Origin of the sequence: Stutzerimonas stutzeri (genome assembly GCF_009789555.1) — a bacterium.
Classification (GTDB): Bacteria; Pseudomonadota; Gammaproteobacteria; order Pseudomonadales; family Pseudomonadaceae; genus Stutzerimonas; species Stutzerimonas stutzeri_R.
In genome coordinates, this window is record NZ_CP046902.1 from 2,001,202 (window position 1) to 2,228,777 (window position 227,576).

A 227,576-nucleotide genomic window follows, 5' to 3' on the forward strand; every position below is an offset into this window, starting at 1 on the left:
CGGCGCCAACCGAGAACTGAAGAAAGCGCTCGAAGCGTACTGGAACGGCAATCTGGATGAGCAGGCGTTGCGTCGTGTCGGCCGGGAACTGCGCGCCGCCCATTGGAAGCTGCAGGCAGACGCCGGCATCGAGCTGCTGCCGGTGGGTGATTTTGCCTGGTACGACCAGGTATTGACCCATTCGCTCATGTTCGGCGTGGTGCCGGAGCGGTTTCGTCCGGCCGACGGCGTACCGACACTGGATACGTTGTTCGCCATGGCGCGCGGCGTCAGCAAGGGTTGTTGCGGCACCGGCCAGGCACAGGAAATGACCAAGTGGTTCGATACCAATTACCACTATCTGGTGCCCGAGTTCACCGAGGACCAGTCCTTCAGCCTGTGCTGGACCCAATTGTTCGAAGAGGTCGAGGAGGCCCAGGCGCTCGGTTACGCGACCAAGCCCGTATTGATCGGCCCGCTGACCTATCTCTGGCAGGGCAAGGCCAAGGGCGCGGCGTTCGACAGGCTGGAGCTGCTCGAACGGCTGTTGCCCGTTTACGGCGAGGTACTCGAGCGGCTGGCCGCGCTGGGCGTCGAGTGGGTACAGATCGATGAGCCGATTCTCGTGCTCGATCTGCCACAGGACTGGAAGAACGCATTCGAACGGGCCTATAACCTGCTGCAGCGCGCGCCCCTGAAGAAGCTCGTGGCGACCTATTTTGGCGGTCTGGAAGACAACCTCGGCCTAGCCGCCGCGCTGCCGGTGGAGGGGCTGCATATCGATCTGGTGCGTGCCCCGGAGCAGTATCCGGTCATTCTCGATCGGCTGCCGACTTACAAGATTCTCTCCCTTGGACTGGTCAACGGTCGCAATGTCTGGCGCTGCGATCTGGACAAGGCGCTGGACCTGCTGCGCCATGCCGAGGAGCGGCTTGGCGAGCGGTTATGGGTCGCGCCGTCGTGCTCGCTGTTGCACACGCCGATGGATGTGGCACGGGAAGACCGGTTGGATGCCGAACTCAAAAGCTGGCTCGCCTTCGCCGTGCAGAAATGCGCCGAGGTTTCGGTGCTGGCGCGTGCGCTGGATACACCTGACGATGCCCGGGTGCGGAACGCGTTGCAGGCAAGCCGATCCATCCAGGCCAGCCGAGCGCAATCCTCGCGTATCCACAGGCCTGAGGTGCAAGCACGTCTGGCCGCCATCGAGCCACGCCATGGTCGACGTCAGTCGCCGTTCGCCGAGCGGATCGAAAAGCAACGCGCCCGGCTGGATCTGCCTGCGTTTCCGACCACCACGATCGGCTCGTTTCCACAGACCTCGGCCATTCGCCTGGCGCGCCAAGCCTTCAAGCAGGGCACCTTGGCGCCGGCGGCGTACACCGAGGCGATGCAGGCGGAAATTCGGCATGCGGTAGCGGTGCAGGAGCAGTTGGGCCTGGATGTGCTGGTGCACGGCGAGGCCGAGCGCAACGACATGGTCGAATATTTCGCTGAGCAGTTGGACGGCTACGTCTTCACCCGCTTCGGCTGGGTGCAGAGCTACGGCTCGCGTTGTGTCAAACCCGCGATCATCTATGGGGACCTGAGCCGCCCGGCGCCCATGACCGTAGAATGGATTCGCTACGCGCAACAGCAGACCGACAAGGTCATGAAAGGGATGCTCACCGGCCCGGTAACCATGCTGATGTGGTCGTTCACGCGCGAGGACCTCAGCAGCGAGCAACAGGCGCGGCAGTTGGCCCTGGCGATCCGGGACGAGGTGTGCGACCTGGAGGCGGCCGGCATCAGGATCGTGCAGATCGACGAGGCGGCGTTCCGCGAAGGGCTACCGTTGCGTCGCGCGCGGTGGCAGGGTTATCTCGACTGGGCGGTCGAAGCGTTTCGCCTGTGCGCCAGCGGCGTACGCGATGAAACGCAGATCCATACGCACATGTGCTACAGCGAGTTCAACGCGGTGATCGAGTCCATCGCGGCGATGGATGCCGACGTCATTACCATCGAGACCTCGCGCTCGCAGATGGAGCTGCTCGAAGCCTTCCGCGCCTTCGACTACCCCAACGATATCGGTCCGGGGGTGTATGACATTCATTCGCCACGGATTCCCGATACCCAGGAAATGGTGCATCTGCTGGAAAGAGCCTGCGAGCGCATTCCCGCGCAGCGGCTTTGGGTCAACCCCGACTGCGGCCTGAAGACCCGCGGCTGGCCAGAAACCGAGGCGGCGCTGGTCAATATGGTGGCGGCCGCGCGGCAGTTGCGCGCGGCGCATCGGGCCAAGGTCGCCTGAGCGAGTCGGTACGGCCATGCGCGTGTTGGCGAAGCGCCTGGCCTGTCGCCAACGAGTGGATCGAGCGGCGGCGTGCCGAACACCGCGTTTTTGGCTAAGGTATCCGACTTCGCCCAACGACCCGTGCCGCTATGACCCCTGCCATCGATCTGCTGAAAAAGGCCAAGGCCGACCACCGCATCCACAGCTACGAGCACGACCCGAAATCCGCATCCTATGGGCTCGAGGCGGCTGAAAAGCTCGGCCTGGAACCGGCGCGTGTGTTCAAGACCCTTTTGGCCTGTAGCGAGAAGAACGAGCTGCTGGTCGCCGTGGTGCCAGTGGCCGGTACCCTCGATCTCAAGGCACTGGCACAGGCGGCGGGGGCCAAGAAGGCCGAGATGGCCGACCCCACGGTGGCGCAGCGCGCCACGGGCTATCTGGTGGGTGGGATCAGTCCGCTGGGCCAGAAGAAGCGCTTGCGCACCTTCATCGACCATTCGGCCCAGGCGCAACCGAGCATCTATGTCAGTGCCGGACGGCGAGGGCTGGAAGTCGAACTGACGGCGCAGGTACTGGCCGATCACACGGCCGGCTGTTTCGCGCCGATCGGCCGTTCCTGATCCGATCAGAGCGGCGGCAGGATTTCGCCAAGATCGGTGGCGTTGATGCCCGGGATGTGAAACTCGTTATGCACCAGTTGCTGGCCTTCCATCTGCGGCTGGGTCACCCAGGTCAGGATGTCGTAATAGCGGCGGATGTTCGCCACGAAATGCACCGGTTCGCCACCACGGGCGTAACCGTAACGGGTTTTGGTGTACCACTGCTTCTGCGACAGACGTGGCAGGATCTGCTTCACATCGAGCCACTTGTTCGGATCCAGCCCTTCGCTCTCGGCCAGCTTGCGTGCATCCTCGAGGTGCCCGCCGCCGATATTGTAGGCGGCCAGGGCGAACCAGGTGCGATCCGGTTCCTCGATGCTGTCCGGCAGATTGGCATGCACTTGGGCAATGTATTTCCCGCCGCCTTGAATGCTCTGTACCGGGTCGAGGCGGTTGGTCACGCCCATGGCCTTGGCGGTATTGAGCGTGAGCATCATCAGGCCACGCACGCCGGTTTTCGACGTGGCTTCCGGTTGCCAATGCGACTCCTGGTAGCCGATCGCGGCGAGCAGGCGCCAGTCCACGCCATGAACCTTCGCCGTTTCACGAAAGACCTTTTCGTAGCGCGGTAGCCGTTGCTGCAGGTGCTTGGCAAACGCGTAGGCGCCAACGTAACCGAGCACATCGACGTGGCCGTAATACCGCTCTCGCAAGCGTTGCAGCGTGCCGTTTTCGCGCGCCTGATCGAGAAACGCATTGGCGGCCTCGAGTACGCTGTCGTCTTCACCCTTGCCGATGATCCATGAAAGGCTGTTCTGTTCACCCAGGTCGAAAGCGGCCCGCGCGTTGGTGAAGTAAACCTGGTTGAGGGCCAGTTCGTTGGATTCGACCAGGGTCAGGTCGACCTGGCCCTCATCGACCATGCGCAACAGGTCGACCACTTCTACCGCGTCGGATTCTTCATAGCGCAGCTCCGGCAGCTCGGTCTGCAGTGCCTTGAGCTTTTCCGCCTGACTGCTGCCCTTGAGCACCAGAATGCGCTTGCCGACCAGATCCTCGGGTTGGGTCGGGCGGCGTTGCCCGCGGCGGTAGACCACCTGCGTCGTGACGTCCAGATAGGGCCGGGTGAAGCGTGCCAGCTCCTTGCGGCCCTCGCTCGCCACCAGGCCGGCGGCTGCCAGGGTCGGGCCGCCGGGGCGATTCAGGCGGGTGAAGATGTCGTCGATGTTGTCCGCGGTTTCGATCTGCAACTCCACGCCCAGATGGCCGGCGAAGCGCTTGACCAGTTCGTACTCGAAGCCGGCTTCGCCGTTGCGATCCTGGAAGTAGGTGGAGGGGCTGTTGCGGGTGATCACGCGCAGTACGCCTTCCTCCTTAATACGCTCGAGTGCGCTGGGCGGTTCGGCGCAGCTGCTGAGCATCAGGAAGAGTCCGGTCGCCAGCAACCAGGAGGTGCAGCGCTTGCGGAACGCAGTTTGAGCAAACATCGGCGCAGTATACGCAAAGGCGAACCGCCACCATATCTCGACAGGATCGACGGACTTTGCTATGCGAAGCGGCAATCGCCTGGCTGATTCGCCGGTGCTGGCCTTCTGCGGGCGCAGGCGCGGGTGGCGCTTGGTTCGGCAAACGTGCGCCGACCCTTGTGGCCGGGATCGATGCTCGCGTCCGGCCTCGCGGCCAGCTCGACTCGCGAGCGATGCGCTTGATCCAGTCGACACGGATAAGGACAATCCGATGCCGATGGCCGCGCGGCTCGCTGGTCGTCCGGTCGTATCGATTCCGAGAGTGTTTTTCGCATGAGCGTCGCTTCGCCAAAGCCCTGGTTCGTCTACCTGGTACGGGCCGCCAATGGTTCGCTGTACTGTGGGATCAGCGACGATGCAGAGCGCCGCTTCGCTGCGCATCAGTGCGGGCGCGGGGCACGCTTCTTCCATTCGAGTCCGGCAGTTGCATTGGTCTATGTCGAAGCCTGTGGCAGCAAGGGCGACGCGTTACGCCGCGAACGTGCGATCAAGCAGCTGAAAAAACCGGCCAAGGAAGCCCTGGTGGCCACGCACGCTGCGTCCCGGTGAATAGTCTGGCAATCAGCTGAACGGGTAGGCTGCCACGCCAGCCGCGCGTAAGCTGAGGTCTACATGACAAGACTGGCGGAGCCTGCAATGCACGAAATCATTCTGCACCACTATCCCACTTCTCCCTTCGCCGAAAAGGCGCGCCTGATGCTGGGTTTCAAGCAGCTCTCCTGGCGCTCGGTGGCGATCCCTCCGGTCATGCCCAAGCCGGATCTCACGGCGCTGACCGGCGGCTACCGGCGCACGCCCGTGCTGCAGGTCGGTGCGGATGTCTATTGCGATACCGCGCTGATGGCCCGTCGCCTGGAAGCCGAGAAAAGTACGCCTGCGCTTTTTCCGGAGGGCCAGGAGTTTGTCGCCGCGACCTTGGCGCAGTGGGCCGATTCGGTGCTGTTCCTGCATGCGGTGAGTCTGGTGTTCCAGCCGGAGTCCATGGCGCTGCGCTTTGCCCAGGCACCCAAGGAATTCGTGCAAGTGTTCAGCAAGGATCGCGCGCAATTGTTCAGTGGCGGTTCGGTGTCGCGCGTGCCGCTGGAACAGGCCAGGAGCCACTGGCCGGTGCTGATGGCGCGCCTGCAACAGCAGCTCGCGCGCGAGGCTGGCGAATTCCTGTTGGGACGCGCGCCCTGTATCGCTGATTTTGCCGTTGCGCATTGCCTGTGGTTTCTCAAGGCCACGCCGGTCACCGCGCCGCTGGTCGAGGATTATCCCGAAGTCGCGGCGTGGCTGAGCAAGGTTCTCGGCGTCGGCCACGGCTCGCCTGGCGAACTGTCTGCCGAAGAGGCGGTGACGCGCGCGCGCGAGGCCACGCCGGCGCCGCTGCCCGAGGAGGCCTTCTTCGAACCCAACGGTTTCAAGGCGGGCCAGCAGGTGACGATCGCCGCCGTGGACTACGGCACCGAGCCAGTGGCGGGTGAACTGGTGTTCGCGGGCGTCGAGGAATTGATCCTGCGCCGTGAAGACGCGCGTGCCGGTATCGTCCACGTGCACTTTCCACGTATCGGCTATCGCCTCGAAGCCTGTTGACGCACGGTGCCCGTCGGTTGGCTATTGCCGGTCGCGGGCACTCGAAGGCTGTTACAGGGCGATGAACAGCAGCGTGACACCCAGCAGCAGCCGATAGATCACGAACGGCAACATGCCCAGCGCATCCAGGGCCTTGAGGAACAGTTTGATGCAGAGGAAGGCGGCGACGAAGGACAGCGCGGCACCGATGAAGATGTCGTTCCACTGCGCATTTTCCCCTGACTGGACCAGCTCGACAGTTTTCAGTCCGCCCGCCGCCAGAATCAGCGGTATCGACAGCAGGAACGAGAAGCGCGCAGCGCTCTGTCGGGTGAATCCGAGCAGCAGCGCGGCGGTCATGGTGATGCCCGAGCGTGACGTGCCAGGGATCAGAGCCAGCGCTTGGGCGAAGCCGATGATCAGTGCGCTTTTCCAGGTCAACTGATCCATCTCGGCGACCCTCCGTCCCTTGACGTCCGCATACCACAGCAGCAGGCCGAAGATCAGCGTGGTGGCGGCGATGAACAGCATCGAACGGGTGTATTGCTCGATGTAATCCTCCAGCAGCAGTCCGATGATCGCCGCCGGCAACGTGCCGATGATGATCGCCCAGCCGAGCCGGCTCTCGGCGCTGACCTGTTGTCTGAAAACATGCGCCAGCCAGCCACGCGTGGTGGCGATCACCTCGTGACGGAAGCAGATCAGCACGGCCAGCAGGGTGCCGACATGCACCGCGACGTCGAACGCCTGGCCCTGGTCCGGCCAGCCAAGGACCTGGGACGGGAGGATCAGGTGAGCCGAAGAGGAGATCGGAAGAAACTCGGTGATGCCCTGCACCAGGGACAGAATAATCAGGTGAAGCCAATCCATTGTGAATCCTTACCAGAACGGGTCGTGCGTTGTTGTGGCTGCAATCGAGCAGCCATGTGACTGACAAACCGGCAATTCATTCAGCGACGGCCGGATTCCGTTCCGTTCGGGCGGCCGTCAGAGGGTTGATCGCGGCGTCCAGGGCGCTGCTCAGTCCTTGCGACGCTTGAGCTGATCGGTCAGCTGCGTCGGCAGTTGGCGGATGATCAGCATGTTGCGGGCCTCGTCATATTCGATCTTCGAGCCCAGCAGATGCGATTCGAAGCTGATCGACAGCCCTTCGGCCCGCCCGGTGAAGCGCTGGAACTGGTTGAGGGTGCGCTTGTCGGCTGGAATCTCCGGCGACAGGCCGTAGTCCTTGTTGCGGATGTGGTCGTAGAAGGCGCGCGGACGCTCCTCGTCGATCACGCCCGACAGTTCTTCGAGCGACATCGGCTCGCCGATCTTGGCCTGGCTGCTGGCGTAACCGACCAGGGCGGTGGTTTTCTTGCGGGCCTTTTCATCCGGCAGGTCTTCGCTTTCGACGTAATCGCTGAAGGCCTTGAGCAGCGTTCGTGTCTCGCCAGGACCGTCCACGCCTTCCTGACAGCCGATGAAGTCGCGGAAGTACTCCGAGACCTTCTTGCCGTTCTTGCCCTTGATGAAGGAGATGTACTGCCTGGACTGCTGGTTGTTCTTCCACTCGGACAGGTTGATGCGCGTGGCGAGATGCAGTTGGCCAAGATCCAGATGCTTGGCCGGCGCGACGTCCAGCGAATCGGTCACGGTCACGCCGTTGCTGTGATGCAGCAGAGCGATCGCCAGGTAATCGGTCATGCCCTGTTGATAGTGGGCGAACAGCACGTGACCGCCGGTGGAGAGGTTGGACTCTTCCATCAGTTTTTGCAGGTGCTCCACGGCTTGACGGCTGAACGCGGTGAAATCCTGATTGCCCTCCATGTACTGGCCCAGCCAGCCACTGAAGGGGTAGGCGCCGGACTCCTCGTGAAAGTAGCCCCAGGCCTTGCCCTGCTTGGCGTTGTAACTTTCGTTGAGATCGGCGAGCAGGTTCTCGATGGCCTGGGACTCACCCAGTTCCGAGTCGCGGGCATGAAGCACGGCCGGCGTCCCGTCGGGCTTTTTCTCAATCAGATGAACGATGCAGTGGCGAATCGGCATGGGTTACTCGCGTCGGGTAAGGCAGACAGGCGGCAGTTTACCCGAGCAGTCGCGCCCGCCGCAGGGCAAAAGTGGATGTGGTTAAAGCGCGGTATGCGGGTAAGATGGCTTCCCCTTGTTTTTTACTAAGTGTGTCGGCGATGAAGGCGATATGGCGCAACAGTACCTGGATCCTGCTGGGCGGCTCCCTGATCCTGGCCGTGTCCCTGGGCACACGGCACGGGTTTGGCCTTTTTCTGCCGCCGATGAGCGCGGAGTTCGGCTGGGGTCGTGAGGTCTTTGCCTTTGCCATTGCGTTGCAGAACCTGATATGGGGGCTGGTGCAGCCGATAACCGGCGCCCTCGCGGACCGTTTCGGCGTAGCCAAGGCGGTATTGCTTGGCGGCGTGCTCTACGCGGTCGGCCTGCTGCTCATGGCTGGCGCGGACTCGCCGTTGTCGCTGTCGCTAAGCGCGGGCCTGCTGATCGGATTGGGACTCTCCGGTACGTCCTTTTCGGTGATCCTCGGCGCGGTCGGCCGCGCCGTCCCGGCCGAGAAACGCAGCATGGCCATGGGAATTGCCAGCGCCGCGGGCTCATTCGGCCAGTTCGCGATGCTGCCCGGCACGCTGGGACTGATTGGCTGGCTGGGCTGGTCGTCGGCCTTGCTGGCGCTGGGCCTGCTCGTCGCGTTGCTCATGCCCCTGGCGCTGATGCTGCGTAGCGGCCCGGCTACACCGGTGACCGGCCCGCAGCAAACGCTGGGCGAGGCGCTGCGCGAGGCGGTCAGCCATTCCGGGTTCCGCCTGCTGGCGCTGGGGTTCTTCGTGTGCGGCTTCCAGGTGGTGTTCATCGGTGTTCACTTGCCAGCGTATCTGGTGGATCAACAATTGCCAGCAACGGCCGGCACCACGGTGCTGGCACTGGTCGGGCTGTTCAACGTGGTGGGGACGTACACCGCCGGGTGGCTGGGCGGCTGCTATTCGAAGCCCAAGCTGCTGACGGCGCTCTATCTGCTGCGAGGGGTCGTCATCAGCGCGTTCTTCTTCGCTCCGCTGACATTGTGGACGGCCTATGCCTTCGGTATCGCGATGGGCCTGTTGTGGTTGTCGACGGTCCCGCTGACCAACGGTACGGTGGCGACGCTGTTCGGTGTGCGCAACCTGTCGATGCTTGGCGGTATCGTTTTCCTGTTCCATCAGATCGGTTCGTTTTTCGGCGGCTGGCTGGGTGGCTGGGTATACGATCGGACGGGCAGCTATGACCTGATCTGGCAAATTTCCATCGCGCTCAGCCTGATAGCGGCGGCGCTGAACTGGCCGATCCGCGAGCAGTCTGTCGAGCGGGTCCGCCTGGCTGCGGGTACGGCCTGATGCGTAGCGCATGGCTCTGGGGCGGCGGCGCCATGTTGTTGGCGTTGCTGATGGTGGCCGCCTGGTGGGGCTGGCAGCAGGGCGGGCTGGCGCTGCTGCAATTGGGCGTTGGGATCTGCTGATCGACCGTTTGGGCAGTTTTTACGCAGGCGAAGGAATCAATTCGGTACAAATGGCTCCAACAGGCGAGACGAATGAGAACTGTCGCGTAAACGTCATCGAAGACCTGTAAAAAGCTGCGGCATGCTGTTATCTGGAGCCACCGAACCATGTCCACTCTTACCGAACTCGCCCAACACATCGCTCAACTCTATCCACTGCAGGACAAGCGCGTCGGCAAGCGCTATCGCGTTGTCGGCGAACTCGCCGGCATGACCGAACTGGAAGAGATCAATGGCGAGCCCCGTTACATCCAGACCATGGCACTGAAAAACAAGCAGCTCTGGGACGTGGCGGTCTGAGCCATGCCCCGCGTACGCGAGGCGTGTGCGGAGGATACCGGCGCGATAGTCCGCCCGCTCGGTGAATTGGGCTATCCAGGTTGCGATGCCTTCATCGACCGCCGTCTTCGGCAGCAGCTCGATCATCCAGACGCCAGCCTGCTGGTGGCTGAAGGCGAGCACGGCTCACTGCTCGGCTTGATCTCGCTGCACTTCATCGTTCAGCTGGCGCTCGACGGCGACTTTTGCCGGATCAGCTATCTGTGTGTCGACTCGACGGCGCGGGGAAAGGGCGTCGGGGCGCTGCTGATACAGGCCGCCGAACAGTGTGCCCGCGCTCGCGGCTGTGACCGCATGGAGCTTCACTGCGATGCCCGTCGCGAGGCGGCTCATCGATTCTACGACCGGCTGGGTTATGAAGACGCGCCCCTGTATTTTCGCCGAGCGCTGAATCAGCCCGGCTGACGCTTCCAGCGCGTCGCGCGCCACTCGCTCTGCTGATCGTCAGTCAGAAAGGTCCAGGCGACGAAGCGGCTGCGCTTCTGCCCTTGAGCCATGTCCGAGAGGTGTATACGCCGTGCGCCGAGCTTCTTCAGGCGAGCTTGCAGGGGCGGTATGTTGCCCGCCTTCGACACCAGCGTACTGAACCAGCAGATTTGCTGCGCTACACCGCGACTCTCGTCCGCCAGACGGGCGATGAAAGCCGCTTCGCCTCCTTCGCACCAGAGTTCTGCCGCCTGACCCCCGAAATTGAGCACGGGCAGCTTGCGTTTAGGGTCGAGCTTTCCGAGGTTTCGCCATTTGCGCTGGCTACCACTGCTGGCTTCGGCCTGCGAGGCATGGAACGGCGGATTGCAAAGCGTGATGTCGAAGCGGTCCTCGTGTTGCACCAGATGTTCGAAAATGTGCCGGGAATCGTTTTGTTGCCGCAGCGCGATACGCTCCCCCAGCTTGTTCGCCGCGACGATGGTGCGCGCCGACGCCAGGGCGATCGTGTCGATGTCCGAGCCGGTAAAGCGCCAGCCGTATTCACGCAGGCCGATCAGCGGGTAGATGCAGTTGGCACCGGTGCCGATGTCCAGCGCATGAACACTGGCCCCGCGCGGAATCTCGCCGCCATTCACCTCGGCCAGCAGATCGGCGAGGCCATGCAGGTAGTCGGCTCGACCGGGAATCGGTGGGCACAGATAGCCGGGCGGGATATCCCAGTGGGCGATCCCGTAGAACTGCTTGAGCAGGGCACGGTTGAATACGCGTACCGCGTCGGGATTGGCGAAGTCGATGCTCTGCTTGCCGTACGGGTTGATGATCATGAACGCCGCCAGCTCGGGGCTCGCCTCGATCAACGCGGGAAAGTCATAGCGCCCGGTATGGCGGTTACGCGGGTGCAGGGTGGCCTTGCCTTCGGCGGGCTTGGCGGCGCGCGATGGCGCGCGGGTGGATTTGCGGACGGTCATGTTCGGCAACAGGTCGCGATGAAAGCCTGCATTGTCCCACAGCTTTCACGCATGACGTGGAACCCGCAGCATCCAGATCAGCCCCCAGAGCAGCGCACCGGCCCCCAGCCAGAATGCACTGTGCAGAGAGCCGCCCATGCCCAGCCAGACGCCTGTGAGCCAGGGACCGGCCAACTGGGTCAGGCTGTAGAGCGCAATCAGCGCCGCGGACAGGCGGGGCCCCTGATGCGGGTGCAGTGCGCGCGCCAGCCGCTGGGTTAGCAACACCGTGCCGAGAAAGGTCCCGCCGACCAGTACGGCGCACAACAGGATACCCGGCCCGCCCGGCAGCAATAGCGCGGCCAGTACACCGGCCAGCTGGGTCATATAGCTCAGACGCAGCGCCTGTACGTCGCCGAGCCACGCGCCGAGGCGGTTCCACAACCACGGTGAGGGCAGGGTGGCGAGCGCTACCACCAGCCAACTGCTTTCGATGAGCAGATCGCCGGGTTCGACCTGAAGGCGCGCCACCATCGGTAGAAATGTCATCGGCAGGATGTAGCCCATTCCGGCACCGGCATATGAGAGAAACAGCGGCGTGCTGGCGCGATCCAGCAGACGGCCGCTGGGCGCGGCGTGTCCGGGCGCTGTAGCAGGCGGCTCCGGCGGCATGTCCAGGCGCGCCAGTTGACGCCAGCCCCACCACGCCAACGGGATGGACAGCAATGCCGCCGGCCACCAACGTTGCGCACCCACCAGCACGCCGGTGCTGAGGCTTACCAGCAGGCTCGACAGAATCAGCCCTACGCAGGCACCCAGATACACCAGTCCACTGGATGACACGCGGCGATGGCGGGCCAGCCACTCGAGAATCAGCGAAGGGGCCTGGACGAAGACCAGCCCGTTGCTGATGCCGTTGAGCAGGCGCAACGCGCTGAGTGCATCAGCCGATTCGGCCTGGGTCTGCGCCAGCGTACTGAGCACATGCAGTACCAGCGCCCACGGCAGGCTGCGGCGAATCTGCGCCACCCGGTGCCAGCGCAAGGCCAGCAGCGCGCCAATGAGATAACCCAGATAGTTCCAGGTGGCGATGCCGGCGCCCTCGCGTACCGTCAGCAATCCGTCTTCCACCAGCCACGGCAACAGCGGTGTATAGATGAAACGGCCTAGGCCGTGAACCACCAGCAGCAACGTGGCGCCGGCCAGCAGGACCGGGAACAGGGCGGGGCGTTGGGACATCGAGAGACGGCCATCGATAAAAGGGCCCACAGCTTAGCGTCAGCCGCGGCAAACGACCACGTGCCCGAAAGAAGGGAACCTGCGGCGATTCCCACGCAGCGGCCACGCTTCGCAGTCGCCGCGCAGAGCGCCGATGATGGGACGTTCATGCGCTCACCGAACCGAAGGTCATACGGTCCCGCCTGATGTCAGGGATAGCCGAGCACGGATCTGAGGGTGGGCAGGTTGCGCTCGATCCATTGACGGTCGATCGCGCCCCAGTCGTGAATGCGATAGAAACCGGCATTATGGCGCTCGCCATTCTCCTGGATGAAGCGACAGTCGATATCCAGGTCGGCCAGTGCCGCCAGGGTGTCCTGGGCGGTACGCCTGGGCATACCGGTTGCGGCGGTCAACGCCGGTACGCTGGTGGCTGCGCCGGTATCGATCAACCAGGCCACGTAGAGGCGACGGTAAAAGCTGCTTTTTGTTTTGCTGACGGTCATCTCGAGTCCATCGCTGTGAACGCCTGGGCCGTTGCGAAATCATGCGCTGCAACGGTCCAGGCAGTGATCGATCAACGCAGCGCGAGCATACCGATATAGGTGACGGCGCCGGCTGTGTAGCCTAGAAAAGCCAAGAGGCTGACACGCTTGAGGTACCAGGTGAAGCTGATCTTCTCCATCCCCATGGCGGCAACGCCGGCTGCCGAGCCGATGATCAGCGTGCTGCCGCCAGTACCGGCGCAGTAGGCGAGCATTTCCCAGAAATTACCATCGACGACGAAGTGCGAGAGCCAGGCGGTTTCGCCAGGCGCCGCGGTGGCGAGCGTTGCCGGATCGACCAGCGGGTACATTTTCATCGAGCCGGCCACCAGCGGCACGTTATCGACTACAGCGGAAAGCAGGCCGATGCTGTAGTTGATCGGATAGATATGGCCCAGCGACTCACGCAGCGCGGTCGCAACCTGGGTCAGATGACCTGCGGTGGCCAGCGCCGCCACGGCCAGCAGTATGCCGAGGAAGAACAGCACGCTCGGCGTGTCGACCTTGCGCAGCACGCCCACCACCGAAAGGGGGTGTTTGTGGTGGTCTTCCTTGTGACGGTGGAGCCATTCGGTAGCGACCCAGAGAACGCCGAGACCGAACAGGATGCCCATGTACGGCGGCAGGTGCGTGACCGTCTTGAATATGGGCACGAACACCAGTGCGCTCAGCCCCAGGGCCAACACCATATTACGCTCGAAGGCGGTGGTTGCCGGCGGGTTGCGCTCGGCCAGGTGAGCACGTGCACGCGGGCGAGGTACTTCGCCGCGCAGGCGGAAACTGAGGATCAGCAGCGGCACCAGCAGGCAGACCAGGCTTGGCAGGAACAAGCCGGCAATCACGCCCGAGGCGGTGATCTGGTTGCCGATCCAGAGCATGGTAGTGGTGACGTCGCCGATAGGCGACCAGGCCCCGCCGGCGTTCGCGGCGATCACCACGACACCCACGAACAGCCAGCGCTCGGGGCGACCGCGAATCAGCTTGCGCAGCAGCGAGACCATGACGATGGTGGTGGTCAGATTGTCCAGCGCGGCCGAGAGGAAGAACGTCAGGAAGCCGATGATCCATAGCAGATGGACCCGCTTGCGCGTCTGGATTCGGTCGGTGATGACCTTGAAGCCTTCATGGGAGTCGATCAGCTCGACGATGGTCATTGCGCCGAGCAGAAAAAAGAGGATCTCTGAGATTTCTCCCAGATGGTGTCGCAACGCCTCTACCACCACGGCTGAGGCATCACCGGAGCCATGGCTATCGGGCAGCAATGGCGGGACGAGCGAGTCGGCACCGAGGACCAGTAGCGTCCAACACAGGACCGCGGTCAGGATCGCGGCCGCGGCCTTGTCGATCTTCAGCGGGTGCTCGAAGGCTATGCATAGATAGCCAAGGACAAACACAACAGCCATGAGTACATACATCGCGGGGGCTCCATTTTTAGAAACCGTACCGAACCCGTACGGGCGGACCGTCGGGCTCGGTTGCTGGCAGGCTCGAAAGATGGGCGATTGGCTGTGCGAGTGAACTAAGTGACCGTGATACGGGAGGGGGCTACCTGCGTCGTGAACGGCTGCGCGAGCAGCGGCCCGGATCGGGATGCCGCATCGCGACTGGCTTACTTCGGTCGTCGAGCTTTCTGCGTGGGATCGGCCTGGCAATTGTTATCGGATATTTCCGTATTCGGCATAGTGTAACAGCGCCGGCCGTTATGACTTGTCATCAATCAAGTGCAGTCGCATAAGCAAAAAGGCCAGCACCGGAGTGCTGGCCTTCTGCGTCGTCACAGGCTGGCGATGCGTTCGCGCTGTGCCATCAATCGGGCTCTGGCCTGTTCGGCCTCGGCCAGCTTGGCGCGCTCCTTGTCGATCACTTCTGCTGGCGCCTTGTCGACGAAGCCGGCGTTGCCGAGCTTGCCGCCGACACGTTTCACTTCGCCATCCAGCTTGCCGATTTCCTTGTCGAGGCGCGCGAGCTCGGCATCCTTGTCGATCAGCCCGGCCATCGGTACCAGCACCTGCATGTCATCGACCAGTGTGGTGGCGCTGAGCGGCGGCTCTTCGCCCGCGTCGAGGATGCGAATGCTTTCGAGCTTGGCCAGCTTCTTCAGCAGCGGTTCGTTATCGGCCAGTCGGCGGCGATCCGTTGCTGACGCGTTGCCGAGGACCACGTCGATACGCTTGGCCATGGAGATGTTCATTTCGCCGCGAATCTGGCGAATGCCGAGCATGAACGCCTTGACCCACTCGATATCGCCTTCGGCGGCCTCGTCGAGGCGTTCAGGGTTGAATTCCGGCCAGGGCTGCAGCATCAGGGTCGGACCGGACTTGCCCGCCAGCGGCGCGACGCGCTGCCAGATTTCTTCGGTGATGAAGGGCATGAACGGGTGCGCCAGGCGCAACGCGGTTTCCAGAACACGTACCAGGGTACGACGGGTGCCGCGCTGGCGCTCGGCGCTGGCGGTTTCGTCCCAGAGTACCGGTTTCACCAGCTCCAGGTACCAGGCGCAGTATTCGTCCCAGATGAATTCGTAGAGCGCCTGGGCGGCCAGGTCGAAGCGGAAGGCCTCGAGCTGGCGGGTCACTTCGGCCTCGGTACGCTGCAGGGCCGAAATGATCCAGCGGTCGACCGGAGACAGCTCGACCGGCGCCTCATCCACACCGGTGTCCTTGCCTTCGGTGTTCTCGAAGACGAAGTTCGCGGCATTCCAGATCTTGTTGCAGAAGTTGCGATAACCCTCGACGCGCCCCATGTCGAACTTGACGTCGCGGCCGGTCGAGGCCAACGAACAGAAGGTGAAGCGCAGGGCATCGGTGCCGTAGCTGGCGATGCCTTCAGGGAACTCGGCACGGGTCTGCTTGGCGATCTTTTCGGCGAGCTTGGGCTGCATCATGCCGCTGGTGCGCTTGGTCAGCAGTTCGTCGAGCGTAATGCCGTCGACAATGTCCAGCGGATCGAGCACGTTGCCCTTGGATTTGGACATCTTCTGGCCCTGCCCGTCACGGACCAGGCCGTGCACATAGACAGTCTTGAACGGAATCTGCCCGGTCAGGTGAGTCGACAACATGATCATGCGGGCGACCCAGAAGAAAATGATGTCAAAGCCGGTGACCAGCACATCGGTCGGGTGGAACGTCTTGAGGAAGTCAGTCTGCTCGGGCCAGCCGAGGGTGGAGAAGGTCCACAGGCCGGAACTGAACCAAGTGTCCAGCACGTCTTCGTCCTGGCGCAGTTCGATCTGGTTACCGAGGTTATAGCGGGTGCGCGCCTCCATCTCGTCGCGGCCGACATACACGTTGCCGGCCTCGTCGTACCAGGCCGGGATGCGATGGCCCCACCAGAGCTGACGGCTGATGCACCAGTCCTGGATATCGCGCATCCAGCTGAAATACATGTTTTCGTACTGTTTGGGCACGAACTGGATATCGCCGTTTTCGACCGCCTTGATCGCCTTTTCCGCCAGCGGCTTGGTGGAGACATACCACTGATCGGTCAGCCAGGGTTCGATGATGGTGCCGGAGCGATCGCCGCGCGGCACCTTCAGCGCATGATCGTCGATTTTTTCGAGCAGGCTCATGGCCTCGAACTCGGCGACGATGGCCTTGCGTGCATCGAAGCGATCCATGTGCGCGTAGCCGTCGGGCAAGCTGGCGTCGACCTTGTCGTTCGGCGTGCCGTCGATGTTGAACACTTGCGCGCGGGCCAGGATCGCGGCGTTGCGGTCGAAGATGTTGATCAGGGGCAGGCGATGACGCTTGCCCACTTCATAGTCGTTGAAATCGTGGGCCGGGGTGATCTTCACGCAGCCGGTGCCGAACTCGAGATCGACATAGTCATCGGCGATGATCGGGATCAGGCGATTGACCAGCGGCAGCATGATGTGCCGGCCGATCAGGTTCTTGTAGCGCTCATCCTGCGGGTGCACGGCCACGGCGGCGTCGCCGAGCATGGTTTCCGGGCGGGTGGTGGCCACGACCAGGTAATCCTGGCCATCGGCCGTCCTGCAGCCGTCAGCCAGCGGATAGCGCAGATGCCAGAGGTGGCCCTTCTCGTCGTGGTTTTCGACTTCCAGATCGGAGATGGCGGTATGCAGTTTGGTGTCCCAGTTGACCAGGCGCTTGCCGCGGTAGATCAGGCCGTCTTCGTGCAGCCGGACGAAGGCCTCCTTCACGGCGTTGGACAGGCCCGCGTCCATGGTGAAGCGCTCGCGCGACCAGTCCACGGAGGAACCCAGGCGACGGATCTGACGGGTGATGTTGCCGCCCGATTCATCCTTCCATTGCCACACTTTCTCGAGAAACTTCTCACGACCCAGATCGTGGCGGCTGATGCCTTGCGCGCCCAGTTGGCGCTCAACCACCATCTGTGTCGCGATGCCGGCGTGGTCGGTCCCCGGCTGCCACAGCGTATTGCGACCTTGCATCCGGCGGAAACGGATCAGCGCATCCATGATCGCATTGTTGAAACCGTGGCCCATGTGCAGGCTGCCGGTGACATTCGGCGGCGGGATCATGATGGTGTAGGGCTCGCCTGAACCCTGGGGGGCGAAATAGTTGTTCGACTCCCAGGTCTGATACCAGGAAGTTTCGATGGCGTGCGGCTGGTAGGTCTTGTCCATGCGGCGGGACCCTTAGAACGGCTGATCGGAAAAGCGGGCCAGTATAAAGGCAAAGTGCGCGTGGGGCAGGTTCAGGATGACGCTTTTATCCGCGGGCAGGCCATGCGTCCGCCGCGTCGGGCGCAGGAGGGTCGCGGGGCCGCCCGGCAGGGCGTCGCTCAGGTGCGTTGAGTCTTGATCAACTGCTCGGCCTTCGCTTCCAGGCGGCTGCGCAGTTCGGCTTCGATCTGCGGGACGAAATCGTCGATGACATCTTGCAGGATCAGTTGCGCGGCGGTGCGCAGTTCATGGTCGAGGTGGCGTTCGGCAAGGGTGCGAAAGGCCGTCCGTACGGCCGGCTCGCGCGGCTCGATCTCGGGGCGCGCGGCCATGTCCGGCGCACGCTCGACAACATCCGAAAGCAGCGGAATGCTGTCCGGGTCCACTGTTTCATTCAACACAGGAGGGTCCTGATCGCCGAGCAGGGCGCGGATCGATTCCAGGTCGTCGAGAAGGTGGGCGGCTTTGCTGGGCGGTGTTTGTGTCATGTACGGTTGCTTCCGGAGATAAGGCGTCCAAGCGGGTCCTGGCGCGCCTGAAACGGGCGCGGGCCCGATCGCTATCGTTGTTGACCGGCTGCAGAGGCGGTGAGTTCGCGACGCTCTGCCAGCGTTCGCTACAACTCGACCCTCTTGGGATCATAGCCGCGCTGCCGATAGAGTCGAAAATTGTCCCGGCAGACGGTCAGTAGCTCGGGCTGCTGGTTGACGATCTCGATCACCCGGCTGAACTGGTCGGTATGCGGCGACAGGGTCGGCGACAGGTTGATCAGCAGGCCCTGCGGGGTGGCCGGCGGCTGATCGGTGCCGATGACCACAGGCGCGAGGGGATCGTCGTCATGCTGTTCATGGGGAACGAAGCGCTCGGCGCGAAAGCTCCACAACAGCGCGTCCAATTCGCTGCACTGGACGTTGTCCTGGCAGCGAATGAAGACCGGCATGCCGTGCTGCCAGCCCTTGCTCGCCAGCTGGCAGGCCGCTCGGGCACGGCCTGCCGGTTCGCTGTCGGGCAATACGTAGAACTCGATGCGCGTCATGCCCTGTTTCCGCTCGTCTGTCTCATGCCGGCTCGGCTCGATCCAGCAGATATTGCGTCAGCAAGGGTACCGGGCGCCCAGTGGCGCCTTTTTCCTTGCCGCCACTGATCCAGGCCGTCCCGGCGACGTCCAGATGGGCCCAGGGATAGGCTTTGGTGAAACGCGACAGGAAGCACGCAGCGGTGATGGTGCCGGCCTTGGGTCCTCCGATGTTGGCGATGTCGGCGAAGGGGCTGTCGAGCTGCTCCTGGTATTCATCGAACAGTGGCAGTTGCCACGCCCGGTCGTCCGCTTTCTGGCCGGCACCAAGGACCTGTTGCAGCAACTCGTCATTGTTACCGAGCAGGCCGGAGGTGTGGCTGCCCAGGGCGACGATGCAGGCGCCGGTAAGCGTGGCGACATCGATCACGGCGCGTGGCTTGAAGCGCTCTGCGTAGGTCAGGGTGTCGCACAGCACCAGACGGCCTTCGGCATCGGTATTGAGGATCTCGACTGTCTGGCCGCTGAGGGTGGTCACGATGTCGCCGGGGCGCGTCGCGTTGCCGCTGGGCATGTTCTCCGCGCAGGCGAGCAGGCCGACCAGGTTGATCGGCAGTTGCAGTTCGAGCGCGGCACGGAAGGTGCCGAGTACGCTGGCGGCACCGCACATGTCGTACTTCATTTCGTCCATGCCCTGGCCGGGCTTGAGGCTGATGCCACCTGTATCGAAGGTGATGCCTTTGCCAACCAGCGCATAGGGTTGCTCGCCTTTCTTGCCACCGTTGTACTGCATGACGACCATGCAGCCCGGCTGCTCGCTGCCCTGGGAGACGGCAAGAAACGAGCCGGCGCCAAGCTCGCGCAGTTTTTTCTCGTCCAGCACCTCGACTTTCAGGCCCTTGAAGGTCTTGCCGAGCTGCCTGGCCTGCTCAGCCATGTAGTTGGGATGGCAGATATTGGGTGGCAGGTTGCCCAGGTCGCGGGCGAAGCTCATGCCTGCGGCAATCGCAGCGGCATGACGTGCGGCTTGCTCGACCCGCGGCTGCTCCGCCTTGTCTGCCAGCAGAATGATCTTGCTCAGCGCCGGCGCGTCGTTCTTCTTGCTCTTGAATTGGTCGAATACATACTGACCGTCCGCCAGTACCTCGACCAGCATCCGCGCGCTCGCATAGGTGTCGCGGTCCTTGACCTGGATGTCCTGCAAGGCAAAGGTCGCATCGCTGCCGCCAAGACCCTTGAGCACGCCCAGTGCAGCGCCGGCGACCTTGCGCCACTGGCGGGCGTCCAGTTCTCCATCCTTGCCGATACCGACCAGCAGGACGCGTTCGGCCTTGAGTGCCGGCAGGCTGTGCAGCAGCAAGGTCTGGCCCGGCTTGCCTTGCAGGTCTCCGCGCTTGAGCACTGCGCTGATAGCGCCGCCACTGGCCTGATCCACGCTCTGCGCAGCGGCGCCGAGCAGTTGATTCTCACCGACCGGCAGAACCAGAGTGGCTGTTTTTGCTGCAGCTGCTTTGGTGTTTTTTACAACGAATTCCATGGCGTCGAGTCCCCAAGACAAAGAGTCGGGTTTGCAGAATGATTCTGAGGATATACCGAAGGGCCTGCGCGCTCGCGGCCTTTAGAGCGGTGACGTTTCCGTCTGTACCCCGTTTGTTACCCGCTGGCTCCCTTGGCAGCCTGGCCAATTCAGACCAGTCGGACAGTACGTGGATCCACTCGCGTGCCTGCTCAACAGCATTTCCACGAGCTGCCCAGGCCAATGGGCAATGGACGCCACGTGCATTCCAGGCATCACCCGGAGCGTTGCGTCAGTGTGCCTTGTATCGTACAGACGGCGCGGACGAATGCCCAGTGCGGCCAAGGCCTCTTCCCGGGATCCGGTGCGGCCGGCCTGACGCGCAGCGAGGCCGTGAAGCGTCGTGCCATCGGCCAGACCGGCCGGCGATGAATGTCGAGGGGTTGTCGAATTCACAGGGTCGCGTACGACTAGATCAGCAATGACCGAAAGAGCAGTATCCGCGAACCCGCAGTTGGCCGTGATCAAACGGTACGCCCCCCGGCCCGCACATGCAGGACCGTGCGCCTATCATGGAGACCCGAAATGACCCACAAAAACACCATCTGCCTCTGGTATGACGGCACCGCACTCGAGGCAGCGACGTTCTATGCCGAAACCTTCCCGGACAGCGCAGTGGGTGCTGTTCATCACGCCCCAGACGACTATCCGTCGGGCAAGCAGGGCGATGTCCTGACCGTCGAGTTCACGGTGATGGGCATCCCTTGCCTCGGACTTAACGGGGGGCCGGCGTTCAAACATAACGAGGCGTTCTCGTTCCAGGTTGCGACCGACGACCAAGCCGAGACGGACCGCCTGTGGAATGCGATTGTTGGTAACGGCGGCCAGGAAAGCGAATGTGGCTGGTGCAAAGACAAATGGGGCCTGTCGTGGCAAATCACGCCGCGCGTTTTGACGGCGGCGTATACCAGCCCTGATCGAGAGGCGGCCAAGCGCGCGTTCGCAGCGATGATGGGCATGCAAAAGATCGACATCGCGGTGATCGAGGCGGCGTTGAAGGGTTGACCCGTGCTTCGAACCGAGTGCCGTCGACGTGGCACCGTGTTGGCTGCCGGTGTTGCAGCAGCGGGGCGGCCGTTCGGGCGCTATCGAATCCATGCGGGTGCTTTGGCCGCTAGGTCGCAGACGGAGCCGGATGACCGCGCTTGGTGTCAGACAAAGCCGATCCAGCGGCCCGCCAGGAGGATCGAAAGCCAAAGGATGGCGGATGCCGCGGCCAGGGCGCGAACATGGACGGTTGGCTGGCCGCCGCACAAGGCGGTATCAAAGCGCTTGCCGTGATGCTGGAGTGCGATGTTGCCGATCGCGAGCACCAGCAATGCGGCCTTGCAGAGGAACGCTGGATTCTCGGCGTACTCCGCAGGCTTCACTGAGAACAACCATAGCCCCGTTATCACCGCAAGCGTGGCGCCCGCTGCCGCTACGCGTACAAGAAAGGGCCCGAGGATCGGCAGCTCTCGTCCGTGTGTCGAACGCAAAAGGAGCAAATCGAGCGGCAGGATTGCGCCTATGAGGAGCCCGATGCCAAGGATGTGAGCGGCGTTGACGAACAGATAGGCGATCCAGGATTCCTGCAGGAAGAGCGCACCGGGCCAGCCGGCAATTGATTGCAGAACGCCTGCCATCGCCGTGTCGTCATTCCTTGATGCGTTCCGGATACATATCGTATTGCTTGCCGCCGACGGTAATGCGCACGGCTTTCATATGCGCTTCGTTCGGCTCTTTGGTGCGGTTGCCGAGTACGGTGATGTCATCTCCCTCTTTGGCGGTATCCGCGGTGAAGCCGGAACGTTGCGTCTGGTTCGGATTTCCCAGATCCACTTGCCACAAACGGCCATCTTGAGCCTTAACGCGCAGGACCGGATGAGGTGGCGCCATGGAAATCTCTGCAATCGTGCCCTTCAACTCCGACTGCTCTTCTTCCGCCCAGGCCCATCCGTGGTGAGCGAAGGCCTGCGTCGCAAACAGCACTGTCGCAATGACGCAAAGCATCAGGACGCTACGATGCGCAGCCTCGCGCGTCGTGAGGATGATGGCTCGGATGGCGGTTCGGCTTTCGCTTGATACCGGCATAAATCATGCTCCGGTGAGCGGATAATAGATGTGAGTCGACGCACTGGACCCAGTTCCCAGTCTTTACAGTAGAACAACTGCCGGGCTGGCGCCGCCCGTCACTGACATCGGATGCGTTGACGTTGGATCCCAGCGTCTCGCCGTATCGAACAGCCCGGTCCTTTCGCGCCTTCGGCTTTCCGTGACACGCGAAAGTAATCGCTGGATAATGCCGGGCTTATTTTCCGGTGGTTCGCTCGCCGGGGGCGTTGGAAGCGGCTACGTGACTTTCCAACGCTCCGTTGCGGCGGACCGGCTGCCTGGCGGCTGGTTCGAGCGTGGCCGCCGGAGCCTGACAACCCTGGAGTGTCCGGTTTGATCGTCTTTCGTTACCTGTCCCGTGAGGTTCTGGTCACCCTGAGCGCCGTCAGCGCGGTGCTGCTGGTGATCATCATGAGTGGCCGTTTCATCAAATACCTGGCCCAGGCCGCCCAAGGGCTGCTCGATCCCGGGGTGCTGCTGATGATCATGGGGTTCCGCCTGCCGGGATTCCTCCAACTGATTCTGCCGCTGGGCCTGTTTCTCGGCATCCTGCTGGCCTACGGTCGGCTCTACCTCGATAGCGAGATGACGGTGCTTTCCGCCACGGGGATGAGCCAGCGCCGTCTGCTGGCCTATAGCCTGGCACCGGCCGCGCTGGTCGCGGGGCTGGTGGGTTGGCTCAGTCTCGGCCTGGCGCCGCTCGGTGTGGCGGAAGTCGATCGCATCCTCAATGAGCAGGACTCGCTGACCGAATTCGATACCTTGGTTCCGGGGCGCTTCCAGACCCTGCGCGACGGCACCCGCGTGACCTACACGCGTGAGCTGACCGACGACCGCACCGAGTTGGCGGGCGTCTTCATTTCCGAAACCAATCTGTCCAGCGCGACCGGGGAGAAGCGCGGCCTGTCGGTGCTGGTGGCTGAAAGCGGTCGTCAGGAAATCCAGCCGGACGGAAGCCGCTATCTGATCCTGGAAAATGGCTATCGCTACGATGGAAACCCGGGCCAGGCCAACTATCGAGCGATCCAGTACGACACCTATGGTGTGCTCCTGCCCAAGCCCGAGGTCAGTGTCGAGCTGAGCGAGCGCGAGGCGATGCCGACCCGCGAACTGCTTGGCAGCGACAATATCCGGATGCAGTCCGAACTGCAGTGGCGCTTGTCACTGCCGCTGCTGGTCTTCATCGTCACCCTGCTGGCGGTGCCGCTGTCGAAGGTGAATCCCCGTCAGGGGCGTTTCCTCAAGCTTCTGCCGGCCATCCTGCTGTACATGACGTACCTGACCTTGCTGATCGCGGCGCGTGGTTCGCTGGACAAAGGGCGAATACCGCCAGCGCTGGGGCTATGGTGGGTGCATGGACTTTTCTTTGCGATAGGGATGCTGATGCTTTACTGGGAACCGCTGAGGCTCGCCATCGACAAGCGCCGCGCCATGTCGGGGGCCGCCCATGCGTAAGCTCGACCGCTATATCGGCAGCCATGTGTTGCTGGCGATTCTGACCGTGCTCGGCGTCATCGTCGGACTGGCGTTGCTGTTCGCTTTCATCGATGAACTGGGCGATGTCAAAGGCAGCTACGGCACGCTGGATGCCGCCGCGTACGTGCTGCTCACGACACCCAAACGGATTTACGAAATGCTGCCGATGGCGGCGCTGATTGGCTGCCTCATCGGTCTTGGCACCCTTGCCAGCAGCAGTGAGCTGACCATCATGCGCGCAGCCGGCGTGTCGCTCGGACGGATCGTGCTGGCCGTCATGAAGCCCATGCTCCTGCTGATGCTGGTCGGCGTGTTGATTGGCGAGTACGTGGCGCCCTGGAGCGAGAACATCGCACAGGCCAATCGCGCTTCGGCGCAGGGGGCTGGAGAAGCACAGAGCAGCAAGCGTGGCCTCTGGCATCGCCAGGGCGATGAGTTCGTGCATATCAATGCGGTCCAGCCGAGTGGTCTGCTGCTCGGGGTCACCCGCTATCGCTTCGGCGAGCAGCGCCAGCTGTTATCGGCGAGCTTCGCCCGCCGGGCCCAATACGAGGGTGGTGCGTGGCTGCTGAGCGATGTCTCCACCACGCATTTCCGAGGCGACCACACCGAGGTGATCAAGAGCCCCGAGGAGCAATGGGACGTACAGCTGACGCCGCAACTGGTCGGCACGGTGGTGATGGAGCCGGATGCCTTGTCCGTCACCGGGCTGTGGCGGTATATCCACTACCTGGGTGAGCAGGGCTTGAACAATGGCCGCTACTGGTTGGCGTTCTGGACCAAGGTATTGCAGCCGGTCGTGACGGTGGCACTGGTGCTGCTGGCCATCTCGTTCATCTTCGGACCGCTGCGCTCGGTTACGCTCGGCCAGCGAGTCTTCACGGGGGTGATCGTCGGCTTCGTGTTCCGCATCCTGCAGGATCTGCTCGGCCCGGCCAGTCAGGTGTTCGGCTTCTCACCGTTGCTGGCGGTCGTGGTGCCGGCCGGTCTCTGTGCGCTGGCCGGTCTCTGGTTGCTAAGACGGGCCGGCTAGGGCGCCCCGTTGTAGCGCAGCAGGCGCATCGCCATGGGTGCACGTCGGCGTCGCGCAAGGCTGGTCAGGCGCGACTCGCGATCGGCCCGGCGCGGGCTCTCCGGCTTATTTCTTGTGGATGTTCTTGGGTAACTGAACGACCTGGCTCTCCGAGTAGATGTCATGCCAGGTCCGATTCTGCTTGTCCCAGAGCATCCACCAGTAACCCAGGCCGACGGCGAGCCAGGATATGATCGCGATCAGAAAACGCAGCAGTGCCTGCCACAGATCGATGGCGCTGCCATCGGCATTCTGGATACGGACGCCCCAGACCTGCATGCCAAGCGTCTGACCGTTATGTGTCCAGAACTTGGCGAAAAAGCCGAACAGGCTGAACAGCAGCAGCGTCGACAGAATAGGGTCGATATCCAGGCCGCCGCTTTCCGCCAGCGCCTTGAGCCCTTCGCTGCCGTAAAAAAAGCGCAGGATCACCTGTTGATAGAACAGGGTGACTACCATCATCAGTGCAATCGAAAGGAACGAATCGTACAGCAAGGCTGCGAGGCGACGGATCAGGGTGGCCGGCGGAAACTGGCCCTGCGGGCTAAGCGAATGGTTGCGCATGAGCGTCTCGATGGATAAGGCAGTTGCGCATTCTACGGAATTGCGCGCATAAAAAAGCCCCTGATATAGCCATCAGGGGCTTTTCGAAGCGGCGGCTTATTCCTGGATTTGAACCTGGTCAGCCTGCATGCCCTTTTGACCTTGTACGGCGACAAAGCTGACTTTCTGGCCTTCTTTCAGGCTCTTGAAGCCGTTGCCTTCGATCGCGCGGAAATGCACGAACAGATCCGGACCGCTTTCGGGCGTGATGAAACCAAAACCTTTCTCGTCGTTAAACCACTTGACGGTACCGTTCTGACGATTCGACATAGCTTTGTATCCTTGAAACTCAATAGTAGAAGCGCCCCTGCGAAGGGCAGGAGGCGGAGACTGGTTGCAAGGAGTAAAGAGTCGAACGGGATGTAGCGGATCTGAAGATCTACTGCACCAGGTCACGATTCAACGGCGACCCATGCAAACACAGTGGGCACACTCTACGATAACTCGCCGGCCGATGCCAAGCCCTCGGAGTCATGGAGTGGTCCACTGCAAGCGGCGCCCTTTCAGCGCGTCTTTTCAGGTGTTGCGGGTCGCTCTGTCGATTCGCCGGATCACATGCGCGCAGTGCGAACAGTGACCGTCGTGCTGAGCGGGGCTCGATGGTGATGAGCCTGTTGCGTTCGCCCGATGCATGAAGCGTGGGCGGATGGGGTGATGCCGCTACTGTTGGGCGGTCCCCGGTTCCAAAGGCTGGCGGCAGCCTTTGGTCTGATTCATGGTGCCTCGAGAGAGACTCGAACTCTCACGTTGTTACCAACGGCGGATTTTGAATCCGCTGCGTCTACCGATTCCGCCATCGAGGCACAGTGGCGGCGCAGTATAGGGATGCAGTGCGGGTCGGTCAATCGTCTGGCGTGGTCAGATTGAGGTGTTTCCGCTAAGCTTTGCGCCCCCGATGCCCCGTGCCGATTCTTTTACATGCAAGTCTCCGACTTTTCCTTCCAGCTTCCCGATTCGCTGATCGCTCGCCATCCACTGGCCGAGCGTCGTGCCAGTCGGTTGCTGGCGCTCGATGGCCCGACTGGCCGCCTGGAGCACCGCGGGTTCGCCGAGTTGCTCGATTATCTTCGCCCCGGCGATCTGATGGTTTTCAACAACACGCGGGTCATTCCGGCGCGTCTGTTCGCTCAGAAGGAGACGGGTGGGAGGCTCGAGATCCTCGTCGAGCGCGTGCTCGATGGTCGGCGCGTGCTGGCGCACATCCGCTCCAGCAAATCGCCGAAGCCAGGGGCGAAGATTCGTATCGATGGGGGTGGCGAGGCGCTGATGCTGGCGCGGCATGAGGCCTTGTTCGAGCTGGATTTCGGCGAGGACGTGTTGCCGCTGCTCGAGCGCGTCGGCCATATGCCGCTGCCCCCTTATATCGATCGCCCGGACGACGTGACCGATCGCGAGCGTTACCAGACGGTTTACGCGCAGCGGGCAGGTGCCGTCGCGGCACCGACCGCCGGTCTGCATTTCGATGCACAGCTCCTGGATGCGCTGCAGGAAAAAGGCGTCGAACGTGCGTTCGTCACGCTGCACGTGGGCGCCGGCACGTTCCAGCCGGTGCGTGTCGACCGAATCGAAGAGCATCACATGCACCGCGAGTGGCTGGAGGTCAGCCAGGACGTGGTCGACGCGGTTGCGGCGTGCCGGGCTCGCGGCGGCAGGGTGGTTGCGGTCGGGACCACCAGCGTGCGGTCCCTCGAAAGCGCGGCGCGTGACGGCGTGCTCAAGGCATTCAGTGGCGATACGGATATTTTCCTGTATCCGGGCAAGCCTTTTCATGTCGTCGATGCACTGGTCACCAATTTCCATCTGCCCGAATCGACCCTGTTGATGCTGGTTTCCGCTTTTGCCGGTTATCCGGAAACCATGGCTGCCTACACGGAGGCCATCGCCAGGGGTTACCGCTTTTTCAGTTACGGTGATGCCATGTTCATCACGCGCAATCCGGCCCCGCGCGGCCCTGAGGATTCCCAATGAGTCGTACCTGCCACATGTCGTTCGAACTGCTTGCGACCGAGGGGAGGGCGCGCCGGGGGCGCCTGACCTTTCCCCGCGGCACGGTCGAGACGCCGGCATTCATGCCGGTGGGCACCTATGGAACGGTGAAGGGCATGCTCCCGCGCGACATCGAGGGTATCGGCGCGCAGATCATTCTCGGCAATACCTTTCATCTCTGGCTGCGTCCGGGCACGGAGGTGATCAAGGCGCACGGCGACCTGCATGATTTCATGCAGTGGCAGGGACCGATCCTGACCGACTCCGGCGGATTCCAGGTGTTCAGCCTGGGCGCGATGCGCAAGATCAAGGAGGAGGGTGTCTATTTCGCCTCGCCGGTTGACGGCGCCAAGGTCTTCATGGGGCCGGAAGAGTCGATGCAGGTGCAGCGCGACCTGGGGTCCGACATCGTGATGATCTTCGATGAATGCACGCCTTACCCGGCCGACGAAGAGGTTGCGCGGCGCTCGATGGAGCTGTCGTTGCGCTGGGCGCGCCGTTCCAAGGACGCGCACGGCGACAGTCCGGCGGCCTTGTTCGGCATCGTCCAGGGCGGTATGCACGAATCGCTGCGGATGCGCTCGCTCGAGGGGTTGTGCGAGATCGGCTTCGACGGCCTGGCGATCGGCGGGCTCTCGGTCGGAGAGCCCAAGGAGGAGATGATCCGCGTGCTCGATTTCCTCCCCCCGCAGATGCCTGCGGACAAGCCGCGCTACCTGATGGGAGTGGGCAAGCCGGAGGACCTCGTGGAGGGTGTGCGTCGTGGCGTGGACATGTTCGATTGCGTAATGCCGACGCGCAATGCGCGCAACGGCCACCTGTTCACAGACAGCGGGGTGATCAAGATTCGTAATGCGATGCACCGTTACGACGATTCGCCGCTGGATGCCGGATGCGATTGTTACACCTGCAAACACTTCTCCCGCGCGTATCTGCACCATCTGGACAAATGTGGCGAAATGCTGGGGAGCATGTTGAATACAATACATAACTTGCGGCATTACCAGCGCCTGATGGCTGGTTTACGCGAAGCTATCCAACAGGGTACATTGGCGGCCTTTGTCGACGCCTTCTACGCCAAGCGCGGCCTGCCAACCCCGCCACTTGCGTGACGAATTCCATAACTAACTGATCTCTGCAACAGGAGTGCTACATGAGCTTTCTGATTCCCGCCGCCTACGCTCAAGAGGCTGCCGCTGGTCCCGCTGGCAGTGGCTTCGAGTGGCTGTTCCTGGTCGGCTTCCTGGTCATCTTCTATCTGATGATCTGGCGCCCACAGGCCAAGCGCGCAAAAGAGCACAAGAACCTGATCGGTGGCCTCCAGAAGGGCGACGAAGTCGTCACCTCGGGTGGTATCGCTGGCAAGGTCACCAAGGTCTCCGATGACTTCGTGGTGATCGAGGTTTCCGACTCGGTGGAGCTGAAGTTCCAGAAGGTGGCGATTGCCGCCACGCTGCCCAAGGGCACGTTGAAAGCCATCTGAGCTGACTTCTACTCAACACCAACGACGGGGCGCGCAAGGCGCCCCGCGTCATTAGACGGGCTGCGTCATGCTCAATAGATTCCCTCTCTGGAAATACCTGCTGATCCTGGTGGTGCTTGGCATTGCCTTCATTTATTCGGCGCCCAACCTCTATCCGGACGATCCGGCCGTTCAGATCACCGGTGCCGCGACCTCGCTCGACGTTACCGAGGCCGATCTGGACCGCGCCAGCAAGGCGCTGGCCGAGGCCGGTATCGCCGTCAAGGCAGCGAACCTGGATGAACAGGGTCGTGGTGGGCTGTTGCGCCTGACCGACCAGGATGACCAGTTGCCGGCCAAGGACGTGGTACGTCGTGCGCTGGGCGATGCGTATGTGGTGGCGCTCAACCTTGCCCCTACGACGCCCGACTGGCTGCGAAATCTGGGCGCGAGCCCGATGAAACTGGGTCTGGATCTCTCGGGCGGGGTGCACTTCCTGCTCGAAGTCGACATGGACAAGGCCATCGAGACACGCCTCAACGTCTATGAAGGCGAGGTCAAGAGCCTGTTGCGCAAGGAGCGGGTGCGTTATCGCAGTCTGCCCCAGGCTGCCGGTGCCGTGCAGCTCGGTTTCACCGACGAGGCAACGCTTTCGGCGGCTCAGTCGCTGATCCGCAAGAATTTCAACGATTTTGAAATGACCGCCAGCGAGCGTAATGGCCAGCAGGTCCTGCGCCTGGCGATCACCGAGGCCAAGCTTGCGGAAATCCGCGAGTATTCGATCAAGCAGAACCTGACGACCGTGCGCAACCGGGTCAATGAGCTTGGGGTTTCCGAGCCGCTGGTTCAGCGCCAGGGCGCCAACCGCATCGTCGTCGAGCTTCCCGGCGTGCAAGACACCGCAGAAGCCAAGCGCATCCTGGGCAAGACCGCCAACCTCGAGTTTCGCCTGGCGGCCGAGGCTGATGCCGCGCGTGCCACGACCGAGACCTTCGAGTTCCGCGAGGAGGGTCGTCCGCCTGCACAGCTCGAGCGCAGCCTGATCATTACCGGTGACCAGGTGACCGACGCTCAAGCCAGTTATGACGAGAATGGTCGCCCGCAGGTGAATATCCGCCTGGATGGTCATGGCGGCGACCTGATGAACCGCGCCACCCGTAACAATGTCGGTCGCAGCATGGCCGTGATCTTCATCGAGCAACGCCCGACCACCCGCTACGTCAGGCAAATGGTGGACGGTGTCGAGCAGGAGGTTCGCGTCGAGACCTTCCAGGAAGAGAAGAAGATCATCAGTCTGGCGACCATACAATCGCCGCTGGGCAGCCAGTTCCGTATCACCGGCCTGGATGGCCAGGGCGAATCCTCGGAGCTCGCGCTGTTGCTGCGTGCCGGCGGCCTCGCTGCGCCGATGTACTTTGCAGAAGAGCGCACCATTGGCCCGAGCCTGGGTGCTGAAAACATCAAGCTGGGTGTCGAGGCGGCGATGTGGGGCTTCCTCTTCGTCGCGGTGTTCATGGTGTTGATCTACAAGTTCTTCGGCGTGCTTGCCACCCTTGCGCTGCTATTCAACATGGTGGTGCTGACCGCGCTGATGTCCCTGTTGGGTGCCACGCTGACGCTGCCTGGCATTGCCGGCATCGTGCTGACGATGGGTATGGCGGTCGATGCCAACGTGCTGATCTTCTCGCGTATTCGCGAGGAAATCGGCAACGGTATGTCCATCCAGCGAGCCATCCATGAAGGCTTCGATCGGGCCTTTTCGGCGATCGTCGACGGCAACCTGACTACGCTGCTGGTCGGGGGCATCCTGTTCGCGATGGGAACCGGCCCGATCAAGGGCTTCGCCGTTACCCTGTCGCTCGGGATCATTACCTCGATGTTCACCGCCATCATCGTGACCCGCGCCATGGTCAACCTGATCTACGGTGGCCGCGATCTCAAGAAGTTGTGGATTTAAGGGGCTAGCACGATGAAACGCGTAATCAATTTCATGGGCGTGCGTCATGTGGCCTTTGCCCTGACGGTGCTGCTCACGCTTGCTTCGCTCGGTAGCCTGGCGGTGAAAGGGCTGAATTTCGGCCTGGATTTCACCGGCGGCACATTGATCGAGCTGTCCTACGAACAACCGGTGGCCCTTGACCAGGTGCGGGCGCAGCTCTCGAGTTCCGGTTTCGGCGATGCCGTGGTGCAGAGCTTTGGCGCCACCACCGACGTGTTGGTGAGGATGCCAGGCGACGATCCGATGCTCGGCGAGCGTATCGCCGAAGCGCTTCGTGGCGATGAGGGCGCCGGCGGACTCACGGTCAAGCGTGTCGAGTTCGTTGGGCCCGCGGTTGGCGAGGAGCTCCGTGACCAGGGCGGGCTTGGCATGCTGCTCGCGCTGGGTGGCATCCTCGTCTACGTCGCCTTTCGGTTTCAGTGGAAGTTCGGCTTGGGCGCGGTGCTTTCGCTGTTCCACGATGTGGTGCTGGTGCTTGGCGTCTTCTCGCTGTTCCAGATTTCGTTCGATCTGACGGTGCTCGCGGCGGTGCTTGCGGTGATCGGTTATTCGCTCAACGACACCATCGTGATCTTCGACCGGATCCGCGAGAACTTCCGCATCCTGCGTAAAGCGGAGTTGTTGGAGAACATCAATATCTCCACGACCCAGACCTTGCTGCGTACCTTGGCGACGTCGGTATCGACCCTGCTGGCGGTCGGTGCGCTGATGTTCTTCGGTGGCGAGAATCTGTGGGGCTTCTCGTTGGCGCTGTTGATCGGCGTTGGCGCCGGCACCTACTCGTCGGTCTATGTCGCCGGGATGCTGCTGGTATGGCTGAAGCTCACACGTGACGACTTGATCCCTCCGGTGGTCGAAGAGGTCGACGAGCGCCCCTGATCGGTTTTTCTGAACTTCTGGCGTGGCCTGTTGCCTAACGGGCGCAGCGGGCCTGGCCCGCCAGAAAAAGGGAAAAGCAATGAACAAGTCGATGCTGGTAGGTAGCGTTCTGGGTGCTGTAGTCGTCACTGCTGGCGGTGCATTTGCCACCTATTCACTGGTCGATCGCGGGCCGCAATACGCTGAAGTCCGGGCCGTTGAGCCGATCAAGGAAACCATCGAGACCCCTCGAGAAGTTTGTCGGGATGTCACCGTCACACGGCAAAAGCCCGTGCAGGACAGCAATCGAATTGCCGGTACGGCAGTCGGCGCGGTGGTGGGTGGCTTGCTGGGCAATCAGGTCGGCGGCGGCAACGGCAAGAAGATCGCCACCGTGGTCGGTGCGGTGGGCGGCGGCTACGCCGGTAATCAGGTGCAAGGCCGGATGCAGGCGAATGACACCTACACCACCACCGAAACCCGCTGCGATACCGTGACGGACCGGCACGACGAGGTCGTCGGCTACGACGTCGAATATGATCTGGATGGCGAGATCGGTCGAGTCCGGATGGATCGCGATCCCGGCAGCAGGATTCCTTACCGCGATGGCCAGTTGGTACTGACCCAGCAGTGAGTCGTATCGCCAATAAAAAAACGCCCGTTCGGGCGTTTTTTTATAGCTGTTTACCTATCGCTTCAATGAGGGCGTCAGGTGCGGCTGGATCGTGGTCAGGACGGCCTTGAAGCATTTGGTGTTACCGGCCACGATCTGGCCTTTCTCAAGGAAGTCGTGGCTGCCGCTGAAGTCGCTGACCAGGCCGCCCGCTTCCTGGATCAGCAGTGCGCCTGCGGCCATGTCCCATTCGGACAGGCCGAACTCCCAGAACGCGTCATAGCGACCGGCGGCTACATAGGCGAGGTCCAGGCTGGCCGCGCCCGCGCGACGCAGGCCGGCTGTCTGCCCGACCAGGCTGCGGAACATGTTCAAGTAGCTGTCCATGTTGTCCATCTGGCCGTCGCGGAACGGGAAGCCGGTGCCGAGCAGGGCGCCCTCCAGGCTTTTGCGTGCGCTGACGCGCAGGCGGCGACCGTTGAGCGCGGCGCCACGGCCACGGCTCGCGGTGAATTCCTCCTGGCGCACCGGGTCGAGCACCACGGCATGCTCAAGGCGACCACGGTATTTGCAGGCAATGCTGACGGCGTAATGCGGGACGCCGCGCAGGAAGTTGGTGGTGCCATCCAGCGGATCGATCACCCACAGGTAGTCCGCGCCCTCGCCGCTGCCTTCCAGCAGCCCGCCTTCCTCGCCGAGAATGCCGTGGTTCGGATAGGCCTTGCGCAGCGCGGTAACGATGAGCTGCTCAGCGGTGCGGTCGATTTCCGAGACGTAATCGCGCGCGTCCTTTTCGCTGACCGAGATCACGTCCAGGCGCTCGGTGGAACGAACAATCATTTCGCCGGCGCTACGGGCGGCGCGCAGCGCGATATTCAGCATGGGCTGCATCGGTCAGTTACCTGGTCGTTTAAAGAAAGCCGGCAATTCTATCAGAAAGCTTGATCGGATGTTATGTGTTCAAGCGCATCGGGAGGGCAATGGCGCAGCCGGCGGCCCTTCCTGTAAGCTTTCGGTTTGCTTTGCTGTCGAGAACAACCGTGTCGCTTCAGAACATTCGTGTGGTGCTGGTCAACACCAGTCACGCCGGCAATATCGGTGGCGCGGCCAGGGCTATGAAAAACATGGGCTTGTCCCGATTGGTCCTGGTTGACCCCGAGGATTTCCCCAGTCCGGACGCCAATGCCCGTGCCTCGGGTGCAACGGATATCCTCGAGTCGGCGCAGGTCGTGGCGACCCTCGAAGAGGCCCTGGTCGGGTGCAGCCTCGTGCTGGGCACCAGTGCGCGTGATCGCCGCATCCCCTGGCCGCTGCTGGACCCGCGCGAAACCGGGACGGTATGCCTGGAGCAGGTCCAGCGCGGTGGCGAGGTCGCGCTGGTGTTTGGGCGGGAATACGCCGGGCTCACCAATGAAGAGCTTCAGCGCTGCCAGTTCCATGTGCACATCCCTTCGGACCCAGCGTTCAGTTCGCTGAATCTGGCCGCGGCGGTACAGGTGCTTGCCTATGAGGTGCGCATGGCCTGGCTTGCAGCGAATGACCAGCCAAGCAAACAGGAAAAGCTGGAGTCCACCTCGATGCTCAATGCCCAGCCGGTGACGGCCGATGAGCTCGAGCATTATTACGGACATCTCGAGCAGACCCTGATCGAGATCGGGTTTCTCGACCCCGCGAAGCCTCGTCACCTGATGCCGCGCCTGCGCAGGCTTTATGGTCGCAGCGCAATCAGCAAGCTGGAAATGAACATTCTGCGCGGCATTCTTACCGAGACCCAGAAAGCCGTCCGCGGCGAACCCCACAAGCGGAGATCCGATTGATGTTCGAACGCATGCGCGAAGATATCCAGAGTGTTTTTCACCGCGATCCGGCGGCGCGTAACGCATTCGAGGTCATCACCTGCTATCCGGGCCTGCATGCTGTCTGGTTCCATCGGCTGTCTCATTGGCTTTGGGTAAACGACTGCAAGTGGCTGGCGCGGATGAATTCGAACCTGGCGCGCTGGTTGACCGGGATCGAGATACATCCGGGCGCGCAGATCGGTCGGCGATTCTTCATCGATCATGGCATGGGTATCGTCATTGGCGAGACCGCCCAGATTGGCGACGATGTAACCCTCTATCATGGTGTCACGCTGGGCGGTACCAGTTGGAACAAGGGTAAGCGTCATCCAACGCTCGAGGATGGAGTGATTGTCGGCGCCGGGGCGAAGATCCTTGGTCCGTTCACGGTAGGGGCCGGTGCCAAGGTTGGCTCCAATGCGGTGGTCACGCGGGCGGTGCCGGCCGGTGCCACGGCGGTGGGCATTCCCGGGCGCGTGATCGTCAAGTCCGATGACGAGCAGGAGGCCAAGCGCAAGGCAATCGCCGAGAAGATCGGCTTCGATGCCTATGGCGTGACCGAAGACATGCCCGATCCGCTGGCACGCGCTATCGGCCAGTTGCTCGATCACGTGCAGGCAGTGGAGGAGCGCATGGAGGGGATGTGCCAGGCGCTGACCGCGCTGGGCAGCGATTACTGCGCAAAGCAGATGCCTGAATTGCGGGAAGAGGATTTCGCCGAGGTGAAGAACCTGGGCGACGATCCCCGTAGCTGACTATCCACCCGCTGAAGTGCGATGGGCGAGGCGTGCTGCTATGATAGGCGCCTTTCGCGGCCCCAGAGCCGGTCTCGTCCCGTCAATTTCCCTGTTGCGGCTAAAGTCCGAGTGATTTAATAGGTCTTATAGTTGATCTAAATAGTCGGGTATTGCATACTTGGCCCAAACCATGATGCTTGGTGCGAACCGATGCGATTGACTACCAAAGGCCGTTACGCCGTCACTGCGATGCTCGATCTTGCGCTGCATGCGCAACACGGGCCGGTGTCCCTCGCGGACATTTCCGAGCGGCAGGGCATCTCGCTTTCCTACCTCGAACAGCTATTTGCCAAGTTACGCCGTGGGAACCTGGTTACCAGCGTGCGAGGGCCCGGTGGCGGTTACCAGCTGTCACGCGAGATGACCGGGATCCAGGTGGCGCAGGTCATCGATGCGGTCAATGAGTCCGTCGACGCCACCCGTTGCCAGGGGTTGGGCGATTGTCATTCGGGCGATACCTGTCTGACCCACCATTTGTGGTGCGATTTGAGCCAGCAGATCCACGCGTTTCTGAGCGGTATCAGTCTGGCGGATCTGGTGATGCGTCGCGAGGTTCAGGAAGTGGCGCTGCGACAGGATATGCGCCGCGCCAAGGGTCTGACATCGCAACTGGATAAGATTGAAGCGTCCGCCGTCGAGTGAGCAGGACGACTGCCTGATAGGAGATACCTGATGAAGTTGCCGATTTACCTCGATTACTCCGCTACCACACCGGTCGATCCTCGCGTTGCCGAGAAGATGGTCGAATGCCTGACTGCCGAAGGCAACTTCGGTAACCCGGCGTCGCGCTCCCACGCGTTTGGCTGGAAAGCCGAAGAAGCCGTTGAAAATGCCCGTCGGCAAGTTGCTGAACTGGTCAATGCCGATCCGCGAGAAATCGTCTGGACGTCCGGCGCGACCGAGTCGGACAACCTGGCGATCAAGGGCGTCGCGCATTTCTATGCCTCCAAAGGCAAGCACATCGTGACCAGCAAGATCGAGCACAAGGCTGTGCTGGACACAACCCGCCAGCTCGAGCGTGAAGGCTTCGAAGTGACCTACATCGAACCGGGCGAAGACGGCGTGATCACGCCGGCCATGGTCGAGGCGGCGCTGCGTGACGACACCGTGCTGGTGTCCATCATGCATGTGAACAATGAAATCGGAACGATCAACGACATCGCCGCCATCGGTGAACTTACCCGTTCGCGTGGCGTGTTGTTCCATGTCGACGCCGCTCAGTCCACGGGCAAGGTCGAGATCGATCTGGAGAACATGAAGGTCGACCTGATGTCCTTCTCCGCCCACAAGACCTACGGCCCCAAGGGTGTCGGCGCGCTGTATGTACGCCGTAAGCCGCGGGTACGTCTGGAGGCGCAGATGCACGGCGGCGGCCATGAGCGCGGTATGCGCTCAGGAACCCTGGCCGCGCACCAGTCGGTCGGCATGGGGGAGGCGTTTCGCATAGCCAAGCAAGAGATGGCCGCCGAGAACGAGCGCATTACCCGACTGCGCGACCGCTTCTTCAAGCAGGTCGAGCATCTCGAAGAGCTGTATGTGAACGGCAGCATGACGTCCCGGGTTCCGCACAACCTGAACCTGAGCTTCAATTATGTGGAAGGCGAGTCGCTGATCATGGCGCTCAAGGACCTGGCGGTTTCGTCCGGTTCGGCCTGCACCTCGGCTTCGCTGGAACCGTCCTATGTGCTCCGCGCGCTGGGTCGCAACGACGAACTCGCTCACAGCTCGATCCGTTTCACCTTCGGCCGCTTCACCACCGAAGAAGAAGTCGACTACGCCGCGCAGAAAGTCAGCGAGGCGGTAACCAAGTTGCGTGAGCTTTCACCCCTGTGGGACATGTTCAAGGATGGCGTCGACATTTCCCAGGTCGAGTGGGCTGCCCACTGATCCGACCCGTCGAGCTCCGCATAGCCTGATTCAAAGAGGATTGCACCATGGCATACAGTGATAAGGTCATTGACCATTACGAAAATCCCCGCAACGTCGGCAAATTCGACGCTGAGGATCCCTCCATTGGCACCGGCATGGTCGGCGCCCCGGCGTGCGGCGATGTAATGCGCCTGCAGATCAAGGTCAACGAGCAGGGCATCATCGAAGACGCCAAGTTCAAGACCTACGGATGCGGTTCCGCCATTGCCTCCAGTTCTCTGGCCACCGAGTGGATGAAGGGCAAGACGCTGGAAGAGGCGGAAACCATCAAGAACACTCAGCTGGCGGAAGAGCTGGCGTTGCCGCCAGTGAAAATCCACTGCTCGGTCCTGGCAGAAGATGCCATCAAGGCGGCCGTTCGCGATTATCGCGAGAAGAAAGGGTTGCCCCAGGCGTAAGGAGGTATCGATGGCTATCAGCATGACAACCGCCGCTGCCGATCATGTGCGCCGCTCCCTCGAGGGGCGCGGCAAGGGCGTGGGCGTCCGGTTGGGCGTACGTACCACCGGCTGCTCCGGTCTGGCTTATGTGCTGGAGTTCGTTGACGAAGCAGCGGCAGAGGACTCGGTGTTCGACAGTCACGGGGTGAAGGTCGTCATCGATCCCAAGAGCCTGGTGTACCTGGATGGCACGGAGCTCGACTTCGTCCGTGAAGGGCTGAACGAGGGCTTCAAGTTCAATAACCCCAACGTGCGTGGCGAATGCGGCTGCGGCGAGAGCTTCAATATCTGAGGACGCTGTGGGAACTCCCTGTCACTACGCGCTGTTCGAGTTGCAGCCTGCCTTCGATATCGACCTGGACATGCTCTCGTCTCGTTATCGCGAGCTGGCGCGCAAAGTTCATCCCGATCGCTTCGCTGATGCCGGTGAGACTGAGCAGCGCCATGCCATCGAGCAATCGGCGAATCTGAACGAGGCCTATCAGACCCTCAAGAGCCCTTCGCGGCGGGCCCGATACCTGCTGACCCTGCAGGGCCGCGAAATGCCGCTGGAGGCGACCGTTCAGGACCCCGCGTTCCTCATGCAGCAGATGCAATGGAGAGAGGAGCTCGAGGAGCTGCAAGAGGACGCCGATATCGACGGTGTCGTTGCGTTCAAGGCCCGCCTCAAGGCTTCTCAGCAGGCACTCAATGATTCGTTCGCTCGAGTCTGGCGGGATGAATCGCAGCGCGAAGAAGCGGAGCGGCTGGTACGTCGGATGCAGTTCCTCGACAAGCTGTCCCAGGAAGTGCGCCAGTTGGAAGAGCGCCTCGACGATTAACCCCGCGTAGCGCCAGGCGCTGCGCCCGATATCAGACAGACATGGCCTTACTTCAGATAGCTGAACCCGGACAAAGCCCGCAACCTCACCAGCGTCGCCTGGCAGTTGGAATCGATCTGGGCACCACCAATTCACTTGTGGCCGCGCTGCGCAGTGGCGTCACGGCGCCGCTGGCTGATGCCGATGGCGAAGTCATTCTGCCGTCCGCGGTGCGTTATCGCGCCGATCGTGTCGAAGTGGGCCAGGCCGCCAAGCGCGCCGCTGCCACCGATCCGTTGAACACCATTCTGTCGGTCAAGCGCCTGATGGGGCGCGGCATCGCCGATGTGAAGCAACTGGGCGGTCAACTGCCTTATCGCTTCAGCGAAGGGCAATCGCAGATGCCCTTCATCGAGACGGTGCAGGGCGCCAAGAGCCCGGTCGAGGTCTCTGCCGATATCCTCCGCGCGCTGCGCGAGCGGGCAGAGGCGGTACTCGGTGGCGAGCTGGTCGGGGCCGTGATCACGGTGCCGGCGTATTTCGATGAGGCCCAGCGGCAGGCGACCAAGGACGCCGCGCGATTGGCCAACCTGAACGTGCTGCGACTGCTCAACGAGCCCACCGCCGCGGCCGTCGCCTATGGTCTGGATCGTGAGGCGGAGGGCGTCGTCGCTATTTATGATCTGGGTGGCGGAACCTTCGACATTTCGATCCTGCGCCTGACCAAGGGTGTGTTCGAAGTGCTCGCGACCGGGGGCGATACCGCGCTCGGCGGTGACGATTTCGATCATGCGATCGCGGGGTGGATTCTCGCCCAGGCGGGTGCCTCCGAGGATCTCGACCCCGGGGCGCAGCGCGAAGTGCTGAAAATGGCCTGTGACGCGAAAGAGCGGCTCAGCGATGCCGAATCCGTCGACGTGCGCTATGCCGGCTGGCAGGGTGCGCTGACGCGCGAGACCTTCAACGCGCTCATCGATCCGATGATCGCCCGCAGCCTCAAGTCGTGTCGGCGGGCTTTGCGCGATTCCTCTGTCGAGCTTGAGGACGTGCATGCCGTTGTCATGGTTGGGGGTTCGACCCGGGTTCCACGGGTGCGCGAGCGGGTCGGCGAAATGTTCGGTCGTGAGCCGCTGACCGATATCGATCCCGATCAGGTCGTAGCCATCGGCGCGGCAATCCAGGCTGAGACGCTTGCCGGCAACAACCGTGATGGCGAAGAGCTTCTGCTGCTCGACGTGATCCCGCTGTCGCTAGGGCTGGAAACCATGGGCGGTCTGATGGAGAAGATCATTCCGCGCAACACCACCATTCCGGTCGCGCGCGCCCAGGAATTCACCACCTATAAAGATGGCCAGTCGGCCATGATGATCCACGTGCTGCAGGGCGAGCGAGAGCTCATTGCCGACTGCCGTTCGCTGGCTCGTTTCGAGTTGCGCGGCATTCCGCCGATGGTGGCCGGAGCGGCGAAAATCCGCGTGACCTTTCAGGTCGATGCCGACGGGCTGCTCAGCGTATCGGCGCGAGAGCTTGCCTCAGGCGTCGAGTCCAGTATTCAGGTCAAGCCGTCCTATGGGCTGACCGATGGCGAGATCGCCCGCATGCTGGAAGATTCCTTCCACAAGGCCGGCGAAGACAAGGCCGCCCGTGCGCTGCGCGAACAGCTGGTCGATGCACAACGGCTGCTCGAGGCGGTCGACAGTGCGCTGGCCGTGGATGGCGAGCGGCTGCTCAGCGAGGAAGAGCGCGAGGCCATCGAATCGCAGATGCAGGCGCTGCGTGAGCTGCTCGATAGCCAGGACGGCACTGCCATCGAGCGCCAGATCAAACGCCTGAGCCAGATTACCGATGCCTTTGCCGCGCGCAGGCTAGATTCCACCGTCAAGGCCGCACTGGCTGGGCGGCGGCTTAACGATATCGAGGAATGACCCAGATGCCGCAGATTGTTTTCCTGCCTCACGCCGACCATTGCCCGGAAGGCGCGGTGGTGCAAGCGCAGCCCGGTGAGACGGTGCTCGACGCCGCATTGCGAAACGGCATCGATATCGAGCACGCGTGTGAGAAATCCTGTGCCTGCACGACGTGCCATGTGGTGATCCGCGAGGGTTTTGCCTCGCTCGAGCCCTCTGACGAGCTCGAAGATGACATGCTGGACAAGGCGTGGGGTCTGGAACCCAGCTCCCGGCTGTCCTGCCAGGCGGCCGTCGCGGATGTCGATCTGGTGGTCGAGATACCGAAGTACACCATCAATCAAGTATCCGAAGGCCATTGAGGGCGAGGTGAAGCATGGCGCTGAAATGGGCTGATGTGCTGGATATCGCAATCGAGCTGGCCGAACGCAAGCCGGACGTGGATCCGCGTTATGTGAACTTCGTCGAGCTGCATCGTTGGGTCGTCGAGTTGCCCGATTTTTCGGATGACCCGAAACGCGGCGGCGAAAAAGTGCTCGAAGCCATCCAGGCTGCCTGGATCGAAGAAGCCTAGACGCGGCTACACGCCCGGCCTCTGGTCGCTTTGCAGGTTGCCGGGCGGCGTTCGGGTCTGGCTGCCGCACCTGGCCGCGCAGCCGCTCTTATATTTTCATCCGTGACCCGCGTATAATTCGCGGGTTTACTTGTTCGCTTTAACCTATCGATTTCTGGAGTTTCAAATGGCCCTGCAACGCACTTTCTCCATCATCAAGCCTGACGCTGTCGCCAAGAACGTTATCGGTGAAATCACTTCCCGTTTCGAAAAGGCTGGTCTGCGCGTCGTCGCTTCGAAGATGGTCCAACTGTCCGAGCGTGAAGCGGGCGGTTTCTACGCTGAGCACAGCGAGCGCGGCTTCTTCAAGGATCTGGTCGCCTTCATGGTTTCCGGTCCGGTCATCGTTCAGGTTCTGGAAGGCGAAGACGCCATCGCCAAGAACCGTGAGCTGATGGGCGCTACCAACCCGAAGGAAGCGGCTCCGGGCACCATTCGCGCCGATTTCGCCGTGTCCATCGACGAGAACGCCGTTCACGGTTCCGACTCCGAAGCGTCCGCTGCTCGTGAAATCGCCTATTTCTTCTCCGCCACCGAAGTGTGTGCCCGCATTCGCTGATCAGGCGAAGGTGAATCCAGATGACTGTCATGACCAGTAAAGTGAATCTGTTGGGGCTGACCCAGCCCCAACTGGAAAGCTTCTTCGATTCAATAGGGGAGAAGCGCTTCCGTGCCGGTCAGGTCATGAAGTGGATTCACCATTTTGGCGTCGATGATTTCGACGCCATGAGCAACATTGGCAAGGCCTTGCGCGAGAAGCTCAAGGCCTGCGCCGAGATTCGTGGTCCCGAGATCGTCAGCGAAGACATCTCGACCGACGGCACCCGCAAATGGGTGGTGCGCGTGGCTTCGGGTAGCTGCGTGGAAACCGTCTACATTCCCCAGGGGGGACGCGGCACGCTCTGCGTTTCATCCCAGGCCGGTTGCGCACTGGATTGCAGTTTCTGCTCCACCGGCAAGCAAGGATTCAACAGCAACCTCACCGCCGCCGAAGTGATTGGCCAGGTGTGGATTGCCAACAAGTCGTTCGGCACCATCCCGGCAAAGGTCGATCGCGCCATCACCAACGTGGTGATGATGGGCATGGGCGAGCCGCTGCTCAACTTCGACAATGTCGTTGCCGCCATGCATATCATGATGGATGACCTGGGCTACGGGATTTCCAAGCGCAAGGTCACGCTTTCGACCTCCGGTGTCGTGCCGATGATCGACGAATTGTCCAAGGTCATCGATGTGTCGCTGGCGTTGTCGCTGCACGCGCCGAACGATGCATTGCGCGACCAGCTGGTACCGATCAACAAGAAATATCCGTTGGATATGCTGCTGGCCGCCTGTCAGCGTTACATCTCCAATCTGGGCGAAAAGCGCGTACTGACCATTGAATACACGCTGTTGCAGGGCATCAACGACCAGCCGGAGCATGCCGAGCAAATGGTCACGCTGCTGGCCAAAATTCCCTGCAAGATCAATCTGATCCCTTTCAACCCCTTCCCGCATTCCGGATATGAGCGGCCGAGCAACAATGCGATCCGTCGTTTTCAGGACATCCTGCATAAAGCCGGGCACAATGTGACGGTCCGTACGACTCGCGGCGAAGATATCGATGCCGCCTGCGGCCAGTTGGTCGGGCAGGTCCTGGATCGGACGCGCCGAAGCGAGCGCTACATCGCGGTGCGAGAACTGCAATCCGAGCCAGTGACGGCACCCGTTGCTACGAACCGTTCCTGAGGGGGATTCCGATGACCTTGCGCGTTGCGCTGCTGTTTCTGCTTGCCGGCCTGATGGCTGGGTGTGTTTCTTCCGGGACAGGCAATCCCATGCGGACCTCGGAAGGGCGCGACGAAGCGAGAGACGCCTATATCCAGCTGGGTATCGGCTATTTGCAGCAGGGCGAGGCCTCGCGCGCCAAGACGCCGCTACGCAAGGCGCTTGAGCTGGATCCGAACAGCGCGGACGCGCATGCCGCGCTGGCGCTGGTGTTTCAGAACGAAATGGAAACCCAGCTGGCAGACGAGCATTACCGCAAGGCGCTGTCTGGCCGCAACGATGCGCGTATCCTGAACAACTACGGCAGCTTCCTGTTCGAGCAGAAGCGCTACCAGGAGGCCATGGATCGCTTTGCCAAGGCAGCCGAAGACAACCTCTATTCCGGTCGCTCGCATGTTTTTCAGAACATGGGCATGACCGCACTGAAGCTCGGTCAGCGTGAGCAGGCCGAAACCTATTTCACGCGTGCATTGCGCCTCGACAGCCGCCAGCCGCGTGCGCTGCTCGAACTGGCGATCATGGCATACGAGGACAAGCAATATGTCCCGGCCAAGCGCTACTACGACGGATTCAGCAACCTGTCCGAGCAGAATGCCCGCAGCCTGCTGTTAGGCGTGCGTCTGGCCCAGATTCATCAGGACCGGGACCAGGCGGCGAGCCTGGGCCTGCAGCTCAAGCGCCTGTATCCGGGTACGCCTGAATACCAACAGTTTCTTTCGGAGCAACGATGATAGCGCCACACTCTGAAGCCGCTGCCCCGACCCTCGCCAATCCGGGCGAAACGCTTCGCACCGCGCGCGAAAGCAAGAGCTGGTCGATTTCTTCGGTGGCCAAACAGCTCAATCTGTCGGAGCGCTCGCTCATCCAGATCGAAGCGGGCGACTTCAGCCAACTGCCTGGCCATACCTTTGCCCGCGGCTACGTTCGCGCTTACGCCAAGCTGTTGGGGCTCGACCAGAATCGCCTGGTGCAGCAGTTCGACCAGCACACCGGTACGGACGCGACCGGTAGCAGCGTGAACAGCCTCGGCCATATCGATGAGCCGGTGCGCCTGTCGCGCAGCATGGTGCGCTTCTTCACCTTCATTCTGACGTTGGTCATCGCCGTCGGGGCCTTTCTCTGGTGGCAGGACCGTTCGACCCGTAACGAGACAAACCGCTCGGTCACGGCGCTTGAGCGAATCGAGGTCGAGGCGGCGGACGGTACCACCGAGATTCACCTGCTCGACCGTGCCGACGAACCCGCTGAGCTTCCCGCCGACGAACCGCTCGACTCGACGCCTGCCACGGTGGACGATCAGACGCAGGCCCCGGCCGCCGAAGCCTTGCCGCTGGATGAACAGCCCGCCGCCCAGGCGCCCGTCGATGAGGCTGCCGGGCAGGGCGATTCGGCGCCGTCGAGCGAGGCATCGATTACAGAGGTTGAGACCGACCCCGTTGCTCCGCTAGCCAGTGCCGCGACCGGGCCCGACGCCGCTGCGCCAGTAGCCGAAACCGACGCTGTCGCGCCGGGCGAGGGTCGCGTGGCGCTGGACTACACCGCGGACTGCTGGACCCGCGTGACCGACGCGGACGGCAAAGTGCTCTATAGCGGATTGGCGAAAGCCGGTACCCATCGCACCGTGGTCGGCAAAACCCCATTGGACGTGCACCTGGGCTTCGCCTCCGGCGTGCAGGTCAGCTTCAACGGCGAAGCCGTCAATCTTTCTGGCAAAACGCGTGGTGAAACCGCGCGCCTCAAGCTCGGACAGTAATCATGCACAGTGAGTCCCCCATCAAGCGCCGTCCTACCCGAAAGATCTGGGTGGGCAGCGTACCGGTCGGTGGCGATGCGCCTATCGCCGTTCAAAGCATGACCAATACCGAAACCTGTGACGTCGACGCGACCGTTGCACAGATCCAGCGGTTGCAGGACGCTGGCGCCGACATCGCCCGCGTATCGGTGCCTTCGATGGAAGCGGCCGAGGCGTTTGGCAGGATCAAGCAACGCGTCGGCCTGCCGCTGGTGGCCGACATCCACTTCGACTACCAGATCGCGTTGCGCGTGGCTGAGCTTGGTGTCGATTGCCTGCGCATCAACCCGGGCAACATCGGTCGTGAAGATCGCGTGCGCGCGGTGGTGGAAGCGGCCCGCGACCGTGGTATCCCGATCCGCATCGGCGTCAATGCCGGCTCGCTGGAAAAGGACCTGCAGAAGAAATACGGCGAACCGACGCCCGAGGCACTGGTGGAATCGGCATTGCGCCACGTCGAACACCTCGACCGGCTGAACTTTCCGGATTTCAAGGTCAGCGTCAAGGCGTCCGATGTGTTCATGGCAGTGGCCGCGTACCGGCTGTTGGCAGACAAGATCGAGCAACCGTTGCACCTGGGCATCACCGAGGCCGGCGGCTTGCGCTCGGGCACGGTGAAGTCGGCGGTGGGCTTGGGCATGCTGCTGGCCGAGGGCATCGGCGATACCATTCGCATATCGCTGGCGGCCGACCCGGTGGAAGAAATCAAGGTCGGGTTCGATATTCTCAAGTCGTTGCGCCTGCGCTCGCGTGGCATCAACTTCATCGCCTGCCCGAGCTGCTCGCGGCAGAACTTCGATGTGGTCAAGACCATGAACGAGCTCGAAGGACGGCTGGATGATTTGCTGGTGCCGCTGGACGTGGCGGTGATCGGTTGTGTCGTCAATGGACCAGGAGAGGCCAAGGAGGCGCACATTGGGCTGACCGGCGGGACGCCCAACAACCTCATCTATATCGATGGCAAGCCGGCGCAGAAACTAAGCAACGACAATCTGGTCGACGAGCTGGAACAGCTGATTCGCCGCAAGGCCAGCGAGAAGGCCGAGGCCGATGCTGCGCTGATCGTGCGCAGCTGATTTAAGGAACTGAATTGAGCAAGTCCCTGCAAGCCATACGTGGCATGAACGATATCCTGCCGGCACAGACGCCGGTCTGGCGCTACCTGGAAACGACTTTCGCCGAGCTGCTCGACAGCTACGGTTACAGCGAGATTCGCCTGCCAATCCTCGAGTTCACCGACCTGTTCGCCCGCGGCATCGGCGAGGGCACCGACGTGGTCGACAAGGAGATGTATACCTTTCTCGACCGTAACGAGGAGTCGCTGACGCTGCGTCCCGAGGGGACGGCAGGTTGCGTCCGCGCCGTGCTCGAGCATGGCATGACCGGAGGCGGGCAGGTTCAGAAGCTCTGGTATGCCGGCCCGATGTTCCGCTACGAGAAGCCGCAGAAGGGTCGCTATCGTCAGTTCCATCAGATTGGCGTGGAAGTGTTCAATCAGCCGGGGCCGGATGTCGATGCTGAGCTGATCGTGCTGACCGCCCGGTTGTGGAAGAAGCTTGGCTTGTCCGAGGCGGTCACGCTGCAGCTCAACAGCCTGGGTTCCAGCCAGGCACGCGCGACTTACCGCGATGCCTTGGTCGCTTATCTGCGCCAGCACGTCGATCAACTCGACGAAGACAGTCAGCGCCGTCTGACCAGCAACCCTCTGCGCATCCTGGACAGCAAGAACGCCCAGACCCAGGCGCTGCTGGTCGATGCGCCAACCCTGCAGGATTATCTGGACGACGAGTCCCGCGTGCATTTCGACGGCCTCAGGGCTCGCCTCGATGCGGCGGGGATCGCCTACCAGATCAACCCGAAGCTGGTTCGCGGCCTGGACTATTACGGCCGCACCGTATTCGAGTGGGTCACCGACAAGCTGGGCTCGCAGGGTACTGTGTGCGCCGGCGGTCGCTATGACGGGCTGGTCAGTCAGTTTGGCGGCAAGCCGACGCCAGGCGTTGGTTTCGCCATGGGAATAGAACGCCTGGTGTTGCTGCTCGAAACCCTTGAGTGTGTTCCGGAAACGCTCAATCAGCCGGCACATGCCTTCATCTGTGCCTTTGGCGAGGCGGCCGAGCTGGCCGCGCTGGCGCTGGCGGAACGGCTTCGCGATGCATTGCCGGGGCTTCGCCTGTTGGTCAACGCCGGTGGCGGCAGTTTCAAGAGCCAGTTCAAGAAGGCCGACAAGAGCGGTGCGCGTTTTGCGCTGATTCTGGGTGACGACGAACTGGCCGGGCGCGTGGTAGGTTGCAAGCCGCTGCGCGACGACAGCGAACAACAAAGTATTGCCTGGGATGCTCTACCCGAGCGTCTGGCTGCCTGTCTGGCTTGATCGGACGGGTTTGAATTCAGCGATTGTAAGGAGTGGCAGTGTGACCTCGGGTACCGAAGAAGAACAGCTGGCGCAGATCAAGGACTGGTGGCAGCGCAACGGAAAGCCATTGCTGCTCGGGGGCGCACTCGCTCTGGTGCTGGTGTTTGGCTGGCAATTCTGGCAGAAGCATCAGCTCAATCAGGAACAGAACGCCTCGGCCGTTTATCAGCAGCTGCTCAATGCCGCGCTCGATGAGGGTCAGGTGGACACCGCCGAAGTCTCGCGTCTGGGCAGTCTTCTGAAGAAGGAATTCGCCGGTTCGCATTATGCGCAGTACGGCGCTCTGTTCGTGGCCAAGGTGGCTGTGGAGTCGGGCCGTCTCGACGAGGCCGCGGCTGAGTTGCAACCTGTCTTGGACAAGCCTGCCGACAAGACGCTCGAAGAGCTGGCTCGCCAACGCCTGGCGCGTATCCTGGCGGCGCAGGACAAGGCCGAGCAAGCGCTTGAGCTGCTCCAGGGCGAGGCTGCCGAGGCATTCGGCGCCAGCCGCGAGGAGTTGCGGGGCGATCTGCTGGTCAAGCTTGGGCGCCCTGACGAGGCCCACGCCGCCTATACCAAGGCAAAAGAATTGCTGTCGCAGGATGCCGCGATCGGTGGCCTACAGCTGAAACTGGACGACCTGGCTCGTGGAGAGGCGTGAATTGATGCGTTGGAAAACTGCCGCACTGCTGACCCTGGCCGTCCTGGCTGCCGGTTGCAGCAGCAATGACAAGAAAGAGCCCCAGCCCGCCGAACTGGTCAAGTTCGATGCCGAAATACAATTGAAGCAGGAGTGGAGTCGCTCGATCGGCAACGGTCAGGGCGAGACCTACAACCTGCTGACTCCCGTCGTCTATGGCAACGAAATCTTTGCCGCCGACGTCGAGGGGCTGGTGGTCGCGATGGATCGCACGACTGGCAAGGTCAATTGGAAGAACGACCTGGACGTGCCGATCTCCGGCGCCGTTGGCGCGGGCTATGGGTTGGTGCTGGTCGGCACGCTGCGCGGCGAAGTGCTGGCGCTGGATGTCTCGTCCGGTGAAGAGCGCTGGCGCAGCCAGGTCAGCAGCGAGGTGCTTTCCGCACCTGCGGTCAACGGCGACGTGGTCGTCGTTCAGACTCAGGATGATCGGGTCGTCGCGCTGGAAATCGATACCGGCAAGCAGCGCTGGAGCTACGAAAGTTCGCCTGCGGTTCTGACCCTGCGCGGTACCGGTGCACCTCTGCTGACCAACGAACTGGCGGTCGCCGGCCTCTCCAGCGGAAAGGTCGTGGCGCTGGATACCCGCCGTGGCCTGCCTGTCTGGGAGCAGCGCGTCGCTGTCCCGCAGGGTCGTTCCGAGCTCGAGCGCGTCGTCGACATCGACGGTGGGCTGCTGCTGTCGGGCGGCACTCTGTATGTCGCGACCTTCCAGGGTCGTGCAGCGGCGCTGGATTTGGAAACCGGACGTATTCTCTGGCAGCGCGATGCATCGACCTCGTCCGGCGTTGCGATGGGCTATGGCAGCGTCTATCTGAGCCAGGCCGACGGCTCGGTCGTCGGCATCGACGAGCGTTCGACCACGGTGCTCTGGACCAATGACGCACTGGCTCGTCGCGAACTGTCGACGCCGGCGGTGTTCTCCAGCTACGTGGTGGTTGGCGACAAGGAAGGTTATGTGCATCTGTTGAGCCAGGTCGATGGTCGTTTCGTGGCGCGTACCCGTATCGACAGCGACGGCGTCCGGGCGCGTCCGGTGGTCGAGGGCGATTGGTTGTACGTCTACGGTAACGGCGGGAAACTGGTTGCATTGACCATTCGCCAGGCGGACTGAGCCGCTAGGGTCATCTGTCTGCCGTTTCGCTTTTGCGGAACGCTATATTCGGCCGCTGCCTTGCAGCGGCCTTCGTGTTTTCTGAAATATCGCAGTGGAGAGCCGTATGGTTCCCGTAATCGCCCTGGTGGGCCGACCGAACGTTGGCAAATCCACCCTCTTTAACCGTCTGACCAAAAGCCGCGACGCCATTGTCGCGGAGTACGCCGGTCTGACCCGTGATCGCCAGTACGGCGAGGCCAAATGGCAGGGCCGTACCTACATCGTCATCGACACCGGCGGTCTGACTGGCGATGAACAGGGCATCGACGCCAAGATGGCCGAGCAGTCGCTGCAAGCGATGCAGGAAGCCGATGCCGTGATGTTCATGGTCGACGCGCGTGCCGGCATGACCCCAGGCGATCAGATGATCGCCGATCACCTGCGCAAGATGAACAAGCGTCACTTCCTGGTGGCGAACAAGGTCGACAGTATCGACCCGGATATCGCCCGAGCCGAGTTCAGCCCGTTGGGCCTGGGCGATGCATTGCCGATCGCTGCCGCCCATGGTCGCGGCATCAGCCATATGCTGGAACAGGCGCTCGGTGTGTTTCCCAAGGACAACGCCGAGGCAACCGAAACAGAAGGTGAAGCGCAAGAGGATGAGGTCGTTGCCGAAGGCCAGGAACTCAAACGCATTCCCGGGCCAAGTGAAAAGGATGGCATCAAGATCGCCATCATCGGTCGCCCCAACGTTGGCAAGTCGACGCTGGTCAACCGCATGCTGGGCGAAGAGCGGGTCATCGTCTATGACCAGGCCGGTACGACGCGCGACAGCATTTACATCCCGTTCGAACGCGATGACGAAAAGTACACCCTGATCGATACGGCGGGCGTGCGCCGGCGCGGCAAGATCTTCGAGGCGGTGGAAAAGTTTTCGGTGGTCAAGACGTTGCAGGCGATCCAGGACTCCAACGTCGTCATCTTCGTGATGGATGCGCGCGAAGGTGTCGTCGAACACGACCTGAACCTGCTCGGCTTCGTTCTCGAAAGCGGCCGGGCGCTGGTGATCGCACTGAACAAATGGGACGGCATGGAGCCGAGCGAGCGTGACTACGTGAAGACCGAGCTCGAGCGCCGACTGTTCTTCGTAGAATTCGCCGACATCCATTTCATCTCCGCCAAGCACGGCACCGGCGTCGGCAATCTGTACAAGTCCGTACAGGCGTCTTTCAAGTCCGCGGTGACCCGCTGGCCTACCAGTCGCCTGACGCAGATTCTCGAAGACGCGGTGCGTGAGCACGCGCCGCCGATGGTCGCCAGTCGTCGTATCAAGCTGCGCTATGCCCACCTGGGCGGCGCCAACCCGCCGCTGATCGTGATTCACGGCAACCAGGTCGACTCGATTCCGAAGTCCTACACGCGCTATCTGGAAAATACCTACCGGCGCGTACTGAAGTTGGTGGGTACGCCCATTCGAATCGAATACAAGGGCGGCGAAAACCCGTACGAGGGCAAGAAAAACACGCTCACCGATCGCCAGGTGAACAAGAAGCGTCGTCTCATGTCGCACCACAAGAAGGCCGAGAAGAAGCGCCGCGACAAGCGATAGTCTCACGTTGAACGTCGTAAGCCGGAGGTGCCCTTACGTCCGGCTTGTCACCTCCAGCTCCGAGTGAATCGATGATCACCAGCAAACTGCCCCATGTCGGCACCACCATCTTCACCACCATGTCGCAGCTGGCGGTTCAGACCGGCGCGCTGAACCTGTCGCAGGGCTTTCCCGACTTCGATGGGCCCGATGCGCTGCGCGAGGCGGTCGCCCGCCATGTGATGGCTGGCCACAACCAATATGCGCCGATGACCGGTCTGCCTGCGTTGCGCGAGCAGGTGGCGGCAAAGGTCGCATCACTTTACGGTCGACAAGCGAACGCGGACACCGAGATTACCGTCACGCCTGGCGCTACGCAGGCGATCTTCTGTGCGATTCACGCCGTCGTTCGGCCGGGAGACGAGGTCATCGTCTTCGATCCCTGCTATGACAGCTACGAGCCGGCGGTTCAGCTGGCAGGTGGCGTCTGTATCCATCAATCGCTGAGTCTTCCCGGTTTTTCCATCGACTGGCAGAAATTGGCCGATGCGCTCACGCCGCGCACCCGTATGATCGTGCTGAATACGCCGCACAATCCCAGCGGGGCGCTGATCGATTCGGCCGACCTGGACCGTCTGGCCGCGCTGATCCGTGACAAGGACATCTATCTGCTCAGCGACGAGGTGTATGAACATCTGGTGTTCGATGGCCGCGAGCACGCCAGCGTGCTGCGCCATGACGAGTTGTACCAGCGTGCGTTCGTCATCAGCTCGTTCGGCAAGACTTACCATGTCACCGGTTGGAAAACCGGCTATGTGGTGGCGCCAGCCGCGCTCAGCAGCGAACTGCGCAAGGTGCACCAGTACGTGAGTTTTACCGGTGTCACGCCTCTGCAGTGGGCGCTGGCCGACTTCATGTCGGCACACCCTGAGCACCTCAGCCAGTTGCCCGGTTTTTATCAGGCCAAGCGCGATCTGTTCTGCGATTTGCTGGCGGGCTCGCGGTTCAGCTTTACCCGCACGACGGGTACCTATTTCCAGCTGGCCGATTATTCGGCGATTCGACCGGACCTCGACGATGTCGCGATGGCCGAGTGGCTGACCCGAGAGCATGGCGTGGCGAGCATTCCGATATCGGTGTTCTATCAGACGCCTCCCGCCGCGTCGCGTCTGGTTCGCTTCTGCTTCGCCAAACGAGAGGAGACGCTGCGCCAGGCAGCTGAGCGACTATGCGCGATTTGAATGATTTGCCGGACCTCGAACTCGCCCTGATCCAGACCCGCCTCGTCTGGCAGGACGCCGCTGCCAACCGCGAGCGCTTCGTCGGCTTGCTCGACCAGGCCCGCGGGGCCGACCTCATCGTGCTGCCGGAAATGTTCACCACGGCGTTTTCGATGAATTCTGCCGAGCTGGCCGAACCTGAGCAGGGACCCACCTACGCCTGGCTGCGTGAGCAGGCGGCGCGCATGCAGGCGGTGATCACCGGCAGCGTGATCATTCAGGCAGCGGACGGCAGCCACCGCAACCGCCTGCTCTGGGCACGGCCGAACGGTGAAATTTCGCATTACGACAAGCGGCACCTGTTTCGCATGGCCGGAGAGCACAAGCACTACACGGCTGGGGCCAGTCGCGCACTGTTCGAGCTCAACGGCTGGCATGTACGGCCCTTGATTTGCTACGACCTGCGCTTCCCGGTCTGGAGTCGTGATCCGCACGACACCGATCTGCTGCTGTATACCGCCAACTGGCCCGCTGCACGCCGCAACGCCTGGAACCGCCTGCTGCCGGCACGCGCCATCGAAAACCTCTGCTATGTCGCGGCGGTGAATCGCGTTGGCGAGGATGGCAAGGGTTATCCCTACAGCGGTGACAGCCAGGTGCTCGATTATCTCGGCGATCCGTTGCTGGAGGCGGGCGGGGCCGATGGCGTCTTCCGGGCCACGCTACGCGGACGCGATCTGGCCGCATTCCGCGACAAGTTCCCGGCTTATCACGACGGCGACGCGTTCGAGCTGAAAGACTAGCCGAGGGTTGCGTGTCATCGCGGCGGCACGGCATCGTGCCGCCAGCGGACGATCAACCAGCCGTAGATCATGAGATTGGCGAGCACGACCACAGCCGCCAGCAGGTACTGCAGCGGCACGCTCAGCCAGCTCGGATAGATCAGTGGCAGCAGGTATTGCTCGACGAAGCTGGTTTCATAACCGGCGCCGCCCGCCAGGCGCCGCAGCGCATTCTCCCAATGAGTGAGCGGGCACAGGCGTCCGCTCAGTTCAACGAATATGCCCCACGCCACCGCAGGCAGGTGCAGCCATACGACGGCTCGCTTCCAGGCCACCAGCAGCCCGCCCAGCAACACGAAAACGATGAAGCCGAGATGCAGCACCAGCACCGCGTCGGCAGCGAGTCGATAGAGCATGATGGCTATCCTGCTGGGCCATGTCGCGAACGTCGGGTCATCTGTCGGTCCTGAATGCCAGCCAGCCAGGTGACCGAAAGCAGGGCGCCGAGCAGTGCCATGAACATGTCCGACTGCGTGTCCCATGGGTCGCCCTGGGTGCCGAGAAAGTCTTGCGCGCCCTGGCCGGCGATCAGCGCCACCCACCATTCAATCATTTCGTAAAAGGCACTGAAGGCCAGCGCGACGCAGAGCGCGAGGAATCCGAGCAGTTTTCCGGGCGCGACGAAGCCGCGCCCCAGCAGAATCTCACGGGCCAGCAATGCCGGAACGAGCCCCTGCATGAGGTGGCCGAGCTTGTCATAGGGATTGCGGCTGAGGTCGAGCCAGTCTTGTACCCAGAAACCCAGGGGTACACGGGCATAGGTGTAGGCGCCACCCAGAATGAGCACCAGCGCATGGACGGCAATCAGTACGTAGAGCAGCCGCGTGAGCGGAAAACGACGATAACCGAGCAGCAGGACAGGCGCTGCGATCAGCACCGGCGCGACCTCCAGCAGCCAGGTCGCGCGGTCGTAGGGGGCGATTCCCGAGGCGATCAGCGCCAGCAGGACCGCCAGGCCCAGGGTTGCGTAGAGCTTCTTGTCCTGCATCGGCAGTGCCTGTGATCGACTGGTATGGCGCCAGCATGCAGTGCCCGCATGGCGGCACGCAACATCGCCGAGGTGCTTTGTCTGCCATACCCCCGGCGCCTCGTCCAGGTGCTGCCGAACGGCGCGTTCAACCTTCGCCGGCGCGGGTCGCGGACGCCCGGGAAATGGATTTGGCACAGCGAGTCAGGTCCACCGCGCCCACGTAGCGATTGGCGTTGCCTTGTACGCAGGCGACACTCTGGTTGCGCCACCGCTCCCATTCGTTGACCGGATACTGACGATCCCAGATGCCGTACAGACGCCGGTCCTGTTTCGACAAGCGTAGTCCGTAGCGGTCGCTCATATACAGGTAGGTGCGTGCGATCGCGCCACGGCTGTACTCCGGTGGCATGGCGGTGCGTTGCTTGAAGTTCACCACGAAGGGACAGGCGCCGTACTGGCTGGGCTTCTCGCTGAGCATCCCGAAGCCATAGTTGCTGCGGTCGCCATTCACCTCTCCTACGACCGGGACGAGGTTGTGCAGGTCCGCTTCGGCCTTGCTGAACACCGGGTCGGTGGACGTGCAGTGCTTGCGCCCGCCCTGCTGCCAGCATTGGCGTTGATGGCCGATCACCCAGGCGGGGACGATGTGTTCCCATTCAACGCGGGCGGCACGCTTGGGCTGCTTGCGCGGAACGTAACCGCAACTGGCCAGATCGATCCGATTGCCCTCGAAGGCGCAGCCACAGTAGAAGTCCACCGGCCGCTCTGCGTAGATACGCCAGGCCACCTTCTTCGCTTCGCGAAACGTGCGTGGCGCTTCGGCCTGGACACTGGATGAAAAGAACAGGACGAGCAGGAACAGGCTGAAACGGCGCATGGATATCTCGACGACTGACTGAGAAATGCATCCATGCGGGGCGCGCTATGTTACTGATATTTCATGTATAAATGATATAAAAAACAAAGAGTTGAGTGGAATTTCACCCCGTGCCACGGCCCAGTCGATTGATCTTGAGCGAGGCGAGGATGATCACACCGCCTATGGCCAGCAGGAGCAGGTTGGTTTCGCTGCCCCAGAACAGCAGGTTGAGCACCAGGCCGACGGGTACCGCCATGTTGTTCATGACCGCCAGGGTGCCGGCATCCACCAGTGTGGCGCCTTTGTTCCAGCAGAACTGGCCCAACGCAGTCGCCAGCACACCCATCCAGACCAGCACTGCCCACTGGCTTGCACTGGTCGGCAGCTTGTCGCCATGCCCGAATAACAGCCAGGCGGGTAGGACGATAACCAGTGCGCCCAGGAAGAAATAACCGAAGCGCCTGTACAGTGGGATATCCGACGGGTAACGCCGCGCGAGGTGCTTGTAGCCCACTTGTCCGGCGGCGAAGGTGAAGTTGGCCAGTTGCATCAGCAGAAAGCCGCCGAGGAAGTCGCTGGAAATCCCGTCATAGCGGATCAGCCCGGCACCAAGTACGGCGACCGCTGCCGCTAACAATGCCCAAGGGTTGAAGCGACGGTTGAGCGCATCGTCGATCAGCGTCACGTGCAGCGGTGTGAGCACTGTGAACAGCAACACTTCGGCGACGGTCAGGACGTTGAAGCTCAGGTACAGGCAAAGGTAGGTCACGCCGAACTGCAACGCGCCGACCAGCGTCACGCCGGCAATGAAGCCCGGCGCGACGCCGCGCCAGCGAGTCAACGGGAGAAAGACCAGGCCGGCGAGGATCACCCGCGTGAGTACCGCGAAATAACTGTCGACCTGACCGGCCAGGTAAGCGCCGATCAGATTGAAGGAAAACGCCCAGAGCAGGGTGACGAAAATTAGGTAGCGCATACCGGCTCCTCAACAGAAGCCGGCGACCTTAACGGCTCGGCGGCAAAGAGGGAAGCGTCGAGTGCACCCCCGTCGGCTTGTGGCAGCGCAGCTGAAGTTTTATCGGTTATGCGGATTCATGCTTTTTGACCCGGTGCTCGTATTGTCGTCTCTCGTATTGTTATGGTTTGGCAAAAGGCATGTGGGTAAATATAGGGAGATTTTGGTGGATTATCATGATAGGGAGTATGTGTCTGCGGCTATTAACTATTTTTGGGGAAGCGGTACAGCTTCACCTGATTCGGTAAATGAGCGAGCTGCCGAAGTCGTTTATGGCGCAATTGTAGAGGCACAAGCATGCTCAGCATCCATGGATATTGTTCCGAGGCCGATTGGTGGCAAGCCAGGGCTGTCGTACATAGTCAAACAGATTGCACGGATTGGTAAAGGCGTGGTTTCAGGGGATACTGCTTTCTATCATGTCTGTAAGGTCAGTATAGGTGCTCGCTATAAGTTTGAAGTTGTCATGGCGCTCAATGGAATTTAACGATGCTTAAAATATTTTTTGCAATGCTGTTGGTGGTGTTTTCTTCATCGGCTTTCTCAAATGCTACTGTTGAGCTTGTCTACTCTGATCTCAGGTTTGATATTCCTGGTGACTTTTCATTGGTGGCTAATATTGGCGACAGTCAGAATGTATTGATATTTCGGTATGGAGATGAGCTGGGTAAAAGGTATCTGGCTTTTTCAGATATGTCGAATGACAAGACCATTGACTATGGTTGCCCTGTTGCAGTGTTCTTCGAAGGTGTTTTTTCAGGCCCTGTAAACCCTGGCTGTAACCAGCAGGATTTAAAGGTGATGCAGGACGTGTTTGTAAGAGACCGGCGGGTTGAAAGGTGGGATGTGGGCAGGTATTCGGTGATCTATTCAGATCTGAATAGAAAGTCTTATCTGTTCGTGATTGGTGGTGAGGAGAAGCTTTTGAGAATCGGGTCTGATTTCTTAAGCTATGATGCCCTGAAACGGATTGTTGAAGGCATATAGAGATATTTATTGTGAGCCAAGCTTGTGCGATAAGTTCGGATTGCTGTGCGTACGTGTGATCTGTTCAGTGCGTGCTCTTCTTCATTAATTGGAAGCTCATATGCGCAAGCTTGAAGCGCTTTCCCCCGTGAGGCATATGTCACGGGGGAAAGCTGCATCAGCAGTCTCAGCTGGCCTTGAGCGAGGCCATGTCGATGACGAAACGGTATTTCACATCGCTCCTGAGCATGCGCTCGTAGGCTTCGTTGATCGTCTGGATATCGATCATTTCGATGTCCGACACGATGCTGTGCTCGGCGCAGAAGTCCAGCATTTCCTGCGTCTCGGCGATGCCGCCGATCAGCGAGCCCGCCAGGCGGCGACGCTTGAAGATCAGCCCGAAGACGTTGGGCGATGGGTGGGGCGAAGCCGGCGCGCCGACCAGCGTCATGGTCGCGTCGCGCTTGAGCAACGACAGGAAGGCGTCGAGGTTGTGCGGGGCTGCGACGGTGTTGAGGATGAAGTCGAAGCTGTTCTGGTGGGCAGCCATTTCATCCGGGTTCTTCGAGACCACGACCTCGCTGGCGCCGAGGCGCAGCGCGTCTTCCTTCTTGTCCGGCGAGGTGGTGAAGAGCACTACCTGGGCGCCCATGGCGTTGGCGATCTTTACCGCCATGTGGCCGAGACCACCGAGGCCGACCACCCCGACTTTCTGTCCGGGACCGACCTTCCACTGGCGCAGCGGCGAGTAGGTTGTGATGCCGGCGCACAGCAGGGGTGCAACAGCGGCGAGATTTTCCTCTGCATGGGAGATGCGCAGCACGAACTTCCGATCGACCACGATGTTGTCCGAGTATCCGCCGAAGGTATTCTCGCCGCCGCCGAACGCCGGGCCGTTGTAGGTGCCGACAAAGCCGTTCTCGCAATATTGCTCAAGACCCTCATCGCAGGAAGGGCAGTGCTGGCAGCTGTCGACCAGGCAGCCAACGCCAGCGAGGTCGCCGACGTTGAAGTCGGTGACCGAATCGCCCACCGCCGTAACGCGCCCGACGATCTCGTGACCCGGAACCGAGGGGTACAGGGTATTGTTCCACTCATTGCGGGCGGTATGCAGATCCGAGTGACAGACGCCACAGTAGAGAATGTCGATCTGAACGTCGTTCGGTCCCACGGCACGGCGCGAGAATGAATAGGGCGCGAGCGGCGTGCTCGGGTCGAAAGCGGCATAACCGATGGTGTTGCTCATGGCGGCTCCTTGGACTGAATGTCTGATCAAGAGACATCAAGCCTAGTACCGATATCGGCAGAAGCGGTTGCACGATCCTGCCGATGAGTGATGCATTCGTGCTCGAATGCGCGCGGTTTGCCATGCCGCGACGCAACAGTACAGGGCACGGCGAGCCTGCGAAAAGAGGCTCGCCGGTCCCGCTCAGGCGGCTTTCGTCTCGGCTTCGCACAGCGCCCGGTTCAATGCGCTGAACAGCGCACGGATACTGGCGGTGGTGATGTTTTCATCGATGCCGATACCGTGCAGCGAGCGCCCGCCGTCCAGGCGCACCTCGATATAGGCCGCGGCCCTGGCATTGCTGCCGGCGCCGATCGAATGCTCGTAGTAGTCCATGATTTCCAGCTTGACCGGCAACCCGGCGACCAAGGCTTCCAGCGGGCCTTTGCCGATGCCGCGCCAGTGCATGATCTCACCGTCGCTGGCGACTTCCACGTCCACCGCACTGGTGCCGTTCTCTTCCTGCAAGCGATGGCTTTTCAGCGCATAGGGTGCGTTGGCATGAAGGTACTCGGCCTCGAGCAACGCGTAGATCTGCTTGGCGCTCATCTCCAGACCGAGGCGATCGGTCTCCTTCTGTACCACCTGGCTGAACTCGATCTGCATGCGCCGTGGCAGGCTGATGCCGTACTCCTGCTCCAGCAGATAGGTGATACCGCCTTTGCCGGACTGGCTGTTGACGCGAATCACCGCCTCGTAGCTACGTCCGATGTCGGCCGGGTCGATGGGCAGGTAGGGCACCTCCCAGATGCCCTCCGGATCTTGCTGAGCGAAGCCCTTGCGAATCGCATCCTGGTGCGAGCCGGAGAATGCGGTATGGACCAGATCGCCCACATAGGGATGCCGTGGATGCACCGGCAACTGGTTGCATTCCTCGACGACCTTGCGCACGGCGTCGATATCGGAGAAGTCCAGCTGCGGATCGACGCCCTGGCTGTACATGTTCAGGGCCACCGTAACCAGATCGACGTTTCCGGTGCGCTCGCCGTTGCCGAACAGGCAGCCTTCGACGCGATCGGCGCCGGCCATCAGGCCCAGCTCGGTGGCGGCGACGCCGGTGCCACGATCGTTGTGGGTGTGCAGGCTGATCAACACGCTGTCGCGCTTGTCGATGTGACGCCCGAAGTACTCGATCTGGTCGGCATAGATATTCGGCGTCGCGGCTTCGATGGTGGCCGGCAGGTTGAGGATCAGCTTCTGGGCCGGCGTCGGTTGGAACACCTCGATCACCGCATTGCATACCTGGACCGCGAAATCGGTCTCGGTGGAGCTGAAAACCTCGGGCGAATACTCGAAGCGCCAACGGGTTTCAGGCGCTGCGTCGGCCAGGCGTTTGACGGTCCGTGCGGCGTTGACGGCAATCTGCACCACCCCAGCCTTGTCCTGGTTGAAGACGATGCGGCGAAAGCTCGGTGCGGTGGCGTTGTAGTAGTGCACGATGGCTTGCCTGGCGCCCTTGAGCGACTCGAAGGTGCGCTCGATCAGGTCGTCGCGGGCCTGGGTCAGAACCTGGATGGTCACGTCATCCGGAATGTGGCCGCCCTCGATCAATTCGCGGACGAAGTCGAAGTCGGTCTGCGAGGCCGAGGGGAATCCGACCTCGATCTCCTTTACGCCGACCTGCACCAGCGTCTTGAAGAAACGCATCTTCTTTCCCGCATCCATTGGCTCGATCAGCGACTGGTTGCCGTCGCGCAGGTCGGAGCTCAGCCAGATGGGCGCGCGGGTGATCGTCTGTGACGGCCAGGTGCGGTCGGGCAGGTTGATGACCGGAAAAGCCCGATATTTTTTCGAAGGATCTTTGAGCATGGTCATGGCGTTTTCCTTGAGCGACTCTCCGAACGCTGTGCGCAGGGAGAAGAAACAGGGCGGATCAATAGAGTTGATGGTTCGAATTTAGTGGCTGGCGATGGTTCATTGCAATGGTTTGGTAAAAATTGGTGTTTAAATCCAAAAATACGGAATGTGGAAGCATGTTTCATCGCTCAAGCTGCGCTGGCGTGGGCTGGATTGCTGAACGGTTGCGGCCCCAGGTCGCACTCACCGCCAATAGCCGACCGTGCCATCATCCGCACCCATCGAGCGGACAGGGCTGACGTCCGCGTTGAGGGCGTTGCGTGATTCGTAAAACACACTTCACAGCAGGTCTCTGGCTTGGCCTTTTCGCCATGCTGATGATCCATGCCGGTCCGTTATATTCTGCCGTTCAAGCGGCCCGGGCGGCGAATGCACATCATCACCAGCATGCCGGACATGAGTCTGCCACCGCGCATGCCCACCATGGTCAGGGCATGGCCGGCGAGCCCGAATGGCTGGCGGCGCTGGAACTTTGCGGCTACTGCGAGCTGCTCACACTCAACCCACCGCTCACGCTTTCCGTCGCGCTGATCCTGCCTCGCCATGAACCGGCATATGTTCAACCGCTTCCCGAACAACCGCTGCCGCAGGCCTTGCGCCGCAGCAGTGGCCATCCTCGTGCGCCTCCGCATAACCACTGCTGACAATCCTTGGCCACCTCATCGTGGCCCTACATCATTTTGCAGAAGTGGATCTCTCTATGCCCATCAATTCTCGTGGCCGTGAGGCGCGCGCGCGCCTGTCCGAGCGCTTTTCGATTCAACCGTTGCGTTTACGCTGGCAATTCGCCCATGCGGCGCTGCTGGGAATGCTGGCCAGTGGCGCGCTGGCGGCTGAGGTTGACCATGCGGATCATGCGAGTACCGTCGAACTGGCGCCGATGGTCATCACCGGCGTTGGCCAGCAATCGCCGTTGACGGTGGTGACCGATCCGAAGATTCCGAGACAGCCGGTACCGGCCAGCGATGGCGCGGACTATCTGAAAACCATCCCGGGCTTCTCCGCCGTGCGCAACGGCGGCGTCAATGGCGATCCGGTGTTTCGGGGCATGTTCGGCTCGCGGCTGAAATTGCTCAGCAATGGCGGCGAAATGCTCGGCGCCTGCCCGAATCGTATGGATTCGCCAAGCTCGTACATCAGCCCTGATACGTTCGACAAGCTGACGGTCATCAAGGGGCCTCAAAGTGTGCTGTGGGGGCCGGGCGCTTCGGCTGCCACCGTACTGTTCGAGCGCGAGCCGGAGCAGTTCAGCGAACCTGACTACCGTATCAACGGGAGTCTGCTGGTCGGCTCCAATGGCCGCTTCGATCGCAATCTGGATGCCGCTGCCGGCAACGAACAGGCGTATGCACGGTTGATGGCCAATAGCTCGCGGGCCGACGACTACGATGACGGAAACGGAGATACCGTGCCGTCGCGCTACGCCAAATGGAACACGGACATCGCGCTGGGCTGGACGCCGGATGCCGACACGCTGGTCGAATTGACTGCCGGGCGCGGTGACGGCGAGGCGCGCTACGCCGGGCGTGGCATGGATGGCAGTCAGTTCCAGCGTGAAAGCCTGGGGCTGCGTTTGAACAAAACCAATATCGGCGAGACGTTCTACGGGCTGGAGGCGCAGCTGTACTACAACTACGCCGACCACATCATGGACAACTACAGCCTGCGCGACTTTGTCCCGACGCCGATGATGCCGATGCCCACTCTTTCGCACGTGGACCGTCGCACGCTTGGCGGGCGGCTGGTCGGGACCTGGCAATGGAGCGAGGTCGAATTGAAGGCGGGGGTCGATGCGCAGCGCAGCGAACATCGCAAGGTGATGAACCCGGCGGGAGCGGTCAATCAAATGGTCTCGGCGGCGGGAAGCAATGCGCTGCCGTGGGTGCCGGACGCCATGCTGCACAGCTATGGTCTGTTCGGCGAGCTGAGCTGGGATGTGACCGATACCCGGAAGGTCATCGGCGGTCTGCGCATCGACTGGCATGAGGCTGAGGATCGCCGCGAATTCTTCCGAAGCCATGACCTGTCGAGCATGCCCATGGTCTCGCGTGACTGGGACAACCCCAGCGCTGGCGAGACGCGGCGCGACACCTTGTACAGCGGCTTCCTGCGCTATGAAGAAGCACTCGTCAGCCTGCCGCTGACCTGGTACGCCGGTCTCGGTCATGCCGAGCGTTTCCCCGATTACTGGGAACTGTTCGTCTCCAACCCGGGGCCGCTGGGTTCCGTCCAGCCGTTCGAATCGGTCCGCCCTGAGAAGACCACGCAGCTCGATGTCGGGCTGCAGTACGCCGAGGGGCCATGGGAGGCCTGGGTGTCGGCTTACGCCGGAGTGGTCGAGGACTACATCCTGTTCAGCTACGTGCCTGGCGCGATGGCCAGCATGACGCGCGCCCAGGTCAGCAACATCGACGCGACGATCGCGGGCGCCGAGATGGGCGCGGGTTATCGCTTCACCGACCACTGGAAGGGTGATGCGAGCCTGGCCTACGCCTGGGGCGAAAACCGCAGTGACGGTGGTGCCATGCCGCAGATTCCTCCGCTCGAGGGGCGCCTCGGACTGACCTACGAACGTGACGACTGGAGCGCGAGCGGGCTCTGGCGCGTGGTTGCGGCGCAGCACCGGGTGGCGCAGCACCAGGGCACCGTGGTCGGCAAGGATTTCGACGACAGCGACGGGTTCGGTGTGCTGGCGCTCAACGGCGCGTATCGGCTCGACCAACACCTCAAGCTCAGTGCCGGTATCGACAACCTGCTGGACAAGCGCTACAGCGAACACCTCAATCTGGCTGGCAGTGCCGGGTTCGCCGATTACGGGCTCGATGCAACCCGGCGCGTCAACGAGCCCGGTCGAACCTACTGGGCACGGTTGGACATGAGCTTCTGAGTCTTCCGGACGATGGGGGAGCACGCGATGGCGCGGCTTCCCCGCATCACCCTCAGCTTTGCGGCGCGTGAGCTTCTTCGTGCCTGTCGGGGCGAGGCTGCTCGAGCATCGGTCGGCTGACCAACCGGTTGACCGAGCCGTAACCCTCGCGCATGTCCGCGCCACTTGGATGCTGGAAGACCCGCAGCCCGAATTCGGGCAGGATCGCGAGCAAGTGATCGAAAATGTCCGACTGGATGCTTTCGTACTTCACCCACTCCACTGTATTGGTGAAGCAGTAGATTTCCAGCGGCAATCCATCGGCCGTCGGGCTGAGTTGGCGCACCATCAGCGTCATGTCCTGATGGATATAGCGGTGGCTGCGCAGGTAGCGCTCGACATAGGCCCTGAAGCTGCCGATGTTGGTGATGCGCCGGGTATTGACCGGCTCCTTGCCGCGCTCTTCGAGCTTGGCGTTCCAGTCGTCGATCTCCCGACGTTTTTCCGTCAGGTAATCGTCCAGCAGGTTGAAACGGTGCAGATGCTCGCATTCTTCCGGGTTGAGGAAATGCACGCTCTGCTGGTCCAGATAGACGCTGCGCTTGATCCGCCGCCCGCCGCTTTCCTGCATGCCCCGCCAGTTCTTGAACGAGTCGCTGATGAAGCGTTTGGTCGGAATACTGGTGATGGTCTTGTCCCAGTTCTGCACCTTCACCGTATGCAGGGCGATGTCGATGACGTCGCCGTCGGCGTTGAGTTGCGGCACCTCGATCCAGTCGCCGACACGGATGATGTCGTTCGAGGAAATCTGCACGCTGGCCACCAGCGAGAGGATGGTGTCCTGGAAGATCAGCATCAGCACCGCCGCCATCGCACCGAGTCCTGAAAGCAGGATCAGCGGCGAGCGGTCGATCAGCGTGGCGATGATGAGGATGGTCGCAATGGCATAGACGACGATCTTGACCACCTGCAGGTAGCCCTTGATCGGATGGACACGTGCATCGGCTCGGCGCTGATAGAGCAGGTTGATGATGTCCAGCAAGGCGCCGATCGCCAGCGCAATGGTCAGCACGATGAAGCCGCCACAGACGTTGCGCACCACCGTGACGGCCGCCTCCGGGAGCCCCGGCACGGTAGTCACACCGATCGACAGCACCAGGGCGGGCACGATGTTCGACAGTCGGCGAATGATGCCGAAGTTCTGCAGTTCGGCCGCGCGCGAATTGCGCAGCACCTTGTACAGGCCCCGCACCAGGATGCGCTTGACCACCCAATTGGCGAGCCAGGCCGCGACAATCAGCGTCGCGCTGGCCACCAGCGTCTGTAGCTCTGGGTGAGCCCTGAGCCAGTCCAGCCAGACGCTCAGTTCTTCTTGCATGAATCGGCTCCTTCAGATGAGCGGTTGCGGCGGTGGGGCGTGTTCAGCGGATGAACTCACGGCTGATGGAGCGAAAGCGCTCTGTGCCGGCCTGTTCCATCCATTCGAATGCGACCATTTCTCGGGAAACGATGCTGGCACCGGCCTGCTGCATACGCGCCAGGCCCAGCGCCTTGTCGCTGGCGCGGCGTGAGCCGACGGCCTCGTCCACCACGAAGACTTGGAGCCCGCGCGCGCGCAGATCGAGCACCGTCTGCAAGACGCAGACATGGGTTTCCGCGCCGCACACGACGAACTGCCGACGTTCGCCGCCGGGGCGCTTGAACAGCTCACCGTCACGCGCGGCGGAAAAGTGCAGTTTTTCGATGATCGACCCTTCGTCAATGCCGTCCCGCAGCGCTGCGATGGTCGGGCCCAGTCCTTTGCTGTATTGCTCGGTAAGCAGTACCGGAACGTCGAGGCGCTGGGCGACCTGCATCAGCCAGGCAGTGTGCTCGGCCATCGCCGTGTTGCCCTCGATGATGGGAAACAGCCGCTCCTGGATATCGATGACGATCAGCGTGGAGTCCTGTGCCTTGATGAGCATGTCGTATTCCTCGATAAACAGAATCAGGGTTTGAACGCACCGATGAAGATCGATGGATCCACGCGTGTATCGTTGAGGCTGATGTTCCAATGCAGGTGCGGGCCGGTCGATCGGCCGGTCGAGCCGACCTTGCCCAGCACGGCGCCGCGAGGCAGCTCATCGCCCACCTTCACGCCGATCTGTGAAAGGTGACAGAACATGCTTATCAGGCCCTGGCCATGGTCGACGAACACGGTGTTGCCATTGAAAAAGTAATTTCCGGTGAGGATCACCTTGCCGGCGGCGGGCGACTTGACCGGCGTACCGGCCGGGACGGCGAAGTCCAGGCCAGAGTGCGGATTGCGCTCCTCGCCGTTGAAAAAACGGCGCAATCCGAAAGGCGACGAGAGCGCGCCATCGACCGGCTTGTCGAACAACAGATTGCTCGGCTGTCGTGCGCTGAACTGCCGGTAGGCGCGGGTCTGCTCGTCCAACTCTCGCTGAACACGTTCGAGATCGGCAGGGTTGGGATTGACCTGCCGGGTATTCTTGAGCGTGATGTGCTGCGCGCGGTAATCCCTGCCGCCGACCTGAAAGGCGTGGGCCTCGCCGTCCACGTCCAACTGCTGCCGGCCGGGTTTAACGCTCAGCGGCACCCCCACGATGGCGATCCAGCGTTGACCGTCTTCGCGTACCACCAGCACCGGTTTACCGTCATAGCGCACGCGGGGCGCATCGGCATCGTTGCCGAGATCGACCACTGCCACGCCGCCGGGCACGGGCTTGTTCAATAGACGGGTCAGGAAGCCTTCGGCCTGGACGGGGAGGGCGAAACACAGCAGTAGAACCAAGGCAAAACGCATGTTGACTCCAGTCATGAAGGGGCCTGCCGGCGCGCTAATCCAGCAGCGATAACGTCACCGGCGTCTGATGATTGTCCTCGACGCGCACGTCCAGTTCGCCTTCTCCCAGGCGAGCCTTCAGTCGCTGGCCCGGTTGGGTCTGGCCCGCGCTGCGAATCGCCTGCCCTCGCTCGTCCAGCAGGATGCTGTAGCCACGTGACAGGGTCGCCAGCGGACTTACCACGTTAAGGGTCTGGACCAGCCCGTGCAGTTGCTGGCGGCGGCTTTTCAAGGCGTCCTGCATGGCGCGGGGCATGCGCCCGGTCAGGTGTTCCAGGCGGTGACGCAACAACTGCAGGGTTCGGCCCGGGTGCTGGGCGGCAAGACGGGTATCGAGCCGAGCGAGGCGCTCCTGGCCGGCACACAGCCGGCGATCGATACCCCGCAAGAGCCGCTGTTCCAGGTCATCGATACGCTGGGCCTGCTGTTGCAGCCGCTCGCCGGGATGGCGCAGGCGTCGCGCCAGGCCTTCAAGCTGAGCGCCGTTGCGATGCAGGCGATCACGCATCCGCAGCAACAGGCGTTGTCGTAGACCCTCGAGCCTTCGGCGCAGGTCCTCGCTGCTGGGTGCCAACAGTTCGGCGGCGGCCGAAGGAGTCGGCGCGCGGACATCCGCTGCGAAGTCGGCGATGGAGACGTCCGTCTCGTGCCCGACCGCGCAGACGATCGGCGTCACGCACGCTGCTACGGCCCGCGCGACGGGCTCCTCGTTGAAACACCAAAGGTCTTCCAGCGAGCCGCCGCCGCGCGCCAGGATCAGCGCGTCGAACCCGCCGCGATCCGCCCGTTCGAGCGCGCGGACGATTTGCGCAGTCGCTTCGCGGCCCTGCACCGGCGTCGGCACCAGGGTCAGGGCGACGTGCGGGGCACGGCGGCGGAACACCGAAATGATGTCGCGGATCACCGCGCCGGTGGGCGAGCTGACAATGCCGATGCGCCGTGGATGAGCGGGCAGGGCGCGCTTGCCGGCGGCATCGAACAGCCCCTCGGCGTCGAGTTTGTCCTTCAATGCCTCGAACGCCAGGCGCAGCGAGCCATCGCCGGCCGGCTCGACATTGTCGAGGATCAATTGATAGTCGCCGCGCCCCTCGAACAACGACACCCGCCCGCGTACCTTCACCGCCAGGCCGTCACGCAATGCCTGGCGCACGCGCAGCGCATTCTGCCGGAACAGCGCACAGCGGACCTGGGCGTTCTTGTCCTTCAAGGTGAAATAGACGTGGCCGGAGGCGGGCTTGGCCAGGTTGGAAATCTCGCCCTCCACCCATACCTGGGCGAACACGTCCTCGAGCAACAGGCGTGCCCGACCGTTGAGCTGGCTGACGGTCAGCACTTCGCGGTCGAGGTTCAGGCGTTGGAAGGGATCTGTGTGCATGCCGCGATGATACGGCAAGACGCGTGACGCTTCACCCGCACCCGTCGAGGATGGGTAAACGGCTCGGCGGGTTCGGCTTGACCTCGGCCGGCTGCCGATTAAGCTGCGCGCTTTCCTTCAGACGTAGCGTTCATGAGCGACCAGCAATTCATCATCGTGCCGAAGATTTCCAGCTATCCGGGAGCGCAGGCCAGGGCGCGGGTCATCCAGCGCTGGCTCGTCGAGCGTGGCGTCATCGAGCCACAGCTATCGGCCTGCGGATCGGCGCCCGGCCGCCTGGCCTATGGCATCGGCTCACGGGCCGCCGAGGTGCTGGAGCCTGCCGGTGCGGCCCTGTTGCCGTACACGTCGGCGCGCAGCGGAATGGAGATCATCACCGACCGGTGCATCTATACGCCCATGCGGGGCTTTGAAGGGCGAGCGCACTGCCCCGAGTGCCGCCAGCAGATCGGCGAAGTGCTGCTGGAGCATCTGGAGGCGTGGATGCCGGCCGAAACGGAAAACTTCATCTGCCCGGAGTGCGGACACGAGGATGACATCAACGGCTTTCCCTTCAGCCAGCCCTGCGCGTTCTCAGACCTGGGGTTCATCTTCAACAATTGGCCGGGCCGGTATTTCCGTCGGTCCTTCCTCGAGGAGTTCAGCGAACGCCTGGGTTATCCGCTGGCGTTGGTGGACGTGGCGTACTAGCGCACGACGCTGTTCATTGGCGCCGTGGCAACGCATTGTTTGATTGAGCCGTGCGTCCGCGCTCGGTATAATGCCGCGCTTCCTTTTTCCCGCCTGGGAGCCCCCGCCATGCTGCGTATCAGCCAAGAAGCCCTGACGTTCGATGATGTTCTCCTGATCCCGGGTTATTCCGAGGTCTTGCCGAAGGATGTCAGCCTCAAGACCCGCCTGACCCGCGAAATCGAGCTGAACATTCCCCTTGTTTCGGCAGCGATGGACACCGTCACCGAAGCCCGCCTGGCCATCGCCATGGCGCAGGAAGGCGGCATCGGCATCATTCACAAGAACATGAACGTCGAGCAGCAGGCTGCCGAGGTGCGCAAGGTCAAGCGCCACGAAACGGCGATCGTTCACGATCCGGCCACCGTGACGCCCGAAACCAAGATCAGCGAACTGCTGCGCAAGGCGCGCGAGCTGGGTTTCTCTGGCTTCCCCGTGGTATCGGGAAAAGAACTGGTGGGTATCGTCACCGGGCGCGACCTGCGCTTCACGCCGAACGTCGGTGATTCCGTCGCCGCGATCATGACCCCCAAGGAAAAACTGATCACCGTTCAGGAAGGCACCGGCCTCGAAGAAATCAAAACCAAACTCTACGAGCACCGCATCGAGAAGATGCTGGTAGTCGACAGCAATTTCCACCTGCGCGGCCTGGTCACTTTCCGTGACATCGAAAAAGCCAAGACCTATCCGCTGGCATCCAAGGATGACCAGGGCCGCCTGCGTGTGGGTGCCGCCGTCGGCACCGGCGCCGACACCGCCGAGCGCGTCGAGGCGCTGGCCGCGGCCGGTGTCGACGTGATCGTGGTCGATACCGCGCATGGTCACTCGCGCGGTGTGCTCGATCGCGTGCGCTGGGTGAAAGAAAACTTCCCCCAAGTGCAGGTCATCGGCGGCAACATCGCCACCGCTGAAGCCGCGCTGGATCTGGTCAAGGCGGGTGCTGACGCCGTCAAGGTCGGCATCGGTCCGGGCTCGATCTGCACCACGCGAATCGTCGCCGGTGTCGGCGTTCCGCAGATTTCCGCCATTGCCAATGTCTCAGCCGCGCTGGAAGGCACGGGCGTGCCGATGATCGCCGACGGTGGCATCCGTTTCTCCGGCGACCTGTCCAAAGCCATCGTCGCCGGCGCCAATGCCGTGATGATGGGCTCGATGTTCGCGGGCACCGAAGAAGCGCCAGGCGAGATTGAGCTGTTCCAGGGCCGTTCCTACAAGGCCTATCGCGGCATGGGATCGCTGGGCGCGATGTCCCAGGCGCAGGGCTCCTCGGATCGTTACTTCCAGGATTCGTCGGCGGGTGCCGAGAAGCTGGTGCCCGAGGGCATCGAAGGGCGTGTGCCGTACAAGGGTTCGCTGGCGGCGATCATCCACCAGCTGATGGGCGGCTTGCGTGCCTCCATGGGCTACACCGGCAGCGCCACGATCGATCATATGCGCACCCACCCGCAGTTCGTGCGCATTACCGGCGCGGGCATGGCCGAGTCCCATGTGCATGATGTGCAGATCACCAAAGAGGCGCCGAACTACCGGGTCGGTTGACCTCGCCTCGACCAACAGGCGCTGGGAGCTGGAAGCTGGACGCTGGAAGTCACGACTTCTGGCCTCTGCTTCCAGCTTCTGGCTTTGCGCTTCACGCTTTTTCCGAAGGAAAGCCTCATGTCCCCCCATCAAGACATTCACGCTCACCGCATCCTGATCCTGGATTTCGGTTCGCAGTACACCCAGCTGATCGCCCGGCGAGTCCGCGAGATTGGCGTCTATTGTGAACTGCACCCGTTCGACATGAGCGACGAGGACATCCGCGCCTTCAATCCGCGCGGCATCATTCTCGCCGGCGGACCGGAGTCGGTGCATGCCGAAGGCAGCCCGCGGGCCCCGCAGGCAGTGTTCGACCTGGGTGTGCCGCTGTTCGGCATCTGCTATGGCATGCAGACCATATCGGAGCAGCTCGGTGGCAAGGTGCAGGGTTCCGATGAGCGCGAGTTCGGCTATGCGCGTGTCGATCTGGTCGGCAAGTCGAAGCTGTTCGACGGGATCGAAGACCATATGGACGACGACGGCGTGTTTGGCCTGGACGTCTGGATGAGCCACGGCGACAAGGTGACCACGCTCCCGCAGGGCTTCCATATCCTCGCCAGCACCCCGAGCTGCCCGATCGCCGCGATGGGCGATGATGATCGCCGCTACTACGGCGTGCAGTTCCACCCGGAAGTGACCCACACCCGTCAGGGCGGTCGCATCCTGTCGCGCTTCCTGCTGGAAATCTGCGGCTGCGAAGCGCTGTGGACACCCTCGAACATCGTCGACGATCTGGTGGAGCAGGTGCGCGCGCAGGTCGGTTCGGCCAACGTGCTGCTGGGCTTGTCCGGTGGTGTCGATTCCTCGGTGGTTGCGGCGCTGCTGCACAAGGCCATCGGCGACCAACTGACCTGTGTGTTCGTCGACAACGGCCTGCTGCGCCTGCACGAAGGCGATCAGGTGATGGCAATGTTCGCCGAAAACATGGGCGTCAAGGTCATCCGCGCCGACGCCGAAGCGCAATTCCTGGATAATCTCGCGGGCGAAGCCGATCCGGAGAAGAAGCGCAAGATCATCGGACGTACCTTCATCGACGTGTTCGACGCGCAGGCCAGCAAGCTCGATAACATCCAGTTTCTCGCCCAGGGCACCATCTACCCGGATGTCATCGAGTCGGCCGGCGCCAAGAGCGGCAAGGCGCATGTGATCAAGTCGCACCACAACGTCGGTGGTCTGCCGGAGGAAATGAACCTCAAGCTGGTCGAGCCGCTGCGCGAGCTGTTCAAGGACGAGGTCCGCAAGATCGGTCTGGAACTGGGCCTGCCCTACGACATGGTCTATCGCCATCCATTCCCGGGCCCGGGACTGGGCGTGCGCATCCTCGGCGAAGTGAAAAAGGAATACGCGGACCTGTTGCGCCGCGCTGACCACATCTTCATCCAGGAACTGCGCAACTTCGACTGGTACCACAAGACCAGCCAGGCGTTCGTGGTCTTCCAGCCGGTCAAGTCGGTCGGTGTGGTCGGGGACGGCCGTCGCTACGCCTGGGTCGTCGCGCTGCGCGCGGTGGAAACCATCGACTTCATGACCGCACGCTGGGCGCATCTGCCCTACGAGCTGCTGGAAAAGGTCTCGAATCGCATCATCAACGAAATCGAAGGCATTTCGCGCGTGACCTACGACGTGTCGAGCAAGCCCCCAGCGACCATCGAGTGGGAGTGAAATCAGGTCCTTCGAGGACTATCGGTACCTATCGATATGATGCCGTAACGTGTTGATTTATAAGTAAATCCGTCACGGCATCTATCGGTGGCTATCGCCAGGCAGCGAAATCGTTTGGCGGTATTGGTAACGGTAAGAACTGAAGGCCGGATTCGGACCCTTACTATCGAGACCAAACCGGTCTTTGACGGTAAATCCCTCCTCCGGAATGCTGCAGTCATGCGGCTTTCCCGGCATCAGCAGGTCTCCTGACCTTTGACGGTAAAAGCCGTCCTGAACACGAGGGAAAACCTCGATGCTGACCGACACCGACCTAGAGGCGATCTCGCAATCCCGTTAGCAACCTGATGCTAGCCGGACGATTGCGTCGCGGCTGCCAGCTTTCTCCCGAAGCAGAAACTTCTGGATCTTACCGGTAGCCGTCTTGGGCAGCTCAGTAAAGATGACTCGGCGCGGGCATTTGAAGCGTGCCAAGCGCGACTGGCAGAAGGCAATCAATTCCGCTTCGCTGGGTGTTTCGACGCCAACCTTGAGTTCGATGAAAGCGCACGGCACCTCACCCCACTTATCGTCGGGTTGAGCAACGACGGCCGCATGCAACACGGCTGGGTGACAGTGGATCGTTTCCTCCACCTCGATGGAAGAAATATTCTCACCGCCCGAGATGATGACATCTTTGCACCGGTCGGTAATTTGCACATAGCCATTCTCGTGAACCACAGCGACATCGCCAGTGTGGAACCAGCCACCCGCGAATGCTTTGGAGGTGGCGCTTTCGTTTTTCAAATAACCCATCATGGTGGTATTTCCTCGAAGCAGAAGCTCCCCCGTCGTGTGTCCGTCATGGGGCACCGGTTCCAGAGATTCCGGGTCCGCGACCATCAGACTTTCAAAGGCGGCGGCGCGAGCCCCTTGGCGTACCCGAAGGGGTCCCTGTTCATTGATCGGCAGGTCGCTCCAACCGTCTTGCCAGACGCAGCTGACGGGCGTTCCGGAAACCTCGGTTATTCCATAGACATGGTCGACGTCGAAGCCTAGCGATAGGACGGCGCTGAGCACAGTCGCGGGCGGAGGCGAGCCTGCAGTCAGTACGCGAACCGGCTTTGCCAACGGTTGGCGGCCCGCTACGTTAGCGATCATTGCCATCACAATGGGGGCCGCACAAAAATGATCGACGCCATGGCACTCAATGGCCTCGAACACGGAGTCTGCCGATACTTTACGCAGGCAGACATGGGTGCCCGCCGCTGCCGTGATTGCCCAGGTGAAGCACCAGCCGTTTGCATGGAACATGGGGAGCGTCCACAGATATCGAGGAGCACGAACCAGTGGCCAGTTGGTCATCTGCAACATGCTCATCAAGTATGTGCCCCGATGGCTCGCTACTACGCCCTTGGGGTCCCCTGTGGTGCCTGAGGTGTAGTTCAGCGCAATCGGCTGCCACTCATCGCTCGGCCATATGCCTTCAAATTGCGGATCGCCATCGGCGAGCAGCGTTTCATAATCAATGTCGCCGATCGGGAGGCCCATCGGTGCCAGGTGGTCGTTGATATCGATCACCATGGGGCGGTTTTCCAGAAGCTCCAGCGCTGCTGCGGCGACGCCAGCAAATTCGCGATCCACCAGCAGCAGTTTGCATTCCCCATGCTGCAGGATGAATGCAACACCCTCGGCGTCGAGTCGGTGATTAATCGTATTCAGGATTGCGCCGGACAGAGGCACGCCATAATGCGCTTCCAGCATCGCCGGCGTATTGGGTGACAAGATGGAGACGGTATCTCCAGGACCCATGCCCTTCTTGCTGAGCGCTGAAGCCAGGCGATAGCAGCGCTCGCGAGTTTCGGCCCATGTCCGGCTTAGGTCGCCGTGGATTACCGCAGCCCGGTTCGGATGCACAACCGCGGCGCGGTCGAGAAATCCGAGAGGAGTTAGCGGTAGATGATTAGCAGCGCAGCGGCCGAGCCCGCTTTCATAAGCACCAGGTTTCATGGGACTGTCTCCTTATTATTGTGATGAAAAGTGGCGAACGCGTTGACCGGCTCACGGTCTGTAACGAGCGTGTTTTCGATGCTGGTTTCATCGGCATATCCAAGACTCATACCGCACACCAGCATTTGTTCGGGCGGGATGGAGAGGATCTCTGCAATAACGTTGTGGTACTTCAGAAACGCAGCCTGTGGGCATGTGTGCAGACCTCTTCCACGCGCCGCGACCATCACGCTTTGCAAGAACATTCCATAGTCGAGCAGGCTCCCTTCCTGGAGCACCCGGTCAATGGTGAAGAGCAGCCCCACCGGGGCATCGAAGAACCGATAGTTACGGCCGTGTTGCTCATGCATGCGTTGTTTGTCGCCCTTTGCAATACCCAGCAAGCCATAGAGCTCCCAACCCACCTTTCTCCTTCGATCGACGTACGGAGCCACCCACTCGCGCGGGTAGTATTCGTAGGGATCGTCCAGGCTCATGCTCAATGACGGATTGCTGTCGATATCAGCGATGGCGAGAGAAAGGCGATCCTTCATATCGCCAGTAACGACATGAACACGCCACGGCTGCATGTTCACGCCAGTGGCACTGAAGCGCGCAACATCAAGGATCGATTCAATCTCTTCGCGGGGCACGGCGGTGGGCAGGAACGCTCTGATGCTGCGTCGAGTTGTAATCGCCCAATCAACCGCCTGGCTCATGAGATCCGGCGAGAGTGGCGGTTGCGATAAGCGGTTCATGTTCATTCCTACAGGCTGTTTCGATGAGCAGCGGGGCTGCCGGTCGGTTGTTGTCGGCGCGACAGTTCAAGTGCATTTTTTACTTGGGTGGAATCAGCTCGCGACTGATTGATCATGGTCACCGCCGCCGCTCCGATCAGGCCTGCCAGACTGATGGCTAAGAAGTTCTGCTCGAGAGGCAGATTCAGCGAGACCAACCAGCCAATAAGTACGGGCGCAACGATAGCCCCGATACGGCCTACCCCAGAAGCGAAGCCAACGCCCGTCGAACGGATGGTGGAAGGATAGAAATCGCCGGCGTAGGCGTAAGCCAACAGTTGAGTTCCGAGCGTGGATGCCCCGACGATGAAGACGACCGGGAAGAGGAGGGTCGGCGATCGGGTATAGGCTAAACAGGTGAGAGCAATGGCCCCGACGATGTAGAAGCTGACCAGCACGTGCTTGATGTTCAGCTTGTCGCTGAGCCAGCCACCGCCAACGGCCCCGACGATAGCTCCTACGTTGAAGACGATTACGAAGTTCAGTGCCGAGCCGAGACTGAAGCCGGCCATAGCCATTAACTTGGTTAGCCAGGAATTCAGCGCATACACCATGAACAGGCCAGTCATGAATGCAGCCCAGATCATCACTGTGCTGAAGCCACGGCCATCCTTGAAAAGATTACGGATCGGAGTCTCTTCCTTACCCTGAATCGCAGGATTCCCTCTCATCTCCGTGTCGTCGCTTATGGCAAGTGTTGGCTCGATCTTTCTGGCAATCTGACGGAGCTCATCTTCACGCCGATTTTTGAGAAGGAAGCCGATGGACTCCGGCATGGTTTTGAGGATGAAAGGGATCAAGAGTACGGGTAGCCCTGCTACGTAGAACACCCACTGCCAACCATGGCTCTCGATGAGCTGCTTGGCAGTCAGTGCTACGAGAATGCCACCGACCGAATATCCGGCGAAGACAAGGGTCACTAGCCGGGTGCGGAGTTTCAACGGTGAAAACTCACCCATCTGAGCGGTGCAGACAGGTAACACTCCACCGATACCGAGGCCGGCAATGAAGCGTGTAACGCTGAAGCTGATGGGATCGTTTGTCAGGCCAGCCGCGGCTGTGAAGATGCTGAACAGCGCTACGCACACCGCGATCATCTTCGGACGCCCTATACGGTCAGCCAGTGTTCCAAGAAACATGGCGCCTAGCATCGTACCGAACAGTGCGGATCCAGCCATGATTCCTGCGCTGGTCGGATCGACGTTCATGTCCTGCATGATGGCCGGTAGAGCCGCGCCTACGACGGCAAGGTCATAGCCATCAATGATCAGGATGAGCACGCACCAAAACAGGACGCGGCCATGGAAGCGGTTGAATTTTGATTCTGCCGCGAGCGCATATACGTTCACCGATTGCATATCGTGTCTCCTTCAATCTTGTTCTTGTTTGTGAAGTGCACATCTATCTGCGTCACTAGGTGTGCCGGCCTCTGGGGCTTCGCGCGCGCTCGATCGCACCTCATCGTAGATTCGGTTTGCTGGGCATGCGGAGTGCTAGGGCAACCTGCGACAGATCGTAGGAGGTCCCGCCGGTGCGGCCTATGCCCTGGGGCATCGTTGTGATTGACCGGTCTGGACACTTCGGCGGCGAAACCAAATGCACCGCGACGGATGCAGCGGGATTCGCTGGGTGATTGCTCACCTGCTGAAAAGGGTTGGGCCGATCAGTTGAGCTGGATTGCGTTCAGCTAATCGGCGGCGTCGTCAGCATGAGAGCGCCGGTAGGCACCGGGGCTTACACCGGTCCATTTCTTGAACGCTCTATGGAAGGCACTGGTTTCCTGGAAACCGGTCTGTGCAGCTATGTCCGAGACGGTGAGATCGGCTTGGCATAAGAGATTTATCGCCATGTCGCGCCTAAGATTGTCCTTCAGGCGTTGGTAACTAATACCCTCGGCCTGGAGCCTCCGTTGAAGAGTGGAATTGGACATGGTCAACATCTTGGCGAGCTGGTCCAGCTCAGGCCACTGATCAGGACTCTTCTCTCGCAGGCGCTGCCTGATTTGGGCACTTATGCTCTCGTCATTGCGGTACTTCACAAGAAGGGTCGCCGGAGACTCCTTGAGGAAAGTGGCCAGGCTGGCAGGTGTCTGAGCTACCTTGAGGTTCAGATAACTGCAGTCGAAACGAACCATCGAAACAGGTGCGTCGAAGTGAATTTCTTCACAGAAGCGCATTCGGTAGTCGCTGTCGTCGTCGGGTCTTGAGGGGCGTAAACAAAGTTCCTGGAGCGGAATGCGCCTGTTCCCGAGCCAGCACAGGAGCCCATGAACGAGTATCAGCCATGTGCCGCAGCAGTACAGCCTTCGCTTGATGCCATGGTCGCGGATGATGATATGGGCCGACCCTCCCTCCAGCTGAAGCTCCCCGTGAACGTCGTCCAATACCAGCCTCAAAAAGGACAATATCCGGCGCAAGGCCTGCTCCAGCGAGTCGCATCCGATGGCCAGGTGACACATGGCCCGGAAGCTTCCTCGACGCATGGGATGCGTGTCGATGCCGAAGAACTCGTCATCGAGCAGATCCGACAGCGCCACCCACAGGCGCGAAAAGGCCGTAGCGGAGACTCGGGCTTGCGGGGCGGCAAGCAATGCCGGTTCGATGCCGGCTTGCTGCAGAGCAGACGAAACATCCACGCCACGCTGGAGTGCGCCATGGAGTGCTTCATGCACCAGGCCAATTGATGTAGTTCCCTTGTCCGGGACGAGCACCATATTTTCTCCGTCCTGCACCGTAACCCGATTGGGTTGATCCATATCCACGTGGTCGGTCAGCCCGCGGCCGGGTCTCTGCCTTTACGGGTGCGCAATACGTTCCCGGTTGGCGGTATTGCCTGTCAACCCAAAGGACGTCGGAATACCACCCTCCAGCCCTGAGTGGGTTTGGCATAACCGAGAGTTTGTCCAAACCGTTCAGGCCTGCTGAGGCTTTTGAACATTGTGGCCTCGGCCGCTGAACGCCAACATAACTACGCTTTCGGCCAACGTGCCGCCCGGTCTGCAGGGAAAACCAACGCGCCATAGGCTAAGGAGCGCGTCGCTTGATTCGCTCAGAAGAGTCAATGCCAATGCTTGTGTGCGCAGTTGCGAATGGCAGCGAAGTAAAACGACTCTAGTCGGCGATTGCAGCAACCAGCGACCACACGTGGCTTTTATCAGTAGCTTATGCCCCAATCATTTTTCTCCCTGGAGTTGCCTTTCATGAATTACCAGACTCTTCTAACTGATGAGCTCGATGGCATTGGCCTGATAACACTGAATCGCCCCGAAGCCCTCAATGCAATAAATACGGCTTTAATCGATGAACTAAGCACGGCGCTGGATTACTGTGAGCGGTCGCCAACGATTGGATGCATTCTTATCACAGGCGGCGACAAAGTATTTGCAGCCGGTGCGGACGTAAAAGAGATGTCCGAACTCTGCTATCCGGAAACCTATCTGGATGACTACCTCAGCCGTCTGGATCGGGTGGCGCAGCGGCGCAAACCGATCATAGCTGCTGTTGCTGGGCATGCCTTGGGTGGGGGGTTCGAACTGGCTCTGATGTGCGACTTCATCATTGCCGCCGAGAATGCTCGCTTTGGGTTGCCTGAGGTCAAGCTCGGCGTCATCCCGGGCGCTGGTGGGACACAGCGGCTCGCACGGTTAGCGGGGCGCGCCAAGGCAATGGAGATGACCCTCACGGGGCGAATCATTGATGCAGCAGAGGCCGAGCGTTGTGGCGTAGTCGCCAGGGTCGTTCCTTTAGGAGAGCTTCAGGCCGTAAGCCTGGCAGCCGCAAGCCGCCTAGCGTCACAGTCTCGTACCGCAGTGATGATGATCAAGGAATGCATCAATCGAGTGGACGAGGGTGCTCTGGCTGAGGGGCTCCGATTCGAGCGCAGAATGTTCCATTCGGTTTTCGCCACCTCAGACCAGAAGGAAGGAATGAGGGCATTTGTCGACAAAAGAACGGCCAGATTCCGCCCATAGCTCTTGCGAGCCTAGCGCAGCAATAAGCCCTTTCACCATGATTCGAGCGAGCAGGCATGATAGAAAAAATACTGTACTGGGAGCATTTCACGCTTGGGAGATCCTGGAGCGCTCAGCGTGATCATCCTGTAGAACGAGACGAAATAGTCGAGTTTGCCCTCAAATATGATCCTCTCGATATTCATATCTATCCCGATCAGGCGCCAAACACGCCTCTCGGCGTTCATTGTGCAAGCGGGGTGCAGACGTGGGGTATGGCGCAGCGCATGCTATGCGATGCATTTCTGCTGCGAACGCATGTCGTTGCGGGCGGCCGCATGGATAACTTTCGCCTGCTGAGCCCAGTTATGCATGGTGACATGCTCCGGCTAAAAGCGGAGGTCATAAACGCGGCTCCGCATTTCTCGAAGGATGACCGCGGCTGGGCGGAGTTTAAAATTGAGGTATCTGCGGAAGACACAAGGGTAGTTCTCGTCTACGAGACAGCGATACTGATCATGCGAGGACTCTTCGATGGAGTTGCTTGAGCTTTTCAAAGCAGAACGAAGCTCGGAAATAGGCAATCCCCACCTCAAGGCAGGCTTAAGGTATCCAGGCCTTTAACGCCGCCCGGATTAGTTTGGTGATTTCAAACTGTTCCGTTCTATGAGCTTTCTGCTGCAAAACGATGGCGCATACTCGACCACTTCCTCCGGGTCGACTTCAACCCAGGCAACCGCCTCCCGCGCGTCCACAACGCCAGACGGCTATCTTTGCCAGTATTTTTGCCATATGGTCACGGCGGGTCGGCTGATCCGGTTGTTTCCGTGGCTAAATCAACGAGGCGCTGACGGTGCTTACTGAGGAGAACTAACCCGAATGAAGGACAACAGACTCCTCGAAATGCGGGTATTCAAGGCGGTGGTCGACGCCGGGGGGTTTACCGCGGCGGCGCACGTTCTGGGCCTTAGCCAACCCTTCGTCAGCCAAACCATTACACGTCTGGAAGACCGTCTGGGGGTACGCTTGTTGCACCGCTCGACACGTGGCCGGCGGCTGACAGGGGAAGGAGAGAGTTTCCTGGCATCGTGCAGGCGGATACTTGATGACATCGAGCAGGCCGAAGCAGAGATTTCCGCCGCTCGGTCACAAGCCAGCGGCGATCTGCGAATCAGCGCGCCGTTGGCTTTCGGGTTGGATCAGGTCGTGCCACGGCTGCCTGATTTTCTGGCTCAGCATCCTTCGGTCGTGATTCATCTGGCGCTGTCAGACTCGATCGCCAACCTGATCGAAGAAAATGTGGATGTTGCGATCCGGATGGGCCGGCTAGTCGATTCATCTTTGCGGAGCCGCAAGCTATGCGATCTTCAACGGATCGTAGTTGCCGCGCCACGCTATTTAGAGGCTCACGGGCAACCTGGAAGGCCACAAGACCTTAACGGTCATAACTGCCTCTTGTGGGAAGGCCCCCTTGATCATCTGAACAGATGGCCATTCATGGAAGACGGCAACCTTCACACGTTGCAGGTCAAAGGCAACTTCCAGAGCACCAGTGGACAAACCCTATTCGAGCTCTGCACCGCCGGGGTGGGCATCATGCGCCTGGCAGAGCACCTCGCCTTGCCGGCCATCAGGCGCGGCTCGCTTGTTTCGCTACTCGACCGCTATCGCGTGCATGACGATACCGCCATTCATGCGGTGTTTCTGCCTGAACGTGAGGTTCTGCCGCGGACTCGGAGCTTCGTCGACTATCTAGTTGACGTGTTCGCCACCCCTCCGTGGACGAGTTAACGGGCCATATATAGCTGTCAGCAATAATTATTATTAGATAGGCTATGTTGACGCTCGCCGAGTAATACCTATAAATTGAAACCAAAATAATAAGAGGCTGTTCGGCGCTCTGCCAGCGCTGACAGGAAGTATACTCTGCTAGTCCCTGCATGGCTTATAAAAGGTCGCGCATGGCGCGGCCGTTAAAAATAATAATTACCATTCACAGACGAAACTTCGTATAACAAAGAGGAAAGCATTCGAACGCGTGCCAAGGTATCCAGCCTGGCTCTGATGATTCCCGACAATAATAAGGACTAAAAATAATGTACAAAAATAAAGCCTCCCGCGTCGTAGCCTTGATTGGCATTTCCCTATCAATCGCTTTTGGTCACACAGTCGCCCATGCGCAAAGTGACAAAGTGTTCAATATTCGCCTTGGACACACAGGGTCGCCCGAGCATCACTTCCAGAAAATCTCCGAGCGTTACGCTCAGTTGGTGGATGAGCGAACCGGCGGTCATGTGAAAATCAAGGTGTATCCCTCCGACTCGCTTGGCAAGCAGGTGGAACTGGTCGAAGGTACTTTCATCGGCACCAACGACATGGTGCTCACCTCTGACGCTGTGCTTTCCAATACTGTCCGCGAAGCGGGAATGATTAACCTTCCTTTCCTGTTCCGGGATTCGGATCACGTACGCAAGGTACTTGATGGTGAGATAGGTGCCGCCCTTTCCAAGAAGGTCGAGGCGCAAGGCGCCGTGGTGGTGGGGTGGTGGGAGAATGGTTTCCGCCACATCACCAACTCCAAGCAACCCATTACCAAGCCAGAAGACCTGAAAGGAATGAAGATTCGCGTGCCTGAAGGGCCAATCTTCGTTGAAACGTTCCGCTCTCTCGGTGCCAACGCCACGCCAATCGCTTTCACCGAACTCTATTCGGCGCTGCAACTGGGTGTCATTGACGGGCAAGAAAACCCGCCGGCGCACATCCTCACCCAGAAGTTCTATGAAGTGCAGAAATTCGCTTCAAGGACCGGGCACATCTACCTGTCTTCCCCCGTCCTGATCAACAAGGGCCTGCTAGAGCAGTTGCCGGCGGAATACCAGGAAGTCTTGCTTAAAACGGGCAACGAACTAGCGGCAGTGCATACCAAGATGGTGCTCGATGAAGAGGCCAGCCAGTGGCAGCAAATCGAAGAGATGGGTATGCAGGTCAACGATGTGGATAAGGCTCCCTTCGTAGAAGCAACCGCGCCGGTCATCGCTAAATACCGCGAGGTGTTCGGTCCCGACCTGATCGATGCGGTCGTCAAAACCAACTAATCAGGTGCTAGGCGAGGAACGGGGGAAGCGCCGTTTCTTGCCTTGAGGGGCTGCGCATGTTGACCAAAGCCATGACCAAATTTACCAGCATCCTGACGGGGCTTGCCGCGGCACTGTTCCTCGTCATGACGGCACTGGTTTGCCTACAGGTATTTTACCGATATGTATTAAACAGTCCGCTTACGGGGTCCGAAGAGGCGGCCCGGGCGATATTGATCTACATCGTGATGCTGGGCAGCGCCGTGGCGGTCGGTAACCGCTCGCACATGGCCATCGATTACTTCTACCACAGACTTCCAGCGTTACTCAGGAAAGCCGCCGCGCTTCTCCACCTATTGTCCATCGGCGCCATTTCACTTTTGTTGATAGTCAAAGGATCCGAACTGGCCCAACGCACCATGATGCAGACGACGCCTGCCCTGCAAATTCCAAAGGGCCTTATCGTCTACGCGTTTCCTATTGGCGGAGCTTTGATGCTCTTTTACGCACTTGCATCACTGATTCGGCAAGTATCGAGTTCCAAAGGCGCAGTCAGGCCCCCGGAACAAGAAAGCACGTCTTGAGGGGCATTAAATGGTCGTTACACTTTTTCTAGCTTTCTTTGTACTGATCTTCGTCGGCGTGCCAATCGCGTTCGCCCTGGCTGCAGCCTCCATCCTCTCGCTATTGCTGTTCACCGATATGCCGATGCTGCTGATAGTGCAGCGGATGTACTCCGGACTGGATGTGTTTGCGCTGATGGCGATTCCGCTGTTCCTTTTTGCCGGCTACCTCATGTCTGAGGCCAGGATATCGGACCGGCTGGTGGCCTTGGCATCAGTATTCCTTGGCCGTTACAAAGGCGGGCTGTCGCTCGTAGCTACAGGCTCATCCGCGATTTTCGGCGCCATCTCTGGATCGGCGAACGCCACTACGGCGGCGATCGGCTCAGTGATGATCCCGGCGATGGCCAAGCGCGGATATGACCAGGCAGACTCCGCCGCAGTGGTCGCAGCCTCGGGCATTCTCGGGTTGGTGGTACCGCCCAGCATCACCATGGTGCTTTATGGCGTTGTCGCAGGCGTTTCGATCGGAGACCTGTTTCTCAGCGGCATTATTCCCGCGCTGATCATTTCGGCCGGGCTGATGGGAGTGAACTACTACATAGCCAAGCGCAAGGGTTATTTGGGCAGCGAGCCGGTACCCATGGCCGAGGCCGTGAAAATATTCCGCGACAGCCTGATCGCACTCGCGATGCCGTTGATTATCCTCGGCGGCATCTATTCCGGAGCCTTCACCCCAACGGAATCGGCCGCAGTGGCCAGTGCGTACGGCCTGCTGGTGGGTTTCTATTGGTACCGCAACCTGACGTTGAAAAGCGTGTTTAACGTCAGCAAGAAAACCGTCGAAGTCACCGCAACCATTTTGTTCCTGATTGGCACATCCAATGTTTTCACCTACATCCTGACGTCAGAAAACGTGCCGCAGTCGCTTGCCGCGGGATTGATCGGCTTTTCGGACAGCCCCATCGTCATAATGCTGATAATTCTGGCTATGCTGCTATTCCTCGGTACGTTCCTGGACAATGTTGCGGCAATAATCCTCGTCACGCCGACGCTGCTACCGGTTGTTCACAGCCTTGGAATCGATCCGATCTTTTTCGGTGTATATATTGTGATCGCCGTTGCGGTCGGTCAGATAACGCCTCCCGTGGGTCTGAATTTATTCATTGCCACAAACCTGACAGATAGACGTTTTGAAGAAGTCTGTAGAAGCACCGTTCCTTACTTATTTCTTTATACAGCTCTTCTAGTCTTTTTCATCTTCGTCCCGGGCCTGCTTTCGGTATTTGGTTAGCTTCCGGCCATGCGCAGCCCCGTTCAGGCTGCGCATAACGCCTAATCATCGCCCCGATGAATATTAGTTATTGCAAAAGTGATATTGAAGGGAAAGCTATGTGCGCTTAACTTTGTCGCGCCTGGAGTAATTAAATTAGCCTGAAATAACCACCTATGACTGGAGTATTAAAATGGTTGCGCTTGGGAATAGAGTATCTATTTATCAGCCCGAACAGGAAGGACTGAAATTTCCGCAGTTGCCGCAGTTCTCGAACCATGCTGACGAGCGGCAGCACCGCAAAGAAAGGCTGGTCGCAGCTTGTCGCGCCTTTGCCTTGCACGGCTTGGATTACGGCTTCGCTGGTCATCTGACAGTGCGAGACCCGGAACGGCCGGAGCTGTACTGGACGAACCCGATGGCCGTGCACTTCGATCAGGTAAAGGTATCGAATCTCATTCTGGTCGATCATGTCGGAGCAGTAGTGGAAGGCGACTACGCGGTCAACCGGGCCGGCTTCATCCTGCATGCCAACGTGCATGAAGAGCACCCGGACATTATCGCCATGTGCCATGCCCACTCAGTCTACGGCACTGCGTTTGCTGCCTTGGGACGCCCGATCGAACCGATTACCCAAGACGCCTGTGCATTCTTTGAAGACCATGTGATCATTGGCGACGAAGCTGGGGCTGTTGCAGTGGAAAATCACGCCGGCTCGAACGTGGCGAAGGCATTCAGGGGCGTCAAGGCGGCGATTCACCAGAACCACGGCCTGCTGACAGCCAGCCGCCACAGCATCGAATCGGCAGCGTTCTGGTTCATCGCGCTGGAACGCTGCTGCCAGCAGCAACTGATGATTGAGGCAAGCGGCCTGAAGCCCACCTTCGTATCACCTGAGCGGGCGCGCTATAGCCGTGAGCATGTGGGCAGCGAATATATTGGATGGCTGCACTTCCAGCCCATCTGGGAACAGCTGGTACAGCGCAGCCCAGACATGTTCGATTGACAGGCTGGCCGAGGCGGAACCGGCATTGGGTCCGCCTCGGCACAGTTGGCAGGAATGTTGTGCTCCTCCAATTTTGAGCGGCTACACAGAGCCTACAATCTTCGAGAGATCTGCCCAGACAGGCCCGTCCACATCAAGGGTCCGTAATTAATAATGGTTCCCGAGGAAGAATCATTGAAAACAATCAGAGCTGGCGTGTTGGACGTAGCGTATCTGGACGTTGGTCCGGTCAATGGTAGTTCAGTGATTCTGCTACACGGGTTTCCATATGATGTTAGAGCCTATGAAAAAGTTGTTGAGAGACTAACTGCACTAGGGATGCGTTGCTTCGTTCCATACCTGCGTGGTTTCGGCCCGACACGTTTTATTGATGCCGACACAGTCCGATCCGGCGAGCAGGCGGCACTTGGTGCTGATTTGATTTCATTCATGGATGCTCTGGATATCAGCAATCCAATCCTGGCTGGTTATGATTGGGGGGGTAGAGCCGCTTGTGTTGTATCTGCGCTCTGGCCTGAACGTGTACGGGGATTAGTCAGTTGCGGTACCGGCTATAATATTCAATCAATTCGCCATGCCGCGTTTCCTGCTGCTCCTGAAGCGGAGAAGCTTCTTTGGTATCAATATTATCTCCATAGTGCTAGAGGATACGAAGGGCTAAAGAAGTATCGTGATGAATTTTGTCATTTGCTCTGGCGTAGTTGGTCGCCGACTTGGGATTTTTCAAAAGAGGAATTCTCGCTCACAGCCAAATCATTCGATAATCCTGATTTTGTTGATGTGGTTACTCACTCGTATCGTCATCGTTTTGGGCTTGTTACTGGCGACCCAGGTTACTCATTGATTGAGTCAAAGTTGGCCGAGTTGCCAGAGATTATTGTTCCTGCAGTGGTTATTGAGGGCGAAGAGGACGGTGTCACTCCGCCACAACTTGATTTTCATATAGAACGCTTCGCTGCACTCCGTAAGTTAGTTAAGGCGCCCGGTGTTGGTCATAACTATCCGCAGGAAGCGCCTGTAGTTTTCTCAGACGCGGTTATTAGCCTGGCTATCGATTAAGCGCTTGCTGAACCAGTGGAAGTGATCCACCAGTCGAATCGTTGAACAATGAAGCCCCGGCACTGCCGGGGCTTCCGTTTCAAGGGGTGGCTGGTCAGTGAAAGACGGCTGGCATGTCGATACGACGCCAGATCGCTTCGGAAAAGCTGTAGGCGGCGAAGGCCACGAGCCCGAGACCGACCAGCGACAACCAGAAGGCACCGAATGGCAAGCTTTGCAGCGCATTGAGCGCATCTTCCAGGCCCGGAGGGTCGGTGGGTTCGTAGCGGGCGCCGCCGCTGAACAGCATGCCGGCGACGATCAGGAAGGCGACGCCTCGCGCGACCAGGCCGGCCCGCGAGATCGGTCGGACCCAGCGCATGATGTGTTCACCGGCATAGAAGTACTTTTCGAACTTCGCTTTCCAGCCCTTGATGATATGGGCGATTCCCACTCCCAGCGGAACCAGGGCGACCACATAGACCAGGTAGTTGGAGTATTTCCAGCCAAGCAGGCCGGAGAGAAAATCGCCGCCACCCCCACCACCGGACGAGTCGCCTATGGAACTGCCGAGCAGGCCAAGCGTGAAGAGCGTCAGGAGGGTATAGGCCACGGCGCTGCCGATCAGCCCCGCGCGTATCAGCAGGCCTTTGGCATCGGTGCCATGACCCTCCGGGTCGGAGATTGCCTGAGTCAGGCGCCAAGCGACATAAGCCACAAGTCCGACGACCATGATCCAGAGCAAGGTAGCGCCGAAGGGTTGCCCCAACAATTGCTGAATGGCGCCTTTGGTGCCCACGGTGTCGCCGCTGCCGATGCCGGCAAGGAAGGCAAACGCGCCGACGATGAGATAGACGACACCGCGTGCCGCATAGCCGCTTCGGGCGAGCCAGACGATACCGGTGCTGACGTCGCCTTTGGCGTGGGCTGCATGGGTATGCATGGGGAGGAGCCTCCTGTCGGCTTTCTGATGACGGTCAATCAGTAGACGGGCCCCGCCGGAGAGGGTTCGATGCGTGCACGGCGAGGCGGTGACGACTTCGGATGTCCGGAACGTTGGGAAGCTGTAGCATGACGCAAATGCGACCTATTCCTTTCTGCTGCAAGCCCAGGTCGCTCGTAGCTGTTTTTCAATGGGATTCACGATGAGCTTTACGCGAAGAAAGATGTTGGCCGGCCTGGCCGGCCTGGGGGTGCTGGGCATCGTGGGTGGCGGTGTGCGCTACTGGCTCGGGCGTCCGACCGATGCGCTTACCCATGACTACGAACTGATCGCCGCGCCGCTGGACATGGAACTGGTCGCTGGCCACCAGACGCCTGCCTGGGGCTATGGTGGGCAGGCGCCTGGTCTCGAGCTGCGCGCGCGCCAGGGCGATTGGCTGCGGGTGCGATTCGTCAATCATCTGCCGGAGCCAACGACCATTCACTGGCATGGCATCCGGTTGCCGCTGAACATGGATGGCGTACCCTATGTATCGCAATTGCCGGTGTTGCCCGGTGAATCCTTCGATTACCTGTTCCAAGTGCCCGATGCGGGCAGTTTCTGGTATCACCCGCACACCACCAGCGCTGAGCAACTGGGCCGCGGTTTGGTCGGGCCGCTGATCGTCGAGGAGCGCGAGCCGAGCGGTTTCCGCCACGAGCGCACGCTGAGCCTGAAGAGCTGGCACGTCGACAAGCAGGGCGGCTTCACCGCATTCAGCGTACCGCGCGAGGCCGCGCGCGGCGGCACGCCGGGCGTGCTCTCAAGCGTCAACGGCGAGCATGCGCCAACGCTGCGACTACCTGCCGGGCAGGTGGTGCGCTTACGCATCCTGAATCTGGACAACACCCTGACCTATCGCCTGAATCTGTCGGGCGGCGAAGCGCGCATCTATGCGCTCGATGGCAATCCGGTCAAGCCCCGGCCGCTCGGCAAGGAATACTGGCTGGGACCGGGCATGCGGCTGGACCTCGCGCTCAAGGTTCCGCCCGTCGGCGAACAGCTGTCGTTGCGCAACGGCCCCCTGCGGCTCGCCACGCTCGAGTCGGTGGGCAGCAGCGAGGCCGAGGGCGCGTGGCCGGCGGCGCTGCCGGCCAACCCGGTCGCCGAGCCGGATCTGGAGCAGGCCGAAACCCTGCGTTTCAACTTCGAGTGGGCCGGCACGCTGTCCAGTGACACGGGGCAGGGCGAGGCCTTCACCTTCTGGCAGGTCAATGGCCAGGCGTGGGACATCAATGACAAGACCTGCGCGGATCGACCCATCGCGACGCTGAAAAAGGACGGTCACTACATCTTCGAATTGCGCAACCTCAGTCAGTATCAACATCCGATTCATTTGCATGGGATGACCTTCAAGGTCATTTCGTCCAATCGCCGTAAAATCAACCCCTGGTTCACCGATACCTATCTGTTGGGCAAGAATGAAACCGCCCGGATCGCTCTGGTAGCGGATAATCCCGGCGTCTGGATGTTTCATTGCCACGTCATCGATCACATGGAAACCGGCCTGATGGCGGCGATCGAAGTGGTCTGAGGGCAGGCTGCACGGCACTGAACGAAAAGCGAGCCTCTTCTGCGGTTAAGTTGGATTGTTAATGAAAAGACCCGTGATCATCGACCGTTCCCTGGACGAGTTCTTCATGCAACAAGCCTTGGCGCTTGCCGCCGAAGGGGCGCGGGCGGGCGAGGTTCCGGTGGGTGCTGTGGTGGTACAGCACGGCGAAGTCGTCGGTCGAGGCTTCAACTGTCCGATCTCCCGCCACGACCCCAGCGCCCACGCCGAGATGGTCGCGATCCGTGAGGCGGCGGCGCGCGTCGGTAACTATCGACTTCCCGACAGTACGCTGTACGTAACGCTGGAGCCCTGCAGCATGTGTGCGGGGCTGATCGTGCATTCGCGCGTTCAACGGGTGGTATACGGGGCTACCGAGCCCAAGGCTGGCGTGGCGATCAGTCGCGGGCAGTTCTTTTCCGAGGCGTTTCTCAACCACCGCGTGCTGGTCGAGGGCGGCGTCATGGCTGATGCCTGCAGCGCGATCCTGAGTGAGTTCTTTCGCGCGCGACGGCTCAAGGCGCGGGCGGGCGATGCGTTGCAAGACGAGATGGGCGAGTGACTGGCGAGGCGCCTTCCGGTCAGACGCTGCTGCTGTAGCGCCGCACGCCTGCTTCGGGCAGTTTTTCGTGGGCGGCGACGCTGCCCTGTGCTGGAAACACCACCAGATGGTCGGCGGCGACGCCGATCCCCACTTCCTGGCCGGTCGGATAATCGGCATGGCTGGGGAAGATTCCCTCGAGCAGATTGCCGGTCGGCAGTTTCAGGCGGTACAGGGTCGAGGCGCCGAGGAATGTCTTGCCGACGATCAGTGCCTTGAGCGCGCTTTGCGGTGCGTAGATGATGTCATCCGGGCGCAGCAGAACGTCGACCGAGCTGCCGGCTGGCATGGTATAGGCCCGGTTTCCGCGAATGACCCCCAGTTCGGTCTGCACCGTCTCCGGGTCGATCAACTGACCGCGAATGAAATAGCCCTGACCGATGAAGCTGGCGACGAAGGGCGTCAGCGGCTCGTGGTAGAGGTTGTACGGTGTGTCCCACTGCTCGAGCCGACCATCCTTGAAGACTCCCACCTGATCGCTGACGGCGAAGGCTTCTTCCTGATCGTGAGTGACGAGAATGGCGCTGGTGCCACGGGTCTTCAGGATATCGCGCACTTCGTGGCTCAGCCGACGTCGCAGGTCACCATCGAGGTTTGAGAACGGTTCGTCGAGCAACAACAGTTCTGGTTCGGGCGCCAGCGCGCGGGCGAGGGCGACGCGTTGTTGCTGGCCGCCCGACAGCTCGTGCGGGTAACGCTTGCTCAGCTGTGCCAGGTGCACCAGTTCGAGCATTTCGCGAACGATGCGCTGCTTCTGCGGATGTTTACCGATGCCGAAGCCGATGTTTTCCGCCACCGTGAGGTGCGGGAACAGAGCGTAGTCCTGGAAAACCATGCCGATGCGGCGTTTTTCCGGCGCGAGGGTGAAGCCGCGTCGCGATAGAACGGCGTCGCCCAGCTGGATTTCGCCTTCGCTGACGTGTTCGAAACCGGCAATGGCCCGTAGGGTCGTGGTCTTGCCGCAGCCAGACGGGCCCAGCAGGCAGCCAATGTCGCCGCGATTGAGGTGCAGATTGAGATTCTGCACGACATTCTGGCCGCCATAGCCGCAGTCCAGGTTGCGCAGGTGCAGGAGCGTTTGGGGGCTCATGCGTGGTGGTAGGCCGGCTCGACCAGGAACTCGAGCAGCGCCTTCTGTACGTGCAGGCGGTTCTCCGCCTGGGCCCAGGCGACCGAGCGTGGGTCGTCCAGCAGATCGTGGCTGATTTCCTCGCCGCGGTGGGCCGGCAGGCAGTGCATGAACAGCACGTCCTCGGCTGCCTGATCGAGCAGGGCGCGGTCGACCTGATACGGGCGGAAGGTGGCGATACGCGCGGCGACTTCGTCTTCCTGACCCATGGAGGCCCAGACATCGGTGCTGATCAGATGAGCGCCGGCAACCGCTTCCCGAGGGTCGCGCACGACCCGGACCCGGTCACCGGCCTTGGCCAGCAGGTCGGCTTCGGGTTCGTAGCCTTCGGGACAGGCGATACGCAGCTGGAAATCGAACTGGATCGCCGCTTCCATATAGGAGTTGCACATGTTGTTGCCGTCACCGACCCAGGCCACCGTCTTGCCGGCGATGCTGCCGCGATGCTCATGGAAGGTCTGCATGTCAGCCATCAGTTGGCAGGGATGCAGGTCGTCCGACAGGCCATTGATGACCGGCACCGAGGAGTGCGCCGCGAACTCGGTCAGCGTGGCGTGGGCGAAGGTGCGGATCATCACCGCATCGAGCATGCTCGACATGACGATGGCCGAGTCGCTGATCGGCTCGCCACGCCCCAGCTGGGTATCACGGGGCGAAAGGAAGATCGCCTGGCCGCCCAGCTGGATCATTCCGGCCTCGAAGGACAGCCGCGTGCGGGTCGAGGCCTTCTCGAAAATCATTCCCAGCACCCGGTTCTTCAACGGCTCGAACAGAACGCCGCGCTCGCGCAGATCCTTCAGCTCGATGCCGCGACGAACCAGGCCGAGCAACTCCTGGGGCGTGCAATCCATCAGTGAGAGAAAATGCCTTGCGCTCATATCAACTACCTTTATTGCCGCAATCGAGGCCAGAGGTTTTTCGGGGAAAAAGAAGGGCCTACGACAGGGGTCGCAACAGAAGCGACGAAACGGGAAAGGCGCGATCTTATCCAGAAAGCCTTCGCGGGCGCAAATCGGGCTCAGCGCGTCGGAAAGCTGCCCCACAAGCGAGCGTTCGGCTGTACCTCGGGAGAAAAGCCGACTCCGTGACTCGGCTTTTAGGGCGCTGTTCCTGTACAATGCGCGCCAACCGTGACTAGCCGAGGTGCCCCATGGATATCATCGAAACCATCAAAGAGCAGATCGAAAAGAACCCGGTGCTGCTATACATGAAAGGCTCGCCCAACGCCCCGCAATGCGGCTTCTCCGCTCGCGCGACGCAGGCGGTGATGGGCTGCGGCGAGAAGTTCGCCTACGTCGACATCCTGCAGAACCCCGAAATCCGGGCCAATCTGCCGAAATACGCCAACTGGCCAACGTTCCCGCAATTGTGGGTCAGTGGTGAGCTGGTCGGTGGCAGCGATATCATTCTGGAAATGTTCGAGAAAGGTGAACTGCAACCGCTGATCAAGGAAGCCGTCCAGAAGGCCGGCGTCTGATCGCACGCTTATTCTGAACCCGCCGCATCGGCGGGTTTTTTTATGCCTGCATGCCGCTCGTAGCGGGCGAGGGGCAAGGGTCGCGCGCTGGGCTATTCGGCGCCGAAACGAAAACGGGAGCCAATGGCTCCCGTTTCATTGCAGGCAGAAGGCTCAGTCGTCCATCTGGGACTGCAGGTAGTTTTCCATACCAACCTTGTCGATCAGGCTCAGTTGGGTCTCCAGCCAGTCGATGTGTTCTTCCTCGGACTCGAGGATGTCTTCCAGCAACTCGCGGCTGCCGTAGTCGCCGACGCTCTCGCAGTAGGCGATGGCGACCTTCAGATCCTGCACACCGCCTTGTTCGAGCTTGAGATCGCAATCGAGCATTTCACGCGTGTTTTCGCCGATCAGGAGCTTGCCGAGGTCCTGGAGGTTGGGCAGCCCTTCGAGAAACAGGATGCGTTTGATCAGCTTGTCGGCATGCTTCATCTCGTCGATGGATTCATCGTATTCATGCTTGCCGAGCTTGCCGAGCCCCCAATCCTCATACATGCGGGCGTGCAGAAAGTACTGGTTGATGGCGACCAGCTCATTGCCAAGGATCTTGTTGAGGTGCTGAATGACTAGCCTGTCGCCTTTCATGTCGGTGTCCTGCTTCGAATTCGAGTACGTCTGATGCGATCAGTCTGGCCACGATCCAGCGGACTGTCAAACCTAAGTCATTGAATGCAAAAGGGTAAAACGAATAAGAATACGTCTGTTCCGCGACTGGCAAGCAAGACGTTGATTTGCGGACAGAAAAAAGCCGGGCTCAGCCCGGCTGCGCGCTTCGGTTCTCAGGCGGGAACGAAACTGGCCGGATAGGCAAGGGAAGCCTGGGCGCCCTGGACGTTGCTCAGTGTCTCGCGGACGACTTGCTTGGCGACGCATGCACATTTGCCGCACTGGGTGGCTACGCCGGTGGCGTCGCGTACCTCACGATAGCTGCAGCAGCCTTCGTAAATGGCTTCACGGATCTGGCCGTCGGTAACACCCTGGCAAAGACACACGTACATAAGGACTACCCGTTGGGTCTGTGATGGTTGAGATGCTAAACAGAATGATAATGATTGTCAAAGAACACTCGTCGGGTAGTCTGCGTTTCAGAAATGGATGTATTGGCCAGGGCCACTGTCGTTCGCAGCGGGCCATCGGCGGGCGTCCCGTGGTATCGCTCTGCAAGGCTGCGGTGTACCGGCCGCGCGCACGGCCAATTGGGCTGAAGGTCCACGCGCGCGATGCGCTAAACTGCGTCCCCTTTTTCTGCATCTGGAGCCGTCATGGCCCTGCAAGCCACGCCTTATAAGGTCGAGATCAACCTCACCGATCTTGATCGGCATGTTTATCAAGACCTGCGTTTCACCGTTGCCCGCCACCCATCGGAAACCGAGGAGCGACTGGCTGCGCGGTTGATCGCTTACGTGCTCTGGTACGACGAGCAGCTGGCGTTCGGCCGGGGGCTATCGGATGTAGACGAGCCAGCGCTGTGGGAAAAGAGCCTGGATGACCGCGTGCTGCACTGGATCGAGGTGGGCCAGCCCGATGCCGAGCGCATTACCTGGTGCTCGCGTCGAGCCGAGCGATTCAGTCTGGTTGCCTACGGCAATCTCCGGGTCTGGCAGACGAAGGTGCTCGACAGCGTGCGCAGCCTGAAGAAAATCAATGTGGTGGCGGTAGACCAACAGGCGCTGGAAACCATCGCCCGCGATCTGCCGCGAGCCATCAGCTGGAGCGTGATGATCAGCGAGGGCGGGCTGTTCATCACCGACGAGCGTGGCCAGCATGAAGTGCCGCTCGAATGGCTGATCGGCGAGCGCGGATAGCCCTGGTCCACTGGCTTTCGCACCGAAAGCCGCCGATGCAGGGCGATATGACGGGCCGGGCCGCGGAGTCGTCTACTGCCAGCGACTCAGCAGTTCGCGTTGCTGGCGTTGAGCGCATTCCAGCGTGATGGGCCTGAGCCGAAGGGTCGTCCCTGGCTTGCATTGGGCCAGCTGGGCGATGGCCAGCGGCGTCAGCGCGCCGAGCCGCGGATAGCCACCAATGGTCTGTCGGTCGTTGAGCAGCACGATGGGCTGGCCATCCGGCGGAACCTGGATGGCGCCCAGCGGAACGCCTTCGGAAATCATCGACTGACGCGAGCTTCGCAGCGCCGGCCCGAGCAGGCGGACGCCCATGCGGTCGGCGCGCTGATCCACTGTCCACACACAGTTGAACGCGTCGAACAGGCTTTGCCCGCCGAAATCACCGATTTGCGCGCCCACTATCACCGACAACGCATCCGGCATCGACAGTGGTAGTGCGTGGCTGGCATTCATCGCGCGCGGCTGTGGCGGAGCGGCGCTCCAGCTCAATCGATCACCCGGCGCCAGCGGTCGGCCGTCTCCGTGCAGTCCACCCAGGCCTTCACGGCGCACCGTGGCGCAGCTGCCCAGCAGTTGCGGCGCGATGAACCCGCCGGGCGCGGCAAGGTAGGCGCGCACGCCTTGGCGTGGCTGGGCAACGCTCAGGCGTTGGCCTTTGCGGATGCTGAAGCTGCGCCCTGGCGCGAGGGGCTGATCATCCAGCGTGGCGCCAAGGTCGGCACCGCATAGCGCCAGGCAGCCGTCGGACTCGGCGAGCAGCACGAAACTGCCCAGGGTGATCTCCACCGTGGCGGCTTGCAGTGGGTTGCCCAGCAACCAGTTGGCCCAGGCCTGGGATACCCAGTCCGCGGCACCGCCCTGGGTGACGCCCAGGTGACGAACGCCGAACCTGCCGCCGTCCTGCAGGCTGGCCAGCGCGCCACTGCGTTCGATCAGCAGGCTCATGGCATCACCGCAAACGGACTGTCGTCGCCGCCGAGGCGGACGAATTCGGCGCGCTCGATGGGCTGGAAACGCACGCGATCACCGGGCTGCAAGAGGCTGTAGCCGTCCATTTCTCGGTCGAACAAGCGGGTTGGGCTGCGACCGATCAGGTTCCAGCCGCCGGGCGATACGAGCGGGTAGATGGCCGTCTGGCGGTCAGCGATGCCCAGACTGCCCGCCGGCACCTGTTGGCGCGGCGTCATCAGGCGCGGTGTGGCGAGGCACTCATCGACCAGCCCCATGAAGGCGAATCCCGGTGCGAAGCCCAGGGCAAACACGTGATAGAGGCGGCTGCTGTGGCATTCGATCACACCGGATACGCCGAGACCGCTGCGCTGGCCGAGCGCCTCGAGTTCGGGCCCGACGCAGGGGTCGTACCACACCGGGATGTGCAACTCGCGCGCCTCGCCGGTGAGTTCTGGCTCCAGACCTTGCAGCGCCTGGGCCATGCACGCGCGCGCCTGGCGGTCGTCGAGCTGCCGTAGGTCGTATTGCACCAGCACGGTGGTATAGGACGGAACCAGGTCGAGCAGGGCGGGGCCGAAGGCTTCGCGCAGGCGTCTGGCAGCGGCCAGCAGCCAGGGCATGTGGGCTTCGTCGATGTCCTCGAACAGGCGCAGCATCAGGCTGTCGATGCCGACCACTTCGATTCGTGGCGTCACGCCGTCAGGCCCTGCAGTGCCTGACGAATGCGCTGGACGGCGGTGATCGAGCCGGCGTTGTCGCCATGTACGCAGAGCGTGTCGGCGCGCAACGTCAGCGCGCTGCCGTCGCTTGCGGTCAGCGGCTCGCTCTTGGCCAGTCTCAGTGCCTGGGCGATGATCGTATCGGCGTCGTGATGAACGGCGCCGGGCAGGGCGCGGGACACCAGCCTGCCAGTGGGGTCGTAGGCGCGGTCGGCGAATACCTCGAACCACAAGCTCACGCCCAACTCATCGGCCATGGCCTGGCTGGCGCTGTTGTCGCGAGTGGACATCAGCATCAGTGGCAGCGACGGCGCATAGGCCACGATGGCGCTCATTGCCGCACGCAGCAGTTCCGGCTGGCGCATCATGTCGTTGTACAGGGCGCCATGGGGTTTGACATACCGAACCTGGGTGCCTTCGGCTCGGCAGATACCGTCCAGCGCGCCGATCTGATAAAGCAGCATGTTTTCCACTTCATCCGGGCTGCACGCCATGGAGCGACGGCCGAAGCCGACCAGATCGGGATACGCCGGGTGCGCGCCGATCCTGACATCGTGTTGGGTGGCCAGCGCCACCGTGCGCCGCATGATCTGCGGGTCCGAGGCATGGAAACCGCAGGCGATATTGGCGCAGTCGATGAACGGCATGACCTCCGCGTCCAGGCCCATGCGCCAGGCACCAAAGCTCTCGCCGATATCGCAATTCAGAAGTAGGGCGTTCATGGGTTCCTCTGTTGCGGACGTCCCGAAGGGGCTGGAACAGGCGCTGAAAAAAATGATGATAAAGCATCGGTGATGCGATTGATTCGATAGATGGCACGCGTGCTTTTATCGGCCCGCGGATGTGCATTGTTGTATGCTTTGCGGCTCGATTCAGCCTGGGGAGCAAGCCGAGCCGGCTCACCCGCTCAGCGCGAAAATGCGCGCCTGCAGGACGACTCATCTTGCCCGAGCGCCAGGCTGCACGCGGCGACAGCCCTTCTGAATGACCCCACGACCGGATACCGCCCGATGCGCATAGAACCCCGCCCGCTGCCTGAATTGTTGCCTGATCTGGGCGACTTGCCGCCCTTGCTGACGCGCCTTTACGCGGCGCGCGGTGTGCAGTCGGTGGCGGAGCTGGACAAGGGCCTGGCGCGTTTGATTCCGTATGGCCAACTCAAGGGCATCGATGCAGCGGTGACGCTGCTGGTCGAGGCGCTGGAAAAGCGCCAGCGCATCCTCTTCGTCGGCGATTTCGATGCCGATGGCGCCACGGCCAGCACGGTCGGCGTACTGGGGCTGCGCCAGTTGGGTGCGGCCCACGTGGACTATCTGGTGCCCAACCGCTTCGAATACGGCTATGGCCTGACGCCGGAAATCGTCGCCGTGGCGCTCGAACGGCAGCCCGACCTGCTGGTGACCGTCGATAACGGTATTTCCAGTGTCGAGGGTGTAGCGGCGGCGAAGGCGGCCGGGCTCAAGGTACTGGTGACCGACCACCATCTGCCGGGGCCGGCGTTGCCGGCGGCGGATGCCATCGTCAATCCGAATCAGCCCGAATGTGCCTTTCCGAGCAAGTGCATCGCCGGCGTCGGGGTGATTTTCTACGTGCTGCTGGCCTTGCGCGCCCGGCTGCGCGAGTCGGGCTGGTTCGCCCGCAATGGCTGGGCAGAACCGAATCTGGGGGAACTGCTGGATCTGGTCGCTCTGGGCAGCGTGGCCGACGTGGTGCCGCTCGATGCCAACAACCGCATCCTGGTCCATCAAGGGCTCGCGCGGATTCGCGCCGGTCGGGCCCGCCCGGGGCTGCGGGCGATTCTCGACGTTGCGGGCCGCGATCATCGGCGGATCACCTCCATCGACCTGGGCTTCATTCTCGGCCCACGCCTGAATGCAGCGGGACGGCTGGATGACATGGCACTGGGCATCGAGTGTCTGCTCTGCGACGACGAAGCGCTGGCACGGGACATGGCGGTGCAACTGGATCAACTCAACCAGGACCGCAAGGGCATCGAGCAGGGCATGCAGCGCGAGGCGCTGGCTCAGCTCAAGGACTTGTCGTTGCAGGACATGCCGTTCGGTCTCTGCCTGTTCGAGCCGGACTGGCATCAGGGCGTCATCGGGATCCTGGCCTCGCGGTTGAAGGAGCGTTACCACCGTCCGACCATCGCCTTCGCCGATGCCGGAGAGGGCGTGCTCAAGGGCTCGGCGCGCTCGGTCGCGGGTTTCCACATCCGTGATGCGCTGGACGCCGTGGCGGCGCGCCATCCGGGCCTGATCAGCAAATTCGGTGGCCACGCGATGGCGGCGGGGCTGTCACTGCCGCAGGAGCACTTCGCGGCCTTTGCCGCTGCGTTCGATGCCGAGGTACGCCGGCAACTGTGTGAGGACGATCTCACCGGGCGTCTGCTCACTGACGGCCAGTTGAGCATCGAGGAATTTCATCTGGAGCTGGCCAAGGCGCTGCGCAACGCCGGGCCCTGGGGCCAGCATTTTCCCGAGCCGCTCTTTCACGGGGTATTCCAGTTGGTGCAGCAGCGCCTCGTCGGTGAGAAACACCTGAAGATGGTGCTCAAGAGCGAGTGCGGCTCGCTGACACTGGATGGCATTGCCTTCAACATCGACCGCGAGACTTGGCCCAACCCCAACGTGCGCTGGGCGGACCTGGCCTACAAGCTGGACGTCAACGAATTCCGAGGTCGCGAAAGCGTGCAACTGCTGGTGGCGCATATCGCAGCGCGTTAAGCGACTGCGAGAGATCGGCGGAACCCTCTGTGCGGGCACGCTGGCTGGTCGCCCATCGCAAGATCGGTGATCTGAATCGGCCTACATTTGCTATGCCGTGATTGATTGTTGCCGTCTCACAGGAGGCCTAGAGTGGTTGGATTACAACAACAACCCTCCGGAGCCTGCGATGAGCGAATCGACGCTGCACCACCGCGCCTGTCATCTGTGCGAGGCCATCTGCGGCCTGACCCTCGAGGTCCGTGATGAGCAGATCCTATCGATCAAGGGCGATCCGCAGGACAGCTTCAGTCGCGGTCATATCTGCCCCAAGGCCGTCGCGCTGCAGGATATCCAGAACGATCCGGACCGCCTGCGCCATCCAATGCGCCGGGTCGGCAACGAGTGGCAAGCAATCGAATGGGATGCTGCGTTCGAACTGGTTGCCGAGCGCCTGGCGGACATTCGTGAGCGTCACGGCAATAATGCGGTGGCGGTCTATCAGGGCAACCCCAGCGTGCACAACTACGGGTTGATGACCCACAGCAACTATTTTCTCGGCCAATTGAAGACGCGTAACCGCTTTTCCGCGACCTCGGTGGATCAGCTGCCGCATCACTTGACCAGCCTGATGATGTACGGCCATGGCCTGCTGATCCCCATTCCTGACATCGATCACACCGACTTCATGTTGATCCTCGGCGGTAATCCGCTGGCCTCCAATGGCAGCATCATGACTGTGCCGGATGTCGAAAAACGCCTCAAGGCCTTGAAGGCGCGCGGCGGCACGCTGGTCGTTGTCGACCCTCGCCGGAGTGAAACGGCAGCCATGGCGGACCAACACCTGTTCGTTCGCCCAGGCGAGGACGCGGCGCTGCTGTTCGGCTTGCTCAACACGCTGTTCGACGAGGGGCTGACTCGTACCTCTCACCTGCCAGTGGCCGGGCTGGACGAGCTGCGCGCGGCGGTGGCGCCTTTCACGGTCGAGGCAATGAGTGCCCGCTGCGGCGTGCCCGCCGAGGGGATTCGCGCGTTGGCACGGGCGTTCGCGGCAGCGGACAAGGCCGTCTGCTACGGGCGCATGGGCGTTTCCACCCAGGCATTCGGCACGCTCTGCCAGTGGCTGGTGCAGGCGATCAACTTGGTCACGGGTAATCTCGACCGGGTGGGCGGCACGCTCTGCACCCAACCGGCGGTAGACCTGGTCGGCAGCACCTCGGGCGGTCACTTCAATCGTTGGCAGAGCCGCGTCTCGGGATTGCCCGAATATGGCGGCGAGCTGCCAGTCTCGGCGCTGGCCGAAGAGATGCTCACCGAAGGGCAGGGGCAGATTCGCGCGTTGGTGACCGTGGCCGGCAATCCGGTATTGTCCACGCCCAACGGGCGGCAGCTGGAGCAGGCGCTCGATGGGCTGGAATTCATGCTCAGCGTCGATTTCTATATCAACGAAACCACCCGTTACGCCGATCTGATCCTGCCACCGACGGCTCCGCTGGAGCATGATCACTACGACACCACGTTCAACGTCTTTGCGGTGCGCAACGTCACCCGCTTCAACCAGGCCGTGCTTGGCAAACCCGAGGGTGCGCTGCACGACTGGGAAATCTTCGTCGGTCTGGCCAAGGCGTTCGCCGCGCGTACCGGCGCGGAGTTGAAACCGACGATGGCGCCCGAACAGATGATCGACCTCGGGCTGCGAGCCGGCCCCCACGGTGACGGCAGCGAAATGCGCCTGAGTCTTGCCAGGTTGCGCGACTACCCGCATGGCTTGGACCTGGGGCCGCTGCAGCCGAACCTCGGTGGTCGTCTGAAAACCGCCGACCGGCATGTCCAGGCCGCGCCGCCATTATTTCTCGGCGACCTGAAGCGTTTCGCGGCTGCACCGTCGCCGCAGCCGGACCAGTTGTTGCTGATCGGACGCCGGCATGTGCGCAGCAACAATTCCTGGATGCACAATTACCACCGCCTGGTGAAGGGCAAGCCACGCCATCAACTGCTGATGAATCCGGCGGACCTGGCTCGTCTCGAACTGGTGGATGGGCAGCGGGTACGGGTGCGTTCGCGGGTGGGCATGATCGAGGTCGAGGTCGCGGCCAGCGACGAGATGATGCCCGGTGTGGTCAGCCTGCCGCATGGCTGGGGGCATGCGCGACCTGGCGTGCAGATGGGCGTCGCCAGCAGCCAGCCCGGCGCCAGCGCCAACGATCTGACCGATGAACGCCAGCTGGACGCTTTGTCCGGCAATGCCGCGCTCAATGGCGTGCCGGTGCGGGTGGAAGCCGCCTGATTTCGGTCAGCGCGGCTCGCGACCGCCGTCACACCCCGTCACCGAATCGCCTCCCGAGCACGGCCGCGATCGGGCAAACTCGTCGAAACAGTCTGTACTGATGGATGTCCAACGCGCATCCATTGCAGCGAGGTTGCCATGACACAGCTTTTTCAGCCGCTCACCCTGCGTCAGTTGACGCTGCCCAATCGTATTGCCGTCTCGCCGATGTGCCAGTACTCGGCCAAGGCCGGGATGGCCAACGATTGGCACCTGGTTCATCTGGGCAGCCGTGCGGTAGGCGGCGCCGGGCTGGTGATCATCGAAGCCACCGCAGTGACCGCGGACGGGCGCATTTCGCCGCAGGATCTCGGCATCTGGTCCGATGAACATGTCGAACCACTGCGTCGCATCACACGTTTCATCGAAGCCCAGGGTTCGGTGGCCGGCATCCAGCTGGCGCATGCGGGGCGCAAGGCGAGTACTTGGCAGCCCTGGTTGGGACGCCATGGCAGCGTGCCGATCGCAGCGGGTGGCTGGACGCCGGTGGGGCCGTCGACCATCGCCTTCGATCCTGAGCACGCGGTGCCGACGGCACTGGACGAGGCCGGGATCGCTGACGTCATTCACGCCTTCGTAAGGGCTGCCGAGCGCGCCCTGGCGGCCGGTTTCAAGATTGCCGAGGTGCATGCGGCACACGGCTACCTGCTGCATCAGTTCCTGTCGCCGCTGTCCAACCGCCGCCAGGATGATTACGGCGGGTCGTTCGACAACCGTATCCGTCTGCTTCTCGAGGTCACCCAGGCAGTACGGGGTGTATGGCCTGAAGAGTTGCCACTGTTCGTGCGGCTGTCCGCGACCGATTGGGTGCAGGATGGCTGGAACGCGGAAGAAACCGTCGAGCTTGCGCGCCGCTTGAAGACCGTGGGGGTCGACCTGATCGATGTGTCGTCCGGCGGCACGGCGGCCAATGCCGAGATTCCGGTCGGTCCCGGCTACCAGACCCAGTTCGCCGAGCAGGTCCGGCGCGAGGCCGGCATCGCCACCGGCACGGTCGGCATGATCACCGAGGCGGTACAGGCCGAACACATCCTGCGTACCGGCCAGGCGGACCTGATCCTGCTGGCGCGCGAACTGTTGCGCGACCCCTATTGGCCATTGCACGCTGCGGAGGATCTGCGTGACAGCTCGGTTCCGTGGCCCGCCCAATACGTGCGCGCCGCTCACCGGAACACGCCGATCCGGCGGCTTCCCGACGCGCTCGACTGACTTCAACCATCGCTTTCAGCAGGTAATAGCTATGAAGACCTCCGGTTTGCTCGACCAATTGCTCAAATCCGGGCAAGACCTTCTCCAGAAGCAGCAAGGCTCGGCTGCGCGCTCAGGCAGTGCCGCAGGCGGAGGCTCGCTCGGCGACATGCTGTCCGGTGCGGGTGGGCCCCTTGGCAGCATCCTCGGCGGAGGCGGCGGTGCCGGTGGCGTCGGGCGGGGCGCCTTGGCGAGCGGGGCGCTCGGCTTGTTGCTGGGGAGCCGGAGCGGCCGGCGTCTCGGCGGCAAGGCCGTCACTTATGGCGGTCTGGCCGCGCTCGGGATGCTCGCCTACAAGGCCTACGGCAACTGGCAGGCGCAACAGGCCGGCGCGGGGCAGACGAGCGCGACGCGGGTCGAGCCGCAAACGGTCGATCGCCTGCCGCCTGATCAGGTCGAGGAGCACAGCCGGGGCATTCTCAAGGCGCTGGTCGCGGCGGCCAAGGCCGATGGCCATGTCGATGACCAGGAACGCAAGATGATCGAAGCTGAACTGGCCCAGCTCACCGACGATCCCCAATTGCAGCATTGGCTCGAGGCGGAGCTGAACAAGCCGCTGGACCCGGTCGAGGTTGCTGCTGCCGCCAGCACGCCGGAGATGGCCTCGGAGATGTACCTGGCCAGCGTGCTGATGGTGGACGAGGAGCATTTCATGGAACGCGCCTATCTGGACGAACTGGCCCGCCAGCTGAAACTCGATGCCCAGCTGAAGGCCGAGCTGGAAAGCCAGGTGCGCGGCGTTTCCGCCTGATAGCGCCCTGGCGCGGCGCTGTTGCCCGCCCCAGGCGCAGTCCCGATGGACATCGCTTGAACCGGCCGCGCCGACGGTCTCGCGCGGGCTGTCAGCCGCGGCCTGCTGCGTTATAATCGTCGGCTTTTCGCACCGTCCGATTGAGAGCTGCCTACCTATGGAAATCAACCCGATCCTCAACAGCATCAAGGACCTGTCCGAGCGCACCCAGTCAATTCGGGGGTATCTTTGACTACGATCAGAAGCATGATCGTCTGGTCGAAGTAAACCGCGAACTCGAAGACCCGAACGTCTGGAACAATCCTGAGTACGCTCAGAACCTGGGCCGTGAGCGAGCGACGCTGGCGCTGATCGTCGAAACCATCGACGACCTCGAGGGTGGGCTGGCCGACTCCCGCGACCTGCTCGACATGGCCGTCGAAGAAGACGACCAGAGCGCCGTCGACGATGTGGCCGCCGAGCTGGATCGTTTGCGCGGTATTCTCGAAGGGCTGGAATTCCGCCGCATGTTCAGCGGCGAGATGGACCCCAACAACGCCTATCTGGACATCCAGGCCGGTTCTGGCGGCACCGAAGCCCAGGATTGGGCCAACATGCTGCTGCGCATGTACCTGCGCTGGGCCGACAAGCACGGTTTCGACGCGACCATCATGGAATTGTCCGAAGGCGAGGTCGCCGGCATCAAGGGCGCCACATTGCATATCAAGGGCGAATACGCCTTCGGCTGGCTGCGCACCGAGATCGGTGTGCATCGGCTGGTGCGCAAAAGCCCGTTCGACTCCGGTAACCGCCGTCACACGTCATTCACCGCAGTGTTCGTCTCGCCTGAAATCGACGACAACATCGAGATCGAGATCAATCCGGCGGACCTGCGTATCGACACCTATCGCTCCTCCGGCGCGGGCGGCCAGCACGTCAACACCACCGACTCGGCGGTACGGATCACCCACGTGCCGACCAACACCGTGGTCAGTTGCCAGAACGAGCGCTCCCAGCACGCCAACAAGGACACCGCCATGAAGATGCTGCGGGCCAGGTTGTACGAGCAGGAGATTCAGAAGCGCAATGCGGCGTCCCAGGCGTTGGAAGATTCCAAGTCCGATATCGGCTGGGGTCACCAGATCCGCTCCTACGTGCTCGACCAGTCGCGCATCAAGGATCTGCGCACCGGCATCGAACGCAGCGATTGCGACAAGGTCCTCGACGGAGACATCGACGAGTACCTCGAAGCCAGTCTCAAGCAGGGGCTGTAAGCGACTGCGCCTGGCCAGGCAATCGGGCAGACGGCGTTGCGCCTTCATCCATTGGCCAGGTTCGGTGGGCTGAAGCCCACCCCGCGTTACAGGCAGCTTTTCCAGGTGTAGGGTGGGCTGGGCGCCCGGCCCATCCTACCCAGGATCCATCCACTAGATTTCCAGGCATTTTGAAACCATGAGCGAACAACCGCTGAACCAGCACGCCATCCAAGAGGAAGAAAACAGCCTGATCCTTCAGCGCAAGGAAAAACTGGCCGCCGAGCGCGCCAAGGGCAACGTTTTCCCCAATGACTTCCGTCGCGACAGCTACTGCAACGATTTGCAGCTTAAATACGCCGACAAGACCAAGGAAGAGCTGGCAGAAGCGGCAATCCCGGTGAAGATCGCCGGTCGCATCATGCTCAATCGTGGCGCCTTCATGGTGCTGCAGGACATGACTGGACGCATTCAGGTCTACGTCAACCGCAAGACGCTGCCGGCCGAAACCCTGGAGGCGATCAAGCACTGGGACCTGGGCGACATCATCGCCGCCGAAGGCACGCTGGCGCGTTCAGGCAAGGGCGACCTCTATGTCGAGATGACCGCCGTGCGGCTGTTGACCAAGTCGCTGCGCCCGTTGCCGGACAAGCACCATGGCCTGACCGACACCGAGCAGCGCTATCGCCAGCGCTACGTCGACCTGATCGTCAACGAAGAAACCCGCCACACCTTCCGAGTGCGCTCGCAGGTGATCGGGCACATCCGCAAGTTCCTCAACGAGCGCGACTTCCTCGAAGTCGAGACGCCGATGCTGCAGACCATTCCGGGCGGCGCGGCGGCCAAGCCGTTCGAGACGCACCACAACGCGCTGGACCTGCCGATGTTCCTGCGCATCGCGCCGGAGCTGTACCTCAAGCGCCTGGTGGTCGGTGGTTTCGAGCGTGTGTTCGAGATCAACCGCAACTTCCGTAACGAAGGCGTTTCGACCCGGCACAACCCTGAATTCACCATGCTCGAGTTCTACCAGGCCTACGCCGACTACGAAGACAACATGGACCTGACCGAGGAGCTGTTCCGCGAGCTGGCGCAGTTGGTCCTCGGCAGCACCGATGTGCCATACGGCGACAAGCTGTTCCACTTCGGCGAGCCCTTCGCGCGGCTTTCGGTGTTCGACTCGATCCTGAAATTCAATCCGGACATCAGTGCCGCCGACCTGCGGGACATCGATACCGCGCGCGCCATCGCCAAGAAGGCCGGTGCCAAGGTCCTCGGCTTCGAAGGGCTGGGCAAGCTGCAAGTGATGATTTTCGAGGAGCTGGTCGAGCACAAGCTGGAACAGCCGACCTTCATCACCCGCTATCCGTTCGAAGTCTCGCCGCTGGCGCGTCGCAGCGACGACGACCCGAGCGTCACCGACCGCTTCGAGCTGTTCATCGGTGGCCGCGAGATCGCCAATGCCTACTCCGAGCTGAACGACGCCGAGGACCAGGCCGAGCGCTTCCATGCACAAGTGCGTGACAAGGATGCCGGCGATGACGAAGCCATGCATTTCGATGCAGACTTCGTCCGCGCTCTGGAATACGGCATGCCGCCGACGGCGGGCGAAGGCATCGGCATCGACCGGCTGGTGATGCTGCTGACCAACTCGCCGTCGATCCGCGACGTGATCCTGTTCCCGCACATGCGTCCTGAAGTTTGACCGCGGCCGTCCCGCCGCTCGGGTGACTCGCCGAGCGGCGTCCGGTATCGCACGGTGATCCGTCGGCGGTGCCCGTTTGCAGGTCCGCCAAGGTCACGCCAGTTCGATACGCCAGCGCTCGGGCTTACAGTCGTGGTTTTGGCTGGGTTCAGATCGATCGACGCCTGCCGACACACTTCAGTAGTGGACGGACCATTCGCGAACCGGACACGGATCGCGGCGGTCCGCTGGTGTATAAGTTGACGGCTACGGCTCATCACTGACGAGGTACGGATGAATTCCCGTAACAACCTGGACGAATATCAGCTCACGGTGCGCGGCCTGTCCGACCGCATCGTCGAGGCGCAGACGCCGGTGCGTGTGCTCGACGCGGTGAAGTGGGACGACCATATCCGCCAAGGGTTCTTTGCCGCTGGCGCTCGGGAGCTGCCTCAGGTTGATCGCGCCTATTACGAAGGCCGCCCGCTGGGTTTCGATTCCAGCGCCAAGAAGGAAGAATTCCAGAACATCGAGCGTGACATCACTCGCCAGTTGGGCCAGTTCAATCCGGTCGGGCAGATCATGCGGCGGATGTGCAAGGAATACCGCATGGTGATCCGCATGCTGGAGGCACGGGGCACCGCTGACTTCGGTCTGATCTCCCAGGAGCTTTACGGCGCCGCGTCCGACGCCTTCCATGCTGGAGACCCGACGCTGGCCGACCTCGGCCTGATGCTTTCCGATTATCTGAACAACATCGCCGACCGTGGCGACTTGAAAGACGAAGCCAAGGTGCTCAACGCGCCGCAGGCCGTGGAGATGCTGCAACGTCGTCTGGATCTGGTGTTTGGTGAAGGCGAGGGCGTGATCCGCGTGTTCGAGTCCGACGGCATCCTCGCCGATGCCGCCGCTGGTGCCGACTACATCAAGATACGCAGCGACGCGATGTTCAACGAGCGCGACGTGCGAGCGCTGGAGGTTCACGAGGGGCTGGTGCATGTCGGCACCACGCTCAACGGGCAGAACCAGCCGATCTGTACCTTCCTTGCCAAGGGCCCGCCGTCGTCCACCGTGACCCAGGAAGGGCTGGCGATTCTCATGGAGGTCATCGCCTTCGCCTCGTACCCGACCCGCCTGCGCAAACTTACCAACCGCACCCGCGCCATCCACATGGCCGAGGAGGGCGCGGATTTTCTCGACGTGTTCGCCTTCTTCCGCGAGCAGGGGTATGCCGAAGACGAGTGCTACAGCAACGCCAGCCGGGTCTTTCGCGGCTCGAGCCCGAACGGTCTGCCCTTCACCAAGGATTTGTCCTATCTGAAGGGCTTCATCATGATCTACAACTACATCCAGCTCGCGGTGCGCAAGGGCCGTCTGGAGCAGATTCCGCTGCTGTTCTGCGGCAAGACCACGCTGGAAGACATGCGCACCCTGCGCCAGTTGGTCGACGAGGGCATGGTGGTCCCGCCCAAGTATCTGCCGCAGCAATTCCAGGACCTGAACGCGCTTTCAGCCTGGATGTGTTTTTCCAACTTCCTCAATCACCTGAGCCTGGATCGCATCGAGGCCGACTACGCCAATATCATCTGAGGCGGGCCAAGGCCCGTGCCGCCGCCTACTCCGGATGACCATCAGGCAAGGTGCATGGAACATGGAACGTTCAGCTTCGCCCGGGGCTAGCCTGACGGATCGCACGGTGGGTCGCCTGCGAATCCTGGAACGCAAGTAACGAGCGGGCAAGCGCCACGACCGTCACGTACAAAAAAGCCGGAGCATCTGCCCCGGCTTTTTTGGTCTCAGCGTCGTTAATCAGAACAGTAGGTTTGGCAGATAGGTGGCGATCTCCGGGAAGACCATGATGATGCCCAGCCCAATGATGTTGACGATCACGAACGGAATCACCGACCAGTAGATGTCGCGCATGGTGATGCCCGGCGGCACGATGCCCTTCAGGTAGAACAAGTTGAACCCGAAGGGTGGCGTCATGTAGCCGATCTCCATGTTGATCACGAAGAGGATGCCAAACCAGATAGGGTCAAAGCCCAGCGACGCCACAATGGGCAAAAACACCGGGAGGGTTATCAGCATGATGCCCACCGGGTCGAGCAGCATGCCCATCAGGAAAACCACGGCCATCATGGTGATGATGATGCCCCAGCGTCCGCCGGGCAGATCCATCATCAAGCCTTCGATCAGCGACTGCGCGCCCATGCCCTGGTAGGCGGAGCTGAAGGCGTGGGCCGCGAACAGAATCCAGGCGATCATCCCGGTCAGCTTGAAGGTGCGGATGGCGGCTTCCTGCACGATCTCCCAGTTGAGCTTGCGGTAGACCGCAGCCGAGATCAGGGCGCCGAGCACGCCCATGGCGGCGGCCTCGGTAGGCGTGGTCATGCCACCGATGATCGAGCCGAGCACCATCGCCACGATGCCGATGGGCAGGATGACCGCACGGACAGCACGTAGCTTGTCGCCCCAGCTGCCGCGTTCCTCTTTCGGTAGCGCTGGTGCTAGATGCGGCTGGAAGAAGCAGCGACCCAGCACATAGATAACGGTCAGAGCGACCAGCAGGATGCCTGGCAGCACGCCGGCCGCGAACATCTTGCCTACAGAGACACCGCTGATCATCGCGTAGAGGATCATCATGATGCTCGGAGGTATCAGGATGCCCCAGCCGCCACCGGTGTTGATGCAGCCGAGCACCATGCGCTTGTCATAGCCGCGTTCCAGCATCGCCGGCAACGCGATGGTGCCCATGGCCACGACCGCTGCGCCGCTGATGCCGACCATCGCGCCGAAGATCGCACAAATGCCCAGCGTGCCGACCGCCAGGCCGCCGCGCATGCCACCGCACCACAGGTGCATCATGCGATAGAGGTCACGGGCGACGCCGGTGCGTTCGAGCAGCATGGCCATGAATACGAACAACGGAATGGCCACCAGTGTGAAGCTGCCCATGGTGCCCCACATTTGCGAGGCCACCATGTAGAAGGCGTCGACGCCCCAGGTGAAATACAGAAACAGGACCGAGACTCCGCCTAGGACGAAGGCCAGCGGCAGGCCAAGGATCAAGAAAAAAATCAGCGATAGAAAGAACAGCAGGGTGGTGATCTCGATGCTCATTCTTGCCCCTCCTTGGATGATTCGGGCAGATCCAGGCCAGGCTCGAGATTCAGCGCGACGAGTATGTCTTCAAGCAACTTTGCCACGCCTTGCAGAAGCAGCAGTCCGACCGCGATCGGGATGGCCGCTTTGATCGGCCAGATCGGTGGGTTCCATGCCGAGTAGGAGGTTTCCATGCTCTGAATCGACTCCCAGGCCATAGAGCTACCGAAATACAGCAGGGCTGCCACGAAGAGGAAAAACATGATCGAGGTGAAGATATCCAACCAAGCCTGGGTGCGCCGCGACAGTGAGCTATAGAGCAGATCGACGCTGACATGGCCGCGCTGGGCCAGGACGTAACCACCAGACAGGACGATATAAAGGCCGAACAACATTTGCCCAAGCTCGTTGGTCCATGAGGTCGGCGAGGCGAACAGGTATCGCATGAACACTTCGCCAATCAGCAGTAGAAAGATGACGAAGATCAGATACGCCGTCCACCGACCAATCACGTTGTTCAGCCGCGTAATGCCGTTTATGTACGCATGAATTAAGCGCATCGCTAACTCCAGGACAGCACGGAGAATCGGGAGCGAACCCGCACCGGGCGCCCGTGATGGCAGGAGCTGAGTCTGTTGCCGTCACGGACGCTGGTGCGCTGGCGAGCCTGTCAGGTCAGAGGTAGCCGAGATCGCCGAGCATGGTCTTGAGCATTTGGAGCGCCTTGGCTGCATTTTCGCTGCGCTTGCCTTCGGCCTCCCAACTCTTCTGGGCGACATCGGTCAGGCGCTTCTGCACGTCTTCGGGCAGCGTGTTGACCTGAACGCCGTGCTCCTTGATGGCGTTCGAGAGCGCAATCTGCTCTTGGTACAGGTATTCGTTGGTGCGGTACCAGAACTGCTCGTCCAAGACCTGCTTGACGATCTCCTGATCCTTCTCGGACAGCGCGTCGAGCGCCTTCTGACTGACGATGATCACATCGGTACCGGCGATGTTGAGTGCCGGTTTGACGTGGTACTTGGTCACTTCATAGAAGCTCATGCTCGCTGCGCCTTGTGCGGCGCCCCAATGCGCAGCGTCGACCACGCCGGTGTCCAGCGCGGGATACAGCTCGCTGCCGGGCAGGAAGGTGGTCGATGCACCGGCTTCGCTGAGAAACTTCTGCAGCGCGCCAGAGGAACGAATCTTCAGCTTGGTGAAGTCTTCCCAGCTGTTGATGGGCTGCTTCACAACCATCTCGGTGGGGTAAACCTTATCAGTCGACCAGTACACGTTGTGCTTGGCTGCTTCCTCGCGAAGCATGTCCTCAAAGCCCATGTGTTTGTGGAAGTAGGCGGCTTCCCAGACGTTGCGGAATGCGAAGGGTAGACCGGAGGCGATACCGGCCAAGGTTATTTTGTCCTGGGCGTAACCTGGGGAAATGGTGCCCATCTGCAAGATTCCGCGGCTGACCGCGTTGAAGGTTTCCGTATCTTTGAACAGAGCACCGGCCTCGAACAGCTGCAATTGCAGGCGACCTTCGGTACGTCGTTCGAGCTCGGTTTTCAGGCGAACCAGACTGTCTTTATAGGAGCTGCTGGCGCTCGGCCAATGGGATTGGACGCGCCATTTGGCGACGTCCTGCGCCGCGGCCATCTGCGGGGCAACCGCAGCTATTGCCAGCGCGACCAGGCTGGCTGGTACGAGTAACTTCTTGAGCATGGATTTCATAACACGTCCTCTTGTTGTAATTGTCTGGCTGACGGCCATTGTTCTCGCACTTACGTCGTTCTACGTTTCGCACAGCAAAACTGATTTTTGCAAGGTATCCGAAAGCTAACATAGCGTGCAGCTTTTTCAACCACTAGCAGAACGCTATCTCCACCTCTTTCATCTTTCACGATGTGTCGAAGCGCTTGGCTGGCTGGTGCTGACGCGTTTCGACATTGATCTTAGACGGTTCTGTTTGTGGCTCATCATAATTCTGCCTGATGGAACTGGATTTCGAATTGACGCATCGTTTCAGGCATGCCAGCTTCAAAAGGAAGCGGACTCGTCACAAAAACAATCCAGAGGACACGCTATGCGGCTCGATATCACAACCATCGGCACGGAATCGGCGCCCAGGCGGGCACCCATCCTGTCGACTCGCGGCAAGCCCGCACCATGAAGGGGCCCGATGTGGACCCCCTTGAGCGAGACACCCCAACCCACGAGCTTCCGATCAGCGGAGGCAAGGATTTGCCTGGCTTTCATCAGGTGCTTGGCTATCGCCAGGTGTCCTGGTCGCAGGACGAAGCGGTGATCGAACTGGACGTTCAGGCTTGTCACCTGAACATGGCGGGCGTCCTGCACGGGGGCGTGCTGACTGCGTTGCTCGACGTGGTGCTGGCCGAGGCCGGCACCTACTGTCCGTACCCGGGCCGGGTGCGCAAGGCCATCACGCTGGTGCTGAACACCACCTTCACCGGCCAGTGTTCGGGCGGCGTGATCCGCGCCATCGGCAAACGACGTGCCGGGGGCACACGCATTTTCAACAGCTCCGGCGAGGTGCGCGACCAGGACGATCGTCTGCTGGCGATCGGCGAAGCGACTTTCCGCCTGCGCTCTGGCAGCGAGCACCCGCAAGGGGTACCGCTGACGTTTCCGGCGCAGCACAACAACAAGAAGGAAAACGGCGATGTATGAACTGACCGGTAAAGCGCTACAGCTGCATGAACAGCTCACGGCATTCATGGACGAGCATGTCTATCCCAACGAGCATCTTTTCCACGAACAAACCGCCTCCGCCGAAAATCGCTGGGCACCGCCACCGATTCTCGAAGAACTCAAGGCCAAGGCGAGGGCGCAGGGGCTGTGGAACCTGTTCCTGCCGGAGAGCGAGTACGGTGCAGGGCTGACCAATTTCGAATACGCCCACCTGTGCGAAATCATGGGGCGCTCGCATGGCGCCGCCGAGATTTTCAACTGCTCGGCTCCGGACACCGGGAACATGGAGGTGCTGACGCGCTATGGCACGCCGGAGCAGCAGGAACAATGGCTCAAACCGCTGCTCAATGGCGAGATTCGGTCCTGCTTCTCCATGACCGAACCCGAGGTCGCTTCTTCGGATGCGACCAACATCGCCTGCGAGATCCGTCGCGAGGGTGATGAGTACGTCATCAACGGACGCAAATGGTGGTCCTCTGGCGCGATGGCGACCACCTGCAAGATCGCCATCGTCATGGGCAAGACCGACCCCGGCGCCGAGCGCCATCGCCAGCAGTCGATGATCCTCGTGCCGCTGGATACACCCGGCGTGGAAATCACCCGGGCGCTCCATGTCTTTGGCTACGACCACGCGCCGCACGGCCATGCGGAAATCCATTACAACAACGTTCGCGTCCCGGCCAGCAACATCCTGCTTGGCGAGGGCCGTGGTTTCGAGATCGCCCAGGGTCGCCTGGGCCCGGGTCGCATTCACCATTGCATGCGCACCATCGGTGTCGCCGAACGGGCGTTGCAGGCCATGTGCGAGCGCGTTCATTCGCGTGTGGCCTTCGGCAAGCCGCTGGCTGACTTCGACTCGATCCGCAAGGACATCGCACGCTCGCGCATCGAGATCGAACAGACCCGCCTGCTCACGCTCAAGGCGGCCCGCATGATGGACACCGTCGGCAACAAGGTGGCGCGGCAGGAAATTGCGATGATCAAGGCGGCCGCACCGAGCATGGCGCTGCGGGTGCTCGACCGTGCCATCCAGGTCCATGGCGCCAAGGGCGTCTGCCAGGACAGCTTCCTGGCTTCGGCCTGGGCTCACCAACGGACCCTGCGCCTGGCCGACGGCCCGGACGAGGTGCATCTGGACACCATCGCCAAACTCGAACTGAACAGCTATTCCAAGCGCTGAGTTTCCGACAAAACCTACAAGAAGGATGCAGTCACATGACCAATCCGCTATTCGATCTGTCCGGCAAGGTGGCGCTGATCACCGGGTCCAGCCGCGGTATCGGCCGCTCCATCGCCTGGGAAATGGCTCGGTGCGGCGCACGGGTCGTCATTTCCAGCCGTAAGGCCGATGCCTGCGAGGCCGTGGCGGCTGAGCTGAAAAGCGAAGGTTTCGAGGCCATTGCGGTGCCTTGCCACGTTGGCCGCAAGGAAGACCTGCAGCGGCTGGTCGACACCACGCTGCAAACCTGGGGGCGCATCGATGTGCTGGTCTGCAATGCCGCGACCAACCCGGTCTACGGCCCGACCAGTGAGCTGACCGATGACGCCTGGGACAAGATCATGGACACCAACGTCAAGGGCACCTTCTGGCTGTCCAACATGGTCCTGCCGCAGATGGCCGAACGCGGTGAAGGGGCGGTCATCATGCTCTCCAGCATCGCCGGGTTGCGTGGCAATACCGTGATCGGCACCTACGGCGTGTCCAAGGCGGCCGAAGCGGCGCTGGCTCGCAATCTGGCGGCGGAATGGGGCCCCAGGGGCATCCGCGTGAATGCCATCGCGCCAGGGCTGGTGCGCACCGATTTCGCCAAGGCGCTGCTCGACGACCCGGAGCGGGTTCGCCGGGCGGCCGAGAAGACGCCGCTGCGCCGCATCGGTGAGCCCGTGGATATCGCCGGTCTGGCCGTGTTCCTGGCGGCGCCCGCCAGCGCCTATATCACCGGCCAGGTGATCGTCGCGGACGGCGGCGAAACCGCATGCTGAGGGCCGGTCGATGAACGAACCCGAGTTGGTCGATGTGCTTGCGGCGCATCGCTTCGATGAGGCCGCGCTGGGCCGGTACCTGCGCCTTCACCTGCCGGACATGGATGAACGCCTGAGCTTCAGGCAGTTTCAGGGTGGACAGTCAAACCCCACCTTCCTGCTGGAAAGCGCCGGGCGGCGCTATGTGTTGCGCAAGAAGCCACCAGGCAAGGTGCTGCCGTCGGCACACATGGTCGAGCGTGAATACAAGGTGATCCGCGCATTGTCCGAACACACCCGGGTGCCGGTGCCGCCCGTGCGCCTGTTGTGCGAGGACGAGAGCATCATCGGTACGGCCTTCTACGTGATGGACCACGTTCCGGGGCGGATTTTCAACCATCCGGCCCTCGACGAACTGGCCGCGCGAGACCGCCAGGCGGTCCACATGGCGGCGGTCGATACCCTTGCCGAATTGCATCGGGTCGACGTCGAGGCGGTAGGGCTCAGCGATTTCGGCAAGGCACAGGGCTACTTCGCTCGCCAGGTGAAACGATGGTCTGGCCAGTATCAGGCCTCCCGCACGGGCGACATGCCCGCGATGGAGCGGTTGATGCAATGGTTGCCGGAGCAGGCGCCTCAGCGTGACGAGTGCGCCATCGCCCATGGCGACTTCCGCCTCGGCAATCTGATCTTCGACCCCGAGGCGCCAACGGTCGCGGCGATTCTCGATTGGGAGCTGTCGACCCTTGGCCATCCGCTGGCGGACCTTGCGTACTTCTGCCTGCCGTATCACCTGCCCGCTGGAGTGGATGGCTTGCGTGGACTGATCGGCATCGATCTTCAGGCGCGGGGCCTGCCCAGCGAACAGCAGGTGCTGGAGCGTTACTGCCGGCAGAGCGGGCGTGGCGAGGTTGCCGATTGGCATGTGTTCCTGGCGTTTTCGCTGTTCCGTCTCGCGGCGATCCTACAAGGCGTGTATGCCCGGGCGCTGCAGGGCAACGCCAGCAACGCCGATGCGCTGCAGGTCGGCCAACGTGCGAGCCTGCTTGCCGAGGCCGGCTGGCACATCGCGCAGAGCGGGACCGCGGGAGCGCCAACATGAGCGGTCCACTGCTGCGCCGCGTCCTGCTGACCAACGACGACGGCATCGCCGCGCCGGGGCTGGCTTTGCTCGAACGGATCGCCACACGGCTGGCCGAAGAGGTCTGGGTGGTGGCGCCCGAGCACGACCAGAGCGGTACGGGACAAGGCATTTCGGTGCACTCGCCGTTGCGGGTGTATCGCCACGGCGAGCGGCGCTTCGCGGTCTCCGGTACGCCGTCGGACTGCGTGATGTTCGCCATGGCCGAGTGGCTGCGGGAAGGACCACCCGACCTGGTGCTGTCCGGCATCAACAGCGGGGCCAACATTGGCGATTCGGTGCCGTATTCGGGCACGCTCGGCGCGGTGCTCAGCGCCGACCTGCTGGGATTGCCGGCCATCGGTCTGAGCCAGGCCTTTCTCGAGCGCACCGCGATCGACTGGTCCTGTGTCGAAACCTACGCTGAAACCACCATTCGCGCGCTCTGGGCGCGTCGCCAGCAGGGCGGTTGTTGCTGGAACGTGAATTTCCCTGCCTGCCCGGCCGATTCCGTCAGCCACCTGCGGATGACGCAGCAGTCGCGCGGCTCGATTGCTCGTCCGCGTCTGCAGGCGGGCCGGGACGGTCGCGGACTGCCGTACTGGTGGCTGGGCTTCGAGCATAGCTCGGCCCATATCGTCGCGCCTGAGGCGGACGTTACCGCGCTGCGTGAGAAACGCATCGCCATCACCCCCTTGCGCGACACCCGTGGCTGGCTCGAGTGGGGCGAAGAACGGGCCATGGCCGAACTGGCCCTTTAACAGCGATTTCAGGAGTACTGCAATGTTCACTCGTCATCATGCGGTCTGGCCCGAGGATCTGCCCAAGCACCTGACGGTCCCGGAAACCAGCCTGTTCGCCAATCTCGAGATATCCGCCCGGCGCTTCCCGGACAAGACGGCCATCGTCTACTACGACACCCTCATCACCTACAGCGAACTGCTGCGCGAAGTGGAGGCACTGGCCGGCTATCTGCAGAAGCTGGGCGTCGCCAAGGGCGATCGCGTTCTTCTGTACATGCAGAACTCGCCGCAATTCACCATCGCCTATTACGCGATCCTGCGCGCCGACGCGGTGGTGGTGCCGGTCAACCCGATGAACCACAGCGCCGAGCTGGAACATTACGTGCACGATACCGGCGCTGCCGTCTGCATCTGCGGCCAGGAACTGACCGGCTTCATCGCACCGCTGGTCGGTACCGCGCAGCTGCGCCATGTGATCGTCGCGGCCTATTCGCAATACATCCGGCAGCCGACCGACCTGACGCTACCGGCCGAGGTCCAGGCCGCGGCTGTCGCAGCGGATTTCGCCGGCGGCATCGGTTGGAACGACGCCCTGGCCGCCGGCCATACCCCCGGCCCGCATACGGCAGGCCCGGACGATCTCTGCGTGTTCCCCTACAGCTCTGGCACCACCGGCGCGCCGAAGGGCTGCATGCACACCCACCGTTCGGCCATGGCCACGATTATCCACCGCGTGGCCTGGACCAACAGCACCAGCGAATCGGTGATTCTCGCGACCCTGCCATACTTCCACGTGACGGGCATGCAGGGCGCCATGAGCGGCCCGATCTACAACGGCGGCACGGCGGTCATCATGACCCGCTGGGACCGCAAGGTGGCGGCCCAATTGATCGAGCGGCATGCAGTGACCGGCTGGGTCAATATCGCCACGATGGCCATCGATTTCCTCTCCGATCCGGACCTGGAACGCTACAACCTGTCGAGCCTGGTCAGTGTCGGTGGCGGCGGGGCGGCGATGCCCAAGGCAGTCGAGGAAAAACTGCATCGACTCACCGGCCTGCGCTACGTCGAAGGCTACGGATTGTCGGAAACCATCGCCGCCACTCACATCAATCCAGTGGCGCGTCCCAAGGCGCAGTGCCTGGGTATCCCCGTCTTCGACGTCGACAGCCGAATCATCGACCTGCACACGCAGCGCGAGCTGGGCCCCAACGAAGTGGGCGAAATCATCAGCCACGGGCCGCAGCTGTTCCAAGGTTACTGGAACCGCCCGGAAGAGACCGAGCGCGCATTCATCGAGCTGGACGGCAAGCGTTTTTTCCGCACGGGGGACATGGGCTACTACGATGAAGAGGGCTATTTCTTCCTCGTCGATCGCGTCAAGCGCATGATCAACGCTTCGGGCTTCAAAGTCTGGCCGTCGGAAGTCGAAAGCCTGATGTATCGGCACCCTTCGATCCAGGAGTGTTGCGTCATTTCCCGTCCCGATCCCAAGCGCGGCGAGACGGTCAAGGCCTGCGTGGTGCTGCGTGACGGGCAGGCTGGGCAGGTCAGCGAGCAGGACATCATCGACTGGTGCAAGGCCGAGATGGCCGCCTACAAGGCCCCGGTGTATGTAGAGTTCGTCGCATCGCTGCCGCGCTCGTCCACCGGCAAACTGATGTGGCGCGCTTTGCAGGAAGAGGAAAACCGCAAGCACGCGGCCAACGCACAAGAGGCCTGAGGGCGCCGCGTCGATGACGCCATGCGCCACGGGCGCCTCTAAACCAATGGAGAAGATGCGATGCAAGAGTCAAGTTCGGCGAATCGGGACGCGGAATGGCAGGTGCGCAAGGATCTCGCGGCGGCCTATCGGCTGGTGGCGCATTTTGGCTGGGACGATCTGGTGTTCACTCATCTGTCGGCCCGCGTGCCCGGGCCGGAACACCACTTCCTGATCAACCCGTACGGTCTGCTGTTCCAGGAGATCACCGCCTCGTCGCTGGTCAAGGTCGATCGCGAGGGACAGATCGTCCAGAGCGGCAGCCTGCACCGGGTCAATCCGGCCGGTTTCACCATTCACAGTGCCATCCACATGGGCCGTGAAGACGCGGGGGCGGTCATGCACCTGCATGCCGCTGATGGCACGGCGGTGTCGGCGCACCGTGATGGCCTGCTGCCGCTGAGTCAGACGGCGATGCTTTGTCTGGATCACATCAGCTACCACGATTACGAGGGTGTGGCGCTGGACCTGAGCGAGCGCGAACGGCTGATCCGCGACCTCGGCAGCAAGCAGATGATGATCCTGCGTAACCATGGCGTGCTCACGGCGGGCAGCACCGTCGCGGAAGCCTTCACCTATCTGTATTTTCTGATGAAGGCGTGCGAGATCCAGGTGCGTGCTCAATCCTGCGGGCCGACCTACCTGCCGTCGGACACCGCCATCGAGACCACTCGCCAGCAATCGGCCGAACTGGGCAAGGCGGCCAAGCTGACCTGGCCGGCACTGTTGCGCCTGCTGGAAGCCAACGGTCACGTTTATGCCATTTGACCTTCGGCTGATGCCGTGGCCCGGCCGCCCGCCAGGCGGCCTCTTTTCAACCGAGCAGAAGCAGAGCGCCCATGAAAATCCTCTTCGTTGCCGCCGATCCCAAGCCTGAACGCTGGACCGACCTGATTCGGCAGCACCTGCCGGACGCCCAGATCGAGGTCTGGCGACCGGACAGTCCAAGTTGCTCGGCGGACTACGCCATCGTCTGGCATCCACCCGCGGCACTGTTCGACAAGGAGCCGCAGCTCAAGGCGATCTTCAACCTTGGAGCCGGCGTGGACGCGCTGGTGCGTGTGCCGAACCTGCCGAGCGACGTTCCGGTGGTGCGGCTGGAAGATGCCGGCATGTCGGTGCAAATGGCCGAATACGTGGCGTATCACGTCATCGGCATCAGCCGCGACATGGATGCCTACCGTGAGCAGCAGGCTGCGGGCCAATGGAAGCTTCGCCGGCCAATCGAGCGCAGCGAGTGGCCGATTGGCGTGCTCGGGCTGGGGCATATCGGCCAGCGCGTCGCTCGCACGCTCGCCGCCTTGGAGTACCCCGTAAGCGGGTGGGCGCGCTCGAGCTATGCCATCGAGGGCGTCCGTAGTTTCGCCACAGAGGCCGAACTCGACGGCTTTCTCGGCGAAACGCGAGTGCTGATCAACACCTTGCCGCTCACCGACAGCACGCGCGATCTGATCGACTATTCGCTGCTAACGCGGCTCAGGCCGAATGCGGTGGTGATCAACGTCGGCCGTGGCGAGCATCTGGTCGACGAGGATCTCTGCCGGGCCATCGACGAAGGCCACGTTACCCGCGCCGTGCTCGATGTATTCCGTGAAGAACCGTTGCCGACCACCCATCCGTTCTGGCGTATGCCGCAGGTCACGATCACCCCGCATGTCTCGGCGCGTACGCTACGCGAGGCGACCGTGGCCCAGATCGCCGGCAAGATCGTCTCGCTGGAGCAGGGCCAGGCGATCAGCGGTGTGATCGATATCCAGCGCGGCTACTAGACAGCGCTTGCCTTCGTAGACGGGCTTCGCCGCGGATGAGGCTGCGGGGCTCGAAGATCGAAGCGTCGCCCCGCGTCTGTGGCTGGCATCGGCCGAGCTTCGCCCCGAGGCCGGGGCCTCGGCGGCGGGAGCCGCCGGCTGATCAGTCCGCTGTACCGTGCTCGGCCAGATACCGATCCCGCAGTTCGCGCTTGAGTACCTTGCCGATGGCGCTGCGTGGAAGTTCGTCGATCAGCTCCATTCGCGCCAGCCGCTGGGTCTTGCCAACGCGACCGTTGAACCAGTCCAGCAACGCTTCGGACGTTTGCGTCGCGGCGCCGGTGCGCACGACGAACGCGATCGGCGTCTCGCCCCAACGGGTGGACGGCACTCCGACGACGGCCACGTCGGCGATTTCCGGATGCTCGCGCAGTATGGCCTCCAGATCGCTCGGATACAGGTTGAAGCCGCCGGAGATGATCATGTCCTTCTTGCGGTCGAGCAGGGTCAGAAACCCTTCGGCGTCGAAGCGACCGACATCGCCAGTCCGGATGAATCGTTTGCCGCTGGGGTCGAACCATTCGGCTTCGGCGGTTTTCTCCGGCTTGTTGAGGTAACCAATCATCATGGCTGGAGAATGCCCGACGATTTCGCCGATAGACCCCTCCGGCAGTTCAACGCCCTGGTCATCGATCACGCGGATGTCATGCCCTTCGGCGGGCTTGCCGACGGTGTGCAGCTTGTCCGGATGTTCGTGTGCGGCGAGGGTGCAGGTGCCGCCCCCCTCGGTCATCCCGTAGGTGTCGATCAACCCGCCCGGCCAGCGCGCCAGCACATCGGCTTTCAGCGCGGCGTTGAACGGGGCGCTGGTGCACATTTTATAGCGGAAGCGGCTGAGATCGAACTGTGCGAAGTCCTGGCGCGCCATGATGCGCTGGTATTGCACCGGCACCAGCATGGTATGGGTGACACCGTGCTGCTGCGCCAGTCGCAAGTATTCGCCGGCCTCGAACTTGCTCATCAGGACCACGGTGCTGCCCAGCGCCAGCGTCGGCAGAAACGCCACCAGCGTGGTGTTGGAATACAGCGGGGTGGAGATCAGGGTGGTGGCGTTGTCGCCGTACCCGTAGGTGGCGCTGCGGCGCACGTGTGCCCAGCGCATCGCGTGCGATTGCACGATGCCCTTGGGCTCGCCGGTCGTCCCGGACGAATAGATGATGTTGAATGCCCACTCGGGCTGGACCGCAACCGCCCGCGGGGGCGAATCGCTCAGCCATGACGACAGCCCATCGGCGGTGGTCCGGTCCAGCCGCACGGATGGACACGGCATTTGCGCTGCGACCGGCTCCAGATGTTGCGCCGAGGGCGCATCGACGAACAGCAGCCGTGGTGCAGCATCCGCCAGCATGCCCAGCAGGCTTTCAGCACTGGCCGAGGGGGCCAGGGGCGCCACCGCCACGCCAGCGCGCAGCGCGCCGAGGAACACCGTGGCGTATTCGATGGAGTTGTAGGCGCAGATTGCCAGCACGTCGCCGGGTTTCATGCCGTCGCGTTGCAGTGCCGCAGCGACCCCGTTCATGCGGGCGTCGAGCTGGGCGTAGCTCAGGCTGCGCTCGTCCTGGACCAGGGCCTGATGATCGGGGCGTTGCGCGGCCCAATGCGCGATCAGGTCGGGGATCGCCACAAAGGGCTGGTCGAGAAAGGTGGCGTCGGGGCGGGCAGGGGTGTTCATGACGGGCTCGTCCTGTCGAATGAGAAATGGCCGCGCCATGAACAGCGGGCACGGCAGTGCATCGGATGGGGTCAACCTTCAGCGCTAATCGCGTGCGCGTGAAGCGTTATTCGCAGCGGCTATGACCAATAATCAGTGCGACGCGAAGCGTGAGCCGATCCGAGGCCGGTCGTGACCGGCCACCCAGGCCAGCGGCCCGGCGGTATCGTGCGCCAGTGGACGGAGCTTTAGCCGGCTGCGCGTATTTTTGCGACAATGCCGCCTCTTTGATCAGGTGAGTCCGCCCATGTCCGAACGCAATCCCATTCCGCTGATCCTCACCGCTATCGGCAGCGTCATCGGGACCGTCGCGGTGCTGTCCTACTACGGCTACCTGCATTTTGCCAAGCCGGAGGATGCGCTGCTGCTGGCCGACTACACGATGCTCAAGACCATCCCTGGTGAAGACTATCGCGTCTCGCTCAAGCCAGCCCCGCAGGTCGCCGAATGCATCGATGGTGTGCTGGTGCTGTTCGACACCGAGCAGAAGGGCCTGACCGGTGTGCTGGTGGACAGCCGCAAACGCGCGGTGCGTTGCATGGGCCAGCGCGTCCCCCAGGCAGAGGAGCCGGCAAGCAGGCCCTGATGTTCCTTCCGCTGGGCCTGAAACGCCAAGCCCGCCACGCGGGCGGGCTTGCAGGTCACGGGCGTGACCCGGCGCTCAGGGAGGTGATCATTCCATCGACGAACGCGGTGCGACACGCTGGTTGTCGTTGGAAATCGTGACCTCGACGCGACGGTTCATCGCCCGACCGGAAGTCGAGTCGTTGCTCGCCACCGGATACTCCTCACCATAACCGACGGTCTGGATGCGCTGCGCGTCGACGCCCGCGCGGGTCAGGGCACGGCGCACGGATTCGGCGCGGCGCTCGGACAATTGCTGGTTGTAGGTATCCGAGCCGGTGCTGTCGGTATACCCCTCGACGACGACCTTGCGCTCCGGGTTTTCATTCAGGAAATCGGCGAGTTTCTGCACGCCACGCATGCCGGCCGGCTTGAGTTCGGCCTTGTTGAGGTCGAACAGCACATCACCGAAGGTCACCAGGGTGCCACGCTCGGTCTGCTTGGCCTGTAGGTCCTGCTGCAGTTTGCGGATCTCGTCCTGCTGGCGCTTGAGCTGTTGTTCGCGTGATTCGAGTCGGGCTTCGGCGCGCTTGGCCGATGCCTTCTCGATTTCCTGCTCTGCGGTACGCAGGGCGATCGTCTGTTCGGCCAGTTCGATGCGACGCTTGGCCAGATAGGCGAGCTGATCGACTTTCGCCTCGTCGGCATCGTTCAGATAGGCCTGGTTGGCGCGTTCCAGCATTTTGCCCGCGTCTTCGGTTTCCAATGCGGCAAGCTGGCTGGAGCGGGCGTCGGCCTGCAACTGGGAGTATTGTCCGCGCGCTTGTTCGAGGTTCTGGTTGGGCTGCGAAGAACAGGCGGCCAGTCCGATGGTCATGGCCAGCACGGTAGGGAGCGTCAGTAATTTATTCATAACGAATCATCCTGTGTTGAAGGCGTTGGGAATTGAACGTGGTGATCACTGGACGCCGCGCATGCTCTCTTCGCGCAGTTCCTGAATACCCCGGTTGGCGTCCTCCACAGCCTTCTGCGCCTTGGCGGCCTGAGCCTTGCGCTCGGCGACGCGCGCATCCCACTCGGCCTGTTCGGCCAGCTTGCGCGCTTCGTCGTAGTTTTCCTTCTGCATGGCCAGTTCGGCCTGCTTCCACTTTTCCTGCGCGGCGCGCATTTCAACCGCGGCGTATTCGGTGCCGCCTGCACTTACTGCACTGCGGACGGCAGACTCGGTGACCGCGAATTGCTCGTTCGGTGGATTGCCGGCGCATCCGACCAGCAACAGGCCGCCCAGCGCAACGGCTGTCAGCTTGGGTAACTGGAATCGCGATAGCGTACGTTCTGCGGTGTTCGTTTTCATGGCCAGTCTCCAATGGAAGAACGGGGAACGGTGCCCGTGAGCCTTGCAGGTGCCCTGTAGAAATGGGCCAGCAATCAGAACGGGCATGTTTTTGTGAGGGCATCAGTGCGCAATCGTTCCAGTGAACAGGCAAACGAAGCGCCTGGAGGGGGCTTTTTAGAGCTGTCGAGCGTGAGCGAGGCGGCCACTCAGTCGCCTCGGTCAGCTCAATGAACGGCTCGCCGAGACCCACCGTGCGAGCGGCGCCGGCTCAGGGTTGTTCCGCCTGCTCAGCCAGGAGGCGCTCGAGATGCTTGCGTGAAAGCGCGAGAAACCGTGGCGTCGGACCCACGTCCTCGTAGATCGGGTCGCCTTGTTCGTCCGTTGCGATCACCTTGGTGCCTTGCTGGTAGGGAAGACTGGTTTCGATGCCCTCGAGCGCAGCCCCGACCAGTTCACCCAACAACTCCTCTGTGCTGCGCTTGGGATACATTTCCGCCAGGGCGGCGAGCCGGGCGGCGCTTTCGACGTCAAGCGGGATGCTGTAGCGGGTGGCGCTCATGCGTCCGGTGGCGGTGCTTTCCCATTCGCGGACCAGTTCTGAAATCTTCATCTAGCTCCATCCTTAGCCCGCCATGGCGGGCGATATTGGCTGTGATGCAAGCGACCGTCGAACAGACTTGTGTTGCGATGCCTTGTCTTCGACGAGCACGCTGGGCACTCTGTTTGGAGGGTCCTTACAGCGTAGCCGTTCAGCATCGGTTGCATATCGGTTGCGGGCCTTCGACGCCGCGGCCAGGAGAGACGAGAACATGGCGAAGATCGACGCGCGCCTGCGCGAGAACGTTCATCTGCTCGGCGAACTGCTGGGCAATACCATTCGCGAGCAGCACGGCGATGCCTTCCTGGACAAGATCGAGCGTGTCCGCAAGGGGGCCAAGGGCGCGCGTCGGGGGTCGGTCGACGGGGCCAGGCTGTTGCAGGAGACACTCGACGGGCTGGCTGACGACGAGCTGCTGCCGATGACCCGCGCCTTCAACCAGTTCCTCAACCTGGCCAACATCGCCGAGCAATACCACCAGGTGCGCAGGCGTCGGCCCGGCGAGCCGGCGCCGTTCGAAACCGGCGTCCTGGGCGGCCTGCTCGAGCGGCTCAAGGGTGAAGGTTTCGGCCAGGAGTTTCTGGCCCGTCAGGTGGGGCGGCTGGATATCGAACTGGTGTTGACGGCGCACCCGACCGAGGTGTCGCGTCGCACGCTGATCCAGAAGTACGACGCCATCGCAGCGCAGCTGGCGGCGCGCGATCACACCGACCTCGGCACGGCTGAACTCGCGCGGATCGAACTGCGTCTGCAACGGCTGATCGCCGAGGCCTGGCACACCGAGGAGATTCGTCGCAGCCGACCGACGCCGGTGGAAGAAGCGAAGTGGGGCTTCGCCGTTATCGAAAACTCGCTCTGGCAAGCACTGCCGAACGTGCTGCGCCAGACCGATCAGGTGCTCCACCGCAGCACCGGTCTGCACCTGCCGCTGGATGCCGCGCCCATCCGATTCGCCTCCTGGATGGGGGGCGACCGCGACGGCAATCCCAACGTGACCGCGAAGGTGACGCGCGAGGTGCTGTTGTTGGCGCGCTGGGTCGCGGCGGACCTGTTCCTGCACGACGTCGACGGGCTGATCACCGCGCTGTCGATGCAGACCGCCAGCGACGAACTGCTGCGCCACACCGGCGAATCCGCCGAGCCCTACCGCGCGTTGCTCAAGGGCCTGCGTGAGCGCCTGCAGGCCACGCGAGACTGGGCCAGTGCGGCAGTCGAACAGGATCGGCCGGCGCCCCCTGCCGTGTTGCAGGACAACCGTGACCTGCGCGAACCGCTGGAGCTGTGCTACCACTCGCTGCACGCCTGCGGTATGGGCATGATTGCCGATGGCGCCTTGCTCGATAGTTTGCGCCGGGTGGCGGCATTCGGGCTGTTTCTGGTTCGTCTGGACATTCGTCAGGATTCGGCCCGGCATGTCGCGGCGCTGGCCGAGATCACCGACTATCTGGGTCTTGGACGCTACGAACAATGGGATGAGGCGCAGCGCCTGGACTTTCTACAGCGCGAGCTGAACAATCGCCGCCCATTGCTGCCGCCGCATTTCCAGCCATCGGCCGAGACCGCCGAAGTGCTGGCGACCTGCCGCGTGGTGGCCCAGGCGCCAGGCGCGTCATTGGGCTCCTACGTCATCTCCATGGCGCGCGGTGCCTCGGATGTGCTGGCCGTTCAATTGCTCCTCAAGGAGGCTGGCCTGCAGCGACCGATGCGCGTCGTGCCGCTGTTCGAGACGCTCGATGACCTGAACAATGCCGGTCCCACCCTCGAGCGGCTGCTGGGCTTGCCCGGCTATCGCCAACGGCTGCACGGCCCGCAGGAAGTGATGATCGGTTATTCGGACTCGGCCAAGGATGCCGGCACCACGGCGGCGGCATGGGCGCAGTATCGCGCCCAGGAAAGTCTTGTCGATATCTGCCGCAGGCACGAGGTCGAGTTGCTGCTGTTCCATGGTCGTGGAGGTACCGTCGGGCGTGGCGGCGGGCCGGCTCATGCTGCCATCCTTTCGCAGCCGCCGGGATCGGTAGCGGGGCGCTTCCGAACCACCGAGCAGGGCGAAATGATTCGCTTCAAGTTCGGCTTGCCGGACATCGCCGAACAGAACCTCAGCCTTTATCTGGCCGCCGTCCTGGAAGCGACGCTGTTGCCGCCGCCGATGCCTGAGCCCGACTGGCGCGACGCCATGGAGCAATTGGCCGCCGAAGGGGTCAAGGCATACCGCAGCGTGGTGCGCGACCACCCTCAGTTCGTCGAATATTTCCGTCAGGCCACGCCGGAACAGGAGCTTGGACGCCTGCCGTTGGGCAGCCGACCGTCCAAGCGCCGCGAGGGCGGTGTGGAGAGCTTGCGGGCAATTCCCTGGATATTCGCCTGGACGCAGACCCGCCTGATGCTGCCCGCCTGGTTGGGTTGGGAGCAGGCGCTGCGGGCAGCGCTGGCGCGCGGGGAGGGCGATCGCCTGCGGCGGATGAGACAACAGTGGCCGTTCTTCAGTACCCGCATCGATATGCTGGAGATGGTTCTGGCCAAGGCGGATGCGGAGATCGCCAGGCGCTACGACGAACGACTGGTCAGTGCACCATTGCGGCCCCTGGGAGACGATCTGCGTGACAGATTGTCGCAGGCCGTGGAGGCGGTGCTTGGGTTGACCGGGCAGACCGAACTGCTCGCGCACAGCCCCGAAACCCTTGAAGCATTCAGCCTGCGCAATACCTATCTCGATCCCTTGCATCTCATGCAGACCGAACTGCTGGCGCGCTCAAGGCAGCAGTCCGACCCCGCAGAAAGCCCTCTGGAACAAGCGCTGCTGGTCAGCGTCGCGGGCATCGCAGCCGGTTTGCGCAACACCGGCTGAAGGCGCGCCGGGAGGGCGGCGAGGCGCCGGACAAACGTCACTGCCGGCTTCGAACGACATTTTCCCGCCTCGGTGCGCCATGGCGGGTCCGGCAGCGATGGGCCATGGGAGCCGCTTGTCTGCGTTCTGTGCGCTGTGTATCGTGTTCAACCTTTTGTCGCATGGCGGCAAACCAGTTTTTTTGATTCGCCAGAGGTAAGGGTGCAGACCATCGATCCTGGCGGCATCCCTATGCAAAACTTGAGGACTCATCCATGCGCGTAATTCTGCTGGGAGCACCCGGTGCCGGAAAGGGCACGCAGGCACGCTTCATCACCGAGAAGTTCGCCATCCCGCAAATCTCCACTGGCGACATGTTGCGTGCAGCGGTCAAGGCCGGCTCGCCGCTGGGCTTGCAGGTCAAGGACGTGATGGACAGCGGTGGCCTGGTTTCCGACGAAATCATCATTGCTCTGATCCAGGAGCGTCTGCAGCAGGCCGACTGCGCCAACGGTTTCCTTTTCGATGGCTTTCCCCGCACCATCCCGCAAGCCGAAGCGCTACGCGATGCCGGCGTGAAGCTGGACCACGTGCTGGAAATCGCGGTGGACGATGAGGAAATCGTCGGGCGTCTGTCCGGTCGCCGTGTGCATCCGGCTTCTGGGCGCGTCTACCACACCGAGCACAACCCGCCGAAGGTGACGGGCGTCGATGACCTCACCGGTGAAGAGCTGATTCAGCGCAAGGACGATCTGGAAGAAACCGTTCGCCATCGTCTGGCCGTCTACCATTCGCAGACCAAGCCGCTGGTCGCCTTCTACCAGAACCTCGAAGCCACCGAGGGCACGCCCAAGTGCAGCCGCGTCGAAGGCGTCGGCTCGGTGGAAGACATCACAGCCAAGGTGCTGGCTGCGCTGAGCTGATCTCGTCTCGCATACCCAAACGGCCCGCTTGCGGGCCGTTTTCGTTTCCGGCCGGCCACGGGCATGGCTGATGGAGCGGATGCGCCGATGCTACAATCGCCGCCCTTTTTTACTCCGACCGGGATTTGCGATGACCACGCTGCTGGCCCTGGATACCGCCACCGAAGCCTGCTCCGTCGCGCTGCTGCATGAAGGCCGCGTGCTGAGCCATTACGAGGTGATACCCCGCCTGCATGCGCAACGGCTGTTGCCCATGATCCAGACGTTGCTGGCCGAAGCGGGCGTCGCCCTGTCGGCCGTCGATGCGCTGGCGTTCGGTCGAGGCCCCGGCGCCTTTACCGGCGTGCGTATCGCCGTCGGCGTGGTGCAGGGGCTGGCGTTCGCGCTGGAGCGCCCGGTACTGCCGGTCTCGACCCTGGCGACCATTGCCCAGCGGGCCCATCGCGAACAGGCGGCCCAGCAGGTGGCCGTGGCCATCGATGCGCGCATGGATGAGGTCTACTGGGGTTGCTATCGCGCCCACGACGGTGAGATGCAATTGGCGGGCATCGAAGCCGTATTGCCACCGGAACAGGTCACGCTTCCGCGCGACAGCGCCGGGGACTGGCTTGCCGCCGGAACCGGGTGGCGCTATGGCGAGCGGCTTGCGGTACGGCCTGCGGCGGTTGACGCGGCGCTGCTGCCGCACGCCGAAGATCTGTTGCATCTGGCGGCTTGCGGCTGGCAGCGCGGGGAGGCGGTGGAGGCCGATCAGGCGCAGCCGGTGTACCTGAGGGACAACGTCGCCACGCCGAAGGCGCCCCGGTGACCGGCGGGATTGCCAAAAACCGGACGGCTCGCTAGAGTCGGCGACACTTGAACAGGTGAATGATGCGCCTCAACGGTCTCGCCCCCTCTGCATACCCCATCGAACGTCCTGCCCCTCATGGCAGTGCGCCGGTACCCTATCGCGAAAGTGAAAGGGCTGCGGAGCAAGCGCGCGAGTCGATCGTCACCCCCTCCAGCCCAGCCGATGCCACCTACGAACACCTCTCCCGAGGCACTCGGAGCGAGCCCACTGACTACGCCTCGGTCGTCTCCGGTGATTTCATGCCGGCGCGCTTCGAAGCCATGATGGAACGCCCGCTGAGTAGCCGTGCCTCTCAAGCGCTGCAGAGTTACGGCACCACGGCGAGCTTCAGCGCCGATCTCGATGCGCACGAAGTGCTCGGTCTGGATCTCTACGCCTGAGGCGTAGCGAACCGCGCTTGAATCTTCCCTACTTTCTCGGCTGCCCCTCCTGGAATGACGCCGCCTGGCGCGGGTCGCTCTATGCGCCAGGTTTGCCGACGACCGAATTTCTTGCGCGTTATTGCGCGGTCTTCAATGCCGTCGAAGGCAACACCACCCTCTATGCCTGGCCGTCTGCACAAAAGGTCGAGCGCTGGGCGCGGCTGATGCCGGAAGGCTTTCGCTTCTGCGCCAAGCTGCCACGCGAGATCAGCCAGGCAGCGGATCTGCGGGAAGCAACCGATATGATCCTGTCGTTCCGGTCGCTGCTGGCCCCGCTGGGGCAGCGGGTCAGTCCGTTCTGGTTGCAACTGCCCGCGACCTTCGGCCCGGCTCGTCTCGGCGAGCTGGTGCAACTGACCGATACCCTGAACAGGCCGTTGGCGGTGGAGGTGCGTCACCCCGCGTTTTTCGCCAGAGGCGAGGAGGAGCGTGCGCTGAACCGCTTGCTGCACGAACGGGGCGTCGAGCGCATCTGCATGGACACCCGCGCGCTGTTCAGTTGCCAGACGAGCGATCCTGCCGTGCTCCATGCGCAGAGCAAGAAACCGCGACTGCCGGTACGACCGGCAGCGTTCAGCGATTCCCCGCAGCTGCGCTTCGTTGGGCATCCCGAACTGGAGGCGAACGACAGGTTCCTCGCGCCCTGGCTGGCCAAGGTCGCCGGCTGGATCGAGGCGGGCAAACGTCCGCATGTCTATTTGCATACGCCCGATAACAGGCTGGCGCCCGAACTGGCCATGCGTTTCCATGAGCAACTGCGGCAACGGCTGCCGGGCCTTCCGCCCCTGGCGATGGCGCCCACGCAGAGCGCGTCGCAACTGTCCTTGTTGAGCCTCGAACGCGGCTAGCGCCAAGCGATGGCGGGATTGTTGCAACCTTGACGTAGCGGCGTTGCCAAATCGGCATGACTTTCGGCCGTTTCATTCTCCTGTTGCTGCTCGCCGCGTGCGGGTTCGTTTACGCGGTCTGGCGCGGCCACGTCGACGTTCCGCCGAAGTGGAATCCCTGGGCGCCACTGGACATCCGCGAGGCGCCGAACCTGCTCACGTCCTACAAGCTGCAGCGTTTGCAAAATGATCGTGGGCTTTGCGAGCAGGCGCTGACGACCTCCGATCTCGACTACGTGCCGGTGCCTGACAGCACGCCGCAACCCGGCTGCCCCGTCGTGAACGCCGTGCGCGTCACCGGCTCGTCGGTGCGCTTCAACGGCGCGTTTCTCGCCACGTGCCCATTGGCCGCCGCCTATGCGTTGTTCGAACGGCACGGATTACAGCCTGCCGCGCAGCGGGTGTTTGGCCAACCCGTGGCGCGTGTCGATCACTTCGGCAGCTTCGCCTGTCGTAACATCGCGCGCAGCGACAGGCGCAGCCAGCACGCTTCGGCCAACGCCCTGGATTTGGCCGGGTTCGGGCTGCAGGACGGTACGCGCATTACCGTTGCGCGGGACTGGAACGGCGAGAACGACAAGGCACGCTTCCTGCGTGAGATCAAAGCGGCGGCGTGCGATGCCTTCAGGATCACGCTGAGTCCCGAATACAACGCCGCCCACCATGACCATTTTCATGTCGATATGGGCGGTTTCGGTGTCTGCCGCTGAGGCGCGCTGGCGCGTCCTCTGGCAGAATGCGGCGTTTTTCTCGCCGAGCTCCGTATGACTGCTTCATCCCCGCTGGTTCGTGTCGAGGCGCTGGCGCCTCAGTTCGCCGAGCAGGCTGGCGCCTGGGCCTCTCGGCTTGCCTTGCCGTTGCAGGCGGACGACGCGCAGTTCGCCTTGCAACTGGGCGACCAGGGCCTGCAGTTGCAACTGCTGGGCCCGCAAGCGCCGGGTCCGGTACGGGTGGATTTCGTCGAAGGCGGCGCTGCACATCGTCGTCAGTTCGGCGGTGGCAGCGGGCAAATGATTGCCAAGGCAGTCGGCCTCCAGCCCGGCGTCCGACCCCGCGTGCTGGATGCCACCGCCGGCCTCGGCCGGGATGCCTTCGTGCTGGCTACCCTGGGATGCGAGATGGTGCTGTTCGAGCGTCAACCGTTGATTGCCGCGCTGTTGGAGGACGGTCTGCGACGGGGAACCGAAGACGCCGACGTACGGCCGATCGTCGAGCGCATGCGGCTGCGACACGGCAACGCCATCGAGCTGATGGCCCGATGGGAGGGTGAGCCGCCGCAGGTGATCTATCTTGACCCCATGTTTCCGCACCGTGAAAAGAGCGCGCTGGTGAAAAAGGAAATGCGCCTGTTCCGGCCGTTCGTAGGAGATGACCTGGACGCGGGCGCGCTGCTCGAACAGGCGCTGGGACTGGCCAGCCACCGCGTGGTGGTGAAACGGCCGCGCAAGGCACCGGCGATCGACGGGCCCCGGCCTGGCTACAGCCTGGAGGGCAAGTCCAGCCGCTACGACATTTATCCGAAGAAGAAGCTGTCGGCCAGCCAGTGATCGATCGCCCCTGCGCACCTGCCGTTTCGTTGGCCTTGCTTAATGTCCTCAACAGTGGCATTTCTAGATCAGGCCGTTCGTGGCCTGAACGGTGGTTACCTTGATCGCAGTAGAAGGAAGCGCATATGCAGATCCAAGTACATAGCGATAACCACATCGAAGGAAGCGCCCGTCTGGTGGACTGGGTCAGCGGCAATGTCGCCGACAAGCTGGATCGGTTCGACGACGAGGTCACCCGAGTCGTGGTGCACCTGAACGACGAGAACGGCGACAAGGCCGGCTCCCATGACAAACGATGCCAGATCGAGGCGCGGCCAAAAGGCCAGCAGCCAGTCTCCGTCACGCATAAGGCCGCATCCCTGGAGCTGGCCGTGGACGGCGCCATCGACAAGCTCAACAATGCGCTCAAGCATCAGTTCGGCAAATTGCGCAGCAAGCGCGCCTCGGCGCCGACGCCCATCGAAGGCGAAACCCTCGAAGTCGAAGGGCGCGATGCGTTGCTGGAAGAAGATTTCCTCGCAGACGAGCAACTGCGCAGCTCCTGAGTCAGGCCATTGCGTCACCAGCGTGGCCACGCGCCGATGATCGGCGTCGATCGATAACACCCTCGCAAAAACAGGCAGGCACCGCCCGGTGCCTGCGCCTTGCCGCCTCTTTCCGTGCCCTGTTACTGCGCCTGAACCGGACGCCGCGTTTTGCGAGCGACCACCGGAACTGTCCTTCGCTGGGGGCTGTGCTATACACAATGGAGGTACTGCGCGAGGAGCGTCGGAAACGGCGCGCTAGGCTCGTGGCGGACCGTGACGAGAGGGGGGGCAATCGGCCAGGTGAGCGTTGTTCAGAACTGCTCACGGCCATCAGCACAGAGGTGACACCATGACCATGATGCAATGCGTTTACCGCGATCACGTGATTACTGCCGAAGTGATGGAGCATCCCGGCACACCGACTCCCTGGGCCGGAGGTTGCCGAATCAGCAACCCCCAGGGACAGGTTACCCGGCGCATGGCGCTTCCGGTCGGGCACGCCTTCATGGCGGAACTCGAACAAGCGCAGCGGGCTTCCATCGCTCACGGTAAGTGGCTGGTGGACCAATGCCTGGATCAAGGCAGGCAACTGTTCGACAAGGCGGCCTGAGTCCTTTGCGGGCCGCGCCGTGGCGAGGCCCGCCTCTTTCCCGTCTGCTCGCACCCTGACGTCCGGTTGAACTGTTGGTGGCCCCGACCCCTCTATTGCAGACATCGCCTGCGCCCGTTGGGCGCCAAATCGACCAGACGAGGAGTCGTTCGATGGAACTTCCCAACAAAGACATGAGTACCTTGTTCGAACAGCTGGGCCTGCCGTCGGACCCGAACAGCATCGACGAATTCATCGCCGAACATGCGCCGCTACCCAATCACGTCAAGCTTGCCGAAGCGCCGTTCTGGAGCGATGCGCAGCGTGCTTTCCTCGCCGATGAATGGATCGAGGACGCCGAATGGGTCCCGATCGTCGACGAACTCAACGCCCGGCTACACGAAGAACAGGCACTGTCCTGACCCCATCGGGCCTCAAGCCTGGCCGTGAGTGAAGCAGCCATGCTCCGCTGGCTTGAAAGCCCTGCCGCTCGACGCTCTGCGCGTCTTTCCTCCGACCTCAGGAGCCGCCATGACCGAAGAACGAAACACACTTACGACCCGGCAGGGTCATCCCGTGAGCGACAACCAGAGCCTGCGCAGTGTTGGAGAGCGCGGCCCGGCGACGCTTGAGAACTACCAGTTCATCGAAAAAATCACCCATTTCGATCGGGAACGCATCCCCGAGCGCGTCGTACATGCCCGTGGTACCGCAGCCCATGGCTGGTTCGAGCCCTACGGCACCATCGGCGACGAGCCCGCGAGTAAATACACCCGCGCCAAGGTGCTGACCCGGACGGGTGTGCGCACGCCCGTCTTCCTGCGGTTTTCCACGGTGATCGGTGCCAAGGAGTCGCCTGAAACCGCCCGCGACCCCCGTGGTTTCGCCATCAAGTTCTATACCGAAGATGGCAACTGGGACCTGGTGGGTAACAACCTGAAGGTGTTTTTCATCCGCGACGCAATCAAGTTTCCCGACATGATCCATGCGTTCAAGCCAGACCCTGTGACCAATAGGCAAGAGCCCTGGCGCTTTTACGATTTCGTCCAACATCATCCCGAAGCGTTGCACATGGTGACCTGGGTGAAGAGCCCTTGGGGCATTCCGGCGAATTACCGGCACATGCAGGGCTCCAGCGTGAACACCTACAAACTGGTCAACGACAAGGGCGAGGCCGTGCTCTGCAAGTTCTCCTTCGAGCCCAAGCTGGGGGTGAAGAACCTTACCGCTCAGCAGGCCGCCGAGATCCAGATGAAAGATGTCGGTCACGCCACGCGAGATCTTTACGATGCGATCGAGCGGGGCGAATACCCGGAATGGGAGATGGCGGTGCAGATCATGTCCGATGATCCGCATGAGGAACTCGACTTCGATCCGTTGGACGACACCAAACGCTGGCCGGAAGACCAGTTCCCACTGTTGCCGGTGGGTCGTCTGGTGCTCGACCGCAACCCGTCGAATGTCTTCGCCGAAACCGAACAGGCCGCCTTCGGTACGGGCGTGCTGGTCGACGGCATCGACTTCTCCGATGACAAGATGCTGCAAGGGCGCACGCTGTCCTACTCCGACACTCAGCGCTACCGTGTCGGTGCCAACTACCTGCAACTGGCGATCAACGCGCCCCGCCGTCAGGTGGCCACCAATCAGCGCGATGGGCAGATGGCGCACTTCGTCGACACCGGCGGCGAAAACCCGCATGTCAACTACGAGCCCAGTTCGATGGGCGGGCTGCGTGAAGCGCCCAAGCCCAAGCCGGATTATCACCAATGGGTCGAAGGCCACCTTGGCCGCTACCAGACCACCAAGGCTGCGGCGGACTATCACCAGGCTGGCGATCGCTATCGCAGTTTCGAGGAATGGGAGCGCGAGGACCTGATCGCCAACATTACCGCCGACCTCAAGGAGTGTCCGGAGCATATCTGCCTGCGGATGATCTGGCACTTCTGGCATTGCGATCCGGACTACGGACAACGTCTGGCCGACGGCGTGGGCGTGGATATCGAGAAAGCCAAGGCGCTGCCGCCGCTCGAGGGGCGCGCCGCGCCGGGTGAAAATCTGGCCGGGCCAACCTACAGCAGCGGCGAAGCGGAAAGCGGCGATACCCACCACGCCACCCAGCCCGGCATCGGGCGCTAGCACCGTTGCGCTGGGCGCGGCGGCGCCGTGTCGCCGCGCCTGGTGTTTGTGCGCCGGTGAATTAGAATGCGCCGCTTGCGCGCGACGCAGCGCCCCGTTGTACTCCCGTAGTAAAAGGACTCTCATGAATCGCGACCCATCGGCCGCCAGCGCTCTCGACATCGCGGCCCGTTATGACTGTGCCAGATCCCTCGCGCGCGAGGCCGCACGGCTCGGCATGGACTACTACCTCAAGCGCGACGTGCTGACGGTCGAACACAAGGGCGACGATCTGCAGGACGTGGTGAGCATCGCGGACAAGCAGATCGAAGCATTCATACGCGCCCGGCTGGCCGAGCGATTCCCCGAGGATGGTTTTCTCGGGGAGGAAAGTGGTTCAGCCGGGCTTGGTGCTCGCTGCGTATGGGTGATCGATCCCATCGATGGCACGGCCTGCTTCGTCAACGGCCTGCATAACTGGTGCGTGTCCATCGGCCTGCTGATCGACGGCGAACCGCACTTGGGCGCCATCGCCGATCCCAACCATAACGAGCTGTTCCATGGCTGCCTGGGCCAGGGCGCGTTCGTCAACGACGTGCCTATGAAGGTCAGCGGCGCCACGCATGTGGCGCAGGGCGTCACCGCCACCGGCACCTTTCATCCACGTGGCAAGGAGCACTTCATTCCCTTCCTGGAAAAGCTGCTGGCCGATGGCGGCATGTTCTTTCGCAATGGCTCCGGCGCATTGATGACCGCCTATGTGGCGGCCGGACGCTTGCTGGGCTATTACGAGACCGAGTTGAAAAGTTGGGATTGCCTGGCGGGGCTGGTCATGGTCAAGGAAGCGGGCGGCTGCGTAAACGACTTCCTGCGTAACGACGGATTGCTACGGGGCAATCCCTATCTGGTCGCCTGCCCGGGCGTCTACCGGCAATTGGCGGAAATGATCGGCCCTTCGCTGGACAGTTGATGTTGCGCTCCGGATGACTGGCGCCACCGTGCCACGTTCCCACGCCGCGCGTGGGAACGATCTCGGGCGCGGTATCAGGTGCGCAGCTCGGGCGGGACCGTACCGCCGTGTTCGGCGAGCTTGTGCATCACGGTACGGTGCAGCCACATATTCATCTGCGCCGAGTCAGCCATCTGGTCGGGCGGGCAACCCAGTTCGGTCGCCAGCTCCTTTCGCGACTCCAGGCTGCTATCGAGGCCCAGCAATTTGAGCAGGTCCACGATGGAGGTACGCCAGTTCAGTTTTTCCGGGAAGGTCGCCGCCATGCCGTCGAGTTTCGCCGGAACGTCCACGGCGCTGGTGGCGCCGCCAACGCTACCAACAGTACCCGCGGAGCCTGCCATACCAGGGGTCGCGCCGGTCGCGCCGGTCGCGCCGGGCGGGCTGGTGGTCGCGTTGTTGGCGGTGGTGGGGCGCTCGGAGTCAACAACCGTATCGGTGGCGTGCTGATTGATGCCCGAATCCGGGGCGGCCGGCTTGTGCGCTTCGTTGCTGACGCCACCCAAGCCCAACTTGTCTTTGATCTTGTCGAACAGGCCCATTGCATGATCCTCGGTTGATGTAGGTCCAGGTTGGACCATCGCTGCGTTCAGGTCATTCACCCCCGCAGGTCGGAACGACGCCGCAAAGGCCGCCGTCTGTCTGCCGGTTGCGACCGGCGGCGGGGTGCTGGGGATTGCGCCATGCCGCCGTCGGCCGCAGCGCATCGGCACCCAGGGTGCAGGTCCGCCGGACGCCGGTCGGCTGGCGCAGTATCAGAACACCAGCATGAACAAGCCGATCACTACCAACAGACCGATCAGGAAAATGATGCCGATTGTGCTGCCCAGAAACTTCAGCATGAGGATGACTCCTGTTTGCAGTGGGTACATCAATTCCGACTGAGGTGGGCTGCGATCGTTCAGAAAAGTAGCGAAGGCGCGCCGACGACGCCCGCATCAGAGATGTTTGACGATCAACTGCACACCGGCGACCAGCATGCCGATGCGGGCGATCCGGTAGAACCAGGTGTGATCAATGCGTTTGTGCAGCCAGAGCCCGGCCCAGACGCCGAAGGGCACGATCGGCGCGAGCATCAGGCTCAACAGCATATTTTCGCGGTTGAACTGGCCGAGCGCGGCGTAGGGAATCAACTTGACCGCGTTGGTCAGCAGGAAGAAAAGATTGATGGTGGCCACGTAACGCAGCTTGTCCAGTTGCTGCGGCAGGAGATGCATCATGACCGGCGGCCCACCGGCGTGGGCGACGAAGCTGGTAAAGCCGGCAATGGAGCACAGCAGGGTACCGCGCCCGCGCTGGAGAGGGCGTGGCTTTTCGTTGCGGGTGAACAGCCCCAGCACCACAAAACCCACCGCGATGCCGCCCATCATAAGGCCGATCATCCGCTCGTCGAGCAGGCCGAAGGTGAGCGAACCCAGGCTGATGCCAATCAGCGCGCCGGGGAGCATGACCTTGAGGTTGGCGACGTCCCATTTGCCGAAGTAAGCCTTCAGCCCTACCAGATCGGCCAGGCAGAGAATCGGCAACATCACCGCTGCCGCCTGTTTCGGCGAGATGGCCAGCGCCAGCAGGGGGACGGCGATACCACCCAGGGCACCGCCGAAGCCGCCTTTGGACAGCCCGGTAAGAAAGATCGCGGGCAGGGCGAACAGCAGGAAATCGGCAAGGGTCATGGAGGCGGCAGTACTCTGGGTGGGATTTGGCAGCAGCGCGAAAGCTCGATCATCGCATTTTTTTCGGGCCGATCAGGGGTGCAGGCCGCGCCGGAGTGCCTTCATCGACCGGGCCGGTTGACGCTTCATCGTGACCGGGATCGGTCGCCCTCGATCGTGGTCTGCATGAAAACAGCCGTATACGCCGCCGGCGTGTTCGCAGCCCGCCAGACAGGTACCGCATGACTGTACGCAAGCTCGCCGTGTCGTCAATCACTGCCGCCAGGCCGATGAAGCGGCTGACGATCACCTCGATGCTGGTGGCGACCGTGCTTGTCGCCAGCGTTGCGAGCGCCGATGAAACCGATGAGCTGGTGAGCCTGATCAACGACTTCCGCACCTCCGGACAAGGCTGCGACGGCACGAAGGTGGAGCAGGTCGGGCCGCTCGCGCCCGTCGAAACACTGGCGTCGATTCGCCCAGGTGAGCGGATCGAGGAAGCGCTGCGGGAGTCGGGCTATCAGGCCGCCACGCTGCAGATCATGGCGGTCACCGGACCTGGCGATGCGGGCAGCGTGATGCGGGCCCTCAAGCAGCGTTATTGCGATGCGCTATCGAGTGGCGAATTCGCCGAACTCGGCGTCGCGCGCGAGGGCGCTACCTGGCAGGTGATTCTGGCGAAGCCGCTGCTGTCAGCCGATCTCGGCGACTGGCAGCAGGCAGGCAAGGCAATTCTCCAGCGGATCAACCAGGCCCGCGCTGCGCCGCGTCATTGCGGAGACCAGCCGTTCGAGCCCGCACCGCCGGTCCGTTGGGATCAGCAATTGGGCCACGCGGCGCGGGCGCATAGCCAGGACATGGCGCAGCAGAATTATTTCAGCCATCGCGGCCACGACCAGAGCGAGGTCGGCGACCGAGCCAGCCGTCAGGGCTACCGCTGGCAGCGCATCGGTGAAAATATCGCCGCCGGCCAGGGGTCTGCGGAGCAGGCAGTCTCGGGCTGGCTGGCCAGCCCGGGCCACTGCAAAAACATCATGAACCCGGACTTCACGGAAATGGGCGCCGCTTACGCTATCCACCCTCAGAGTGCGGCCACCATCTACTGGACACAGGTGTTCGGCACGCCACGTTAGGCTGTCGCGTTACAGCGCGCTCTCCAGCCAGTCGTGGGCCTCGGTGGTCTGATGCGGTTCGAATGCCTTGACCTTGAGCCCGGGAATCAGCGCTCCTTCGATCTCGCTGGCCTTCCTGACCCATTCCTTGGCGCTGACCACCGCGCAGCGGTCGAAACGGCGGATGAAGCGGAACATCTGAGGTATCCGCGACAGCTCGACGCCCACGGCACCAAGCGTGGGCATGTCGAAGTCGCCCACTCGGAACAGCATCTGGCCATGGGTGATGCCTTCGGATTTGCGCATCAGTTCATCGAACGCGAAGCGCATTTCGTTGCTGTCGAGCTTGCCGGAAAAATCCACGTCGATGCGTTTATCGCCTATGCGCGTTACATGGAACATACGTTGCTCCCTCGAACGGGTGTGACGGTAGGGTCTGTTCCTTGACCATAGCGGCTGCGGCGCGTTCGTTCGCTAAAAAATTGCAGGCGGGATTTTTGCCGACGCGCGCGATGGGCTCTGACGCCTCTCGCCAAATGCCACGGAACCGGGCTGGAAGCGGATCTTGGATTGAGCAGACGCTGACGAGGCGGCCGGCGTGGAGCGTGTTCGATCAGCGCGGCGCGAACGGAGTGTGACGAGAGCAACTGACGGGGGGAGCGTGCAAGGCAGCCCCGCGCCGTAGCGCGGGGCACAGGATCAGTCCTGACGACTGGTCACTTCCAGCAGGTGATAACCGAACTGCGTCTTCACCGGGCCCTGAACGACGTTGATCGGAGCGCTGAACACTACGGTGTCGAACTCCTTGACCATCTGGCCAGGGCCGAACGAGCCCAGATCGCCGCCTTGGCGGCTGGATGGACAGGTGGAGTTGTCCTTGGCGACCTGGGCGAAATCGGCACCACCTTCGATGGCAGCTTTCAGTTCGTTGCACTTCTCTTCGGTGGGAACCAGGATGTGGCGGGCGGTGGCTCGGGCCATGGGGTGTACTCCTCTGGGAAAGTTGCGAGCCTACCGGATTTGCCCGGCGATTCAAGCACAGCCTGCGCCTGCCCCTGTCGTTTGCGGTTATCGCGCCGACGCGCCAAACACCGGCCCTTGCGCAGCAGCGGGCGGCAAACATCCCTCGAGCGCTGGCTGACAGTTGGTGCGGGTCGCCTGATGTCAAATCATGCAGCGTCGCAGCTACGCGGTGCGCCCTTCAGCGGCTCGAGCAGGTACTGCCGCAGCCGATCGGTTTCTTGCGGGGTGAAGGACAAGCCGAGCTTGGTGCGACGCCAGAGAATATCGTCGACCTGCGAGGCCCATTCCGCCCGTCGTAGATAGTCCACCTCGAGGCGATACAGGCCCTGTCCCAGCGGCTCGCCAAGATCGGCAACGGAGCGGGTTTTTCCCACCATGGTCCAGGCGCGGGCGCCATAGAGATTCGCCCAACGCCGCGCCAGGGCCGGGTCGATGCCTTCGATCGTCGCCGTCAGGGCGTCGGCGAGCGCTTCGGATGTCGTCATGCCTTCGCCGCCAGGGAGCGGGGTGGTGGCTGTCCAGTGTGACCCCATTTGCGCAAAGAAAGGCTTGAGCTGCACCATCGCCGATTCGGCCAGCTTGCGATAGGTGGTGAGCTTGCCGCCAAACACTGACAGCAACGGGGCCAGGCCGCTTTCGGCCGTCAACGCCAGGGTGTAGTCGCGCGTGACGACTGACGGGTTGTCGGACTCGTCATCGCACAGGGGCCTCACTCCGGCGAACGTGTGGCGGATATCGGCTGGCGCCAGCTGGGTACGGAAATGCGTATTGGCGACGCTCAACAGATAGGCGATTTCTTCGCCACTGATGCGGACCTGCGCGGGGTCGCCACGGTATTCGCGATCGGTCGTCCCGATCAGGGTGTAACGGCCCAAATAGGGGATGGCGAAGACGATGCGCCGATCCTCGTTCTGCATGATGTAGGCATGATCGCCGTCGTACAGCCGGGGCACGATGATGTGGCTGCCCTGAATCAGCCGGATGCCATAAGGCGGGCGCTGCTGCAGGTTCTCAGCCATGAATTGCGCGACCCAGGGCCCGGCCGCGTTGACCAGTGCCTTGGCCCGCAACGAGAAGCGGGTCCCGTTCTCGCGCTGCAGTTCGACATGCCAGATGGCGCCGGCGCGCTTGGCGCTCAGACACTGGGTACGGGTATGGATGTGCGCGCCGTGCTCGCGCGCGGCCATGGCGTTGAGCACTACCAGTCGCGCATCATCGACCCAGCAATCGGAATATTCGAAGCCGCGTCGAATGTCGGGCTTCAACGGGCTGTCGCTCCCAAAACGCACCCCGCGCGAACCGGGAAGCTGTTCACGCCTGCCGAGGTGGTCGTAGAGGAACAGGCCGGCGCGAATCATCCAGGCGGGCCGCAGGTGCGGACGATGGGGCAGAACGAAACGCAGCGGTTTGACGATATGCGGTGCCTTGGCGAGCAACACTTCGCGCTCGGCCAGAGCCTCGCGAACCAGCCGCAGTTCGTAGTGTTCAAGATAGCGCAGGCCGCCGTGGATCAGCTTGCTGCTGGCCGAGGAGGTATGGCTGGCAAGGTCGTCGCGCTCGCAAAGAAACACCGATAGGCCGCGACCGGCCGCATCGGCTGCAATGCCCACGCCATTGATGCCCCCGCCGATGACAGCGATATCGTAGAGCTCGGAGACAGGCTGGGCGGTGTCAGTCACATGATTCTCCTTCGGGAACGAAAATCAGTATTTCGAATACGAACATGCTAGCCCATGACGTAGCGGCTCTCCAGGCGGAAGGTTCGTTTCTTTATACCAAAAGAAAATAAACGAACCGAAGTAGCGTCCCGCTGCTCAAGGGCTCGACCGCGCCGCTGCAAGGGTCCAGGACAGCCGGCACCGGCAAGGCCGTCCCGTGCAATAGGGCGACGACAAGGAGCATGCCAGGCCGGTGTGACAGAAAAAAACCGTGCGCCCGGCCTTGGGTTCAGCCCGCACGCCGGCGCTTCGTATCGGTCAATCGCTGACGTGCAGGGCGACCTTGTGGCGCGCCAGCAATTCGACGAACGCCTCCGGCGGCTGGGCTTCGGTGAACAACCTGTCGATTTGCTCCAGCGAGCCGAGGCGAGTCATGGCGCTGCGACCGAACTTGCTCGAATCAGCGGCGAGGAAAACCTTGCGAGCGTTACCGATGATTGCCTGAGAGACGCGCACCTCCTGATAATCGAAATCCAGAAGCGTGCCGTCGTCGTCGATGCCGCTGATGCCGATCAACGCATAGTCGACCTTGAACTGGCCAATGAAGTCAGCAGTCGCCTGCCCGACGACGCCACCGTCGCTGCGTACGTTGCCTCCGGCGATCAGTACATCGAAGTCTTCCTTCGGGCTGAGAATGCTCGCCACGTGCAGGTTGTTGGTGATGATCTTCAGATCACGATGGTTGAGCAGGGCGTGGGCGATGGCTTCGGTGGTGGTTCCGATATTGATGAACAGCGACGCCTGATCGGGAATGTGCGCAGCCAGGGCATCGGCGATCCGGCGTTTCTCGTCGCGCATCTGCCGCGCGCGTTGGGTGTAGGCGGTGTTCTGTACGCTGGAGTCGTGGGCTGCGCCGCCATGGTAGCGGCGCAGCAACCCGGCTTCGCCGAGCTGATTGATGTCGCGACGGATAGTCTGCGGCGTCACCGTGAACTGCTGCGCCAATTCCTCGATGCTGACGTAGCCGCGGGTTCGCACCAGTTCGAGAATACTCTGCTGTCGTGGAGCCAGACTCATGGCAGCGTCCTTGTAGTCGATATGCCGGGCAAGCATGCCGCAGTCCGGTCGGCGTTTAAAGAACTGTGCGTTCGCGAAAGAAGGCACCCGGCGCGAAATCGAATCCGGGCGTCGTGATGAGCCGCGCCGATGCAGGAACTCAGGCGTCTTCCCAGTTTCGGGTGCGGTCGACGGCCTTCTTCCAGCCCCTGTAAAGCGCCTCGCGCCGCGCATCGTCGCAGGCCGGTTCGAAAATGCGTTCGATGGTGGCTTTGCTGCGCAGCTCGTCCAGGCTGCTCCAGAAGCCGGTCGCCAGGCCCGCCAGATAGGCCGCACCGAGGGCGGTGGTCTCTTTCATGTGTGGACGCTCCACCGGGGTGCCAAGCAGGTCGGCCTGGAACTGCATGAGGAAATTGTTGGCCACCGCGCCGCCGTCCACGCGCAACGCGCGCAGGCGTTCCCCAGCGTCCTGCTGCATGGCGTCGAGCACGTCTCGGGTCTGGAAGGCGATCGACTCCAGTGCGGCACGAATGATGTGATCGACCTTGACCCCACGTGTCAGACCGAACAGTGCGCCACGGGCGCGGGGGTCCCAGTAGGGCGCCCCCAGGCCGGTGAATGCCGGCACCAGGTAGACCCCATTACTGTCCTTGACCTTGCAGGCGAAGTACTCCGAATCCAGCGAGTCGTTGATCACCTTGAGTTCGTCGCGTAACCATTGCACGGTCGAGCCGCCGTTGAAAATGGCACCCTCGAGTGCGTAATTGACCTCGCCGCGGGGGCCACAGGCGATGGTGGTGAGCAGCCCGTGCCTGGACTGAACGGCGTGGGTGCCGGTGTTCATCAACAGGAAGCAGCCGGTACCGTAGGTGTTCTTCGCCTGGCCTGGTTCCACGCACATCTGGCCGAACAGCGCGGCCTGCTGGTCGCCGGCGATGCCTGCGATGGGAATGCCGGTGCTCTGGCCGGAGCCCAGGTAGGCGTGGCCGTAGATCTCGGAGGACGAGCGCACGTCGGGCAGCATCTGGCGAGGAATATCCAGCGCTTCCAGCATGACCGGGTCCCAGTCGAGCGCGTGGATATCGTAGAGCAGCGTACGTGATGCGTTGGTGTGATCGGTGACATGGGCCTTGCCCTGGGTCATCTTCCAGATCAGCCAGGAGTCGACGGTGCCGAACAGCAGCTCACCCCGTCGCGCCCGTTCGCGACTGCCCTCGACGTGGTCGAGAATCCATTTGATCTTGGTACCGGAGAAGTAGGGGTCGATGACCAGGCCGGTGGTTTTGCGAATGTGCGCTTGCATGCCGTCGCGCTCGAGCTGATCGCAGATCGGCGTGCTCTGGCGGCTCTGCCAGACGATGGCGTTATAGATCGGCTTGCCGGTCGCCTTGTCCCAGACGATGGCGGTTTCGCGCTGGTTGGTAATGCCGATCGCGGCGACCTGCTCGTTGGTGATGCCGGCTTGCGCCAACGCTTCGACGAATACGCCGCTCTGGGTCGCCCAGATCTCCATCGGGTCGTGTTCGACCCAGCTCGGCTGCGGGTAGATTTGCGCGAATTCGCGCTGGGCGAGGGTCACTACGTTGGCGTTGCGGTCCAGCACGATGGCACGGGAGCTGGTGGTGCCCTGATCGAGGGCGACGATGAAGGGTTTGTCGTTCGGGGTGCTCATGGTGACGATTCCTTAGCGAGCCTCGCAGGCGGTGTCATCGTTTCTGGCCGGGCGTCAGGCCTCATGTCCGTGCCAGCAGAATAGCGGTAAACCCCGGTTCCTCCACAAACGCCTGGCCGCGCCATGGCATGCGCGGCGCGGCTCCGGTTGGCGAAACGGCCTCGGTGCCTGGCCCTGCGGTCCCTGGCGCGCGCTCAATACCGCAAGCGCGAACGGGTGGCCGGGTCGGGCTCGCCATTGAAAAAAGCGTCCAGCACCTGCTGGAAGATCGCACGATCAGGCGCGGCTGCGGCGAACAGCGTCATGCTGGATCGCAGTTTGAGGTCGTCGGGCGAGCCCAGAATTCGTCTGGCCGAGAGGCTCGTATGCAACAGCAGGGCCTGCGCGCTCTCGTGCAGGCGTGGGCCCAGCAGCGCATGCTCGAGGTAGGCGAGCGCTTCGTCCAGTCCGGAAATGGCGTAGCGCTGCGCCATTGCACTGTGGCCCAGTCCGGCGATCTGAGGAAAAACGAACCACATCCAATGGCTCTGCTTCTGGCCGGCCTGTAACTCTGCCAGGGCACGGTCATAGACAGGCGCCTGGGCTTCGACGAATCGCTGCAGGTCGAAAGGGTCGCGCATGGGGCATCCTCGAGCGGCTGGATGTTTGCTTGGAGCCTCCAGAGGGGCGAACGTTTCCCTCGATTCATCCTGGCAGACCGCGCGGCATGGTTGTTTACCTGTTGCTTACACCTTGCTGACCTCCCTTGACCAAGCGGCGGTGTCAGATGAGCCGGGAGACGGATTCCCGTCCGCAAAGGAGAAATCGCCTATGTTCAGTCGAACACTAAAGGTTGGCTTGCTTGTCGGTTGCCTCGTCGTGGCCGGCCATGCCTCGGCTGCCGACCGCAACGTCGTGGTTCCGGTGTTGGCCGGAGCGGCTGTCGGCGCCGTGCTGGTTGCGGTCCTGGCAAATGCGTCCGACGACGATCATCGTCATCAGCCGCCGCGTCACTATCGTCAGCCGCCGCGCCATCACGTCCAGCACCGGCGTCCCGTGCCGCGCGTGGTGCACTACCGCCCGAAACGGGTCGAGTACGTGGTGATCGAGCGCCGTGATCAGGGGAGGGGGCGCCGCTAGTGTCCAACGGAAGGGCGCCTCGGCGCCCTTCCCGCGTTGCAGAGGCCGTGTCCAGCGGGTTGGTCCGGACGGCGGATCGGGTAGCGGTGCGGTTCAGGTGGTCATCGCTGCTCACGGAAACAGCTCTGGCACAGGCGGAATTTCCGGCTCAGCACCGGCATCGCCTTGCCGCACTGTTGGCAGTGGCGTGTTTCGCCTGACAGCCGGCCTCGGTCACTGTGGCGAGGCTTTCTGCGACGCGACAGTTCGCGGGTGATGGCCTCGTTGAGCAGGCTGCGGTGCTGCTCGGCCTGTTCCAGCGCAGGGAAGTGTGCCGGCAGCGTGCGCGCCAGATGCAGGTAGGTTTCGATGATGTGCAGCGAGCTTTCCAGCGTGGCCAGGTCGGCGTCGATGATCAGCCGGGGCAGTTCCACGACCTTGTCCTGTGCGACTTTCTTCAGCCACTGCTGGGCGAAAATGCTGGCCGGGCTGTCCAGCCCGCCGCGAATTGGCGTACAGGCGAATATCCAGCGCAGCGGCAGGTCAATGGCGGGATCGTCGATCAATTTGATCCACTCGGCCAGTTCGTCCGGCAGGATCGAGATGAATTCGTCGCCGTAGTTGATGTTGCGATTGAATGTCAGCCAGGCGCGCAGCAGGCTGGGTTCGCCCATCAGTTCGGCGATGGCCTGCAAGTGCTCGATGGACGGGCGCACCTGGAACTGCGACAGATCCACCGGCAGGTCCGCGCTGTAGAACAGGCGCTTGATCGACTGCAGGGTCTGGGCATCCAGTGCGGTGATGGTGCCGCTGTCGTGATGGCCGAAGCGGCCGGCGCGCCCGCCGATCTGTTTGACCTCCTGGACCTTGAGCTGGCGATTCTGGATGCCGTCGTATTTTTCGTCGGTGTAGAAGCACAACGTATGCGCTGGCAGGTTGAGGCCCATGCCCACGGCGTCGGTGGCCACCATGATGTCCGCTTCGCCTTCGCGAAAGCGCCGCGCCTGCTCGCGGCGTACTTCCGGTGACAGCGCGCCGTAGACCACCGACACCGACTTGCCGGTCATTTCCAGCATGGCCTTGAGTTCCAGCACCGTCTTGCGGCTGAACGCAACCAGCATCGAGCCTTCGTCGAGTTGTTTGAGGCTGGTCGAACGCCGCGCCACCTCGACCGGCGACAGGCGCGTGGTGCGCTTGACCACCAGTTCGTCTTCGCAGAGTTCGCACAGCGTCTTCAACGACGGCTGGATGAGTTCCGGACCGGTCATGATCAGGTCCGGCGTGTAGGCACTCACCAGCGCATCGACCCAGGCCCAGCCCCGTTGCGAGTCGGCCATCATCTGTACTTCGTCGATGACCACCACATCCCAGGGTTGATGCCGGAAGCGTGCGAATTCCTCGACGGTGCAGCAGAAATGAGTGGCGCCGTCGCGGATGATCTCTTCCTCTCCGGTCACCAGCGAGCATGGGACGCCCATGGATTCGATGCGTTCCTGGTTCTCCAGCGCCATCAGGCGCAACGGGGAGAGATAGATGGCGTGCTCGACGCCGGTCATCGCCTCGATCGCCTGGTGGGTCTTGCCACTGTTGGTCGGGCCGAGCAGCGCCGTCCAGGTGCGGGTAATGCGCCGCGCCGCGTACAGCTTGTGGTAATGCACGAAGCGCGGGTTGTTTTCCAGCAGCACCGCGAAGGCCATCTTTTCCTTGTGGTCCTGGCGGGCGAAACGGATGGTGCGCCGTAGCTTCTTCGGCTCCATCATGAATATCTCGGTCAGGCGTTTCTCACCCAGCACCTGCAAGTCGAAGTCGCCAGCTTCCTCGACCATCATGTCGAACTTGGCCCTTAGCCCTTGGCGGTCCTCCTCTTTCAGTTCGGCGACTTCCCGTTCGCTGAGCACATGCCCCTGGCCACCGGGAATGCGCCGCTGCATGTCCAGCGCAACGTCGCCACGGCGCAGTTCGACGACGTAGCGCAACTCGTGCTGGACTTCATTGACGGTATCGACGGCCCTGGCAGCGAACTCGTCGAGGCGCGAGAGCTTCGGCTGCAGCCGTTGCAGACAGCGCGACTTCTGTTCGTCGCTCATGCCGGCGAAGGGGCGTTCGAGAACACGCAGGCGATCCCTGACCATCGCCCCGATCGCATCGCGGACATGCCCCTCGAACTCGTCGACCGAGGCGCTGTCGTCGATGCGCAGGGCATAGTCGGGTTCGAGCAGGTGCTGGACCGGGCCGCAATCGAAGGTTTTCTCGATCCCGAACACGTCGACGCTGCAGGTGAAGTCATTCAGGTCGCGGTTCAACAGCCGGCCGATCAGGCGCTCGGGATCGGTGGATTCGAGCGTGGCATTGACGGCCGGCTCGTTCAGTCCCAACCAGAACAGCCGGGCCGCACGGCCGATCACGGGCGGTTGATGGCCGACGTAAGTGCTGAACCATTGTTCCTGATGGTTTTTCTTTGGCGCGAAGTCCGGATAGCGCACCGTTGTCCAGTCGAGGAAGCGCTGCAGCCGCTCAAGTTTGCGGGTATGGCGGTGTTTGCTTTCGGCCTTGCGCATGATCGACGCCTCTCTGATCAGTTCTGCTGCCCATTATGGACAACCCGATGGCCAGTTCCGATCACCCGGTGCGTTCCCGTGGCGACAGAGCGAGGCATCCGGACGATCTTTTTCGCCTGGATCACGCGCCCGGAGCGTCTGCCTGAACGCTGACCACAACGCCGGGTCATCAGAAGTAGGCAATGACTGGAGCTTTAGCTGAATGAGCGTCGACACCCGGATCGTTCTCGGTACGGCCGGCTGGAACCTTCCCCGCGAGCAGTGGCCGGCATTTCCCAGCGAGGGTACGCATCTGCAGCGTTATGCCGGGCGCCTGCCGGGGGTGGAAATCAACTCCTCGTTCTACCGGCCCCATCGGCCGGCGACCTATGCGAAGTGGGCGCAAAGCGTGCCAGCGGCGTTTCGCTTCTGCGTGAAGCTGCCTCGGCAGATCACCCATGAACGGCGTCTGGTCGACTGTGGCGAATGGCTCGAACAATTTCTGTACGAGTGTGGCCACCTCGAAGAAAAGCTTGGCTGTCTGCTGGTCCAGCTGCCGCCTTCGCTCACCTACGAGGCTGAAACCGCCCGCGTCTTTTTCGATGCGCTGCGGGTCCGTCATGCCGGACCGGTGGTCATCGAACCCCGTCATCGCAGCTGGCTCGATGCCGAGCCATTGCTCCAGCAAGCCCAGATCGCCCGTGTTGTGGCTGATCCGCCGCCCTTTCCCGAAGCGGCTTTGCCAGGCGGCTGGCCGGGATTTCACTACTACCGGTTACACGGATCACCGCTTGTTTACCGTTCCCGGTACGGGATTGGCTGGCTTGAAGCGATGGCCGAACGCCTGGCTGATCGACCGAAGGGCGCCGCCAGCTGGTGCATATTCGACAATACGGCCAGCGGGGCGGCGACCGCCAATGCGCTGGAGTTGCAAAGGCTGCTCAGTTAGCGCGCGGTGGGTATGGTTGTCGCCTGAGTACGGTGCCGACACAAGCCGATACGCTCTGCCTCCGTAGCGCCAAGGCGCGGGGGACATTTTCTTCTACTGTTCAATAGACATTTCACACAGCGGGAGCGAGCAGATGAAGAAACTGTGCATACCCTTAGCCGTGGCCCTGGCCGGAACGGTCGGCCTTGCCGAGGCGGCGGTGGTGGTCAAGCCGCTCGCCTATGAACTGGACGGCGAAAGCTTCGAGGGCCTGCTGGTCTACGATGACGCGATAACCACGCCGCGCCCCGGGCTCATGATGGTACCTAACTGGCTGGGTGTGACCGAGCGCTCGGCGGAGAAGGCGGCGCGAGCGGCGGGGGACAAGTACGTGGTGTTCATGGCCGATCTGTATGGCAAAGCGGTGCGGCCCAGCAATCCTGACGAAGCCAAGGCCGCCGCTACGGCGTTGCGCAGCGACCGCGCACTGATGCGCAAGCGTGCCCAGGCAGCGGTAGATGCGCTCGAGGCGCAGCGGGAGGTGGCGCTGGATACCGGCAGAATGGCGGCAATCGGTTTCTGCTTCGGCGGCGGTGCAATCCTCGAATTGGCGCGCGCTGGCGCCGATCTCGCGGCTTTCGTCTCCTTTCATGGCAACCTCGATACGCCCAATCCGGACGATGCCAGGCAGATCAAGGCGCCGGTGCTGGTGCTGCACGGTGCCGACGACCCTGCGGTGCCGAAGGAGCAGGTCGATGGATTCATTGCCGAAATGAAAGCGGCCGATATCGACTGGCAGGTCAACAGCTATGGCAACGCGGTGCACTCGTTCACCGACCCGTATGCCAACGTGCCGGGCCGCAACGAGTACAACCCGCTGGTGGCGAAGCGAGCGTTCCAGGCCATGAACGATCTGCTCGACGAGGTGTTCGCGGCACGGTAGACGGTGCACCACGCGACGCTCGGTTTGCATGGGCGCGAGGGCGGCGTTGTAGCGGCCGCCCTCCGGCTTCAGCGCGGAATGATCCGCACCCGTCCTGCGGTGTTGTCGCGCCGTGCGGCCTTTTCGTTCTCGGCTCGGCCCGGAATAGAGCCGTCGTCGGCGCCCCGATCCGGCGTCGCCATTGCACTGAGCTCGCGTTCATCGACGCTGATCGAGGTCGCGTCGGGGTAGCCCGTGGTAAGGGTCTCGGTACTGGCGGTAACGGGTGTCGCGTCGTCACCCCAGGCCGCGCTGCGTTCGTCGAGATCGATGGCGCCGTTTCGCTCCATCAGTTGCTGGACCATCGGCACCTGGGCCTGGTCGTCCAGGGTGACCGTCACCACCGTCGAGCCGCGGCGGGCCGCTTCCGGATAGCGGCCGGCGTGCTTGCTTGAATCGTCGCCGAATATGGTGTTGAAAAAGCTGCCGAGCTTCTCGGCTACCGTGGCGTCATCGTCCGGCTCTTCGCCAATCACTTCCACCCGGCTGCTGTCGACGGTCTTCGGATTGAGGGACGCGGACACCTGAATGGCATCGCTGGGTACGCCCTCGCTCAGGAGTTCGGCTTTGACCTGCTCCGCCTCGGCGTAGCGGTCGAAGGCTGCAATGAGAATCTGGGGCATGAATTCACCTTGGTTATGTGCACAGATGGCTTCGGTGGTAGGCGCTCATTCCAAACGGGCACGACGAATGCGTGCCGTCCTGAGGATTGGGCGGGGTGCGCGGGTGATGGTTCCCTGACCTGTTCGTGACGCAGGTCAGAAAACCGAAGAAACGGATAATGGCGCGTGGCCATAGGTGACCGCCTGGCTTATAGTCGCATCCGCCAAGGATGGCATCGGCGCCCGTTGCAGGCGCCGTCCCAGCGCCATCTACGCCAACCGTCTGCAAGGGAATGACAATGAACGCCAAGCAACTTCTGGTACTGCCGTTTATCGCCGCGCTGCTGAGCGCCTGTACCGCCACCACGTCGCTGCGTTCCAGCGATCCGAGCCTGTCGATCAAGATCAACGACGATGCGCCGCTGATGTTGAAAAAACCGATCAGCAAAACATACAAGGCCACCAGCTTCGGCCAGTACCGCTTCCGTGCGACGCAGGACGGCCTGGACCCCATGTACGGACTGATACCGCTCAAGTTCAACAGTGGTTACCTGGTCGCCGACATCCTGTTCTTCGCACCTGCTGCCTTCTACAACCTGCGTGAGGTCTATCCGTTCTACGAGTTCGATGTGGCGCAAGGTGTCGTGCGCTACAAGAAGAACGAGGAGGATCAGTGGATCAGCTACAAGCCGACCGTCGATGAAGCCGAGCGTGCGCAGGCGTACTTCGCCAAGTAACCGCCTTCGTTACCCTATCGAGGGCCGATCCTCGGCGCCGGCAGCAGTCGGTGCCGGGGTCTGCGAGGCGGTTGCGGCCACTCGTCGCTGATCGTTTTCGCCGCCTGACATCGTCACCGCGCGGGCGTAGAATCCGCGCCGCTCAGACGTTCCTGCTTCGTATCCCGGACAGCTCCGCTGCCATCCACGCTACACCCGGCGCGTGCCGGGCGCGTTGTGGCGATAACGCAGCGACCGTCGTTTCCTGTACCCACACTCGCCTCGCTGGGCGTGCCGTCGCTGGTGCGCCGTGGTGTCGAGTGGACCGCATCCAGAACTCGCCCTCATGAACGAATCGAACCCCGGCGACGGGCGCTGGCTCAGCGTCGTTGCGCTGGCCCTGGCGGCCTTTATTTTCAATACCACGGAGTTTGTCCCGATTGCGCTGCTCAGCGACATCGGGCATTCATTCGACATGCCGCCTTCTCAGGTTGGCCTGATGCTGACCCTGTATGCCTGGGTCGTGGCGCTGATGTCGCTGCCGATGATGCTGTTGACCCGCAACATCGAGCGGCGAACCTTGCTGATTGCGGTCTTCGTCGTCTTCATTGGCAGCCATCTGATCTCGAGCATGGCGTCGAGCTTCGGCATGCTGATGGTCAGCCGCATCGGCATCGCACTGGCGCATGCGGTGTTCTGGTCGATCACCGCCTCGCTGGCGGTGCGCGTGGCGCCGCGAGGCAAACAGGCGCAGGCGCTGGGCTTGCTGGCCACCGGCAGTGCGCTGGCCATGGTGCTGGGGATTCCGCTGGGCCGGGTGGTGGGAGAGGCGCTGGGCTGGCGCACCACCTTCCTCTCGATTGGCGGGGTCGCGGCACTGGCGGCGCTCGGCCTGGCGCGGACGCTGCCGTTGTTGCCAAGCCAGAACTCCGGCTCGCTGCGCAGCCTGCCGGTGCTGTTCAAGCGACCCGCGCTGGTCGCAGCCTATGGTTTGACGGCCCTGGTGATCACGGCGCAGTTCACCGCATACACCTATATCGAACCCTTCGCGCAGACCATTGCCCACCTGAGCGGCAACCTGACGACCGCCGTGCTGTTGTTGTTCGGCGGTGCTGGCGTTATCGGCTCGTTCCTTTTCAGCCGGTACAGCGGCCGCTATCCACGGGGGTTCATGATCGGCGCGATCTCGACCTTGGCGGCGTGCTTGTTGCTATTGCTACCGGCGGCAAGCGATCCGTCCATGCTCGGGGCGCTGGTGGTGGTCTGGGGGGTTGCAGGCATGTGCTTCAGTCTGGCGTCCCAGTCGAAGGTGCTCGACCTTGCGTCCGATGCGACCGATGTCGCCATGGCCATGTTCTCGGGTATCTACAACATCGGAATCGGCGGCGGCGCGTTGCTGGGCAGCCTGGTCACCCGCCATCTGGGGTTGAGCGACGTCGGCATTGTCGCCGGGTTGCTGGCCGTGAGTGGCGTTGCGCTGTGCGGCTTTGCAACCTGTCGTTTCGCCAGCCCGACAGGCAGCGTCGCGCTTCGCGGTTGATCACCGCGGCGCCCGGGCAGCCGATTCAGTCGACCTTTTCGAGGCGCACGCGGATGACGCCTGAGCGCGCGCTGGCAATCTCTTCGAAGGCCGCTTTCGACAGATCGATGATGCGGCCCCGCACGAAAGGCCCGCGGTCGTTGATGCGTACCACCACGCTCTTGCCGTTGCGGGTATTGATCACGCGGACTTTCGTGCCGAACGGCAGGCTGCGGTGCGCGGCCGTCAGCGCACGCTGATCGAAGCGTTCTCCGTTGGCGGTCAGCTTGTTGTGGTGCTGGCTGCCGTAATACGAGGCCTTGCCCGAGCCGATCTGCTCGCTTGCCGCAGGGGGTGGCGCCGGGCTGGGTGTCGGCTCCCTCGGGGGCGGCGTCGCGCATCCGGCGATTGCGGCGACGATTGCCAGCGTGACGATCCAGCGAGCTGATCCTTTGAGCATGTTCGGTCCTTGTTTTGCGTGGGTGTTTCGCCCGACCCGCTGTGCTTGCGATCGGCGCTGAACAGCAGACAACCGTTTCGCTCGAAGTTCAGCGCATCGCTGTGCGTAAGCCGCACGTGCCTTGCGAGGTTCGCAGGGCGCCGAAAAAGCGCTGGCCGCGCCTGATGGTCGGCGCCAAGGTCAGAATCGCCGGCGCAATGCGGCGATCCTGTCCGACTCCTCACTCGTCGGGTTTGGCCAGCCAGGTATCGGCGATACGCTGGTACTCGCCGGTCGCCTTCGACAGATGCAACCACTGGTCGACGTAGGCCTTGAAGGCGCTGTCGTCGCGAGGCAGCAGGAAGGCCTTTTCGCTGTATTGCAGCGGCTTGTCGGGGTTCACCGCGCACAGGGTCGGGTAGTTGCGTTGCTGGTACAGCGCCTCGGAGGCATCGGTAATCATCACGTCGGCCTTGTTTTCGGCAACGGATTTGAAAATCACCGTGTTGTCATGGAACAGTTCCAGTTGCGCCTTGGGCAGTTCGCGATGAACGAATGCCTCGTTGGTGCCACCCGGTGGTTCGATCAGGCGAACCGAGGGTTGGTTGAGCTGCTCGATGGTCTGATATTTATCGGTATCGTCGCAGCGCACGAAGGGAATCTTGCCATCCACGGTGATCGGGTCACTGAAGAAAGCCTTTTTCTGGCGCTCCAGGGAGATGGAAATACCGCCCACGCCCATGTCGCAATGGCCGGCGAGAAAATCCGGCATCAGGGTCTTCCAGGTCGTCGGCACCCATTCGACCGTGACACCGAGGCTCTTGGCCAGCGACTCGGCGAGCGCAATGTCGATCCCTTCGTATTGCTTGTCCTCGCGCAGGAAGGTGTAGGGCTTGTAGTCGCCGGTGGTGCATACCTTCAGGCTTCCGCGCTGCTGGACAGCGTCGAGCAGTGAATCAGCAGGCGCGGCGAAACTCGCGCCGCTGGCCAGCAAGACGCCGGCCGCAATCAGAAATCTCATGGTTGTTCCTTGCAAGGGCGTGCCCGGAGAGGCCGCGGTTATTGTTCTGGCCCGCCACACTGGCCGGCAGGCTCGAACCTACCGGACCCTGGCCTCGGCTCGCAAGAGACAGCGGCCGATCACTACGGCCCTGCAACGCGAACTGGCAGCACGAACTCAGGCGTGCGGTTTGTGGCGGATGGTTTTCAGCAGGTCGTCCGGCGTGATGTGGCCAACCACGCTGCTGGCGCTGCCCGGCTGGGGCAGGTTGAGGATGTTGCCCTTGATCTTGCCGATCACGTGCATCTCGCAGGGCTTGCAATCGAACTTCAAGGTGAGCACTTCGTCGCCGTGAACCAGTTGCATGGGCGCGACCTTGGTGCGAACGCCGGTGACGCCCTTGGCCTGCTTCGGGCACAGGTTGAAGGAGAACCGCAGGCAATGCTTGGTGATCATCACCGGCACTTCGCCGGTTTCCTCGTGGGCCTCGTAGGCCGCGTCGATCAGCTCCACACCGTAGCGCTGGTAGAAGGCACGCGCCTTGTGGTTGTAGACGTTGGCGAGGAAGGACAGATGCGACTCCGGGTACACCGGCGGCGGCACGCTGACGGCCTTGCGGCTGCCTAGCGGGCGGATGGCTTCGCGGGCTTCGGTGAGCGCCTCGATGGCTTCGCGGCGCAGGGCCTTGAGCTGCGAATTGGGGATGAAGAAGGCCTGGGGTGCGTTCACCTCGACTTCTTCGGCGTGGTAGATCGTGGTGCCCAACTGGCTCAGCAGATCGGCGATCTGTCCAGGCACCTGCTCGGGCTTTTTCGCTTCGCCAAACGGGCCGGCCAGCGAAACCGTGGCATAAGCGCCTTCTTCGCTGGTGACGTGCAGCTCCAGCTCATCGGCGCGCAATTTTGCAAGCCAACGCACGCCAACGCGGCGTTCGGCGGAGGTCTTGAGCAGCGCGTTCTGCCAGTTGTGGTCCAGGTTGCGGTTCAGCGGATGGTTCGGTCGCAACTGGCGCAGGGCGGCGGGCATCTCGTTGGGCTCGACGCGGTATTGCCAGAACGATTGGCCGTCCTCTTCGAACTGTTGCAGCGGCTCGACCACACTGGCGCGAAAGCCCACCACTTCGCGCTTGATCAGCACGTTCAAACCGTCGCCATTGGACAGCGGTTCGCGCGTCTGGACGGTCAGGTCGTGCTTGCCTGCCTTGAGCACTTCGCCCACGGCCAGGCCGGTAAAGGTCGGTGAATCGAAAGCGCCAATGTCGATCTTGCGGTCGCTGACGAAATAGTCGGTGCTGCCTCGGTGGAATGTCTTGTCCGGGTCCGGCACGAAGAAATGCGCGGTGCGGCCACTGGAGGCGCGGGCCAGATCGGTGCGGTCTTCGAGAATCTCGTCGAGGCGCTGGCGGTAGTAAGCGGTGATGTTCTTCACGTAGCTCACATCCTTGTAGCGGCCTTCGATCTTGAACGAACGCACGCCAGCATCGACCAATGCGCGCAGGTTGGCGCTCTGGTTGTTGTCCTTCATCGACAGCAGGTGTTTGTCGAAGGCGACGACGCGGCCCTGGTCATCTTTGAGCGTATAGGGCAGGCGGCACGCCTGCGAGCAGTCGCCACGGTTGGCACTGCGTCCGGTCTGCGCATGCGAGATATTGCATTGGCCGGAGAACGCCACGCATAGCGCGCCATGAATGAAGAACTCGATGGCTGAATCCACTTCATCTGCAATCGCACGGATTTCCTGCAGGTTCAGTTCGCGCGCCAGCACCAGTTGCGAGAAGCCAGCCCGGGCCAGGAAGCGGGCGCGCTCCAGGGTGCGGATATCGGTCTGGGTGCTGGCGTGCAGCTCGATCGGCGGGATGTCCATTTCCATCACGCCCATGTCCTGCACGATCAGCGCATCGACCCCGATCTCGTACAACTGCCAGATCAGCGCGCGCGCCGCTTCCAGCTCGTCATCATGAAGGATGGTGTTGATGGTGACGAACACCCGCGCATGAAACAGATGGGCAAATGTCACCAGCCCGGCAATGTCCGCGATGCTGTTCTCGGCATTGTGCCGCGCACCGAAACTCGGCCCGCCGATATACACCGCATCGGCGCCATGCAGGATGGCTTCCTTGGCAATGGTCACATCCCGCGCGGGGCTGAGCAGTTCGAGGTGGTGCTGGGGTAGGGACATGAGCGCGGACCGGCTGCGAATCGAGAGTCGCGCATTGTAATGGCTTGCGGCCGGTTTGGGACTGCCCGCCGGGCATGTGGTACAGCGCGCCCTCGTACCGATCAAACCAGCGCGCAGACCGCCCAGACGATCCCACCCACCGCGGGCAGCCCCGTGGCCAGGCGAGGGGCGTAGGGGATCAACAAGAGCAGGGCGAAGCCGGTGAGTGAGATCAGGCCGAACCAGGCAACCACTGCCATGCCGCTGGGCCAGACATGCCCTGCCACATACACGGCGAGGCCGAGCAGGACACTCCCGGCTGGAACGCAGAGGCGACGGAGCCGAGCCGGCACGCGCGGACTGACCAACTGTTTCCAGTGGCGCTCTTTCCCAAGACAGAAACCCAGCATGCCGGCATATGCCAGCACGACGCTGGCGAGCAATACGGAACCGTTCATGACGAGGTTCCCGAAACTGGACGGTTGAGAGGGGCTGAACGCGCTTTTCGGGCATCAACAACTGCTGGGATTTTCCAGGCTGTCCAGGCCAGCAACAGGCCCATCACCAGCACACTGACGACAAGAGACAAGCGCAGGCTATCCAGCGACAGGTGACCGGACACCAGGTCCAGCAGAGGCAGGCCGAGCGCCAACACCGCGGCGGCGAATAACTGTTCACGCCAGGCCTGAATCGGCTTACGGACCCAACCATGAACCCAGCTCAAGGCCCAGATACCGAAGAACAGCCGCAGCTCCCAGTCTTGCCGGCTGGCCAGTTCTGCCGGTAACAGCCGGTTGCTCCACAGCAGCGAGATGCAGGCCAGCGAAAGGCCGGCCACTGTCGCCACGTTGATGCTTTCCACGAACCGGAGGAAGGACTGGTTAGCCTTGGTTTGCTTGCGTTGCTTGACGGTGTACAGCACAAGCCCGGTGGCGATCATGCCGCAACTGACCATGCCGCAGATGAAATACAGCCAGCGCATCGGATAGCCACCGAACTGCGCGAAGTGCAGACCGGCCATCACCCGTTGAGTCAGCTGGCTGGCGCGCGACGGCTCCGGCGCCTTGATCAGCTCACCGGTCACGCCATTGAAAACCATGCCTTCGCCCTTGGTCAGCTCGATGCGATTGCCCAGTACCGGTCGCGCGGTGACTTCAGCGTTGGCTCTGCCTGGATTACTGACGGCCAAGCCGCCAATCATGCCTGCGCCATAATATTCCTCGGCACGGCGGACGATCTCGCCTAGCGGAAGCAGAGGCGCTACCGGTGCCGCGCCCGATTTGCTGCGCCCCTCGCCACGTGGTGCCTGTTCACCGCGACCGGGTTGCTCACCGCGCGCAGCTTGCCCTTGCTGCTCGGGTTGGCTTTGCTCGGCGGCACGGGCCGGCTGCGCCTCGCGGAAATAGGCCTGGCGATCGCCGTCATACAGGGCATCGACCGCGGCCGGCATGTAGATCAGGAAGAAGATCACCAGACCGGTGTAGGTGATCATCAGGTGGAACGGCAGGAGCAGGACGGCACTGGCGTTATGGCCGTCGAGCCAGGAGCGCTGCCCCTTGGCCGGGCGGAAGGTGAAGAACTCCTTGAAAATCTTCTTGTGGATGATGATGCCGCTGATCAGCGCCACCAGCATCGCCATCGCCGCGAACCCGACCACCCAGATACCGAGCAGCCGCGGCATGTGCAGCGTGTAGTGGAAATGGAAGAAGAAATTGCCGCCGATGGTTTCCCGTGCTTCGACGGTCTCGCCGGAAATTGCGTCCAGTTGCGTACGTTCGGCGCCGCGGCGGCGCTCGCCCACGCTGACGCTGAGATCCGGTGAGCGCTCGGTCGGCAGGCTGATGGCCCAGTTCGATTCATCGCTGTGGTGCGCCATCAACCACTGTTGGGCGACGTTAGCAGCCGCCGCCGGTGATTGCGCCCGATCTACCAGCTCCGGTTGCATCCACCAGGTGATTTCCTTGTCGAACACCGCCAGGGTCCCGGTGAGAAAGATGGCGAACAGCACCCAGCCGAGGAGCAGGCCACACCAGGTATGTAGCCAGGACATCGATTGTGTCAGGCTGTGCTTCATCGCAACGCCTCCAGCAACTGTGGCCAGAAGCCGATGACCGCCATGGGCGCAGCCAACGCCAGCCCCGCCCATGCACGCCATGCGCTGCGGCAGCCGAAGGCCCAGAGAATGGCCGCTGTATATAGGATGAAAGCTGCCAGCGTCGCGACGACCACTGCATCCGATTTAGCGAAGGGAAGCAGGCGTGCCATCGCCGCCGTGCAACAGTAGGTGAACACGTAGCCGCCGAGCACGGCCGCGAGGGTTCGCGATATGACCGGCCAAGGTTGTAACGGGGCTTTCATCGGTGCGTTCTCTTCATGAACGGGACGTGGAGCGCTCCGCTGTGCGGCGCCGTCGCGATCATGCGTTGCCTGTGGGGTGGTGAATGGCTGTTCCGCAATCCTCCACAACTTTCAATTTCAGCTGGTTCCGTTTGATCCAGGCCTTCAGCTTGTTGACTTGCTCACCGCAGTTGAGGTCATCCGGACGCTGGGGATGGATATAGCCTTGCCACATCAGCATCTGCAGTGCTTGGGATAACGTCGCGAGCGCTTGGGTGAAGGCGGGTAGTTGCCTTAGCTCGGCGAACGTGGCGGGGCGCTCGGTCAGCTTTTCCAGCAGAGGCGAGAAGATCTCACCTGGGCCTTGTATTTCGCCTATCGGCGTTTGGAAGGACAGCGCGCCTGACCGCGGAGCTTCGGGTAGGAGCTGAAACCGAAGGGCATCGATCTGACGCAGAAGATCCTGTGAATTCAGGCGCACCGGAGCACGCTGAAACAGGTCGCTGCGCTGGTGCTGGTTTCTGGCCAGATCCTTGACCGTTTCTCTTAGCGCCGGTGAGGTCAGCCTTGCCAGGTGCGGCTGGACGGCACCCGGTACGGACAGGCCGTCCAGATTGTCGAAGGCGCTGGCACTGCCCAGATAAGAGACGCCGGCCTGTGCCACCCGTTGGTGAACATCGGTCGAATGCTGCGGTGTCCAATGGTCGGTCAGAAAGTCATGGGCGAGATACGAGGCTGGCTTGTGCTTGAGTGACCGAATTTTTTCGCTCAGGTTGGGCTGGTCCACAAAGGTGCCGGCAGCGTCCAGCTCACAGACGAAATCCAGTGCGGCTTGAAGCTTCTGCTCAGACGCGCCTGGTAATTGTCGCGCCAGGTCATTGAGCAGCTTCTGCACTGGAACCATTTGCGTCGCGCCTGGGTGACACATGTAGTGCAGATAGAACACGCCTTTGGGTTTCAACGACTTCGCGACCAACTGCAGGATGCCTTGCTGCTGGCTTGGCGCGATCCAGGACCAGGCGCCATGGGTGGCGATGAAATCGAAGAACAGGTGGTTGTGCTGAGCGAAGTGGGTGAAGTCGGCCTGGACGAAATGGATGTTCTTGATGTCCATCGAATCCGCGGCCGAGCGCGCGATGTTCAGCGCTTTCTCGTTGATATCCACCCCAACGAACTGACCTTGCGGGTTCGTCATTGCGGCGATGAGCAGGTTGATGCCCATACCGCAGCCCAGTTCACAGTAGGAATAGGGCCTGGAAATGTCGGGCGCCGCCGACCCTAGAAACGTGACCAGACTGGTCAGCCAGACAGGCTGGATCTCCCTGTGAAAGTGCGGCGGGTAGGCCACATCCGTCACGTAGCCATCATTGCTGCTCATGGTGCTTGACCTCTGGCGCGTCCGGTCGGAGCCGGTCCGTTTGCATTGCAGACGCTGGGTGTTTGGTTCGGTTTCGCTGCGGGTTAGGCGGAACCTGTCTTGTCGGATCTGAGCCGTAGGGCCAATGTGCTCGGCCCTACGATCTCGGCGTGCACAATCTCGTACGCTCCCTGGCGAAACAACGGATCGCCAGGGAGCGTCACTCACTGATGAATTAGAACGCTTGGGTGACGGAGAAAATGAAGCGTCGGCCGTCCAGGTTGTAGGCGTAATCACCGTCTGTGGAGACTTCCTTGTTGCCGATGTTGTAGACGCCCGCTTTCAGACTCAGGTCGTCCGTCGCTCTGAACGCCACGCCGACGTCCACGAAGCTATAGGCCGGATAGCGAATGCCGTTGGTACTGGAGCCGCTGGTGCCGGTCTGCCAGCGGCCGGATGTCTTGCCGCGGTAGTTGTATTGAGTCCAGGCATTGATCCGGTCGGTGGCTTGCCAATCCAGCGAGGCGTTGAACATGTGCTTGGCGATGTCGTTGAGTGGCTCGCCTTTGAAGTCGCCGGATTTCTGCTCGGTTTCGGTATAGGTGTAGCTGTGGCGGTAGGAGAGGTTATCGAGAATGCCGTAGTCGAAGGTCCACTCGATGCCGCGCAGTTCCGCCTCGTCGACGTTCTCATAAGCGGTGTAGCCGAACGGGTGAGCAGGGTATTCCGTGCCGTTGTAAGTACAGGGCTCGTTCTGCAGGCAGACGCGGCCGGTACGGTTGATCTTGTCCTCGTAATCGATCACGTAGGCCGTCAGGGTGGTGAGCAGGCCCAGTTCCTGGTCTTCGTAGGCGATGCCGATCTCGCGGTTCACGCTGGTTTCCGGAGTGAGATCGGGGTTGCCGATGATCACGCCGCCCATGGACGTGGAGCCGAAATCGGTGGCGCTGGAGCGTAGGTCCGGCGCCTTGTAGCCAGTGGTGACGCCGCCCTTGATGGTGAACTGGTCGTTCAGGTGGTAGACGCCATAGACCTTAGGACTGAACTGGCCGCCGAAGGCCTGGTTGTCGTCGTAGCGTCCACTCAGGGTCAGAATGAAATCGTCGGTCAGATTCCAGTTGTCTTCGAGGAAGATGGAGTTCTGATAGCGATTCATCTCGACAGTGGCGTTGGCGTCTGCAACGACCGGCTCTCGCAGGCCATTGGAGTTGTGCTCCAGATTCTCGTATTTGTGGGTCAGTCCGCCCGTGATGGCGTGAGCACCGAGGAAGTAGGTTGCCTGGGTATTGGCCGTGATGACCTCGTAATCGATGCCTTTGCCGGTCTCGGCGTTTGCGGTGGTCGGGTTTTCCGAGTGGTCGTAGTTGATGTATGACTTCAGGAGGAGGTTGTCGTAGTTGCCTTCGTGATCAATGAAGTAGTTACGCTTGATCGACTCGCTGTAGGTAGGCTCTATGGCAACGCCTGCCTCGGTTTGCTCGGCGAGACTTCTGCCCGGGTTATGCCAGCGCTCCTGCTTGGTGTAGGTGTGCCCGATTGTCAGCGCATTCTGGTCGTTCAGATTCCAGGAGAGCTTCGCGCCGGCATTTCGCTTTTCATATTTGGGATCGGTGGCCGCGCTGTCGCCTCCACCGACGAAGTTGCTTTCGTCTTGATTGTGCAAAGCGCCGGTCAGCTGCAGGCCCAGAACGTCCTCGATCAGCGGTACGTTCAGGTAAGCGCTGGTCTGGACGGTATCTTCGTTGAGCTTGTTGCCGCTGCCTGGCGTGGTGTATTCGGCCGTGATGCTGCCGCTCAGCTCGTTGGACACTTTCTTGGTAATGATGTTGATCACGCCACCCATGGCATCGGAGCCATAGAGAGCGGACGCCGGGCCACGAATGACCTCGATTCGCTCAATCGATTCGAGCGGAGGCAGGAAGTTGATCGGCGTACCAGCCTGTGATCCCCTCTCGGAAAAGGCATCGTTGCCCTGAGCCGGGCGGCCGTCGATCAAGAACAGGGTGTAGGCCGAGGTCATGCCACGGACCATGATCGATTGCTCGACGCCACCGCCGGAAATCTGCACACCGGCAACGTTCTTCAGCGCATCGGTGATATCCGTGTAGGAGCGCTTCTTCAATTCTTCCGCGGTAATGACAGAGATGGTAGCCGGAGCATCCTTGATGTTCTGTTCGAAACCCGATGCAGAAACGACAACCGAACCCAGTTCCAAACGTTCCTGCGCTGAGGCTGAGTATGCCAATGAGGCCAGCGTGGCGGCGATGAGGGTTTTCTGAAACGTGGGGCGTGGCGTTGCGATGAGCGGGCTTTTGACGTTTGGCATGTCTTTATCTCTGATCCTTCGAATATTCCCCGCCCCGTCATTGCTGGGCACGCCTTCCATGCCTGGACTATCGGCAGGGCTAAGCTGTGGGAATGGATAACTAAGCGTGCGTCAGCCGCGCAACGTGTCGTTTGTGTGTTGCGCAGGCAAACGAATGCTAGTCATTCTCAAATGAGAGTAAAGCGCATTTACAATCTATACATCTTGCAGGACAAAATTTACGCGTAGGCCCGGGTGGAGGTTTTCCGCCCAGATGCGACCTCCCTGAAGCACCATCATGCCGCGTGCGATGGCGAGACCCAGGCCGAAGCCATCGCCACCCGGCCGGGAGGCGCTCAGGCGAGAGAACGGGCGGAACATCATGTCGAGCTGATCCGGCCGTACGCCGGGGCCCTGGTCGTCGATGCTCAAACGCCAGTGGGCATCTTCGCGGCGGGCAGTCAGGCGTACTGTGCCGTCGGCTGGAGAGTGGCGGATGGCGTTGCGCAGGACGTTCTCCATCGCCTGGGCCAGGGCGTTGAGGTTGCCGAAAACCTGGCAGTCTTTTGGAATGTCGCTGTGAAGGCGGGTTCTCGGCCATCCGGATTCGAAGCAGGCGTCCTCGCAGATCAGGTTCCAAAGGGACTCGACATCGACAGCTTCGCGCGCGAGCTGTGGCTGCTCGCTGTCGAGCCAGGCCAGCTCCAGCGTGCCGTCGACCAGACGCTGCATGCCGGTGACCTCTCGCTCCACACGCTCGCGCAATATCGCCTGAGGCAGATCGCTTTCGCAGGCGACCCGAAGTCGGCTCAGGGGCGTGCGCAACTCGTGGGACAGGTCGCGCAATAGCTGTTGCTGCTGGCGGATCGAGTCGTGCAAGCGCCGGGTCAGGTATTCGAGCGAGCGGCCAAGCTCCCCCAATTCGTCGTTGCGGCGGGTTAGCGCGAGGGGCAGCAGTGAACTCAGACGGTTTCCGCGCACTGTGTTGGCTTGGCGGCGCAGATGATCGAGGGGTGAAATGAGGAGCCGGTAGAGCAGCCAGCCGAACAGGACCGACAGCACCACGGGGGGCAGATATACGGTAGCGGCGACCAACAGGGCGTGGTTATGCCAAGGGCTGAGGCGTTCGGGCAGTTGCATGACCAGCTGGTCGCCGCTTTCGTTGAAGGGGATGGCGATCATTGGATGCGGCCCGGCGCGCCGGCTCATGGGGCTATCGTATGGCCGGGCGAAGCGCAGTAAGCCGCGCTCCCGCTCATTCAATTCACGCCCGCCAAGCGACTGATGGTGACGATCCACGACCAGCGCCAGCCCGGGCTCGTCCTGCTGCAACGCGGTGATCCAGCGATCCACGGCGGCTGGCCCGTTGAGGGCCGCGTTATAAGCCCGCTCAGCGTAGCCTTCCAAGGTTTTCAGGGCGTGTGGGGACAGGAATGAGCTGTGGTAGGCCACCTTTTGCCCCACGTAGCCGCTGACCCAGATCATTGCCAGACAGAAGCCTGCGACCAGCACCACCAGGCGCCAGAACAGCGAATGACGGTTGGGCATCAGCTGGCCTGCAGATCCAGTACGTAGCCCTTGCCCCACACCGACTCCAGACGCAGCGTCGTCACCTGTTCGCGCGCCAGTTTGCGACGGATATTGCTGATATGCATGTCCAGGCTGCGGTCATGCTGCGAGTACCCGCGGCGTAACGCCTGTTGGTACAGGAATGGCTTGCTCAGGACCTCGCCAGCGGCCTCGTGGAGCACTTTGATCAGCCGATATTCGGTGGCCGTCAGGCCGACCCAGCGACCCTCGTGGCGGACATCGCTGCGCTGGTCGTCGAAGCGTAGCGCCTCATCATTGGAGGCCGGCTGAACGCTGCGCTCGTACGCGACGCGCCGCAGGATGGCTGCGATGCGGACCTGCAATTCCTCAAGGCTGAACGGCTTGGGCAGGTAGTCGTCCGCGCCGCTGTCGAAACCCTGGATGCGATGCGCCTCGTTACCCAGCGCGGACATCATCAGTACCGGTGTACGGCGTTGGCTCCGCAGCCGCATCAGCAACTCCATACCGCTGAGTTCGGGCAGCATCACATCCAGCAGGATCAGGTCGTAAGCCGAGTCGCGAGCCAGCGCCAGGCCGCTCAGCCCGTCGCTGGCGAGGGTTACCTGAAAGCCGCGGCTTTCCAGCGAGGTCTTCAGATGAGTACCCAGAATCGGATCGTCCTCGATCGCCAGGATCTGTCGGGCTGCGGAAGATGCCATGCGAAGTTCCGGTGCAAATAAGAACGATTATAAGTTACCGGTGCATTGAAACAACACGTGTCCAGCGAGCTGAAGCGACGAAACGCCTGCCATATCGCGCGTGTTTCTCCCAGCAGGCTCGACTTGAACAGCGCTCGCGTGCATCGTCAACGCCTTGGCTACCCGTTTTGCTGGAGGCGTTCATGCACCTGTTTCGCTGTTTTCTGCTTCTGATCGCGGTGCTTGGCGGCGGTCGCCCTGTCGTCGCCGCAAGCGGCGCGGAGGAGGCCCAACTGATCGCGTCGATCAACGTCTATCGCAGCGAAGTCCAGCGTTGCGAAAGTCGGCCGAGCGAGGAACTGACACCGCTTTCTCACGACTCACGGCTGTTGTTGCCAGCGACCGGTGCCGGTGATCTGCAAGGCTCGTTGGCCCGTGCCGGTTATCCGATGGCCAGCGTGCAAGCCATCAGCCTGTCCGGCCCGCGCGACGCTCGAGCGGCCATGCAGGCGCTGCGTGAAAGCTTCTGCCGGGTCGTGCTCGACCCGCAGTATGTCGATATCGGCGTAAGCCGCGAGGGCCGCGATTGGCGGGTGGTTTTGGCGCGACCACTGCTGGGCGGACACCTGAAGGACTGGCAGGCCGAAGGGCAACAGTTGCTCGCGCACGTCAATCGCCTCCGCGAACAGCCGCGTCACTGCGGCGGCAAACCGTACGCCGCGGCGGCTGCGCTGAGCTGGAATACGACGCTCGCCACGGTCGCTGAAGAACACAGCCGGGCCATGGCCAACGGCAACGTATTTGGCCACCTCGACCGCGACGGCCGCACGCCGGGCGACCGGGCGGAGCTGGCCGGTTATCCCGGTGGGCCGATCGGCCAGAATATTGCGGCCGCGCTGGACAGGCCGCGCCTGATAGCCGAAGGCTGGCTGGCCAGCCCGGGGCAATGCGCGAATGTGATGAACCCACGATTCACCGAGTTCGGCGCCGCCTATGCCAGCGATCCAAGAAGCGATGCCGGCATTTACTGGACGGCGATGTTTGGCGGGCACTGATTGGCGATCAGATCAGGTGTTCCTGACGCTATCCCTGCGCGGGGTGGAGGTCGCTGGCAAGTGGCCAGCGTGAGCATCGGCAACTGTCGTGTCGGCGCGCTGGTCCTCGCTGCAGGGCGGAACGAGTGTGTTCAGCCGAGGCTGAGCGGCGGCGAAAAAAACACAGGCATGGGTGTGGGCCGAACAATCGTGGCGTTGGCATGTTCAAATGGACAGGCCGCTCTGGTCTGACTTATCCACCTGTGACGAGGACCGCTGGCATGACCGACCCAAACGATCTGATCGACGAAGGCTTGACAACGCCCGAGGACGACGGCGGCGACGCACCCGAGCCGGGCGAGGGCACCGAGTCGGAAGAGGGCACCAAGCCGAACGATGAACCGAATCCGGGCGAAAGCCCGCTCGGCTAGTGGCATGCCAAGCGATTCGCGGCGAAAAGCACGCGAGTCGCTGGACAATCCAACCCTCACGGCCTAAAAAGGCGCGCATTGCACGGGTGCGGTCCAACGTCAGCCCAGTGCGTGATCCGTTTTAGCGAGGCAGCCGATTGTGAGAAAGAACAAGCCCGTGGACCCTGTGCGTCAGGCAGAGAAGAACCGTGCCCATCGGGTCGGCTGGATGATCGCCCTGGCCGGGATCGTGGTGGGGTTCGTTCTGGTGATGATGAAGTCGTAGATAACGCGGCCCGGTTGGCCTGTCCAACGATCGGGCTCGCTGTCGGTGCTTCGATGCGGGTCGTCCTGCAGTGCCAACGCGGTGCGGGGGCTTCGCAGCGGTAGCGATAAAACAGGAACGCTCGGCCCCCAGACCGATCCTACCCAGGCGTCGGTGTCTTTGTTTGTGGCGGCGTACCGGGCGCCGATCTTCGGCCTCTGAGCGGTGGCGCGCTCGCTTACCCGGTGGTGAGCGGTGCGCCTTCGTCTACGCCCGTTCGTTCAGACGCGGAAGCGGCTGACCATCGCTTGCAGCTCGTTGCCGAGGCGAGCCAGTTCGGTGCTCGATGCGGCGGTCTCGTCGCTGGCCGTCGCGGTCTGCTCGGAGATGTCGCGCACATTGACCACGCTGCGACTGATCTCCTCGGCGACGACGCCTTGCTCTTCGGCGGCGGCGGCGATCTGCTGGTTCATCGCTTGGATATTGGAGACCTTGGCCGTGATGTCGTTAAGCGCCAGCCCGGCCTTGCGCGTGAGTTCAACGCTGCTTTCGGTCAGGTTGTGGCTGGTCTGCATCGCGACGGCGACCTGCTGCGTGCCGTGTTGCAGCCCGGCGACCAGCTGCTCGATTTCTTCGGTCGATTTCTGGGTGCGCCGAGCCAGGCCTCGTACTTCGTCGGCTACGACGGCAAACCCGCGGCCCGCTTCGCCGGCACGCGCAGCCTCGATAGCTGCATTGAGGGCCAGCAAGTTGGTCTGTTCGGCCACCGTCTTGATCACGTCCATGACGCTGCCGATTCGATTGCTTTCCGATTCCAGCCTGGCCATCGCTTCGGTCGAGCGGAGCATTTCCTGCGAAAGCCGCTCGATCTGAGCGACCGCCTCGCAGACGACCGCGTCGCCCGCGCGCGCTTCCCGGTCCGCGTCAGTGGCGGCCTGCGAGGCCTGCTCGGCGTTGCGCGCCACTTCCTGCACCGTGGCGGACATTTCATGCATCGCCGTTGCGACCTGATCGGTCTCGGCTCGCTGGCCGTTCATGCCAATGCTGGTCTGCTCGGTAACCGCGGACAATTGCTCGGCCGCGCTGGCCATCTGCGTAACGCTGTCGCGTATGCCGCTGATGAGCGTGCGCAACGTGGCCGCCATGCTCATCACACCCTGCTGCAACGCACCGATCTCATCCTGGCGTTCGATGCAGCGCTGGTCGGTCAGGTCGCCCGCCGCGATATTTCTGACGACCGCAAGCGTTTCTGCCAACGGCCGGGTGATCTGGCGCGTGATCAGCCAGGCGGCCATCGAGCCGATAAGCAGGGCCAGGATTGTCACTATGATCTGCGTCATACGGGCCTGGGCGGTTTCCTCGTCACGCCTGGCGTCCTGGGCCTGGGTCAGCGCCATGCCGAGACGGTAGATCTCGGCGGTCTGGCTCGCCATTTCCTGGCGCGCGGCCGTGATCGCCTCGGTTTGCGCCACGACCGCTCTGAGTGCCACCAGATACCCGTCGAGCGCCTGCTCGGTGACAGCCACCTGAGCGGCAAAATCTTCTCCCAGCACTGCCCTCAAGCGCGCAGCCGATTGCCGGGCCTGCTCGATCTGTTGTTCGACCCTGGCGGCGACGTCGGCGGTAGGTGTCGAGTTGTAGCCGCGCATCTGGTAGCGCACCAGCTGCCATTGCATGCGAAGGTCCGAGGTCGCCTGTAGACCGGCATAGCGGTTGTCCGGCAGACGCTCGACTGCCTTGCTCATGGCATCGATGGGTTCGCTGGCGAGCGCGGCGTACTGCCCCATGTCCGCGCGCGCGGCGTTGCCGGCGGCATAGGCGCTACGCATCTTCGCCAACGCGGCGCGGTAGCCCTGGATATGCTCGGCTTGACGGCGCAGCAGTGCCCTGTTTTCGGGATCGGCGAAATGCGACGAGACCGCCTCGAGCTGCGTCGAAAATCGTTCCAGGGCCTCGGTCACGGCCTCGGCCGACTTGGCGTCGCCGTTGTCGAGCATGTATTGCAGGCGCGCCACCCTCAGCCCGGCCAGCGACTCGTTCAGTGATGCGATCTGCGCGATCAGGGCGCTGCGATGCGTCACGCTCCCCAGGCTGATCCAGCCGTAGGCGGCCAGTGCGGCTGTGAGCATCAGCACCGAGCCGAAGCCGATCGCCAGTTTCTTGGTCATGCTGATATCGGCAAACCAGTTCTTCATCCAGTGTTCTCCTGACCACAAGTAGGCCCGGTGGCTGGCACCGGGCCTTGGCGTCGACTCAATAAACGAACGTCAGCAGCCCGTTGAACAGCAGCGCTGCGACGAAGCCCAGCGGGGCGGCTCGGAACAGCAATTGCGGGAACAGCGAGGTGCGGCTCTGTTCGGTCGGGCACGATCCCAGGATCAGGCTGCCACCCGACGAGAATGGCGAGATCGAGGTCGCCTGCGCGCCGACGACGATGGCTACGAACAGGATCATCGGATCGAGTCCCAGCGCGGATGCAATGGGCGGCACCATCGGGAACAACGCCGGCGTGACCACCCCCAGCGTGCTGGAAAACAGCGACATGAACGCGGCCACGATGCCGAAGACGATCGGTACCATGAGCGGCGGCAGGCTGCTGCCCATCCACGAAGCCAGGACGTCGATGGTGCCAGCCTTGATGGCGACCGAGATGAGCATGCCCACCCCGCAGATCATGATCAGCGTGCTCCACGGCACCGAGGCCATGGCCTTGCGCTCGTCGCCCAGTTTCAACAGCAGCGCGATCACGGAAAACAGGCTGGCGATCAGGCCGATGTCCATCTTCGAGTTGATAAAACTGACCGTCGCATTGTCCGGCAGGGCGATATGCGCGATAGGTGCCGCCAGCACGATGGCCATCATCGCCAGCGTCAGCCACAGCGTCAGCTTCTGCTCACGGTTCAGCGGCGTCGGCTCGGTGGCGACGTAGGCGCAGGCTTTCATCGCCTTGCCATGACCGGTCATGAACACCAGCACCGAGATCACCAGCAACGGGATTACCAGGGTGCTGACGAAGATGCCCGCCGCGTTGATGAACGCGTCGCTCTCCGGGATGCCCGCGTTGACCATCAGGCCACGGAAGATGATGCCGCTCTGGCTGGACACGAAGTTCGCACCACTCAAGGCACCATAGTTGACGGCCATCCCCCCGGCGATGAGGCTCATGCCGGTGCGCTCGCAAAGCAGCAGGGTGATCGGCGCCATGAATGCCAGCACGGTGTAATAGCCAGCGCCCATCGCGGAGATCGCCGTGGCGGTGAAAAAGACCGCAAACGGCAGCAACTGCGGGACCGAGCGGCAGTGGTAGATCAGGTGTTCGGCAAGTTTTTCCAAGGTGCCGTTGACCGTCGCGAAACTGTAGAACAGGCAGACCGAAAAAATGATGAAGAAAATCTTCAGCGGCCACAGGCTGATCACCTCGGACGGGCTCAGGCCCATACCGAAACAGCCGATCAGGTAGGCGAACGCGATGGCGAACAGACCGATGTTGATCTTGGTCTTGTAACCAAGGGCGACGGCGACGACGATGGCCGCGACGACGAGCATGCTCATCATGTGCAAGTGTCCTGTTGTTGTTATGAAGCGTTTAGCGGGAAATGCCGAAGCCGAACAGCTTCGCCGGGTTATCCGTCAGCACCTGGGCGCGCTCGCCCGCATCCGGAAGCAGGGCGTGGAGGAAGGCGCACTGCCGGTCGTAGTCGGTCTGTTGCTCGAACTGGGTGTTGGGCCAGTCGCTGCCCCAGACAAATCGATCGATGCCGCCGCTCGCTTCACGCACCTGCTGCAGCACCACGCTTGCCTGGGCCAGGTCGGACTGGCTGCGATAGGCGGCCGACAGCTTGAGCCATACCCGCTCGTCTCCCAGCAGGGCGAGAAATGCCTTGTGGTTGGGCCTGCTGGCATCGATGCCGCCGGTCGGCAGGCCGAAGTGGTCGATGACCACCTGGACGCCGCATCCGAGGATCGACGGAACGACCTGTGCCACATCCTCTATACCGCGCTGGATCTCCACCTGCCAGCCACGCGTTGCCAGCCGCTGGAACAGCCCGGACCAGGCGGGGCCGCTGTAGTCCGTCAGCGTCTTGCCGATCAGGTTCAGGCGGATGCCCACCACACCTGCCTCGGCCAGTTCGTCCAGATGAGCCTCGCTGACCTTCGCATTGACCACCGCCACGGCGCGCAGACGCTTCGGATAGCGACGTAGCGCATCGAGCATGAACTGATTGTCGGTCCCCAGGAAGCTCGGCTGGATCAGCACGCCATGAGACAGGCGATGGCGGTCGAGATGCGCCAGGTACTGCTCGACCAGCGCATCGTAATGGGGGCTGTAGCGACGGTTGGCAACCATCGGCAGGTCCTGGCGAAAAATGTGTGCATGCGTGTCCACGCCCGTGAGGGCGATTGGATGAAGGCCGGTCATAGGCAGATAACCCTGGTCGATTGTTGTCGTGGCGACGCCTGTCCGCGGGCGGCTCAGGTCGTCGGCGCAAGCCAAGGCTCACTGCCACTTTTGTGCTGACATGTAGTCATATATATGAATAGATGACCATATATCCATGGGTGGATGCCTGTCAATCGACGCGTCAGTGGTAAAGTGCGCCTGCCTTGACAATGGGACCGATGAACGATGACCGCCCCGACACTTGGATATGACGAGCGCCTGCCGCTCTATCAGCGCCTACGTGAAGAAATGCTGGCCAGGATCGCCTCGGGCGAATGGACGCCCGGCGCGCCTATTCCGACCGAAGCGGAACTGACGCGCCACTATGGCGTGGCCATCGGAACGGTGCGCAAGGCCGTGGATACCCTGGTCAACGAAGGGTTGCTGCTGCGCAGCCAGGGGCGTGGCACCTTCGTCCGTCGGCCGAACTTCGACGCATCGCTGGCGCGGTTCTTTCGCCAGGTGAATGCCAGCGGCGGGCGTGAGATACCCACCAGCCGCATCCTCTCCAGGACATTGCAGACGCCCACGCAAACGGTGACGACCGCGCTGGAGTTGACCGATGGCGAGCAGGTCATCCATATGCAGCGCTTGCGGATGGTCGAAGGCCGTACCTTGTTCCACGAGGATATCTGGCTGCCGGCCGCGCGCTTTGGCGCGTTACTCGAGATCGATGTCGAACGTTTTGGCGAACTGCTTTATCCGTTCTATGAAAAGCAGTGCGGCCAGTGCATCGCCTCCGCCAAGGAAACGCTCACGGTCGGGGCTGCCGACAGCGCCATGGCCAGCACGCTGTCGATCAAAGAGGGCGCACCGGTGGTGACCATCGAGCGCACGGCCCTGGGCTATGACCGGTCCCCTCTGGAATACCGCTTGTCCCGCGCGGCGGCAGAGGGGTTCCGGTATCAGATCGATATCTGCTGATCATCTGGCGCGCTGGCGTCGGCGCACGCGACGGCTGTTGCGTGAGAACGGCAATGCTGTGCGTCGGGACGCCACGCGGCGAGCGCATCAGGCGGGGCTCGGCTGAAGGTCGATGCTGATGTCGAAGTGCATGACGTCCTCTCGTCTGCCCAGTTTGGTGTAAAGCGCGACCGCCGGCTCGTCGCCGTAGTCGGCCTGAACGAAGATGACATAGGCGCCTGCCTCCCGCCCCCAGCGTTGTAACCCCCGGATCAACGCCGTGGCGATGCCGCGACGCCGGTGGGATTCGGCGACTGCCAGATCGTAGATATAGACCTCACGCCGCGGTCGCTCGAATTTTCGCAGTACGTAGGCAGCCAGCCCACCGACGAGCTGGCCGCCGTCGAATGCGGCCAATGCAACGAAGGTATCGCTCGACAGCAGGTCTGCCAGATAAGGCGTCGAGGGCTGGTCGTCGGTATAGGTGGGAAGGTCTTGGAAAGCGTGGCCGAACATGCCGAGCATGTCCCGCATATGCGGAACGTCGTCTGGTCGGAGTGCGCGGACGTTGATCTGTCGGGTCATGTCGGCCGTCCTATGTCGCCTGCGGTTCAGGTTGGGTAGCCGGCGTCAGCCGGGTCCCTGACTAATAGAACAGATTCGTTTCGCCCGCTCGAAACCGTCCTCGAGTCGTGCAGAGAGGGATCGCGAGGGCGCAAAGCCCGCGAGGTCTTGCCACTGCCGAGGGCCTGCGACGGATGACAAGCGCGTGGTGCGCCCCATCTGGGCAGGTGGGCGCAGGCGATCCTTCGCCCGTGCGCCTCGACTCAGGGGATGAGCTTACTCGCCCGCAACCGGGAGAAGACGTTATAGAAGGCCTCGTCACTCGCCTGGTAGTCCAGGAAACCGAGCTTGCGGCTTTTCGACATGTCCGTTACCACCTCGATTGGTCGACCCAGGTCCGCATCGGTGTGCCATGGCGAGATGAGCATGTCGATGTCCGGCTCGGCCAGGCTGAACTGCTTCGCCATCTCTTTCCAGACATCGCCGTCGCCCGCCATCTGCTGCTCCAGCGGAGCGGGTTGGCCATCGAACGGGGCCGCTTCGATGCCGAACCACTGCGCAATGCGCTCCCACATCCACTTCCAGCGGAACACGTCGCCATTGACGATGTTGAAGGCCTGATTGGCTGCCGCCGGGGTCGTCGAGGCCCACCGCAGGTGCTTGGCAAGCTGATCGGCGTCGGTCATGTCGGTGAGGCTGTTCCACTGGACCGCCGAACCCGGGAAGCGGAACGGTCGGCCGGTAAACCGACAGACCGACGCGTAGACGGCCAGCGTGGTCGCCATGTTCATCGCGTTGCCGACGGCGACACCGGTGACGGTGTGGGGGCGGTGAACGCTCCAGGTGAAGCCGTCTCGATCCGCTGCCGCGAACACCTCGTCTTCCTGGGCGTAGTAGAAGTTCTCGACGTCCAGCCGCCCCTGTTCTTCGCGAAAGGGGGTTTGTGGCAGCGAGCCCTTGCCGTAGGCTTCGAACGGGCCAAGGTAGTGCTTGAGCCCGGTGACCAATGCCACATGACGCACCGAGCCGGAGGGCCGGACGGCTTCGAGCAGGTTGCGGATCATCTGTGCGTTGACGCGGATATTCTCCGCTTCGGTGGCTTGCCGGGCCCAGGTCGTCAGGAAGACGTGAGTCGGCGCGAGCGCGCTCAAGCTGGACGCCAACGCTGTCGGATCCAGCAAATCGGCGCTGACCGGCGTGACACCCGCTTGGGTACTGGGTCGCCGCGCGAGTCCGGCAACCGCCCAGCCGTCTTCGACCAGCAGGCGCGACACCGCCGTGCCGACAATGCCGCTGGCGCCGACCACCAGTGCTTGATTTGTCATGTTCAGACCCTCAAAAAACGAAACAGACCGCCACCTTACCCACTCGAAAATACCGATCCAAGTCGGCACCAAAAGGTAACCATCCCCATGAAACCGGGCTCTGATGAAGAACAATGGCGCGAAGACTGCGCGCCAAGGCGTGTGCTGGAAATCTTCTCCACCAAATGGACCAGCATGATTCTCCATACGCTCCATGCGCGACACCAGGGAGTCGCCCGCAGCGGCGTGCTGCATCGAAGCCTGCCGGGTATTTCCAAGAAGATGCTGGTGCAGACGCTCCGGGAGCTGGAGGCCAGTGGACTGATCGAGCGCCGCGCCCTGGACTCGGTCCCGCCGGCGGTGAGCTATGCGCTCTCACCCCTTGGCGAACTCATGGTCCAGCCCATCGAGATGGTCTACGAATGGGCGAGAAATCACTCGGCCGCCCTCGACCAGCTACAACCGAGGCCCACCTCACGCAGGCGCGACCCGTGAGGATCAGTGCCATGGCAAGCCCGGTTCAATCAGGCCGGCCGGCTCGCTGCATGAGCGGCCAGATGGACCGGTCTTGTATTAGCGCACTCCCGACGTCGCAGGGCGTTTTTTTCTGCGCGCACGGGCGGACCGTAGGCACGAGAAGCCGCGATATCGTGCGCCGGTGCCGACGCAGCGACCCCTATGGGCGACCGGACCGGCGACGCGGCTAGTAACGCATCTGCAACGTGATGCGGGCGGGCTCGCCGGCGGTCACCTCGAACGCACTGTCCTCGAAAGACGGCGGCCCGATCACCTTGGGATTGTTCGACAGCCCATAGCCTTCCGTGGGAATCATGCCGAAGCGTCGATCCAGTTCGCCGTTGTCGTTTTCATCGTGGTAAGCGAGCACCGCGTAGCGCCCGGCTGGCACATCGCTGAACACCAGCGTCACGGTGCCCTTTGCGGCGCTGGCCTTCTGCGTGGCAAAAGCCTGGTTATCCTTGCGAAAGGTCTTCGGGTCCGCGTACACCGCCACGGCTACCTGGCCGTTGTCATGCTCGAGCCCGCTGAGCGTGACCTCGAGCACCTGGGCCTTGGCCGTGGGCAGCCAGACGGCGAGGGCGACGCCCAGAATAGAAAGTGCTTTCATGCTGTGCTCTTGAATAGGTGGGATGAGGGCCCCTGCATTTTGCCGCAAAGGCTGCAGGCGACGCAGAATCGATCCCCCACATATTCAGCCAACGAGCGAAGCGTTGTCCACGCATCGCCTCGAGTCGGTTGCCCTTGAGCAATGGCTGAGCAAGCGGCACCCGCTGCGGATATGATGCGCGCCCCCAAGCGCTTCACCCAACCACATCAGGGCCACCATGCTCGCGACTGCCATCTATACCGATCTGTCGGGTTACTACGATTTCATGTGTGCCGATATCGACTACCGAGCGCAAAGCGACGGCGTCCAGCGTCTGAGTCGGCTGTTGGGCAATGCGGGCACGCGGCATCTCGATCTGGCCTGTGGTACCGGGCCGCATGTGCGGCATTTTCTCGATGCGGGATATCGCAGCAGCGGACTCGACATTAATCAGCCCATGCTGGACAGGGCCGCCATACGGTGTCCGGAAGCTCGGTTCTCGTTGCAGGACATGTGTGATTTCACGGTCGGTCACCCAGTCGACCTGATCACCTGCTTCCTGTACTCCATCCACTACAGTGGCGCACTGGACCGGTTGGACGCATGCATCGCACACGCTCATTGCGCGTTGGCGCCGCAGGGCATGTTCTGCTTCAACGCAGTCGACAAGACCTCTATCGATAACCGTGCGTACGTCACGCACACCGTCAAGCATGCCGACGGTCTGTTCAACTTCAGCTCCGGTTGGAACTATTCCGGCACGGGTGAGCAGCAGTCACTGAAACTGCGCATCGAGAAAACGACCGTCGATACCACGCAGGTATGGCACGACGAGCACCGCATGGTGGCGGTGAGCTTCGGTGAATTGATCGAGCGGCTACAGCCGTACTTCGAGGTGCATGTGCTCGAGCATGATTACCACAGGATCGTGCCCTGGAACGGGGCGTCCGGAAACGCAATCTTCGCCTGTGTGAAAGTCTGATTGCAGGCGGTCTTTGTCGAGCCGAGATTGCGACTGACAGTCTTGTCGTTCGGCTCGACTGCTAGCGTCTCTCCTCCTCGAACCAGAGAGCCAAAACAGGTCAGCGCTGCCCCATATTCTCGCCATCATGAAAGCCAGCCGAGCAAGGCTACATGCCTATAAGTGGTACGCCTCATTTTAATTGTCGATTAAAATCAATAGGTTATGGAATAAACGATATCGCTTTGGATTGATTCTGGCACAGGCATTGCTTTGTTCTGAGCACCACAATGCACTCGGAATGCGCCATGCACACTACATTGCTCGAAGGGGGCAGGGTCATCGATCCGGCCAATGGTATCGACGATATCAGGGATGTACTGGTCAAAAACGGTCGCATTGCGGCGGTCGGCGCAATCGCCGGCACGCCGATGGCTGAAAACGCTGAAGTCATCGATTGCAGTGGGCGCCTGGTGCTGCCGGGCCTGATCGACACCCACAGCCACGTTTACCAGTACGTGACTGGCCGCTTCGGCCTCAACCCGGACATGTGCGGCGTGCACTCGGGCGTCACTACCTTGGTAGACCAAGGTGGCGCCAGCTGCATGACGCTGCCGGGCTTTCGCCACTACGTCGCCGAGCCGGCTGAAAGCCGCGTGCTGGCATTCCTTTCCGCCTACCTGGTCGGCGGCCTGGAAGGACACTTCTATCCAGAGCTGTACCGCCCCGAGTGCGCCGACGTGGACGCCACCGTCAAGTCCGCGTTGGCCAACCGCGACCTGGTCAAGGGCATCAAGGCGCACGCCGAGCTTGGTGGCTTCGCGCGCTGGGGCGTGGATGTGATGAAAAAAGCCGCGCAAATCGGCGAACAGACCGAACTGCCGGTGTACATCCACTTCGGTCAACTCTGGCCGGCGCCGGAAACCGGCGGCAAGCCGGTCGATCCGGACAGCATCCTGACTCAGGTGGTCGGCCTGCTGAAGCCAGGCGACGTGCTGGCCCACCCGTTCAGTCGTCACCCGGGCGGTTTCGTCGAGCAAGACGGTGAACTGCACCGGCTCGTCAAGGAAGCGGTGGCCAAGGGGCTCAAGATCGACGTCGGCCATGGCTCACACTTCAGTTACAAAATGGCCGCCAAGGTGCTCGAGGCCGGCGTCCTGCCGGACACCCTCGGCTCCGACATGCATGGCTACAACACCTCGGTGCCGGCCCCGGCAGGCACTCCCGACGAACATCCTGACGAGGAACATCTGTTCGCCGGCACCTCGCGTTTCAGTCTGGTTTCGGCCATGGTCAGCATGATGGCGCTGGGCCTGAAGCTCGAACAGGTGATACCGATGGTCACCTGCAACGCGGCCAAGCTGGTCGGCATGAGCGACGAGCTCGGCACCCTCGGCGTGGGGCGCGAGGCGGACATCTCGGTGCTCTCCGACGAGACAGGCCGCTGGCTGTTACGCGACAACGAAGGCACCGAAGTCATCGCCAACCGGATGCTGCAGCCGGTGTTCTGTCTGCGCGGCGGCAAGCGTTTCGACGCCACCGCGCCGATCCTGCCGGTCCCCAAGGTCGCCTGAACAACGAGAACTTTCCCATGACAAGTACTCCAGACCGTTCGTCCCGCAAGGGCATAGGCGCGTCGCTCACCCGCAAGGAGGACGATCGCTTCCTCCGCGGGCAAGGCAACTACGTCGGTAACATCCGCCTGCCCGGCATGCGCGACGTGGCGTTTGTGCGCAGCCCCGTTGCCCATGGCCGCATCACCGAGATCGAGAAGCCTGCGGGACAGGAGGGCGACATCTACACTGCCGACGACCTGGTCGGGGTCAAACCCATCCTCGCGGCCTCCGGCCTCCCGGGTTTCAAGAAGTCCGTGCAGCCGGTGCTGGCTAGCGAAAAGGTGCGTCACGTCGGTGAGATGATTGCCATGTGCATCGCCGACACCCGTGCCGAGGCCGAGGATCTGGCCGGCGAGACCTTCGTCGAGTTCGACGAGCTGCCGGCGGTCGTCGACATGCTCGCCGGACGCGATCCGGACGCGGCGCTGCTCCATGAGCACTGGGGCGACAATGTGTTCCTGGAAACCCACATCGACGCCGATCTTGAAGATATCAAGGCGCGTGCCGCGATCCACGTGCACCGACGCCTGCGCACCGCGCGCCAGAGCATGGCGCCGATGGAAGGCCGTGGCGTGGTCGCCTACTGGGACAAGCGGCTCGCCCAACTGGTGGTATACACCTCGGCGCAGATGCCGCACATCAACCGCACCGGCCTGGCCGAGTGCCTCGGGCTGGACGAGGGCAGCGTGCGGGTCATTTCTCCCGATGTTGGCGGCGGCTTCGGCTACAAGGGCATCCTGCTGCCCGAAGAGGTCTGCGTCGCCTGGCTGGCCATGCACCTGGGCCATCCAGTGCGCTGGATCGAAGATCGCCGCGAACAATTGGTGGCCAATACCAACTGCCGCGAGCACCACTACGACATTCACGGCTACGCCGATCGCGACGGCCGCCTGCTGGCGGTGGACTGCGAGGCGCATGTCGATTCCGGCGCCTATTCGGCTTATCCCTTCTCGGCGTGCCTGGAAGCGGCGCAAGTGGCGAGCATCCTCCCCGGGCCTTACAAGATGGAGCGCTACCGCTGCCGTACCTGGTCGGTCGCGACCAACAAGCCGCCGATTCTGCCGTATCGCGGGGTGGCACGCACCGGCGTGTGTTATGCCATCGAGACGATCATGGACGCGGTGGCCGTCGAGGCCGGGCTGGAGCCCTACGAAGTGCGGCTGCGCAACCTGGTGCAGCCACAGGAGATGCCCTACGACAACATCACCAACAAGCACTTCGACAGCGGCGACTATCCCGAGGCGGTACGCCGCGCCATCCGCGCGATTGACTTGCCGGCGGTGCGCCAGCGCCAGCGGCAGGGCGAGGCCGATGGCCGATTGATCGGCTTCGGTCTGGCCGTGTTCTGCGAGCAGAGCGCTCACGGCACCTCGGTCTACCACGGCTGGGGCATTCCGATGGTTCCGGGACGAGAGCCGGCGGGCCTGCGGCTGACGCCGGACGGCATCCTGGAAGTGCGCGCCGGCGTGCATTCGCACGGCCAGAGTATGGAGACAACGCTGGCGCAGATCGCCAACGAAGTGCTCGGCATCGACCCGCAGCGGGTGCGCGTCGTGCTCGGCGACACTGGCGCCACGCCTTACTCGACCGGCACCTGGGGCTCGCGCTCGATCGTCATGGCGGGTAGCGCGGTAGGGCAGGGTTGCAAAGAACTGCGTGATCGCCTGTTGCATGTCGGTGCCTGGCTGCTGAACGAGCCACTGGACACCGTGCGTTGGGAAGACGGCGGCGTGGTCGGCAGCAGCGGCCGCTTCGAGCTCCGGGAGCTGACCCATATCTGGTACCTGCAACCGCAGCGCCTGCCGGTCGACGTGCATGTCGGCGGCCTGGAAGTGCACACCACCTACCAGGCACAGCGCGACAGCGGAGCGTTCAGCTACGCCTGCCACGCCGTGGTAGTGGCAGTCGACCCTGAACTGGGCAAGACCGAGATCCTCGATTACGCAATCGTCGAGGACGGCGGCGTGCTGATCAATCCGATGGTGGTCGATGGCCAGGTGTACGGCGGCGCCGCGCAGGGCATCGGTACCGCGCTGTACGAGGAGATGGCCTACAGCGAGGAAGGCCAGCCGCTGGCCTCGACGCTGGCGGATTACATCCTGCCGGGTGCCACCGAGGTTCCGTCGATCCGTATAGAACACATGGAGTCGCCGGCGCCCTACACCGAATTCGGCCAGAAGGGTATTGGGGAAAGTGGCGCCATCGGCTCCGCCGCGGCGCTCGCCAGCGCGGTGAACGATGCGCTGCGGCCGCTCGGCGCTGAAGTCACCCGCATGCCACTGTCGCCACGCGCTGTGCTGGAGGCGCTGGCGCAGCGCGGAACGGTCACGGCCGCAACCGCTCGATTCGAGGAGGCGCTCGTATGAAGGCTGCCGCATTTGAATACCACGGCCCGGCGACCATTGCCGAGGCCGTGGCGCTGCTGCGTGAGAGCAACGGCTTGGGCAAGGCGGTGGCGGGCAGCCAGTCGCTTGGCCCGATGATGAATCTGCGCCTGGCGCAGCCGACGCAACTGGTCGATCTGCGCATGCTTGGCGAATTGCGCGAGTGCCGCCACGAAGGCGCCGCCGTGCTCTTCGGCGCCGGCGTGACGCACGCGGCCATCGAGGACGGCAAAGTTCCCGACCCGAGCCTGGGGCTGATGCCCCACGTCGCGGGGCGCATCGCCTACCGCGCGGTACGCAACCGCGGCACGCTTGGCGGCAGCCTGGCGCATGCCGATCCCGCGGCCGACTGGGTCAATGTCATGGCCCTGCTGGATGCCGAGCTGGTCCTCGCCGGTCCAGACGGCGAGCGCAGCGTACGTGCCGGCGACTTCATGCTCGGCGCGTTCACCACGGTGCTGGCCGAGGACGAGATTATCAAGGCCGTACGCGTCCGCCGGCTTGGGCCCTCGGCGCGCTGGAGCTACTACAAGTTCAACCGCAAGACCGGTGAGTTCGCCGAGGCCATCGCCGCCTTCGTCGATGATCCGCAGAGCGGCGTGCGTCGCGCCATCGTCGGCGCGGTGGACGGCGCCCCATTCGTGATCGAGGACGCCTCGGCGCTGATCGACGGCTGGTCCGAACAGGCCGCAGAGACCGCACTGCAGGCCGCCGGGCTGAGCCCGGGAAGCTACGAATACCAGATCCATCGCGTGGCCCTGCGGCGTGCCGCGGAGCGCCTGTCCCGCCCCAACGGAGCGCAGCAATGAAACAAGTGAACCTGAGGGTCAACGGCAAGGCGGTCAGCGCGCAGGTTGAACCGCGTACGCATCTGGCCGATTTCCTGCGCGAGCAGCGCCTGCTCACCGGCACCAACATCGGCTGCGAACAGGGGGTCTGTGGCGCCTGTACGCTTATGGTCGACGGCGTGCCGACGCGCTCGTGCATCGTCTATGCGGCCGCCTGCGAAGGCGCCGAAGTGCGCAGCATCGAAGACTTCGACCACGACCCGGTAATGACCCAGCTGCGCGCCGCTTTCAGCGCCGAGCACGCATTGCAATGCGGCTACTGCACGCCGGGCATGTTGGCGACCGCGCGGGATATCGTCACGCGCTTGCCGGACGCCGACGAAGAGCGCATCCGCCAGGAGTTGTCCGGCAATCTCTGTCGCTGCACGGGCTACGTCGGGCTGGTCAAGGCCATCTCCCGCGTACTCGACGAGCGCCGCAACCTGGCGGCCGCCTGAACCCCTATCGAGGAAGTCCCAGTGGAAATCGAACAAAGCTTCAGCGTCCCCTTTCCTCGCGAGACGGTCTGGGAAAGCTTCCAGGACGTCGAAGGCATCGTCGGATGTCTGCCCGGTGCCTCGCTGACTGAGCCCCCTCAAGGTGAACAGCTGGCAGTGGCGATGAGCGTCAAGCTCGGGCCGATCGTCGCGGCCTTCAAGGGCCAGGGCAAGATGGAACTGGACCACATGGACAAGCGCGGCGTGGTCAGCGGCCAGGGCAGTGACCGCAAGAGCGGCTCGCGGGTCAAGGGCGAGGCGCGCTTCGTGCTGGTGTCCGAGGGCGACTCGGCGACCCGCGTCGACGTCACGGTGGACTATTCGATCACCGGCTCGCTGGCGCAGTTTTCCCGCGGTGGCATCGTACGCGAACTGGCGACGCGGTTGACCGAGGCCTTCGGCGACAACCTCAAGGCACGGCTGGAAGCACAGTACGCGGTCGTCGACTCGGCGCAGACGCCCGTGCCAACGTTGTCCAATCCCCTGCAGAGCGCCGAAGGCGCGCCCGTAACGCCCCAGACTGGCGAGCCGGCTGCGGCCAAACCCGCACCGGCCAAGGCCGTCGAACAGGCGCCGCTGGACCTGGGCAACCTGTTCTGGGTGGTACTGTTCAACCGCATTCGCCGGCTGTTCGGCCTCAAGGAAAAGCATCAATGAGCACGACTGACCACGCAGCCCCGGCCAATCGCGACGCGCTGGCGCGCATCGGCGCGGTGCGTCCGGAGTGGTGCGGCGTGCAGGCGGCCGGTACGGCCGTGAGCCTGCCCGACTTCACCCTGCTGCATGCTGGTCCGCCGTTTCACGATCCTCGCCGGCCGAGCGCGCCCATCCTGTCCTCGGCGGTGCTGTGCTGCCTCTACGAGGGCTGGGCCGCCACCGAGCCGGAAGCCCAAGCGATGATCGAGGACGGCCGGGTGATGCTGCGTCCGGCCCAGGATTTCGGTGTGGTGACGCCGCTGGCTGCGGTCATCTCGCCGAAGACTTCGCTGGTCGAGGTACGCGATGCCGCTGGCCAAGAACGCGCCTGGTCGCTGCTGGGTAGTGGGATTGGGCCGCAGCTTCGCTTCGGCTCGCGCGACCCGCAGATTCTCGAGCGTCTGGTCCGGCGCGAAGCGTTGCTGGCACCGGCGCTGCACGCTGCCACGAGCCATCGGCCAATTGATCTACTGGCGCTGGCCGAAGCCGGCCTGCGCGGCGGGGACGATCTGCACGCGCAGACCACCCATGCCAATGCGGCATTGTGCGAGCGGCTGGCGGTCGAACTGGCGGATGCGCCGGAAGCGCTGCAGGTTCTTCGCGACACGCCGTTGTTCTTCCTCACCCTGTGGATGGCGGCCTGCCACCTGATGCTCGGCGCCGCGGCACGCGCCGCGGATCCGGACTGCAGCCTGGTCGTCGCCCTGGCGGGCAATGGTCAGCAGGCCGGCATGCGCCTGGCAGGGCATCCGCAACGCTGGATATGTAGCGACGCGGGCGTCCCGCAGGGGCCGAGGATGAAGCCGGGCAGCGCCGCGACCGCGCCGCTGCTCGGCGACAGCGGAGTGATCGATGCCGCCGGCTTCGGCGCCCAGGCCTGGTGGCTGGCCCGCACGGTTGCCGAGCCGATGCGCGACTGGTTGGCCGATCCGGTTGCCGGGCAGGCGCGCTGGTTGGTCGGCAGCCACCCGCGCTTCGCCGAACTCGGCCTGCGTACCGGCCTGGACGCGCGCCTTGCTGCCAAAGACCCTGCGCCGCCCAGCATCGCCATCGCCATGCTCGACGCCGCCGGAGTCGAGGGCCTGCTTGGGCGCGGCGTGCATACGCTCGACGCTTCGTTCTTCGCCGCCGCGGTGGCGCCGGTTCGGTCCGTCGACTAGCCGAGCGGGAAGCCGCCTTCTGCACCCTGCGGATCGGCGAACTCGGCCGTTTGCATGTGTCTGGATAAACGAACAGCGCCTTCGGTTCGGCCCGGATGTTGCGTCGTGCCCTGCACGGTCCAGTTGTGACTCATCGCCGCGACTGATCAACCGTGCGCGGTCAACCAACCAGACGCGTGGCCACTGGCGCAGGGGTTTGCCGGTGGCCTGCCTCGGAGCATGGCGAACGACCGCCACGGCGGTCGCTCACTGGCGGGTCAGAAAGGGAAGGCGCGCTTTCCGGCCTGGATGGTCACCCATTTGACTTCCGTCATTTCTTCCATCGAGGCACGACCGCCTTCGCGGCCAAAACCGCTGTCGCCGGTGCCGCCGAAGGCGATGTGCGGCTCGTCGGAGATGGTCGCGTCGTTGATGTGGATCATCCCGGCGTTCGACAGCTCGGAAAAGGCCATCGCCTTCTGCAAATCATTGGTGATGATGGCCGAGGAGAGCCCGTAGCGGGTGTCGTTGGCCAGTTCTACGGCGTGCTCGAAATCGCGGGCTCGGTACAGCGAGGTCACCGGCCCGAAGGATTCTTCGTGGTAGATCGTCATCTCGGGGGTGACATCGGCAAGCACGGTCGGCTGGAAATACGGGCCGTCGTAGGTGCCTCCGCACAGCAGCCTGGCGCCCTTGCTCACAGCATCGGCAATTTGCTCGGCGATGAACACGCACTGCTGCGGCCGGATCAGCGGGCCGACGATGGTGTCGGGCTTGTGCGGGTCGCCGACTACCACGCCCTTGGCCTTGACCGTGAACGCCTGGCAGAACGCATCGAACAGGCCGTCCTCGACGATGACCCGCGAACTCGCCATGCAGACCTGTCCCTGGTGATAGAAGATGCCGAAGGCAGCGGCGTCCACCGCGTAATCCAGATCTGCGTCGTCCAGCACCACCAGTGGGCTCTTGCCGCCCATCTCCAGAGTCACCTTCTTCATGTGCTTGCCGGCCTCGGCTGCGAGCAGCTTGCCGACTCGTTCGGAGCCGGTGAAGGTGATCATCCGCACGCGTGGATCTTCGACCAGCTTTTTGCCGACCGTTTCCGCCGAGCCCGGGACGACGTTGAAGACGCCGCTGGGTAGGCCGGCGGCCTCGAACACCTCGGCGATTTTCAAGCCGGTCAGGGGCGCGTACTCCGATGGTTTGAGGACGAAGGTATTGCCGGCCGCCAGGGCGAAGGCGATCTTCTTCATCGACAGCAGCAGCGGCGAGTTGAACGGCGCAATGCCGGCGATTACCCCCAGCGGTTGCCGCACCGTCATGCCGATCTGCCCTGGCGCGCAGGTGGGAAAGGTTTCGCCGTGGGCCTGCCTGACGCAGGCGGCGGCCGAGCGCAGGCATTCCACCGCATAACCGACTTCCCAGGGTGCCTTGAGCAGCGTCGAGCCGGTTTCTTCGATCAGGGTGTCGCGCAACTCGTCGGCCCGCTGCGCGATGATGTCGGCGGCCTTGAGCAGGATCGCCTCGCGCTCGCTGACCAGCAATTTGCGCCACGGCAGACGCGCCGCGTGTGCCGCGGCAATGGCGGCGTCGACGTCCTCGGCGCTGGCCTGCGCAACCACTGCGCAAACGGCGCCGGTTGCCGGGTTGAGGTTGTCCGCGACCTCCCCGGTGCTGCCGAGCCGCCACTCGCCGTTGATGAAGAGTGGCTGGGTTGGGCGCGCCTGGATGATTTCCGCAACTGTGCTCATGGGCTGGCTCTCGTGATCGGTTGATAGAGAAGGTGCCGGTTTCGAGCATGATCCATACCAACGGCCCGCAAGCCCCGAGCACAGCGTTTACCGGGCCTGGGTACGCCCAACAATGAGGCATGCCCCATACTTTTGTGCGTTATTCGGGCGTGGCTGAATTCTTCCGGCCGTTGGCGCCAGCGGTCCGCCGCGCCGTACCCGTCGCCTTGCCGGCGGTCGTACGCGGACTGGCAGCGACGCGAAACGCGTGGCATGCCCCTTGCTGAAGGCCTGCATCGATTGGCCCCGTCGACGGCATGCAGGCGGGACCGGCAACGCTCAGCCAGAAGGAGAGGGATGATGGTCTCACTAGACGCGCAAGGGCTGTCGGGCCGGACCTACGATTTCATCGTCTGCGGCGCGGGCGCCTCGGGTGGCGTGGTGGCCCGTCGCCTGGCCGAGAACCCCGACGTGCGCGTGTTGCTGGTCGAGGCGGGCGGCGACGAGCGCACCGAGACCGTCACCGATTCGCGTCTGTGGATGCGTAATATCGGCAGTGAGCGTGACTGGCAGTTTCGTGCCGAACCCTGCGAGGCCCTGAACGGCAGAACGCCGCCGCTGCCAATGGGCAAGGTGCTCGGTGGAGGCAGCAGTGTGAACGGCCTGATCTGGGCACGCGGCCACAAAAACGATTTCGACAACTGGGCCCGGGCCGCTGACGATCCGGGCTGGAGCTACGAGTCGGTGCTTCGCACCTACCAGCGCATCGAGCGCTGGGACGGCCCCGCCGATCCGGTACGCAGGGGCGTTGACGGTCCGTTCTACGTCACCCTGCCAAAGGACCCGAACCCGGTGGCGCTGGCGCTGGTCGAGGCGACCCGGGCATTGGGTATCAGCGCCGTGGAGGACCTGAACGGCGCCGCCATGGAAGGGCCCGGCGCCTGCGGTATTCCCAACGTACCGGTAATCGGGGCCTGCGAGCGTGTGTCGGTGGCCAGCGCCTATCTGCGGCCGGTCATGGGCCAGGCCAACCTGGATGTGCTGCTCGATGCCTGTGTGGAGCGGGTGCTGCTGAAGGGACGGCGCGCGGTTGGTGTCGGCCTGCGCCAGCGGGGTCGATGGCTGGACGTGCATGCCGATCGGGAAGTCGTCTTGTCGATGGGCGCCATCAACACGCCCAAGGTGCTGATGCTGTCGGGCATTGGTGACCGTGCTCAACTGAGCCGGCATGGGATTGAGGTGGTGCAGCACTTGCCCGGCGTGGGGCAGAATTTTCAGGACCACATCCTGGTGGCCGGCTGCTGCTGGGAATACCGTGAGCCGCAGCTGCCGCGCAACAATTCGGCGGAGTTCACCTTTTTCGCCAAGAGCGACCCGTCATTGCCGACACCGGATCTGCAGCCGGTCCTGGAGGAATGCGCCTTTGGCAGCGAGATCACTCGCCAGCAGTACGACCTGCCGGTGGACCCGAGTCTGGCCTGGACGCTCGCGCCCGGTCTGGTGCGCCCGTACAGCCGTGGGCAGGTGCTTATCGGCGGCAATCGTTTTGATGATCCGCTGCGTGTCGAGGCCAACTTTCTCAGCGACGAGCGAGACGTCAAGGCACTGCTGAGGGCCATTGAGCTGTGCCGGGAAATCGGCAATTCGGCCGCCCTCAGGCCCTTCGTCAAACGCGAATTGATGCCCGGGCCTTTGGCTGGCGCGGCCCAGATAGAGTTCTTGCGCAACGCTGCCGGCACCTACTTTCATCAAACCTGCACGGCCAGGATGGGGACCGACGCGCTGTCGGTGGTCGATGGCCGCCTGCGGGTGTACGGCATCGATGGCCTGCGCATCGCCGACGGCTCGATCATGCCGGAAATCACTACCGGTAACACCGTTGCGCCTTGCGTGATGATCGGGGAGCGGGCGAGCGAAATCATCAGGGCCGACAACCGCCTGGATTGACCGGGCAGAGTGGGCACCGCTTCGGTGCGGTAGGAGGTATACCGCATATCTTGGGTGCGGTCTTGTCGCATGGCGCGGCGGGCCACGCTGAGGATTATAAAAAAAACACCATAAAAAACAGCTAGATACCTATTTTCAGCGGCATGGTATCCATCTTGCTACAGCAGGTTCTCACTGGTGGCAGCAGCGACCGAGACGGAGCGGATCGAGGACTCGATGATAGAAGTCAGACTTGAGAACGTCACCAAATCCTACGACGGGAAAAGCCATGCCATACCCGGGCTCGACCTGACCTGCCGGCGTGGCGAGATGCTCGCCTTGCTCGGGCCCTCGGGCTGCGGCAAGTCGACCACGCTGAAGATGATCGCTGGCATCGAGTCGATCTCCGGCGGCGCCATCTTCTTTGAAGACAGGGAAGTCTCCGAACTGGATACCGCGAGCCGCAACGTGGCCATGGTCTTCGAGGACTATGCGCTCTATCCGCACTTGACCGTGTTCGAGAACATCGCTTTTCCGCTGTCGATCCGCGGCGTCGAGCGTCAGCAGATCAACGAGCGCGTCGAATACGTGCTCAAGCTGCTCGGGCTCGGCGATATCAGCGGGGAGTCCGTCCAGAGCCTGAGCGGCGGCGCGCAGCAGCGCGTTTCGATTGGGCGCGCGCTGGTCCGTGAGCCGGCGCTGATCATGTTCGACGAGCCGCTGAGCCACTTGGATGCCGATCAGAAGGTGCAACTGCGCACCGAGATCAAACGGCTGCAGCAGACCGCAAAGCTTACCTCGGTACTGGTTACCCACGACCAGAACGAAGCCATCTCCATGGCCGATCGCATCGCGGTAATGGACAAGGGCGTGCTGCAACAGGTCGATACGCCCACCGAAATCTACAACCGGCCGGCGAACATCTTCGTTGCCAGCTTCATTGGAGAGCCGCCGATGAATCTGCTTGCCGCCCAGTGCGTGGAGGTGGCGGGAGAGCTTCGTGTCCGCTTCTGTGACCATACCGAATTCAGCCCTTCGGCATCTGTCCGCGGGCAGCTCGCGACGCGGCCAGAAGGTGCTGCGCTGGTCATCGGCATTCGTCCGGAAAAGTTATCGCTGCAGCCTTCACTCGAGGCGCTGGGGGTCGACGGCACGGTCTGGGCCTACGAGCCCAACGGCGACACAGACGTGCTGACGTTCGATACGCCGATCGGCCGACTCATCGCTGAGGCGCCCGCCCCGCTGCACCTGCGCGAAGGCGCCGAACAGCGCCTGGGACTGCATCCGGGGGATTTTCTCTACTTCTGTGGCGAGACCGGCCGCAACCTCGCGCGGGAGGCCGTATGAACGCTGTCTCGACGAAGCAGGGGGCCGGGCAAGGCGATCAGGCGCTGGTACTGTTCGGGCTGAGCAAGCGTTTCGGTGAGTTGCACGCACTGAACGACATCTGCCTCCACGCGGCGCCGGGCGAAATCATTGCCGTCTGCGGGCCGTCGGGCGCGGGCAAGTCGACCCTGGGCCGGCTGATCAGCGGGCTGGAGGTCGGCGATGCCGGCAGCATCCGGCTCGGTGACAGGGAACTCACCGCGCTGCCTCCGCAAAAACGACGTATTGCGCATATGTTTGAATCCCTCGCGCTCTACCCGACCCTGGACGTGTTCAGCAATGTCGCTTCGCCGCTGAGGGCACCCTCGCACAAGGGGTTGTTCGATGCCGCCGAAATCCGTCGGCGGGTCGATGAGGTGCTGGAATTGACCGAGATTGCTCACTTGGCTTCGAGGCGACCGGCAGAGCTTTCGGGCGGCCAGAAACAACGTGTCGCGCTTTGCAGGACGTTGATTCAGGCGCCGGAGCTGTTCATCCTCGACGAGCCCATCGGCCATCTGGACGCCAAACTACGTCATCGTCTGCGTGGCGAGATCCGGCGTCGGCAGCGCGCGCTCGACAAGCCGACCCTCTGGCTGACGCCCGATACCCTGGAAGGCATGGCGGTGGCCGATCGGGTGGTGATGCTGGTCGGCGGTCAGGTCCGCCAGGTCGGCACTCCGCACCAAGTCTATTCAGCACCCAGCAGCGCCAGTGTCGCGCGCCTGGTCGGCGATCCGGCGATGAACCTGCTGGATATCTGGCTGAAGCAGGAAGACGGCGAATTGCAGGCCCTCTGCAACGGCGAGCGCATGACGCTGCCCGCCACCCTGATGCGGCGTCTGGCCGCCCAGGGCAAGCCCTACTGCACCCTCGGTTTTCCACCGTTGCACACCGCAATCACCAGCACCGCCTCGGCCGGCGCGATCCGTGCCGAGGTGTACGCGGTCGAGCCCTTTGGCAAGTACAGCCTGGTCACCGTGGACATTCATGGCGCGCGGATCAAGTCCAAGATGCCGCCCGATTTCCACGCGTCGGTCGGCGACATCGTGCAGATCACCCTCGCGGCGGAACATGCCTTGCTGTTCGACCACGACAGCGGCCTGCTCATCGGCGACCCGGCCGCAGACACCGCACCCAGTTCGACAAACGTTCCCCATCGTCACTACGAGGCGCAATAGCTATGGAAAAACGTCAGTCAACGGCCAGGGACTCATCGCGCGCTGCCCGGCTTTTCGCGGCATCGGCGCTGGTGCTCGCGCTCAACCCGCTGCAGGCCTTCGCCTGGAGTTACAAAGAGGCGGCGCAGCCATACGCCGGCACCAGCATCCGGGTACTCGACGAGGTCACGCCGCTGCAGGAGACCATGCGCAAGCTGGTCCCCGAATTCACCCGGGAAACCGGCATCGAGGTCGAGTACGAGCTGCTCAGCCACGGCGACGTGATCAACCGTGGGCAAGCCGATCTGTTTTCCGGGCGCGGCCATTACGACGCGATCATGCTGCACGGCCTGCAACTCGGGCCCTTGCTCGACGCAGAGGTGCTGAAGCCGATCGACTCGCTGCTCAAGGATGAGAAGCTGACCAATCCCGATCTCGCGCTGGACGACCTGATCGAGCCGGCGAACGAAACGCTGGTCAATTACGCTGGCGAGCGCTACGGCTTTCTGACCTGGAACTACAACCAGATCTATTGGGCCCGCGCCGATCTGCTCAACCATCCCGAAGAGAAGGAAGCCTTCAAGCGTAAATACGGTTACGAGCTCGCGCCGGCCGGCACCATGCAGCAGATGCGCGACATCGCCGAGTTCTTCACCCGCAAGGCCGGGCAGACGCTGGCCGGCGAGCCGCTGAAAAATGACTTCTACGGCATCGTGCTTGAGGGCATTCCCGGCGGCACCACCTTCACCACGGTCTGGGAGGTGTTCCTGAACAACTTCGGTGGCGGCGTGTTCGACGCGCAAGGCAAGCCGAGCCTGGACAATCCGAAGAACGTCGAAGCGCTGCGATTCTGGGCGGACCTCTGGAAGTTCGCCCCACCGGGCCAGGCCGAGTACTCGCTGATCGACGTGCCCACTGTCATGGGGAACGGCATCGCCGCCCAATCGATCGCCTTCAGTGACTTCGTGCTCGGGGTCGACCGTGAGGGTGGCGGCATCTATGCAGGCCAGTTCGTCTACCGTGGCATTCCGATCAACGAAGGCAGCGAGGCGTCGCACACCGCGGGCGGTGAGCCGTCGCTGATGGCAATGAGCGGCCTGTCGAAGAACCCCGAGGCGACCTACCTGTTCATGCAGTGGATGATCGACCGGAACACCCAAGACCGGCTGCTGGAAATGGGCGGCGGCGGTGTGCCGATCCGCCAGTCGTCCTTCGAGCTGCCGGTCATGCAGGAGGCCGCGCGCAAGTCGCTGTATGACGCGATGGCGGCATCGCTCAAGGTGGTGACAGCCAAGCCCAAGGCGCCGAAGTTCTTTGAGATCGACCAGACCATGGCGCCCCTCGTGCAGCAGGTGGGTATCGGCCAGCTCTCGGCCGAGGACGCGCTGAAGCAGGGGCAGAAGAAGCTGCTTTCCATCTGTGACGAGTGTCTGCTGACGGAATGACGGGAGCCCCATGAAACGATTGGAAAGCCGATGGTATCCGTACGCGCTGCTGGCGCCGGCCTTTTTGGTGCTGGTGCTGGTGAGCCTGGTGCCCTTCCTGTTCGCGGCCTACCTAAGCATGCACGAGGTCGCCTACGGGCGGGTTCGCGACTTTGCCGGGCTGGAAAATTACGCCGCGCTGATGGGCAACGACCGGTTCTGGAACAGCCTCGGCGTGGCGGCGAAGTTCATGCTGATCGCCTTCCCACTGGAGTTTGTGCTCGGCCTGGCCGGGGCGCTCCTGCTGAATAAGAAGGTCTGGGGACGCAGCGTGATCCTGCCGCTGCTGTTCATTCCGACCATGATGGCGCCCATCGTCGTGGGGCTGGTCTGGAAGGTGATGTTCGCCGGCTCCTGGGGCCTGCTGTCCTACAACATCATGGAGCGCTTCGGCTGGCTGTCGGATACCTCGGTTTTCTCGTCGCCCGACTACGCGCTGCTGGCCCTGGCGCTGGTCGATGTCTGGCAGTGGACGCCGTTCATGATGCTGGCCTTCTTCGCCGGTCTGCAGGCCTTGCCGGTGAGCCCGTACCGGGCCGCGGCGGTGGACGGTGCGACGCCGCTGCAGATATTCATGCGCCTGACGCTGCCGCTGATGGCACCGCTGATGGCGGTTATCGGCATGTTGCGTTTCATCGATGCGTTCAAGGTGTTCGACACCATCTACACGCTGACCGCCGGCGGCCCAGGCACGGCCACCGAGGCGCCCAGCCTGCTGGCGTACCGCATGAGCTTCGAGCAATGGCGGATCGGCGAGTCTGCCGCGTTCGCAGTGATCGTCTGGATCGGCTTCTTCGTGCTCTGCTCGCTGTTCTATCACCTGGCCAAGAAGAAGCTTCACGCCTTCTAGGAGAACACCCATGAACCAGCGTCTCACCCTTCCGGCGCCGGCCGGGACCCAAGCGGCGTCGTTACCTAGGAAGGCCGGTAGCCGGGCGTCTTGGTTCTGGACTTCGTTGCTGATCCTGATTACCGCTATCGTGCTGTTTCCGGTGATCTGGGTCGGCAGCTTCATGTTCCGGCCGGATGCGGCGATGTTCGCCCGGCCGACGCAATGGCTGTTTGAGCCGACCATGGCGCACTTCCAGTACGTGATCGACAACGGTTTCATTGGCTACTTGGGTACTTCGGTGCTGCTGGCCTCGATCAGCACCCTGCTGGTGGTGCTGCTGGGCACGCCCGCGGCTTATGCCTTCGCCCGGTTCAAGCTGCGGTTCAAGGATGATCTATTCCTGTTCGTGCTGGCTACTCGCATGGCGCCGCCGATTTGCATGGTCATCCCGTTCTACATGATCTTTTCCAAGGTTGGGCTGATGGACACTTATGTCGGGCTGACGCTGGCCTACCTGACGTTCAACCTGTCGTTCTACATCTGGGTCATGAGCAGTTTCTGCAAGGACCTGCCGGTGGCGCTCGAGGAGGTCGCAATGCTCGAGGGTTACAACCGTTTCGCCATCTTCCTGCGGGTGGTGCTGCCGCTGCTGCGCTCGGGCATTGTCGCCACGGGCATGCTCTGTTTCATCTTCGCCTGGAATGAGTTCATGTTCGCCTTCATGCTCGGCGGCCAGGAGGTCAAGACGCTGCCGGTTGCCGTGCCGGAGCTGATCACCACTCAGGGCGTGCGCTGGGGCGCCATGGCCATCGTCGGTACGCTGTCGCTGATTCCGGTGATGCTCGCCGTGTTCTTCTTGCAGAAGCACATTGTCCGCGGTCTCACCATGGGTGCCGTGAAGGGCTAGGCGATCGCTGCAGCACGTCCATGAACCCTCACCGGAGGTCAAACCATGACTCATCACGTCATTGCGCCCACCCATGAATCGATGGTCTGGGGCCTGCTCAGCGCGGAGTTTGCGCCGGTGCTGAGCGTCGCTTCGGGCGATACCGTTTCGCTGTCCTCGTTTCCCGCCGGCGGAAAGGAATGCTTGCCCGCAGAGTCTTCTCGCATCCTTCCGGAATACCTCGAAGCGCTGGATAGGCTGCACAAGGGCCCAGGCCCTCATTTCGTCACCGGTCCGGTATACGTGCAGGGGGCGATGCCCGGGGACACGCTGCAGGTCGACATCCTCGATGCCCGGCCGACCATGGACTGGGGCTATGTATCGATCCTGCCATTGCTGGGCACGCTGCCTGACGAGTTCACCGACTATCAGACGATCCACCCGCACATCGATGCCGCCCGCGGCGTCGCGACCCTGCCGTGGGGAACCGAAATCGATCTGGATCCTTTCTTCGGTATCGTCGCGGTTGCCCCGCCGCCGGCCTGGGGGCGCTGCACCTCGTCAGTCCCGCGTGCCTTCGGTGGGAACATGGACAACAAGGAGCTCAAGCCGGGCACGACGCTTTACCTGCCGGTGTTCAACGAAGGTGCTCTGTTCTATGCCGGAGATGGGCACGGGGTGCAGGGTGATGGCGAGGTGTGCATCACCGCCCTGGAAATGGGCATTACCGGAACCTTCCGACTGACCGTACGCAAGGATCTGAAGATCGAGCATCCCTTCGCCGAGTCGCCTACCCAGCTGATTTCAATCGGTCTCGACGAGGACCTGGACGATGCCGCCAGGCAAGCAGTGCGCGAGATGGTCCGACACCTTTGCGCCCGCACCGGGCTATCGCGCAACGAGGCCTACATGCTGTGCTCGCTGGCCGGAAACCTTCGGGTTACCCAACTGGTGGACGGCAACAAGGGTGTGCACATGATGATGCCGAAGCGGTATCTCTGAGGCGCTGCGCTCAGACACCGAGCAAGGTTCCGGTGCTGCGGCGCCGCAGCCTCTGTCCTCATCGACGCATGCCGTCGCGCCTGTCAGGCCAGCCGGAACGGCACGGTGCCGCAATCGTTGTTGGCTTCCACCAGCTTGATCAACTGCAGCAGGAACAGGTCGCGTTGATCAGCGGGGATGTCTTCGATGGTGCGCTCATGCGCGCGGGAGACCGCGGCATCCATTTTCTTGATCAGGTATTTACCCTTGCGCGTCAGCTTCACCAGCTTGACGCGGCGGTCGTCGGTGCTCTGGCGCCGCTGTAGCAGCTCGCGGCCCTCCAGTCGTGGGATGACTTCAGCGACGCTGGTGCGCTCAAGCCCGATCTCCAGGGCGAGGGTAATCTGGTCCATCTCACCGTGAGTGTTGAGTGCGGTCATCAGACTGTACTGCACCGGGGTGATATTGAATTCACGCGTTTCCTGCAGGAATAGCGCGCAGTGGATCTGATGCAACCGGCGGATCAGGAAGCCGGGCCGGGTGAGCAGGGCGGAGCGGCCGTAGGCCGCTTCCAGTTGGGCCTTTGTATCGATTGTCTCTGGACTATTCATAGCTCTCGCCGTCAGTTGGCCCGGCCGATGCAAGGTGGCTTCGGCGCGGCTGCAGTCGCCTGGATTGTAAGCGCATATCAAGGAGGCGTGCCGCTGATAAGTTGTTTGGCGAGCACCGAACGGGCGTGTTCGTGCGAGCTTTCCATGCAAGTGTCCGGCCAAACCAGCCGGTCGGGTGGCCTCCCAACGTGGACCGGGGAGTGACTCTGCAGGGCCCCGAGGGCGGACCGTCCATCGTCGGAACCGCAAACCCAGCGGACCCTCCTTCGGCTAACTCAGTGGCATACCCCTTGTCTTGCCGCATGCTGGTGCGCGGGCATTGAGGCGCTGCCCGCCAGCGTGCAGCGTTCATACCAGTGATCGCCGGCAGGTGTGCTGATCTAGATCAATACGCGGTGCACCACGCTTTTCTCTAGAAAAAATATCCTTTGCTTTCAATGCGCTGTCGGTGTCGGTGCTGATGATCGTGAAGCGTGGCATAGGAGTTGCTCTGCTCGAAGATATTCGGAACGTGCCTTAGGCCCGTTCCGAGATCCGGCCGCACGCAGGGGTTCGCCACGCGTGCTTCGCCGGCCCCGGCGGGAGCCGGGCGCAGCGAGCGTGCGGAAGTCGCCCCGACTGTCCGTTGGACTACGCATTCACCACGTATCACCACGATAAAAAATGCCGGAGAGCCTCATGTTCAATCGTAAAAAGCTATTGGCCGTACTGGTGTCGGGCGCGTTGTTCGCTTCCCAAGGCTACGCCGAGGAAACCATCAAGATTGGGGTGTCGCAGCCGCTGACCGGCCCGGTCGCCGCGGCCGGTACTTATGTCACTAACGGGGCGCGGCTGGCCGCGGACTATCTCAACGCCAACGGCGGCGTGCTCGGCAAGCAAATCGAACTCGTGATCGAAGACAACAAGTCCAACCCGCGAGAAGCGGTCAACTCTGCCGAGAAGCTGATCCTCAGCGACAAAGTGCCGGTCATGATGGGGGCCTGGGGTTCGACCTTCACGCTCGCCACCATGCCGAAGCTGGAGGAATACGGCGTGCCGATGGTGGTCGAGACGGCATCGTCGTCCAAGGTTACCAACTCCGGCAATCCCTGGGTGTTTCGCATCAGCCCAACCTCGAAGATGGAAGCGCAGGCGTTTGCCGAGCAGCTGTCAGCGTTCCAACCGGCTATCACTAAGGTTGATTTCCTCTCGGTCAACAACGACTGGGGCTTGGGCGCCGCCACCGAATTCAAGGCGGTGTTCGAAGAGAAGGGCATCGAAGTGGGTCGAGCCGAAACCATGGCACCCGATGCGACTGACCTGTCTGCGCAGCTGGCGGCGATCAAGAACTCCGGCAGCGACACGGTGATCGTCACCTCTGGCGTCGAGCAGCTGACCCTGGCGATCCGTCAGGCCGCCGAGCAGGGTATCAAGCAGCGGATTATTACCACTGGCGGGTCCTTTCCCGAGCCGCTGGTGAAGAATCCAGGCCCCCAGGGCTACGTGAGCACCCACCTGCTGTTCTTCTCACCCTGGACCGCCGAAGAGCAAGCGGCCAATCCCGAGTTGGCCAAGGCCTACATGGATGCCTGGAACGAAAAAGGTTACCCGTTCCCAGGCCTGACCGAAGGTTTCCGCGGCTTCGACGGCATTCTGACCATCGCCGAAGCGATCCGACTCGCCGGCAAGGCTGAACCGGAAGCGATTCGAGACGCGCTATGGAAGGTCCAGGCCAAAGGTGTCAACGGTGATATCGCCTTTGACAAGGACGGACCGGAAGGCAAGGAAAGCGGGCAGAACAAGCCGAACATCTACATCGTTCAGCTGAAAGACGGCGAAGTCTCGGCATTGTGAAACCCGACCCGGACGGGCACCGGCAGGTCGTGCCCGTCGTTCGGATGTTCGGATGTTCAGGAGAAAATTTTGGATCAGTTCCTTCAGCACATCGTGAATGCCCTGGTGCTTGGCTCAACCTATGCGCTGCTCGGCATCGGACTCACCCTGATTTTCGGCATCATGCGGGTGGTGAACTTCGCCCACGGCGAGCTCTACGCCTTCGGCGCGTACGTGGCCTACGCGCTGGTGTCTCTGCTCGGTCTCAACTACTTCGGCTCGGTCCTGTTGGCCGGGGCGCTAGGGCTGCTGCTCGGCGTCGCCATCGAATTCTTGCTTCTTCGCCGCTGCAGGCTTGAAAACGTCGATGAGGTCATGCTGATCATGATCGGCCTGATGATCATCATGCAGAATGCGGAGCTGCTGCTCTGGGGGGGCGTCGCCAAGGTCGTGCCCACGCCGTTCGCGCAGGAATCGATCACCGTCGGCGGCATCTATCTGTCGCCCACCCGGCTGTTCGTGTTCTGCGCCGCCGTGGTGCTGCTGATCGCCTTTTACCTGATCATCGAGCGCTCGCGGCTCGGCCTGGCGATGCGTGCGACCTTCCAGGACCGCGACGCGGCGAAGATTGTCGGGGTCAACGTCGGCAGCATCTACACGCTCACCTTCGCTCTCGGCTCCTGCATGGCCGCGGTCACCGGAGCACTGTTGGCGCCCGTATTCGTGGTCGCGCCGACAATGGGTGATCTGGCCAGTCTGAAGGCCTTTGCCATCGTCATCCTCGGTGGCCTCGGCAACATCCCCGGTGCGGCATTGGGCGGCTTCGCCCTGGCGGCAATCGAAGAGTTCGGTTCTGGCTACATCTCGACTGCTTACCGCGACGCCCTGGGCTTCCTGGCGATTCTTATCGTGATGGTCATTCGCCCGCAGGGCCTGTTCGCCATCAAAGAGCGGGTGGGTTAGATGAACAAGATCGTGTTTTGCTTCGTGGTCGCCCTGCTGGCCCTGCTGCCGATACTGTGGCCCGACCCCTACATGCTGTCGGTGGTGTCTGCGGCCGGCATCATGATCGTCGCGGCGATCAGCCTGAACGTGCTGCTCGGCTTCACCGGCCAGCTCAGCCTCGGGCATGCCGCCTTCTTCGGGATCGGCGCTTATAGCAGCGCGCTGCTTTCGCTGGGGTTCGATGTCAATCTGTTCGGCTATTTGCTGGTGGTCGATCCCAAGCCGGTCTGGGTCGCCTTCGTCGGAGGCATCCTGGTGGCCGCCGGCTTCGGCTGGCTGATTGGCAAGCTGGCGTTCCGGGTGCGCGGCGCCTACTTCGTGATTGTCACCATCTGCTTCGCACAGGTCATGCGCATGGTTGCACTCAACTGGGTGGACCTCACCGAGGGGCCGATGGCACTGGTCTCCATCCCGGCGCTGACCCTGTGGGTGCCCGGTGAGGGTGTCATCAAGCTGGTCAGCAAGTCCGCCACTTACTGGCTGGTGCTGACGGCTAACGTGCTGGCCTATCTGCTCGTCGCGCGCCTGGTGCTCAGCCGCTTTGGCCGCGCGGCTATCGCCCTGCGGGAAAACGAGACACTGGCCAAGTCCATCGGCATCCCGGTGACCCGCTACCTGATCGTCTTCTCGGTGATCTCGGCCGGTATCGCCGGCGCCGCTGGCGGGCTCTACGCCCACACGGTGCGCATCATCGATCCGGAAGTGTTCATGTTCATCTACACCATCACCATGGTGATCATGGTCATCGCGGGCGGCAAAGGCACCCTGGCCGGACCGGTGATCGGCGGGATCATCTTCGGTCTGCTGCCGGAGCTGCTTCGCGGAATCGTGGCGCCCGAGGTGCAGTGGATGCTTTACGGAGCGTTGATGGTGTTGCTCCTGATGTTCATGCCCAAGGGCATCGTTCCGACGTTCAACGGTCTGCTCCGTCGCCTTCGTGGTCGCCTGGGCCAGAAGAAAACCGCGACCTCTCCGGCCAAGGCACGAGGAGCAAACGCATGAGTGCCCAGCTTCAGCCCACGGCGCAGCACCGAACTGACACGCCGCTACTCGCCCTGTCTGGCGTGACCATGAAGATTTCCGGCCTGGTGGCGCTCAGCGAGGTCAGCCTGGAGGTCCAGCCGGGTCAGATCGTCAGCCTGATCGGGCCTAATGGCGCCGGCAAGACCACCGCTTTCAATGTGATCTCCGGCTACATGCGCCCGACCTCCGGGACGGTGCGCTTCCTGGATGAGGACATCACCGGCCTGTCCCCTGAGCAGATCGCCGCCCGTGGTTTGGTACGCAGCTTTCAGCGCACCAGCGTGTTCGACAACTGTACGGTGTTCGAGAACATCCAGACGGCCCTGCACATGCAGGGCAGCGCCAGCCTGACGGCGTCGATCCTGCGGCTGCCATCGTTCCGCCGCGAAGAGGCGGCACTGCGCGAGCGCACCCGGGACATGCTCGAATTCGTCGGCCTGACTCGCCGTATGGACGACTTGGCCGCGAACCTCTCCTACGGCGACCAGCGCCTGCTGGGGGTGGGCATCGCGCTGGCCGCGCAACCGAAGCTGCTGCTGTTGGACGAGCCGGCCGCCGGCCTGAACCCCTCGGAAACCGACGCGTTCAAGGAGATGATCCGCAAGGTCGCCGACACCGGCGTCACCATCCTGCTGGTGGAGCACGACATGCAGATGGTCATGTCGATTTCGGACTACATCGTGGTGCTCAACCAGGGGCACCGTATCGCCGACGGTGGCCCGCAGGCCATTCAGAACAACCCGGACGTCATCCGGGCCTACCTCGGATCAGGATTGAACAGTGCTAAAGCTTGAAGATGTCACCGTGCACTACGGTGCGACCGTCGCGGTCGACAAGGTCTCGCTGCAGGTGGAGGAGGGCGAGTTCGTTACCCTCATCGGTTCCAACGGCGCGGGCAAATCCAGCACCCTGCGGGCGATCAGCGGCCTCGAACCGGTGGTCTCAGGGCGCATCACGTTCGAGGGTGCAGCGATCACCAACGGCAAGCCGCAGGACATTATCGAGCGCGGCATTGCCCATTGCCCTGAAGGGCGGCGGGTGTTCGCGCAGCTCAGCGTGCACGAGAACCTGGAAATGGGCGCCTACCGGCGCAAGGATCGCCAGGCCATTCGCGACGATGTCGAGCGCATGTACGTTCGCTTTCCGCGCTTGCGTGAGCGCACCGCGCAACCGGCCGGCACGCTTTCCGGCGGCGAACAACAAATGCTGGCGATCGCCCGGGCGCTGATGTCGCGACCTCGGTTGATCATGTTCGACGAGCCCTCGCTGGGGTTGGCGCCGAACTTCGTCGAACAGGTATTCGAGCTGGTGGCGGAAATCCGCGCGAGCGGTACCACGGTGCTGATGGTCGAGCAGAACGCCTACGCCGCGCTGGAGCTGTGCGACCGCTCCTACCTGCTTGAAACCGGCAACGTGGTGCTGCAGGGCAGCGCGCGGGAGATGCGCGAGAACCCCGATATCCGCAAGGCCTATCTGGGTGGTTGAACCGATTCAGCTCGAGGAGCGATACGTGTGAAGTCGCTGGATTTGCAGGTTGTCCGGCAGGCAATCGACTGGCTCGACGCGGGCCACGACATCTGGCTGTGCACGGTACTCGCCACCTACGGCTCGGCGCCACGCTCGCCGGGCGCGATGCTGGTCGTCCTGCGTGACGGGCGACTGCGCGGCTCGCTGTCCGGCGGTTGCGTCGAGGAGGATTTCATCCAGCGGCTCGGCGAGGGGCAGTTCGACCGGGCGCGGCAGGTCGTGCGCTACGGCGAGGGCGGGCTGGCCCCGACGCTGGTGCTGCCCTGCGGCGGCGTGCTCGACGTGCTGGTGGAGCGGCTGACGCCCGGCTGCGAGGCGAGCGAGCAACTGGCGTTGATGGAACAGGCGCTGCTCGGGCAACGCCAGCTGGTGCGCATTGTGCCGCTGGGCGCGGGCGCGACGGCAGTCGACACGGTCGGCACGCCGACTCCGCGCATCCAGCGCGACGACGATGAGATACGCATCCGCATCGGGGCCGCGCAGCGCCTGCTCATTGCCGGTATCTCGCCGGTGGCGTCTTTCTGCGCCCAGTTCGCGCTGGCGCTCGGCTATGAGGTGATCGTCTGTGATCCGCGCACGGAACTGCATGAATCCCTCCGCGTGCCTGGCGTGGAGCTTCGCAAGCAACTGCCGGCGCTGTATATCGCCGACGGCGGCTGCCACGAGCGCACGGCAGTGGTCGCACTGACCCACGATCCGCGGCTGGACGACCTGACGGTGATGGAAGCGGTCCGAACGCCGGCGTTCTACATCGGCGTGATGGGCTCGCGGCGCACCAGTGAAAAGCGCATGGAGCGCCTGCGACGGATCGGTGGGCTCGGCCCGACTGAGTTGGCCCGTGTGCACGCGCCCATCGGCCTGGCGCTGGGCAGCCGGACGCCGGCAGAAATCGCCCTGTCGGTCATGGCCGACATCCTGCGCGCGTCCAATGCGGTACCCCGCGACCGGCTCTGACTTGCCGGCTGCCGTCCATGGCTCAGGCTGAAGCGGCGACCGGCGGCTGCGGAATCGCCGCCAGCAGGGTGCGGGTGTATTCGTGCTCTGGCGCGCTGAGCAGGCGTTCGGTGGGACCTTCTTCGACCAGGCGGCCGGCCTGCATGATCATCACCCGGTCACACATCAGCCGCACCACGTTGAGGTCGTGGCTGATGAACAGGTAGCTCATGCCCAACCGCTCCTTGAGGTCGACCAGCAGGTTGAGCACGACCGCCTGTACGGAGACGTCAAGCGCCGCGGTGGGCTCGTCGAGAATCAGCATCTTCGGGTTCAGTGCGATTGCCCGGGCGATGCCGACGCGCGCTTTCTGCCCGCCGGAGAGCTGGTGCGGATAACGGTCCAGCAGATCGACAGGCAGGCCGACGTTCTCGGCCAGCTCCTCGACGCGTCGACGCAACTGCGCCTTGTCGCCGCTGGCACCGAGGCGCCGGATCGGGTCGGCAATCGCGTCACGGACCTTCCAGCGCGGGTTCAGGCTGTCGGTCGGGTCTTGGAACACCATCTGCAGCTGCGCCCGCAGCGGGTGTCGGGCGAACTGTTTACTGGATATGGCGCCGATGTCCTGGCCGTCGAACCACAGCGCCCCGGCGCTCTGGTCGAGCAGGCGCATGAGCATCGCCGAGGTGGTCGACTTGCCGCAGCCACTTTCCCCGACCAGACCCAGGCTTTCGCCCTGGTGCAGCTTGAAGGAAAGGCTATCGACCGCGCGGTGGCTGGTCGGCGAGCCGGGCGCGCCGAAGGTCTTGCTCAGCCCCTCCACCGACAGCAGCACTGGCGCGGCAGGGTTCGGCGGCGACGCCAAGGCGCGTCGCGCATCGCCCTCGGGCAGCAGGTCGGCGACCTTGGACTCCGGCCCCGGGGTGGCCTTGAGCAGACGGCGGGTGTAGTCGTGCTCGGGGTTGGAAAAGAGTGTGGCGGTATCGGCGGCTTCGACGATGCGGCCCTTCTGCATCACCACAATGCGGTCGCAGTACTGCGCGGCCAGGCCCAGGTCATGGGTGATCAGCAGGGTCGCCATGCGATGTTCGCGGGTCAGGTCCTTGATCAGGTCCAGCACCGCCTTCTGTGTGGTGACGTCCAGGCCGGTGGTCGGCTCGTCGGCGATCAGCATCTGCGGCCGGCAGGCCAGGGCGATGGCGATCACCACGCGCTGACACATGCCGCCGGACAGCTCGAACGGATAGGCGTAATAGCGTGCTTCCGGATTGGCGATGCGCACTGCGCGGAGCATGGCAATTGCCTTCTCCTTCGCATTGGTCCAGGTCGCCATGGCGTGTTCGCGCAGAACGTCCTCGATCTGCTTGCCAACCGTGCGAATCGGGTTCAGCGCGGCGCGAGGGTTCTGGAAGATCATTGAGATCTCGCGGCCGCGCAGGTCGCGCATGGCTCGCTCGTTGGCGCCGACCAGATCGATGCCGGAGAAGCGGATCGAACCACTGTGGATCGAGCCGGCACGGTCAAGGATGCGCATGATCGCGTAGGAGGTGACCGACTTGCCGGAGCCAGACTCGCCGACGATACCCAGCGTTTCACCCTTGTTCAGTTTCAGCGTGACCTGCTCGACCGCCGTGACGGTGCCGCGACGGGTGGCGAATTCGATGGTCAGATCGTCGATGTCGAGTAAAGCGGGTGGCATGGCCGGCCCTCAGGTACGACGCTGCGGGTCGACCAGATCGCGCAGGCCGTCCCCCAGCAGGTTGAAGGTGAATACCGCGAGGACCAGGGCGGCGCCAGGGAAGACCACCAGCCACCACTCACCGGAAATGATGAAGTTGGCGCCCTCGGCGACCATGATTCCCCATTCGGGCGTTGGCGGGCGCACACCCAGGCCGATGAACGAAAGCCCGGCGGCATTGAGAATGGCCCAGCCCATGTTCAGCGATATCTGCACCATCATCGGCGGCAAGGTGTTGGGAAAGATGTGCAGCGCCAGGATGCGCCAGTCACTGTTGCCGGACAGCCGCGCCGCCTGGACGAAGCCGGCGTTGCGCCGCACGTTGACCTCGGCGCGGGCCATGCGGGCGTAGAACGGCAAATTGATGATCGCCGTAGCGTAGACGATGTTTTCCACCGTGTTGCCGGCCGCGGCGACGATGCCCATGGCCAGCACGAACAGCGGAAAGGCCATGATGGTGTCCAGTAAGCGGCCGGACAGTCGATCGATCCAGCCGCCGTAGTAGCCGGCCATTGCCCCCAGCGCGGAGCCGAAGACGAACGACAGGGCGACGGCTACAAGCGCGATCGTCAGGTCAAGGCGGGTGGCCACCACCACGCGCGAGAGCACGTCGCGGCCGAGATTGTCGGTGCCAAACCAGTGCGCCGCCGAGGGCGGTTGCAGTGGCTCGCCGGCATAGGTGGCGAGCGGGTCGTAGGGCACCAGCCACGGGCCGAGGAGCGCGAGCAGCAGGATCAGCGCGAACAGCACGAAGGCCATCGCCGAGACCGGGTTTTCCGCTAGCAGGTAACGCGCCTGGCGCCAGCTGCTGGTCGGGTTGCCGGCCGCCGAATCGGATGTCGAAGCAGTCTGGCTCATCTCAACTCTCCACCCGGACCCGCGGGTCGACGAGGGTATAGATCACGTCAATCAGCAGGTTGAGCAGTACGAAGAGCACCGCCATGCACAGGACGAAGCCCTGCACCGCGGCGTAGTCGGAAACCACCAGCGCTTCGACCGCGAAAGAGCCGATGCCCGGCCAGGCGAACACCTTCTCCACCAGGACGTTGGCGCCCAAGGCGAAGGAAAACACCATACCCAGTGTGGTGATTACCGGCAGGATGGCGTTGCGCAGCCCATAGCTGTACAGCACCTTGCGCCGTGCCAGGCCGGCGGCGCGGGCGGTGCGGATGAATTCACTCTCCAGCACCTGGATCAGCGCGGCTCGGGTCATGCGGGCAATCGGCGCCAGTGTGAACAGGCCAAGGGTAATGGCCGGCAGCAGCAATTGAGTGAAGGCGGCGCGAGCCGTTTCCGGATCGCCGGCGAGCAGGGCGTCGATGACGAACGAGCCAGTCACGGTTTCCGGCGGCAGGTAGGCGAAGTCCAGCCGACCCATGGGCGACGGCGCCCAGCCCAGCAGAAAATAGAAAATGTATAGCAGCAACAGGCCGGTGAAGAAGGTCGGCAGCGAGACGCCGGCAGTGACGACCACGCGGCACAGGTGGTCGACCCAGCTGTTCGGACGGGTCGCCGCGAGGATGCCGAGCGGCAGCGCCACCAATAGGGACAGCAGCAGGGCGAACAGGGTCAGCTCCAGCGAGGCCGGAAGGCGCGATGCCAACTCGGTCAGCACGGGCTGGCCGGTAGAGATCGATTGTCCCAGTTCACCCTGCAGCAGATCGCCGATGTAGCTGACGAACTGTAGCGGGAGCGGTCGGTCGAGCCCCATTTGCTGGCGAATCTCGGTGATCGACTGTTCGTCAGCCATGGGGCCGGCGAAATACACGGCCGGGTCGCCCGGCAGCGCGCGGGTCAGCAGAAAGGAGACCAGCACGATGCCGAACAGCGCGGGAACGGCTTGGAGCAGCCGCAACAGGACCAGTTTGAGTTTGTTCGAGACGCGCATTGATCAGCCCTGGCGCCCCTCGAGTTTCAACGGACGGATGTCCAGCTGACGGTGGAACCAGTACTGGTAGCCCTGCACCTGTGGCCCCATGGCGACATTCACCGAGGGTTGCCAGAGCGGAATGCGGGGCACGTCGTCCATGGCAATCTCGATCATGCGCAGAATCTTCGGTCGGTACTGCGGGTCGTCCTGTTCCATGTACAGGGTTTCTTCAACCAACTGGCGGATCTCGGCGTTCTCGTAGTTCGAGGAGTTGAACAGGTTGCCCTTCAGGTAGGCCCAGTAGAAGTAGTAGTCGGGCGTGTTCAGCCAGCCGCCGAAGTTCTCCAGATGCAGCGGGAGCTTCTTCTCAACCAGCGCGACGGTTCGCCAGTTGGCGCCGGGAACCTTGTTCAACGTGGCGCGAATGCCGATGCGTTGCAGGTTTTGCTGGATCAACAGGGCGGTAGGTTCGGCCCAGTCGGCCTGGCCCAGGTCGAATGACAGCGGCACCTCGAAACCGTCCTTGTAGTCGGTTTCAGCGAGCAGCGCCTGAGCCTTGTCCAGGTCTGTGACGTAGGGAAAGGGCTGTGGCCAGATGGCTTCGGTGGGCTTGCCGCTCTGCGCGCCCCACATGGGTAGGCCTCGCTCGTAGGCGGCGTTGCGGAAGATGTCTTCGTAGGGCACCGCGTGGGCGATGGCCTGACGCACGCGCTTGTCCTTGAAGGGCTCGAAGTCCAGATTCGTGGCGAGCACGAACAGGCAGTTCTCGATCGGCGTGCTGACCACCTTCACCTTGCCGCCGGCGTCCAACTCCTTGGCGTCCTTGTTCGGGATGTCGAAGGAGATGTTCACGTCGCCCCGTTCGATCAACGCGCGGCGGGTCGAGGTCGACGGCAGCTCGCGGATCACCACGCGCTGCAGTGCCGGTAACGGGCCGCATTTCCAGTCGTCGTTGCGCTCGTAGACCAGTTGCTGGCCGACGTCCCAGCGCTGCACCTTGAAGGCGCCGGAGCCGAGTGCGGTGCGGTGCAGGAATTCAGTGGCCCAAGGGTCGGACTCGTTAGCCTCGGCCTTGGCCGCGATCGAGTTGATGATGATCGGAACCGGCGTCGCCAGGTCGGGGCGGGTCAGCTTGGACGGATGCAGCAGATGAATCCGGAAGGTGTGGTCGTCCACCGCCTCGAACTGCTCGGGCTTTTCCAGCGAGCCGGCCTTCATCTGCATGGTGGGGAAGCCGCCGACGCTGACCGCGCGATCGAACGACCACTTGACGTCATGCGCTGTGACTGGCTTGCCGTCCCAGAAGGTGGCGTCCTGGCGCAGGTGAAAGGTGATGGACGTGCCGTCTTCGGCGGTTTCCCACTTGGTCGCCAGTTCCGGGACCAGGCTGCTGTAGTCGTAGCTGACAGAGCCGTCCTCGAGCGTCTTGGTGCCGAAAGAGACCAGGCGGTCGTAGCAATTCACGGCGACCTGGTAGCTGGGGCGATTGGTCCCGCTGCGATGGATGTCGAGACTGTTGATCGAGGCACCGAGCGCCACGACCAGCGGACGGCTCGAGGCGGCATGGGCGGGAAGGCTCTTTAACAGGGGCAATATGCCGGCACCCAGGGTAGCCAGCGAGACTCCTTTGGTGAATGTGCGACGGTCCATGGTGGGTTCTCGTTTAAAGATACATACACCTGCGTTGCACAATGCAGGCCACATGAACTCCAACCGTCAACAGCCGCTGGGACCGTGAGAAAAAACAGCTCGTAATGATCAGTTAAGGGGCATGCCTCGCAAAAATGCGAGATTGTAGAGCGTAAGCGTTGATACGGCCGCCCCTTGTTGGGAGACGACAGGTCTCGCTTCGATTCAGGGGCTGTGTTGGTGAGCAAACGTGCCCTTGGCGGACGTGCTTACTTGGTGATGGCGTCTCTGAACAAGGGCCAGCGAGCAACGCTCGCTGGCCCTGTCATTACTCTGCTGCCTTCCATCGCGTTTATCGCCGACCTGCACCGGGCGCGCCGGCTTGGTGTGTCGTTCCAACGGTCGATGGGACATTTTGAAGCGTATTGAAAAGAGACGCGGATGGCACTCAATCCCAGCTCAACGCCCCACCTGTCTGATACTCGATGACCCGCGTCTCGAAGAAGTTCTTTTCCTTCTTCAAATCCATGATTTCGCTCATCCACGGGAACGGATTGGTGGTGCCTGGGTACTCTTCCTTCAGGCCAATCTGCGTCAGGCGGCGGTTGGCGATGAACTTGAGGTAGTCCTCCATCATCGTGGCGTTCATGCCGAGGACGCCGCGGGGCATGGTGTCGCGGGCGTATTCGATCTCGAGCTGGGTGCCCTGGAGGATCATCTGGGTCGCTTCATCCTTCATGGCCGCGTCCCACAGGTGCGGGTTTTCGATCTTGATCTGGTTGATCACGTCGATGCCGAAGTTCAGGTGCATCGATTCGTCGCGCAGGATGTATTGGAACTGCTCGGCGGTGCCGGTCATCTTGTTGCGACGGCCCATGGACAGGATCTGGGTGAAGCCGCAGTAGAAGAAGATGCCTTCCAGCACGCAGTAGTAGGCGATGAGGTTGCGCAGGAATTCCTTGTCGGTCTCGACGGTGCCGGTGTTGAACTGCGGATCGGAGATCGAACGGGTGTATTTGAGGCCCCAGGAGGCTTTCTTCGCGACGCTCGGAATCTCGTGGTACATGTTGAAGATTTCGCCTTCATCCATGCCCAGCGACTCGATGCAGTACTGGTAGGCGTGGGTGTGGATGGCCTCTTCGAAGGCCTGGCGCAGGATGTACTGGCGGCACTCGGGGTTGGTGATCAGGCGGTAGACGGCCAGGACCAGATTGTTGGCGACCAGGCTGTCGGCGGTGGAAAAAAAGCCGAGGTTGCGCTTGACGATGCGACGTTCGTCCTCGGAAAGCCCGTCCGGGCTCTTCCACAGGGCGATGTCGGCGTTCATGTTCACTTCCTGTGGCATCCAGTGGTTGGCGCAACCATCGAGATACTTCTGCCAGGCCCAGTCGTACTTGAAGGGCACGAGCTGATTGAGATCGGCGCGGGCGTTGATCATCTGCTTGTCGCCGACGTGAACGCGGGCGGAGGCACCTTCGAGGTCGTCCAGGCCTTCCTGGATATCGAGGTCGTCGAGGGCCTTCTTGGCGCGGGCGATGGCAGCGGAGTCGTCAGCGGCGACAGCGCGGGCTTCTTCGACGGAGCCGGCGGCGTCCCGGTCGAGCTTGGCCGGCGTGGCGGTCGCGGCGGCGTGTGGTGCAGCCTGCGTGGCGACGCCCGGCGTGGCGGTGGTGGTTTCTTCTTCGTCGAATTCGTCCCAGCTCAGCATGGCGGTTTCTCCTGATTGGGGACCGGTCAATGCCGGTCGAAATATTGGGTGGCTTTTGGTTGTGCACGCAAAAGCGAGAATCTGTTGTGTGTTTAGGCGGCCGAGTGGCTGCCGATGGTGGATGCAAAAGGCGGCATCCACCCTATGAGCCAGGCGTTTCCCTCGCTCCTACATAAACCAAAAGCGAACACGGCAGCAGCACGGCGTGAGCGCGAGGCTGAGCGAGGCAGCGCTAGGCGTCTGCCAGGCCGGAGCCCCTGAGCGTACGTATGTACGTGATGGGGGGCCGGCTTGGCGGACAACAACGCGCGGTCCGCTCCGCTTCGTACGTCAGCTAACTACTACTTATTGGCAGGCTTCGCAGTCTGGTTCATCAATGGCACAGGCTTTTGGCACCGGTGCCGGGCCTGCCGACATTTCCGGGGCGGGTGCTGCCTTGGCCGGGGCCGCGCTGGCACCGCTGTTGCCGCCGCTGGACACCGCGTTGAGCTTGCCGGTGTTGACGGTGGACTTCTCGGTGCTGGTCGCGGCCAGGGCACGGAGGTAGTAGGTGGTTTTCAGACCACGGTACCAGGCCATGCGGTAGGTCACGTCGAGCTTCTTGCCCGAGGCGCCGGCGATGTAAAGGTTCAGCGATTGGGCCTGGTCGATCCACTTCTGGCGGCGGCTGGCGGCATCGACGATCCACTTGGTTTCCACTTCGAAGGCGGTCGCGTAGAGGTCTTTCAACTCCTGCGGGATGCGCTCGATCTGCTGCACGGAACCGTCGTAGTACTTGAGGTCGTTGATCATGACCGCGTCCCACAGGCCGCGCGCCTTGAGGTCGCGAACCAGGTAGGGGTTGATCACGGTGAACTCGCCCGACAGGTTCGATTTCACGTACAGGTTCTGGTAGGTCGGCTCGATCGACTGCGACACGCCAGTGATGTTGGCGATGGTGGCGGTCGGTGCGATGGCCATGATGTTCGAGTTGCGGATACCACCCTTGACGCGCTCGCGCACCGGGGCCCAGTCCAGGGACTCGGTCAGGTCGACATCGATGTACTTCTGACCCCGCGCCTCGATGAGGATCTGCTGCGAGTCCAGCGGCAGGATGCCCTGGCTCCACAACGAACCCTGGAAGGTTTCGTAGGCGCCGCGTTCGTCGGCCAGGTCGCAGGATGCCTGGATCGCGTAGTAGCTGACCGCTTCCATGGATTTGTCGGCGAACTCGATGGCCGCATCGGAACCGTACGGGATGTGCTGCAGGTACAGCGCGTCCTGGAAGCCCATGATGCCCAGGCCCACGGGGCGGTGCTTGAGGTTGGAGTTGCGTGCCTGCGGCACCGAGTAGTAGTTGATGTCGATGACGTTATCGAGCATCCGCACGGCGGTACGCACGGTGCGCGCCAGCTTCTCGGTGTCGAGTTTGCCGTCGACGATGTGCCGGGGCAGGTTGATCGAGCCCAGGTTGCAGACGGCGATTTCGTCCTTGTTGGTGTTCAGCGTGATCTCGGTGCAGAGGTTCGAGCTGTGCACCACGCCGACGTGCTGCTGCGGGCTGCGCAGGTTGCACGGGTCCTTGAAGGTCAGCCATGGGTGGCCGGTTTCGAACAGCATGGAGAGCATCTTGCGCCACAGGTCTTTGGCCTGCAGGGTCTTGTAGTTCTTGATCTTGCCGTATTCGATCAGGGCTTCGTAGTACTCGTAGCGCTCCTCGAAGGCCTTGCCGGTGAGGTCATGCAGGTCCGGTACTTCGCTCGGCGAGAACAGCGTCCACTTGCCGTCGTCGAAGACGCGCTTCATGAACAGGTCCGGAATCCAGTTGGCGGTGTTCATGTCGTGGGTACGGCGACGGTCGTCACCGGTGTTCTTGCGCAGCTCGAGGAATTCCTCGATGTCCAGGTGCCAGGTTTCCAGGTAGGCGCAGACCGCGCCTTTGCGCTTGCCGCCCTGGTTGACCGCGACGGCGGTGTCGTTGACCACTTTCAGGAAGGGCACGACGCCCTGGGATTTACCGTTGGTGCCTTTGATGTAGGCGCCCAGCGCCCGGACAGGCGTCCAGTCGTTGCCCAGGCCGCCGGCGAACTTGGAGAGCAGGGCGTTATCGCGAATGGCGTCGTAGATGCCGCCCAGGTCGTCCGGCACGGTGGTCAGGTAGCACGAGGACAGCTGCGGACGCAGGGTGCCGGCGTTGAACAGGGTCGGCGTGGAGGCCATGTAGTCGAAGGACGACAGCAGGTTGTAGAACTCGATGGCGCGGGCCTCGCGCTGTTCTTCCTCGATGGCCAGGCCCATGGCGACGCGCATGAAGAAAATCTGCGGCAGCTCGAAACGCACACCATCCTTGTGGATGAAATAGCGGTCGTACAGGGTCTGCAGGCCAAGGTAGGTGAACTGCTGGTCCTGCTCGTGGTTGATCGCAGCGCCGAGCCTGGCCAGATCGTATTCCTTCAGGCGCGGATCGAGCAGCTCGAATTCCACACCCTTTTCCACATAGGCCGGCAGCGCCTTGGCGTACAGGTCGGCCATCTCATGGTGGGTGGCGGCTTCGGCGACTTCCAGGAAGCTCAGGGCCTCGGCGCGCAGGGTGTCCATCAGCAGGCGGGCGGTGACGTAGGAGTAGTTCGGCTCACGCTCGACCAGGGTACGGGCGGTCATCACCAGAGCAGTGTTGACGTCGGTCTGCTCAACGCCGTCGTAGAGGTTCTTCAGGGTTTCTTTCTGGATCAGCGCGCCATCGACTTCTTCGAGGCCTTCGCAGGCTTCGGTGATGATGGTGTTCATGCGGCCCAGGTCCAGCGGCGCCATGCTGCCGTCGGCGCGCTTGATGCGAATGCTCGGATGGGCTTCGACCGGTGCGTCGACGGCGCCGCGCTTGCGCTCCTGGCTGCGCGATTCGCGATAGATGACGTAGTCGCGGGCGACTTTCTGCTCGCCGGAACGCATCAGGGCCAGTTCGACCTGGTCCTGGATTTCTTCGATGTGAATGGTGCCGCCGGAGGGCATGCGGCGCTTGAAGGTGGCGGTGACCTGCTCGGTCAGACGCTGCACGGTGTCGTGGATGCGCGAGGAGGCGGCGGCGCTACCGCCTTCCACTGCGAGAAACGCCTTGGTGATGGCGACGGTGATCTTGTCATCGGTATAGGGGACGACTGTACCGTTGCGCTTGATCACGCGCAGCTGGCCCGGCGCAGTGGCGGCCAGGTCCAGCGTGCTGTCGGCTGCCTGCGGGTTCTCGCGAATGGACTCGTTCTGCATGGGGTCTCCGGATTCTCTCTGTCTCGGTAGCTCGTTTAGGTGTCAGGCCTGCCTTGTGGGCGGCCCTGATCGGGTGTCGCTGTCTGGTACTGCATGAACCATGCCCCGGCGAGCGGGCGCATGGGTGTTACAAAAAGAAAATGACTCGACGCGGGGTGGCGGCGAATCGACTGTCACGAAGAATAGTCACGAGCTGTGAAGATCACAACTCCAAAACACTACATGTAGTGTGACGTACTCATCGACTGCACCATTGCTGGACTTGAGCGAAATCAACGCTGGGCTCGGCAAACCTGGGTTTGCGGGGTTGATTCTCTGCGCCCTGAGCAGGCGCAAACCGGTCAAAAACAAGGAAAAACTTTTTTGCTTGCGTTTTTCGGCATTTGTGTCTGTTGTGCTGTTTGAACCCCACATATAGGGTCAAAACGGGCAAGGGCGACACGATAGTGGTGCTGCAGGGCTAAAGCAAGGCGCCGGAAATGAACAACCTGTGGATAACATGTGGGTGCTTTGTGGGTGAAACGCCGTAACGACGAGCCAGCCCGCGGGGGCAAAGGGCTGTACCGAAACCCGACGGACTACCGAGTATTTTCAGCGGCTTGCAACGCAATCTCGCCAAATGCCTTAACACTACATGTTGTGTTTTTGGCAAGCCCTTTCGCAGGGCTCGTCTGGCGGGTGCGCTTGAGTACAATGACGCGCCCCTCGACGGGCGTGGCGATGCTGTGCGGAGGCGCGAATGGATCAGGAAGCTTGGCGAGTTCTCATCGTCGAAGATGACCAGCGGTTGGCCGAGCTGACCCGGGAATATCTCGAAGGCAACGGTTTGCAGGTATCGATCGAGGCGGACGGTGCACGGGCGGCGGAGCGCATCATCAACGAGCGGCCCGATCTGGTCGTGCTCGACCTGATGCTGCCCGGCGAGGACGGTCTGTCCATCTGTCGCCGGGTGCGCGATCGCTATGAAGGGCCGATTCTGATGCTGACTGCCCGCGCCGACGATCTCGATCAGGTGCTCGGGCTGGAGACCGGGGCCGACGACTACGTCTGCAAACCGGTGCGTCCGCGGCTGTTGCTGGCCCGTATCCGTGCGTTGTTACGACGACGCGAAGGTGCGGAAGCGCCCTCGATACCATCCAGCAAACGTGTGCAGTACGGTCCGCTGGTGGTTGACAGCGCGTTGCGCGAGGCCTGGTTGCGAGGCGAGGGGATCGAGCTGACTGGCGCCGAGTTCGACCTGCTTTGGCTGCTGACCTCCAATCCGGGACGAATCATGTCTCGCGAGCAGATATTCGCCGAGCTGCGTGGCATCGAGTACGACGGCCAGGACCGCTCCATCGATGTGCGCATCTCCCGTATCCGTCCGAAGATCGGTGACGACCCGGAGCATCCCCGGCTGATCAAGACGGTTCGCGGCAAGGGCTATCTGTTCGTATCCGAAGCGGCTGAAGCGCTGCAGTGAATTCGATTTTCCTGCGCATCTACGGCGGCATGCTGGCCGTGCTGGTGCTGGTCGGGCTGCTGGGCGCCGGCGGGCTTCATCTGCTCAACGATGTGCGTGCCGATCGGCATCGCGAGGCGCTCGCGAGCGGCACCTTCCGCCTGATGGCACATAACATGAGCAGCATGACGCCCATCGAGCGGCGTCAGGCGGCCAATCTCTGGGGGCGGTTGCTGGGCATCGCGCTGCGGGTCCGTACGCTGGAGGATGTCAGCCTGGAAAGCCGGCTGGAAAGCCGCCTGTTGCGCGGGCAGGTGCTGGTGGAGCAAATGCGCCCGCACAGCGTCACGATCTTCTCCCTGGTCAGCGCCGAGGACCGTCTGGTGCTGACCGGCGAAGTGGAGCAACTGAGCGAGCAACTGGCCCGCGCGACCATTTATCTGCTGATCGACGAACTGATCCGCTACCCAGAGGCGGAACAGCCTCGGCGCCTGGCCGAGCTCAAGGAGGCACGTGGCTTCGGCTACGAGTTGCAGCTATTGACCCGCGACAGCGCCAGCCTCGACGACGATCAACGTCGTCGGCTGGATGAAGGCGACACGGTGATGGCGCTGGTCGGTGGCGGCGAAGCCATCCGGGTATTCGCGGCAATCTCCGGGACGCCCTGGATCATGGCGTTGGGCCCGCTTCACCAGATGAACCCCTATCCGCCGCAACTGTTGGTCCTGATCGGCGTGCTGGGCCTGTCGCTGATCGGGCTGACCGTCTACCTGCTGGTGCGACACCTTGAGCGGCGTTTGCGCGAGGTTGAAAGCGCCGCCACGCGCATCGCCAGCGGCCATCTGGAAGCCCGCGTGCCGGATGCCGGAACGGATTCGGTCGGTCGGCTGGCGAAGGCGTTCAATGGCATGGCCAGCCACCTGCAACGTTTGTTGGCGGTGCAGCGCGAAATGGTCAGCGCGGTCGCCCACGAGCTGCGTACGCCGGTTGCGCGGTTGCGTTTCGGCCTGGAGATGGCCGGTTCGGCGCAAACCCCGGAAGCGCGAGCGCGTTACCTGGCCGACATGGACGGTGATATCGACGATCTCGACCGTCTGGTGGACGAAATGCTGGTGTATACGCGGCTGGAGCGCGGCTCGCCGGAGCTTACCTTCAGAACGGTCGATCTGGCCGCCTTGGTCGATCAGGTGATCGGTGAACTGGCGCCTCTGCGACCGAACGTGCGGGTCGAACGCGGGCCCTGCGTGCCGGCGAGCGACGGCAGCTGCATGGTCGAGGCCGAGCCGCACTATCTGCGCCGCGCCTTGAGCAATCTGATCACCAATGCCATGCGTCATGCCGAAACGCGCGTGCAGGTGAGTTTCATGGTCGACCCGCAGCGGGCGCAACTGGTGGTCGACGACGATGGGCCAGGGGTTCCGGAAGCGGCTTGGGAGAAGGTATTCACGCCGTTCCTGCGTCTGGACGACAGTCGCACCCGCGCCTCTGGCGGGCACGGGCTGGGGCTGTCCATCGTGCGGCGCATTTCCTACTGGCACGGCGGCCGTTCGGTGATCGGCCACAGCGAACTGGGTGGGGCGCGCTTCAGTCTGGTCTGGCCGCGCAAACAGGCGCGATAGCGCCGGATACGGGCACGGCGCTGTCTCAGGCCGGAATGCTGACCAGACTCAACAGGTAGTCCTCGAACCGAGCGAACTGGCCGTCCAGTTCGCTTCCGGTCGTCCATTCATCCGAGAGGTCCTTGAGCAGGCGCAGGCGAGCGTGGCCGTGGTTCTGCTCGATCAGTTCGGCTTCCTGGAAATAGAAGCGCGTCTTCACCAGCGGATAGAGCGCCTTGAACAGGCTCTCCTTGATCGAGAAGGTCAAGGTGACGCGCAGGGCTCGCTGCGGGTCGTCCAGGCCGGCATAGCCTTCCAGTTCGCCTGGCGTGAGGATTTCGGCGGCCAGCCGGTCGGCCCGCGCGACGGGTAGCAGCTTCTCCACATCGAGGCCCAGGCCGCGCCAGTGCTCGCTTCGCGCCGCGACCACAGCGGCCCAGCCGGAGCCGTGGGTAATGGAGCCGACCACCCCGTCCGGCCAGCTGGGCGAGCGGTCCTGCCCAACCGCGGGAATGGCTGGCACGCCGGTGACCCTGCGCAAGGCCTCGTAGGCGCAGACGCGTCCGGCAAGGAACTCGGTCTGGCGCTTGCTGACCGCCGTCATGGCGGGCAGACCCCAGCGGTCGAAGTCATGGGGTTCCAGCAACTCGGGATCGAAGCGGGTGCTGAGCAGCTGAACGCCGGGCAGGGCGCGAGGCAACGGCCAGTGATCGTGCAGCGGCGAGCAGCAGGCGGGATGACGAGGTGCGCGGTTCATGGTCGCTAGTGTGCCTCAACAGGACTGCTGACGCAGCCTGGGATGCCGGGTTCACGGCTCTGTAGGCCGCGCGAGAATCCGGGGGGCTGCCTCGACGATCTGGCGCGACAGGTTTTCCATTCGGGGCGATTGCACTTTCCAGGTGTGCCAATACAGGGAGATATCCAGGGGCGCATCCCTGGCCAGGTCGACCACAGTGCCGTCCGCCAGCGCATCGTGCAGCAACAACTCCGGCACCATGCCATAGCCCAGGCCATAGCGGATCGCGCCGAAGTGCGGTTCCGAGCCGGGAACGTAATGGCAGGGATAGGCGCCTTCCGGCAGGCCCAGGTGGCGCAGCAGGAAGGATGAGGTGAGGCTGTCCTTGCGGGTGTAGGCCACCACGGGCGCCTTGCGCGCGGCGTTTCGACTCAAGCCATTGGCGAAGTGCTGCTGGCGGAACGAGGCGCAAGCGACCAGGCGATAACGCATGCGGCCCAGCGGGCTCGCCGTGCAGCCGCGCATGGGCTTGGGCTCGGTGCTGATGCAGCCGATTGCCAGGCCGGTTTCCAGCAGGCTGTAGGTGTGGTCCTGGTCTTCGACGGTCAGGTCCAGCAGGACGCGCTCGCGAATGAGCACCTCGGCCAGCGCCGGGAAGAACCAGGTGCCGAGGCTGTCCGCATTGAGCGCGGCGACGACCACCAGCGGCGCATCGCTGCGCTCGGCCAGATCCGCCATCAGATCGGCTTCAAGCAAGGTTGCGCGCTTGAGGTACTGCAACAGTCGCTGGCCGATTTCGGTCGGGCGGCAGGGGCGGCTGCGCACCACCAGCGCATTGCCAAGGGTGCTTTCAAGGGCGCGCACCCGCTGCGAAATCGCTGGCGGCGTCAGGTGCAGGCGTAGCGCCGCCTGCTCGAAGCTGCCGGTCCTGATGACAGCGCGGAAGGCTTCGGTCTGCTTGGGATCGAGATTCAAGCGATAACTCACTCATTAAGGAAATATTTGTATAGCCTAAATTTGCTTAGCCAGATCGATTGATTACGAGTCTGCCCCATAATTGCGCGGCTTTCACCTGTCCGCCCTGTTTTGGAGCCTGCCGTGACCCTGTTGCACACCATCTACCTGATCGCCATTACAGCCGAAGCCATGTCCGGCGCCATCATGGGCATGCGACGGGGGATGGATCTGTTCGGCATCTGCGTGCTCGGAACGGTCACCGCCCTGGGCGGTGGCACGGCGCGCGACGTGCTGCTGGGGCACTACCCGATCGGCTGGATCGCCAATCCCGAATATCTGGGTTTCACCGTCAGCGCGGCCATCGTCACCGCCATGGTGGCGCGGCATCTGCATCATCTGCGGCAGGTGTTCCTGCTGGTCGATGGCCTTGGTCTGGTGGCGTTCACGGTGATCGGATGCGGCGTGGCGATGGAGATGGGCGCACACCTGTCGATCGTGGTGCTGGCCGGCGTGATCACCGGCGTATTCGGCGGCTTGTTGCGCGACATCCTTTGCAACGAGGTGCCGATGGTGCTGCAGCGCGAACTGTACGCGACGGTGGCGTTGTTCACCGGTGTGCTGTATGTCGGCCTGCTGTGGCTGGGCGTGAGTAACGCCATCGCATCGCTCGCCGCGCTCTGTGCCGGTTTCCTGTTCCGGGTGCTGGCGATGACGTTCCAGTGGAAGCTCCCGGATTTCCAGGGACGCGACATCCGCGGCCTGGATTGAAACCACGGCCAAGGTGCGTGATCGACCAGCCTGACGGCTGGTCGGGAGCCGTCGCCAGAGCGCCATGGTAGGCAGCTTCCCGCTCAGCGAGCCGCTACACTAGCGGCCTGGCAACCAGGGGAATGGATCCGTGCTGAAAGACCTAGGACTGAAGAGCCGCGTGCTGGTGCTCATTTTGCTGCCCAGCACGGTGCTGGCCGTGGCGCTTGGCGTCTATTTCACCTGGATGCAGCTCTCTGAGATGCGTCATCAGCTGGACGAACGCGGCAAGTTGATCGCCGAGCAACTGGCACCGCTGGCTGCGCCGGCCATGGCCGAGGGGCATGGCGCGCGCTTGCAGCGGATCCTCAATCAGGTGCTGGATCAGCCCGACGTGCGTTCGGTGACCCTCGTCGACACCGCGCGCAATGTGCAGGCTCATGCGGGGCCGAATATGATCACGCCATCGCCGCCGACCGATCCCGAGGCGCTGACTCAGGTCAGCAGTGTCGACACCACGCGCATCCTTTTGCCGGTGCTCGGCAAACACTTGAATCTGGCCACGGACAACCCGAACGACGATCTGCGCCAGATCGGCTGGCTGGAACTGGAGTTGTCGCACCAGGGCACCTTGTTGCGTGGTTATCGCAGCCTGTTCACCAGTCTGTTGCTGATTGGCGCCGGGCTGATCATCACCGCGCTGCTGGCGTTGCGCATGAGCACGGCCATCAGCAAACCGCTGCACAAGGTCAAGGTGGCAGTGGCGCAACTCAAGGACGGCTATCTGGAAACCCGTCTGCCATCGCTCGGCAGTCACGAGATGGATGAGGTCGCGGCGGGCATCAACCGCATGGCAGAGGCGCTGCTCAGCGCCCGTGAAGAACTCCAGCAAAGCATCGACCAGGCGACCGAGGATGTTCAGCAGAACCTCGAAACCATCGAGATCCAGAACATCGAGTTGGACCTGGCACGCAAGGAGGCACTTGAAGCCAGCCGGATCAAGTCGGAATTCCTCGCCAACATGAGCCATGAAATCCGCACCCCGCTCAACGGCATTCTCGGTTTCACGCACTTGCTGCAAAAGAGCGACCTGACCCCGCGTCAGCAGGACTACCTGTCGACCATCGAGAAATCCGCCGACAGCCTGCTGGGTATCATCAACGAGATCCTCGACTTCTCCAAGATCGAGGCCGGCAAGTTGGCGCTCGACAGCATTCCGTTCAACCTGCGCGATCTGATCGAAGACACCCTGACCATCCTCGGCCCGGCGGCACATTCCAAACACCTGGAACTGGTCAGCCTGGTCTATCGCGACACGCCCCTGTCGTTGGTCGGCGATCCGTTGCGGCTCAAGCAGGTGCTGACCAATCTGGTCAGCAACGCCATCAAGTTCACCAATGAAGGCACCGTGGTCGTCCGGGCCATGGTCGAGGATGAGCGCTCCGATCGTGCCCAACTGCGCATCAGCGTGCAGGACACCGGTATCGGCCTGACCGATCAGGATTTGCGCGAGCTGTTCCAGGCGTTCCGCCAGGCGGACAACTCACTGTCGCGCCAGCCCGGCGGCACCGGCCTCGGGCTGGTGATCTCCAAGCGCCTGATCGAGCAGATGGGCGGTGAAATCGGGGTCGACAGCATTCCCGACGAGGGTTCGGAATTCTGGTTCAGCCTGAGCCTGCCCAAAGCCCGCGACGACATCGAGGATTTGCCCCGGGCAGCGCTGCTGGGGCGCAAGGTCGGCTTGCTCGAGCCGCACTCGCTGGCGCGTCAGGCCCTGCAGCACCAACTGGAAAGCTGCGGCCTGGACGTGTTGCAATTCGATACCCTGGATCAGTTGCAGGACGCGGTGGCCGTCGCGCAATCGAGTGATACGCCGATCGAAATCGCCGTGCTCGGCGTGAGCCATCGGGAAATCGCACCGCAGCAACTCTGCCAGCGCCTGTGGGCATTCGACGCGCTGGGTTGCAAGTGCATCGTGCTGTGCCCGACCAGCGACCAGGCGCAGTACCACGAAGCCCTACCCGAATCCCATACCCACACCCAGTTGCAAAGCAAACCGGCCTGTACCCGCAAGCTGCAGCGGGTCCTTCTCGATTTGCTGCGCCCGCCGCAAGCACTCGCCGAGACCCTGGCAGTGCCGGACACCCGCCCGCCCCGGGTGCTGTGCGTCGATGACAACCCGGCCAATCTGTTGCTGCTCGAAACCCTGCTGACCGACATGGGCGGCGAGGTCGAGGCGGTGGGCAGCGGTCCGGAAGCGCTCGAGGCGGCCAAGCGCAAATCCTTCGATCTGGTGTTCATGGACGTGCAGATGCCGGGCATGGATGGGCGCCAGACCACCGAGGCGATTCGCCGCTGGGAGCAGGAGAGCAGCCAGCCACCGATGCCGATCATCGCGCTCACCGCGCATGCGCTGTCCAACGAAAAGCGCACCCTGCTGCAGAGTGGCCTGGACGACTACCTGACCAAGCCGATCAGTGAGCGACAGCTGGCGCAGGTGATATTGAAATGGACAGGGCTGCCGCTGCCGCGCAGCTTCGGCGCCGCGCCCGTCGAAGTGCTGCCACCGAACGACGAGCTCAAGGTGTTGGACGCGGAGGAGGGGCTGCGCCTGGCGGCCGGCAAGGCCGATCTGGCTGCGGACATGCTGAGCATGCTGCTGGCCTCGCTGGAAGGCGATCTGCAGGTTATCCGCGAAGCGCGCCTGGCGAACGACCGGCAGGCACTGATCGACCGCGTGCACCGGCTGCACGGTGCCACCCGTTATTGTGGCGTGCCCCAGTTGCGCGCTGCCTGCGAGCGCAGCGAGACGCTTCTCAAACAGAACCATCCGGGAGCGGTTCAGGCGCTGGACGAACTCGACAGCGCCATTGAGCGCCTGGAATTCGAAGCACGCGTCGTTTAAACATACCGCCTGCTAAAAGCCTCCCGGCGAAAGGGCAATGTTCGCTCCGATCCGTGGGAGGCGCGCCCCGCGGCGAATGCAGGCCTGCGGTCCGCTCTAAAGCAGCGCTTCGCCCCGAGGGCGGGCCTCCCACCAACAGCCTCCTGGCGAAAGCGGTCGGTAGGAGTCCCGAATATTCAGTCGCCCATCACGATGCCTTCGCGGCGGGGATCGGCACCGCCGAACCAACCGCTGTCGGTGCGCTGGATGGCTTGCAGCCCGCTGGTCATTTCTGTCTCGTTGAGCTGATGACCCCGCGCTTTCAACGCCTCCACCGTGCTGGCCGGAAAGCGGCCGGCTTCGAGCACGGTAGGGCCGTTGAAGCTGCCGAAATTCGGCAGATCGATGGCGCGCTGGGCGTCGAGCCCCCAGCCGTACATGCCCAGCAGCGTCTTCGCCGTGAAATGGATGATCGCCGCACCGCCGGGCGAACCGACACTGGCGAGCAATTGATCGCCCGCGGCATTGAACACCAGCGTCGGGCTCATGCTCGAGCGAGGACGCTTGTTCGGTTCCACCCGGTTGGCAACCGGCCGGCCCTGATCATCGCGCGGCTCGAAGGCAAAGTCGGTGAGTTCATTGTTCAATAGATAGCCGCCGGGCAGGCCGGTGCCGCCATCGTTGAGCAGGCGCGCGCCGAAAGCCTGTTCGATGGTGGTGGTCATCGCCAGTGCGTTGCCCTGGTCATCGACGATGCTGATGTGGCTGGTGCCGTATTCCGGTTGCGCGGGCTGGGAAGCGAAGGCGACCGGCAGCGGCCCCGGTTCGCCGGGTTCGGCAGTGCCCATGCTGCGGGTACCGATCAGCGCGGCGCGCTGCTTGAGGTATTCGGGCGCGAGCATGCTATTCCAGGTCCGCCCCGGGACCGGTACGAAATCGGGGTCGGCCAGGTATTTCGCGCGATCGGCATAGGCCAGGCGTGCGGCCTCGGTGTAGTGGTGCAGGAAGTCCGCCGACGGCAAACCCTGATCCAGCGCGGGCAGCGGCGACAGCTGTTCCAGAATCCCCAGGATCTGCATCTGGGTGATGTGACCGGAAGAGGGCGGCGGGAACCCGCAGACCTGATAGCGTTGCTGCCACAGGTTGCACAGCGGGTCGCGCTGACGCGGCGCATAGACTTCCAGGTCGCTCAGCGAAAGCGTGCCAGGGTTGTGATGCTCGTTCACCTGCCTGACCAGCGCCTGCGCATTGGCGCCCCGGTAGAAGGCCTCGCTGCCGTTCTCGGCGATGTTGCGCAGCAGTTGTGCAAGGGCGGGGTTACGCAAGCGGTGCCCGACTGGCCAGGGCGTGCCATCCGGGCGGTAATAGAACGCCGCCGCGGGCGGGTTATCGCGAAGCGACGGGTCGCTTGCAAGCAAGCCGTGCAATCGCGGACTGATTTCAAAGCCATCCTCGGCGAGCCGAATGGCCGGCAGCAGCAAGTCCCTCCAGGGCAATGTGCCGTACTGCCGGTGGGCTTGCTCGAGCATTTTAACGGTGCCGGGCACGCCAACCGAACGCCCACCGACGACGGCCTGCTGGAAATCCATGGGCTCGCCGTCGGGCTTGAGGAACAGCGTTTCGTCGACCGCTGCCGGGGCGGTCTCGCGGCCGTCCAGCGCGGTGACTTGGGCGCCGTCCCAATGCAGCAGGAAGGCGCCGCCGCCAATGCCGCTGGACTGCGGCTCGACCAGGGTCAGTACCATCTGGACGGCGACCGCCGCATCCATCGCACTGCCGCCGGCTCTGAGGATCTGATAACCCGCCTCGGTGGCCAGCGGGTTGGCGGCGGCAACGGCGAAGCGCTCGGTGGCCCAGCCGGGCTTGGCGGTGTAGCCGGTGGCGGCTTCCGGTGCCGGTGGTGCCTGGCGGGAGGAATCGGGGGTGCTGCAGGCGGTCAGGCTGGCGAAGAGAAACGTGAAGACCAGTGCGACAGGTCCGACGGGCATGGAGGGCGGTTCCTTATGGAAGACGGTCGATGTTCTGTTTATACACCTAGACCACTGACCGCTATCTGCCAAGCGTGGTCGTTACGTTTGCTTCGAGACGACCATCGATACCGGCCCTGACAGATTCGGTTGCAGACCAGCGGCGATCAGGGCCAAGCGGTCTGCCCGTGCCCGGTCGTTGCCGGTATCATGTGCGCCTCTCAAGTGCCGCTCGGTTCATCGACGCCATGACAATTCAGTATCCGACCATCGCCGATTGCGTCGGCAACACGCCTCTGGTTCGCCTGCAACGCCTGCCGGGCGAGACCAGCAATACCCTTCTGGTCAAGCTCGAAGGCAACAATCCGGCAGGTTCGGTGAAGGACCGCCCCGCGCTGTCGATGATCGCTCGCGCTGAAGCGCGTGGCGACATCAGGCCCGGCGATACCCTGATCGAGGCTACGTCCGGCAATACCGGCATCGCCCTGGCCATGGCTGCGGCGATCAAGGGATACAAGTTCATCCTGATCATGCCGGACAACTCCAGCGCCGAGCGCAAGGCGGCGATGACCGCCTATGGCGCAGAGCTGATTCTGGTGAGCAAGGACGAAGGCATGGAAGGCGCCCGCGACCTGGCCGTGAAGCTGGCGGCCGAGGGCCGTGGGAAGGTGCTCGACCAGTTCGCCAATGGCGACAACCCCGAAGCCCACTACAGCAGTACGGGTCCCGAGTTGTGGCAGCAGACCGCTGGCGGCATCACCCATTTCGTCAGCTCCATGGGCACCACTGGGACCATCATGGGGGTGTCGCGCTACCTGAAAGAACAAAACCCGGCAATCCAGATTATCGGGCTGCAGCCGATGGAAGGGGCTTCGATTCCGGGAATTCGTCGCTGGCCGCAAGAGTACCTGCCGAAGATTTATCAGGCCGAGCGTGTCGACCGGATCGTCGACATGGCCCAGGCCGAGGCGGAACACGTCATGCGCCGTCTGGCGCGCGAGGAAGGCATCTTCTGCGGCGTATCGTCCGGAGGCGCGGTCGCGGCTGCGCTGCGGCTGTCCCAGGAAGTCGAAAACGCGGTGATCGTCGCGATCATCTGCGATCGCGGCGACCGTTACCTGTCGACGGGTGTCTATGATCAGCCGAACTGACGCGGCATCTGCTCACCAGGGCGGCACTCGCTGATGGCCAGGCGCAACGGGGGCTTGCGCTTCCAGCCTGGCGGTGGCGAAAAGAAGCCGCAGGTCCCGACGGGCAAGAAGCAACGGCTGGGTATCGAGCGCCTGGCCAACGATGGCCGAGGCATCGGTTTCGTCGACGGGCGCACCTGGTTCGTCGAGGGCGCCCTGCCCGGCGAAGAGGTCGAGGCGCGCGTCACGGGAGCGCGCAGTCAGGTCGTCGAGGCCCGCAGCGAACGGGTGCTAGCGGCCAGTGGGCAGCGCCGTCCAGAGCCCTGCCCGCATGCTCGGGTGTGCGGCGGCTGTACCCTCCAGCATCTACCGGCGGCCGATCAGCTCGAGCTGAAACAGCGCAGCCTTGCCGAACAGTTGTCGCGGCTGGCGGGCATCGCACCGCAGGCCTGGGCGCCGCCGTTGAGCGGGCCCGAGTTCGGCTACCGCCGCCGCGCCAGGCTGGCCGTTCGCTGGGATGCCAAGGTACGGCGATTGGAGGTGGGATTCCGCGCCAGCGCCAGCCAGGACATCGTGTCCATCCGTGAATGTCACGTGCTGGTACAACCCTTGCAGACGCTGTTGCCGGCGTTGCTGGCCGTTTTGCATGCATTGGACAAGCCGCAGGCGATCGGGCACCTGGAGTTGTTCAGTGGGACCGCCGAAGCCGTGCTGGTACGCCACACGGTCGCGCTTGCCGAGGCTGATCTGCAGCGGCTGTCGAGCTTTGCGCAGGCGCAGGGCGTCCAGCTCTGGCTGCAGGGCGACGGTGTTCCGCAACCCTTGGACCCGGCTTACCGGCTGGGCTATCGAATGCCGGCTTGGGACCTGGAACTGGCCTGGCGGCCGGGCGATTTTGTCCAGGTCAACGCCCCGGTGAACGAGGCGATGGTGGCGCAGGCGTTGCAATGGCTCGCACTGCAAACGGGCGAGCGGGTGCTGGACCTGTTCTGTGGGCTCGGCAATTTCTCGTTGCCGTTGGCACGTTCGGGGGCAGAGGTGGTGGCCGTCGAGGGCGGCAGCGAGATGACGGAGCGCGCCCGCACCAATGCCGCGCACAACGGTCTGGTGAATGCGCACTTTTATCAGGCGGACCTGTCGAAGCCGCTTGCCGAGGCGCAGTGGGCCAAGGGCGGATTCGCGGCTGTGCTGCTCGACCCACCGCGTGACGGTGCGCTGGAAATGGTGCGGCAAATAGCGACTTTAGGCGCAACGCGCGTGGTCTATGTTTCATGCAACCCTGCGACACTGGCGCGCGACGCTGCGCAGCTGGCACGTCAGGGCTATCGGCTCGAGCGTGCCGGCGTGCTGGACATGTTCCCGCAAACCGCGCACGTCGAAGCCATGGCGCTCTTTGAGCGACAGGCGTAGCGACGGAATTTTTGACAGGCAGACGGCCTGTGGTTCAACCGACCGACTCCCAGAAAGTCGGCGTATTCGACGCAGATGATGCGTAGAGGGAAGGTAGATAGATGGTCCAGGTCAGAGCGCTTCAGCCGATCAACACTGACGGCAGCATCAACCTCGAAGGCTGGCTCGATCACGTGCTGGGGATGGACCCGGCACTCGACCGCGACGCACTCAAGCAGGCCTGCGAGTTCGCTCGCTCGGCCGAGCAACAGGCCAACGCGGCACAGAATCTGTGGAGCGAAGGCACCTCCAGCTACCAGACCGGGCTCGAGATTGCCGAGATACTCGCCGATCTCAAACTCGACCAAGACAGCCTGGTCGCGGCGGTGATCTATCGGGGTGTTCGTGAAGGCCAGGTCCAACTGGCCGACGTTCACAAGCAGTTCGGCCCGGTGGTGGCCAAGCTGATCGAAGGCGTGCTGCGCATGGCCGCCATCAGTGCCAGTCTCAACCCGCGCGAGTCGCTGGTGCTGGGTACCCAGACGCAGGTCGAGAACCTGCGCAAGATGCTGGTGGCCATGGTCGACGACGTCCGTGTCGCGTTGATCAAGCTGGCCGAGCGCACCTGCGCCATCCGCGCGGTGAAGAACGCCGACGACGACAAACGCCATCGCGTTGCCCGCGAAGTCTTCGATATCTACGCACCGCTGGCCCATCGCCTGGGTATCGGCCATATCAAGTGGGAGCTGGAGGACCTGTCCTTCCGCTACCTGGAGCCCGAGCAGTACAAGCAGATTGCCCAATTGCTGCACGAGCGTCGCCTGGACCGCGAACAGTACATTCAGAGCGTGGTTCAGCAGCTCAGGGACGAACTGACCGCAACCGGCATCCATCCCGAGATCGATGGCCGCGCAAAGCACATCTACTCGATCTGGCGAAAGATGCAGAAAAAGGGCCTGCAGTTCAGCCAGATCTACGACGTTCGCGCCGTCCGTGTCCTGGTGCCCGAAGTGCGTGACTGCTATACGGCGCTGGGCATCGTGCATACGCTCTGGCGCCACATTCCCAAGGAGTTCGACGACTACATCGCCAACCCCAAGGAAAATGGCTACCGTTCGCTGCATACCGCCGTGCTCGGTCCGGAAGGCAAGGTGCTGGAAGTGCAGATTCGTACTCAGGCCATGCATGAGGAAGCCGAGCTGGGCGTCTGCGCCCACTGGCGATACAAGGGCACGGACGTCAACTCCAGCTCCAGCCATTACGAAGAGAAGATCGCCTGGCTGCGTCAGGTGCTCGAATGGCACGAGGAACTCGGCGATATCGGTGGCCTGGCCGATCAGTTGCGCGTGGATATCGAGCCTGACCGTGTCTACGTGTTCACCCCGGACGGCCACGCCATCGACCTGCCCAAGGGCGCCACGCCGCTGGACTTCGCCTATCGCGTGCACACCGAAATCGGCCACAACTGCCGGGGCGCCAAGATCAACGGGCGCATCGTACCGCTCAATTACAGCCTGCAGACCGGCGAACAGGTCGAGATCATCACCAGCAAGCACGGCTCGCCGAGTCGCGACTGGCTGAACCCCAACCTGGGCTACATCACCACTTCGCGCTCGCGGGCAAAGATCGTCCATTGGTTCAAGCTGCAAGCCCGTGATCAGAACGTGGCAGCCGGCAAGGCGTTGCTCGAGCGTGAGCTGGGACGCCTCGATCTGCCCCCGGTGGACTTCGACAAGCTCGCCGAAAAGGCCAACCTGAAGACTGCCGAGGACATGTTCGCCGCACTCGGGGCGGGCGATCTGCGGCTGTCCCAACTGGTCAATCATGCACAGCAGTTGGTGGAACCCGACAGCCACGCCGCCGATCAGCTCGAATTGATCCCGCGTCGTCCCGCCAGTACCCGGCCGGGCAAGCGGGGCGATGTGCAGATCCAGGGCGTCGGCAATCTGCTCACGCAAATGGCCGGTTGCTGCCAGCCGCTGCCGGGCGATCCGATCGTCGGCTACATCACGCTGGGACGTGGCGTCAGCATCCACCGCCAGGATTGCGCCTCGGTGTTGCAACTGGCCGGGCGCGAGCCGGAGCGGATCATCCAAGTCAGCTGGGGGCCGATCCCGGAGAAAACCTACCCGGTGGACATCATCATCCGTGCCTACGATCGCTCCGGCCTGCTGCGTGACGTTTCGCAAATCCTGCTCAACGAGCGCATCAACGTGCTGGCCGTCAACACCCGCTCGAACAAGGAAGACAGCACGGCGCAGATGACCCTGACCATCGAGATTCCAGGCCTGGATGCCCTGGGACGACTGCTCAGCCGTATCTCGCAGTTGCCCAACATCATCGAAGCGAAGCGCCAGCGCACCTCCTGACCCACTGCGTTCGGCCATACTGCATGGCAAGCCTGCCGAAAAACGTTCGTTGGCAAACGCCAGCTTTGCTTTTCCGCAGGCTTTCGCCTTGTCTGGCCTTCGCTCGCTACGGTCAGGTTTCACCCGACCCCAACTTCGATCTCCAAGCGTTCACCGAGGCATTCATGTACCAACTCAACGACCTGCTGCATTTGATGGCCCGCTTGCGTGACCCACGGCACGGCTGTCCGTGGGATTTGCAGCAGGACTACGCGAGCATCGTGCCGCACACGCTCGAAGAGGCATACGAAGTGGCGGACGCCATCGAAAGCGGCGACTTCGATCACTTGCCTGGCGAACTGGGTGATTTGCTGTTTCAGGTCGTTTATTACAGCCAGTTGGCGCAGGAGGAGGGGCGTTTCGAGTTCGCCACGGTGGTCGATGGGATCACCCGAAAGCTGCTGCGCCGCCATCCCCATGTCTTTCCCGATGGCGATCTGTACGGCTCGCCCGAGCTGCCACGCCTCGACGAGGCGGCCATCAAGCAGCGCTGGGAAGCAATCAAGGCCGAGGAACGTGCAGAGAAGGCTGCCGCGCCGGAGCAACTGTCGCTACTCGACGACGTACCCAGCGCGCTGCCCGCCTTGAGCCGTGCCGCCAAGTTGCAGAAACGCACCGCCCAGGTCGGTTTCGATTGGCCGGACGCATTGCCGGTGGTGGACAAGGTGCGCGAGGAACTCGATGAAGTGCTCGAAGCGATGAGCGAAAACGATTCGGAGGCCGTCGCCGAAGAGATCGGCGATCTGCTGTTCGTCACGGTGAATCTGGCGCGGCACCTGAAGGTCGATCCGGAAAACGCCTTGCGCGCCGCCAACCGCAAGTTCGAGCGCCGCTTCCGTTTCATCGAACGCGCCTTGCGGGAACGGGGGCGTCCCATCGAGAATTGCGATCTTGATGAACTCGATGCCCTTTGGGGCGAAGCCAAGAAAGCCGAGCGAACGGCGTCCTGCGGGTGACGGTCGCGCTCATTTCGCGGGTGGATGTCGTGACCCGCATCCGCCACAATCTGCCGGCCGGATCGCGATGCGAGCCGGCCTACGTCTATTTTGAATTCACGACGAGACGAGCCGACACATGAGTCTTTCCCTTCGCGATCAGCTGCTCAAAGCCGGACTGGTCAATGAGAAGCAGGCCAAGCAGGCCGGTAAGCAGCAGCAGAAACAGCAACGCCTGGTAAAGAAAGGCCAGGCTGAAAAGGATGATTCTCAGCGTGAAGCGGCGCTCAAGGCCCAGGCCGAGAAACTGGCCCGTGACCAGGAATTGAACCGCCAGCAGCAGGAAAAGGCCGAGCAGAAGGCGCGTACTGCCCAGATCAAACAACTGATCGAGACCAGCCGCCTGCCCAAGCTGACCACCGAGGACTATTACAACTTCGTCGATGACAAGAAGGTCAAGCGCCTGTCGGTGAACAAACTGATGCGCGACAAGCTGTCCAGTGGCTCGCTGGCCATCGTCCGGCATGGCGGCGGTTATGAAGTGATCCCGCGTGAGGCTGCGCTGAAAATCCAGGAGCGCGATCCGCGCCGCATCGTTCAGCTCAACACCCAGTCCGAAGCGCCCGATGCGGACGATCCATACGCCGCCTACCAGATTCCTGATGACCTGATGTGGTAACGCCGGCGCATGCCCGACAGATGGACGGATCAATCCCGGTCGCGCGCCCTCTACAGCTATAGACCCGCCGGGATTGCCGGCCAATGCCGTGGAGGGCAACGACATGGGAAATGAATCCATCCTTGAGGCGAGCGGCCTGGACCAATACGACCTGCATGCCAATGGCGTGCCGGGCGATCCGGAAGAACCCGGCGTACCGGATTTGCCTAGCGAGCCAGGCGAGCCAACCATTCCGGACCAGCCGCCGCCAGCACCGGTGGCCTGACTTCACGCGCGCGGCGCGGGCGCCGGCGCGACGAAGGCCTGAGCACGCGCGAGCAGGTCAATGACCTGCTCATCGTTCGTCTGTTCGAAATCGCCGTAGTGGCGCCCGACGCCGATAAATGGCTCGGGCATCGCTAGGCACACCAGTTCATCGAACTCGGTTCGCAGCATTTCGATTTCCTCGCGCGGCCCGACCGGCACGGCGAGCACGATCCGGCGGGGACTGGATTGTTTCATGCCCTTGAGCGCGGCTCGCACGGTTGCGCCAGTGGCAACGCCGTCATCGATCACGATCACGCAGCGATCCCGGATTACCGGGGCGGGTCGGTCACCACAATAGCGTTGGCGGCGGCGTTCCAGTTCGTCGAGCTGGCGCTGCATCTCGCTCTCGAACCAGTGGGGCGGTGGCGCGACTTGGTTGAACAGCTCCTGATTGATCACCCACTTCGGCTCGGCGCCGTCGACCACCGCGCCGAGCGCGAGCTCCTCGTTGCCGGGCGCACCGATCTTGCGCACCAGCACGAGATCGAGCGGCGCCTTGAGGCTGCGCGCCACTTCGAAGGCAACGGGCACGCCGCCTCTGGGTAAGGCGAGCACCAGCGGTTTCAACTCGGCCAGATGTTGCAGTGCCTCGGCCAGCTCCTGGCCGGCGTGGCTGCGGTCGCGAAACAGATGAGGTTCAGACATGAACGCGCGCATGGCTCACTCTCCGAATGGGTAGGTATCCGGAATGATCTCGGCGTCGATCTGCTGCGGCCCGATCGGGGTCACGGCGCAGGTCTGTTCCAGCCAGATCAGGGCGTCGAACTGTTCCGAGAGTATGGCCTGGAAATAATGACTTTGCCGCTCGGTGGCCGGGCGGTAGATGACGCCGATGGCCCGTTCGAGACGCGGTCTGGCCAGCGCCTGACGTAAGGAGGCATCGTCGCGCCAATGGGTCAGTGACGCCGCGATTCCGGTGCGCAGGAACAGGTGCTCCCAGCTATCCGGGCGAGACGGGCGGACCTGCTTGATCTGCATCGGCTCGTCCCAATTGTCCGCCGCTGCCACTTCGCCTCGGTCAGTGGCCATGCCGATCAGCACCGCGTCGCGTCCGAAGGCGGTACGGCACAGCTCGCCGATGTTGAATTCGCCGCCCCAGCCCATGGACGTCGATGCGGCGTTGCCGATGTGAGAATTGTGCGCCCAGACCACGGCCCGGGCGCCGTCGCCACGGTGATCCAGCAGCGCGCGCAGGGTATCGAACATATGCCGGTCGCGCAGGTTCCAGGACTCGGCCGAGCCCTGATACATGGCCCGGTAATACTGCTCCGCCGCCAGCACCACACGGGCGTTGCGCTCGGCGTCGAAGAAACGTGCGCCGTCTTGTTCGAGGTACTCCAACCGCTGATCGAGCAATGCGCGCAACTGCTCGACGACAGCGTCTTCACACGATGGCTCCCCGAGCATCACCTTGTGTCCATAGATGGCCGGCTCCTCGTGCCAGGGGCTGAGGCAGCCATAGCGGCGTCGCGCAGCGCTGGCCGCCTGAGGGTCGACGCCATCGAGGTAACTCAGTACCTCCTGAATCGACGAGCCGAGGCTATAGACGTCAAGGCCGCGAAATTCGACCCGTCGCTCAGGCGCCAGGGTTTCGTTGTGGTGGCGCAGCCAGCCTGCGAAATCGGCGACTTCCTGATTGCGCCACATCCAGGTCGGGAAGCGCTTGAAGCCTTCCTCGACCCAGCTCGGCGGCTGCTGGTGACGTACGTAACGGTCGATTCTCGCTGCGTCCGGCCAGTCCGCTTCGGCGGCGATGATAGTGAAACCGTGATGCTCCACCAGCCGACGGGTAATGGCCGCCCGGGCACGGTAGAACTCGGAGGTGCCGTGGCTGGCCTCGCCGATCAGTACCACACGGGCGTCGGCGAATGGATCGAAATGGGCCGCAAAGGCGGGGTCGTCGATGGCCGGCAGCGGCGTTGCATGGCGGCGTAGCCGGTCGACCAACTGGTCCTCGGTCATCTCGGCAGGTCCTGGGCGTGATCGGCTCATGGCCTTGTCTCCGCGCTGTTTGTCTACCGATGACCGATGCGCCGAGGCCCTGTTCAGACCGTTCGGCAGGTCGTCCGATCAAGCATAAGCGGCAGAACTGAATACGACGGGCTAGTCTCTAAACAAAGCGACGCCGATATCGGTGAACGAATTTGCCGAAGGCGCTAGAAAAAGGGGGCATCCATGACGACTTGGATCATCGCGTACAGTAAAGACGGCAATACCTCCATCCTCAGGACCGAATCCGATCACCAGCCGGATATAGACGAAGCGGTTGCGCTGGTCACCCGCAAGGCCGAACAGGACTACGCCGGCGAGGAGGACGCATACGAGCATGACCCGGATATCGAGGAAACGCCGGCCACCCGCCTGGCCGAGCGCTTTGGTATCACCGTAACCGGCATATCGCAGGCCTGATTGTCATCAAGCCACCCGCCACACGCTGCCATCCCCAACCACGTACAGACGCCGACTCGCGTTGGCGTCCACTTCCATCATGCCGGTGAATCCACCGAAGGCTGGCAGCAGGGTCACGCGTTCGCCGATGCAGAAGCAGGGCAGGCGCAGGCTCTGCCGCCCGCGCCCGCTAAGACGGAACGCCGGGTGCAGATGTCCGGCCAGCACATGATGGGTGGGGTGCGGGTCGGGCTCGTGTTGCAGGGCGAAAGGGCCAAGCAGCAGCGGTTCGGGGCTCACCAGGATATCGAGGGTCGTGGGCGGGTCGCCGGCGCGTCGGTCATGGTTGCCGCGGATCAGGGTGATTTCGAGCCCAGGCCGTGCGGCGCGCCACAGATGGAGTTGCGCCAGGACGGCCGCCGTCTGGGATTCGGGTGCATGCAGGAAGTCGCCAAGCACTATCAACTGGCGACAACGATAACGCGCCAGCAACGCATCCAGCCGCTGCAGGTTCGCCTGGGTGGTGCCGCGCGGCACCGGCTGGCCAAGACGGCGATACGCGGCCGCCTTGCCGAAATGGATGTCGGCGATCAACAGCGCCTGCTGTTCAGGCCAGTAGATGGCCTTGTCGGCAAGCAGCCAGAGCTCGGTCTGTTCCAGTTCGATGGGTAGATGTGGCGTCATGCGAGGGAGTTTATCGCGGGCTTGCGCCTGTTCCCATGAGAGCGTTTGCTGTTGATGTGCAGCGGGGCCGCGTTCGCCGCGAGGGCGCGCCTCCCACAGGCAGGGTTCAGGTGCATGGCTGTGGGTGAGGTACGAACACGCTCTTTGTGGGAGGCCCGCCCCCGGGGCGAAGCTCTTGCTGTTGAGGTGGCCACGGGGCTGGGTTCGCCGCGAGGGCGCGCCTCCCACAGGCAGGGTGCAGGCGCATCGCTGTGGGTGAGGTACGAACACGCTCTTTGTGGGAGGCCCGCCCCGGGGCGAAGCTGTTGCTGTTGAGGTGGTCGCGGGACCGCGTTCGCCGCGAGGGCGCGCCTCCCACAGGCAGGGTTGAGGTGCATGGCTGTGGGTGAGGTACGAACACGCTCTTTGTAGGAGGCCCGCCCCCGGGGCGAAGCGTTTGCTGTTGAGGTGGCCGCGGCGCCGAATTCGCCGCGAGGGCGCGCCTCCCACAGGCAGGGTTCAGGTGCATGGCTGTGGGGGAAGTACGAACAGGCTTTTTGGTGGGAGGCCCGCCCCCGGGGCGAAGCTTCTGCTTTTGAGGTGGCCGCGGGGCCGCGTTCGCCGCGAGGGCGCGCCTCCCACAGGCAGGGTTGAGGCATATTGCGGTGGGCAGGTACGAACACCGCTCTTTGTGGGAGGCCCGCCCCCGGGGCGAAGTTTTTGCTGTTGAGGTGGCCGCGGGGCTGGGTTCGCCGCGAGGGCGCGCCTCCCACAGGTAAGGTTCAGGAGCATCGCTGTGGGGAGGTACGAACAGGCTCTTTGTGGGAGGCCCGCCCCCGGGGCGAAGCTGTTGCTGTTGAGGTGGCCGCGGGGCCGCGTTCGCCGCGAGGGCGCGCCTCCCACAGGCAGGGTTGAGGTGCATCGCTGTGGGGAGGTACGAACAGGCTCTTTGTGGGAGGCCCGCCCCCGGGGCGAAGCTGTTGCTGTTGAGGTGGTCGCGGGACCGCGTTCGCCGCGAGGGCGCGCCTACCACAGGTAAGGTTGAGGCGCATGGCTGTGGGGAGGTACGAACAGGCTCTTTGTGGGAGGCCCGCCCCGGGGCGAAGCTGTTGCTGTTGAGGTGGTCGCGGGACCGCGTTCGCCGCGAGGGCGCGCCTCCCACAGGGAAAGTGGGGCACAGGTTGGGCGGGGCGATTTCCCGAGAGGTTAGGGTTTCGGCTTTTTCTGCCGTGGTGTTCCGTCCTTGCTCGTGCGGGGTTTGCGCTTTGGGTTGGTTTCACGCTCCAC

Annotated in this window: 213 protein-coding genes and 1 tRNA gene (2 of these 214 only partly in view); 127 read left to right on the top strand and 87 right to left on the bottom strand. The window is 62.6% G+C overall.

The features are described from left to right. Together metE and ybaK are read left to right on the top strand one after the other, a co-directional pair. Window positions 1-2,266, top strand: partial view of a 5-methyltetrahydropteroyltriglutamate--homocysteine S-methyltransferase gene (gene metE, locus GQA94_RS09335; RefSeq protein WP_158187752.1) — the 3' portion only. The gene continues 35 nt to the left of window position 1, outside the view; only the last 2,266 of its 2,301 coding nucleotides appear in the window; the start codon falls outside the window, past its left edge; it ends in the stop codon at window positions 2,264-2,266. Between the two features lie 131 nt (window positions 2,267-2,397). Further along, a complete protein-coding gene (gene ybaK / locus GQA94_RS09340) occupies window positions 2,398-2,868 on the top strand; it encodes a Cys-tRNA(Pro) deacylase (RefSeq protein ID WP_158187753.1) in 471 nt (156 codons plus the stop codon). 5 nt (window positions 2,869-2,873) lie between these two features. On the opposite strand, the gene mltF is transcribed toward ybaK, so the two are convergent. Further along, entirely contained in the window at window positions 2,874-4,334 is a 1,461-nt protein-coding gene (mltF, locus tag GQA94_RS09345) for a membrane-bound lytic murein transglycosylase MltF (RefSeq protein WP_158187754.1), read from the bottom strand. A gap of 312 nt (window positions 4,335-4,646) precedes the next feature. Between mltF and GQA94_RS09350 the strand changes: the two genes are divergently transcribed. Together GQA94_RS09350 and GQA94_RS09355 are read left to right on the top strand one after the other, a co-directional pair. Further along, window positions 4,647-4,922 carry a GIY-YIG nuclease family protein gene (locus GQA94_RS09350; protein ID WP_158187755.1) on the top strand — a complete coding sequence of 92 codons (276 nt, stop codon included), beginning with the start codon at window positions 4,647-4,649 and terminating at the stop codon, window positions 4,920-4,922. 87 nt (window positions 4,923-5,009) lie between these two features. Next, window positions 5,010-5,948, top strand: coding sequence for a glutathione S-transferase family protein (locus tag GQA94_RS09355; RefSeq protein ID WP_158187756.1), 939 nt, complete (start codon window positions 5,010-5,012; stop codon window positions 5,946-5,948). A gap of 51 nt (window positions 5,949-5,999) precedes the next feature. On the opposite strand, the gene GQA94_RS09360 is transcribed toward GQA94_RS09355, so the two are convergent. Further along, entirely contained in the window at window positions 6,000-6,797 is a 798-nt protein-coding gene (locus GQA94_RS09360; RefSeq protein ID WP_158187757.1) for an undecaprenyl-diphosphate phosphatase, read from the bottom strand. Window positions 6,798-6,947: 150 nt separating this feature from the next. Beyond that, a complete protein-coding gene (yejK, locus tag GQA94_RS09365) occupies window positions 6,948-7,955 on the bottom strand; it encodes a nucleoid-associated protein YejK (RefSeq protein ID WP_158187758.1) in 1,008 nt (335 codons plus the stop codon). A gap of 140 nt (window positions 7,956-8,095) precedes the next feature. Here yejK and GQA94_RS09370 point away from each other — a divergent pair, with 140 nt between their 5' ends. The 4 genes from GQA94_RS09370 to GQA94_RS09380 all read left to right on the top strand — a co-directional run bounded on the left by GQA94_RS09370 (window position 8,096) and on the right by GQA94_RS09380 (window position 10,212). Beyond that, complete coding sequence (locus GQA94_RS09370) at window positions 8,096-9,307, top strand: MFS transporter (RefSeq protein WP_158187759.1); 1,212 nt, start codon at window positions 8,096-8,098, stop codon at window positions 9,305-9,307. Beyond that, window positions 9,307-9,429, top strand: a complete 123-nt coding sequence (locus GQA94_RS23530; protein WP_256371962.1) for a hypothetical protein — start codon at window positions 9,307-9,309, stop codon at window positions 9,427-9,429. The genes GQA94_RS09370 and GQA94_RS23530 overlap by 1 nt, the downstream gene beginning before the upstream one ends. A gap of 147 nt (window positions 9,430-9,576) precedes the next feature. Beyond that, the gene (locus GQA94_RS09375; protein ID WP_158187760.1) at window positions 9,577-9,768 is read left to right on the top strand and encodes a hypothetical protein; all 192 of its coding nucleotides are present in this window, start codon (window positions 9,577-9,579) and stop codon (window positions 9,766-9,768) included. 3 nt (window positions 9,769-9,771) lie between these two features. Further along, window positions 9,772-10,212 carry a GNAT family N-acetyltransferase gene (locus tag GQA94_RS09380; RefSeq protein ID WP_158187761.1) on the top strand — a complete coding sequence of 147 codons (441 nt, stop codon included), beginning with the start codon at window positions 9,772-9,774 and terminating at the stop codon, window positions 10,210-10,212. Here the strand turns inward: GQA94_RS09380 and rlmF are convergent. The 8 genes from rlmF to GQA94_RS09420 all read right to left on the bottom strand — a co-directional run bounded on the left by rlmF (window position 10,200) and on the right by GQA94_RS09420 (window position 20,146). Further along, window positions 10,200-11,204, bottom strand: coding sequence for a 23S rRNA (adenine(1618)-N(6))-methyltransferase RlmF (gene rlmF, locus GQA94_RS09385; RefSeq protein WP_158187762.1), 1,005 nt, complete (start codon window positions 11,202-11,204; stop codon window positions 10,200-10,202). The two genes, GQA94_RS09380 and rlmF, sit on opposite strands and share 13 nt — an antisense overlap. Before the next feature lie 45 nt (window positions 11,205-11,249). Further along, entirely contained in the window at window positions 11,250-12,422 is a 1,173-nt protein-coding gene (locus GQA94_RS09390) for a YbfB/YjiJ family MFS transporter (protein WP_158187763.1), read from the bottom strand. Window positions 12,423-12,610: 188 nt separating this feature from the next. After that, window positions 12,611-12,907: a winged helix-turn-helix domain-containing protein gene (locus GQA94_RS09395; protein ID WP_158187764.1), complete on the bottom strand. Its 297-nt coding sequence runs from the start codon at window positions 12,905-12,907 to the stop codon at window positions 12,611-12,613. A 71-nt stretch (window positions 12,908-12,978) separates the two neighbouring features. Further along, on the bottom strand, window positions 12,979-14,361 hold the full coding sequence (nhaD, locus tag GQA94_RS09400; RefSeq protein ID WP_158187765.1) for a sodium:proton antiporter NhaD: 1,383 nt from the start codon (window positions 14,359-14,361) through the stop codon (window positions 12,979-12,981). A 359-nt stretch (window positions 14,362-14,720) separates the two neighbouring features. Continuing rightward, window positions 14,721-17,555: a valine--tRNA ligase gene (locus tag GQA94_RS09405; RefSeq protein ID WP_158187766.1), complete on the bottom strand. Its 2,835-nt coding sequence runs from the start codon at window positions 17,553-17,555 to the stop codon at window positions 14,721-14,723. Between the two features lie 158 nt (window positions 17,556-17,713). After that, window positions 17,714-18,082 (bottom strand): DNA polymerase III subunit chi, encoded by a 369-nt coding sequence (locus GQA94_RS09410; protein ID WP_158187767.1) that lies wholly within the window; start codon window positions 18,080-18,082, stop codon window positions 17,714-17,716. Window positions 18,083-18,210: 128 nt separating this feature from the next. Further along, complete coding sequence (locus tag GQA94_RS09415) at window positions 18,211-18,630, bottom strand: DNA polymerase III subunit chi (protein WP_158187768.1); 420 nt, start codon at window positions 18,628-18,630, stop codon at window positions 18,211-18,213. A 22-nt stretch (window positions 18,631-18,652) separates the two neighbouring features. Then, entirely contained in the window at window positions 18,653-20,146 is a 1,494-nt protein-coding gene (locus GQA94_RS09420; RefSeq protein WP_158187769.1) for a leucyl aminopeptidase, read from the bottom strand. A 564-nt stretch (window positions 20,147-20,710) separates the two neighbouring features. Here GQA94_RS09420 and GQA94_RS09425 point away from each other — a divergent pair. After that, window positions 20,711-21,190, top strand: coding sequence for a VOC family protein (locus GQA94_RS09425; RefSeq protein WP_158187770.1), 480 nt, complete (start codon window positions 20,711-20,713; stop codon window positions 21,188-21,190). A gap of 146 nt (window positions 21,191-21,336) precedes the next feature. On the opposite strand, the gene GQA94_RS09430 is transcribed toward GQA94_RS09425, so the two are convergent. Continuing rightward, window positions 21,337-21,810 (bottom strand): DUF2214 domain-containing protein, encoded by a 474-nt coding sequence (locus tag GQA94_RS09430; protein ID WP_158187771.1) that lies wholly within the window; start codon window positions 21,808-21,810, stop codon window positions 21,337-21,339. A 10-nt stretch (window positions 21,811-21,820) separates the two neighbouring features. Next, entirely contained in the window at window positions 21,821-22,258 is a 438-nt protein-coding gene (locus tag GQA94_RS09435) for a DUF6152 family protein (RefSeq protein ID WP_199270120.1), read from the bottom strand. A 354-nt stretch (window positions 22,259-22,612) separates the two neighbouring features. Between GQA94_RS09435 and lptF the strand changes: the two genes are divergently transcribed. Beyond that, window positions 22,613-23,734, top strand: coding sequence for an LPS export ABC transporter permease LptF (gene lptF / locus GQA94_RS09440; protein ID WP_158187772.1), 1,122 nt, complete (start codon window positions 22,613-22,615; stop codon window positions 23,732-23,734). Beyond that, window positions 23,727-24,788: an LPS export ABC transporter permease LptG gene (gene lptG, locus GQA94_RS09445; RefSeq protein ID WP_158187773.1), complete on the top strand. Its 1,062-nt coding sequence runs from the start codon at window positions 23,727-23,729 to the stop codon at window positions 24,786-24,788. Before lptF ends, lptG begins: the two co-directional genes overlap by 8 nt. 105 nt (window positions 24,789-24,893) lie before the next feature. On the opposite strand, the gene GQA94_RS09450 is transcribed toward lptG, so the two are convergent. The 3 genes from GQA94_RS09450 to GQA94_RS09460 all read right to left on the bottom strand — a co-directional run bounded on the left by GQA94_RS09450 (window position 24,894) and on the right by GQA94_RS09460 (window position 26,233). Next, window positions 24,894-25,391 (bottom strand): RDD family protein, encoded by a 498-nt coding sequence (locus tag GQA94_RS09450; protein WP_158187774.1) that lies wholly within the window; start codon window positions 25,389-25,391, stop codon window positions 24,894-24,896. A gap of 96 nt (window positions 25,392-25,487) precedes the next feature. Then, on the bottom strand, window positions 25,488-25,700 hold the full coding sequence (locus tag GQA94_RS09455; protein WP_003284681.1) for a cold-shock protein: 213 nt from the start codon (window positions 25,698-25,700) through the stop codon (window positions 25,488-25,490). Between the two features lie 446 nt (window positions 25,701-26,146). After that, window positions 26,147-26,233: transfer RNA gene (locus GQA94_RS09460), tRNA-Leu, on the bottom strand. 115 nt (window positions 26,234-26,348) lie between these two features. On the opposite strand from GQA94_RS09460, the gene queA reads away from it, so the two are divergent. The 6 genes from queA (at window position 26,349) to GQA94_RS09490 (ending at window position 32,369) form a co-directional block, all read left to right on the top strand. Continuing rightward, window positions 26,349-27,398, top strand: a complete 1,050-nt coding sequence (gene queA, locus GQA94_RS09465) for a tRNA preQ1(34) S-adenosylmethionine ribosyltransferase-isomerase QueA (protein ID WP_158187775.1) — start codon at window positions 26,349-26,351, stop codon at window positions 27,396-27,398. Between the two features lie 14 nt (window positions 27,399-27,412). Continuing rightward, on the top strand, window positions 27,413-28,528 hold the full coding sequence (gene tgt / locus GQA94_RS09470) for a tRNA guanosine(34) transglycosylase Tgt (protein WP_158190071.1): 1,116 nt from the start codon (window positions 27,413-27,415) through the stop codon (window positions 28,526-28,528). 41 nt (window positions 28,529-28,569) lie between these two features. Beyond that, window positions 28,570-28,899 carry a preprotein translocase subunit YajC gene (gene yajC, locus GQA94_RS09475; RefSeq protein WP_021209500.1) on the top strand — a complete coding sequence of 110 codons (330 nt, stop codon included), beginning with the start codon at window positions 28,570-28,572 and terminating at the stop codon, window positions 28,897-28,899. A gap of 67 nt (window positions 28,900-28,966) precedes the next feature. Continuing rightward, window positions 28,967-30,835, top strand: coding sequence for a protein translocase subunit SecD (gene secD / locus GQA94_RS09480; RefSeq protein ID WP_158187776.1), 1,869 nt, complete (start codon window positions 28,967-28,969; stop codon window positions 30,833-30,835). Between the two features lie 12 nt (window positions 30,836-30,847). Further along, on the top strand, window positions 30,848-31,756 hold the full coding sequence (secF, locus tag GQA94_RS09485) for a protein translocase subunit SecF (RefSeq protein WP_158187777.1): 909 nt from the start codon (window positions 30,848-30,850) through the stop codon (window positions 31,754-31,756). A 79-nt stretch (window positions 31,757-31,835) separates the two neighbouring features. Beyond that, window positions 31,836-32,369: a glycine zipper 2TM domain-containing protein gene (locus tag GQA94_RS09490; protein WP_158187778.1), complete on the top strand. Its 534-nt coding sequence runs from the start codon at window positions 31,836-31,838 to the stop codon at window positions 32,367-32,369. A gap of 54 nt (window positions 32,370-32,423) precedes the next feature. On the opposite strand, the gene suhB is transcribed toward GQA94_RS09490, so the two are convergent. Next, window positions 32,424-33,239 carry an inositol-phosphate phosphatase gene (suhB, locus tag GQA94_RS09495; RefSeq protein WP_158187779.1) on the bottom strand — a complete coding sequence of 272 codons (816 nt, stop codon included), beginning with the start codon at window positions 33,237-33,239 and terminating at the stop codon, window positions 32,424-32,426. Window positions 33,240-33,328: 89 nt separating this feature from the next. Here suhB and trmJ point away from each other — a divergent pair, with 89 nt between their 5' ends. From trmJ to GQA94_RS09600, 21 genes are all read left to right on the top strand, one after another. Next, complete coding sequence (gene trmJ / locus GQA94_RS09500) at window positions 33,329-34,165, top strand: tRNA (cytosine(32)/uridine(32)-2'-O)-methyltransferase TrmJ (RefSeq protein WP_199270121.1); 837 nt, start codon at window positions 33,329-33,331, stop codon at window positions 34,163-34,165. Then, entirely contained in the window at window positions 34,165-34,941 is a 777-nt protein-coding gene (cysE, locus tag GQA94_RS09505; protein ID WP_158187781.1) for a serine O-acetyltransferase, read from the top strand. The genes trmJ and cysE overlap by 1 nt, the downstream gene beginning before the upstream one ends. Before the next feature lie 192 nt (window positions 34,942-35,133). Then, the gene (gene iscR, locus GQA94_RS09510) at window positions 35,134-35,625 is read left to right on the top strand and encodes a Fe-S cluster assembly transcriptional regulator IscR (protein WP_158187782.1); all 492 of its coding nucleotides are present in this window, start codon (window positions 35,134-35,136) and stop codon (window positions 35,623-35,625) included. A 30-nt stretch (window positions 35,626-35,655) separates the two neighbouring features. Beyond that, window positions 35,656-36,870 carry an IscS subfamily cysteine desulfurase gene (locus GQA94_RS09515; protein WP_158187783.1) on the top strand — a complete coding sequence of 405 codons (1,215 nt, stop codon included), beginning with the start codon at window positions 35,656-35,658 and terminating at the stop codon, window positions 36,868-36,870. Window positions 36,871-36,917: 47 nt separating this feature from the next. Then, window positions 36,918-37,310, top strand: coding sequence for a Fe-S cluster assembly scaffold IscU (gene iscU / locus GQA94_RS09520; protein WP_021209491.1), 393 nt, complete (start codon window positions 36,918-36,920; stop codon window positions 37,308-37,310). A gap of 10 nt (window positions 37,311-37,320) precedes the next feature. Continuing rightward, window positions 37,321-37,644, top strand: coding sequence for an iron-sulfur cluster assembly protein IscA (gene iscA / locus GQA94_RS09525; RefSeq protein WP_158187784.1), 324 nt, complete (start codon window positions 37,321-37,323; stop codon window positions 37,642-37,644). 7 nt (window positions 37,645-37,651) lie between these two features. Continuing rightward, a complete protein-coding gene (gene hscB, locus GQA94_RS09530) occupies window positions 37,652-38,173 on the top strand; it encodes a co-chaperone HscB (protein ID WP_158187785.1) in 522 nt (173 codons plus the stop codon). Window positions 38,174-38,214: 41 nt separating this feature from the next. Next, window positions 38,215-40,077 (top strand): Fe-S protein assembly chaperone HscA, encoded by a 1,863-nt coding sequence (hscA, locus tag GQA94_RS09535; protein ID WP_158187786.1) that lies wholly within the window; start codon window positions 38,215-38,217, stop codon window positions 40,075-40,077. 5 nt (window positions 40,078-40,082) lie between these two features. Beyond that, window positions 40,083-40,421 (top strand): ISC system 2Fe-2S type ferredoxin, encoded by a 339-nt coding sequence (fdx, locus tag GQA94_RS09540; protein WP_158187787.1) that lies wholly within the window; start codon window positions 40,083-40,085, stop codon window positions 40,419-40,421. Window positions 40,422-40,435: 14 nt separating this feature from the next. Beyond that, a complete protein-coding gene (gene iscX / locus GQA94_RS09545) occupies window positions 40,436-40,633 on the top strand; it encodes a Fe-S cluster assembly protein IscX (RefSeq protein WP_158187788.1) in 198 nt (65 codons plus the stop codon). Window positions 40,634-40,799: 166 nt separating this feature from the next. Beyond that, a complete protein-coding gene (ndk, locus tag GQA94_RS09550; RefSeq protein ID WP_021209485.1) occupies window positions 40,800-41,231 on the top strand; it encodes a nucleoside-diphosphate kinase in 432 nt (143 codons plus the stop codon). A gap of 20 nt (window positions 41,232-41,251) precedes the next feature. Further along, window positions 41,252-42,400 (top strand): 23S rRNA (adenine(2503)-C(2))-methyltransferase RlmN, encoded by a 1,149-nt coding sequence (rlmN, locus tag GQA94_RS09555; protein ID WP_158187789.1) that lies wholly within the window; start codon window positions 41,252-41,254, stop codon window positions 42,398-42,400. Window positions 42,401-42,411: 11 nt separating this feature from the next. Next, on the top strand, window positions 42,412-43,170 hold the full coding sequence (pilW, locus tag GQA94_RS09560; protein WP_158187790.1) for a type IV pilus biogenesis/stability protein PilW: 759 nt from the start codon (window positions 42,412-42,414) through the stop codon (window positions 43,168-43,170). Next, on the top strand, window positions 43,167-44,192 hold the full coding sequence (locus tag GQA94_RS09565) for a RodZ domain-containing protein (RefSeq protein WP_158187791.1): 1,026 nt from the start codon (window positions 43,167-43,169) through the stop codon (window positions 44,190-44,192). Before pilW ends, GQA94_RS09565 begins: the two co-directional genes overlap by 4 nt. Window positions 44,193-44,194: 2 nt before the next feature. Then, window positions 44,195-45,307: a flavodoxin-dependent (E)-4-hydroxy-3-methylbut-2-enyl-diphosphate synthase gene (gene ispG, locus GQA94_RS09570; protein WP_158187792.1), complete on the top strand. Its 1,113-nt coding sequence runs from the start codon at window positions 44,195-44,197 to the stop codon at window positions 45,305-45,307. Between the two features lie 14 nt (window positions 45,308-45,321). Next, window positions 45,322-46,605, top strand: coding sequence for a histidine--tRNA ligase (hisS, locus tag GQA94_RS09575; RefSeq protein ID WP_158187793.1), 1,284 nt, complete (start codon window positions 45,322-45,324; stop codon window positions 46,603-46,605). A gap of 40 nt (window positions 46,606-46,645) precedes the next feature. Continuing rightward, window positions 46,646-47,287: a YfgM family protein gene (locus GQA94_RS09580; RefSeq protein WP_158187794.1), complete on the top strand. Its 642-nt coding sequence runs from the start codon at window positions 46,646-46,648 to the stop codon at window positions 47,285-47,287. A gap of 4 nt (window positions 47,288-47,291) precedes the next feature. Further along, window positions 47,292-48,440, top strand: a complete 1,149-nt coding sequence (bamB, locus tag GQA94_RS09585; protein WP_158187795.1) for an outer membrane protein assembly factor BamB — start codon at window positions 47,292-47,294, stop codon at window positions 48,438-48,440. 106 nt (window positions 48,441-48,546) lie between these two features. Beyond that, complete coding sequence (gene der / locus GQA94_RS09590; protein WP_158187796.1) at window positions 48,547-50,031, top strand: ribosome biogenesis GTPase Der; 1,485 nt, start codon at window positions 48,547-48,549, stop codon at window positions 50,029-50,031. Window positions 50,032-50,102: 71 nt separating this feature from the next. Further along, window positions 50,103-51,251 (top strand): pyridoxal phosphate-dependent aminotransferase, encoded by a 1,149-nt coding sequence (locus GQA94_RS09595; protein ID WP_158187797.1) that lies wholly within the window; start codon window positions 50,103-50,105, stop codon window positions 51,249-51,251. Next, window positions 51,239-52,033 (top strand): amidohydrolase, encoded by a 795-nt coding sequence (locus GQA94_RS09600; protein WP_158187798.1) that lies wholly within the window; start codon window positions 51,239-51,241, stop codon window positions 52,031-52,033. The genes GQA94_RS09595 and GQA94_RS09600 overlap by 13 nt, the downstream gene beginning before the upstream one ends. Window positions 52,034-52,047: 14 nt before the next feature. Here GQA94_RS09600 and GQA94_RS09605 read toward each other — a convergent pair whose 3' ends face one another. The 4 genes from GQA94_RS09605 to GQA94_RS09620 form a co-directional block, all read right to left on the bottom strand. Then, entirely contained in the window at window positions 52,048-52,428 is a 381-nt protein-coding gene (locus GQA94_RS09605) for a DUF2784 domain-containing protein (RefSeq protein ID WP_158187799.1), read from the bottom strand. A gap of 5 nt (window positions 52,429-52,433) precedes the next feature. Beyond that, window positions 52,434-53,060: a DUF2238 domain-containing protein gene (locus GQA94_RS09610; RefSeq protein WP_158187800.1), complete on the bottom strand. Its 627-nt coding sequence runs from the start codon at window positions 53,058-53,060 to the stop codon at window positions 52,434-52,436. A gap of 127 nt (window positions 53,061-53,187) precedes the next feature. Then, complete coding sequence (locus GQA94_RS09615; RefSeq protein ID WP_158187801.1) at window positions 53,188-53,919, bottom strand: endonuclease; 732 nt, start codon at window positions 53,917-53,919, stop codon at window positions 53,188-53,190. A gap of 103 nt (window positions 53,920-54,022) precedes the next feature. Continuing rightward, window positions 54,023-54,877, bottom strand: coding sequence for a carboxylate/amino acid/amine transporter (locus tag GQA94_RS09620; protein WP_158187802.1), 855 nt, complete (start codon window positions 54,875-54,877; stop codon window positions 54,023-54,025). Between the two features lie 205 nt (window positions 54,878-55,082). Between GQA94_RS09620 and GQA94_RS09625 the strand changes: the two genes are divergently transcribed. Both GQA94_RS09625 and GQA94_RS09630 read left to right on the top strand, forming a co-directional pair. After that, window positions 55,083-55,403, top strand: coding sequence for a hypothetical protein (locus GQA94_RS09625; RefSeq protein WP_158187803.1), 321 nt, complete (start codon window positions 55,083-55,085; stop codon window positions 55,401-55,403). A 2-nt stretch (window positions 55,404-55,405) separates the two neighbouring features. Then, window positions 55,406-55,903, top strand: coding sequence for a hypothetical protein (locus GQA94_RS09630; RefSeq protein ID WP_158187804.1), 498 nt, complete (start codon window positions 55,406-55,408; stop codon window positions 55,901-55,903). Between the two features lie 166 nt (window positions 55,904-56,069). On the opposite strand, the gene GQA94_RS09635 is transcribed toward GQA94_RS09630, so the two are convergent. Both GQA94_RS09635 and leuA read right to left on the bottom strand, forming a co-directional pair. After that, window positions 56,070-57,128, bottom strand: a complete 1,059-nt coding sequence (locus tag GQA94_RS09635) for an NAD(P)-dependent alcohol dehydrogenase (protein ID WP_158187805.1) — start codon at window positions 57,126-57,128, stop codon at window positions 56,070-56,072. A gap of 183 nt (window positions 57,129-57,311) precedes the next feature. Beyond that, entirely contained in the window at window positions 57,312-58,982 is a 1,671-nt protein-coding gene (gene leuA / locus GQA94_RS09640; RefSeq protein WP_158187806.1) for a 2-isopropylmalate synthase, read from the bottom strand. Window positions 58,983-59,335: 353 nt separating this feature from the next. Between leuA and GQA94_RS09645 the strand changes: the two genes are divergently transcribed. Continuing rightward, on the top strand, window positions 59,336-59,668 hold the full coding sequence (locus tag GQA94_RS09645; protein WP_158190072.1) for a DUF2946 family protein: 333 nt from the start codon (window positions 59,336-59,338) through the stop codon (window positions 59,666-59,668). A 56-nt stretch (window positions 59,669-59,724) separates the two neighbouring features. Further along, window positions 59,725-61,911, top strand: a complete 2,187-nt coding sequence (locus tag GQA94_RS09650; RefSeq protein WP_158187807.1) for a TonB-dependent copper receptor — start codon at window positions 59,725-59,727, stop codon at window positions 61,909-61,911. Between the two features lie 52 nt (window positions 61,912-61,963). Here GQA94_RS09650 and GQA94_RS09655 read toward each other — a convergent pair whose 3' ends face one another. From GQA94_RS09655 to xseA, 4 genes are read right to left on the bottom strand one after another with little or no spacing between them, the layout of a single operon-like run. Continuing rightward, window positions 61,964-63,268 (bottom strand): mechanosensitive ion channel family protein, encoded by a 1,305-nt coding sequence (locus GQA94_RS09655; protein ID WP_158187808.1) that lies wholly within the window; start codon window positions 63,266-63,268, stop codon window positions 61,964-61,966. 43 nt (window positions 63,269-63,311) lie between these two features. Continuing rightward, a complete protein-coding gene (locus tag GQA94_RS09660; protein ID WP_158187809.1) occupies window positions 63,312-63,854 on the bottom strand; it encodes a hydrolase in 543 nt (180 codons plus the stop codon). 23 nt (window positions 63,855-63,877) lie between these two features. Next, complete coding sequence (locus GQA94_RS09665) at window positions 63,878-64,696, bottom strand: M23 family metallopeptidase (protein WP_158187810.1); 819 nt, start codon at window positions 64,694-64,696, stop codon at window positions 63,878-63,880. Window positions 64,697-64,730: 34 nt separating this feature from the next. Further along, on the bottom strand, window positions 64,731-66,110 hold the full coding sequence (gene xseA, locus GQA94_RS09670; RefSeq protein ID WP_158187811.1) for an exodeoxyribonuclease VII large subunit: 1,380 nt from the start codon (window positions 66,108-66,110) through the stop codon (window positions 64,731-64,733). A gap of 132 nt (window positions 66,111-66,242) precedes the next feature. Here xseA and GQA94_RS09675 point away from each other — a divergent pair, with 132 nt between their 5' ends. The 3 genes from GQA94_RS09675 (at window position 66,243) to guaA (ending at window position 70,079) form a co-directional block, all read left to right on the top strand. Next, window positions 66,243-66,800 (top strand): sugar ABC transporter ATPase, encoded by a 558-nt coding sequence (locus tag GQA94_RS09675; protein ID WP_158187812.1) that lies wholly within the window; start codon window positions 66,243-66,245, stop codon window positions 66,798-66,800. Window positions 66,801-66,908: 108 nt separating this feature from the next. Next, window positions 66,909-68,378 carry an IMP dehydrogenase gene (gene guaB, locus GQA94_RS09680; RefSeq protein WP_158187813.1) on the top strand — a complete coding sequence of 490 codons (1,470 nt, stop codon included), beginning with the start codon at window positions 66,909-66,911 and terminating at the stop codon, window positions 68,376-68,378. Window positions 68,379-68,495: 117 nt separating this feature from the next. Further along, window positions 68,496-70,079, top strand: coding sequence for a glutamine-hydrolyzing GMP synthase (gene guaA, locus GQA94_RS09685; RefSeq protein ID WP_158187814.1), 1,584 nt, complete (start codon window positions 68,496-68,498; stop codon window positions 70,077-70,079). A gap of 336 nt (window positions 70,080-70,415) precedes the next feature. Here guaA and GQA94_RS09690 read toward each other — a convergent pair whose 3' ends face one another. The 4 genes from GQA94_RS09690 to GQA94_RS09705 all read right to left on the bottom strand — a co-directional run bounded on the left by GQA94_RS09690 (window position 70,416) and on the right by GQA94_RS09705 (window position 75,599). Further along, complete coding sequence (locus GQA94_RS09690) at window positions 70,416-72,068, bottom strand: AMP-binding protein (protein WP_158187815.1); 1,653 nt, start codon at window positions 72,066-72,068, stop codon at window positions 70,416-70,418. Continuing rightward, a complete protein-coding gene (locus tag GQA94_RS09695; protein ID WP_233270232.1) occupies window positions 72,065-72,805 on the bottom strand; it encodes a nitroreductase in 741 nt (246 codons plus the stop codon). Before GQA94_RS09695 ends, GQA94_RS09690 begins: the two co-directional genes overlap by 4 nt. An 8-nt stretch (window positions 72,806-72,813) precedes the next feature. Continuing rightward, window positions 72,814-74,202 (bottom strand): MFS transporter, encoded by a 1,389-nt coding sequence (locus GQA94_RS09700; RefSeq protein ID WP_158187817.1) that lies wholly within the window; start codon window positions 74,200-74,202, stop codon window positions 72,814-72,816. 329 nt (window positions 74,203-74,531) lie between these two features. Beyond that, complete coding sequence (locus tag GQA94_RS09705) at window positions 74,532-75,599, bottom strand: AraC family transcriptional regulator (protein ID WP_233270233.1); 1,068 nt, start codon at window positions 75,597-75,599, stop codon at window positions 74,532-74,534. Between the two features lie 444 nt (window positions 75,600-76,043). Here GQA94_RS09705 and GQA94_RS09710 point away from each other — a divergent pair, with 444 nt between their 5' ends. The 8 genes from GQA94_RS09710 (at window position 76,044) to GQA94_RS09745 (ending at window position 83,768) form a co-directional block, all read left to right on the top strand. Continuing rightward, window positions 76,044-76,814, top strand: coding sequence for an enoyl-CoA hydratase-related protein (locus GQA94_RS09710; RefSeq protein ID WP_158187818.1), 771 nt, complete (start codon window positions 76,044-76,046; stop codon window positions 76,812-76,814). A 56-nt stretch (window positions 76,815-76,870) separates the two neighbouring features. After that, window positions 76,871-77,341, top strand: a complete 471-nt coding sequence (locus GQA94_RS09715) for a MaoC/PaaZ C-terminal domain-containing protein (protein ID WP_158187819.1) — start codon at window positions 76,871-76,873, stop codon at window positions 77,339-77,341. Window positions 77,342-77,672: 331 nt separating this feature from the next. Further along, a complete protein-coding gene (locus GQA94_RS09720) occupies window positions 77,673-78,584 on the top strand; it encodes a LysR family transcriptional regulator (protein WP_158187820.1) in 912 nt (303 codons plus the stop codon). A gap of 305 nt (window positions 78,585-78,889) precedes the next feature. Then, window positions 78,890-79,888: a TRAP transporter substrate-binding protein gene (locus tag GQA94_RS09725; RefSeq protein WP_158187821.1), complete on the top strand. Its 999-nt coding sequence runs from the start codon at window positions 78,890-78,892 to the stop codon at window positions 79,886-79,888. A gap of 56 nt (window positions 79,889-79,944) precedes the next feature. Further along, entirely contained in the window at window positions 79,945-80,451 is a 507-nt protein-coding gene (locus GQA94_RS09730; RefSeq protein ID WP_158187822.1) for a TRAP transporter small permease, read from the top strand. A gap of 10 nt (window positions 80,452-80,461) precedes the next feature. Next, window positions 80,462-81,724 carry a TRAP transporter large permease gene (locus GQA94_RS09735; protein WP_158187823.1) on the top strand — a complete coding sequence of 421 codons (1,263 nt, stop codon included), beginning with the start codon at window positions 80,462-80,464 and terminating at the stop codon, window positions 81,722-81,724. Between the two features lie 172 nt (window positions 81,725-81,896). After that, complete coding sequence (locus GQA94_RS09740; protein ID WP_158187824.1) at window positions 81,897-82,709, top strand: class II aldolase/adducin family protein; 813 nt, start codon at window positions 81,897-81,899, stop codon at window positions 82,707-82,709. A gap of 153 nt (window positions 82,710-82,862) precedes the next feature. Continuing rightward, a complete protein-coding gene (locus tag GQA94_RS09745) occupies window positions 82,863-83,768 on the top strand; it encodes an alpha/beta fold hydrolase (protein ID WP_199270123.1) in 906 nt (301 codons plus the stop codon). A gap of 94 nt (window positions 83,769-83,862) precedes the next feature. Here GQA94_RS09745 and GQA94_RS09750 read toward each other — a convergent pair whose 3' ends face one another. Then, window positions 83,863-84,690 (bottom strand): DUF1206 domain-containing protein, encoded by an 828-nt coding sequence (locus GQA94_RS09750; protein WP_158187826.1) that lies wholly within the window; start codon window positions 84,688-84,690, stop codon window positions 83,863-83,865. Between the two features lie 202 nt (window positions 84,691-84,892). Here GQA94_RS09750 and GQA94_RS09755 point away from each other — a divergent pair, with 202 nt between their 5' ends. Together GQA94_RS09755 and tadA are read left to right on the top strand one after the other, a co-directional pair. Then, window positions 84,893-86,263: a multicopper oxidase family protein gene (locus tag GQA94_RS09755; RefSeq protein ID WP_158187827.1), complete on the top strand. Its 1,371-nt coding sequence runs from the start codon at window positions 84,893-84,895 to the stop codon at window positions 86,261-86,263. A 61-nt stretch (window positions 86,264-86,324) separates the two neighbouring features. After that, complete coding sequence (tadA, locus tag GQA94_RS09760) at window positions 86,325-86,843, top strand: tRNA adenosine(34) deaminase TadA (protein ID WP_158187828.1); 519 nt, start codon at window positions 86,325-86,327, stop codon at window positions 86,841-86,843. Between the two features lie 19 nt (window positions 86,844-86,862). Here tadA and GQA94_RS09765 read toward each other — a convergent pair whose 3' ends face one another. Both GQA94_RS09765 and argF read right to left on the bottom strand, forming a co-directional pair. Further along, complete coding sequence (locus GQA94_RS09765) at window positions 86,863-87,972, bottom strand: ABC transporter ATP-binding protein (protein ID WP_158187829.1); 1,110 nt, start codon at window positions 87,970-87,972, stop codon at window positions 86,863-86,865. Continuing rightward, window positions 87,969-88,889 (bottom strand): ornithine carbamoyltransferase, encoded by a 921-nt coding sequence (gene argF / locus GQA94_RS09770; protein WP_158187830.1) that lies wholly within the window; start codon window positions 88,887-88,889, stop codon window positions 87,969-87,971. The genes GQA94_RS09765 and argF overlap by 4 nt, the downstream gene beginning before the upstream one ends. A 272-nt stretch (window positions 88,890-89,161) precedes the next feature. Between argF and grxD the strand changes: the two genes are divergently transcribed. Continuing rightward, a complete protein-coding gene (grxD, locus tag GQA94_RS09775) occupies window positions 89,162-89,488 on the top strand; it encodes a Grx4 family monothiol glutaredoxin (protein ID WP_158187831.1) in 327 nt (108 codons plus the stop codon). 153 nt (window positions 89,489-89,641) lie between these two features. Here the strand turns inward: grxD and bfr are convergent, their stop codons facing one another. Continuing rightward, a complete protein-coding gene (bfr, locus tag GQA94_RS09780; protein WP_158187832.1) occupies window positions 89,642-90,112 on the bottom strand; it encodes a bacterioferritin in 471 nt (156 codons plus the stop codon). 194 nt (window positions 90,113-90,306) lie between these two features. Next, window positions 90,307-90,525, bottom strand: a complete 219-nt coding sequence (locus tag GQA94_RS09785; protein WP_158187833.1) for a bacterioferritin-associated ferredoxin — start codon at window positions 90,523-90,525, stop codon at window positions 90,307-90,309. A 264-nt stretch (window positions 90,526-90,789) separates the two neighbouring features. On the opposite strand from GQA94_RS09785, the gene GQA94_RS09790 reads away from it, so the two are divergent. Next, window positions 90,790-91,332, top strand: coding sequence for a YaeQ family protein (locus tag GQA94_RS09790; RefSeq protein WP_158187834.1), 543 nt, complete (start codon window positions 90,790-90,792; stop codon window positions 91,330-91,332). A gap of 72 nt (window positions 91,333-91,404) precedes the next feature. Here the strand turns inward: GQA94_RS09790 and GQA94_RS09795 are convergent, their stop codons facing one another. From GQA94_RS09795 to GQA94_RS09805, 3 genes are read right to left on the bottom strand one after another with little or no spacing between them, the layout of a single operon-like run. Next, window positions 91,405-92,319 (bottom strand): biotin-dependent carboxyltransferase family protein, encoded by a 915-nt coding sequence (locus tag GQA94_RS09795; protein WP_158187835.1) that lies wholly within the window; start codon window positions 92,317-92,319, stop codon window positions 91,405-91,407. Then, entirely contained in the window at window positions 92,316-93,020 is a 705-nt protein-coding gene (gene pxpB, locus GQA94_RS09800; RefSeq protein WP_158187836.1) for a 5-oxoprolinase subunit PxpB, read from the bottom strand. The genes GQA94_RS09795 and pxpB overlap by 4 nt, the downstream gene beginning before the upstream one ends. Further along, window positions 93,017-93,766, bottom strand: a complete 750-nt coding sequence (locus GQA94_RS09805) for a 5-oxoprolinase subunit PxpA (protein WP_158187837.1) — start codon at window positions 93,764-93,766, stop codon at window positions 93,017-93,019. Before GQA94_RS09805 ends, pxpB begins: the two co-directional genes overlap by 4 nt. A 288-nt stretch (window positions 93,767-94,054) precedes the next feature. Here GQA94_RS09805 and recJ point away from each other — a divergent pair, with 288 nt between their 5' ends. The 7 genes from recJ (at window position 94,055) to GQA94_RS09840 (ending at window position 104,577) form a co-directional block, all read left to right on the top strand. Beyond that, on the top strand, window positions 94,055-95,770 hold the full coding sequence (gene recJ / locus GQA94_RS09810) for a single-stranded-DNA-specific exonuclease RecJ (protein ID WP_158187838.1): 1,716 nt from the start codon (window positions 94,055-94,057) through the stop codon (window positions 95,768-95,770). Between the two features lie 169 nt (window positions 95,771-95,939). Continuing rightward, on the top strand, window positions 95,940-98,036 hold the full coding sequence (locus GQA94_RS09815) for a molybdopterin oxidoreductase family protein (RefSeq protein ID WP_158187839.1): 2,097 nt from the start codon (window positions 95,940-95,942) through the stop codon (window positions 98,034-98,036). A gap of 138 nt (window positions 98,037-98,174) precedes the next feature. Continuing rightward, window positions 98,175-99,284: an NADH:flavin oxidoreductase/NADH oxidase gene (locus tag GQA94_RS09820; RefSeq protein ID WP_158187840.1), complete on the top strand. Its 1,110-nt coding sequence runs from the start codon at window positions 98,175-98,177 to the stop codon at window positions 99,282-99,284. A 31-nt stretch (window positions 99,285-99,315) separates the two neighbouring features. Next, window positions 99,316-100,074, top strand: coding sequence for a tellurite resistance TerB family protein (locus tag GQA94_RS09825; RefSeq protein ID WP_158187841.1), 759 nt, complete (start codon window positions 99,316-99,318; stop codon window positions 100,072-100,074). A gap of 157 nt (window positions 100,075-100,231) precedes the next feature. Next, a protein-coding gene (prfB, locus tag GQA94_RS09830; protein WP_158187842.1) for a peptide chain release factor 2 occupies window positions 100,232-101,327 on the top strand; the annotation gives its coding sequence in 2 pieces (ribosomal slippage) (window positions 100,232-100,303 and window positions 100,305-101,327; 1,095 coding nt in all). Between the two features lie 178 nt (window positions 101,328-101,505). Then, complete coding sequence (gene lysS / locus GQA94_RS09835; protein WP_158187843.1) at window positions 101,506-103,008, top strand: lysine--tRNA ligase; 1,503 nt, start codon at window positions 101,506-101,508, stop codon at window positions 103,006-103,008. 273 nt (window positions 103,009-103,281) lie between these two features. Beyond that, a complete protein-coding gene (locus GQA94_RS09840) occupies window positions 103,282-104,577 on the top strand; it encodes a flavohemoglobin expression-modulating QEGLA motif protein (RefSeq protein WP_158187844.1) in 1,296 nt (431 codons plus the stop codon). A gap of 219 nt (window positions 104,578-104,796) precedes the next feature. Here GQA94_RS09840 and GQA94_RS09845 read toward each other — a convergent pair whose 3' ends face one another. The 3 genes from GQA94_RS09845 to dctP form a co-directional block, all read right to left on the bottom strand. Continuing rightward, window positions 104,797-106,107, bottom strand: a complete 1,311-nt coding sequence (locus GQA94_RS09845) for a TRAP transporter large permease (RefSeq protein WP_158187845.1) — start codon at window positions 106,105-106,107, stop codon at window positions 104,797-104,799. Beyond that, the gene (locus GQA94_RS09850; protein ID WP_158187846.1) at window positions 106,104-106,649 is read right to left on the bottom strand and encodes a TRAP transporter small permease subunit; all 546 of its coding nucleotides are present in this window, start codon (window positions 106,647-106,649) and stop codon (window positions 106,104-106,106) included. The genes GQA94_RS09845 and GQA94_RS09850 overlap by 4 nt, the downstream gene beginning before the upstream one ends. A gap of 115 nt (window positions 106,650-106,764) precedes the next feature. Then, on the bottom strand, window positions 106,765-107,799 hold the full coding sequence (gene dctP, locus GQA94_RS09855; RefSeq protein ID WP_158187847.1) for a TRAP transporter substrate-binding protein DctP: 1,035 nt from the start codon (window positions 107,797-107,799) through the stop codon (window positions 106,765-106,767). Window positions 107,800-108,249: 450 nt separating this feature from the next. Here dctP and GQA94_RS09860 point away from each other — a divergent pair, with 450 nt between their 5' ends. From GQA94_RS09860 to GQA94_RS09895, 8 genes are all read left to right on the top strand, one after another. Beyond that, on the top strand, window positions 108,250-108,756 hold the full coding sequence (locus tag GQA94_RS09860) for a PaaI family thioesterase (RefSeq protein WP_233270234.1): 507 nt from the start codon (window positions 108,250-108,252) through the stop codon (window positions 108,754-108,756). Beyond that, entirely contained in the window at window positions 108,749-109,957 is a 1,209-nt protein-coding gene (locus GQA94_RS09865; RefSeq protein ID WP_158187849.1) for an acyl-CoA dehydrogenase family protein, read from the top strand. Before GQA94_RS09860 ends, GQA94_RS09865 begins: the two co-directional genes overlap by 8 nt. Before the next feature lie 35 nt (window positions 109,958-109,992). Then, window positions 109,993-110,760 (top strand): SDR family NAD(P)-dependent oxidoreductase, encoded by a 768-nt coding sequence (locus GQA94_RS09870; protein ID WP_158187850.1) that lies wholly within the window; start codon window positions 109,993-109,995, stop codon window positions 110,758-110,760. A gap of 10 nt (window positions 110,761-110,770) precedes the next feature. After that, window positions 110,771-111,841, top strand: a complete 1,071-nt coding sequence (locus tag GQA94_RS09875; RefSeq protein ID WP_158187851.1) for a phosphotransferase — start codon at window positions 110,771-110,773, stop codon at window positions 111,839-111,841. Continuing rightward, entirely contained in the window at window positions 111,838-112,620 is a 783-nt protein-coding gene (gene surE, locus GQA94_RS09880; RefSeq protein ID WP_158187852.1) for a 5'/3'-nucleotidase SurE, read from the top strand. Before GQA94_RS09875 ends, surE begins: the two co-directional genes overlap by 4 nt. Before the next feature lie 22 nt (window positions 112,621-112,642). Next, a complete protein-coding gene (locus GQA94_RS09885; protein ID WP_158187853.1) occupies window positions 112,643-114,325 on the top strand; it encodes a long-chain fatty acid--CoA ligase in 1,683 nt (560 codons plus the stop codon). 60 nt (window positions 114,326-114,385) lie between these two features. Continuing rightward, window positions 114,386-115,132, top strand: a complete 747-nt coding sequence (locus GQA94_RS09890) for a class II aldolase/adducin family protein (protein ID WP_158187854.1) — start codon at window positions 114,386-114,388, stop codon at window positions 115,130-115,132. A gap of 71 nt (window positions 115,133-115,203) precedes the next feature. Next, window positions 115,204-116,133, top strand: coding sequence for a 2-hydroxyacid dehydrogenase (locus tag GQA94_RS09895; protein ID WP_158187855.1), 930 nt, complete (start codon window positions 115,204-115,206; stop codon window positions 116,131-116,133). 142 nt (window positions 116,134-116,275) lie between these two features. Here GQA94_RS09895 and GQA94_RS09900 read toward each other — a convergent pair whose 3' ends face one another. After that, complete coding sequence (locus GQA94_RS09900; RefSeq protein WP_158187856.1) at window positions 116,276-117,844, bottom strand: class I adenylate-forming enzyme family protein; 1,569 nt, start codon at window positions 117,842-117,844, stop codon at window positions 116,276-116,278. A gap of 286 nt (window positions 117,845-118,130) precedes the next feature. Between GQA94_RS09900 and GQA94_RS09905 the strand changes: the two genes are divergently transcribed. Beyond that, the gene (locus GQA94_RS09905) at window positions 118,131-118,469 is read left to right on the top strand and encodes a hypothetical protein (RefSeq protein ID WP_158187857.1); all 339 of its coding nucleotides are present in this window, start codon (window positions 118,131-118,133) and stop codon (window positions 118,467-118,469) included. A gap of 87 nt (window positions 118,470-118,556) precedes the next feature. Here the strand turns inward: GQA94_RS09905 and GQA94_RS09910 are convergent, their stop codons facing one another. From GQA94_RS09910 to GQA94_RS09920, 3 genes are all read right to left on the bottom strand, one after another. After that, window positions 118,557-119,360 (bottom strand): OmpA family protein, encoded by an 804-nt coding sequence (locus GQA94_RS09910; protein WP_158187858.1) that lies wholly within the window; start codon window positions 119,358-119,360, stop codon window positions 118,557-118,559. A 45-nt stretch (window positions 119,361-119,405) separates the two neighbouring features. Beyond that, the gene (locus GQA94_RS09915) at window positions 119,406-119,801 is read right to left on the bottom strand and encodes a DUF4398 domain-containing protein (RefSeq protein WP_158187859.1); all 396 of its coding nucleotides are present in this window, start codon (window positions 119,799-119,801) and stop codon (window positions 119,406-119,408) included. A 250-nt stretch (window positions 119,802-120,051) separates the two neighbouring features. Continuing rightward, on the bottom strand, window positions 120,052-120,393 hold the full coding sequence (locus tag GQA94_RS09920) for a pilin assembly protein (protein WP_158187860.1): 342 nt from the start codon (window positions 120,391-120,393) through the stop codon (window positions 120,052-120,054). 199 nt (window positions 120,394-120,592) lie between these two features. On the opposite strand from GQA94_RS09920, the gene ppc reads away from it, so the two are divergent. From ppc to GQA94_RS09980, 12 genes are all read left to right on the top strand, one after another. Further along, the gene (gene ppc / locus GQA94_RS09925; RefSeq protein ID WP_158187861.1) at window positions 120,593-123,229 is read left to right on the top strand and encodes a phosphoenolpyruvate carboxylase; all 2,637 of its coding nucleotides are present in this window, start codon (window positions 120,593-120,595) and stop codon (window positions 123,227-123,229) included. A 254-nt stretch (window positions 123,230-123,483) separates the two neighbouring features. Further along, on the top strand, window positions 123,484-124,131 hold the full coding sequence (gene adk, locus GQA94_RS09930; RefSeq protein WP_158187862.1) for an adenylate kinase: 648 nt from the start codon (window positions 123,484-123,486) through the stop codon (window positions 124,129-124,131). 130 nt (window positions 124,132-124,261) lie between these two features. After that, a complete protein-coding gene (tsaB, locus tag GQA94_RS09935; RefSeq protein ID WP_158187863.1) occupies window positions 124,262-124,939 on the top strand; it encodes a tRNA (adenosine(37)-N6)-threonylcarbamoyltransferase complex dimerization subunit type 1 TsaB in 678 nt (225 codons plus the stop codon). 59 nt (window positions 124,940-124,998) lie between these two features. After that, window positions 124,999-125,361 (top strand): hypothetical protein, encoded by a 363-nt coding sequence (locus tag GQA94_RS09940; protein ID WP_233270235.1) that lies wholly within the window; start codon window positions 124,999-125,001, stop codon window positions 125,359-125,361. A 17-nt stretch (window positions 125,362-125,378) separates the two neighbouring features. After that, window positions 125,379-126,251, top strand: a complete 873-nt coding sequence (locus GQA94_RS09945; RefSeq protein WP_158187864.1) for a DUF72 domain-containing protein — start codon at window positions 125,379-125,381, stop codon at window positions 126,249-126,251. A 56-nt stretch (window positions 126,252-126,307) separates the two neighbouring features. Next, on the top strand, window positions 126,308-127,000 hold the full coding sequence (locus GQA94_RS09950) for an extensin family protein (protein ID WP_158187865.1): 693 nt from the start codon (window positions 126,308-126,310) through the stop codon (window positions 126,998-127,000). A gap of 54 nt (window positions 127,001-127,054) precedes the next feature. Further along, a complete protein-coding gene (locus GQA94_RS09955; RefSeq protein ID WP_158187866.1) occupies window positions 127,055-127,837 on the top strand; it encodes a class I SAM-dependent methyltransferase in 783 nt (260 codons plus the stop codon). Between the two features lie 125 nt (window positions 127,838-127,962). Then, window positions 127,963-128,382: an HPF/RaiA family ribosome-associated protein gene (locus GQA94_RS09960; protein ID WP_158187867.1), complete on the top strand. Its 420-nt coding sequence runs from the start codon at window positions 127,963-127,965 to the stop codon at window positions 128,380-128,382. Window positions 128,383-128,713: 331 nt separating this feature from the next. Next, entirely contained in the window at window positions 128,714-128,974 is a 261-nt protein-coding gene (locus GQA94_RS09965; protein ID WP_158187868.1) for a hypothetical protein, read from the top strand. 152 nt (window positions 128,975-129,126) lie between these two features. Then, the gene (locus GQA94_RS09970) at window positions 129,127-129,375 is read left to right on the top strand and encodes a DUF2789 domain-containing protein (RefSeq protein WP_158187869.1); all 249 of its coding nucleotides are present in this window, start codon (window positions 129,127-129,129) and stop codon (window positions 129,373-129,375) included. A gap of 109 nt (window positions 129,376-129,484) precedes the next feature. After that, on the top strand, window positions 129,485-131,089 hold the full coding sequence (locus GQA94_RS09975; protein ID WP_158187870.1) for a catalase: 1,605 nt from the start codon (window positions 129,485-129,487) through the stop codon (window positions 131,087-131,089). Window positions 131,090-131,213: 124 nt separating this feature from the next. Further along, window positions 131,214-132,038 carry an inositol monophosphatase family protein gene (locus GQA94_RS09980; protein WP_158187871.1) on the top strand — a complete coding sequence of 275 codons (825 nt, stop codon included), beginning with the start codon at window positions 131,214-131,216 and terminating at the stop codon, window positions 132,036-132,038. A gap of 74 nt (window positions 132,039-132,112) precedes the next feature. Here GQA94_RS09980 and GQA94_RS09985 read toward each other — a convergent pair whose 3' ends face one another. After that, window positions 132,113-132,619, bottom strand: a complete 507-nt coding sequence (locus GQA94_RS09985) for a DUF3597 domain-containing protein (RefSeq protein ID WP_158187872.1) — start codon at window positions 132,617-132,619, stop codon at window positions 132,113-132,115. A 396-nt stretch (window positions 132,620-133,015) separates the two neighbouring features. Further along, window positions 133,016-133,750, bottom strand: coding sequence for a sulfite exporter TauE/SafE family protein (locus GQA94_RS09990; protein WP_158187873.1), 735 nt, complete (start codon window positions 133,748-133,750; stop codon window positions 133,016-133,018). A 221-nt stretch (window positions 133,751-133,971) separates the two neighbouring features. On the opposite strand from GQA94_RS09990, the gene GQA94_RS09995 reads away from it, so the two are divergent. After that, the gene (locus tag GQA94_RS09995) at window positions 133,972-134,862 is read left to right on the top strand and encodes a CAP domain-containing protein (RefSeq protein WP_233270236.1); all 891 of its coding nucleotides are present in this window, start codon (window positions 133,972-133,974) and stop codon (window positions 134,860-134,862) included. A gap of 9 nt (window positions 134,863-134,871) precedes the next feature. Here GQA94_RS09995 and GQA94_RS10000 read toward each other — a convergent pair whose 3' ends face one another. The 6 genes from GQA94_RS10000 to GQA94_RS10025 form a co-directional block, all read right to left on the bottom strand. Next, complete coding sequence (locus GQA94_RS10000; RefSeq protein WP_158187874.1) at window positions 134,872-135,243, bottom strand: STAS/SEC14 domain-containing protein; 372 nt, start codon at window positions 135,241-135,243, stop codon at window positions 134,872-134,874. A 297-nt stretch (window positions 135,244-135,540) separates the two neighbouring features. After that, window positions 135,541-135,822 (bottom strand): peptidylprolyl isomerase, encoded by a 282-nt coding sequence (locus tag GQA94_RS10005; protein WP_025242533.1) that lies wholly within the window; start codon window positions 135,820-135,822, stop codon window positions 135,541-135,543. Between the two features lie 188 nt (window positions 135,823-136,010). After that, the gene (gene glpD, locus GQA94_RS10010; protein ID WP_158187875.1) at window positions 136,011-137,543 is read right to left on the bottom strand and encodes a glycerol-3-phosphate dehydrogenase; all 1,533 of its coding nucleotides are present in this window, start codon (window positions 137,541-137,543) and stop codon (window positions 136,011-136,013) included. Between the two features lie 297 nt (window positions 137,544-137,840). Next, on the bottom strand, window positions 137,841-138,599 hold the full coding sequence (locus GQA94_RS10015) for a DeoR family transcriptional regulator (protein WP_158190076.1): 759 nt from the start codon (window positions 138,597-138,599) through the stop codon (window positions 137,841-137,843). A 139-nt stretch (window positions 138,600-138,738) separates the two neighbouring features. Further along, on the bottom strand, window positions 138,739-140,250 hold the full coding sequence (gene glpK, locus GQA94_RS10020; RefSeq protein ID WP_158187876.1) for a glycerol kinase GlpK: 1,512 nt from the start codon (window positions 140,248-140,250) through the stop codon (window positions 138,739-138,741). A gap of 194 nt (window positions 140,251-140,444) precedes the next feature. Beyond that, complete coding sequence (locus GQA94_RS10025; RefSeq protein ID WP_158187877.1) at window positions 140,445-140,870, bottom strand: DUF1810 domain-containing protein; 426 nt, start codon at window positions 140,868-140,870, stop codon at window positions 140,445-140,447. A 190-nt stretch (window positions 140,871-141,060) separates the two neighbouring features. Here GQA94_RS10025 and GQA94_RS10030 point away from each other — a divergent pair, with 190 nt between their 5' ends. Next, complete coding sequence (locus GQA94_RS10030) at window positions 141,061-141,369, top strand: hypothetical protein (protein WP_158187878.1); 309 nt, start codon at window positions 141,061-141,063, stop codon at window positions 141,367-141,369. 101 nt (window positions 141,370-141,470) lie between these two features. Here the strand turns inward: GQA94_RS10030 and GQA94_RS10035 are convergent, their stop codons facing one another. After that, window positions 141,471-143,906 carry a helicase-related protein gene (locus GQA94_RS10035; protein ID WP_158187879.1) on the bottom strand — a complete coding sequence of 812 codons (2,436 nt, stop codon included), beginning with the start codon at window positions 143,904-143,906 and terminating at the stop codon, window positions 141,471-141,473. 202 nt (window positions 143,907-144,108) lie between these two features. On the opposite strand from GQA94_RS10035, the gene GQA94_RS10040 reads away from it, so the two are divergent. Further along, on the top strand, window positions 144,109-144,834 hold the full coding sequence (locus GQA94_RS10040; RefSeq protein WP_158187880.1) for a DUF72 domain-containing protein: 726 nt from the start codon (window positions 144,109-144,111) through the stop codon (window positions 144,832-144,834). Window positions 144,835-144,967: 133 nt separating this feature from the next. Further along, window positions 144,968-145,756 (top strand): dienelactone hydrolase family protein, encoded by a 789-nt coding sequence (locus tag GQA94_RS10045; protein WP_158187881.1) that lies wholly within the window; start codon window positions 144,968-144,970, stop codon window positions 145,754-145,756. A 68-nt stretch (window positions 145,757-145,824) separates the two neighbouring features. On the opposite strand, the gene GQA94_RS10050 is transcribed toward GQA94_RS10045, so the two are convergent. Further along, window positions 145,825-146,418 (bottom strand): hypothetical protein, encoded by a 594-nt coding sequence (locus GQA94_RS10050; RefSeq protein WP_158187882.1) that lies wholly within the window; start codon window positions 146,416-146,418, stop codon window positions 145,825-145,827. A gap of 278 nt (window positions 146,419-146,696) precedes the next feature. On the opposite strand from GQA94_RS10050, the gene GQA94_RS10055 reads away from it, so the two are divergent. Next, on the top strand, window positions 146,697-147,134 hold the full coding sequence (locus GQA94_RS10055; protein ID WP_158187883.1) for a hypothetical protein: 438 nt from the start codon (window positions 146,697-146,699) through the stop codon (window positions 147,132-147,134). Window positions 147,135-147,459: 325 nt separating this feature from the next. Beyond that, window positions 147,460-148,653: a sugar transporter gene (locus GQA94_RS10060; RefSeq protein WP_158187884.1), complete on the top strand. Its 1,194-nt coding sequence runs from the start codon at window positions 147,460-147,462 to the stop codon at window positions 148,651-148,653. Window positions 148,654-148,678: 25 nt separating this feature from the next. Here the strand turns inward: GQA94_RS10060 and GQA94_RS10065 are convergent, their stop codons facing one another. The 10 genes from GQA94_RS10065 to GQA94_RS10110 form a co-directional block, all read right to left on the bottom strand. Continuing rightward, the gene (locus tag GQA94_RS10065) at window positions 148,679-149,092 is read right to left on the bottom strand and encodes a septal ring lytic transglycosylase RlpA family protein (RefSeq protein ID WP_158187885.1); all 414 of its coding nucleotides are present in this window, start codon (window positions 149,090-149,092) and stop codon (window positions 148,679-148,681) included. Window positions 149,093-149,312: 220 nt separating this feature from the next. Beyond that, the gene (locus tag GQA94_RS10070; RefSeq protein ID WP_158187886.1) at window positions 149,313-150,092 is read right to left on the bottom strand and encodes a transporter substrate-binding domain-containing protein; all 780 of its coding nucleotides are present in this window, start codon (window positions 150,090-150,092) and stop codon (window positions 149,313-149,315) included. A 156-nt stretch (window positions 150,093-150,248) separates the two neighbouring features. Continuing rightward, on the bottom strand, window positions 150,249-152,249 hold the full coding sequence (locus tag GQA94_RS10075; protein ID WP_158187887.1) for a peptidase U32 family protein: 2,001 nt from the start codon (window positions 152,247-152,249) through the stop codon (window positions 150,249-150,251). A 101-nt stretch (window positions 152,250-152,350) separates the two neighbouring features. After that, on the bottom strand, window positions 152,351-152,686 hold the full coding sequence (locus GQA94_RS10080) for a DUF3325 domain-containing protein (protein WP_158187888.1): 336 nt from the start codon (window positions 152,684-152,686) through the stop codon (window positions 152,351-152,353). After that, on the bottom strand, window positions 152,683-154,302 hold the full coding sequence (locus GQA94_RS10085) for a PepSY-associated TM helix domain-containing protein (RefSeq protein WP_158187889.1): 1,620 nt from the start codon (window positions 154,300-154,302) through the stop codon (window positions 152,683-152,685). The genes GQA94_RS10080 and GQA94_RS10085 overlap by 4 nt, the downstream gene beginning before the upstream one ends. Further along, a complete protein-coding gene (locus tag GQA94_RS10090; protein ID WP_158187890.1) occupies window positions 154,299-154,586 on the bottom strand; it encodes a DUF3649 domain-containing protein in 288 nt (95 codons plus the stop codon). Before GQA94_RS10090 ends, GQA94_RS10085 begins: the two co-directional genes overlap by 4 nt. A gap of 58 nt (window positions 154,587-154,644) precedes the next feature. Continuing rightward, window positions 154,645-155,943, bottom strand: coding sequence for a class I SAM-dependent methyltransferase (locus GQA94_RS10095; protein ID WP_158187891.1), 1,299 nt, complete (start codon window positions 155,941-155,943; stop codon window positions 154,645-154,647). 214 nt (window positions 155,944-156,157) lie between these two features. After that, on the bottom strand, window positions 156,158-158,248 hold the full coding sequence (locus GQA94_RS10100; protein ID WP_158187892.1) for a TonB-dependent receptor domain-containing protein: 2,091 nt from the start codon (window positions 158,246-158,248) through the stop codon (window positions 156,158-156,160). A gap of 195 nt (window positions 158,249-158,443) precedes the next feature. Further along, window positions 158,444-159,775, bottom strand: a complete 1,332-nt coding sequence (locus GQA94_RS10105) for a sensor histidine kinase (protein WP_158187893.1) — start codon at window positions 159,773-159,775, stop codon at window positions 158,444-158,446. Then, a complete protein-coding gene (locus GQA94_RS10110) occupies window positions 159,775-160,476 on the bottom strand; it encodes a response regulator transcription factor (RefSeq protein ID WP_158187894.1) in 702 nt (233 codons plus the stop codon). The genes GQA94_RS10105 and GQA94_RS10110 overlap by 1 nt, the downstream gene beginning before the upstream one ends. A 182-nt stretch (window positions 160,477-160,658) precedes the next feature. Here GQA94_RS10110 and GQA94_RS10115 point away from each other — a divergent pair, with 182 nt between their 5' ends. From GQA94_RS10115 to GQA94_RS23535, 3 genes are all read left to right on the top strand, one after another. Next, window positions 160,659-161,510: a CAP domain-containing protein gene (locus tag GQA94_RS10115; RefSeq protein ID WP_158187895.1), complete on the top strand. Its 852-nt coding sequence runs from the start codon at window positions 160,659-160,661 to the stop codon at window positions 161,508-161,510. 260 nt (window positions 161,511-161,770) lie between these two features. Next, window positions 161,771-161,920, top strand: a complete 150-nt coding sequence (locus tag GQA94_RS23250) for a hypothetical protein (RefSeq protein ID WP_199270124.1) — start codon at window positions 161,771-161,773, stop codon at window positions 161,918-161,920. A 139-nt stretch (window positions 161,921-162,059) separates the two neighbouring features. Further along, window positions 162,060-162,185, top strand: coding sequence for a hypothetical protein (locus tag GQA94_RS23535; protein ID WP_256371963.1), 126 nt, complete (start codon window positions 162,060-162,062; stop codon window positions 162,183-162,185). A gap of 260 nt (window positions 162,186-162,445) precedes the next feature. On the opposite strand, the gene GQA94_RS10120 is transcribed toward GQA94_RS23535, so the two are convergent. From GQA94_RS10120 to GQA94_RS10130, 3 genes are read right to left on the bottom strand one after another with little or no spacing between them, the layout of a single operon-like run. Next, the gene (locus GQA94_RS10120) at window positions 162,446-164,359 is read right to left on the bottom strand and encodes a methyl-accepting chemotaxis protein (protein ID WP_158187896.1); all 1,914 of its coding nucleotides are present in this window, start codon (window positions 164,357-164,359) and stop codon (window positions 162,446-162,448) included. A 58-nt stretch (window positions 164,360-164,417) separates the two neighbouring features. Beyond that, window positions 164,418-165,719 carry an SLC13 family permease gene (locus tag GQA94_RS10125; protein ID WP_158187897.1) on the bottom strand — a complete coding sequence of 434 codons (1,302 nt, stop codon included), beginning with the start codon at window positions 165,717-165,719 and terminating at the stop codon, window positions 164,418-164,420. A gap of 31 nt (window positions 165,720-165,750) precedes the next feature. Continuing rightward, the gene (locus GQA94_RS10130; RefSeq protein WP_158187898.1) at window positions 165,751-166,584 is read right to left on the bottom strand and encodes an amidohydrolase family protein; all 834 of its coding nucleotides are present in this window, start codon (window positions 166,582-166,584) and stop codon (window positions 165,751-165,753) included. Window positions 166,585-166,791: 207 nt separating this feature from the next. Here GQA94_RS10130 and GQA94_RS10135 point away from each other — a divergent pair, with 207 nt between their 5' ends. After that, on the top strand, window positions 166,792-167,529 hold the full coding sequence (locus tag GQA94_RS10135) for a GntR family transcriptional regulator (RefSeq protein ID WP_158187899.1): 738 nt from the start codon (window positions 166,792-166,794) through the stop codon (window positions 167,527-167,529). 87 nt (window positions 167,530-167,616) lie between these two features. Here GQA94_RS10135 and GQA94_RS10140 read toward each other — a convergent pair whose 3' ends face one another. Together GQA94_RS10140 and GQA94_RS10145 are read right to left on the bottom strand one after the other, a co-directional pair. Next, a complete protein-coding gene (locus tag GQA94_RS10140; protein WP_158187900.1) occupies window positions 167,617-168,093 on the bottom strand; it encodes an AAC(3)-I family aminoglycoside N-acetyltransferase in 477 nt (158 codons plus the stop codon). Window positions 168,094-168,335: 242 nt separating this feature from the next. Next, window positions 168,336-169,397 (bottom strand): SDR family oxidoreductase, encoded by a 1,062-nt coding sequence (locus GQA94_RS10145; RefSeq protein ID WP_158187901.1) that lies wholly within the window; start codon window positions 169,395-169,397, stop codon window positions 168,336-168,338. 87 nt (window positions 169,398-169,484) lie between these two features. Between GQA94_RS10145 and GQA94_RS10150 the strand changes: the two genes are divergently transcribed. Next, window positions 169,485-169,871, top strand: a complete 387-nt coding sequence (locus GQA94_RS10150; RefSeq protein ID WP_158187902.1) for a winged helix-turn-helix transcriptional regulator — start codon at window positions 169,485-169,487, stop codon at window positions 169,869-169,871. A gap of 208 nt (window positions 169,872-170,079) precedes the next feature. Here GQA94_RS10150 and GQA94_RS10155 read toward each other — a convergent pair whose 3' ends face one another. Further along, window positions 170,080-170,502 (bottom strand): DUF2141 domain-containing protein, encoded by a 423-nt coding sequence (locus GQA94_RS10155; protein WP_158187903.1) that lies wholly within the window; start codon window positions 170,500-170,502, stop codon window positions 170,080-170,082. A gap of 217 nt (window positions 170,503-170,719) precedes the next feature. On the opposite strand from GQA94_RS10155, the gene GQA94_RS10160 reads away from it, so the two are divergent. From GQA94_RS10160 to GQA94_RS10190, 7 genes are all read left to right on the top strand, one after another. Continuing rightward, window positions 170,720-171,463, top strand: a complete 744-nt coding sequence (locus GQA94_RS10160) for a class I SAM-dependent DNA methyltransferase (RefSeq protein WP_158187904.1) — start codon at window positions 170,720-170,722, stop codon at window positions 171,461-171,463. A gap of 287 nt (window positions 171,464-171,750) precedes the next feature. Next, entirely contained in the window at window positions 171,751-173,016 is a 1,266-nt protein-coding gene (locus GQA94_RS10165; protein ID WP_158187905.1) for an amidohydrolase/deacetylase family metallohydrolase, read from the top strand. A 17-nt stretch (window positions 173,017-173,033) separates the two neighbouring features. Continuing rightward, a complete protein-coding gene (locus tag GQA94_RS10170) occupies window positions 173,034-175,424 on the top strand; it encodes a xanthine dehydrogenase family protein molybdopterin-binding subunit (RefSeq protein WP_158187906.1) in 2,391 nt (796 codons plus the stop codon). Beyond that, the gene (locus GQA94_RS10175) at window positions 175,421-176,251 is read left to right on the top strand and encodes an FAD binding domain-containing protein (protein WP_158187907.1); all 831 of its coding nucleotides are present in this window, start codon (window positions 175,421-175,423) and stop codon (window positions 176,249-176,251) included. The genes GQA94_RS10170 and GQA94_RS10175 overlap by 4 nt, the downstream gene beginning before the upstream one ends. Further along, the gene (locus tag GQA94_RS10180; protein ID WP_158187908.1) at window positions 176,248-176,727 is read left to right on the top strand and encodes a (2Fe-2S)-binding protein; all 480 of its coding nucleotides are present in this window, start codon (window positions 176,248-176,250) and stop codon (window positions 176,725-176,727) included. Before GQA94_RS10175 ends, GQA94_RS10180 begins: the two co-directional genes overlap by 4 nt. A gap of 21 nt (window positions 176,728-176,748) precedes the next feature. Continuing rightward, window positions 176,749-177,423 carry an SRPBCC family protein gene (locus GQA94_RS10185; RefSeq protein ID WP_158187909.1) on the top strand — a complete coding sequence of 225 codons (675 nt, stop codon included), beginning with the start codon at window positions 176,749-176,751 and terminating at the stop codon, window positions 177,421-177,423. Continuing rightward, window positions 177,420-178,622: a DUF1116 domain-containing protein gene (locus tag GQA94_RS10190; RefSeq protein WP_158187910.1), complete on the top strand. Its 1,203-nt coding sequence runs from the start codon at window positions 177,420-177,422 to the stop codon at window positions 178,620-178,622. The genes GQA94_RS10185 and GQA94_RS10190 overlap by 4 nt, the downstream gene beginning before the upstream one ends. Window positions 178,623-178,879: 257 nt before the next feature. On the opposite strand, the gene GQA94_RS10195 is transcribed toward GQA94_RS10190, so the two are convergent. Further along, window positions 178,880-180,352 carry an aldehyde dehydrogenase family protein gene (locus tag GQA94_RS10195; protein ID WP_158187911.1) on the bottom strand — a complete coding sequence of 491 codons (1,473 nt, stop codon included), beginning with the start codon at window positions 180,350-180,352 and terminating at the stop codon, window positions 178,880-178,882. Between the two features lie 339 nt (window positions 180,353-180,691). Here GQA94_RS10195 and GQA94_RS10200 point away from each other — a divergent pair, with 339 nt between their 5' ends. The 7 genes from GQA94_RS10200 (at window position 180,692) to GQA94_RS10230 (ending at window position 188,986) form a co-directional block, all read left to right on the top strand. Then, window positions 180,692-182,278, top strand: coding sequence for a GMC family oxidoreductase (locus GQA94_RS10200; protein ID WP_158187912.1), 1,587 nt, complete (start codon window positions 180,692-180,694; stop codon window positions 182,276-182,278). A 216-nt stretch (window positions 182,279-182,494) separates the two neighbouring features. Beyond that, entirely contained in the window at window positions 182,495-183,604 is a 1,110-nt protein-coding gene (locus tag GQA94_RS10205) for an ABC transporter ATP-binding protein (RefSeq protein ID WP_158187913.1), read from the top strand. After that, the gene (locus GQA94_RS10210) at window positions 183,601-184,803 is read left to right on the top strand and encodes an ABC transporter ATP-binding protein (RefSeq protein WP_158187914.1); all 1,203 of its coding nucleotides are present in this window, start codon (window positions 183,601-183,603) and stop codon (window positions 184,801-184,803) included. The genes GQA94_RS10205 and GQA94_RS10210 overlap by 4 nt, the downstream gene beginning before the upstream one ends. Window positions 184,804-184,805: 2 nt before the next feature. Further along, window positions 184,806-186,227, top strand: a complete 1,422-nt coding sequence (locus tag GQA94_RS10215) for an extracellular solute-binding protein (protein ID WP_158187915.1) — start codon at window positions 184,806-184,808, stop codon at window positions 186,225-186,227. A gap of 10 nt (window positions 186,228-186,237) precedes the next feature. Continuing rightward, a complete protein-coding gene (locus GQA94_RS10220; protein WP_158187916.1) occupies window positions 186,238-187,116 on the top strand; it encodes a carbohydrate ABC transporter permease in 879 nt (292 codons plus the stop codon). A 10-nt stretch (window positions 187,117-187,126) separates the two neighbouring features. Then, on the top strand, window positions 187,127-188,005 hold the full coding sequence (locus GQA94_RS10225; RefSeq protein WP_158187917.1) for a carbohydrate ABC transporter permease: 879 nt from the start codon (window positions 187,127-187,129) through the stop codon (window positions 188,003-188,005). 45 nt (window positions 188,006-188,050) lie between these two features. Next, complete coding sequence (locus GQA94_RS10230) at window positions 188,051-188,986, top strand: acetamidase/formamidase family protein (RefSeq protein WP_158187918.1); 936 nt, start codon at window positions 188,051-188,053, stop codon at window positions 188,984-188,986. A gap of 83 nt (window positions 188,987-189,069) precedes the next feature. Here GQA94_RS10230 and GQA94_RS10235 read toward each other — a convergent pair whose 3' ends face one another. Continuing rightward, window positions 189,070-189,576 (bottom strand): MarR family winged helix-turn-helix transcriptional regulator, encoded by a 507-nt coding sequence (locus GQA94_RS10235; RefSeq protein WP_158187919.1) that lies wholly within the window; start codon window positions 189,574-189,576, stop codon window positions 189,070-189,072. Window positions 189,577-190,254: 678 nt separating this feature from the next. Between GQA94_RS10235 and GQA94_RS10240 the strand changes: the two genes are divergently transcribed. From GQA94_RS10240 to GQA94_RS10265, 6 genes are all read left to right on the top strand, one after another. Continuing rightward, complete coding sequence (locus GQA94_RS10240) at window positions 190,255-191,409, top strand: ABC transporter substrate-binding protein (RefSeq protein WP_158187920.1); 1,155 nt, start codon at window positions 190,255-190,257, stop codon at window positions 191,407-191,409. A gap of 69 nt (window positions 191,410-191,478) precedes the next feature. Then, on the top strand, window positions 191,479-192,351 hold the full coding sequence (locus GQA94_RS10245) for a branched-chain amino acid ABC transporter permease (RefSeq protein ID WP_158187921.1): 873 nt from the start codon (window positions 191,479-191,481) through the stop codon (window positions 192,349-192,351). Continuing rightward, window positions 192,352-193,395, top strand: a complete 1,044-nt coding sequence (locus tag GQA94_RS10250; RefSeq protein ID WP_158187922.1) for a branched-chain amino acid ABC transporter permease — start codon at window positions 192,352-192,354, stop codon at window positions 193,393-193,395. Further along, on the top strand, window positions 193,392-194,210 hold the full coding sequence (locus GQA94_RS10255) for an ABC transporter ATP-binding protein (protein WP_158187923.1): 819 nt from the start codon (window positions 193,392-193,394) through the stop codon (window positions 194,208-194,210). The genes GQA94_RS10250 and GQA94_RS10255 overlap by 4 nt, the downstream gene beginning before the upstream one ends. Next, window positions 194,197-194,901, top strand: a complete 705-nt coding sequence (locus GQA94_RS10260) for an ABC transporter ATP-binding protein (protein ID WP_158187924.1) — start codon at window positions 194,197-194,199, stop codon at window positions 194,899-194,901. The genes GQA94_RS10255 and GQA94_RS10260 overlap by 14 nt, the downstream gene beginning before the upstream one ends. Window positions 194,902-194,928: 27 nt before the next feature. Beyond that, complete coding sequence (locus GQA94_RS10265) at window positions 194,929-195,897, top strand: XdhC family protein (RefSeq protein ID WP_158187925.1); 969 nt, start codon at window positions 194,929-194,931, stop codon at window positions 195,895-195,897. A 22-nt stretch (window positions 195,898-195,919) separates the two neighbouring features. On the opposite strand, the gene GQA94_RS10270 is transcribed toward GQA94_RS10265, so the two are convergent. From GQA94_RS10270 to GQA94_RS10295, 6 genes are all read right to left on the bottom strand, one after another. Then, a complete protein-coding gene (locus GQA94_RS10270) occupies window positions 195,920-197,575 on the bottom strand; it encodes an ABC transporter ATP-binding protein (RefSeq protein WP_158187926.1) in 1,656 nt (551 codons plus the stop codon). A 9-nt stretch (window positions 197,576-197,584) separates the two neighbouring features. After that, the gene (locus tag GQA94_RS10275; protein WP_158187927.1) at window positions 197,585-198,472 is read right to left on the bottom strand and encodes an ABC transporter permease; all 888 of its coding nucleotides are present in this window, start codon (window positions 198,470-198,472) and stop codon (window positions 197,585-197,587) included. Window position 198,473: 1 nt separating this feature from the next. Continuing rightward, window positions 198,474-199,502, bottom strand: a complete 1,029-nt coding sequence (locus tag GQA94_RS10280; RefSeq protein ID WP_158187928.1) for an ABC transporter permease — start codon at window positions 199,500-199,502, stop codon at window positions 198,474-198,476. A 3-nt stretch (window positions 199,503-199,505) separates the two neighbouring features. Then, window positions 199,506-201,134, bottom strand: a complete 1,629-nt coding sequence (locus GQA94_RS10285) for an ABC transporter substrate-binding protein (RefSeq protein WP_158187929.1) — start codon at window positions 201,132-201,134, stop codon at window positions 199,506-199,508. 427 nt (window positions 201,135-201,561) lie between these two features. Further along, window positions 201,562-202,821: a ribonucleotide-diphosphate reductase subunit beta gene (locus GQA94_RS10290; protein ID WP_158187930.1), complete on the bottom strand. Its 1,260-nt coding sequence runs from the start codon at window positions 202,819-202,821 to the stop codon at window positions 201,562-201,564. Between the two features lie 345 nt (window positions 202,822-203,166). After that, window positions 203,167-206,061, bottom strand: a complete 2,895-nt coding sequence (locus tag GQA94_RS10295) for a ribonucleoside-diphosphate reductase subunit alpha (protein WP_158187931.1) — start codon at window positions 206,059-206,061, stop codon at window positions 203,167-203,169. Window positions 206,062-206,800: 739 nt separating this feature from the next. Between GQA94_RS10295 and GQA94_RS10300 the strand changes: the two genes are divergently transcribed. Together GQA94_RS10300 and GQA94_RS10305 are read left to right on the top strand one after the other, a co-directional pair. Beyond that, window positions 206,801-207,523, top strand: a complete 723-nt coding sequence (locus GQA94_RS10300) for a winged helix-turn-helix domain-containing protein (protein ID WP_158187932.1) — start codon at window positions 206,801-206,803, stop codon at window positions 207,521-207,523. Further along, on the top strand, window positions 207,520-209,121 hold the full coding sequence (locus GQA94_RS10305) for an ATP-binding protein (protein ID WP_158187933.1): 1,602 nt from the start codon (window positions 207,520-207,522) through the stop codon (window positions 209,119-209,121). The genes GQA94_RS10300 and GQA94_RS10305 overlap by 4 nt, the downstream gene beginning before the upstream one ends. 25 nt (window positions 209,122-209,146) lie before the next feature. On the opposite strand, the gene GQA94_RS10310 is transcribed toward GQA94_RS10305, so the two are convergent. Both GQA94_RS10310 and GQA94_RS10315 read right to left on the bottom strand, forming a co-directional pair. Beyond that, on the bottom strand, window positions 209,147-209,857 hold the full coding sequence (locus GQA94_RS10310) for a 4'-phosphopantetheinyl transferase family protein (RefSeq protein WP_158187934.1): 711 nt from the start codon (window positions 209,855-209,857) through the stop codon (window positions 209,147-209,149). Window positions 209,858-209,908: 51 nt separating this feature from the next. After that, window positions 209,909-210,811, bottom strand: coding sequence for an HTH-type transcriptional regulator ArgP (locus tag GQA94_RS10315; RefSeq protein WP_158187935.1), 903 nt, complete (start codon window positions 210,809-210,811; stop codon window positions 209,909-209,911). Window positions 210,812-210,934: 123 nt separating this feature from the next. On the opposite strand from GQA94_RS10315, the gene GQA94_RS10320 reads away from it, so the two are divergent. Together GQA94_RS10320 and GQA94_RS10325 are read left to right on the top strand one after the other, a co-directional pair. Further along, window positions 210,935-211,561, top strand: a complete 627-nt coding sequence (locus tag GQA94_RS10320) for a trimeric intracellular cation channel family protein (protein WP_158187936.1) — start codon at window positions 210,935-210,937, stop codon at window positions 211,559-211,561. A 130-nt stretch (window positions 211,562-211,691) separates the two neighbouring features. Further along, window positions 211,692-214,445 (top strand): response regulator, encoded by a 2,754-nt coding sequence (locus GQA94_RS10325; RefSeq protein ID WP_199270125.1) that lies wholly within the window; start codon window positions 211,692-211,694, stop codon window positions 214,443-214,445. A gap of 176 nt (window positions 214,446-214,621) precedes the next feature. Here GQA94_RS10325 and ggt read toward each other — a convergent pair whose 3' ends face one another. Beyond that, complete coding sequence (gene ggt, locus GQA94_RS10330; RefSeq protein WP_158187937.1) at window positions 214,622-216,412, bottom strand: gamma-glutamyltransferase; 1,791 nt, start codon at window positions 216,410-216,412, stop codon at window positions 214,622-214,624. 227 nt (window positions 216,413-216,639) lie between these two features. Here ggt and cysM point away from each other — a divergent pair, with 227 nt between their 5' ends. From cysM to GQA94_RS23255, 6 genes are all read left to right on the top strand, one after another. Continuing rightward, window positions 216,640-217,542 carry a cysteine synthase CysM gene (gene cysM / locus GQA94_RS10335; protein WP_158187938.1) on the top strand — a complete coding sequence of 301 codons (903 nt, stop codon included), beginning with the start codon at window positions 216,640-216,642 and terminating at the stop codon, window positions 217,540-217,542. A gap of 33 nt (window positions 217,543-217,575) precedes the next feature. Beyond that, a complete protein-coding gene (gene rlmD / locus GQA94_RS10340) occupies window positions 217,576-218,931 on the top strand; it encodes a 23S rRNA (uracil(1939)-C(5))-methyltransferase RlmD (protein ID WP_158187939.1) in 1,356 nt (451 codons plus the stop codon). A gap of 101 nt (window positions 218,932-219,032) precedes the next feature. After that, window positions 219,033-221,279, top strand: coding sequence for a GTP diphosphokinase (gene relA / locus GQA94_RS10345; RefSeq protein WP_158187940.1), 2,247 nt, complete (start codon window positions 219,033-219,035; stop codon window positions 221,277-221,279). Between the two features lie 164 nt (window positions 221,280-221,443). Further along, window positions 221,444-222,274, top strand: coding sequence for a nucleoside triphosphate pyrophosphohydrolase (gene mazG, locus GQA94_RS10350; RefSeq protein WP_158187941.1), 831 nt, complete (start codon window positions 221,444-221,446; stop codon window positions 222,272-222,274). 118 nt (window positions 222,275-222,392) lie between these two features. Next, window positions 222,393-222,932, top strand: coding sequence for a DUF2058 domain-containing protein (locus GQA94_RS10355; protein ID WP_158187942.1), 540 nt, complete (start codon window positions 222,393-222,395; stop codon window positions 222,930-222,932). 103 nt (window positions 222,933-223,035) lie between these two features. After that, window positions 223,036-223,197: a hypothetical protein gene (locus tag GQA94_RS23255; protein WP_199270126.1), complete on the top strand. Its 162-nt coding sequence runs from the start codon at window positions 223,036-223,038 to the stop codon at window positions 223,195-223,197. 2 nt (window positions 223,198-223,199) lie between these two features. Here the strand turns inward: GQA94_RS23255 and GQA94_RS10360 are convergent, their stop codons facing one another. Both GQA94_RS10360 and GQA94_RS10365 read right to left on the bottom strand, forming a co-directional pair. Continuing rightward, complete coding sequence (locus tag GQA94_RS10360) at window positions 223,200-223,895, bottom strand: phosphoribosyltransferase (RefSeq protein ID WP_158187943.1); 696 nt, start codon at window positions 223,893-223,895, stop codon at window positions 223,200-223,202. 3 nt (window positions 223,896-223,898) lie between these two features. Continuing rightward, window positions 223,899-225,230, bottom strand: coding sequence for an erythromycin esterase family protein (locus GQA94_RS10365; RefSeq protein ID WP_158187944.1), 1,332 nt, complete (start codon window positions 225,228-225,230; stop codon window positions 223,899-223,901). Between the two features lie 183 nt (window positions 225,231-225,413). On the opposite strand from GQA94_RS10365, the gene GQA94_RS10370 reads away from it, so the two are divergent. Continuing rightward, window positions 225,414-225,647: a hypothetical protein gene (locus tag GQA94_RS10370; RefSeq protein WP_158187945.1), complete on the top strand. Its 234-nt coding sequence runs from the start codon at window positions 225,414-225,416 to the stop codon at window positions 225,645-225,647. A 6-nt stretch (window positions 225,648-225,653) separates the two neighbouring features. Here GQA94_RS10370 and pdeM read toward each other — a convergent pair whose 3' ends face one another. After that, window positions 225,654-226,310 carry a ligase-associated DNA damage response endonuclease PdeM gene (gene pdeM, locus GQA94_RS10375; RefSeq protein ID WP_158187946.1) on the bottom strand — a complete coding sequence of 219 codons (657 nt, stop codon included), beginning with the start codon at window positions 226,308-226,310 and terminating at the stop codon, window positions 225,654-225,656. A 1,185-nt stretch (window positions 226,311-227,495) separates the two neighbouring features. Beyond that, on the bottom strand, window positions 227,496-227,576 hold the 3' end of the coding sequence (locus GQA94_RS10380; RefSeq protein WP_233270237.1) for a ligase-associated DNA damage response DEXH box helicase. 2,661 nt of this gene lie beyond the right edge of the window; only the last 81 of its 2,742 coding nucleotides appear in the window; the start codon falls outside the window, past its right edge — the gene reads right to left on this strand; the stop codon is at window positions 227,496-227,498.

Bases quoted from the DNA above. Each gene is read 5' to 3' on its own strand.
- ybaK (WP_158187753.1), top strand. From the start codon at position 2,398: ATGACCCCTGCCATCGATCTGCTGAAAAAGGCCAAGGCCGACCACCGC.
- mltF (WP_158187754.1), bottom strand. From the start codon at position 4,334: ATGTTTGCTCAAACTGCGTTCCGCAAGCGCTGCACCTCCTGGTTGCTG.
- GQA94_RS09350 (WP_158187755.1), top strand. From the start codon at position 4,647: ATGAGCGTCGCTTCGCCAAAGCCCTGGTTCGTCTACCTGGTACGGGCC.
- GQA94_RS09355 (WP_158187756.1), top strand. From the start codon at position 5,010: ATGCACGAAATCATTCTGCACCACTATCCCACTTCTCCCTTCGCCGAA.
- GQA94_RS09360 (WP_158187757.1), bottom strand. From the start codon at position 6,797: ATGGATTGGCTTCACCTGATTATTCTGTCCCTGGTGCAGGGCATCACC.
- yejK (WP_158187758.1), bottom strand. From the start codon at position 7,955: ATGCCGATTCGCCACTGCATCGTTCATCTGATTGAGAAAAAGCCCGAC.
- GQA94_RS09370 (WP_158187759.1), top strand. From the start codon at position 8,096: ATGAAGGCGATATGGCGCAACAGTACCTGGATCCTGCTGGGCGGCTCC.
- GQA94_RS23530 (WP_256371962.1), top strand. From the start codon at position 9,307: ATGCGTAGCGCATGGCTCTGGGGCGGCGGCGCCATGTTGTTGGCGTTG.
- GQA94_RS09375 (WP_158187760.1), top strand. From the start codon at position 9,577: ATGTCCACTCTTACCGAACTCGCCCAACACATCGCTCAACTCTATCCA.
- GQA94_RS09380 (WP_158187761.1), top strand. From the start codon at position 9,772: ATGCCCCGCGTACGCGAGGCGTGTGCGGAGGATACCGGCGCGATAGTC.
- rlmF (WP_158187762.1), bottom strand. From the start codon at position 11,204: ATGACCGTCCGCAAATCCACCCGCGCGCCATCGCGCGCCGCCAAGCCC.
- GQA94_RS09390 (WP_158187763.1), bottom strand. From the start codon at position 12,422: ATGTCCCAACGCCCCGCCCTGTTCCCGGTCCTGCTGGCCGGCGCCACG.
- GQA94_RS09395 (WP_158187764.1), bottom strand. From the start codon at position 12,907: ATGACCGTCAGCAAAACAAAAAGCAGCTTTTACCGTCGCCTCTACGTG.
- nhaD (WP_158187765.1), bottom strand. From the start codon at position 14,361: ATGTATGTACTCATGGCTGTTGTGTTTGTCCTTGGCTATCTATGCATA.
- GQA94_RS09405 (WP_158187766.1), bottom strand. From the start codon at position 17,555: ATGGACAAGACCTACCAGCCGCACGCCATCGAAACTTCCTGGTATCAG.
- GQA94_RS09410 (WP_158187767.1), bottom strand. From the start codon at position 18,082: ATGACACAAACACCGCCCAGCAAAGCCGCCCACCTTCTCGACGACCTG.
- GQA94_RS09415 (WP_158187768.1), bottom strand. From the start codon at position 18,630: ATGACGCGCATCGAGTTCTACGTATTGCCCGACAGCGAACCGGCAGGC.
- GQA94_RS09420 (WP_158187769.1), bottom strand. From the start codon at position 20,146: ATGGAATTCGTTGTAAAAAACACCAAAGCAGCTGCAGCAAAAACAGCC.
- GQA94_RS09425 (WP_158187770.1), top strand. From the start codon at position 20,711: ATGACCCACAAAAACACCATCTGCCTCTGGTATGACGGCACCGCACTC.
- GQA94_RS09430 (WP_158187771.1), bottom strand. From the start codon at position 21,810: ATGGCAGGCGTTCTGCAATCAATTGCCGGCTGGCCCGGTGCGCTCTTC.
- GQA94_RS09435 (WP_199270120.1), bottom strand. From the start codon at position 22,258: ATGCCGGTATCAAGCGAAAGCCGAACCGCCATCCGAGCCATCATCCTC.
- lptG (WP_158187773.1), top strand. From the start codon at position 23,727: ATGCGTAAGCTCGACCGCTATATCGGCAGCCATGTGTTGCTGGCGATT.
- GQA94_RS09450 (WP_158187774.1), bottom strand. From the start codon at position 25,391: ATGCGCAACCATTCGCTTAGCCCGCAGGGCCAGTTTCCGCCGGCCACC.
- GQA94_RS09455 (WP_003284681.1), bottom strand. From the start codon at position 25,700: ATGTCGAATCGTCAGAACGGTACCGTCAAGTGGTTTAACGACGAGAAA.
- queA (WP_158187775.1), top strand. From the start codon at position 26,349: ATGCAAGTCTCCGACTTTTCCTTCCAGCTTCCCGATTCGCTGATCGCT.
- tgt (WP_158190071.1), top strand. From the start codon at position 27,413: ATGTCGTTCGAACTGCTTGCGACCGAGGGGAGGGCGCGCCGGGGGCGC.
- yajC (WP_021209500.1), top strand. From the start codon at position 28,570: ATGAGCTTTCTGATTCCCGCCGCCTACGCTCAAGAGGCTGCCGCTGGT.
- secD (WP_158187776.1), top strand. From the start codon at position 28,967: ATGCTCAATAGATTCCCTCTCTGGAAATACCTGCTGATCCTGGTGGTG.
- secF (WP_158187777.1), top strand. From the start codon at position 30,848: ATGAAACGCGTAATCAATTTCATGGGCGTGCGTCATGTGGCCTTTGCC.
- GQA94_RS09490 (WP_158187778.1), top strand. From the start codon at position 31,836: ATGAACAAGTCGATGCTGGTAGGTAGCGTTCTGGGTGCTGTAGTCGTC.
- suhB (WP_158187779.1), bottom strand. From the start codon at position 33,239: ATGCAGCCCATGCTGAATATCGCGCTGCGCGCCGCCCGTAGCGCCGGC.
- trmJ (WP_199270121.1), top strand. From the start codon at position 33,329: ATGGCGCAGCCGGCGGCCCTTCCTGTAAGCTTTCGGTTTGCTTTGCTG.
- cysE (WP_158187781.1), top strand. From the start codon at position 34,165: ATGTTCGAACGCATGCGCGAAGATATCCAGAGTGTTTTTCACCGCGAT.
- iscR (WP_158187782.1), top strand. From the start codon at position 35,134: ATGCGATTGACTACCAAAGGCCGTTACGCCGTCACTGCGATGCTCGAT.
- GQA94_RS09515 (WP_158187783.1), top strand. From the start codon at position 35,656: ATGAAGTTGCCGATTTACCTCGATTACTCCGCTACCACACCGGTCGAT.
- iscU (WP_021209491.1), top strand. From the start codon at position 36,918: ATGGCATACAGTGATAAGGTCATTGACCATTACGAAAATCCCCGCAAC.
- iscA (WP_158187784.1), top strand. From the start codon at position 37,321: ATGGCTATCAGCATGACAACCGCCGCTGCCGATCATGTGCGCCGCTCC.
- hscA (WP_158187786.1), top strand. From the start codon at position 38,215: ATGGCCTTACTTCAGATAGCTGAACCCGGACAAAGCCCGCAACCTCAC.
- fdx (WP_158187787.1), top strand. From the start codon at position 40,083: ATGCCGCAGATTGTTTTCCTGCCTCACGCCGACCATTGCCCGGAAGGC.
- iscX (WP_158187788.1), top strand. From the start codon at position 40,436: ATGGCGCTGAAATGGGCTGATGTGCTGGATATCGCAATCGAGCTGGCC.
- ndk (WP_021209485.1), top strand. From the start codon at position 40,800: ATGGCCCTGCAACGCACTTTCTCCATCATCAAGCCTGACGCTGTCGCC.
- rlmN (WP_158187789.1), top strand. From the start codon at position 41,252: ATGACTGTCATGACCAGTAAAGTGAATCTGTTGGGGCTGACCCAGCCC.
- pilW (WP_158187790.1), top strand. From the start codon at position 42,412: ATGACCTTGCGCGTTGCGCTGCTGTTTCTGCTTGCCGGCCTGATGGCT.
- GQA94_RS09565 (WP_158187791.1), top strand. From the start codon at position 43,167: ATGATAGCGCCACACTCTGAAGCCGCTGCCCCGACCCTCGCCAATCCG.
- ispG (WP_158187792.1), top strand. From the start codon at position 44,195: ATGCACAGTGAGTCCCCCATCAAGCGCCGTCCTACCCGAAAGATCTGG.
- bamB (WP_158187795.1), top strand. From the start codon at position 47,292: ATGCGTTGGAAAACTGCCGCACTGCTGACCCTGGCCGTCCTGGCTGCC.
- der (WP_158187796.1), top strand. From the start codon at position 48,547: ATGGTTCCCGTAATCGCCCTGGTGGGCCGACCGAACGTTGGCAAATCC.
- GQA94_RS09595 (WP_158187797.1), top strand. From the start codon at position 50,103: ATGATCACCAGCAAACTGCCCCATGTCGGCACCACCATCTTCACCACC.
- GQA94_RS09600 (WP_158187798.1), top strand. From the start codon at position 51,239: ATGCGCGATTTGAATGATTTGCCGGACCTCGAACTCGCCCTGATCCAG.
- GQA94_RS09605 (WP_158187799.1), bottom strand. From the start codon at position 52,428: ATGCTCTATCGACTCGCTGCCGACGCGGTGCTGGTGCTGCATCTCGGC.
- GQA94_RS09610 (WP_158187800.1), bottom strand. From the start codon at position 53,060: ATGCAGGACAAGAAGCTCTACGCAACCCTGGGCCTGGCGGTCCTGCTG.
- GQA94_RS09615 (WP_158187801.1), bottom strand. From the start codon at position 53,919: ATGCGCCGTTTCAGCCTGTTCCTGCTCGTCCTGTTCTTTTCATCCAGT.
- GQA94_RS09620 (WP_158187802.1), bottom strand. From the start codon at position 54,877: ATGCGCTACCTAATTTTCGTCACCCTGCTCTGGGCGTTTTCCTTCAAT.
- GQA94_RS09630 (WP_158187804.1), top strand. From the start codon at position 55,406: ATGCTTAAAATATTTTTTGCAATGCTGTTGGTGGTGTTTTCTTCATCG.
- GQA94_RS09635 (WP_158187805.1), bottom strand. From the start codon at position 57,128: ATGAGCAACACCATCGGTTATGCCGCTTTCGACCCGAGCACGCCGCTC.
- leuA (WP_158187806.1), bottom strand. From the start codon at position 58,982: ATGACCATGCTCAAAGATCCTTCGAAAAAATATCGGGCTTTTCCGGTC.
- GQA94_RS09645 (WP_158190072.1), top strand. From the start codon at position 59,336: ATGCTGATGATCCATGCCGGTCCGTTATATTCTGCCGTTCAAGCGGCC.
- GQA94_RS09650 (WP_158187807.1), top strand. From the start codon at position 59,725: ATGCCCATCAATTCTCGTGGCCGTGAGGCGCGCGCGCGCCTGTCCGAG.
- GQA94_RS09655 (WP_158187808.1), bottom strand. From the start codon at position 63,268: ATGCAAGAAGAACTGAGCGTCTGGCTGGACTGGCTCAGGGCTCACCCA.
- GQA94_RS09660 (WP_158187809.1), bottom strand. From the start codon at position 63,854: ATGCTCATCAAGGCACAGGACTCCACGCTGATCGTCATCGATATCCAG.
- GQA94_RS09665 (WP_158187810.1), bottom strand. From the start codon at position 64,696: ATGCGTTTTGCCTTGGTTCTACTGCTGTGTTTCGCCCTCCCCGTCCAG.
- xseA (WP_158187811.1), bottom strand. From the start codon at position 66,110: ATGCACACAGATCCCTTCCAACGCCTGAACCTCGACCGCGAAGTGCTG.
- GQA94_RS09675 (WP_158187812.1), top strand. From the start codon at position 66,243: ATGAGCGACCAGCAATTCATCATCGTGCCGAAGATTTCCAGCTATCCG.
- guaB (WP_158187813.1), top strand. From the start codon at position 66,909: ATGCTGCGTATCAGCCAAGAAGCCCTGACGTTCGATGATGTTCTCCTG.
- guaA (WP_158187814.1), top strand. From the start codon at position 68,496: ATGTCCCCCCATCAAGACATTCACGCTCACCGCATCCTGATCCTGGAT.
- GQA94_RS09690 (WP_158187815.1), bottom strand. From the start codon at position 72,068: ATGAAACCTGGTGCTTATGAAAGCGGGCTCGGCCGCTGCGCTGCTAAT.
- GQA94_RS09695 (WP_233270232.1), bottom strand. From the start codon at position 72,805: ATGAACCGCTTATCGCAACCGCCACTCTCGCCGGATCTCATGAGCCAG.
- GQA94_RS09700 (WP_158187817.1), bottom strand. From the start codon at position 74,202: ATGCAATCGGTGAACGTATATGCGCTCGCGGCAGAATCAAAATTCAAC.
- GQA94_RS09705 (WP_233270233.1), bottom strand. From the start codon at position 75,599: ATGGATCAACCCAATCGGGTTACGGTGCAGGACGGAGAAAATATGGTG.
- GQA94_RS09710 (WP_158187818.1), top strand. From the start codon at position 76,044: ATGAATTACCAGACTCTTCTAACTGATGAGCTCGATGGCATTGGCCTG.
- GQA94_RS09715 (WP_158187819.1), top strand. From the start codon at position 76,871: ATGATAGAAAAAATACTGTACTGGGAGCATTTCACGCTTGGGAGATCC.
- GQA94_RS09720 (WP_158187820.1), top strand. From the start codon at position 77,673: ATGAAGGACAACAGACTCCTCGAAATGCGGGTATTCAAGGCGGTGGTC.
- GQA94_RS09725 (WP_158187821.1), top strand. From the start codon at position 78,890: ATGTACAAAAATAAAGCCTCCCGCGTCGTAGCCTTGATTGGCATTTCC.
- GQA94_RS09730 (WP_158187822.1), top strand. From the start codon at position 79,945: ATGTTGACCAAAGCCATGACCAAATTTACCAGCATCCTGACGGGGCTT.
- GQA94_RS09735 (WP_158187823.1), top strand. From the start codon at position 80,462: ATGGTCGTTACACTTTTTCTAGCTTTCTTTGTACTGATCTTCGTCGGC.
- GQA94_RS09740 (WP_158187824.1), top strand. From the start codon at position 81,897: ATGGTTGCGCTTGGGAATAGAGTATCTATTTATCAGCCCGAACAGGAA.
- GQA94_RS09745 (WP_199270123.1), top strand. From the start codon at position 82,863: ATGGTTCCCGAGGAAGAATCATTGAAAACAATCAGAGCTGGCGTGTTG.
- GQA94_RS09750 (WP_158187826.1), bottom strand. From the start codon at position 84,690: ATGCATACCCATGCAGCCCACGCCAAAGGCGACGTCAGCACCGGTATC.
- GQA94_RS09755 (WP_158187827.1), top strand. From the start codon at position 84,893: ATGAGCTTTACGCGAAGAAAGATGTTGGCCGGCCTGGCCGGCCTGGGG.
- tadA (WP_158187828.1), top strand. From the start codon at position 86,325: ATGAAAAGACCCGTGATCATCGACCGTTCCCTGGACGAGTTCTTCATG.
- GQA94_RS09765 (WP_158187829.1), bottom strand. From the start codon at position 87,972: ATGAGCCCCCAAACGCTCCTGCACCTGCGCAACCTGGACTGCGGCTAT.
- argF (WP_158187830.1), bottom strand. From the start codon at position 88,889: ATGAGCGCAAGGCATTTTCTCTCACTGATGGATTGCACGCCCCAGGAG.
- grxD (WP_158187831.1), top strand. From the start codon at position 89,162: ATGGATATCATCGAAACCATCAAAGAGCAGATCGAAAAGAACCCGGTG.
- bfr (WP_158187832.1), bottom strand. From the start codon at position 90,112: ATGAAAGGCGACAGGCTAGTCATTCAGCACCTCAACAAGATCCTTGGC.
- GQA94_RS09785 (WP_158187833.1), bottom strand. From the start codon at position 90,525: ATGTACGTGTGTCTTTGCCAGGGTGTTACCGACGGCCAGATCCGTGAA.
- GQA94_RS09790 (WP_158187834.1), top strand. From the start codon at position 90,790: ATGGCCCTGCAAGCCACGCCTTATAAGGTCGAGATCAACCTCACCGAT.
- GQA94_RS09795 (WP_158187835.1), bottom strand. From the start codon at position 92,319: ATGAGCCTGCTGATCGAACGCAGTGGCGCGCTGGCCAGCCTGCAGGAC.
- GQA94_RS09805 (WP_158187837.1), bottom strand. From the start codon at position 93,766: ATGAACGCCCTACTTCTGAATTGCGATATCGGCGAGAGCTTTGGTGCC.
- recJ (WP_158187838.1), top strand. From the start codon at position 94,055: ATGCGCATAGAACCCCGCCCGCTGCCTGAATTGTTGCCTGATCTGGGC.
- GQA94_RS09815 (WP_158187839.1), top strand. From the start codon at position 95,940: ATGAGCGAATCGACGCTGCACCACCGCGCCTGTCATCTGTGCGAGGCC.
- GQA94_RS09820 (WP_158187840.1), top strand. From the start codon at position 98,175: ATGACACAGCTTTTTCAGCCGCTCACCCTGCGTCAGTTGACGCTGCCC.
- GQA94_RS09825 (WP_158187841.1), top strand. From the start codon at position 99,316: ATGAAGACCTCCGGTTTGCTCGACCAATTGCTCAAATCCGGGCAAGAC.
- lysS (WP_158187843.1), top strand. From the start codon at position 101,506: ATGAGCGAACAACCGCTGAACCAGCACGCCATCCAAGAGGAAGAAAAC.
- GQA94_RS09840 (WP_158187844.1), top strand. From the start codon at position 103,282: ATGAATTCCCGTAACAACCTGGACGAATATCAGCTCACGGTGCGCGGC.
- GQA94_RS09845 (WP_158187845.1), bottom strand. From the start codon at position 106,107: ATGAGCATCGAGATCACCACCCTGCTGTTCTTTCTATCGCTGATTTTT.
- GQA94_RS09850 (WP_158187846.1), bottom strand. From the start codon at position 106,649: ATGCGCTTAATTCATGCGTACATAAACGGCATTACGCGGCTGAACAAC.
- dctP (WP_158187847.1), bottom strand. From the start codon at position 107,799: ATGAAATCCATGCTCAAGAAGTTACTCGTACCAGCCAGCCTGGTCGCG.
- GQA94_RS09865 (WP_158187849.1), top strand. From the start codon at position 108,749: ATGTATGAACTGACCGGTAAAGCGCTACAGCTGCATGAACAGCTCACG.
- GQA94_RS09870 (WP_158187850.1), top strand. From the start codon at position 109,993: ATGACCAATCCGCTATTCGATCTGTCCGGCAAGGTGGCGCTGATCACC.
- GQA94_RS09875 (WP_158187851.1), top strand. From the start codon at position 110,771: ATGAACGAACCCGAGTTGGTCGATGTGCTTGCGGCGCATCGCTTCGAT.
- surE (WP_158187852.1), top strand. From the start codon at position 111,838: ATGAGCGGTCCACTGCTGCGCCGCGTCCTGCTGACCAACGACGACGGC.
- GQA94_RS09885 (WP_158187853.1), top strand. From the start codon at position 112,643: ATGTTCACTCGTCATCATGCGGTCTGGCCCGAGGATCTGCCCAAGCAC.
- GQA94_RS09890 (WP_158187854.1), top strand. From the start codon at position 114,386: ATGCAAGAGTCAAGTTCGGCGAATCGGGACGCGGAATGGCAGGTGCGC.
- GQA94_RS09895 (WP_158187855.1), top strand. From the start codon at position 115,204: ATGAAAATCCTCTTCGTTGCCGCCGATCCCAAGCCTGAACGCTGGACC.
- GQA94_RS09900 (WP_158187856.1), bottom strand. From the start codon at position 117,844: ATGAACACCCCTGCCCGCCCCGACGCCACCTTTCTCGACCAGCCCTTT.
- GQA94_RS09905 (WP_158187857.1), top strand. From the start codon at position 118,131: ATGTCCGAACGCAATCCCATTCCGCTGATCCTCACCGCTATCGGCAGC.
- GQA94_RS09910 (WP_158187858.1), bottom strand. From the start codon at position 119,360: ATGAATAAATTACTGACGCTCCCTACCGTGCTGGCCATGACCATCGGA.
- GQA94_RS09915 (WP_158187859.1), bottom strand. From the start codon at position 119,801: ATGAAAACGAACACCGCAGAACGTACGCTATCGCGATTCCAGTTACCC.
- GQA94_RS09920 (WP_158187860.1), bottom strand. From the start codon at position 120,393: ATGAAGATTTCAGAACTGGTCCGCGAATGGGAAAGCACCGCCACCGGA.
- ppc (WP_158187861.1), top strand. From the start codon at position 120,593: ATGGCGAAGATCGACGCGCGCCTGCGCGAGAACGTTCATCTGCTCGGC.
- adk (WP_158187862.1), top strand. From the start codon at position 123,484: ATGCGCGTAATTCTGCTGGGAGCACCCGGTGCCGGAAAGGGCACGCAG.
- tsaB (WP_158187863.1), top strand. From the start codon at position 124,262: ATGACCACGCTGCTGGCCCTGGATACCGCCACCGAAGCCTGCTCCGTC.
- GQA94_RS09940 (WP_233270235.1), top strand. From the start codon at position 124,999: ATGATGCGCCTCAACGGTCTCGCCCCCTCTGCATACCCCATCGAACGT.
- GQA94_RS09950 (WP_158187865.1), top strand. From the start codon at position 126,308: ATGACTTTCGGCCGTTTCATTCTCCTGTTGCTGCTCGCCGCGTGCGGG.
- GQA94_RS09955 (WP_158187866.1), top strand. From the start codon at position 127,055: ATGACTGCTTCATCCCCGCTGGTTCGTGTCGAGGCGCTGGCGCCTCAG.
- GQA94_RS09960 (WP_158187867.1), top strand. From the start codon at position 127,963: ATGCAGATCCAAGTACATAGCGATAACCACATCGAAGGAAGCGCCCGT.
- GQA94_RS09965 (WP_158187868.1), top strand. From the start codon at position 128,714: ATGACCATGATGCAATGCGTTTACCGCGATCACGTGATTACTGCCGAA.
- GQA94_RS09970 (WP_158187869.1), top strand. From the start codon at position 129,127: ATGGAACTTCCCAACAAAGACATGAGTACCTTGTTCGAACAGCTGGGC.
- GQA94_RS09975 (WP_158187870.1), top strand. From the start codon at position 129,485: ATGACCGAAGAACGAAACACACTTACGACCCGGCAGGGTCATCCCGTG.
- GQA94_RS09980 (WP_158187871.1), top strand. From the start codon at position 131,214: ATGAATCGCGACCCATCGGCCGCCAGCGCTCTCGACATCGCGGCCCGT.
- GQA94_RS09985 (WP_158187872.1), bottom strand. From the start codon at position 132,619: ATGGGCCTGTTCGACAAGATCAAAGACAAGTTGGGCTTGGGTGGCGTC.
- GQA94_RS09990 (WP_158187873.1), bottom strand. From the start codon at position 133,750: ATGACCCTTGCCGATTTCCTGCTGTTCGCCCTGCCCGCGATCTTTCTT.
- GQA94_RS09995 (WP_233270236.1), top strand. From the start codon at position 133,972: ATGACTGTACGCAAGCTCGCCGTGTCGTCAATCACTGCCGCCAGGCCG.
- GQA94_RS10000 (WP_158187874.1), bottom strand. From the start codon at position 135,243: ATGTTCCATGTAACGCGCATAGGCGATAAACGCATCGACGTGGATTTT.
- GQA94_RS10005 (WP_025242533.1), bottom strand. From the start codon at position 135,822: ATGGCCCGAGCCACCGCCCGCCACATCCTGGTTCCCACCGAAGAGAAG.
- GQA94_RS10015 (WP_158190076.1), bottom strand. From the start codon at position 138,599: ATGAGTCTGGCTCCACGACAGCAGAGTATTCTCGAACTGGTGCGAACC.
- glpK (WP_158187876.1), bottom strand. From the start codon at position 140,250: ATGAGCACCCCGAACGACAAACCCTTCATCGTCGCCCTCGATCAGGGC.
- GQA94_RS10025 (WP_158187877.1), bottom strand. From the start codon at position 140,870: ATGCGCGACCCTTTCGACCTGCAGCGATTCGTCGAAGCCCAGGCGCCT.
- GQA94_RS10030 (WP_158187878.1), top strand. From the start codon at position 141,061: ATGTTCAGTCGAACACTAAAGGTTGGCTTGCTTGTCGGTTGCCTCGTC.
- GQA94_RS10035 (WP_158187879.1), bottom strand. From the start codon at position 143,906: ATGCGCAAGGCCGAAAGCAAACACCGCCATACCCGCAAACTTGAGCGG.
- GQA94_RS10040 (WP_158187880.1), top strand. From the start codon at position 144,109: ATGAGCGTCGACACCCGGATCGTTCTCGGTACGGCCGGCTGGAACCTT.
- GQA94_RS10045 (WP_158187881.1), top strand. From the start codon at position 144,968: ATGAAGAAACTGTGCATACCCTTAGCCGTGGCCCTGGCCGGAACGGTC.
- GQA94_RS10050 (WP_158187882.1), bottom strand. From the start codon at position 146,418: ATGCCCCAGATTCTCATTGCAGCCTTCGACCGCTACGCCGAGGCGGAG.
- GQA94_RS10055 (WP_158187883.1), top strand. From the start codon at position 146,697: ATGAACGCCAAGCAACTTCTGGTACTGCCGTTTATCGCCGCGCTGCTG.
- GQA94_RS10060 (WP_158187884.1), top strand. From the start codon at position 147,460: ATGAACGAATCGAACCCCGGCGACGGGCGCTGGCTCAGCGTCGTTGCG.
- GQA94_RS10065 (WP_158187885.1), bottom strand. From the start codon at position 149,092: ATGCTCAAAGGATCAGCTCGCTGGATCGTCACGCTGGCAATCGTCGCC.
- GQA94_RS10070 (WP_158187886.1), bottom strand. From the start codon at position 150,092: ATGAGATTTCTGATTGCGGCCGGCGTCTTGCTGGCCAGCGGCGCGAGT.
- GQA94_RS10075 (WP_158187887.1), bottom strand. From the start codon at position 152,249: ATGTCCCTACCCCAGCACCACCTCGAACTGCTCAGCCCCGCGCGGGAT.
- GQA94_RS10080 (WP_158187888.1), bottom strand. From the start codon at position 152,686: ATGAACGGTTCCGTATTGCTCGCCAGCGTCGTGCTGGCATATGCCGGC.
- GQA94_RS10085 (WP_158187889.1), bottom strand. From the start codon at position 154,302: ATGAAGCACAGCCTGACACAATCGATGTCCTGGCTACATACCTGGTGT.
- GQA94_RS10090 (WP_158187890.1), bottom strand. From the start codon at position 154,586: ATGAAAGCCCCGTTACAACCTTGGCCGGTCATATCGCGAACCCTCGCG.
- GQA94_RS10095 (WP_158187891.1), bottom strand. From the start codon at position 155,943: ATGAGCAGCAATGATGGCTACGTGACGGATGTGGCCTACCCGCCGCAC.
- GQA94_RS10100 (WP_158187892.1), bottom strand. From the start codon at position 158,248: ATGCCAAACGTCAAAAGCCCGCTCATCGCAACGCCACGCCCCACGTTT.
- GQA94_RS10105 (WP_158187893.1), bottom strand. From the start codon at position 159,775: ATGCCCAACCGTCATTCGCTGTTCTGGCGCCTGGTGGTGCTGGTCGCA.
- GQA94_RS10110 (WP_158187894.1), bottom strand. From the start codon at position 160,476: ATGGCATCTTCCGCAGCCCGACAGATCCTGGCGATCGAGGACGATCCG.
- GQA94_RS10115 (WP_158187895.1), top strand. From the start codon at position 160,659: ATGCACCTGTTTCGCTGTTTTCTGCTTCTGATCGCGGTGCTTGGCGGC.
- GQA94_RS23250 (WP_199270124.1), top strand. From the start codon at position 161,771: ATGACCGACCCAAACGATCTGATCGACGAAGGCTTGACAACGCCCGAG.
- GQA94_RS10120 (WP_158187896.1), bottom strand. From the start codon at position 164,359: ATGAAGAACTGGTTTGCCGATATCAGCATGACCAAGAAACTGGCGATC.
- GQA94_RS10125 (WP_158187897.1), bottom strand. From the start codon at position 165,719: ATGATGAGCATGCTCGTCGTCGCGGCCATCGTCGTCGCCGTCGCCCTT.
- GQA94_RS10130 (WP_158187898.1), bottom strand. From the start codon at position 166,584: ATGACCGGCCTTCATCCAATCGCCCTCACGGGCGTGGACACGCATGCA.
- GQA94_RS10135 (WP_158187899.1), top strand. From the start codon at position 166,792: ATGACCGCCCCGACACTTGGATATGACGAGCGCCTGCCGCTCTATCAG.
- GQA94_RS10140 (WP_158187900.1), bottom strand. From the start codon at position 168,093: ATGACCCGACAGATCAACGTCCGCGCACTCCGACCAGACGACGTTCCG.
- GQA94_RS10145 (WP_158187901.1), bottom strand. From the start codon at position 169,397: ATGACAAATCAAGCACTGGTGGTCGGCGCCAGCGGCATTGTCGGCACG.
- GQA94_RS10150 (WP_158187902.1), top strand. From the start codon at position 169,485: ATGAAACCGGGCTCTGATGAAGAACAATGGCGCGAAGACTGCGCGCCA.
- GQA94_RS10155 (WP_158187903.1), bottom strand. From the start codon at position 170,502: ATGAAAGCACTTTCTATTCTGGGCGTCGCCCTCGCCGTCTGGCTGCCC.
- GQA94_RS10160 (WP_158187904.1), top strand. From the start codon at position 170,720: ATGCTCGCGACTGCCATCTATACCGATCTGTCGGGTTACTACGATTTC.
- GQA94_RS10165 (WP_158187905.1), top strand. From the start codon at position 171,751: ATGCACACTACATTGCTCGAAGGGGGCAGGGTCATCGATCCGGCCAAT.
- GQA94_RS10170 (WP_158187906.1), top strand. From the start codon at position 173,034: ATGACAAGTACTCCAGACCGTTCGTCCCGCAAGGGCATAGGCGCGTCG.
- GQA94_RS10175 (WP_158187907.1), top strand. From the start codon at position 175,421: ATGAAGGCTGCCGCATTTGAATACCACGGCCCGGCGACCATTGCCGAG.
- GQA94_RS10180 (WP_158187908.1), top strand. From the start codon at position 176,248: ATGAAACAAGTGAACCTGAGGGTCAACGGCAAGGCGGTCAGCGCGCAG.
- GQA94_RS10190 (WP_158187910.1), top strand. From the start codon at position 177,420: ATGAGCACGACTGACCACGCAGCCCCGGCCAATCGCGACGCGCTGGCG.
- GQA94_RS10195 (WP_158187911.1), bottom strand. From the start codon at position 180,352: ATGAGCACAGTTGCGGAAATCATCCAGGCGCGCCCAACCCAGCCACTC.
- GQA94_RS10200 (WP_158187912.1), top strand. From the start codon at position 180,692: ATGGTCTCACTAGACGCGCAAGGGCTGTCGGGCCGGACCTACGATTTC.
- GQA94_RS10205 (WP_158187913.1), top strand. From the start codon at position 182,495: ATGATAGAAGTCAGACTTGAGAACGTCACCAAATCCTACGACGGGAAA.
- GQA94_RS10210 (WP_158187914.1), top strand. From the start codon at position 183,601: ATGAACGCTGTCTCGACGAAGCAGGGGGCCGGGCAAGGCGATCAGGCG.
- GQA94_RS10215 (WP_158187915.1), top strand. From the start codon at position 184,806: ATGGAAAAACGTCAGTCAACGGCCAGGGACTCATCGCGCGCTGCCCGG.
- GQA94_RS10220 (WP_158187916.1), top strand. From the start codon at position 186,238: ATGAAACGATTGGAAAGCCGATGGTATCCGTACGCGCTGCTGGCGCCG.
- GQA94_RS10225 (WP_158187917.1), top strand. From the start codon at position 187,127: ATGAACCAGCGTCTCACCCTTCCGGCGCCGGCCGGGACCCAAGCGGCG.
- GQA94_RS10230 (WP_158187918.1), top strand. From the start codon at position 188,051: ATGACTCATCACGTCATTGCGCCCACCCATGAATCGATGGTCTGGGGC.
- GQA94_RS10235 (WP_158187919.1), bottom strand. From the start codon at position 189,576: ATGAATAGTCCAGAGACAATCGATACAAAGGCCCAACTGGAAGCGGCC.
- GQA94_RS10240 (WP_158187920.1), top strand. From the start codon at position 190,255: ATGTTCAATCGTAAAAAGCTATTGGCCGTACTGGTGTCGGGCGCGTTG.
- GQA94_RS10250 (WP_158187922.1), top strand. From the start codon at position 192,352: ATGAACAAGATCGTGTTTTGCTTCGTGGTCGCCCTGCTGGCCCTGCTG.
- GQA94_RS10255 (WP_158187923.1), top strand. From the start codon at position 193,392: ATGAGTGCCCAGCTTCAGCCCACGGCGCAGCACCGAACTGACACGCCG.
- GQA94_RS10270 (WP_158187926.1), bottom strand. From the start codon at position 197,575: ATGCCACCCGCTTTACTCGACATCGACGATCTGACCATCGAATTCGCC.
- GQA94_RS10275 (WP_158187927.1), bottom strand. From the start codon at position 198,472: ATGAGCCAGACTGCTTCGACATCCGATTCGGCGGCCGGCAACCCGACC.
- GQA94_RS10280 (WP_158187928.1), bottom strand. From the start codon at position 199,502: ATGCGCGTCTCGAACAAACTCAAACTGGTCCTGTTGCGGCTGCTCCAA.
- GQA94_RS10285 (WP_158187929.1), bottom strand. From the start codon at position 201,134: ATGGACCGTCGCACATTCACCAAAGGAGTCTCGCTGGCTACCCTGGGT.
- GQA94_RS10290 (WP_158187930.1), bottom strand. From the start codon at position 202,821: ATGCTGAGCTGGGACGAATTCGACGAAGAAGAAACCACCACCGCCACG.
- GQA94_RS10295 (WP_158187931.1), bottom strand. From the start codon at position 206,061: ATGCAGAACGAGTCCATTCGCGAGAACCCGCAGGCAGCCGACAGCACG.
- GQA94_RS10300 (WP_158187932.1), top strand. From the start codon at position 206,801: ATGGATCAGGAAGCTTGGCGAGTTCTCATCGTCGAAGATGACCAGCGG.
- GQA94_RS10310 (WP_158187934.1), bottom strand. From the start codon at position 209,857: ATGAACCGCGCACCTCGTCATCCCGCCTGCTGCTCGCCGCTGCACGAT.
- ggt (WP_158187937.1), bottom strand. From the start codon at position 216,412: ATGCCCGTCGGACCTGTCGCACTGGTCTTCACGTTTCTCTTCGCCAGC.
- cysM (WP_158187938.1), top strand. From the start codon at position 216,640: ATGACAATTCAGTATCCGACCATCGCCGATTGCGTCGGCAACACGCCT.
- rlmD (WP_158187939.1), top strand. From the start codon at position 217,576: ATGGCCAGGCGCAACGGGGGCTTGCGCTTCCAGCCTGGCGGTGGCGAA.
- relA (WP_158187940.1), top strand. From the start codon at position 219,033: ATGGTCCAGGTCAGAGCGCTTCAGCCGATCAACACTGACGGCAGCATC.
- mazG (WP_158187941.1), top strand. From the start codon at position 221,444: ATGTACCAACTCAACGACCTGCTGCATTTGATGGCCCGCTTGCGTGAC.
- GQA94_RS10355 (WP_158187942.1), top strand. From the start codon at position 222,393: ATGAGTCTTTCCCTTCGCGATCAGCTGCTCAAAGCCGGACTGGTCAAT.
- GQA94_RS23255 (WP_199270126.1), top strand. From the start codon at position 223,036: ATGGGAAATGAATCCATCCTTGAGGCGAGCGGCCTGGACCAATACGAC.
- GQA94_RS10360 (WP_158187943.1), bottom strand. From the start codon at position 223,895: ATGCGCGCGTTCATGTCTGAACCTCATCTGTTTCGCGACCGCAGCCAC.
- GQA94_RS10365 (WP_158187944.1), bottom strand. From the start codon at position 225,230: ATGAGCCGATCACGCCCAGGACCTGCCGAGATGACCGAGGACCAGTTG.
- GQA94_RS10370 (WP_158187945.1), top strand. From the start codon at position 225,414: ATGACGACTTGGATCATCGCGTACAGTAAAGACGGCAATACCTCCATC.
- pdeM (WP_158187946.1), bottom strand. From the start codon at position 226,310: ATGACGCCACATCTACCCATCGAACTGGAACAGACCGAGCTCTGGCTG.